This window comes from Demequina litoralis (assembly GCF_030418455.1).
GTDB classification, from domain to species: domain Bacteria; phylum Actinomycetota; class Actinomycetes; order Actinomycetales; family Demequinaceae; genus Demequina; species Demequina litoralis.
This window is the reverse complement of sequence record NZ_JAUHPW010000001.1, coordinates 342,263-570,345: the sequence shown is the minus strand read 5'-3', so window position 1 is coordinate 570,345 and position 228,083 is coordinate 342,263. Positions and strand designations below refer to the sequence as shown.

Annotated in this window: 188 protein-coding genes and 1 pseudogene (2 of these 189 running past the window's edge); 96 read left to right on the top strand and 93 right to left on the bottom strand. The window is 71.8% G+C overall.

Features of this window, described 5'->3' with window-relative positions:
* The 5 genes from QQX09_RS02520 to QQX09_RS02500 form a co-directional block, all read right to left on the bottom strand.
* A protein-coding gene (locus QQX09_RS02520) for an ABC transporter permease (protein WP_301131119.1) crosses the window boundary here: on the bottom strand, window positions 1-380 show its 5' end (the start). The gene continues 586 nt to the left of window position 1, outside the view; 380 of the gene's 966 nt are visible here — the first part of the coding sequence; the start codon lies at window positions 378-380; its stop codon lies beyond the left edge, outside the window.
* Between the two features lie 106 nt (window positions 381-486).
* Entirely contained in the window at window positions 487-1,713 is a 1,227-nt protein-coding gene (locus QQX09_RS02515) for a type 1 periplasmic-binding domain-containing protein (protein ID WP_301131118.1), read from the bottom strand.
* 68 nt (window positions 1,714-1,781) lie between these two features.
* Entirely contained in the window at window positions 1,782-2,879 is a 1,098-nt protein-coding gene (locus QQX09_RS02510) for an ABC transporter permease (protein ID WP_301131117.1), read from the bottom strand.
* Window positions 2,867-4,366 carry a sugar ABC transporter ATP-binding protein gene (locus QQX09_RS02505; RefSeq protein WP_301131116.1) on the bottom strand — a complete coding sequence of 500 codons (1,500 nt, stop codon included), beginning with the start codon at window positions 4,364-4,366 and terminating at the stop codon, window positions 2,867-2,869. The genes QQX09_RS02510 and QQX09_RS02505 overlap by 13 nt, the downstream gene beginning before the upstream one ends.
* 444 nt (window positions 4,367-4,810) lie before the next feature.
* Window positions 4,811-5,638: a class II aldolase/adducin family protein gene (locus tag QQX09_RS02500; RefSeq protein WP_301131115.1), complete on the bottom strand. Its 828-nt coding sequence runs from the start codon at window positions 5,636-5,638 to the stop codon at window positions 4,811-4,813.
* A gap of 416 nt (window positions 5,639-6,054) precedes the next feature.
* Between QQX09_RS02500 and QQX09_RS02495 the strand changes: the two genes are divergently transcribed.
* Both QQX09_RS02495 and QQX09_RS02490 read left to right on the top strand, forming a co-directional pair.
* The gene (locus tag QQX09_RS02495; protein ID WP_301131114.1) at window positions 6,055-7,353 is read left to right on the top strand and encodes an MFS transporter; all 1,299 of its coding nucleotides are present in this window, start codon (window positions 6,055-6,057) and stop codon (window positions 7,351-7,353) included.
* Window positions 7,354-7,409: 56 nt separating this feature from the next.
* The gene (locus tag QQX09_RS02490) at window positions 7,410-10,040 is read left to right on the top strand and encodes an alpha-L-rhamnosidase (protein ID WP_301131113.1); all 2,631 of its coding nucleotides are present in this window, start codon (window positions 7,410-7,412) and stop codon (window positions 10,038-10,040) included.
* Between the two features lie 44 nt (window positions 10,041-10,084).
* On the opposite strand, the gene QQX09_RS02485 is transcribed toward QQX09_RS02490, so the two are convergent.
* The 5 genes from QQX09_RS02485 to rhaI form a co-directional block, all read right to left on the bottom strand.
* Window positions 10,085-10,813: a patatin-like phospholipase family protein gene (locus QQX09_RS02485; protein WP_301131112.1), complete on the bottom strand. Its 729-nt coding sequence runs from the start codon at window positions 10,811-10,813 to the stop codon at window positions 10,085-10,087.
* A gap of 219 nt (window positions 10,814-11,032) precedes the next feature.
* Entirely contained in the window at window positions 11,033-12,445 is a 1,413-nt protein-coding gene (locus tag QQX09_RS02480; protein ID WP_301131160.1) for an alpha-hydroxy acid oxidase, read from the bottom strand.
* A gap of 34 nt (window positions 12,446-12,479) precedes the next feature.
* Window positions 12,480-13,901: a rhamnulokinase gene (locus tag QQX09_RS02475; protein WP_301131111.1), complete on the bottom strand. Its 1,422-nt coding sequence runs from the start codon at window positions 13,899-13,901 to the stop codon at window positions 12,480-12,482.
* Window positions 13,898-15,943 carry a bifunctional aldolase/short-chain dehydrogenase gene (locus QQX09_RS02470; RefSeq protein ID WP_301131110.1) on the bottom strand — a complete coding sequence of 682 codons (2,046 nt, stop codon included), beginning with the start codon at window positions 15,941-15,943 and terminating at the stop codon, window positions 13,898-13,900. The genes QQX09_RS02475 and QQX09_RS02470 overlap by 4 nt, the downstream gene beginning before the upstream one ends.
* Before the next feature lie 97 nt (window positions 15,944-16,040).
* The gene (gene rhaI / locus QQX09_RS02465; RefSeq protein ID WP_301131109.1) at window positions 16,041-17,207 is read right to left on the bottom strand and encodes an L-rhamnose isomerase; all 1,167 of its coding nucleotides are present in this window, start codon (window positions 17,205-17,207) and stop codon (window positions 16,041-16,043) included.
* Window positions 17,208-17,371: 164 nt separating this feature from the next.
* Here rhaI and QQX09_RS02460 point away from each other — a divergent pair, with 164 nt between their 5' ends.
* Entirely contained in the window at window positions 17,372-18,379 is a 1,008-nt protein-coding gene (locus QQX09_RS02460) for a LacI family DNA-binding transcriptional regulator (protein ID WP_301131108.1), read from the top strand.
* 55 nt (window positions 18,380-18,434) lie between these two features.
* Complete coding sequence (locus QQX09_RS02455) at window positions 18,435-19,244, top strand: LLM class F420-dependent oxidoreductase (protein ID WP_301131107.1); 810 nt, start codon at window positions 18,435-18,437, stop codon at window positions 19,242-19,244.
* Here the strand turns inward: QQX09_RS02455 and QQX09_RS02450 are convergent.
* A complete protein-coding gene (locus QQX09_RS02450) occupies window positions 19,241-20,239 on the bottom strand; it encodes a LacI family DNA-binding transcriptional regulator (protein ID WP_301131106.1) in 999 nt (332 codons plus the stop codon). The genes QQX09_RS02455 and QQX09_RS02450 overlap by 4 nt on opposite strands.
* A gap of 92 nt (window positions 20,240-20,331) precedes the next feature.
* Here QQX09_RS02450 and QQX09_RS02445 point away from each other — a divergent pair, with 92 nt between their 5' ends.
* The 5 genes from QQX09_RS02445 to QQX09_RS02425 all read left to right on the top strand — a co-directional run bounded on the left by QQX09_RS02445 (window position 20,332) and on the right by QQX09_RS02425 (window position 26,046).
* On the top strand, window positions 20,332-21,966 hold the full coding sequence (locus QQX09_RS02445; RefSeq protein WP_301131105.1) for an HAD family hydrolase: 1,635 nt from the start codon (window positions 20,332-20,334) through the stop codon (window positions 21,964-21,966).
* A gap of 29 nt (window positions 21,967-21,995) precedes the next feature.
* Window positions 21,996-22,904 (top strand): DUF8171 family membrane protein, encoded by a 909-nt coding sequence (locus tag QQX09_RS02440; protein WP_301131104.1) that lies wholly within the window; start codon window positions 21,996-21,998, stop codon window positions 22,902-22,904.
* A 63-nt stretch (window positions 22,905-22,967) separates the two neighbouring features.
* Window positions 22,968-24,680 (top strand): ABC transporter ATP-binding protein, encoded by a 1,713-nt coding sequence (locus QQX09_RS02435; RefSeq protein ID WP_301131103.1) that lies wholly within the window; start codon window positions 22,968-22,970, stop codon window positions 24,678-24,680.
* Window positions 24,677-25,483 carry an energy-coupling factor transporter transmembrane component T family protein gene (locus QQX09_RS02430; RefSeq protein WP_301131102.1) on the top strand — a complete coding sequence of 269 codons (807 nt, stop codon included), beginning with the start codon at window positions 24,677-24,679 and terminating at the stop codon, window positions 25,481-25,483. The genes QQX09_RS02435 and QQX09_RS02430 overlap by 4 nt, the downstream gene beginning before the upstream one ends.
* A gap of 98 nt (window positions 25,484-25,581) precedes the next feature.
* Window positions 25,582-26,046, top strand: a complete 465-nt coding sequence (locus QQX09_RS02425; protein WP_301131101.1) for a hypothetical protein — start codon at window positions 25,582-25,584, stop codon at window positions 26,044-26,046.
* A 98-nt stretch (window positions 26,047-26,144) separates the two neighbouring features.
* Here QQX09_RS02425 and QQX09_RS02420 read toward each other — a convergent pair whose 3' ends face one another.
* Window positions 26,145-26,834, bottom strand: a complete 690-nt coding sequence (locus QQX09_RS02420) for a GTP pyrophosphokinase (protein ID WP_436969035.1) — start codon at window positions 26,832-26,834, stop codon at window positions 26,145-26,147.
* Between the two features lie 219 nt (window positions 26,835-27,053).
* Between QQX09_RS02420 and QQX09_RS02415 the strand changes: the two genes are divergently transcribed.
* The 3 genes from QQX09_RS02415 to QQX09_RS02405 all read left to right on the top strand — a co-directional run bounded on the left by QQX09_RS02415 (window position 27,054) and on the right by QQX09_RS02405 (window position 29,689).
* On the top strand, window positions 27,054-28,007 hold the full coding sequence (locus tag QQX09_RS02415) for a hypothetical protein (RefSeq protein WP_301131100.1): 954 nt from the start codon (window positions 27,054-27,056) through the stop codon (window positions 28,005-28,007).
* Between the two features lie 200 nt (window positions 28,008-28,207).
* Window positions 28,208-28,381, top strand: a complete 174-nt coding sequence (locus QQX09_RS02410) for a hypothetical protein (protein ID WP_301131099.1) — start codon at window positions 28,208-28,210, stop codon at window positions 28,379-28,381.
* A gap of 84 nt (window positions 28,382-28,465) precedes the next feature.
* A complete protein-coding gene (locus QQX09_RS02405) occupies window positions 28,466-29,689 on the top strand; it encodes an LCP family protein (protein ID WP_301131098.1) in 1,224 nt (407 codons plus the stop codon).
* A gap of 14 nt (window positions 29,690-29,703) precedes the next feature.
* Here QQX09_RS02405 and QQX09_RS02400 read toward each other — a convergent pair whose 3' ends face one another.
* Window positions 29,704-30,579 (bottom strand): oxygenase MpaB family protein, encoded by an 876-nt coding sequence (locus QQX09_RS02400; protein WP_301131097.1) that lies wholly within the window; start codon window positions 30,577-30,579, stop codon window positions 29,704-29,706.
* A gap of 159 nt (window positions 30,580-30,738) precedes the next feature.
* On the opposite strand from QQX09_RS02400, the gene QQX09_RS02395 reads away from it, so the two are divergent.
* The 5 genes from QQX09_RS02395 to QQX09_RS02375 all read left to right on the top strand — a co-directional run bounded on the left by QQX09_RS02395 (window position 30,739) and on the right by QQX09_RS02375 (window position 37,342).
* On the top strand, window positions 30,739-32,130 hold the full coding sequence (locus tag QQX09_RS02395) for an O-antigen ligase family protein (RefSeq protein WP_301131096.1): 1,392 nt from the start codon (window positions 30,739-30,741) through the stop codon (window positions 32,128-32,130).
* 33 nt (window positions 32,131-32,163) lie between these two features.
* Complete coding sequence (locus QQX09_RS02390; RefSeq protein WP_301131095.1) at window positions 32,164-33,216, top strand: zinc-dependent alcohol dehydrogenase family protein; 1,053 nt, start codon at window positions 32,164-32,166, stop codon at window positions 33,214-33,216.
* 145 nt (window positions 33,217-33,361) lie between these two features.
* Window positions 33,362-34,336 carry a GmrSD restriction endonuclease domain-containing protein gene (locus tag QQX09_RS02385; RefSeq protein WP_301131094.1) on the top strand — a complete coding sequence of 325 codons (975 nt, stop codon included), beginning with the start codon at window positions 33,362-33,364 and terminating at the stop codon, window positions 34,334-34,336.
* A gap of 109 nt (window positions 34,337-34,445) precedes the next feature.
* Window positions 34,446-34,970: an alpha/beta hydrolase gene (locus QQX09_RS02380; RefSeq protein WP_301131093.1), complete on the top strand. Its 525-nt coding sequence runs from the start codon at window positions 34,446-34,448 to the stop codon at window positions 34,968-34,970.
* 2 nt (window positions 34,971-34,972) lie between these two features.
* Window positions 34,973-37,342, top strand: coding sequence for a hypothetical protein (locus QQX09_RS02375; protein WP_301131092.1), 2,370 nt, complete (start codon window positions 34,973-34,975; stop codon window positions 37,340-37,342).
* Window positions 37,343-37,445: 103 nt separating this feature from the next.
* Here the strand turns inward: QQX09_RS02375 and QQX09_RS02370 are convergent, their stop codons facing one another.
* The gene (locus QQX09_RS02370) at window positions 37,446-38,675 is read right to left on the bottom strand and encodes an ROK family transcriptional regulator (protein WP_301131091.1); all 1,230 of its coding nucleotides are present in this window, start codon (window positions 38,673-38,675) and stop codon (window positions 37,446-37,448) included.
* Window positions 38,676-38,743: 68 nt separating this feature from the next.
* Window positions 38,744-40,558 carry an AMP-dependent synthetase/ligase gene (locus QQX09_RS02365; protein WP_301131090.1) on the bottom strand — a complete coding sequence of 605 codons (1,815 nt, stop codon included), beginning with the start codon at window positions 40,556-40,558 and terminating at the stop codon, window positions 38,744-38,746.
* Window positions 40,559-40,800: 242 nt separating this feature from the next.
* On the opposite strand from QQX09_RS02365, the gene QQX09_RS02360 reads away from it, so the two are divergent.
* A complete protein-coding gene (locus QQX09_RS02360) occupies window positions 40,801-41,490 on the top strand; it encodes a PadR family transcriptional regulator (protein ID WP_301131089.1) in 690 nt (229 codons plus the stop codon).
* A 103-nt stretch (window positions 41,491-41,593) separates the two neighbouring features.
* Here QQX09_RS02360 and ppgK read toward each other — a convergent pair whose 3' ends face one another.
* Together ppgK and map are read right to left on the bottom strand one after the other, a co-directional pair.
* A complete protein-coding gene (ppgK, locus tag QQX09_RS02355) occupies window positions 41,594-42,430 on the bottom strand; it encodes a polyphosphate--glucose phosphotransferase (RefSeq protein ID WP_301131088.1) in 837 nt (278 codons plus the stop codon).
* Window positions 42,427-43,308, bottom strand: coding sequence for a type I methionyl aminopeptidase (gene map / locus QQX09_RS02350; protein WP_301131087.1), 882 nt, complete (start codon window positions 43,306-43,308; stop codon window positions 42,427-42,429). Before map ends, ppgK begins: the two co-directional genes overlap by 4 nt.
* 31 nt (window positions 43,309-43,339) lie before the next feature.
* Between map and QQX09_RS02345 the strand changes: the two genes are divergently transcribed.
* Both QQX09_RS02345 and QQX09_RS02340 read left to right on the top strand, forming a co-directional pair.
* Complete coding sequence (locus tag QQX09_RS02345; RefSeq protein WP_301131086.1) at window positions 43,340-43,540, top strand: SPOR domain-containing protein; 201 nt, start codon at window positions 43,340-43,342, stop codon at window positions 43,538-43,540.
* 41 nt (window positions 43,541-43,581) lie between these two features.
* Window positions 43,582-44,529 carry a DUF1214 domain-containing protein gene (locus tag QQX09_RS02340; protein ID WP_301131085.1) on the top strand — a complete coding sequence of 316 codons (948 nt, stop codon included), beginning with the start codon at window positions 43,582-43,584 and terminating at the stop codon, window positions 44,527-44,529.
* Here QQX09_RS02340 and QQX09_RS02335 read toward each other — a convergent pair.
* The 4 genes from QQX09_RS02335 to QQX09_RS02320 all read right to left on the bottom strand — a co-directional run bounded on the left by QQX09_RS02335 (window position 44,510) and on the right by QQX09_RS02320 (window position 48,497).
* A complete protein-coding gene (locus tag QQX09_RS02335; RefSeq protein WP_301131084.1) occupies window positions 44,510-44,986 on the bottom strand; it encodes a hypothetical protein in 477 nt (158 codons plus the stop codon). The genes QQX09_RS02340 and QQX09_RS02335 overlap by 20 nt on opposite strands.
* 10 nt (window positions 44,987-44,996) lie before the next feature.
* Entirely contained in the window at window positions 44,997-45,848 is an 852-nt protein-coding gene (locus tag QQX09_RS02330; RefSeq protein WP_301131083.1) for an NAD-dependent epimerase/dehydratase family protein, read from the bottom strand.
* A gap of 4 nt (window positions 45,849-45,852) precedes the next feature.
* Complete coding sequence (gene panB, locus QQX09_RS02325; RefSeq protein WP_301131082.1) at window positions 45,853-46,659, bottom strand: 3-methyl-2-oxobutanoate hydroxymethyltransferase; 807 nt, start codon at window positions 46,657-46,659, stop codon at window positions 45,853-45,855.
* A 203-nt stretch (window positions 46,660-46,862) separates the two neighbouring features.
* Window positions 46,863-48,497 (bottom strand): NAD+ synthase, encoded by a 1,635-nt coding sequence (locus tag QQX09_RS02320; protein WP_301131081.1) that lies wholly within the window; start codon window positions 48,495-48,497, stop codon window positions 46,863-46,865.
* Between the two features lie 74 nt (window positions 48,498-48,571).
* Between QQX09_RS02320 and glnA (QQX09_RS02315) the strand changes: the two genes are divergently transcribed.
* From glnA (QQX09_RS02315) to QQX09_RS02305, 3 genes are read left to right on the top strand one after another with little or no spacing between them, the layout of a single operon-like run.
* Window positions 48,572-49,906 (top strand): type I glutamate--ammonia ligase, encoded by a 1,335-nt coding sequence (gene glnA / locus QQX09_RS02315; protein ID WP_301131080.1) that lies wholly within the window; start codon window positions 48,572-48,574, stop codon window positions 49,904-49,906.
* A gap of 10 nt (window positions 49,907-49,916) precedes the next feature.
* Window positions 49,917-52,916 (top strand): bifunctional [glutamine synthetase] adenylyltransferase/[glutamine synthetase]-adenylyl-L-tyrosine phosphorylase, encoded by a 3,000-nt coding sequence (locus QQX09_RS02310; protein WP_301131079.1) that lies wholly within the window; start codon window positions 49,917-49,919, stop codon window positions 52,914-52,916.
* The gene (locus tag QQX09_RS02305) at window positions 52,913-53,788 is read left to right on the top strand and encodes a hypothetical protein (protein ID WP_301131078.1); all 876 of its coding nucleotides are present in this window, start codon (window positions 52,913-52,915) and stop codon (window positions 53,786-53,788) included. Before QQX09_RS02310 ends, QQX09_RS02305 begins: the two co-directional genes overlap by 4 nt.
* A 103-nt stretch (window positions 53,789-53,891) precedes the next feature.
* On the opposite strand, the gene QQX09_RS02300 is transcribed toward QQX09_RS02305, so the two are convergent.
* The 3 genes from QQX09_RS02300 to QQX09_RS02290 all read right to left on the bottom strand — a co-directional run bounded on the left by QQX09_RS02300 (window position 53,892) and on the right by QQX09_RS02290 (window position 57,546).
* Window positions 53,892-54,800 (bottom strand): carbohydrate kinase family protein, encoded by a 909-nt coding sequence (locus tag QQX09_RS02300; protein ID WP_301131077.1) that lies wholly within the window; start codon window positions 54,798-54,800, stop codon window positions 53,892-53,894.
* Window positions 54,793-55,824: a LacI family DNA-binding transcriptional regulator gene (locus QQX09_RS02295; protein ID WP_301131076.1), complete on the bottom strand. Its 1,032-nt coding sequence runs from the start codon at window positions 55,822-55,824 to the stop codon at window positions 54,793-54,795. The genes QQX09_RS02300 and QQX09_RS02295 overlap by 8 nt, the downstream gene beginning before the upstream one ends.
* 69 nt (window positions 55,825-55,893) lie before the next feature.
* Window positions 55,894-57,546 carry a glycoside hydrolase family 13 protein gene (locus QQX09_RS02290; protein WP_301131075.1) on the bottom strand — a complete coding sequence of 551 codons (1,653 nt, stop codon included), beginning with the start codon at window positions 57,544-57,546 and terminating at the stop codon, window positions 55,894-55,896.
* Between the two features lie 218 nt (window positions 57,547-57,764).
* On the opposite strand from QQX09_RS02290, the gene QQX09_RS02285 reads away from it, so the two are divergent.
* From QQX09_RS02285 to QQX09_RS02270, 4 genes are all read left to right on the top strand, one after another.
* A complete protein-coding gene (locus tag QQX09_RS02285) occupies window positions 57,765-58,517 on the top strand; it encodes a GTP cyclohydrolase II (protein ID WP_301131074.1) in 753 nt (250 codons plus the stop codon).
* Window positions 58,518-58,578: 61 nt separating this feature from the next.
* Window positions 58,579-59,559 (top strand): zinc-binding dehydrogenase, encoded by a 981-nt coding sequence (locus QQX09_RS02280; protein WP_301131073.1) that lies wholly within the window; start codon window positions 58,579-58,581, stop codon window positions 59,557-59,559.
* Between the two features lie 74 nt (window positions 59,560-59,633).
* Entirely contained in the window at window positions 59,634-60,701 is a 1,068-nt protein-coding gene (locus QQX09_RS02275) for a T6SS phospholipase effector Tle1-like catalytic domain-containing protein (protein ID WP_301131072.1), read from the top strand.
* 109 nt (window positions 60,702-60,810) lie between these two features.
* Window positions 60,811-61,215 carry a hypothetical protein gene (locus QQX09_RS02270; protein ID WP_301131071.1) on the top strand — a complete coding sequence of 135 codons (405 nt, stop codon included), beginning with the start codon at window positions 60,811-60,813 and terminating at the stop codon, window positions 61,213-61,215.
* 41 nt (window positions 61,216-61,256) lie between these two features.
* Here QQX09_RS02270 and QQX09_RS02265 read toward each other — a convergent pair whose 3' ends face one another.
* Together QQX09_RS02265 and QQX09_RS02260 are read right to left on the bottom strand one after the other, a co-directional pair.
* Complete coding sequence (locus tag QQX09_RS02265) at window positions 61,257-61,823, bottom strand: pentapeptide repeat-containing protein (protein WP_301131070.1); 567 nt, start codon at window positions 61,821-61,823, stop codon at window positions 61,257-61,259.
* 97 nt (window positions 61,824-61,920) lie between these two features.
* Window positions 61,921-63,348, bottom strand: coding sequence for a basic amino acid/polyamine antiporter (locus tag QQX09_RS02260; RefSeq protein WP_301131069.1), 1,428 nt, complete (start codon window positions 63,346-63,348; stop codon window positions 61,921-61,923).
* Window positions 63,349-63,575: 227 nt separating this feature from the next.
* Between QQX09_RS02260 and QQX09_RS02255 the strand changes: the two genes are divergently transcribed.
* Window positions 63,576-65,063, top strand: coding sequence for a M28 family metallopeptidase (locus QQX09_RS02255; RefSeq protein WP_301131158.1), 1,488 nt, complete (start codon window positions 63,576-63,578; stop codon window positions 65,061-65,063).
* Window positions 65,064-65,166: 103 nt separating this feature from the next.
* Here QQX09_RS02255 and QQX09_RS02250 read toward each other — a convergent pair whose 3' ends face one another.
* Both QQX09_RS02250 and QQX09_RS02245 read right to left on the bottom strand, forming a co-directional pair.
* Entirely contained in the window at window positions 65,167-65,628 is a 462-nt protein-coding gene (locus tag QQX09_RS02250) for an acyl-CoA thioesterase (protein WP_301131068.1), read from the bottom strand.
* A 22-nt stretch (window positions 65,629-65,650) separates the two neighbouring features.
* Window positions 65,651-67,228 carry a long-chain-fatty-acid--CoA ligase gene (locus QQX09_RS02245; protein ID WP_301131067.1) on the bottom strand — a complete coding sequence of 526 codons (1,578 nt, stop codon included), beginning with the start codon at window positions 67,226-67,228 and terminating at the stop codon, window positions 65,651-65,653.
* A gap of 168 nt (window positions 67,229-67,396) precedes the next feature.
* On the opposite strand from QQX09_RS02245, the gene QQX09_RS02240 reads away from it, so the two are divergent.
* Window positions 67,397-68,596, top strand: a complete 1,200-nt coding sequence (locus QQX09_RS02240) for a TetR/AcrR family transcriptional regulator (protein WP_301131066.1) — start codon at window positions 67,397-67,399, stop codon at window positions 68,594-68,596.
* A gap of 169 nt (window positions 68,597-68,765) precedes the next feature.
* Here QQX09_RS02240 and QQX09_RS02235 read toward each other — a convergent pair whose 3' ends face one another.
* A complete protein-coding gene (locus QQX09_RS02235) occupies window positions 68,766-70,280 on the bottom strand; it encodes an aldehyde dehydrogenase family protein (RefSeq protein WP_301131065.1) in 1,515 nt (504 codons plus the stop codon).
* 105 nt (window positions 70,281-70,385) lie between these two features.
* On the opposite strand from QQX09_RS02235, the gene QQX09_RS02230 reads away from it, so the two are divergent.
* Complete coding sequence (locus QQX09_RS02230; protein ID WP_301131064.1) at window positions 70,386-71,012, top strand: TetR/AcrR family transcriptional regulator; 627 nt, start codon at window positions 70,386-70,388, stop codon at window positions 71,010-71,012.
* A gap of 62 nt (window positions 71,013-71,074) precedes the next feature.
* Here QQX09_RS02230 and QQX09_RS02225 read toward each other — a convergent pair whose 3' ends face one another.
* From QQX09_RS02225 to QQX09_RS02185, 9 genes are all read right to left on the bottom strand, one after another.
* Window positions 71,075-72,142 (bottom strand): branched-chain amino acid ABC transporter permease, encoded by a 1,068-nt coding sequence (locus tag QQX09_RS02225; protein ID WP_301131063.1) that lies wholly within the window; start codon window positions 72,140-72,142, stop codon window positions 71,075-71,077.
* Window positions 72,139-73,014, bottom strand: coding sequence for a branched-chain amino acid ABC transporter permease (locus tag QQX09_RS02220; RefSeq protein WP_301131062.1), 876 nt, complete (start codon window positions 73,012-73,014; stop codon window positions 72,139-72,141). The genes QQX09_RS02225 and QQX09_RS02220 overlap by 4 nt, the downstream gene beginning before the upstream one ends.
* Window positions 73,015-73,027: 13 nt before the next feature.
* The gene (locus tag QQX09_RS02215; protein ID WP_301131061.1) at window positions 73,028-73,735 is read right to left on the bottom strand and encodes an ABC transporter ATP-binding protein; all 708 of its coding nucleotides are present in this window, start codon (window positions 73,733-73,735) and stop codon (window positions 73,028-73,030) included.
* Entirely contained in the window at window positions 73,732-74,499 is a 768-nt protein-coding gene (locus tag QQX09_RS02210) for an ABC transporter ATP-binding protein (RefSeq protein WP_301131060.1), read from the bottom strand. The genes QQX09_RS02215 and QQX09_RS02210 overlap by 4 nt, the downstream gene beginning before the upstream one ends.
* A 72-nt stretch (window positions 74,500-74,571) precedes the next feature.
* Window positions 74,572-75,873: an ABC transporter substrate-binding protein gene (locus QQX09_RS02205; RefSeq protein ID WP_301131059.1), complete on the bottom strand. Its 1,302-nt coding sequence runs from the start codon at window positions 75,871-75,873 to the stop codon at window positions 74,572-74,574.
* Between the two features lie 482 nt (window positions 75,874-76,355).
* A complete protein-coding gene (locus tag QQX09_RS02200; protein ID WP_301131058.1) occupies window positions 76,356-77,342 on the bottom strand; it encodes an NAD(P)H-dependent flavin oxidoreductase in 987 nt (328 codons plus the stop codon).
* Between the two features lie 8 nt (window positions 77,343-77,350).
* Window positions 77,351-79,540: a 3-hydroxyacyl-CoA dehydrogenase NAD-binding domain-containing protein gene (locus tag QQX09_RS02195; protein ID WP_301131057.1), complete on the bottom strand. Its 2,190-nt coding sequence runs from the start codon at window positions 79,538-79,540 to the stop codon at window positions 77,351-77,353.
* Between the two features lie 25 nt (window positions 79,541-79,565).
* Window positions 79,566-80,774, bottom strand: a complete 1,209-nt coding sequence (locus QQX09_RS02190; protein WP_301131056.1) for an acetyl-CoA C-acetyltransferase — start codon at window positions 80,772-80,774, stop codon at window positions 79,566-79,568.
* Between the two features lie 26 nt (window positions 80,775-80,800).
* Window positions 80,801-81,994, bottom strand: a complete 1,194-nt coding sequence (locus QQX09_RS02185; RefSeq protein WP_301131055.1) for an acyl-CoA dehydrogenase family protein — start codon at window positions 81,992-81,994, stop codon at window positions 80,801-80,803.
* A 149-nt stretch (window positions 81,995-82,143) separates the two neighbouring features.
* On the opposite strand from QQX09_RS02185, the gene QQX09_RS02180 reads away from it, so the two are divergent.
* The 10 genes from QQX09_RS02180 (at window position 82,144) to QQX09_RS02135 (ending at window position 92,689) form a co-directional block, all read left to right on the top strand.
* Window positions 82,144-82,947, top strand: a complete 804-nt coding sequence (locus tag QQX09_RS02180; protein WP_301131054.1) for an SDR family oxidoreductase — start codon at window positions 82,144-82,146, stop codon at window positions 82,945-82,947.
* Entirely contained in the window at window positions 82,944-84,167 is a 1,224-nt protein-coding gene (locus QQX09_RS02175; RefSeq protein ID WP_301131053.1) for an acyl-CoA dehydrogenase family protein, read from the top strand. The genes QQX09_RS02180 and QQX09_RS02175 overlap by 4 nt, the downstream gene beginning before the upstream one ends.
* Window positions 84,164-85,261 (top strand): phosphotransferase family protein, encoded by a 1,098-nt coding sequence (locus QQX09_RS02170; RefSeq protein ID WP_301131052.1) that lies wholly within the window; start codon window positions 84,164-84,166, stop codon window positions 85,259-85,261. Before QQX09_RS02175 ends, QQX09_RS02170 begins: the two co-directional genes overlap by 4 nt.
* On the top strand, window positions 85,258-86,034 hold the full coding sequence (locus QQX09_RS02165; RefSeq protein ID WP_301131051.1) for an electron transfer flavoprotein subunit beta/FixA family protein: 777 nt from the start codon (window positions 85,258-85,260) through the stop codon (window positions 86,032-86,034). The genes QQX09_RS02170 and QQX09_RS02165 overlap by 4 nt, the downstream gene beginning before the upstream one ends.
* Window positions 86,035-86,044: 10 nt before the next feature.
* Complete coding sequence (locus tag QQX09_RS02160) at window positions 86,045-87,019, top strand: electron transfer flavoprotein subunit alpha/FixB family protein (RefSeq protein ID WP_301131050.1); 975 nt, start codon at window positions 86,045-86,047, stop codon at window positions 87,017-87,019.
* Entirely contained in the window at window positions 87,016-88,278 is a 1,263-nt protein-coding gene (locus tag QQX09_RS02155) for a cytochrome b/b6 domain-containing protein (protein WP_301131049.1), read from the top strand. Before QQX09_RS02160 ends, QQX09_RS02155 begins: the two co-directional genes overlap by 4 nt.
* 89 nt (window positions 88,279-88,367) lie before the next feature.
* Window positions 88,368-89,030 (top strand): GntR family transcriptional regulator, encoded by a 663-nt coding sequence (locus tag QQX09_RS02150; RefSeq protein WP_301131048.1) that lies wholly within the window; start codon window positions 88,368-88,370, stop codon window positions 89,028-89,030.
* Window positions 89,027-90,559, top strand: coding sequence for an MmgE/PrpD family protein (locus QQX09_RS02145; protein ID WP_301131047.1), 1,533 nt, complete (start codon window positions 89,027-89,029; stop codon window positions 90,557-90,559). The genes QQX09_RS02150 and QQX09_RS02145 overlap by 4 nt, the downstream gene beginning before the upstream one ends.
* 8 nt (window positions 90,560-90,567) lie before the next feature.
* On the top strand, window positions 90,568-91,470 hold the full coding sequence (gene prpB, locus QQX09_RS02140) for a methylisocitrate lyase (RefSeq protein ID WP_301131046.1): 903 nt from the start codon (window positions 90,568-90,570) through the stop codon (window positions 91,468-91,470).
* Window positions 91,471-91,513: 43 nt separating this feature from the next.
* A complete protein-coding gene (locus QQX09_RS02135) occupies window positions 91,514-92,689 on the top strand; it encodes a bifunctional 2-methylcitrate synthase/citrate synthase (protein ID WP_301131045.1) in 1,176 nt (391 codons plus the stop codon).
* A 7-nt stretch (window positions 92,690-92,696) separates the two neighbouring features.
* Here QQX09_RS02135 and QQX09_RS02130 read toward each other — a convergent pair whose 3' ends face one another.
* A complete protein-coding gene (locus QQX09_RS02130; RefSeq protein ID WP_301131044.1) occupies window positions 92,697-93,257 on the bottom strand; it encodes a TetR/AcrR family transcriptional regulator in 561 nt (186 codons plus the stop codon).
* A 221-nt stretch (window positions 93,258-93,478) separates the two neighbouring features.
* Between QQX09_RS02130 and QQX09_RS02125 the strand changes: the two genes are divergently transcribed.
* Window positions 93,479-95,047: an MFS transporter gene (locus tag QQX09_RS02125; protein WP_301131043.1), complete on the top strand. Its 1,569-nt coding sequence runs from the start codon at window positions 93,479-93,481 to the stop codon at window positions 95,045-95,047.
* Between the two features lie 54 nt (window positions 95,048-95,101).
* On the opposite strand, the gene QQX09_RS02120 is transcribed toward QQX09_RS02125, so the two are convergent.
* Window positions 95,102-97,159: a UvrD-helicase domain-containing protein gene (locus QQX09_RS02120; RefSeq protein WP_301131042.1), complete on the bottom strand. Its 2,058-nt coding sequence runs from the start codon at window positions 97,157-97,159 to the stop codon at window positions 95,102-95,104.
* A gap of 189 nt (window positions 97,160-97,348) precedes the next feature.
* On the opposite strand from QQX09_RS02120, the gene QQX09_RS02115 reads away from it, so the two are divergent.
* The 4 genes from QQX09_RS02115 to QQX09_RS02100 all read left to right on the top strand — a co-directional run bounded on the left by QQX09_RS02115 (window position 97,349) and on the right by QQX09_RS02100 (window position 102,907).
* Entirely contained in the window at window positions 97,349-98,689 is a 1,341-nt protein-coding gene (locus QQX09_RS02115; RefSeq protein ID WP_301131041.1) for a serine hydrolase domain-containing protein, read from the top strand.
* A 420-nt stretch (window positions 98,690-99,109) separates the two neighbouring features.
* A complete protein-coding gene (locus QQX09_RS02110) occupies window positions 99,110-99,874 on the top strand; it encodes a hypothetical protein (protein WP_301131040.1) in 765 nt (254 codons plus the stop codon).
* 150 nt (window positions 99,875-100,024) lie between these two features.
* A complete protein-coding gene (locus QQX09_RS02105; protein ID WP_301131039.1) occupies window positions 100,025-101,716 on the top strand; it encodes a DUF262 domain-containing protein in 1,692 nt (563 codons plus the stop codon).
* Window positions 101,717-102,157: 441 nt separating this feature from the next.
* Window positions 102,158-102,907 (top strand): HNH endonuclease, encoded by a 750-nt coding sequence (locus tag QQX09_RS02100; protein WP_301131038.1) that lies wholly within the window; start codon window positions 102,158-102,160, stop codon window positions 102,905-102,907.
* A gap of 105 nt (window positions 102,908-103,012) precedes the next feature.
* Here QQX09_RS02100 and QQX09_RS02095 read toward each other — a convergent pair whose 3' ends face one another.
* The 3 genes from QQX09_RS02095 to QQX09_RS02085 all read right to left on the bottom strand — a co-directional run bounded on the left by QQX09_RS02095 (window position 103,013) and on the right by QQX09_RS02085 (window position 113,112).
* Window positions 103,013-106,366, bottom strand: a complete 3,354-nt coding sequence (locus tag QQX09_RS02095; protein ID WP_301131037.1) for a DUF499 family protein — start codon at window positions 106,364-106,366, stop codon at window positions 103,013-103,015.
* Between the two features lie 2 nt (window positions 106,367-106,368).
* Window positions 106,369-109,107 carry a DUF1156 domain-containing protein gene (locus QQX09_RS02090; RefSeq protein WP_301131157.1) on the bottom strand — a complete coding sequence of 913 codons (2,739 nt, stop codon included), beginning with the start codon at window positions 109,105-109,107 and terminating at the stop codon, window positions 106,369-106,371.
* 594 nt (window positions 109,108-109,701) lie between these two features.
* A complete protein-coding gene (locus tag QQX09_RS02085; RefSeq protein WP_301131036.1) occupies window positions 109,702-113,112 on the bottom strand; it encodes a DUF8742 domain-containing protein in 3,411 nt (1,136 codons plus the stop codon).
* 121 nt (window positions 113,113-113,233) lie between these two features.
* Between QQX09_RS02085 and QQX09_RS02080 the strand changes: the two genes are divergently transcribed.
* Complete coding sequence (locus tag QQX09_RS02080) at window positions 113,234-115,894, top strand: DEAD/DEAH box helicase (RefSeq protein ID WP_301131035.1); 2,661 nt, start codon at window positions 113,234-113,236, stop codon at window positions 115,892-115,894.
* Window positions 115,895-116,125: 231 nt separating this feature from the next.
* On the opposite strand, the gene QQX09_RS02075 is transcribed toward QQX09_RS02080, so the two are convergent.
* Together QQX09_RS02075 and QQX09_RS02070 are read right to left on the bottom strand one after the other, a co-directional pair.
* Window positions 116,126-117,103: an AAA family ATPase gene (locus tag QQX09_RS02075; protein ID WP_301131034.1), complete on the bottom strand. Its 978-nt coding sequence runs from the start codon at window positions 117,101-117,103 to the stop codon at window positions 116,126-116,128.
* A gap of 295 nt (window positions 117,104-117,398) precedes the next feature.
* Window positions 117,399-117,632, bottom strand: a complete 234-nt coding sequence (locus QQX09_RS02070; RefSeq protein ID WP_301131033.1) for a helix-turn-helix transcriptional regulator — start codon at window positions 117,630-117,632, stop codon at window positions 117,399-117,401.
* 101 nt (window positions 117,633-117,733) lie between these two features.
* Between QQX09_RS02070 and QQX09_RS02065 the strand changes: the two genes are divergently transcribed.
* Window positions 117,734-118,411, top strand: coding sequence for a helix-turn-helix domain-containing protein (locus tag QQX09_RS02065; protein WP_301131032.1), 678 nt, complete (start codon window positions 117,734-117,736; stop codon window positions 118,409-118,411).
* A gap of 2 nt (window positions 118,412-118,413) precedes the next feature.
* Complete coding sequence (locus QQX09_RS02060; RefSeq protein WP_301131031.1) at window positions 118,414-119,490, top strand: tyrosine-type recombinase/integrase; 1,077 nt, start codon at window positions 118,414-118,416, stop codon at window positions 119,488-119,490.
* Between the two features lie 42 nt (window positions 119,491-119,532).
* Here the strand turns inward: QQX09_RS02060 and glnA (QQX09_RS02055) are convergent, their stop codons facing one another.
* A complete protein-coding gene (gene glnA / locus QQX09_RS02055) occupies window positions 119,533-120,966 on the bottom strand; it encodes a type I glutamate--ammonia ligase (protein ID WP_301131030.1) in 1,434 nt (477 codons plus the stop codon).
* Window positions 120,967-121,160: 194 nt separating this feature from the next.
* Between glnA (QQX09_RS02055) and QQX09_RS14265 the strand changes: the two are divergent.
* Window positions 121,161-121,487 (top strand): annotated as a pseudogene (locus QQX09_RS14265) (RDD family protein); the annotation flags it as partial.
* A gap of 97 nt (window positions 121,488-121,584) precedes the next feature.
* Complete coding sequence (locus QQX09_RS02050) at window positions 121,585-122,229, top strand: HAD-IA family hydrolase (protein WP_301131029.1); 645 nt, start codon at window positions 121,585-121,587, stop codon at window positions 122,227-122,229.
* A 102-nt stretch (window positions 122,230-122,331) separates the two neighbouring features.
* Here the strand turns inward: QQX09_RS02050 and QQX09_RS02045 are convergent, their stop codons facing one another.
* From QQX09_RS02045 to lipB, 3 genes are all read right to left on the bottom strand, one after another.
* Entirely contained in the window at window positions 122,332-123,036 is a 705-nt protein-coding gene (locus tag QQX09_RS02045; RefSeq protein ID WP_301131028.1) for a DUF4191 domain-containing protein, read from the bottom strand.
* 96 nt (window positions 123,037-123,132) lie between these two features.
* Window positions 123,133-124,149 (bottom strand): lipoyl synthase, encoded by a 1,017-nt coding sequence (gene lipA / locus QQX09_RS02040; protein WP_301131027.1) that lies wholly within the window; start codon window positions 124,147-124,149, stop codon window positions 123,133-123,135.
* Window positions 124,146-124,835, bottom strand: a complete 690-nt coding sequence (gene lipB, locus QQX09_RS02035; protein ID WP_301131026.1) for a lipoyl(octanoyl) transferase LipB — start codon at window positions 124,833-124,835, stop codon at window positions 124,146-124,148. The genes lipA and lipB overlap by 4 nt, the downstream gene beginning before the upstream one ends.
* A 64-nt stretch (window positions 124,836-124,899) precedes the next feature.
* On the opposite strand from lipB, the gene QQX09_RS02030 reads away from it, so the two are divergent.
* Window positions 124,900-127,086, top strand: coding sequence for an MMPL family transporter (locus QQX09_RS02030; protein ID WP_301131025.1), 2,187 nt, complete (start codon window positions 124,900-124,902; stop codon window positions 127,084-127,086).
* Window positions 127,087-127,135: 49 nt separating this feature from the next.
* A complete protein-coding gene (locus QQX09_RS02025; protein ID WP_301131024.1) occupies window positions 127,136-128,335 on the top strand; it encodes a serine/threonine-protein kinase in 1,200 nt (399 codons plus the stop codon).
* Here QQX09_RS02025 and QQX09_RS02020 read toward each other — a convergent pair.
* The 3 genes from QQX09_RS02020 to lpdA are packed head-to-tail and all read right to left on the bottom strand — an operon-like array spanning window position 128,319 to window position 132,396.
* Window positions 128,319-129,221 carry a TIGR01777 family oxidoreductase gene (locus QQX09_RS02020; protein WP_301131023.1) on the bottom strand — a complete coding sequence of 301 codons (903 nt, stop codon included), beginning with the start codon at window positions 129,219-129,221 and terminating at the stop codon, window positions 128,319-128,321. The two genes, QQX09_RS02025 and QQX09_RS02020, sit on opposite strands and share 17 nt — an antisense overlap.
* Window positions 129,222-129,240: 19 nt before the next feature.
* The gene (gene sucB, locus QQX09_RS02015; RefSeq protein ID WP_301131022.1) at window positions 129,241-130,983 is read right to left on the bottom strand and encodes a 2-oxoglutarate dehydrogenase, E2 component, dihydrolipoamide succinyltransferase; all 1,743 of its coding nucleotides are present in this window, start codon (window positions 130,981-130,983) and stop codon (window positions 129,241-129,243) included.
* 27 nt (window positions 130,984-131,010) lie between these two features.
* A complete protein-coding gene (gene lpdA / locus QQX09_RS02010) occupies window positions 131,011-132,396 on the bottom strand; it encodes a dihydrolipoyl dehydrogenase (RefSeq protein ID WP_436969034.1) in 1,386 nt (461 codons plus the stop codon).
* Window positions 132,397-132,509: 113 nt separating this feature from the next.
* On the opposite strand from lpdA, the gene QQX09_RS02005 reads away from it, so the two are divergent.
* The gene (locus QQX09_RS02005; RefSeq protein ID WP_301131021.1) at window positions 132,510-132,845 is read left to right on the top strand and encodes an oxidoreductase; all 336 of its coding nucleotides are present in this window, start codon (window positions 132,510-132,512) and stop codon (window positions 132,843-132,845) included.
* Window positions 132,846-133,022: 177 nt separating this feature from the next.
* On the opposite strand, the gene QQX09_RS02000 is transcribed toward QQX09_RS02005, so the two are convergent.
* Complete coding sequence (locus QQX09_RS02000) at window positions 133,023-134,462, bottom strand: leucyl aminopeptidase (protein ID WP_301131020.1); 1,440 nt, start codon at window positions 134,460-134,462, stop codon at window positions 133,023-133,025.
* A 33-nt stretch (window positions 134,463-134,495) separates the two neighbouring features.
* Between QQX09_RS02000 and QQX09_RS01995 the strand changes: the two genes are divergently transcribed.
* Window positions 134,496-135,515 carry a quinone-dependent dihydroorotate dehydrogenase gene (locus QQX09_RS01995; protein WP_301131019.1) on the top strand — a complete coding sequence of 340 codons (1,020 nt, stop codon included), beginning with the start codon at window positions 134,496-134,498 and terminating at the stop codon, window positions 135,513-135,515.
* Here QQX09_RS01995 and QQX09_RS01990 read toward each other — a convergent pair.
* Window positions 135,499-136,590: an SLAC1 family transporter gene (locus QQX09_RS01990; protein WP_301131018.1), complete on the bottom strand. Its 1,092-nt coding sequence runs from the start codon at window positions 136,588-136,590 to the stop codon at window positions 135,499-135,501. The genes QQX09_RS01995 and QQX09_RS01990 overlap by 17 nt on opposite strands.
* 83 nt (window positions 136,591-136,673) lie before the next feature.
* Here QQX09_RS01990 and QQX09_RS01985 point away from each other — a divergent pair, with 83 nt between their 5' ends.
* The gene (locus QQX09_RS01985; RefSeq protein ID WP_301131017.1) at window positions 136,674-137,576 is read left to right on the top strand and encodes a LysR family transcriptional regulator; all 903 of its coding nucleotides are present in this window, start codon (window positions 136,674-136,676) and stop codon (window positions 137,574-137,576) included.
* A 19-nt stretch (window positions 137,577-137,595) separates the two neighbouring features.
* Here QQX09_RS01985 and QQX09_RS01980 read toward each other — a convergent pair whose 3' ends face one another.
* From QQX09_RS01980 to nadA, 4 genes are all read right to left on the bottom strand, one after another.
* A complete protein-coding gene (locus QQX09_RS01980; protein ID WP_301131016.1) occupies window positions 137,596-138,255 on the bottom strand; it encodes a phosphoribosyltransferase in 660 nt (219 codons plus the stop codon).
* Window positions 138,256-138,399: 144 nt separating this feature from the next.
* The gene (locus QQX09_RS01975) at window positions 138,400-139,407 is read right to left on the bottom strand and encodes an aldo/keto reductase family protein (protein ID WP_301131015.1); all 1,008 of its coding nucleotides are present in this window, start codon (window positions 139,405-139,407) and stop codon (window positions 138,400-138,402) included.
* Window positions 139,408-139,497: 90 nt separating this feature from the next.
* A complete protein-coding gene (locus QQX09_RS01970; protein ID WP_301131014.1) occupies window positions 139,498-140,073 on the bottom strand; it encodes a DUF3043 domain-containing protein in 576 nt (191 codons plus the stop codon).
* A gap of 40 nt (window positions 140,074-140,113) precedes the next feature.
* Window positions 140,114-141,319 carry a quinolinate synthase NadA gene (gene nadA, locus QQX09_RS01965; RefSeq protein WP_301131013.1) on the bottom strand — a complete coding sequence of 402 codons (1,206 nt, stop codon included), beginning with the start codon at window positions 141,317-141,319 and terminating at the stop codon, window positions 140,114-140,116.
* Window positions 141,320-141,359: 40 nt separating this feature from the next.
* Between nadA and QQX09_RS01960 the strand changes: the two genes are divergently transcribed.
* Together QQX09_RS01960 and erpA are read left to right on the top strand one after the other, a co-directional pair.
* Complete coding sequence (locus tag QQX09_RS01960; RefSeq protein WP_301131012.1) at window positions 141,360-142,340, top strand: glycerate kinase; 981 nt, start codon at window positions 141,360-141,362, stop codon at window positions 142,338-142,340.
* 109 nt (window positions 142,341-142,449) lie between these two features.
* Window positions 142,450-142,803, top strand: a complete 354-nt coding sequence (gene erpA / locus QQX09_RS01955) for an iron-sulfur cluster insertion protein ErpA (protein WP_062295360.1) — start codon at window positions 142,450-142,452, stop codon at window positions 142,801-142,803.
* Between the two features lie 12 nt (window positions 142,804-142,815).
* Here erpA and QQX09_RS01950 read toward each other — a convergent pair whose 3' ends face one another.
* Both QQX09_RS01950 and QQX09_RS01945 read right to left on the bottom strand, forming a co-directional pair.
* Entirely contained in the window at window positions 142,816-143,073 is a 258-nt protein-coding gene (locus tag QQX09_RS01950; RefSeq protein WP_301131155.1) for a sulfurtransferase TusA family protein, read from the bottom strand.
* On the bottom strand, window positions 143,073-144,191 hold the full coding sequence (locus QQX09_RS01945) for a cysteine desulfurase family protein (RefSeq protein WP_301131154.1): 1,119 nt from the start codon (window positions 144,189-144,191) through the stop codon (window positions 143,073-143,075). Before QQX09_RS01945 ends, QQX09_RS01950 begins: the two co-directional genes overlap by 1 nt.
* 71 nt (window positions 144,192-144,262) lie before the next feature.
* On the opposite strand from QQX09_RS01945, the gene ctaC reads away from it, so the two are divergent.
* The 4 genes from ctaC (at window position 144,263) to QQX09_RS01925 (ending at window position 149,812) form a co-directional block, all read left to right on the top strand.
* Entirely contained in the window at window positions 144,263-145,114 is an 852-nt protein-coding gene (gene ctaC / locus QQX09_RS01940; RefSeq protein WP_301131011.1) for an aa3-type cytochrome oxidase subunit II, read from the top strand.
* Window positions 145,114-146,832 (top strand): aa3-type cytochrome oxidase subunit I, encoded by a 1,719-nt coding sequence (gene ctaD, locus QQX09_RS01935; RefSeq protein ID WP_301131010.1) that lies wholly within the window; start codon window positions 145,114-145,116, stop codon window positions 146,830-146,832. Before ctaC ends, ctaD begins: the two co-directional genes overlap by 1 nt.
* Window positions 146,833-146,844: 12 nt before the next feature.
* Complete coding sequence (locus QQX09_RS01930; RefSeq protein WP_301131009.1) at window positions 146,845-147,246, top strand: cytochrome c oxidase subunit 4; 402 nt, start codon at window positions 146,845-146,847, stop codon at window positions 147,244-147,246.
* Window positions 147,247-147,406: 160 nt separating this feature from the next.
* Window positions 147,407-149,812: an ATP-binding cassette domain-containing protein gene (locus QQX09_RS01925; RefSeq protein ID WP_301131008.1), complete on the top strand. Its 2,406-nt coding sequence runs from the start codon at window positions 147,407-147,409 to the stop codon at window positions 149,810-149,812.
* Between the two features lie 21 nt (window positions 149,813-149,833).
* On the opposite strand, the gene QQX09_RS01920 is transcribed toward QQX09_RS01925, so the two are convergent.
* The 6 genes from QQX09_RS01920 to ctaE form a co-directional block, all read right to left on the bottom strand.
* Window positions 149,834-150,553, bottom strand: coding sequence for a potassium channel family protein (locus QQX09_RS01920; protein WP_301131007.1), 720 nt, complete (start codon window positions 150,551-150,553; stop codon window positions 149,834-149,836).
* Window positions 150,554-150,658: 105 nt separating this feature from the next.
* Complete coding sequence (locus QQX09_RS01915; RefSeq protein WP_301131006.1) at window positions 150,659-151,279, bottom strand: superoxide dismutase; 621 nt, start codon at window positions 151,277-151,279, stop codon at window positions 150,659-150,661.
* Between the two features lie 306 nt (window positions 151,280-151,585).
* Window positions 151,586-153,211, bottom strand: coding sequence for a cytochrome bc1 complex cytochrome b subunit (qcrB, locus tag QQX09_RS01910; RefSeq protein WP_301131005.1), 1,626 nt, complete (start codon window positions 153,209-153,211; stop codon window positions 151,586-151,588).
* Window positions 153,211-154,293, bottom strand: coding sequence for a cytochrome bc1 complex Rieske iron-sulfur subunit (gene qcrA / locus QQX09_RS01905; protein WP_301131004.1), 1,083 nt, complete (start codon window positions 154,291-154,293; stop codon window positions 153,211-153,213). The genes qcrB and qcrA overlap by 1 nt, the downstream gene beginning before the upstream one ends.
* On the bottom strand, window positions 154,290-155,075 hold the full coding sequence (qcrC, locus tag QQX09_RS01900; protein ID WP_301131003.1) for a cytochrome bc1 complex diheme cytochrome c subunit: 786 nt from the start codon (window positions 155,073-155,075) through the stop codon (window positions 154,290-154,292). Before qcrC ends, qcrA begins: the two co-directional genes overlap by 4 nt.
* Window positions 155,076-155,088: 13 nt before the next feature.
* Window positions 155,089-155,718, bottom strand: coding sequence for an aa3-type cytochrome oxidase subunit III (gene ctaE / locus QQX09_RS01895; RefSeq protein WP_436969033.1), 630 nt, complete (start codon window positions 155,716-155,718; stop codon window positions 155,089-155,091).
* Between the two features lie 144 nt (window positions 155,719-155,862).
* Between ctaE and QQX09_RS01890 the strand changes: the two genes are divergently transcribed.
* A complete protein-coding gene (locus QQX09_RS01890; RefSeq protein WP_301131001.1) occupies window positions 155,863-156,285 on the top strand; it encodes a response regulator in 423 nt (140 codons plus the stop codon).
* An 11-nt stretch (window positions 156,286-156,296) separates the two neighbouring features.
* Complete coding sequence (gene trpD / locus QQX09_RS01885) at window positions 156,297-157,337, top strand: anthranilate phosphoribosyltransferase (RefSeq protein WP_301131000.1); 1,041 nt, start codon at window positions 156,297-156,299, stop codon at window positions 157,335-157,337.
* Window positions 157,338-157,359: 22 nt separating this feature from the next.
* Here trpD and QQX09_RS01880 read toward each other — a convergent pair whose 3' ends face one another.
* Window positions 157,360-159,087, bottom strand: a complete 1,728-nt coding sequence (locus QQX09_RS01880; RefSeq protein WP_301130999.1) for a DEDD exonuclease domain-containing protein — start codon at window positions 159,085-159,087, stop codon at window positions 157,360-157,362.
* A 172-nt stretch (window positions 159,088-159,259) separates the two neighbouring features.
* Between QQX09_RS01880 and QQX09_RS01875 the strand changes: the two genes are divergently transcribed.
* Window positions 159,260-159,460: a hypothetical protein gene (locus QQX09_RS01875; protein ID WP_301130998.1), complete on the top strand. Its 201-nt coding sequence runs from the start codon at window positions 159,260-159,262 to the stop codon at window positions 159,458-159,460.
* A 92-nt stretch (window positions 159,461-159,552) separates the two neighbouring features.
* Here the strand turns inward: QQX09_RS01875 and QQX09_RS01870 are convergent, their stop codons facing one another.
* From QQX09_RS01870 to QQX09_RS01860, 3 genes are all read right to left on the bottom strand, one after another.
* Entirely contained in the window at window positions 159,553-160,998 is a 1,446-nt protein-coding gene (locus QQX09_RS01870) for an FAD-binding oxidoreductase (RefSeq protein ID WP_301130997.1), read from the bottom strand.
* 266 nt (window positions 160,999-161,264) lie between these two features.
* A complete protein-coding gene (locus QQX09_RS01865; RefSeq protein WP_301130996.1) occupies window positions 161,265-161,537 on the bottom strand; it encodes a hypothetical protein in 273 nt (90 codons plus the stop codon).
* Window positions 161,538-161,661: 124 nt separating this feature from the next.
* A complete protein-coding gene (locus QQX09_RS01860; RefSeq protein ID WP_301130995.1) occupies window positions 161,662-163,455 on the bottom strand; it encodes an AMP-dependent synthetase/ligase in 1,794 nt (597 codons plus the stop codon).
* Window positions 163,456-163,541: 86 nt separating this feature from the next.
* Between QQX09_RS01860 and QQX09_RS01855 the strand changes: the two genes are divergently transcribed.
* The 4 genes from QQX09_RS01855 to QQX09_RS01840 all read left to right on the top strand — a co-directional run bounded on the left by QQX09_RS01855 (window position 163,542) and on the right by QQX09_RS01840 (window position 167,893).
* Window positions 163,542-164,504, top strand: coding sequence for an ROK family glucokinase (locus QQX09_RS01855; protein ID WP_301130994.1), 963 nt, complete (start codon window positions 163,542-163,544; stop codon window positions 164,502-164,504).
* A 6-nt stretch (window positions 164,505-164,510) separates the two neighbouring features.
* Window positions 164,511-165,224 carry a lysophospholipid acyltransferase family protein gene (locus QQX09_RS01850; RefSeq protein ID WP_301130993.1) on the top strand — a complete coding sequence of 238 codons (714 nt, stop codon included), beginning with the start codon at window positions 164,511-164,513 and terminating at the stop codon, window positions 165,222-165,224.
* Window positions 165,225-165,306: 82 nt separating this feature from the next.
* Entirely contained in the window at window positions 165,307-166,506 is a 1,200-nt protein-coding gene (locus tag QQX09_RS01845) for a pyrophosphate--fructose-6-phosphate 1-phosphotransferase (RefSeq protein ID WP_301130992.1), read from the top strand.
* 4 nt (window positions 166,507-166,510) lie between these two features.
* Window positions 166,511-167,893, top strand: coding sequence for a class II 3-deoxy-7-phosphoheptulonate synthase (locus tag QQX09_RS01840; protein WP_301130991.1), 1,383 nt, complete (start codon window positions 166,511-166,513; stop codon window positions 167,891-167,893).
* Window positions 167,894-167,975: 82 nt separating this feature from the next.
* On the opposite strand, the gene pknB is transcribed toward QQX09_RS01840, so the two are convergent.
* Together pknB and QQX09_RS01830 are read right to left on the bottom strand one after the other, a co-directional pair.
* The gene (gene pknB, locus QQX09_RS01835) at window positions 167,976-169,934 is read right to left on the bottom strand and encodes a Stk1 family PASTA domain-containing Ser/Thr kinase (protein WP_301130990.1); all 1,959 of its coding nucleotides are present in this window, start codon (window positions 169,932-169,934) and stop codon (window positions 167,976-167,978) included.
* A gap of 98 nt (window positions 169,935-170,032) precedes the next feature.
* Complete coding sequence (locus tag QQX09_RS01830; protein ID WP_301130989.1) at window positions 170,033-171,565, bottom strand: LysM peptidoglycan-binding domain-containing protein; 1,533 nt, start codon at window positions 171,563-171,565, stop codon at window positions 170,033-170,035.
* A 113-nt stretch (window positions 171,566-171,678) separates the two neighbouring features.
* Between QQX09_RS01830 and QQX09_RS01825 the strand changes: the two genes are divergently transcribed.
* Window positions 171,679-172,026, top strand: coding sequence for an Rv2175c family DNA-binding protein (locus QQX09_RS01825; RefSeq protein WP_301130988.1), 348 nt, complete (start codon window positions 171,679-171,681; stop codon window positions 172,024-172,026).
* A gap of 19 nt (window positions 172,027-172,045) precedes the next feature.
* Here QQX09_RS01825 and QQX09_RS01820 read toward each other — a convergent pair whose 3' ends face one another.
* Window positions 172,046-173,098: a polyprenyl synthetase family protein gene (locus QQX09_RS01820; RefSeq protein ID WP_301130987.1), complete on the bottom strand. Its 1,053-nt coding sequence runs from the start codon at window positions 173,096-173,098 to the stop codon at window positions 172,046-172,048.
* A 118-nt stretch (window positions 173,099-173,216) separates the two neighbouring features.
* Between QQX09_RS01820 and QQX09_RS01815 the strand changes: the two genes are divergently transcribed.
* Window positions 173,217-174,206: a DUF4192 domain-containing protein gene (locus QQX09_RS01815; RefSeq protein WP_301130986.1), complete on the top strand. Its 990-nt coding sequence runs from the start codon at window positions 173,217-173,219 to the stop codon at window positions 174,204-174,206.
* 143 nt (window positions 174,207-174,349) lie between these two features.
* Window positions 174,350-175,786 (top strand): RNA polymerase sigma factor, encoded by a 1,437-nt coding sequence (locus QQX09_RS01810; protein WP_301130985.1) that lies wholly within the window; start codon window positions 174,350-174,352, stop codon window positions 175,784-175,786.
* 146 nt (window positions 175,787-175,932) lie between these two features.
* Here QQX09_RS01810 and QQX09_RS01805 read toward each other — a convergent pair whose 3' ends face one another.
* From QQX09_RS01805 to QQX09_RS01790, 4 genes are all read right to left on the bottom strand, one after another.
* On the bottom strand, window positions 175,933-178,872 hold the full coding sequence (locus QQX09_RS01805) for an ATP-binding protein (RefSeq protein WP_301130984.1): 2,940 nt from the start codon (window positions 178,870-178,872) through the stop codon (window positions 175,933-175,935).
* A 71-nt stretch (window positions 178,873-178,943) separates the two neighbouring features.
* The gene (locus tag QQX09_RS01800) at window positions 178,944-179,144 is read right to left on the bottom strand and encodes a hypothetical protein (protein WP_301130983.1); all 201 of its coding nucleotides are present in this window, start codon (window positions 179,142-179,144) and stop codon (window positions 178,944-178,946) included.
* A gap of 150 nt (window positions 179,145-179,294) precedes the next feature.
* Window positions 179,295-180,761: an alanine/glycine:cation symporter family protein gene (locus QQX09_RS01795; RefSeq protein ID WP_301130982.1), complete on the bottom strand. Its 1,467-nt coding sequence runs from the start codon at window positions 180,759-180,761 to the stop codon at window positions 179,295-179,297.
* 68 nt (window positions 180,762-180,829) lie between these two features.
* Window positions 180,830-183,736, bottom strand: coding sequence for an ATP-binding protein (locus QQX09_RS01790; protein WP_301130981.1), 2,907 nt, complete (start codon window positions 183,734-183,736; stop codon window positions 180,830-180,832).
* 212 nt (window positions 183,737-183,948) lie between these two features.
* Here QQX09_RS01790 and QQX09_RS01785 point away from each other — a divergent pair, with 212 nt between their 5' ends.
* Window positions 183,949-184,305, top strand: a complete 357-nt coding sequence (locus QQX09_RS01785; RefSeq protein ID WP_301130980.1) for a hypothetical protein — start codon at window positions 183,949-183,951, stop codon at window positions 184,303-184,305.
* Window position 184,306: 1 nt separating this feature from the next.
* The gene (locus QQX09_RS01780; protein ID WP_301130979.1) at window positions 184,307-184,789 is read left to right on the top strand and encodes a GNAT family N-acetyltransferase; all 483 of its coding nucleotides are present in this window, start codon (window positions 184,307-184,309) and stop codon (window positions 184,787-184,789) included.
* Window positions 184,790-184,802: 13 nt separating this feature from the next.
* On the opposite strand, the gene QQX09_RS01775 is transcribed toward QQX09_RS01780, so the two are convergent.
* Entirely contained in the window at window positions 184,803-185,645 is an 843-nt protein-coding gene (locus tag QQX09_RS01775; RefSeq protein WP_436969037.1) for a TspO-related membrane protein, read from the bottom strand.
* A 105-nt stretch (window positions 185,646-185,750) separates the two neighbouring features.
* Between QQX09_RS01775 and QQX09_RS01770 the strand changes: the two genes are divergently transcribed.
* From QQX09_RS01770 to QQX09_RS01750, 5 genes are all read left to right on the top strand, one after another.
* Window positions 185,751-187,856 carry a DNA gyrase/topoisomerase IV subunit B gene (locus QQX09_RS01770; protein ID WP_301130977.1) on the top strand — a complete coding sequence of 702 codons (2,106 nt, stop codon included), beginning with the start codon at window positions 185,751-185,753 and terminating at the stop codon, window positions 187,854-187,856.
* Window positions 187,853-188,302 (top strand): hypothetical protein, encoded by a 450-nt coding sequence (locus tag QQX09_RS01765; protein ID WP_301130976.1) that lies wholly within the window; start codon window positions 187,853-187,855, stop codon window positions 188,300-188,302. Before QQX09_RS01770 ends, QQX09_RS01765 begins: the two co-directional genes overlap by 4 nt.
* Window positions 188,303-188,410: 108 nt before the next feature.
* Window positions 188,411-189,697 carry a threonine/serine exporter family protein gene (locus QQX09_RS01760; RefSeq protein WP_301130975.1) on the top strand — a complete coding sequence of 429 codons (1,287 nt, stop codon included), beginning with the start codon at window positions 188,411-188,413 and terminating at the stop codon, window positions 189,695-189,697.
* A gap of 32 nt (window positions 189,698-189,729) precedes the next feature.
* The gene (locus tag QQX09_RS01755) at window positions 189,730-190,101 is read left to right on the top strand and encodes a hypothetical protein (RefSeq protein WP_301130974.1); all 372 of its coding nucleotides are present in this window, start codon (window positions 189,730-189,732) and stop codon (window positions 190,099-190,101) included.
* Window positions 190,098-190,937, top strand: a complete 840-nt coding sequence (locus QQX09_RS01750) for a hypothetical protein (RefSeq protein ID WP_301130973.1) — start codon at window positions 190,098-190,100, stop codon at window positions 190,935-190,937. The genes QQX09_RS01755 and QQX09_RS01750 overlap by 4 nt, the downstream gene beginning before the upstream one ends.
* A 175-nt stretch (window positions 190,938-191,112) precedes the next feature.
* On the opposite strand, the gene QQX09_RS01745 is transcribed toward QQX09_RS01750, so the two are convergent.
* Together QQX09_RS01745 and QQX09_RS01740 are read right to left on the bottom strand one after the other, a co-directional pair.
* Window positions 191,113-191,529, bottom strand: coding sequence for a GNAT family N-acetyltransferase (locus QQX09_RS01745; protein WP_301130972.1), 417 nt, complete (start codon window positions 191,527-191,529; stop codon window positions 191,113-191,115).
* Window positions 191,529-193,973, bottom strand: coding sequence for a DNA gyrase/topoisomerase IV subunit A (locus QQX09_RS01740; RefSeq protein WP_301130971.1), 2,445 nt, complete (start codon window positions 193,971-193,973; stop codon window positions 191,529-191,531). The genes QQX09_RS01745 and QQX09_RS01740 overlap by 1 nt, the downstream gene beginning before the upstream one ends.
* 155 nt (window positions 193,974-194,128) lie before the next feature.
* Here QQX09_RS01740 and QQX09_RS01735 point away from each other — a divergent pair, with 155 nt between their 5' ends.
* Window positions 194,129-194,695, top strand: coding sequence for a DUF5998 family protein (locus QQX09_RS01735; RefSeq protein WP_301130970.1), 567 nt, complete (start codon window positions 194,129-194,131; stop codon window positions 194,693-194,695).
* Window positions 194,692-195,861, top strand: a complete 1,170-nt coding sequence (locus QQX09_RS01730) for an alkaline phosphatase family protein (protein ID WP_301130969.1) — start codon at window positions 194,692-194,694, stop codon at window positions 195,859-195,861. Before QQX09_RS01735 ends, QQX09_RS01730 begins: the two co-directional genes overlap by 4 nt.
* Window positions 195,862-195,874: 13 nt before the next feature.
* Here the strand turns inward: QQX09_RS01730 and sepH are convergent, their stop codons facing one another.
* Window positions 195,875-196,924 (bottom strand): septation protein SepH, encoded by a 1,050-nt coding sequence (sepH, locus tag QQX09_RS01725; protein WP_301130968.1) that lies wholly within the window; start codon window positions 196,922-196,924, stop codon window positions 195,875-195,877.
* A gap of 83 nt (window positions 196,925-197,007) precedes the next feature.
* Between sepH and QQX09_RS01720 the strand changes: the two genes are divergently transcribed.
* The 5 genes from QQX09_RS01720 (at window position 197,008) to QQX09_RS01700 (ending at window position 199,669) form a co-directional block, all read left to right on the top strand.
* On the top strand, window positions 197,008-197,814 hold the full coding sequence (locus QQX09_RS01720; RefSeq protein ID WP_301130967.1) for an inositol monophosphatase family protein: 807 nt from the start codon (window positions 197,008-197,010) through the stop codon (window positions 197,812-197,814).
* A 138-nt stretch (window positions 197,815-197,952) separates the two neighbouring features.
* Complete coding sequence (locus QQX09_RS01715; RefSeq protein WP_042211966.1) at window positions 197,953-198,252, top strand: DUF4193 domain-containing protein; 300 nt, start codon at window positions 197,953-197,955, stop codon at window positions 198,250-198,252.
* Window positions 198,253-198,255: 3 nt separating this feature from the next.
* Window positions 198,256-198,717: a dUTP diphosphatase gene (gene dut, locus QQX09_RS01710; RefSeq protein ID WP_301130966.1), complete on the top strand. Its 462-nt coding sequence runs from the start codon at window positions 198,256-198,258 to the stop codon at window positions 198,715-198,717.
* Complete coding sequence (locus tag QQX09_RS01705) at window positions 198,714-198,998, top strand: OB-fold nucleic acid binding domain-containing protein (protein ID WP_301130965.1); 285 nt, start codon at window positions 198,714-198,716, stop codon at window positions 198,996-198,998. Before dut ends, QQX09_RS01705 begins: the two co-directional genes overlap by 4 nt.
* A complete protein-coding gene (locus QQX09_RS01700) occupies window positions 198,995-199,669 on the top strand; it encodes a DUF3159 domain-containing protein (protein WP_301130964.1) in 675 nt (224 codons plus the stop codon). The genes QQX09_RS01705 and QQX09_RS01700 overlap by 4 nt, the downstream gene beginning before the upstream one ends.
* Here the strand turns inward: QQX09_RS01700 and QQX09_RS01695 are convergent.
* The gene (locus QQX09_RS01695; protein ID WP_062295464.1) at window positions 199,587-200,273 is read right to left on the bottom strand and encodes a potassium channel family protein; all 687 of its coding nucleotides are present in this window, start codon (window positions 200,271-200,273) and stop codon (window positions 199,587-199,589) included. The genes QQX09_RS01700 and QQX09_RS01695 overlap by 83 nt on opposite strands.
* Window positions 200,270-200,935 (bottom strand): potassium channel family protein, encoded by a 666-nt coding sequence (locus QQX09_RS01690; protein ID WP_301130963.1) that lies wholly within the window; start codon window positions 200,933-200,935, stop codon window positions 200,270-200,272. The genes QQX09_RS01695 and QQX09_RS01690 overlap by 4 nt, the downstream gene beginning before the upstream one ends.
* Before the next feature lie 41 nt (window positions 200,936-200,976).
* Between QQX09_RS01690 and QQX09_RS01685 the strand changes: the two genes are divergently transcribed.
* Window positions 200,977-202,905, top strand: a complete 1,929-nt coding sequence (locus tag QQX09_RS01685; protein WP_301130962.1) for an APC family permease — start codon at window positions 200,977-200,979, stop codon at window positions 202,903-202,905.
* The gene (locus QQX09_RS01680) at window positions 202,898-204,094 is read left to right on the top strand and encodes a class I SAM-dependent RNA methyltransferase (protein WP_301130961.1); all 1,197 of its coding nucleotides are present in this window, start codon (window positions 202,898-202,900) and stop codon (window positions 204,092-204,094) included. The genes QQX09_RS01685 and QQX09_RS01680 overlap by 8 nt, the downstream gene beginning before the upstream one ends.
* Here QQX09_RS01680 and QQX09_RS01675 read toward each other — a convergent pair whose 3' ends face one another.
* A complete protein-coding gene (locus QQX09_RS01675; protein ID WP_301130960.1) occupies window positions 204,095-206,470 on the bottom strand; it encodes a hypothetical protein in 2,376 nt (791 codons plus the stop codon).
* Window positions 206,471-206,606: 136 nt separating this feature from the next.
* Here QQX09_RS01675 and acnA point away from each other — a divergent pair, with 136 nt between their 5' ends.
* Complete coding sequence (acnA, locus tag QQX09_RS01670) at window positions 206,607-209,417, top strand: aconitate hydratase AcnA (RefSeq protein WP_301130959.1); 2,811 nt, start codon at window positions 206,607-206,609, stop codon at window positions 209,415-209,417.
* A 180-nt stretch (window positions 209,418-209,597) separates the two neighbouring features.
* Window positions 209,598-211,460 carry a 1-deoxy-D-xylulose-5-phosphate synthase gene (gene dxs, locus QQX09_RS01665; RefSeq protein ID WP_301130958.1) on the top strand — a complete coding sequence of 621 codons (1,863 nt, stop codon included), beginning with the start codon at window positions 209,598-209,600 and terminating at the stop codon, window positions 211,458-211,460.
* Window positions 211,461-211,640: 180 nt separating this feature from the next.
* Here the strand turns inward: dxs and QQX09_RS01660 are convergent, their stop codons facing one another.
* Both QQX09_RS01660 and QQX09_RS01655 read right to left on the bottom strand, forming a co-directional pair.
* On the bottom strand, window positions 211,641-212,897 hold the full coding sequence (locus tag QQX09_RS01660) for an HRDC domain-containing protein (protein ID WP_301130957.1): 1,257 nt from the start codon (window positions 212,895-212,897) through the stop codon (window positions 211,641-211,643).
* Window positions 212,894-213,448, bottom strand: coding sequence for a DUF3000 domain-containing protein (locus tag QQX09_RS01655; RefSeq protein ID WP_301130956.1), 555 nt, complete (start codon window positions 213,446-213,448; stop codon window positions 212,894-212,896). The genes QQX09_RS01660 and QQX09_RS01655 overlap by 4 nt, the downstream gene beginning before the upstream one ends.
* Window positions 213,449-213,553: 105 nt before the next feature.
* On the opposite strand from QQX09_RS01655, the gene gnd reads away from it, so the two are divergent.
* Both gnd and zapE read left to right on the top strand, forming a co-directional pair.
* Complete coding sequence (gene gnd / locus QQX09_RS01650; protein WP_301130955.1) at window positions 213,554-214,990, top strand: NADP-dependent phosphogluconate dehydrogenase; 1,437 nt, start codon at window positions 213,554-213,556, stop codon at window positions 214,988-214,990.
* 111 nt (window positions 214,991-215,101) lie between these two features.
* Window positions 215,102-216,100, top strand: a complete 999-nt coding sequence (zapE, locus tag QQX09_RS01645; protein ID WP_301130954.1) for a cell division protein ZapE — start codon at window positions 215,102-215,104, stop codon at window positions 216,098-216,100.
* A gap of 74 nt (window positions 216,101-216,174) precedes the next feature.
* Here the strand turns inward: zapE and QQX09_RS01640 are convergent, their stop codons facing one another.
* A complete protein-coding gene (locus QQX09_RS01640) occupies window positions 216,175-217,053 on the bottom strand; it encodes a PPK2 family polyphosphate kinase (protein WP_301130953.1) in 879 nt (292 codons plus the stop codon).
* Between the two features lie 121 nt (window positions 217,054-217,174).
* Here QQX09_RS01640 and QQX09_RS01635 point away from each other — a divergent pair, with 121 nt between their 5' ends.
* Together QQX09_RS01635 and QQX09_RS01630 are read left to right on the top strand one after the other, a co-directional pair.
* Window positions 217,175-217,357, top strand: a complete 183-nt coding sequence (locus QQX09_RS01635) for a hypothetical protein (RefSeq protein ID WP_062295482.1) — start codon at window positions 217,175-217,177, stop codon at window positions 217,355-217,357.
* 200 nt (window positions 217,358-217,557) lie between these two features.
* A complete protein-coding gene (locus QQX09_RS01630) occupies window positions 217,558-219,030 on the top strand; it encodes an HNH endonuclease signature motif containing protein (RefSeq protein WP_301130952.1) in 1,473 nt (490 codons plus the stop codon).
* Window positions 219,031-219,150: 120 nt separating this feature from the next.
* Here QQX09_RS01630 and treZ read toward each other — a convergent pair whose 3' ends face one another.
* The 3 genes from treZ to QQX09_RS01615 all read right to left on the bottom strand — a co-directional run bounded on the left by treZ (window position 219,151) and on the right by QQX09_RS01615 (window position 224,010).
* The gene (treZ, locus tag QQX09_RS01625) at window positions 219,151-220,899 is read right to left on the bottom strand and encodes a malto-oligosyltrehalose trehalohydrolase (RefSeq protein WP_301130951.1); all 1,749 of its coding nucleotides are present in this window, start codon (window positions 220,897-220,899) and stop codon (window positions 219,151-219,153) included.
* The gene (treY, locus tag QQX09_RS01620; RefSeq protein ID WP_301130950.1) at window positions 220,896-223,346 is read right to left on the bottom strand and encodes a malto-oligosyltrehalose synthase; all 2,451 of its coding nucleotides are present in this window, start codon (window positions 223,344-223,346) and stop codon (window positions 220,896-220,898) included. The genes treZ and treY overlap by 4 nt, the downstream gene beginning before the upstream one ends.
* A gap of 154 nt (window positions 223,347-223,500) precedes the next feature.
* Window positions 223,501-224,010: an organic hydroperoxide resistance protein gene (locus QQX09_RS01615; RefSeq protein WP_301130949.1), complete on the bottom strand. Its 510-nt coding sequence runs from the start codon at window positions 224,008-224,010 to the stop codon at window positions 223,501-223,503.
* Between the two features lie 107 nt (window positions 224,011-224,117).
* On the opposite strand from QQX09_RS01615, the gene QQX09_RS01610 reads away from it, so the two are divergent.
* Window positions 224,118-224,699: a TetR/AcrR family transcriptional regulator gene (locus QQX09_RS01610; RefSeq protein WP_301130948.1), complete on the top strand. Its 582-nt coding sequence runs from the start codon at window positions 224,118-224,120 to the stop codon at window positions 224,697-224,699.
* Window positions 224,696-225,295, top strand: a complete 600-nt coding sequence (locus tag QQX09_RS01605) for a DUF1684 domain-containing protein (protein WP_301130947.1) — start codon at window positions 224,696-224,698, stop codon at window positions 225,293-225,295. Before QQX09_RS01610 ends, QQX09_RS01605 begins: the two co-directional genes overlap by 4 nt.
* On the opposite strand, the gene QQX09_RS01600 is transcribed toward QQX09_RS01605, so the two are convergent.
* Window positions 225,292-225,828, bottom strand: coding sequence for a hypothetical protein (locus QQX09_RS01600; protein WP_301130946.1), 537 nt, complete (start codon window positions 225,826-225,828; stop codon window positions 225,292-225,294). The genes QQX09_RS01605 and QQX09_RS01600 overlap by 4 nt on opposite strands.
* Before the next feature lie 217 nt (window positions 225,829-226,045).
* Between QQX09_RS01600 and fucO the strand changes: the two genes are divergently transcribed.
* Entirely contained in the window at window positions 226,046-227,212 is a 1,167-nt protein-coding gene (gene fucO / locus QQX09_RS01595; RefSeq protein WP_301130945.1) for a lactaldehyde reductase, read from the top strand.
* 62 nt (window positions 227,213-227,274) lie between these two features.
* On the opposite strand, the gene QQX09_RS01590 is transcribed toward fucO, so the two are convergent.
* Window positions 227,275-227,607 (bottom strand): potassium channel family protein, encoded by a 333-nt coding sequence (locus QQX09_RS01590; protein WP_301130944.1) that lies wholly within the window; start codon window positions 227,605-227,607, stop codon window positions 227,275-227,277.
* Between the two features lie 96 nt (window positions 227,608-227,703).
* Window positions 227,704-228,083: the final stretch of a DUF2252 domain-containing protein gene (locus QQX09_RS01585; protein ID WP_301130943.1), read on the bottom strand. Its footprint extends 1,018 nt past the window's final position; 380 of the gene's 1,398 nt are visible here — the last part of the coding sequence; its start codon lies beyond the right edge, outside the window; its stop codon occupies window positions 227,704-227,706.

Genomic DNA, 228,083 nt, shown 5'->3' with positions numbered 1-228,083 from the left:
GGGTACTGCGTGAAGCTGATGTTGCCGCCGCCCGTGATGGTGAAGGCGAGGCCCTCGTACAGGAGGGTGACGCCCAGCGAGCTCACCAGCGGCGAGATCCGCAGGGTCACGTAGAGGAAGCCCGAGAACGCGCCGAGCAGCGCGCCGGAGAGAACGGTCACCGCGGCCATGACGGGGAACCCGCCGCCGACGTTGATGGCGACCGAGGCGCCGATGGTGCTCGAGGCGAGCGCCATCGCGCCCAGCGAGAAGTCGAACCTCCCGCTGTTGAGGTTGATCGCGAGAGCCATGGTGGTCAGCATCGTCACCGCGGTGGCGCGTGCCAGGATCAGCAGGCTGTCGCCGGAGCTGAACAGGGAGGCACCGTCGAGGGTGGCCAACGTCCACACCACTGCGAACACCCCGACCGGGATGATCAAGGTTCCCGTTGCCCGTTGCATGAAGCTACCCATCTTCGGTGCCTCCCTGTCCTTTCCTAGAGGTGTGTCAGCCGACGAGGTCGGCGAACGTGTACTTGCCCACGAAGTCGGCGAACTCGTCGTAGGTCGCGCCCGTGGCGACGAACGGCGACAGCGTGTCGACGTCGTACACCGGCGACTCGACGTTGTCCGCGTCGACGATCTCCTGGAACTCCTCGGCCGAGGTGGCGGTCCAGTAGCCCTGGCTCAGCGCGAAGGCGGAGCCGTCCTCGGTGCGGTAGGGCTCGCCCTGGACCGCGGAGAGGGTGGCGGCGAAGATCGGGCCGTTGATCGAGGTGAACTTGCCGGCGAGGAAGCCGAGCGTGCCGTTCTCCATCGCGACGAGGTTGTCCTCGGTGTAGGCGTCGATGTCACCGATCTGGATGTCGGTGCCGTCCACGGCGGAGCCGAGGATCGCGTTGCCGGTGCCGACCGCGAGGATCGCGTCCGGGTCCGCGGCGATCATCTCGGCCATGCTGGCCTGCCACGCGGCGTCGAAGTCCCAGGTCTCGAGGTAGCCCGTGAGCTCGTAGACGTCGGACTCGAAGTCCTGGATCTTGATGGTGCCGTCGGCGTAGATCTTGCCGAGGATGTCGCCCATCTCGGTGGCGCCGCCGTACGAGGTGGTGCCGTCCTCCGCGAGCGCGGTGAGCATGCCGGCCGCACGGTTGATGTGCATCTCGAGGTAGTAGGGGATGCCGCCACCGAAGATGCCGAAGCTGGTGTCGCCCTCACCGATGAAGTACTGGGCCATGTCGTAGCCGGCCTGGAACTCGGTCATGGCGTCCGGGCCGATGGCGCCGACGTAGTACTCGTAGTCCTTGAAGGTCTCGTACTCCTCCGCGGACAGCGCACCGGTGGCCACGGCGTAGTAGATGCCCGCGTCCTCGGCCATGTCGAGCTGCGTCGGGCGGTCGGCCGACGCGAACGAGATGACGGCCTGGCAGTTGTTCGCGATGAAGCCCTCCATCGCGGTCTTCTCCGCCTCGGCGTCGGTGAGCTCGTCCGAGTAGACGAACTCGACCGGGAACTCGCTCGCGATGTAGTCGGTGTAGTAGTCGCGGAAGGCGAGCGCCTCCGACGAGGTGACGTCCGAGACGAGCGCGCACATCTTGACGGTCTCGACGGCGTCGCCGCCGTCGGCGGCGGCCGAGCCGGACGCCTCGGTGCCTGCCGAGCTGCTGCAGGCGGCCAGCGCCAGCGTCATGCCGACGGTGGCGGCGGTGCCGGCCACGGCGTTGCGAGTGATTCTCATGATCTTCCCTTCATTGGGTGAGTACTGCGCTTGGGTGGGTACTGCGGGGTGGAGCGGAGGGCTGGAGGTCAGCGGGGGAGCACCTTGGTGCGGAACCCGGAGGCCGCCAGCCACACGACTGCGAGGAACAGGACGGCGCGCACCATCTGTGCGATGCCGGCGCCGCCGGCCATGCCCTGGAGCATGATCGACATGGTCTGGTTGAGGAGCGCCATCGAGATGCCGCCGATGATCGCGGCGTAGATGCGGCTGCGCGGACCGCCGGAGATGACCATGCCGCCGAACACCATGGCGACGAGGATGTTCATCCCGATGTCGGAGGCGCTGGTCACCGTGAGGGTCGGGGTGCGCAGCACCGTGAGGAACGCGCCGAGGCCCACGCCGAGACCGGCGATACCGAAGGCCGCGATCGCGGTGAGCTTCATGGACACGCCGGTGAGCTTGGCGGTCATCGGGTTGCCGCCGACGAGCTTCTCGACGCGGCCCAGACGCGTGTAGTTGAAGAGGAACACGCACAGCGCGAGGAACACGGCGGCGACGATGAGCTTCACCGCGAGGGTGTCGTACTCGCGGGAGAAGGCGCGATCGATGCGGATCTGCGCGCCGCCGGTGGTCTGCACGAGCGCGGCGGCGACCGCGCCCAGCACGGAGAGCATCGCGACGGTCGTGACGAAGACGGGCAGGTTGAACACCGCCGCGAGGGTCGCGCTGATGAGCGAGGTGGCGACCGCGGTGAGGATGGCCGCGCCGAGCATGAGCCACAGGCTCCCCGTCGCGTTGTGCACGAGTCCCGCGACCATGGCGGCGACCAGCGTCGAGGCGCCGAGGCTGATGTCGAACGAGCCCATCGCGAAGATGAAGATCGCGCCGGTCGCGATGATGATGATGATCACCGACTGGTTGATCAGCGTCTCGACCGCGTAGCCCATGTTCGTGCCGCTCGACGTGCCCACGAGCACGAACGCGATCGCGAGCACCGCCAGGCCGATGAGGGGGGCGAGGTCCGCGAAGAGCTTGCCGCGGCGGGCCTTGGAGGCCGCCTTCGCGTCCGCCTTCGTGGTCGTCTCCGCCTTGGTGGTGGAGGTGGCCGTCGTCTTCGCGTCGTCCCTGGTATCGACGGTCACGTCGGTCTCCTTGTTGACGTCGGTGGGGTTCAGATCATGCATTCGATGATCTCCATCTCGTTGAGGTCGGCGCTGCGCTCGAACTCGCGCACCACGCGACCGTCCTTCATGATCAGCAGGCGGTCGCTCATGCCCATGAGCTCGGTCATCTCCTCGGAGATGAGCACGATCGCCTTGCCCTCGTCCTTCAGCTGGGTCATGAGGCGGTACATCGCCTGCTTGACGCCCACGTCGACGCCGCGGGTCGGGCAGTCGAGGATCAGCACCTCGGTGCCGCATGCGATCCACTTGCCGAAGACGACCTTCTGCTTGTTGCCGCCCGAGAGCGTGGACACGATGGTGCCGGCGCCGGGGGCCTTGATCTCGAGCTGGTCGATCGGGGTCTGCACGTAGGCGTTCTCCGCGCGCTTCGTGATGAGGCCGGCGCGGCCCTTGCCGATGAGCCGCAGGCCCGCGCTCGCGATGTTGTCGCGGATCGAGGCGGTGAGGCTGAGCGACTCGGTGTCGCGGTCCTTGGAGACGTAGCCGAACGCGTTGCGCACGGCGCGACGCTCGTTGGTGATCTTGACGCCGCGGGACACGACCTCGCCGGACTCGAGCGGGGCGGCGCCGAACAGCGCCTTGCCGAGCTCGTGCATGCCGCAGTGGCTGAGGCCGCCGACACCGACGATCTCGCCGCTGCGGACCTCGATGCTCACGTCCTTGAGCTTGTTCTCGAGGTTGAGCCCGGTGGCGGACAGCCAGACCTCGTCGTGGTGCGTGGCCTTGTTGTCCTCGCGGTAGTAGTGGCCCTCCATCGAGCGGCCGATCATCGCGGCGCGGATCGCGCCCTCGTCGAACTCGTCCTTGTCGAACGTGCAGATGATGTCGCCGTCGCGCAGGACCGTGAGGCGGTCGCAGACCGACATGATCTCGTCGAGGTCGTGCGAGATGAAGACGACGGCGCCGCGGGTCTTGTGCGTGTCCATCGCCTTGTAGAGGAGGTCGCGGCCGTCCTGCGCGAGGGCGGTCGTGGTCTCGTCGATCACGACCACCTTGGGCTCGTACATCATGACGCGCGCCAGCTCGACGAGCTTGCGGGTCTGGAAGTCGCAGGCGCCCGCGGGGGTGGCGGGGTTGAGGTCCTCGACGCCGATCGCCTCGAGCGCGGCGGAGGCCTTCTTGTTCATCGCCCGGCGGTCGACGATGCCGAAGCGCGTGAACTGGCCGGTCTCGCCGAGGAAGAGGTTCTCGGCGACGGTGATGCCGGGCACGGTGCCGCTCTCCTGGACCACCATGCCGATGCCGTTCGCGAGGGACTCGTTGACGGTGGCGGGGGCCCACGGGGCGCCCTGGAAGAGCATGGTGCCGCTGTCGGCAGGCTGGCTGCCGGCGATGATCGAGGTCATCGTCGACTTGCCGGAGCCGTTCTCGCCGATCAGACCGTGGATCTCGCCGTCGCGGAGCTCGAAGTCGACGTGCTTCAGCGCGCGAACCACGCCGAAGCTCTTCGACATGTCCGTCACCGTGAGTACGACGTCGTTCGTCACTGTGCAGCCTCTCTGCTGTCATGTAGAGCTTTCGACGATGAAGTTACGGGCCGGTTACACGCGCCCTCAACGAGCATCTCTACGGGTTTCGGCGGGAGGAATTGCTGGCGGGAACGGGCTCAGGAGGGCCGTCTGAACGGGGTTGCGTAATAAGTTGCACCTCCCGTCGGGACGCCACATGAAGAGAATGAGGTTGGGTCCGAGAGCACTCCTTTCCTTCTGATCCAGGGGCGTCGCGGGCTCGATGGGCGCCGCGGCGCGCGCATCGTCCGCCGTCCTGGCCACGTTGGCGGCGAGGCCCCGTCCGGCGATGCGGATCCCCGCCGGATGGCCGGATGGAACCGTGTCGCCGATCGCGCCGAGGCCGCCGTGCGGCGGCCCGGACATGCGGAAGGCCCGCGCCCCCCGAGGGGAGCGCGGGCCTTCCGTGCTGAGCTGGTGCGGCTATGCGAGCCAGGGCGAGTCGATGTCGAAGGTCGTGGCGACGTCCGAGATCTCCTTCTTGGTGAGGCCCTCGGCGCGGCCGCCGGCCACGAGGTCCATGTACTCGTACTTGGCGCCGGTCTCGGCGTACTCGACGCGGTCGACCGCGCGGAACACCGAGATGTCCGAGCGGGACATGGTGCCGTGCTTCGACCACAGGGTGATCTCGAAGTCGCGCAGGCCCTCGACGTTCGCGGTGCCCATCTCCTCCGAGCCCGGCACGAAGAACGGCAGGACGGCGATGCCCTGCGACAGCGACACGATGCTCTCCGGCTCCCAGCGCAGGATGGCGGCGTTCATGCGGGCGGTGTCGCGGTAGGCGGGGATGTGCGACAGGTAGGTGAGGTGCGGCGGCTGCGCGTGCACGACCGCCTGGAAGTCGACGCCGCGACGCTCGACCTGGTCCTGGTGGACCGCGAGGTGCGAGTTGAACTCCGAGGTGAGGCGCGCGAACTTGCGGGTGTTCGACGTGTAGAGCGTGCCGGTGAGGCCGCCCTCGTGGATCTTCACGGCGCCGATCGCGGCGAGGGGCTCCTGCTCGATCTGGCGCAGGCGACGGCCGGAGCCGGTCGCGAGCACGGTGCCGCCGGCGAGCGCCGGGGCGGGGACCGGGAGCTCGATCTCCTCGGCGTTGGGGAAGTGGCGGCGGACCTCCACGTCCCAACCCATGTAGACGGAGATGTTGCCGGCGCCGGCCTCGGATGCGTCGATCTCGCAGATGCGGGCGCCGCACTCGCCGATCTGCTCGATGATCTCGTCGAGCGTGGGCTTCGGGTGGTCAGCGGACACGGGGATCCTCCTGTTGTTGGGGCGAGACGGCCTCGTCGCGCCGTTCCTGGACCGGATGAAACGATTCAACCATGGATTCGGGGGGTGGTGCGTGCCCAAGGTCCCGGGCGCCGCGGATCGGCGCCGCCGCCCGCCCGGCCGCGCGCCGCGCGCGGGACCTTCGCCTGCAGGGCGGGGTGGGGCGGCGGCGAGAATGGGAGGGCCCGGACGGCGGCCGCGATTGCGCGGCCTCGGCCTCCGCCCGGCGGCGGGACCCCTCCGCGGGGAGGGCGACGCCGCTGCGGAGGGGCCGCATCGGCTCCGCCGGGATTTGACAACGTTTGTCGCGCGCTCCCACAATCACTGCACTTGAAGCGCTTCAAATCGGGGCGCGGGGCCCACGCAGAGCCGCGAGCCCAAGAGAAGGGGAATCAACGATGAGTCTCACCTCGAGCGACCGCATCCCGGGTCGCGTCTGGTACCGCACCGGCGTCGCCGGCATGGCGTCGTACCTGGACGCGGCCGCGATCATCTCCACGGGAACGGCGCTGGTCCTGTACACCGACCCGTTCGGCCTCAGCACCGGCCAGATCGGCCAGCTCTCCGCGATGCTGACCTTCCTCATGGCGCTCGGTGCGCTCGTGGGCGGCCGCCTCGCGGACAAGTTCGGGCGCAAGCGCGTCTTCCTCGTGACCATGGGCATCTACATCGTGGGTGCCGCGTCGCTCGCCTTCGCCCCGTCCGTCGCGTTCCTGTACGCGGGCATCGTCCTCCTGGGCTTCGCCGTGGGCGCGGACCTGCCCGCCTCGCTCGCGATGATCGCCGAGGAGGCGCCGCCGCAGCACCGCGGACGCCTCATCTCCTTCTCGCACATCCTGTGGCTCGTCGGCATCCTCGCCTCGATGCTCTTCGGCATGGTCGTCGGCGGCATGGGCGAGATGGGCGGCCGCATCCTCTACCTGCACGTCCTCGTCGTCGCGGTGCTCACGCTGGTGCTGCGCGCGAGCATGCCCGAGTCGCACAAGTGGCAGGCCCAGCACGAGGCCGCGGCCTCCGGCGCCGCCCGCGAGATGGACATGGGCACCCTCAAGCGCCTCGTCACCGGCCCCTACCTGCTGCCGATGCTGTCCGTCGCGGCCTTCTACGCGCTCGTCAACGTCGGCGCCAACACGGGCGGCCAGTTCACCACCTACATGTACGTCGAGCTCGCCGGCTCGACCGTGTCCTTCGCGTCGGCCGTGGGCCTCGTCACCTTCCTCATCGCGTTCGCCGCGACGTACTTCCTCATGCGCATCGTCGACGGCCCGAACCGCATGAAGTGGTTCGGCGTGATGGCGATCTTCTACTCGGCCGGCTACCTCATCCCCGTGGTCTTCGGCGTCAACGTCCTCCCGCTCATCGTCATGGGCGTCGTGGGCAGCATCGCCGGCGCGATCGCGGGCGAGCCGATGTTCAAGGTCTGGGCCCAGGAGCTCATCCCCACGACGTACCGCTCGACCGCGCAGGGCTTCATGATCTTCTTCACCCGCGTGGTCGCCGCGCTGGTGGCGCTGTGGACGCCCACGCTGCTCGAGGCGTCGCCGAACGTGCTGTTCCTCTTCGTCGCCGCGTGCATCGCGGTCGGCGGCCTGCTCGGCGTGTTCGTCATCAACAGGTTCCCGCGTGTCGCCGACACGGAGGACGACCTCGACGCGATCGAGGGCTCGGCCGAGCCCGAGGCCGTCGAGGCCCGCTGAGCCGCATCGCCTCGCATCACCACCCGCACCGCCGCGCCGCACCAGGGAGCACCCGCATGGACACCACCGCATCCGACCTGAGGATCGAGCACCGCGACGGCGTCGCGCTCGGCATCGGCGAGGAGCGGCCGCGCCTCAGCTGGACGGTCGCCCCCGGCACGGTCCAGGCGGCGTACGAGATCGCGTGGCTCGTCACCTCGCCCGACGGCACGGTCCTCGACCAGGGCTCCGTCGCGGCGGAGGACGATGCGCGGGTGCTCGTGCCGTGGCCCGCGGCGCCCCTGCCCGCCCGCGCCCGCGCCGAGGTGCGGGTGAGGGTGCGCGACGCGGACGGCGCGTGGGGCGCGTGGAGCCCGGAGGCGGTCGCCGAGCGCGCGCTCGGCGCCGCCGACTGGCGGGCGCGCCTCGTGGGTCCCGCCACGGAGGCGGAGGGCGGCGACCGTCGCCCTCCGCTCCTGCGGACCGACTTCACGGTGCCCGGCACCGAGGTCCGCGCGGCCCGCCTCCACCTCACGGCCCACGGCCTCGTGCGCGCGGAGGTCAACGGCCGCCGCACCACCGAGGACACGCTGCTCCCGGGGTGGACGCCCTACCAGGACCGCCTGCGCGTGCACGTCCACGACGTCACCGCCCTGGTCCGTCCCGGCGCCAACGCGATCGGTCTCGCGCTCGCCGACGGCTGGTTCCGTGGCCGCTTCGGTTTCGAGGGCGGCACCTCCGACATCTACGGCACCCACGTCGGCGCGTTGGTCCAGCTCGAGGTCGTGACCGACGCGGGCACCACGGTGGTGGCCTCGGACGGCAGCTGGCGCACCGCGCCCGGGCCGCTCGACCACGCGAGCCTCTACGACGGCGAGCGCTACGACGCGCGACGCGAGCCCGCCGGCTGGAGCGAGCCCGGCTTCGACGACGCCTCGTGGGACGCCGTCACCGTGCACGAGCTCGACACGGCGACGCTGTGCGCCCCCGACGGCCCCCCGGTGCGCTGCACCGAGGAGCTCCACCCCGTGAACGTCACCGCGGACGGCGACGGCTGGCTCGTCGACTACGGCCAGAACCACGCCGGGCGCCCGCGCCTGACCCTGCCCGCGCTGCCCGCCGGCACCGTGGTCACCGTGCGCCACGCCGAGGTGCTCCAGGACGGCACGCTGTGCACGCGCCCGCTGCGCGAGGCGCCGTCCGTCGATGAGGTGGTGAGCGCCGGCGAGCCCCTCGTGTGGGAGCCCGACTTCACCATCCACGGCTACCGCTACGCCCACATCAGCGGCATCCCGGCCGCGCCCACGCCCGGCGCCGTCGTCTCGCGCGTGCTCCACACGGACATGCGCCGCATCGGCTGGTTCGAGTGCTCCGACCCGGAGCTCAACCGCCTCCACGAGAACGTCCGATGGAGCCTCAAGTCCAACTTCGTCGACATCCCGACCGACTGCCCGCAGCGCGACGAGCGTCTCGGCTGGACGGGCGACATCCAGGCCTTCGCGCCCACCGCGGCGTTCCTGTACGACGTCCAGGGCATGCTGGTCGACTGGCTGCGCACCCTGACCTCCGAGCAGGAGCGCCTCGGTCACGTCCCCGTGTACGTGCCGTGGATCCCCGGCGGCGCGTTCTGGCGCCCCTGGCAGGACATCGCGGGCTGGGGCGACGCCGCGACGCTCGTGCCGCTCGCGCTCCACCAGGCCTCCGGCGACGCCGGCATCCTCGCCCGCCAGTACTCCTCGGCCAAGGGCTGGGTCGACCACGTCGAGGGTCTCGCCGGCGAGGGACGGGTCTGGGACGAGGGCCTGCAGCTGGGCGACTGGCTCGATCCGACCGCCCCGCCGGAGAACCCGATGGAGGCCGTCACCGACCCCCACCTGGTCGCGACCGCGTACTTCGCCCGATCCGCCGCGGCCGTCTCCGAGATGGCCACGGTGCTGGGCCGGGCCGAGGACGCCGCGCGCTACGCGGCGCTCGCCGCCGAGGTCCGCACCGCCTTCGTCGCGCGCTACCGCGTCGACGCCGCGGGCGAGCAGGACCCGAGCGCCGACACCCAGACCGCCTATGCGCTCGCGATCGCCTTCGACCTCGTGACCGACGAGGACGCGCGCCGCCGCATCGGCGACCGGCTCGCGCAGCTGGTCCGCGAGTCGGGCTACACCGTCGCCACCGGCTTCGCCGGCACGCCGCTCGTGACCTGGGCGCTCAGCGCGACCGGGCACCTCGACGAGGCGTACGGCCTGCTCCAGAGCCACGAGGCGCCGTCATGGCTGTCGACCATCGACCGCGGCGCGACCACCATCTGGGAGCGCTGGGACTCGATGCTCGCCTCGGGCGACGTGAACCCCGGCGACATGACCTCGTTCAACCACTACGCGCTCGGCTCGGTCGCGGACTGGATGCATCGCGTCGTCGGCGGCCTCGCGCCCGCGGAGCCCGGCTACCGCCGTCTGCGTGTCGCGCCGCGCCCCGGCGGCACGCTCACACGCGCCACGGTCCGCCACCTCACCCCGTACGGGCCCGCCAAGGTCGCCTGGACTCTGGACGACGCGGCGCTCACCGTCGCCTTCGAGGTGCCGGCCGGCACCTCGGCCGACGTCGACATCCCCGGCGCGGCGCCCGCGGTCGTCGGGCCCGGCCGCCACGAGGTCGTGGTCGACCGGGACGACATGGACCGCGCGCTCGCCGCGACCGCGCCGCTGCCCGCCTAGCCGCCGCATCGTCCCCACCCACGGGAGGGCGGCGCCCGGCCTGCTCAGCGAGGCAGCGCCGCCTCGGCGGCGGCACGCCCGGCCGCGACCACCGCGCCGAGATCCCTGGTCTGCCACCAGGTCCGGCCGCGGAGGTCGGGGGAGAGGACGAGCACGTCGTCCCGGGTCGAGAGCTCACGGACCACCCTCGAGCTCGAGTACCCCGGCACGTCCCAGTCGGGCGCGACCCGCACCGCGAGCACGGGCGTGGCCCCCAGCGCGAGGGTCTCCTCGAGCGGCAGGTTGGCCTTGAGGCCACCGTCGAGCAGCCTGCGGCCGTCGAGCTGCACGGGGCGGAACAGCCCGGGCACCGAGATGGTCGCGCGCAGCGCGTCGACGAGCGATCCGCGCTCGATCACCGTGGCGCGGCGGGAGGCGACGTCGGTCGCGACGGCGGCGAAGCGCATCGGCATGTCCTCGATCCGCACGTCGCCGCCGATGAGGTCCACCACCGAGGCGCGCAGCGCCTCGGCATCGAGCAGCCCGGCTCCGGGCCGGCGCGGCACGGTCGCCACGTCCTGCCAACGCACGTCGAGAAGCAGGTCCTCGAGCCGGTCGGGGTCGATCCCCATCGCGAACGCGGCGCCGACGAGCGCACCCGCGGACGTCCCGACCACCAGACCCGGCCGGATGCCCCGCGCGTGCATCACCTGGAGCACCCCGATGTGCGCGCCGGCGAGGGTGCCGCCGCCACCCAGGCAGAGGCCCAGCCCGGGCGCGTGTACGTCGATCACCCCCACACTCTAGGTGGGGCCCCGGCGCACCCGCCCAACAGCCCCAGCCTCGCCCCGCGGCCCGGCGGCCCCGCGGCCCCGCCGGCAATCGTGAGGACTCGTGACGCTTCCCGCCTCTCGCGGGCATCAACCGTGAGGAATCGTGACGCACCGCCGGAGGCGACACGAAGGCGGGCCCCTCCCGGAGGAGGGGCCCGCCTTGGTCGACGCGCGGCGGCGTCAGTTCTTGGTGCGGTTCGGGCTCGCCACGAGGCTGTCGGCGGACTTCGCTGCCGGCTTGGCATCGGACTTCGCCGCCGGCTTGGCGGCGGAGGCGCGCTTCGCGGCGGGCTTCGACGCCGTCGCCCGCTTGGCGGCGGGCTTGGCGGCCGGCTTCGACGCCGGCGTGGCCGCGGCCTGCGCCGCCGCGACGGGCACCATGCGCTGCAGCTGCGTGACGTGATCGGGGTTGAGCTCGGCCACCGAGGACACGCCCAGCAGCTTCATCGTGCGGACGATCTCCTTGGACAGGATCTCGATGGTGCGGTCGACGCCCTCGCGACCGCCTGCCATGAGCCCGTACAGGTAGGCGCGGCCCACGAGCGTGAAGTCGGCGCCGCAGGCGAGCGCGGCGACGATGTCGGCGCCCGCCATGATGCCGGTGTCCACGACGATCTCGGTCTTGCCCTTGAGCTCCGCGGCCACCGACGGCAGCAGGCGGAACGGGATGGGGGCGCGGTCGAGCTGGCGGCCGCCGTGGTTCGACAGCACGATGCCGTCGACGCCGCGGTCGACCACGGCCTTGGCGTCGTCGAGCGTCTGGATGCCCTTGACCGCGACCTTGCCGGGCCACTGGTCGCGGATCCACTCGAGGTCGTCGAAGTCGACGGTCGGGTCGAACAGGCTGTCGAGCAGCTCGCCGACGGTGCCGTCCCACTCCGACAGCGACGCGAACGTGAGCGGCTCGGTGGTGAGGAAGTTGAACCACCACTCGGGCCGCGGGATCGCGTTGAGGACCGTCTTGGGGGTGAGCTGCGGCGGGATGGTGAAGCCGTTGTAGCTGTCCCGCAGGCGCGCTCCCGCGGCCGGCACGTCCACCGTGACGAGCAGCGTGTCGAAGCCCGCGTCGGCCGCGCGCTGCATCAGCTGCATCGACTTGTCCCGGTCCTTCTGCATGTACAGCTGGAACCAGTTGCGGCCGTCGGGGTTGGCCTCGCGCACGCCCTCGGGGGACGTGGTGCCGAGCGTCGACAGCGAGAACGGGATGCCCGCCGCGCCGGCGGCCGACGAGCCCGCCCGCTCGCCCTCGGCCTGCATCATGCGGGTGAAGCCGGTGGGGGCGATGCCGAACGGCATCGCGGACCGGCCGCCGAAGATCTCGACGGACGTGTCCACGTTCGACACGTCGCGCAGGATCGCCGGGTGGAACTCGATCTCGCGGAACGCGCGCCGCGCCCGGGCGAGCGACAGCTCCTCCTCGGCCGCGCCGTCCGTGTAGTCGAACGCGCCCTTGGGCGTGCGTCGCTTGGCGATCGCGCGCAGATCCGCGATGGTGTGGGCCTTCGCCAGGCGGCGCTTGCGGCCGTCCAGCTCGAGCGGCTTGAAGCGCATGAGCGGAGCCAGGTCCGCCGGCCGGGGAATTCGGCGCTCCATCTTCATCGGTTCAGTGTCCCTTCATCCGGACAGATCAGCGAGCCTGGGGCTCGAACACGCGTGGGTTGAACGTACGCGCGACCAGGTCGCGCAGCGACTCGAGCGAGCCGGAGACCGCGCCGATCGCGCGGCCCTGGATGAGCACGTTGCCGATCGCGGTGGCCTCGACCGGGCCGGCCACGACGGGCATGCCGGCGCGGTCCGCGGTGCGCTGGCACAGGAGCTCGTTGAGCGAGCCTCCGCCGGTGATGTGGATCCGGTGGATGTCCTGCGCGGACAGGGCCCCCGCATCGTGCACCGCGTCGGCGAAGGCCTGCGCGAGGCTCTCGACGATGCAACGCGCCATCTGGGCGCGCGAGCCGGGGACGCGCAGGCCGCGCTCCGCGAGCCACGTCGAGATGCGGGCGGGCATGTCGCCGGTGGGCATGAAGACGTCGTCGTTCGCGTCGAAGATGTCGACGTCGCCGCCCACGGCGGCGGCCTCCGCGAGCAGGCGCTGGAGGTCGACCTTCTCGCCGTCCCGCTCCCACGTGCGGATGGTCTCCGACAGGATCCACAGGCCCATGACGTTGTGCAGGAACCGGGTGCGGCCGTCGACGCCGCCCTCGTTGGTGAAGTTCGCCTCGCGCGCCGCGGTGCTGAGCACCGGCGACTCCGTCTCGACGCCCACGAGTCCCCACGTGCCGCACGAGATGTACGCGCCGCCGGGCTCCGTCATGGGGGTCGCGACCACCGCGGAGGCGGTGTCGTGCGAGCCGACGGCGATGACGGGCGTGTCGCCCGCGAGGCCCGTCGTCTCGGCGACGTGCGGGAGGACGGTGCCGATGTGCTCGCCCGGCTGGACGATGCGCGGGAACAGCCCGCGCGGCAGGCGCAGGCGGTCCATGAGCTCGCCGTCCCAGCACTTGGTCGCCACGTCGAGGAGCCCCGTGGTGGAGGCGTTGGTCGCCTCGGCCACGGTCGCGCCGGTGAGGTAGTACGCCATGAGGTCGGGCACGAGCAGCAGCCGGTCGGCGACGCCGAGCATGCCGGCCTCGCGCTCCACCGCCAGCTGGTAGAGCGTGTTGAACGGCAGGAACTGCAGGCCGTTGCGCGCGTAGAGCAGGGAGAACGGCTCGTCGGCGTGCACCAGGTCCACGCCGTGCGCGGTGCGCTCGTCGCGGTAGTGGAACGGCTCGCCGAGGACGCGGCCGCCGCGGAGGAGGGCGTAGTCGACCGCCCACGAGTCGATGCCGATGGACTGGATCCCGTCCTCCCAGCGCGACGCCGAGCGCAGCCCGTCGAGGACGTGCGCGTACAGCTGCTGGAGGTTCCAATGCTGCCCGTCGGGCGTGTGCACCGGACCGTTGGGGAAGCGGCCCATCTGGCGGAGCTCGAGGGTGTCGGGGCCCACCTGTCCGACCATGACGCGACCGGAGGTCGCGCCCAGGTCGACCGCGGCGACCGCGGCGGTCATCGGAGGAAGGCCGCCGCCACGCCGGCGTCCACGGGGATGTGGAGGCCGGTGGTGTGCGACATGTCGGGGCCGGTGATGACGGCCGCGGCGTTCGCGACGTGCTCGGGGAGCACCTCGCGCTTCAGGATCGTGCGCTGAGCGTAGAACTTGCCCAACTCTTCCTCCTCGATTCCGTAGGTCTTGGCGCGGTTCGCGCCCCAGCCGCCGGCGAAGATGCCGGAGCCGCGCACCACGCCGTCGGGGTTGATCCCGTTGACCTTGATGCCGTGCTCGCCCAGCTCGACCGCGAGCAGGCGCACCTGGTGGGCCTGGTCCGCCTTGGTGGCGGAGTAGGCGATGTTGTTCGGGCCGGCGAACACGGAGTTCTTCGACGCGATGTAGACGATGTCGCCGCCCATGCGCTGCGCGATCATCACGCGGGCCGCGGCCTGCGAGACGAGGAACGAGCCCTTGGCCATGACGTCGTGCTGGAGGTCCCAGTCCTTCTCGGTGGTCTCGAGCAGCGGCTTGGACAGCGACAGGCCGGCGTTGTTGACGATGAGGTCGACGCCTCCGAAGGCCAGCACCGCCTCGCCCATGGCCGCCGCGACGGCCTCGGGGTCCGCGACGTTCGCGGCGACGCCGACGGCAACGTCGGTCGAGCCGAGCTCGGCGGCCGCGGCCTGCGCCTTCTCGAGGTCGAGGTCCGCGATGACGACGCACGCGCCCTCGGCGACCAGGCGGGTCGCGATGGCCTTGCCGATGCCCGAGGCGGCGCCGGTGACGAGTGCGACGCGCGTGGCGTGCGACTTCGGCTTCGGCATGCGCTGGAGCTTGGCCTCCTCGAGCGCCCAGTACTCGATGTTGAACTTCTCGGCGTCCGAGATGGGCGTGTAGGTCGACAGCGACTCGGCGCCGCGCATCACGTTGATCGCGTTGATGTAGAACTCGCCGGCCACGCGCGCGGTCTGCTTGTTCGCGCCGAACGAGAACATGCCGACGCCGGGCACCAGGACGATCGCCGGGTCCGCGCCGCGGATCGCGGGGGAGTCCTCGGTCGCGTGCGCGTCGTAGTACGCCTGGTAGTCCTTGCGGTACTCCTCGTGCAGCTCGTGGAGGCGCGCGATCGAGTCCTCGATCGGGGCGTCCGCCGGGAGGTCGAGGACCATCGGCTTGACCTTGGTGCGCAGGAAGTGGTCGGGGCAGGACGTGCCGAGCGCCGCGAGGCGCGGGTGCTCCGCGTGGGCGAGGAAGTCGAGGACCACGTCGGCGTCGGTGAAGTGGCCGACCATCGGCTTGTCGTACGACGCGATGCCGCGGATCACCGGGGCGAGCGCGATCGCCTTGGCCTTGCGCGCCTCGTCCGCGAGCGCGCCGTAGCCGTCGAGCGCGGGGCCGAAGGGCTCCGCCTTGCCGTGCTCCGCGATGTAGCGGGCGGCGGTGTCGATGATCTCGAGCGAGCGCGCCTCGCACTCGTCGGAGGTGTCGCCCCACGCGGTGATGCCGTGGCCGCCGAGCACGCAGCCGATCGCCTGCGGGTTGGCCTCCTTGATGGCGGCGATGTCGAGGCCCAGCTGGAAGCCGGGGCGGCGCCACGGCACCCACACGACCTTGTCGCCGAAGATGGTCGCGGTCAGCTCCTCGCCGTCCGCGGCGGTCGCGATCGCGATGCCGGCGTCGGGGTGGAGGTGGTCGACGTGCGCCGAGTCGACGAGGCCGTGCATGGCGGTGTCGATCGAGGGCGCGGCGCCGCCGCGGCCGTGGAGGCAGTAGTCGAAGGCGGCGACCATCTCGTCCTCGCGCTCGACGCCGGGGTAGGTGTCGACCAGGCCGCGGAGGCGGTCGAGGCGGAGCACGGCGAGGCCGTTGGTGCCGAGCGTGCCGAGGTCGCCGCCCGAGCCCTTGACCCACACGAGCTCGATCGGCTCGCCGGTCGCGGGGTCGGTGTCGGTGCCCTTGGCGGAGGTGTTGCCGCCGGCGTAGTTGGTGTTCTTGGGATCGGAGCCCAGGCGGTTGGAGCGCGCGATGAGCTCCGCGGCGGTCGTGGAGGTGGGGACGGTCACGGTGAAGCCTTTCGGGAGTACGGGGGACCTTCGGTGTGGACGATGCGGGGGTGCCGGGCGGGCTCGAGGAGGAGCCCGCCCGGCGAGGGGGGAGGGGTCAGGCGCCCCAGCCGGCCTGGACGCCGCCGACGCGCTCGTCGGCGATGGACGCGAGGTAGCCGGACTCGGCGAACGCCTTCATCGGGTCCGCGGGCAGGCCGCGCTCCTCGCGCCAGGCGGCGAGGTCCGCGCGGACGTCGGTGTAGAACGCGTCCATGAAGACCGAGTGCGCGCCGAGGACGTCGCCGGCCGCCTGTGCGGCGTCGAGCGCGTCGCGGTCGAGCAGCAGCGCGCGGGCCGTCATCTCCTGCACGTTGAGGACCGAGCGGATCTGGCCCGGGATCTTGTCCTCGATGTTGTGGCACTGGTCGAGCATGAACGCCGTGTCGCCGTCCTTGCCGTAGCCGCCGCCGCGCAGCACCTCGACGATGATGCGGAACAGCTGGAACGGGTCGGCGGCGCCGACGATGAGGTCGTCGTCCGCGTAGTTCCGCGAGTTGAAGTCGAACGAGCCGAGCTTGCCCAGGCGCAGCAGCTGCATGACGATGAACTCGATGTTGGTGCTGGGGGCGTGGTGGCCGGTGTCGAGGCACACGGTCGCGCGCTCGCCGAGCGCGGCGACCTGGGCGTACGAGGTGCCCCAGTCCGGCACGTCCATGTGGTAGAACGCCGGCTCGAAGATCTTGTACTCGAGCACCAGGCGCTGGTGCTCGCCGATGCGCGCGTAGATCTCGCGCAGGGACTCGGCGAGGCGGTCCTGGCGGCCGCGCATGTCGTCCTGGCCGCCGTAGTTGGTGCCGTCGGCGAGCCAGATCTTGAGGTCGCGCGAGCCGGTCTCGTCCATGATGTCGATGCACTCGAGGTGGTGGTCGATCGCCTGGCGGCGGACCTTCTCGTCGCGGTGCGTGAGCGAGCCGAGCTTGTAGACGTCGTCCTGGAACGTGTTCGAGTTGATGGTGCCGAGCGAGACGCCGAGGTCCTCGGCGTGCTTGCGGAGCACCGCGTAGTCGTCGACCTTGTCCCACGGGATGTGGAGCGCGACCGAGGGTGACAGCCCGGTGTACCTGTTCACCTGGGCGGCGTCCGCGATCTTCTCGAACGGGTCGCGGGGGGTGCCGGCCGTGCCGAACACCTTGAAGCGGGTGCCCGAGTTGCCGAAGGCCCACGAGGGAAGCTCGATGGCCTGCTCCTCGAGGCGGCTGGCGACGTGGCTGCTGAAGGCCATCGTTTCTCTCCTTTGAGCGAGGGGGCGGGTCGTGCGTCGACCCTCTCAATGAATCGTTTCAAAAGTTACGCGTGCGAGGTGGTCGCCGTCAAATCGGCAGGCCCTCCCGGGCACGGTGGAAGGTTTCAGTATCCTGGCCGCAGTCGAGTCGGGGAGGCCGTCGGGTGGTCAGCGTCAAGGAGGTCGCGGCGCATGCGGGCGTGTCCGTGGGCACCGTGTCGAACGTGCTCAACCGCCCCGACCAGGTCAAGGCGGAGACGGTCGAGCGCGTGCGCGCCGCCATCGACGCGCTCGGCTACGTGCCCAACGCCGCGGCACGCCAGCTCCGCGCCGGACGCAGCCGCAGCCTCGCACTGCTCGTGCTCGACGTGGGCAACCCGTTCTTCACCGACGTCGCGAGGGGCGCCGAGGCTCGCGCCGCGCGCGAGGGCATGAGCGTGTTCCTCGCGAACTCCGACGACTCGACCGAGCGCGAGGGCCTCCATCTCGACGTCTTCGAGCAGCAGCGCGTGGGCGGCGTGCTCATCTCGCCCGCGGGCGACGACCTCGCGCGCCTCGCGCAGATGCGCGCGCACGGCATCCCGGCCGTGCTCGTCGACCGGGAGGCGGGGGAGTCCGGCTTCTCCTCGGTCGCGGTCGACGACGTCGCCGGCGGCACCCTCGCGGCGCGCCACCTGCTCGAGACCGGCCGCCGCCGGCTCGCGTTCGTCGGCGGGCCGCTCCGCATCCGCCAGGTCGCGGACCGCTTCGCCGGCGCCTCCGCGGCGGTCGCGCAGGAGCCGGCCGCGACCCTGCGCCTGTGCGGCGCCGACGAGATGTCGCTCGACGAGGGCAAGCGCGTGGGCGAGGCGCTCGCGCCCCTGATCCGCGAGGGCCGCATCGACGGCATCGTCGCCGCGAACGACCTGCTCGCCATCGGCATCCAGCGCGCGCTGCTGTTCGCCGACGACCCGGTGCGGGTCCCCGAGGACGTCGCCCTGGTGGGCTACGACGACATCGCCTACGCCGCCTCGGCGGTGGTGCCGATCTCCTCCATCCGGCAGCCGAGCGCGCTCATCGGCGCCACCGCGGTCGAGCTCGTGCTCGAGGCCGGCGAGGGCCGGCCTGCGCGCAGCGTCGTGTTCGCGCCCGAGCTCGTCGTCCGCGAGTCCAGCGCCTCGGCCCCGGCCTAAGCCGCAACCCTCGCGATAGCCTGCCCGGAGGAACCCGCACCAGGCAGGAGCAGGCATGTCACCGACCCGACCCGTCCGTATCGCCGTCCAGATCCAGCCCCAGCACGCGCCCTACGCACGCATCCGCGAGGTCGCGGCGGAGCTCGAGGACGCCGGCGTCGACGTGCTGTTCAACTGGGACCACTTCTTCCCGCTGTACGGCGATCCCGACGGCCTCCACTTCGAGTCGTGGACCATGCTCGCGGCGCTCGCCGAGCAGACCTCGCGCGTGGAGATCGGCGCGCTCGTCAACTGCAACAGCTACCGCAACGCCCACCTCCAGGCGGACATGGCGCGGACCATCGACCACATCAGCGCGAAGGGTGGCACCGGGCGGTTCATCCTCGGCACCGGCTCGGGGTGGTTCGAGCGCGACTACGCGGAGTACGGGTACGAGTTCGGCACCGCGGGATCCCGCATCGCGGACCTGGGCGAGGCGCTGCCGGCGATCGAGGAGCGGTGGGCGCGGCTCAACCCGCCGCCGACGCGCCGCATCCCCGTGCTCGTCGGCGGCGGGGGCGAGCGCAAGACGCTGCGGCTCGTCGCCCGGCACGCCGACATCTGGCACAGCTTCTCCGACGCACCCACGCTCGAGCGCAAGCTCGGGATCCTCGCCGGGCACGGCGAGGCCGTGGGGCGCGACGTGTCCGAGATCGAGGTCTCGGTCGAGGTCGGGCGGCGCGGCATCGCGGAGGCCGAGGAGCTCCACGCGCTCGGCGCGACGCTCTTCACCATCGGCGCGGGCGGCCCCGACTACGCGATCCCCGCGCTCGACGAGTGGCTGTCGTGGCGTGACGGGCTGAACGCGACCCGCGCCGCCGGCTAGGCCGCGGGACCGGTCGAGCCCCGCACCACGAGGCGCGGCTCGAGCGTGATCTCGGCGACCTCGCGGTCGCCGTCGATGCGCGCGCGCAGCAGCCGCATCGCCTCGCGGCCCATGGCCTCGCGCGGCTGCTCGACGGTGGTGAGGGCCGGACGCACGAGCCGCCCCGCCTCCGCGTTGTCGTAGCCGACCACGCTGAGGTCCGTCGGCACCCCGAGCCCCCGGTCGAGCGCGTCGGACAGGACCGCGGTCGCGATCCGGTCGTTGCCCGCGAAGCACGCGGTGGGGCCGTCCGGCGCACCCACGCGGTCGAGCAGCCGGGCGACCCCGTCGTCGCCGGCGTCGATCACGTGCGGGGCGAGCCCCGCCGCGCGCATCGTGCGCTCGAAGCTGTCGCGGCGCGCGGTCGCCGCCGCACGGCGGGACGATGCGAGGTGGGCGATGCGGCGATGCCCGAGGCTGATGAGGTGGGAGACGGCCGCCTCCGCACCGTGCTCGTCGTGGTTGCGGACCACGCTGACGCGCCGCGGGGGAGCGAAGGGGCGCCCGACCATCACCACCGGGCGGCGCGCGGCCGCGCGGTCCAGCGTCCCGCCGTCGAGCATCGCCGAGATGACGATGACGCCGTCGACGCCGAGGTCGAGGATCTCGTCGAGCCGGCGCGCGAGCACCTCGGCCGAACCGCGGCCGTGGCCGATGATCGTGCCCAGGCCGGTCGCGTCCGCGTCCTCCTCGATCCCGTGGACCACGTCCGCGAAGTACGGGTTCGCGAGGTCGCTCACGAGCAGCCCGACCATCTGCGTGCGGCCGCGTGCCAGGCCGCGTGCCAGGGCGTTCGAGTGGTAGCCGAGCTCGTCGGCGACCTCCAGGATGCGGGTGCGGGTGGCGTCCGAGACGCCCGCGTCCCCGCGGATCGCGAGCGACACGAGGGACTTGGACACCCCCGCGGCGCGCGCGACGTCGATGATGGTCGGCGCGGGTCTCGCGGGCGTGGTCACCCTGCTGTTCTAGCAGAACGTCGGGTGAACGTCGGGCGAATTCGAGGGAACGGATCGGTGCCGGGCTGGAACGCTCCAGTAGCGTCCAGAACGTGACCCACTCGACCCTCACCGCCCCGGTCCTCCCGGCCGCCGACGCCGCCGCGGGCATGCCCCGGCCGCGTGCCCTGCTGCTCGACTTCGGCGGCGTCATCGTGACCACCGCCAAGCGCGGGACGGGCCTCGACGACGCCGCGGCGCTCGCGGCCGGGATGCTCGACCGCGGGCTCGTGCCCGTCCCGGTCGGGGACGTGCGCCGCAGCCTCGAGGCCGGCCTCACGGCCCTCACGCACTGGAAGCACGCGTCGAGCCGCCGGCTCGAGCCGCGCGAGCTCGCGCCCCGCGAGATCGTCGGGGACTTCCTCGCCGCCGAGCTGCCCGCCCGCTCCCGTGCGCTCCTCGTCGCCGAGTCCTCCGAGCTGCTCGACGCGCTCCAGACGCTCATCAGCGACCACCACCTGCGCCCCGGCGTGCGGCGCCTGCTCCAGCTCGCGCGCAGCCGGGCGATCCCGGTTGGCATCGTCTCGAACGCCCACTCCGGCCGCAGCCACCGCCGCATCCTCGCGGAGCTGGGCCTCGCCGACGCGTTCGCCGTGCAGGTGTACTCGGACGAGGTCGGCATGCGCAAGCCCAACCCCGGCATGCTCGAGCTCGCCGCCGCCGCGACCGGCGTGGCCCCGGAGCACTGCTGGTACGTGGGCGACACGTTCGACCGGGACGTGGTGGCCGCGCGCCGGGCGGGCATCGGGGCCGCTATCGTCACGCGCGACAAGCACACCGACCACCCGCCGTTCGCGGTCGCACAGCGGCCCGACGCGGTCTTCGACACCCCGGCCGAGCTGGCCGACGCCTTCGAGGCCGCCCTCGCCGCGCCGGCGGACGAGGTCGACGAGGCGCCCGCCGCATCGTCCCCGCGCGCTCCCCGCCGCGGGGCGCTGCTCATCGACCACGGCGGCGTGATCTCCGCCTCGCATCCCGACGTCGACGCGCTGCTCGCGCTCGGCGAGCACCTCTCGCGCCTGCTGTCGACGGCGGAGGCGCCGCTGAGCGCCGACGAGGCCGCGACCATGATCCGGGTCGCTCGTGAGCGTCGAGCCGAGCGCAAGGGCGGCTCGCTCGCCGAGACGACGCCGTTCGAGTTCTGGGTCGAGTGCTTCGGTGCCGACCTCGACGACCGGGCGCGGGCCGTCCTCACCGCCGAGGCCGTCGACCTCATGCACCGCTACGGCAGGGCCAAGAGCCGCCGCACGCTGCGCGCCGGGGTCGCCGAGGCGATGGAGCGGGCCCGCGACCTGGGGATGCCCATCGTGGTGGTCTCCAACACCCTGTCCGGACGCGCGGTGCGCGACGCGTGCGCCGCCCACGGGCTCGCGCCGCTCATCGGCGCGTACGTCTGCTCCGACGAGCACGGTGTGCGCAAGCCGCACGTCGGCATCGTCGAGGAGGCGCTCCGGATCGCCGACGCGGACCCCGCGTCGTCCTGGTTCTACGGCGACAAGCCCCACGCCGATGCGGAGGCCGCGCTCGCGGCCGGCATCGGCCGCCGCGTCATGGTGCGCGGCGGGGCCGTCGTCGACGACGTGCTCGACTCCGCGCTGGCCGCCGGCAAGGCGACCGACGTGGTGGACGACGCGAACGGCCTGCTCGCGCTCCTGCGACAGGTCACCCCGACCCCTGCAGTCTCCTGACACCACCCGTTCCGATGGAGGAGCTCCTCATGTCCCAGACCACCGCCCCCGACGAGCGCACCGGAAGGCTGCGCGGCACCGTCGCCGGCCTGCCCCGCGACCTCACGGGCTCGCAGAAGCTCATGGTCTTCGTGCTCTCGATGGCGCTCTCCGGCGTCGCGAACCTCGTGCTCGAGATCGTCCCCGACGTCACGATCGGCCCGGTCGACGTCTCCGTCAGCTACTTCGTGTTCGTGCCGCTCGCGCTCGTCGCGCTCCTCAACCCGTTCTGGGCCGCCCTCGGCGCCCCGATCGGCGAGGTCATCTTCGTCGACCTGCTCATGGGCGACTTCTCCGGCCTGGCCGAGGTCGAGGGCATCATCCAGATGTTCCTCGCGCTCTACATCGCCGGCTCGCTCGTGCGGAACCCGCGCAACCGCCTCCAGATCGCGATCGCCGCGGTCACCGTCGTGGTCATCGACAAGGCGCTGTCCGCCATCGTCGACCTGTCGAAGGTGTGGATCGGCGTCGAGGACGCCGAGTTCGTCGAGGGCCTGCCCGAGTCGATCCTGCTCCTCGAGGGCATCGGCTACGCGGTCGACATCCTCATGAGCGGCGTCCTCTTCGGCGTCATCCCCGCCATCTGGCTGATCCCCGCGCTCCACGGCCGCATCGAGCCGCTGCTCGGCATGCGTCCCCGCGTGCCCGGCGAGCCCATCCAGGGCTCGGCGCCGCGCAACGGCATGTTCGTCGCGATCGCGGTCGCCCTCAGCGTCGCGTCCTTCTTCTTCGCCTTCCTCGAGGCGTGGGACATCGAGCTCGGCGTCTTCGAGCCCGAGTGGCTCGACACGTACGGCCCCGGCTTCATCTGGGTCGGCATCGGCGCCGCGGCCATCGCCTTCCTCGTCGGCGTCGCGCTCGCCCGGCTCGCGCGCCGCTCCAAGGACAACGAGAACTGACAACCGCGTGCGGGCCGGGGCACGCGCCCCGGCCCGCACCGCCACTTCCAGAAGGACACGGCCATGACCGCCCTCATCGAGCTCGATCGGCTCAGCTTCCGGTATCCGGGAGCCGACCGGGACACCCTGCGCAACGTCTCCCTCACCATCGAGGAGGGCGACTTCGTCGCCGTCATCGGCGGCAACGGCTCCGGCAAGACGACGCTGTGCAAGACCTTCAACGGGCTGGTCCCGCACTACTGGGCCGGCGACTTCGCCGGCGAGGCGCGCGTCGCGGGCCTCGACACCTACGAGTCGTCGGTCGCCGAGCTGTCCGGCATCGTCGGCTACGTCTACCAGGACTTCCAGAACCAGCTGGTGCGTCCTCGCGTGCGCGACGAGGTCGAGTTCGGCCCCATGAACTTCGGCATGGAGGACTTCCAGGCGCGCGGCGCGGAGGCGATGGCGATGCTCGGCATCGACCACCTCGCCGAGCGCTTCGTGTGGCAGCTGTCCGGCGGCCAGGCGCACCTCACGGCGCTCGCGTCGGTGCTGTCGATGCGGCCGCGGATCATCGTGGTCGACGAGCCCGTCGCCGAGGTCGACCCGGCCGGCGCCCACGCGCTCTACGAACGGCTCACACAGCTGAACCGCGACCACGGCATCACGGTGGTGGTGATCGAGCACCACGCCGAGTTCATCTCGCAGTACGCCAAGTCCGTGATCCTCATGGACGACGGCGCTCCCGTGTGGCACCTGCCGGTGGCCGAGGCCGCCGCGCGCGCCGACGAGCTCGCCACCCACGGCATCCCCGCCCCGCAGATCGTCGACGCCTGCGCCGCGCTCGACGTCCCCGGCGCACCGCGCACCGTCGCCGAGGCGGCCACGCTCCTGCGCGACGCCGGCGCGGTGCCGCGCCTCGCATCGTCCCTCCGTACGGACGATGCGGCGGCGCCGCACGCGCCCGGGCGCCCGGTCGTCACCGCATCGTCCCTGTCCCACGGCTACCGCACGGTCGCGGGCGACCTCATGCCGGTGCTCCACGACGTCGACCTCGCGATCCATGCGGGGGACCGCGTCGCGCTGGTCGGCGGCAACGGCGCCGGCAAGTCGACCCTCATGCGTCTCCTCGGCGGCCTGCAGGTGCCGCGCGGCGGCAGCATCGTCCTGGACGGCGTCGACACCCGGTCCCGGTCGAGCGCCCGCCTCGCCGACCACGCCGCGTACCTGTTCCAGCGACCCGAGCAGATGTTCCTCAAGGACTCGGTGCGGGCCGACGTGCGCCTGCACCCCGCCGGACGCGGACGGCCCGACGCCGACGCGCTCGTCGACCGCGTGCTCGACCGCGTGCGGCTGACCGACCTGGCGGACCGCGACGGCCGCACGCTCTCGGGCGGTCAGCAGCGGCGCGCGACGCTCGCGATCGGGCTCGCGATGAGCCCCGCGCTGCTGCTCGCCGACGAGCCCACCGCCAGCCTCGACGTCGCCAGCCGCGACAGCGTGATCGCCATGCTCGACGAGCTGTCCGGCACGATCGCGGCGGCCGTTGTCGCCACCCACGACATGCACCTCGTCGCCGAGTGGGCGACCCGCGTGATCGTGCTCGAGCACGGGCGGATCGTGGCCGACCTGCCGCCACGCGACCTGTTCGCGGACGATGCGCTGCTCGCGCAGGCGCGGCTGGTGCCCCCGCAGATCGTCGCGCTCGGACGGGAGCTGGGGCTCGACCCGGTGCCGCTGTCCGTGGCCGGCTGGCGCGACGCGGTCGCGCCGACCCGGACGGAGGCCCACGCATGAGCCGCAAGACCAGGGACGTCCTGTCCGTCGAGTGGGTGAAGCTCGAGCTCATCCGCACCGCGTACGCGACCCGCGGCGGGCTGTTCGCGAAGATGGACCCGCGCATGGTGATCGGCTGGTACCTGCTGCTCGCGGTCGCGCCGTGGATGACCCACAACTTCACCACGATCCTCGCGCTGTTCGTCCTCACCGCCGCCAGCGCCGCGCTGGCCCGGGTGGGTCCGCTCGTGCTCGGGCTGTTCCTCTTCGGCTTCATCACCGACTTCCTCTACGCGTTCCTCGCGGCGTGGCTGTTCGGCGGCGACGCCAACACCGCCATCGCGCTGATCGAGATCAACCTCAAGCTCGCGACCGTGTCGCTCGCCTCGATCGCGGCCTTCGTGTCGCTCGACCCCGAGAAGCTCAGCACGGGGCTGCTCGCGCTCGGTGCGCCGGAGCTGCTGGCGTTCGGGGTGAGCTACGGGTACCGGATGATGCCGATCCTGTTCGAGGAGTTCGGGATCGTGTTCACCGGCCTGCGGCTGCGGTCCGCGCCGGGGCCGCGCGGCTTCCTCGGGCTGCGCGCGCTGTGGCGGTGGGGGACCTACGCCGTGCAGGCCTTCTATCCGATCTTCCTCAACACCGCCAAGAGCGTGCGGACCACGGTCGAGTCGCTCGAGACGCGCGGCTTCACCGCGAACCAGGGGCGCGAGCTGCGGATCGCGCGGCTGAGCATCGGCGGCCTCGACATGGCCGTGGTCGGGGTGACGGTGGTGGCCGTGGTGGCCGCGTTCGGGCTCGGCACGAGGTGGCCGCTGGGCTGACCCGGTCGGGCCCGCTCCCCGCGCCCCGGCGCCCCTCCGGCGGGACAATGGAGGAGGGGCATCCACCCCTCCGTGGAGTCGGAGAGAGGGTGATCGACATGGGCTCCACACTCGCAAGGATGCGGTTCACGATGCTGTGGCTGGTGGCCGGCATCGCGCTCCTCGGAGCGGCCGTGATCTTCTTCTACGAGCCGGACGTGCTCGAGGAGGCGGTCGGCGGCCAGATGGAGGGCGAGGCCGTGACCATGGGCATGGCCCTCATGATGGCGGGCATGGCGGCGTTCCCGCTCGCGCTGGCCGTCGCGTCGCTGTTCGTGCCGGGACGGGCGAACGCCATCACCAACCTGGTCGGCGGCGTCGCGCTCGGAGCCTTCGGGCTGTTCGCGGCGGGCAGCGAGCTCGGCGGGGGCGTGTTCCACGCCCACCTGCTGCTCGCGCTGGTCGGGGCGGCGACCGCATGGACCATCGCGGCGCTGAGCGTCGTCGCGTTGCGGCGGCACTCGCTCGAGGAGGCCCCGCCGGGCTCGCTGAAGCTCGAGTTCACCGCCAGGGCGAACGCCTGACGGGCGGCCGGGACGGCTCGCACCGGCCCGGCACCCGCCTCACCGGGCTCGCCGGCGCGTCGTCGTCGGCGGGCCCGTCGCATCGTCCCGCTCGGGGATCAGCCCTGCGGGCCGTGGATCTGGCGGTGCAGGCGCGCCATCCGCGCGTCGAGCTCCGCGGCCGTGCTCGCGGCCTCCCGCAGCTCGGTGGTGAGCTGGTCCGGGACCGCCGCATCGTACTTGTAGTAGATCTTGTGCTCGAGGCTCGCCCAGAAGTCCATCGCGATGGTGCGGAACTGGACCTCGACCGGGACCGACGTGCGGCCGGTCGACAGGAAGACCGGGATCTCGATCACGGCGTGCAGGCTCTGGTAGCCGTTGGGCTTGGGATGGGCGATGTAGTCCTTGACCTCGCGCACGGTGACGTCGTCCTGCTGCGTGAGCAGGGAGAACAGGCGGTGCACGTCGGCGACGAAGGAGCACGTGACACGCACGCCCGCGATGTCGGTGATGTGCGCGCGGATCGAGTCGAGGTCCCGGGCGACGCCCTTGCGCGCGACCTTCTCGAGCAGGCTCTCGGGCGACTTCACGCGGCTCGAGACGTGCTCGATGGGGTTGTAGTCGTGGAGCTCGAGGAACTCGTCGCGGAGGATCGACAGCTTGGTCTCGATCTCGCGCAGCCCGAACTCGTACTGCAGCAGGAACCGCTGGATGTCCTGACGCAGGGCCTTGACCTGGTCCGCGGTGACCGGCGGGGCGCTCGCGTGGCCGAGCGTCGCCATGGTCTCGAACGGAGTGATCTGCGTCATCGTGTCCCTGTCGTCGTCGGCCGGGGGCGGAACCGCCCCACCGTGTCTGACGCGCACCGGCGTCCTCGGGTTCCCGCGCATCCCCGGGTCGCGCATCGGCCCTGGTCGCGGGCGCGTACTGCGTCCGTGGTACGTCCAGATGCCTGCGCCCGGACGATGTGCGGCGGGTGCTGGACCGCGAGGCTGGAGGCGCCGAGAAGAAAAGAGGAGTCGACCACCATGTCCGCCCCCACCGCCCGCCGGGTGATCCCCGGAATCGTCACCCTCGGACTCGCCGCCGGCGTCGTCCTGGTCCCCAACGCGGCCTTCGCCGCCTGCAAGTCCGGCGACACCCAGAGCCGTCCCTCCACCACGACGCAGGGCCCCGGCCACGCGTTCCTGCCGGTCGCCGCGACCGTGTCCGACGAGATCGCGGTGCCCGCGATCGAGCCGACGGCCGTCGACCCCGAGCCGGTCGCGCCCGAGCCTGCCGCGGTCCCCGAGGAGGAGCGTCAGATCAGCCCCGAGCGTCTCGCGCTGCTGGGTCTGGTGCCGGAGCCGCTCCCGGTCGTCGCTGAGGAGAGCGTGGTGCCGCAGGCCATCGAGCAGGGTGTCCCGACACCGCTGCCCGCGGACGTCGAGGTGGAGCGTCAGGTGCGTCCTGAGCGTCTCGCGCTGCTGGGTCTGGTGCCGGAGCCGCTCCCGGTCGTCGCTGAGGAGACCGTGGTGCCGCAGGTCATCGAGCAGGGTGTCCCGACGCCGCTGCCCGCGGACGTCGAGGTGGAGCGTCAGGTGCGTCCCGAGCGCCTCGCGCTGCTGGGTCTGGTGCCGGAGCCGCTCCCGGTCGTCGCTGAGGAGACCGTGGTGCCGCAGGTCATCGCGCAGGGCGTCCCGACGCCGCTGCCGGCCGAGACTCCGGTCGTCGTGGACCAGCAGACCCCCATCCCTGCCACCACGACGACCGGTGCCACCGTCGTCGACACCACCGTCGACGACGTCGTCGCCACGGACGAGGACGCGCTCGCGCCCCAGTCCGAGGCTGTCGCGGAGGGCGCGCTCCTGGCAGACGCCGCCACCGCGACGACCCTGTCGCACACCGGTGTCGACGGCACGACGCTCGCCCTGGGCGGTGCGGGCCTCGGCGCCATCGTCATCGGCGGCGCGCTGCTCGCTTCCCGTCGCGTGCGCGGCTGAGGGGCCCGCGCACCCGACGCGAGGCGATGCGGGAGCCCCGGGGGAGACCCCGGGGCTCTTCGTCGCGCGGGGCGACGGCTGCACGGCCGCGCCGTCAACCGTGCCGTCGCCACATGTTCGTCCAACGTTCACGTGTTGCCCACGCCGCGCGCGTCGCGGGCCATGCAGGCTGGTGCCGACGCCGACCCGAAGGGGGAGCCATGGACACCCGACCGACGTCGCCCACCGAGCGGCCGCTCACCGACGGCGCGCACGAGATCGCCGCGCTCGCGGCACGCATCCGACAGGTCTCGTCCGAGCCCGCCGTCATGGGCCTCGCGACCAGGATCGCGCGCATCGCACAGGACATCGAGCGCGAGCACGCGACGCGCTGACGTCGACGCGTCGAAGGGGCCGGAAGCGGGCGTCCCCGGTCCGGGCTCCGGCCCGGACGTTCCAGCACGCGTTACCCTCGCACCGTGACAGACGACCGCGACGGCACCTCCGGCGCAGGCAACCCGCCGCGCCGCATGCCGCCCTCGATCCAGCCCCGCAGCGGGCAGGAGCGCCCCGGCACGGCGCGCCCGGCGCAGCCGGTACGCCGCGAGAGCGTGCGCCCGCAGCCCGCGCCCGAGCGACCGTCGACGCGCCAGCCCCAGCAGCAGGCCTACTCGACCCCGCCGGGACAGCAGCGACCCGCATCGTCCACCCGTCCGCAGGAGGCCCCGCCGGCCCAGCCGCCGGCCGCCCCCGCGCCCGCGAAGAGACGCAAGAAGCGCCACCCGGTCCGCAACACGCTCATCGCGCTGCTCCTCATCCTCGCGATCGCCGTCACGGCCTTCTACTTCTGGGTCGACTCCCGCATCAACCACGTCGATGCGCTGAGCGGCGCCAACGGCACGCCGGGGCTCACCGTGCTCATCGTCGGGTCCGACTCCCGCGAGGGCTGGGATGACGACGGCACCGAGGGCGCCCGCACCGACACGATCATGGTGCTGCACAAGCCCGAGTCCGGGCCCACCGCGCTCATCTCGATCCCGCGCGACTCCTACGTCGAGATCCCCGGATACGACCCCAACAAGATCAACGCGTCCTTCGCCTTCGGCGGTCCGCAGCTGCTGGTCGAGACGGTGGAGGGCGTCACCAACCTCACCATCGACCGGTACCTCGAGGTGGGATTCACCGGGGTGGGGGAGATCGTCGACGCGCTCGGCGGCGTCGAGCTCTGCTACGACCAGGACGTCGACGACAAGCTCAGCCGCCTCAAGTGGAAGGCGGGCTGTCACGTCGCCGACGGCGACAAGGCGCTCGCGTTCTCCCGCATGCGGTACTCCGACCCGCTGGGCGACATCGGCCGCACGCAACGCCAGCAGCAGGTCGTCGGCGCCGTCGCCGACGAGATCATGAGCCCGACCACCCTGCTCAACCCCTTCGAGCTGGTGCCGGTGGTGTCCGCGGGCCTCGACGCGTTCCGCGTGGACGAGGACGCCTCGCCGTTCGATCTGGCGCAGGTCGCGCTGGCCTTCAACTCGGCGCTGGGCGGCGACGCGGTGACCGGCACGCCGCCCATCGCGTCGATGGGCTACAGCGTCGCCGGGGTCGGCTCGACCGTCCTGCTCGACCCGGAGCAGGAGGACAAGTTCTGGCGCAAGATCGCCAACGGCAAGTTCAAGCCGGGCGCGGAGGTCGGCGGCGTCGAGTAGGCCTGCTGCGGGGCTCAGTCGACGTTGCGGGCCGGGCGGGTGGCATGCGCGCCCCAGCGGATCGTGCGCGTGACCAGCCCCGCCGCCGCGGGACCGAACGTCCGCGTCCGCCAGCGGTCGCGCCCCAGCTCCGCCCGCGCCCAGCCCGGCAGCAGCGCCACGGCGCCCGAGGCGAGCATCGCGTACGGGACCCGTGTCGCGCGGCCCACCGGCGGCTCCCTCAGCAGGAAGTCGGCCGCGTCGAGCGCCGCCTCCGACGCCTCGAGCTCCGGCCGGTAGCCCTCGATCGCCTCCCGCAGCTCCGCCACGGTCGACGGCAGCTCGGTCGCGCCGAGCCTGCGGCCCACCTCCGCGGACTGCGCGACGTAGGCGTCGCAGCCCGCCGCGTCGAGCGGGCGCTGCCCGAGGGCCTGGTGCGCCGCGAGGAACGAGTCGGCCTCCGCGACGTGCACCCACCGCAGCAGGTGCGGATCGCTGGCACGGTACGCCCGCCCGTCGGACGCCCTGCCGCGCACGCGCTCGTGGATGGCGCGGATGCGGTCGACCGTCTCCTGAGCGTCCTCCGCCGTGCCGAACGTCGTGAACGCGAGGAACGTCGCGGTCCGCGTGAGCCGCCCCCACGGGTCGCCCCGATAGCCCGAGTGCCCCGCCACGCCGGCCATCGCCAGCGGGTGCAGCGACTGCAGCAGCAGCGCGCGGAGCCCGCCCACGTACATCGACGAGTCGCCATGCACCCGACGGATCGCGCTCCCCGCCCGGAACCATCGCGGACCAGGGGTCTCGTGCACGCGTGCGCGGATCGCGGGGCCGTCGGGCCCGCCCACCCGCGCGAACAGCGCGGCGCCCATCCGCGCGCGCATGCGCTCGACGGGGCTCGCCGTGGTGGTCATGCCGTCAGTATCGCTCCCGAGCCTCCGGCGGGACGATGCGCCGCCCGGGTTAGGATGGCGCGCCGGTCTCACTCAGTCGTGAGCTGCATGCGAGGGCGGCACCGATCCGCCCTGCCGGCCGCCGACGAGTACCGTCCCTGGTAAGGAGGATCCGACCGGATGCCCACACGAGCAGTCGCGTCCTTGTACGCCCGCACCACGTCGCAGCGCGCCCGCGCCTGGGTGACGGTGTGGACCGTGGTGCTGCTGTTCTCGGGCCAGGGCTTCCGCTACCTGCTCGGGGTCCCGCTGTACTCGGTGCTCGTCGCGCTCACCGTCGCGGCCGTGGTCGTGACGTTCCGCCGGTTCCTCGGCAGCCTGCGCGTGCCGCCGCTCGTGGGCACCTTCACCGCGCTCGCGGCGCTGAGCGTGCTGTGGTCGCAGACCCGCGCCGTCACCGCCCTCGCCGCCGGTGTCCTCGCGATCACCACCTTCATCGCGGTGCTCATCGCGCGCGGCACCTCGCGCGGACAGTTCATGGCCTTCTTCTACCGCGGCCTCCAGGTCAGCCTGTTCGCCGGGCTGCTGTTCGAGATGTTCGTCGCCTTCGTGGTGCGCGCGGACCTGCCGCCGCTCGCGACGGACCTGTCGAGCATCGCGAAGGTCGACGGCGGGGGAGAGCCGATCCTGTGGTCGCGCAACAACCTGCTCGTCGGCGGCCCGATCCAGGGCTTCGTGGGCAACCGCAACCCGTTCGCCGCGATCGCGCTCCTCACCGCGATCGTCGCCGTGATCGTGCTGCTCGAGCGCCGCATCCGCCCGCTCGACGGCGCGATCACGCTTGCCGCCGCGGTGGCCGTGCACCTCCTCACCCTGTCCGCGACGGTGACCGTCGCGGCCGTGTACCTCACCGCGCTCACGGTCGCGGCGCTCGTGATCCGCCGCGTGCGGCCGTCCCTCAAGCGGCGGCTGTCGTTCGCCGTCCTCGCGTGCACCGCCATCGTCGCGGTGCTCACGCTGAAGTTCCGCGCCGAGATCTTCGCGATGTTCGATCGCGGCCCCGATGCGACCAACCGCACGATGATCTGGGACCAGGTGGTCCACTTCGCATGGCAGCGGCCCGAGGGTTGGGGCTACGTGGGCTACTGGCCCATCTGGGAGGAGCCGTACGCGACCATCGTCGACAAGGCCGGCGTGGTAGCGGCGCACGCGCACAACGCCTTCCTCGACGCCTGGCTGCAGCTCGGCCTCATCGGCTTCACGCTGCTGCTCGTCATGGTGGTGCTGTCCTTCGGCAGCGCATGGCGCCTGGTCGAGCGCGCGAGCCGCGGCGACTCCTACATCCCGCTGGGCTGGGCGCTGCTCACCGCCGCGCTCGCGCTGCAGGCCCTCACCGAGTCGCGCCTCCTCGTCGAGGGCGGCTGGTTCCTGCTCGTGGTGCTCTACTGCTCGGGGCCGGCTGTCTTCACGCTTGCGATCGTCGACCCCGACCTGGTGCGCACCGGTGCGCCCGCGGGCGACGAGGCCCACGCGCAGGACCCCGTCTCGGTCCTCACCCGTCCGCCGCTGTAGGGTCGGGCTTCCCCACCGACCCCAGGAGGCAGCATGCGCGCCACGATCATCCACGGCGAGCGGGACATCCGCGTCGAGGACGTCCCGGACCCGGTGCTGTCGACCGGGCGCGACGCGATCGTGCGCGTGGTGGCCGCATGCGTGTGCGGCTCGGACCTGTGGCCGTACCGCGGCATCACCGAGGTCGCGGTGCCCAAGCGCATCGGCCACGAGTTCGTCGGCGTGGTCGAGGAGGTGGGCGACGCCGTCGAGCACGTGCGCCGCGGAGACTTCGTCATCGCGCCCTTCTACCAGTGCGACAGCACCTGCCTGAACTGCCGCAACGGCATGACGGTGCACTGCCGGCACGGCGGCTGGTGGGGCAGCGCGACGGAGGGGCTCGGCTTCGCGGACGGCGGCCAGGGCGAGCGCGTGCGCGTCCCGATGGCCGACGGCACGCTCGCCGTCGTGCCCGGCGGCCTGCCGGACGATGCGCTGATCCCGGGCCTCCTCACGCTCTCCGACGTCATGGGCACCGGCCACCACGCTGCCGTCTCCGCCGGCGTGACCGAGGGCTCGACCGTCGCGGTCGTCGGCGATGGGGCCGTCGGCCTGTGCGCGATCATCGCGGCGAAGCGCCTGGGCGCCTCCCGCATCGTCGCGATGTCCCGTCACGAGCCCCGCCAGGCGCTCGCGCGCGAGTTCGGCGCGACCGACGTGGTCCCCGAGCGCGGCGACGCCGGAATCGCGCGCCTCAAGGAGATGTTCGACGGCATCGGCCCGGACATCGTGCTCGAATGCGTGGGCACCAAGGAGTCGATGGACCAGGCGCTGCGATCGGCGCGCCCGGGCGGCCAGGTGGGCTTCGTGGGCGTGCCCAACGGCGGACCCGAGCTGCCCGTGCGGCAGATGTTCAACACCAACGTGGGCGTCCGCGGCGGCGTCGCGCCGGTGCGCGGCTACATCGACGAGCTGCTGCCCGAGGTGCTCGACGGCCGCATCCAGCCCGGCCGCGTCTTCGACCTCGAGCTCCCGCTCGAGGAGGCCGCGCAGGCGTACCGTGCGATGGACGAGCGCACCGCGATCAAGGTGATGCTGCGGCCGTAGTCCTGCCGCCTCGCCAGCCCGGCATGGGCAGATGGTGGTCGCCTCCCGCTGATCTCCACCCCTCATGGGTAGGTCAGTGTCGTTCGGCCGTTCGATCGGGGTGTGGCGGTAGCGTTGACGGGCCCCATCTCCGACCGAGGGAACGATGCGCCTCCACACCTCCGCCCGCCTGCTCGCCGTCGTCGCGGCCACGACCCTCGCGGTCGCCGCGTGCTCGACCCCGACGGGCACGGTGTCGCCGGTCGGCGATCCGGCCCCGGCCGCATCGTCCACGGTCACGGCGGCCCCGACGGTCGCGCCGACCGAGGCGACCGCCCAGGAGAGCACCCCGCGCCCGTCCCACGGTGACGCGTACGCGGCGGCGCTGCAGCTCACGGTCAAGGGGCGGGCGCCCAAGACGGGCTACGACCGCGACGAGTTCGGCGACGGGTGGCAGGACACGGACGGCAACGGCTGCGACGCGCGCAACGACATGCTGGCGCTGCGCCTCACGGACGTCGAGATGCAGGGCGACTGCATCGTGCTCGCGGGCACTCTCGCGGACCCGTACACCGCGACGGAGATCCGCTTCCAGCGCGGGGGAGCGAGCGAGGTCGACATCGACCACATCGTGGCGCTGTCGGACGCGTGGCAGAAGGGCGCCTTCGCGTGGGACGAGGAGACGCGGGTCGAGTTCGCGAACGACCCGCTCAACCTCGAGCCGGTCGACGCGGGCGCGAACCGCCAGAAGGGTGACGCGGACGCCGCGTCGTGGCTGCCGTCGAGCACGGCGTTCCGCTGCGACTACGTCGCGCGCCAGATCGCGGTGAAGGCCGCCTACGGCGTGTGGGTCACGCAGGCCGAGCTCGACGCGATGCTGCTCGTGCTCGACACGTGCCCAGGGCAGGGGCTGCCGGCCCGCGGTGACGACCTCGACGTCGTGGTGGATCCGTCCGTGCCGGTCGCGACGGGCGAGGCGACCCCGTCGCCCACGGCGACCGCCGCATCGTCCACCGACCCGCGCTTCTCGTCCTGTGCGAAGGCGCTCGACGCGGGCTACGGCCCGTACGTCCGGGGCGAGGACGAGGAGTACGGCTGGTACCGCGACGGCGACGGCGACGGGACGGTATGCGAGCGCTGACGCGGGTGGGGAGTTGACGAGCGCCGGCCGCCGGCGGGCGAACGTGATTAATGCTGACTATTGACTTATATGGCGGGAAGCGCCCAAGATCGGAGTCGTGCACGATGACGTGACGGCCCCTCCGGGCCCCAGGATGCCTGCGGCGGCGCTCCCCGTGGCGGTGCTGCCGACGCCCGTGGAGATCTCCCGCACGGCCGTCGCGCGGCTCGGGGCCGTGTACTCCGCCCCGGCCGGCAGCCGCCCCCTCGAGCTCGACCTCTTCACGCCGGTCGGCGCGGCGGCGCGCGTGCCGGCGATCGTGTGGATCCACGACGGCGCGTCGCAGCTCGGGTCCCGGCGGCTGCTGCACGACCTGCTCGCGGCGGTGTCGGAGGCGGGGCGGCTGGTCGCGGCGGGCGTCGCGATCGCATCGATCGACTACCGGCCGTCCGGCGACCGCGGCGCGCCGGCGCGGGCCGACGACGTCCGCGCGGCCGTCCGGTGGATCCGTCGGCACGCCGCCGCGCTGGGCGTCGACCCCGCCGCGATCGAGGTCGGGGGGCCGTCCGCGTCCCTCGCCGATCGCGCCCGTCGGGGCGAGCGCCCCCCAGCTTCCTCGGCGGACGCCGAGGCGGAACCAGTCAAGGAGGACTGACCATGGTAGGAATCCACGGCCTCAGGACGAGGCCCATCGCGGCGGCGGCGACGTGCGCCGCCGCGGCGCTGATGCTCGCCGGCGTGGCAGCGGCCCCCGCGGCCGGCGCGCCGGGCAAGCAGGAGACGGGTGCGCCGTTCGCCGTCCAGGGCTCCGGGCTCAGCATCACCAACGGGGGATCCTCCGTGGTGACCCTCAAGGCGCAGGGCGACGCCCGCTGGGCGATCCCGTCCGGCACCGACGTGACCACCTGGATCGTCAACGCCGACGGCAGCCCGGCCTTCACCGATGCCGACGGTGTCGCGACCGCGAAGGTGAGCGGCGACGGGCGGACCCTGACGCTCAAGGTGACGGGCGCGGAGATCGACGGCTTCACCGCCAACGGCTCGGGGACGCTGGGCGTGGTGCCTCCGGCGGGCGCCATGACGGTGGGCGGGGGCGGCTACGAGCCCGTCCAGGTCGAGGTGGGCGGCTTCACGCTCCCGGCGATCAGCGTGGACAGCAGCCTGTTCGGCAGCGCCTTCACGCACAGCAAGAGCACGCTCAAGGAGCACCTCGACGGCGTGGTCGAGTACGGATCCGACAGCAGCGCCACCATCGCGCTCGACCTCGACGGGCTCAAGGCCGGGAAGATCGACACGAGCGGCGCCACGATCGCGCTCGTCGACGGCGACGGCTACTTCCCGTCCGAGTACACGTTCGGTGCGACCGAGCTCGGCACCGACTGGGTCGACGGCGAGCTCGCCTACACGCTTGACCAGGGCGACCTCATGATCGACACCGGCGACTACCTCATCACCGACACCGACTCCGGCCGCGAGTGGAGCTGCCTGGGCGGCGACGGCAGCGGCCGCTACACCTTCAACCTCGAGGTGAGCGGCATCACGTACAACGGGCTGCCCGTCGCCTCGCAGACGTTCCCGCTCCATGTCTACATCTACGGCCAGGACTACTCGGGTCCCGACGCGGAGGCGGCGGGTGCCGGCACGCCGGTCGAGGCGGTGCTCGCGCCCCTCGCGGACAAGGTGGACGATGCGCCCGCACCGTCCGCGGCGCCCGTCTGGACATGGGTGGGCGCGGGGGACCAGCCGGTCCTCGTCGACCACGAGGCCGACGACTTCTACGTGACCTGGCCGGAGGGCGTCGTCGCCTCGGCGCTCACCGCGGAGGACGTCACGCTCACGATGCGCAGCGCGTACGGCGACGAGAAGACGCTCGAGCCCGGCGTGGACTACGTGGTCGACGCCTCGGCGGGTGAGACCCAGATCGCCGTGACCTACGTCAACTGGGCGTTCGTGCCGGTCTACAGCTCGATGTCGATCGCGGTCGACCCGACCGCGCTCGAGGGCGAGGTGCCCGACGCCGCCGACCTCGTCGCGGACTACGACATCGCCAGCGTGTACGCGTACGAGGCGCAGCAGGGCGGCGGCGGCACGCGCGTCGACGGCACCGTGGTGGCGTACTCGTTCTACGGCCTGGCGAACCTCACCGAGGCCTCGCAGATCATCGCCGACGTCACCTACACGCTCGGGGCGACGGTCGACGGGACCGCGGTGTACTACGCCGAGGACGCGGCCGGCACGCCGTTCCTCACGGCCGACCCGGCCGAGGCCGCCGTCCTCGACGGCAACGGCGTGGCGGACCGCAACGTCCAGCTCATCGGCAACTCGGTGTACATCACCAACCGGTCCGACCAGACGGTCGACCTGGTGGTGGAGGGCGAGACCGTCACCTTCACCAAGGCCTACGCCGGCGGCGGGCTCAAGAACCCGACCACCGCCGACCCGGGTCTCACCGCTCTGCCCGGCTACGTCATCCCGTGGGGCACCACCAACTGGATCACCCACGAGAAGTGGTCGTGGATGGAGAGCCTCCGGGACACGGAGGCGAGCGGCTGGCGCGGGCTGGAGCCCGTCCCGCACGGTGCCCGCTTCACCCAGCCCGTCGAGCGGGGCGCGACGCAGCAGTTCACCGTCACCGACCCCGACGTGACCTGGGGCATCGTCGGGGCGTCCAGCCCCGGGACCACGGTGTCCGCGGACGGCGTGCTCACCGTCGCATGGAACGAGGCGTCGACCTACTTCGCCGTGTACGCGAGGTCGACCACCGACGACTCGATCTCCGGCATCGGCTCGGTCTCGATCTCGGTCCGGGCGTCGACGGCAGCCGTCGACAAGGCCGCGCTGCAGGACGCGATCGACGAGGCGGCCGGGGTGGATCCCGGTGCCTACACCGCGTCCTCGTACGCGGCGTTCACCGCGGCCTACGACGCCGCGGTGGCGGTGCTGGGCGGCGCCGGCGCGACCGACGCCGACGTCGAGGGGGCGATCGAGGCGCTCGCGGTCGCGACCGCGGGGCTCGTCGTGGCGTGACGAGGGGTCGCTAGGGGCGGCCGTCCGGCGGAGCCCGGGACGATGCGGTGCCGACCGCGTCGCGCCGGGCCACCGTCGGACGGCCGCCGCCTTCCGGCGGAGCCTACGGCCGTGCCGACACGTCGAGCACCGGCACCTCGTCGGGGGCGCGCAGCACCGCCTGCCGGCCGAGCATCCACGCGCCGATGCGCGACGCATCGTCGCTGTGCAGCGCGTTCTCGACGCGGGGGTTGAACTCGGGGATGTGGCGCGCCCTGGTCTCGATCAGGCGCTCGACGGCGGGCCGGAGCCACGGCTCGAGCCGTGGCAGGAAGCCTCCGAGCACCACGAGGTCGAGGTCGGTGTAGTTGCTCATCGTGCCGATCGCCGCGGCCAGCGCGCTCGCCGCGGTCTCGAGCGCCGCCTCGGCCCGTGCATCGTGCTCCTCGAGGCGGCCCACCAGTGCCTCCAGGACCGACTCGCGGTCGCTGTCGGAGGCGAATCCGGTGAGGCCGGCGGCCCGTACGATCGCGTCGAGCCCGAGGTACTGCGTGAGGCAGCCACGGGCGCCGCACTCGCACGCCGGACCCGCGAGGTCGACGCAGATGTGCCCGCACTCGCCGGCCATGAGGTGCGAGCCGAGATACAGCTCGCCGTCGACGACGAGCCCGCCGCCGATGCCGCTGTCGCCTTTGAGGTACGCCATGGCGTGCGGCGGCGCCTCGGGGTCGCGGTCGCCGTGCTCGGCCAGCGCGCCCAGCCTGCCGTCGTTCATGATGATCGGGTCGCCGGGCCTGTCGAGCCGTGCGGTGAGGGCCTCGCGCAGCTCGGTGCGGCCGATGCCGAACTCGATCGCCGAGCCGATCGTCGCGCCCGCCACGACCGGCGCCGGCACGGCGACCACGATCGCCGCCTCCCACGCGCTTGGGAGCGACGCGGCGGCGGCGCGCGCCGCGTTGATCGCCTCCGCGATCGTGCCGACGACGTCCCCGGGCTCGCCGCTGCGGATGGCGTGCGCGCGGCGCTCGTGCCACACCGGCTCGCCGGCGAGGTCGCGCACCTCCGCGACGATCTCCTGCGCGGTGAGCTGGACGATCGCCACAGCCACGCGCGACGGGTCGAGAAGGAGGACCCGGCGCGGCCGTCCGCGGCCCCCGCTCGAGGCGGTCTCGCCGGTCTCCACGACGAGGCCGCGCGCGACGAGGTCGTCGACGATGCTCGAGACGGTGCCGCTGACGAGGCCCGTCGCCGCGCGGATGTCGGTGCGTGAGCAGGGCGACAGCGCCGCGAGCGCGCGCATGACCAGCGCCATGTTGGTGCGGCGCACCTCAGCGTTGTCGGCCGGGCCGGTCATGTGCCCATTGTGGTGCACCGACGGTCCGGTATCCATCAACCCCGCAGGTAGCGGTGCGTCACGGAGGCTCAGACCTTCGCGTAGATCCCGTCGATGATGTCGGCGAAGTGGTCCTCCACCTGGCGGCGGCGGACCTTGAGCGAGGCGGACATCTCCTCGTACCGCTCGGACAGCTCGCGGGGCAGCACGCGCCACTCACGGATCGCCTCGGCGCGCGAGACCAGCAGGTTCGCCTGGTCGACGATGTGCTGGATGTGCTCACGGACGGTCGCGTCCTTCGCGGCCTCGACCGCGGACATGAGCGGCAGGCCCTTGGACCTCAGCCAGCCGGGCAGCATGGTCTCGTCGAGCGACAGCAGCGCGCCGATGAACGGCTTGCCGTCGCCCACCACCACGACCTCCTGGATGAGGGCGTAGGGGCGGATGGCGTCCTCGAGGCTCGCGGGCTGGACGTTCTTGCCGCCCGCGGTCACGAGGATCTCCTTCTTGCGTCCCGTGATGCTGAGGAAGCCGTCCGCGTCGATCGAGCCGAGGTCTCCCGTGTGGTACCAGCCGTCGGTCATGACCTCGGCGGTCGCCTCCGGGTTCCTCCAGTAGCCCGAGAAGAGGTTGGGTCCCTGCGCGAGCACCTCGCCGTCCTCGGCGATGCGCACGGTGCCGCCGGGGTAGGGGTAGCCGACGGTGCCGACGCGCACGTCGGTCGGCGGGTTGACCGTCATGGGGCCGGCGAGCTCGGTGGTGCCGTATCCCTCCATCACCGCGATGCCGAGGCCGCCGTAGAAGTGGGACACGCGGGGCACGAGCCGGGCGCCGCCGCACACGATGTGCCGGAGGTTCCCGCCGAGGGCGTGGCGCACCTTGGTGAGGACCAGCGCGTCCGCGATCGCCATCTGCGCGCGCAGCACGATGCCGTGGCGGCCGCGGCGCACGCGCGCCTCGTCGACCTTGCGCGCGACGAACGCGCTCCAGCGGAAAAGCCTCTGCTTGACGCCGCCGCCGGTGCGCTCGTCGATCACGTTGTAGAACGTCTCGAGCACGCGCGGGACCGCCATGAGCCACGTGGGCTTGAAGGTCTGCAGGTCCGAGGCGAGGGTCTTGTGGGTGGGCGCGAAGCCGATGACGGCCTCGCAGGCCAGGGCCAGCACCTCGACGTGACGCGCGAGCACGTGGGCGAGGGGCAGGAACAGGAGGATGCGCGCGTCGTCGTGCGCGAGCCTTCCGAGCTCGGGGTGCGCGGCGCCGTTGAGCGCGTGCTCGACGAACGCGCGGTGGCTGAGCGCGACCCCCTTGGGACGGCCCGTGGTGCCCGAGGTGTAGACGATGGTCGCGACGTCGTCCGCGCGCACGCCGACGAGGGCGTCCGCGAGCGTCCCGTCGTCGACGATCGCGCCGGCCTCCGCGAGCACGTCGAGCGCGGGCTCCTCGTCCCCGTCGATGACGAGCAGGCGCGGCGGCGCATCCATCTCGCGGGCGGCGGCGGCCATCGTGTCGTTCTCGACGATGAGCATCGCGAGGTCCGCGTCCTCGCGGATCCACGCGAGCTGGTGCGCCGAGGAGCTCGGGTACACCGGCACCGTGATCGCGCCGGCGGCCTGGATCGCGAAGTCGACGACGACCCACTCGTAGCGCGTGTTGGCCTGGAGGCCGACCCTCTGCGCGGGGGCGATGCCGTACGCGAGCAGGCCCTTCGCGACGCGGGTGACGTCCTCCTGGAAGCGGGCGCGGGAGACCTTCACCCACGCGCCCGACTCGTCCTTGTACTCGCCGAAGACGCGGTCGGGGTCCTCGGCGACGCGATCGCGCAGCAGCGACGTGAAGGTGTAGTCCGCGGGCTTGTGGATCAGCTGAGGTGTGATCGACTCGGCGCGGGGCGACTCGCTCATGCCAGCAATCCTAGGCAGCGCGACCATAACCTACGGCGCCGTAGGTCCCACCTCGCGTCCCCGTCCCTTCGGTGCGCACGGTGCCGGTCCCGACACGCGGGGCGCGGAGGGACGATGCGGCGGGGGCGCCGGCGCGTCGCGCCGGGAACCGTGCGCACCGTCGGGAACGAGGGGGTTGTCAACGTCCGTAACGCGATATATCGTGATAGCGCAACGATAAGTCATACAGAGAGGAGCGGGTCATGAGGCACACGCATCAGCGACCCGGGCCGCGGGGGTTCCGCGGCGACATCACCGGCCAGGCATGGGCCGACGCGTCCGAGGGGCGCGGGGCACGGGGCCGCCGCGGCGGCTTCGGCGCGCACGACGAGACGGAGGGCCTCGACGGCCCGCACGGCAGAGGTCGTGGACGCCACGGCGGACCGGGCCGAGGCGGACCCGGGGGGCCCGGCGCGGGACGAGGGCGAGGGCGCGGCCGCGGAGGCGGCCGGTCGCGCGGCGACGTGCGCGTCGCGGTGCTGCTGCTGCTCGCGGATCAGCCGCGTCACGGCTACGAGCTCATCCGCGAGATCGAGGAGCGCAGCGGCGGCGCATGGGTGCCGAGCCCCGGCTCGATCTACCCGACCCTGCAGTCGCTCGAGGACGAGGGCCTGGTCGCCGTCGACACCGTCGAGGGGCGCAAGGTCGCCTCGCTCACGCCCGCCGGCGACGAGTGGGCGGAGGCCCACGCGGGCGAGCTCGACGCGCTGTTCGAGGTCGACGACCGCGAGCAGCAGATGATCGCGCTGCGCCGCGAGCTCGACGCGCTGCGCGACGCGGTCCACCACGTCATGCGCCACGACCACGGCACGGAGGTCGCGGCCAAGGCAGTCGACGTGGTCGGCGCCGCCCGGCGTGACCTCTACCGGCTGCTCGCGGACGCCGACGGCTGAGGCGGCCCGCGCATCGTCCCTGCGGGAGCCGGGGGACGATGCGCGCCTCGCGCCCGCTGCGCACCGCCGGGCGCCGAGCCGCGTGCTGCGGCGCGCTAGCGGCTCACGCCTCGGCGGACTCCTTCGCGGCCTTCTTGTCGGCCTTCCTGCCCGCCTTCTCGGCGGCCTTCACCTCGTCGCGCTCGCGCTTGTCCGCCGCCGCAGCGGCGGCCGCGGCGCCCACGATGCCGGCGCCGTTGAGCAGCTCCGCGGGCACGATGGGTGCGCGCAGGCGCAGCTTCGGCAGGAACATGTGGTGCGACTTCGAGACGCCGCCGCCCACGATGATGAGGTCGGGCCAGAGCAGCCGCTCCATCTCGGAGTAGTACTTCTGGAGCTGCTCGATCCACTGGTCCCAGTCGTAGCCGTAGCGGTCCCGCGCGGACTCCGCCGCCCGGTCCTCGGCGTCGTGGCCGTCGATCATGATGTGCCCGAGCTCGAGGTTGGGCACGAGGGTGCCGTCGACGATCATCGCGGTGCCGATGCCGGTGCCGAGCGTTGTCATGAGGATCGACCCGTTGCGGCCGTGCGCGGCACCGAACTTGTACTCGCCGAAGCCGGCGGCGTCCGCGTCGTTGAGCACGTGCACGTCGTGTCCGGCGTAGTCGCGGATGATGGCGCGCAGGTCGGTGCCGATCCACGAGTCGTCGACGTTCGCGGCGGTCTTGACGATCCCGTGCTGGACCACGCCGGGGAAGGCCACGCCGATGGGCACCTTCTTCGACGGGTTGAACTTGGCGATCACCTTGGCGACCGTGCGCGCGATCGCGTCCGGGGTCGACGGCTGCGGCGTGGGGATCCGGTAGCGGTCGTCGGTGAACTTGCCTGTCTTGAGGTTGACGGGAGCGGCCTTGATGCCGGTGCCGCCGATGTCGACCCCGATCGCGATGTTCTTGCTCATGGCAGCGTGAGGACCTCCGGTCCGGTCTCCGTGATGACGATGGTGTGCTCGAACTGCGCTACCCACGAGCCGTCGTCGGTGACGACCGTCCAGCCGTCCTTCCACTCGTGGTTCTCCTCCGAGCCCATGCACAGCATCGGCTCGACGGTGAAGACCATGCCCACCTCGATGACGTCGTCGTGGTGCGGCGCCGCGTCGTAGTGGGGGATGACCAGGCCGGTGTGGAACGCGGGTCCCACGCCGTGCCCGGTGTAGCTGCGCACCGACTCGAAGCCGAAGCGCGCCGCGTACTTCTCGATGACGCGGCCGATGACGTTGACCTCGCGGCCGGGCTGCGCCGCCTTGATGCCGCGCATCATCGCCTCGTGCGTGGTGGCGACCAGCTTGACCGCCTCGGGCGAGCCCTCGCCCGCGATGAACGAGCCGCAGTTGTCGCCATGCACGCCGTTCTTGAAGGCGGTGATGTCGACCTTGACGATGTCGCCCTCCTCGATCACGGTCGAGTCGGGGATGCCGTGGCAGATCACCTCGTTGACCGAGGTGCACAGCGACTTGGGGAAGGCGGGGCGGCCGGCGGCACCCGGGTAGCCGAGCGTCGACGGGTAGGCGCCGTGGTCGAGGACGAACTCGTGGCCGATGCGGTCGAGCTCGTCGGTGGTGACGCCGGGGGCGACGTGGCGCCCGACCTCGGCCAGCGCTTGCGCGGCGATCCGCGCGCTGATCCGGATCTTCTCGATGGTCTCGGTGTCGTGGACGTCTCCGCCACCCCACATGGCTGCGCGCTTGCGTCCGACGTACTCGGGCCGCGCGATCGCGGCGGGGACCTCGCGGATCGAGGACACGGCGCCCTTGGTGATGCTCTCGCGTACGGGGCTCATGCCTGGCAGTCTATTCACGGAGGCGATGCCGATGTCACCCGAGAGCGACCAGCCGGTCGAGTACTACTTCAACACCCGGACGAAGATGGTGGAGAAGGGCCGTCAGAGCTCGTGGGAGCACCTCATGGGGCCGTATCCCACGTTCGAGGAGGCGGCCGGCGCTCTCGAGATCGCGAAGGCGCGCAACGAGCAGTGGGAGGACGACGACGACCGTTGGCGGAACGAGTCGTAGACCCCGCGTCGGAGGATCCGCCTCAACGAGGAGGCAATGTCATGGCGATCCGTGTCAACGTCGACAGCTTCGTGCGCGCGGAGACCGACCGCATGTTCGCGGACATCCAGCGGAGCGCAGGCGGCCCCGGGCGCCTCGCGCACCATCGCGCGCCCACGCCGATCGACCAGCAGACCGTCATCCGCATGAACCGCGGCACGCTCTACAGCTTCGGGGTCGTCGACCTCGCCGCGCCCGCGACGCTGACGCTGCCCGACGCCGGCGGGCGCTACCTGTCGGCGATGATCGTGACCAACGACCACCACATCCCGGTGATCCTGCACGATGCGGGCGAGCACGTCCTCGACGAGGCGACCGTGGGGACACGGTACGCGCTGGTGGCGCTGCGCATCCTGGTCGACCCGGCGAGCGCGGAGGACGTCGCCGCCGTCGGAGCCCTCCAGGACCAGGTGTCGCTCGCGGGCGGCGGGGGAGAGCCGTTCGCCTACCCCGACTACGATGCCGCGAGCCTGGACGCCACCCGCGCCGCGCTGCTCGCTCTCGCCGCGGGGCTGTCCGACTACACGGGCGCGTTCGGCCGCGCGGAGGAGGTCGACCCCGTCCACCACCTCATCGGCACCGCCGCCGGGTGGGGCGGGCTGCCGACGAGCGAGGCCGTCTACGTGTCCCTCGCCCCCGCGACGCCCGGCGCGGACTACGAGATGGTCCTCGCCGACGTCCCCGTCGACGCCTTCTGGTCGATCTCCGTGTACAACGGCGACGGCTTCTTCGAGCCGAACCCGTTCGACCGCTACACGGTCAACAGCGTCACCGCGACGCCGGACGATGCGGGCGCAGTGACCGTGCGGATGGTCCACGGGGACCCGGCCGGGCCGAACGACATCCCCGTGCCCGACGGCTGGGGGATCGTGCTGCGGCTGTACCGGCCGCGGCCCGAGATCGTGGACGGGACCTGGGAGGCGCCGGCGCTCACGCCGCTGGAGGGATGACCTCGTCCGCAGTGCGACGCGGCGGCAGGCGGTCGATCCACGCGCCCCCGAAGCCCGCGATCGAGGCGAAGGCGTGGACGATCGCCATCCACAGGGCGAACACGAAGCCGAGGATGCCCAGCCCTGACTCCGGATAGTCCCAGGTCACGACGACGATCGCCGCGACGAGCTCGACGGCGGCCGCGACGAGTCCTGCGAGCGAGGTGCGCCAGGACGCGCGTGGTCGGGCGGCGACGACGGTGAGGACCACGACCGCCGCCATCGCGGCGAGCAGCAGCGCGAGCCACGGCGCCGCCGTCTCCAGACCCGTCGCGTTGCCCAGCCAGCCGCGATTCCTGGACCCGGCGAAGCCCTGCGCCGCCTGCACCAGCAGCACCCACAGCACCGCGCCGGCGGATGCGGCGACCCATGCGCCGGCACGTGCCCCGCGCCCGGTGACCGCCGCATCGTCCCTCATACGAGGGAAGTTACACGTGGTGGCGCCAGGAGTGCTGAGGCTCGTAGCCGAGCAGGCGGCGCGCCTTGTCGATGCTGAGCATCGTCTCGTGCTCGCCGAGCTCCTTGACGACCGGGATGCCGGGGAACTCCGCGGCCGCCAGGTCCGCCGAGGCGCGCGACATCACGGTGTCCGCATTCGCGATGACGAAGCGGTCGAAGCCGCGCGGCTCGTAGTCGAGCGCCGTCGCCACCGCCCGCGCGCCGTCGCGGCCGTCGATGTAGCCCCAGAGGTTCCAGCGGCGGGCCTGGGGGTCCTCGTCGAAGGCAGGGAAGGAAGCGTAGTCCTCGACGTCCATGACGTTGGAGAACCGCAGCGCGATGATCTTCAGCGCGGGGTCCCAGCGGCACAGCTGGATCGCCATCTGCTCCTCGAGGTGCTTGACCAGCGAGTAGTGCGACTCGGGGCGGGCGTCGTACTCCTCGTCGACGGGGATGTAGGGCGGCGGGGTCTCGAACGGGAGACCCAGCACCGTCTCGGAGGAGGCGTAGACCACGTTCGTGATGCCGGCGCGGCGCGCGCCCTGGAAGACGTTGAACGTCGCGGCGATGTTGTGGTGGAAGGTCGCGACGTCGGTCATCTGGCCGGGGGCCGGGACCGCGGCGAGATGGACCACGGCATCGACCGCGCCGTAGCGGTCCTGCACGCCGAACATCGCGTCCATCGCCTGGCCGGCGTCCGTGAGGTCGACGCGCGTGTAGTCCATCGCCGGCGGCAGCGGCTTGGCGTCGAGGCGGTGGACGGCGTGGCCGTCGCCGGTCAGGCGCGCGACGACGTGGCGTCCGAGCTTGCCCTCGGAGCCGGTGACGACGATCGACGCCATGCGCTCAGGAGTCGAAGGTGTGCTCGGCGGCGGGGAAGGTGACGGCCTTGACCTCGTCGACGTAGGCCGCGGACGCGTCGACCATGGCCTGGCCCACCGCGCCGAACTGCTTCGAGAAGCGCGGGTGCCACTCGCCGACGCCGGCCATGTCGAGCCACACGAGCACCTGGCCGTCCGTGTCGGGGCCCGCGCCGATGCCGATGGTGGGGATGTCGAGCGCCTCGGTCACGGCCTTCGCGGCGGGCGCGATGACCATCTCGAGGACGACGGCGAAGGCGCCGGCCTCCTGGAGCGCGAGCGCGTCCGCGACGAGGTCCTCGATGCCGTGGTCGCCACGGCCCTGGATCCGGCGACCACCGAGGGCGGTCTCGGACTGCGGGGTGAAGCCGAGGTGGCCGCAGAAGGGGATGCCCGCATCGGTCACGGCCCTGACCTGGCGCGCGATGCGGCGGCCGCCCTCGAACTTGATGGCGTGCGCGCCGGAGAGCTTGACCATGCGGATCGACGACTCCACGGCCTGCTCGGGGGAGACCTCGTACGACCCGAAGGGGAGGTCGGCGACCACGAATGCGTGCTCGGCGCCGCGCACCACCGCGCGCGCGAACGGGACCATCTCGTCGAGCGTGAGCGGGACCGTCGACTCCATGCCGAGCATGTTGTCGCCGAGGGAGTCGCCCACGAGGAGGATGTCCGCGCCGCCGGCGTCGAACGCCCGGGCGGTGGGGAAGTCGTAGGCCGTCAGCATGGCGATCTTCTCGCCCCGCTGCTTCATCTCCTTGAAGTGGTGGATCCTGACCTTCTTGCGGCTCATGGCTCCACTGTCTCACGGGGCGATACGGGGCGGCGACGCCAGCGGTTCGGCTCCATCGCCCCAGCGATACCGCTGGTGGTGCGGGGACTGCCTAGCCTGGCGGCGGCGACCGTCGCTGAGTTCCCCGCAGGAGTCGCAAACCTTCGGAAACCGTCGCCGAGTTCCCCGCAGCGCGCATGACGGGGCGGCGGGGCAGGGAGGCGCTACTCCACCCAGCGGCTCGTGATCGGGAGCCGGCGGTCGCGCCCGAAGGCCAGCGCGGTCACCTTGGGGCCCGGCGGGTACTGGCGGCGCTTCCACTCGGCGCGGTCGACCAGCGCGAGCACCTTGTCGACCACCGCGGCGTCGAAGCCGCGCGCGAGCAGCTCCTCGCGCCCCTCGGCGTGCTCGACGTACGCGTCGAGGACCTGGTCGAGCAGCGCGTAGTCGGGCAGCGAGTCGCTGTCGCGCTGGTCCGGGCGCAGCTCCGCCGAGGGCTCCTTGTCGATCGAGCTCTGGGGGATGGGCTCCACCTCGCCGCGCGAGCGCGCGAACGCGTTGCGCCACCGCGACAGCTCCCACACGCGGGTCTTGTCGAGGTCCTTGATGGGGGCGAAGGCGCCCACCGCGTCGCCGTAGACGGTCGAGTACCCGACCGCGAGCTCCGACTTGTTGCCGGTGGCGAGGGTGAAGACGCCCTCCGAGTTCGAGATGCCCATGAGGATCATGCCGCGCACCCGCGCCTGGATGTTCTCCGCGGCGACCGCCGACAGCTCCATCTGCTGCTCGAAGGCCTCGACCATCGGCATGATGTGCTGGACGCGGTAGTCGGCGCCGATGCGGTGGGCCAGGTCCATCGCATCGTCCCGCGAGTGCGGGGACGAGTAGCGCGACGGCATCGAGACGCCGATGACGTTCTCGCCGCCCAGCGCATCGGCCGCGATGGCCGCGACGAGCGCCGAGTCGATGCCGCCGGACAGGCCGAGCACCACCTTGGACATCCCGCTCTTGCGCACGTAGTCGCGCAGGCCGGTGACGCAGGCCCAGTAGGTCTGCTCGTCGAGCGACTCGGACGGCGCGATGCCGGACGGCTCGGCCGGCACCCCGGCCTCCGGCACGTCCCACACGATCATGGCGTCGGTGAAGCCCGGCGCTGAGGCCACGACCTCGCCCTCGGCGGACACGATGAACGAGTGGCCGTCGAAGACCAGGTCGTCCTGGCCGCCCCACATGTTGACGTACGCGAGCGGCGCCCCGACCTCGCGGGCGCGCCTGGCGGCGAGCTCGACGCGGGTGTGGCCCTTGCCCTCCTCGAACGGCGAGCCGTTGAGCACCACGAGCAGGCGCAGGTCGCGGCCCGACAGCGCGGCGACGGTGCCGCCGTCCTGCCAGATGTCCTCGCAGATCGCGAGGCCCACGGGGGACGATGCGGGGGAGACCACGCACGCGTCCTCGCCCGCGGCGAAGATGCGGCGCTCGTCGAAGACGCCGTAGTTGGGCAGATGATGCTTGTTGTAGCGGGCGACCACCTCGCCGCCGGACAGCACCACGGCCTGGTTGAACGGCATCCCACCCTCGGAGACCCCGAGCGTGCCGAGGATCACCATGAGCTCCCCGAGCCCCTCGTCGGCCAGGGCCTCGGCGATGGTGGAGACGGCGCCCGCGGCGGCGCGCTGGAAGCTCTCGCGCAGCGCGAGGTCCTCGATCGGGTAGCCGGTGGTGGTCATCTCGGGGAACGCCACCACGTGCGCGCCGAGCGCGTGCGCGGCACGGCAGCGGTCGAGGATGAGGGCGGTGTTACCTGCGATGTCGCCCACGCAGGTGTTGATCTGGGCGAGCGCGATGCGGAGGTCGGACATGGGTCAAGCGTAGAGCGCGCGGCACGCCAGGCGACGACACACGATCGTCACATGGATGGGGCAGGATAGGCCGCATGGACAAGCAGCAGGAATATGTGCTCCGCAGCGTCGAGGAGCGCGACATCCGCTTCATCCGTCTCTGGTTCACCGACGTGCTCGGGATCCTCAAGTCGGTGGCGATCGCTCCCGCGGAGCTGGAGAACGCGTTCTCGGAAGGCATCGGCTTCGACGGCTCCGCGGTCGAGGGCCTCACGCGCGTCTACGAGGCCGACATGATCGCCAAGCCCGACCCGGCGACCTTCCAGATCCTGCCGTGGCGCGGCGAGCGCCAGGGCGCGGCCCGCATGTTCTGCGACATCTTCACGCCCGACGGCGAGCCCGCGATGTCGGACCCGCGCCAGGTCCTCAAGCGCACGCTCGACAAGGCTTCCGATCAGGGGTTCAGCTTCTACACGCACCCCGAGATCGAGTTCTACCTGTTCAAGCAGTTCGAGAGCGGCCAGCAGCCGGTCCCCGTCGACCGTGCCGGCTACTTCGACAACGTCCCGCGCGGCACCGCGCACAACTTCCGCCGCGAGGCGATCACGATGCTCGAGAACATGGGCATCTCGGTCGAGTTCAGCCACCACGAGGCCGGACCGGGCCAGAACGAGATCGACCTGCGCTACGCGGACGCGCTCACCACCGCGGACAACGTCATGACGTTCCGCACGGTCATCAAGGAGGTCGCGCTCGAGCAGGGCGTCTTCGCCTCCTTCATGCCGAAGCCGCTGTTCGAGGCCCCGGGCTCGGGCATGCACACCCACATGAGCCTGTTCGAGGGCGACCGCAACGCGTTCCACGAGCCCAGCGGCGAGATGGGCCTGTCCCTGGTGGCGCGGCAGTTCATGGCCGGGCTGCTCAGGCACGCGCCCGAGATCACCGCGATCACCAACCAGTACGTCAACTCGTACAAGCGCCTGTGGGGCGGTGCCGAGGCGCCGTCGTACGTGTGCTGGGGCTCGAACAACCGTTCCGCGCTGGTGCGCGTGCCCGTGCACAAGCCCGGCAAGGGCCAGTCGGCGCGCGTCGAGTACCGCGCGATGGACTCGGCGGCCAACCCGTACCTCGCGTTCGCGGTGCTGCTCGCCGCCGGCCTCAAGGGCATCCAGGAGGGCCTCGAGCTGCCCGAGGGCGCCGAGGACGACGTGTGGGAGCTGTCGAACGCCGAGCGCCGCGCGATGGGCTACGAGCCGCTGCCGACCTCGCTCGCCGAGGCGATCACGGAGATGGAGCGCTCGGAGCTGGTCGCCGAGACGCTCGGCGAGCGCGTGTTCGACTTCGTGCTGCGCAACAAGCGCGCCGAGTGGGAGGCGTACCGCGCCCAGGTGACCCCGTACGAGCTCGACACCTACCTCTCCGTCCTCTAGAGGGGGCGCCATGAGCGCGCGCGAGGTCTCCTTCACCACGCTGCTGCGGCGTGCGGGCGCCGCCGACCCCACGCGGGCGGCCGCGCTGGTCGAGGAGATCCAGCAGATCGTCGGGATCGAGTTCCAGGATCCGGCGACGCTCGTGTCGTACCTCGCGGACCCCGATGCGGGCCTGCTCGAGCTGGTGCGCCTCGCCGAGGCCGCGCGCGACGGCGGCCACCTCGACACGCTCCGCTCGCTCGCCGCGACCGAGGCCGGGGCGAAGCTGGGCGTCCTGCTCGGCGGCTCGCTCGCGCTCGGCGACTTCCTCATCCGCCACCCGGAGCTGCTGGGCGACTTCGCGGCATGGGACGACGCCCCGCCGTTCCCGGAGGTCGACGTCCGGGCCGCGCTGCTCGAGGCCGTCGGCGCCGATCCGGCGGACGATGCGCCGGTCGCCGCGATCGGCGGTGCCGAGGGGCAGCGCGCGATGAGGGTCGCGTACCGCCGCGCGCTCATGCGCGTCGCCGCCGAGGACCTGTACTCCGCCGCGCCGCCGACGTTCATGCCCGCCGTGGGGGCCGCGCTCGCGGACCTCGCCGGCGCCGCGCTCGAGGCGGGCCTCGCCATCGCACGCCACGACGAACCCGACCACGCCGCCACCCGCCTCGCGATCATCGCGATGGGCAAGTGCGGTGCCCGGGAGCTCAACTACGTCTCCGATGTCGACGTCATCTACGTGGCCGAGCCTGCCGAGGGGGTCGAGGACGACCGCTCGCTGCGCGTCGCCACCCGCCTCGCCGTCGCCGCCGCGAAGACCTGCTCGGGCATGGGCATCGAGCCCGCGCTGTGGGAGGTCGACCCGAACCTGCGGCCCGAGGGTCGCGACGGGCCGCTCGTGCGCAACGTCGGCGCGCATCGTGCCTACTACGAGCGCTGGGCGGAGACGTGGGAGTTCCAGGCGCTGCTCAAGGCGCGCCCGGTCGCCGGCGACCCCGAGGTGGGCGCCCGCTACATCGAGGCGATGTGGCCGATGGTGTGGACCGCGGTCGAGCGCGACGGCTTCGTCGAGTCCGCGCAGGCCATGCGCCGGCGCGTCGAGCAGCACGTGCCCGCCGCCGAGGCGGACCGGCAGATCAAGCTGGGACCCGGCGGGCTGCGCGACGTCGAGTTCACCATCCAGATGCTCCAGCTGGTGCACGGCCGCGCCGACGAGTCGCTGCGCGTGCGCGGCACCCTCGACGCTCTCGCGCGGCTGCGCGCCGGCGGGTACGTCGGACGCCCGCAGGCGGCCGCGATGGACCGCTCGTACCGCCAGCTGCGGGTGTGGGAGCACCGCCTGCAGATGCGCAAGCTCACCCGCACCCACCTCATGCCCGAGGGCGACCAGGAGCGACGGGTGCTCGCGCGCGCCTCCGGCTTCGCGACCGTGCACTACATGGACGAGGTGTGGACCGACATCCGCCGCGACGTCCGCGCCATGCACCTCGAGATGTTCTACCGGCCCATCCTGCCCGTGGTCGCCCGGCTGTCCGCCGACGAGGCGCGCCTGGACGATGCGGCCGCCCGGGCCCGCCTGTCCGCCGTCGGCTTCGTCGACCCGGCGGGCGCGTACCGCCACATCCAGGCGCTGACCGAGGGCGTGTCCCGATCGGCGTCGATCCAGCGTCAGCTCATGCCGGCGATGATCGGCTGGTTCGCGCAGGGCGCCGACCCGGACGCGGGGCTGCTCGCCTTCCGCCAGCTGTCCGAGCAGCTGTCGAGCTCGCAGTGGTACCTCAAGCTGCTGCGCGACTCCGCGACGGCGGCCGAGCGGCTCGCGCGGCTGCTGTCGACCTCCGGGTACGTCGCCCGCGCGCTGCTCGCCTCGGGCGAGGCGGTGACGTGGCTCGACCGCGACGAGGACCTCGAGCCCCGCAGCTACGCCCGCCTCTGGGGCGAGGCCGACGCGGTGCTGCGGCGCTCGCACGATCCCGAGCAGGCGATCACCGCGCTGCGCGGGCTGCGCCGTCGCGAGCTGTCGCGCGTGGCCGCCGCCGACGTGCTCGGCATGATCAACGCCTCGCACGCCGCGCTCGCGGTGTCGCATGCGGCGGACATGGTGATCGAGGGCGCGCTGCGGATCGCCCAGCACCGCGTGCGCGAGGCCCGCGGGCTCGACGAGCTCCCCATCCGCTTCGCGGTCATCGCGATGGGCCGGTACGGCGGCCTCGAGATGGGCTATCAGTCCGACGCCGACGTGCAGTTCGTGTGGGACGGCGAGTCGAAGGACGGTCAGGCGATCGCGGTGCAGCTCGCCCAGGAGCTGCGCACGCTGCTGCAGAAGGTGGGCCCGCAGCCGCCCCTCGAGATCGACGCGGATCTGCGCCCCGAGGGCCGCAACGGACCGCTCGCGCGCTCGCTCGCCTCGTGCACCGAGTACTACGGGCGGTGGGCGGACCCGTGGGAGGCGCAGGCGCTGCTGCGTGCCCGGCCGTGCGCGGGCGACCCCGACCTGCGCGAGGCCTTCGTCCGCATGATCGACACGGTGCGCTACCCGCCGCGGCTGCCCGACGGCGCGCTCAAGCAGATGCGTCTGCTCAAGGCCCGCATGGAGGCCGAGCGGCTGCCGCGCGGGATCGACCCACGCCGCCATCTCAAGCTGGGACCCGGCGGCCTGTCCGACGTCGAGTGGGTGGTGCAGCTCACGCAGCTGCGGCACGGTCACGCCCACCCCGAGCTGCGCACCACGGTGACGCTCGAGGCGCTCGCGGCGGCCGCCGAGCTCGACCTCATCGCACGGCCGGACGCGACCATCCTGCGTTCCGCGTGGGTGCTCGCGACGGACCTCCGCGGCGCGCTCGCGCTGCGCGGCAAGGTCCGCGACACCGACGTGCTGCCCGCGGACCTGCGCGAGCTCGGGGTGCTCGCCGAGATCCTCGGCAGCAACCGGACCGGGCCCGAGCTCGACGAGCGGTACTCCCGCAACGCGCGCCGCGCCCGCACCGTCACCGAGAGGCTGTTCTTCGGTTGGGACGAGGACGCGCGGTGAGCGCTCTGCGCACCGTCCTGTCGGCGCTGCTCATCATCGTCGGCGGCTCGCTCATCGCGCTGTGGGCCGTGAGCGGGGTCGTCGTCAAGGCCGTCGAGGACGGCACGGCCGTCCAGGCCATCGCCGCGCGGGCGCTCGACAACGACGTCATCGTCGACGCGGTCGGCGACGCCATCGCCGACGGCGCGCTCGACGCGCTCGCCGACGCGGGCCTCGACCTGTCGCTGCTCGGGCTCGACGACGTGGTCCGCGACGCGATCGCGGGGGCCGCGCGCACGCGCGACTTCCGCGAGGCGGTGCTCGCGCAGGTGGACGATGCGCACGGCCAGCTGTCCGCCGAGCTCACCGAGGAGGATCGCGCGCCGGGCCCGCTCGTCATCGACGTGGACGCCTCGGCGTACGTGAACGGCCAGATCGACCGGATCCCGGTGGTGGGGGAGCGCGCGCCCGAGGTGTCCCTCGCGCCGGTACCGGTCGAGGTGATGGACGCCGACACGTTCGACGACGTCCGCACCGGCTACCGGCTCATGGAGCTCGCCCAGCGGTGGGCGCTGTGGGCGGGCCTCGCGCTGATCGTGCTCGGGCTCTTCGTCACGCACCGGCTGCGGTGGTTCATGGCGAAGGCCGGGCTCGCGGTGGGAGCCATCGCGGGCGGCCTGTGGCTCGCGCTGAGGTGGTGGGGCGTCGACGGCATCGCCGCCGTGCTGCCGGGTGGTGCGGACGGCACCGCGGGCAGCGCGCTCGTCCGGATCGTCAGCGAGGACACGGTCGCGATGCTCGAGGACCGGCTGAGCGTGATCGCGCTGATCGGCTTCGCGGTGGCGGCGGTGTTCCTCGTGGTGGCGCTCGTCACCCGGCCCCGCGTCCGGTAAGACCGGCAGGATTCCTCACGGTTGTGGCCGGGCGCGGCCCCGAAGCGTCACTATTCCTCACGGTTGCCGGGGGCCGGGGCCGGGGGATTGGCCGGGAGCGCGGTCAGCCGGAGGCGCGGGCGGACTGCGCGAGCAGCGGCGACAGCTGGCTGCTGGTGATCGCGCGCACGGCCTGGGCGGACCCGGCCTCGAGCGCCTCCCATAGCGCGTCGCCGGTGAGCGAGGCGGCGCCGCCCACGCGCAGCGCGTGCGACATCACGCCCGCGGCGAACGCGTCGCCCGCACCGTTGGGGTCGACCACGTCGACCTGGGGCGCCTCGACCCGCGCGAAGGACCCGTCGGGGCCCACCGCGATCGCGCCGCGCGCGCCCAGCGTGCACACCGCGAGCGTCTTGCCGTCCGCGACCAGCCCGCGCAGGTAGGTCGACGGCGCGGACATCCGGTCGCCGTTCATCAGGACCACGTCCGCCGCCTCGAGGAACGGCCGGTGGAAGGCGTCGACGCCGTCGTAGTCGTGCAGGTCGACCCACACCTCGTGCGCGAGCGCGGTCACCTCGGGGATGAGACGCCGCGACAGGTCCGCGAGGTCGAGGAAGACGGCGCGCGCCCGGCCGAGCGCCTCGCGTGCCGTGGCGCGGGCCCGGCGGAGCTCCTCCGCCTCGATCTCGGCGGCGGCCTGGAGGTAGATCGACACGCGCTCGCCGCGCGCGGACATGAGGTTGAGGTGGCGCTCGGTGGGACCGTCGGTGCGCACCGCGCGCACGTCGACACCGCAGCCCCGCAGGGCGTCGACGAGGGCCTCGCCCGTCGCGTCGTCTCCCTGCGTGGTGAGGAGCATGGTGCCGACGCCGCGGTCGACCAGGTGGAGCGCCTTGCCCGCGGACGTGCCGCCGAGCGCGGTGGTCGACGACCGCGCGAACACGGTGTGCGGCTCCCGCCGCGGGAGCTCGTCGAGCAGGACGATCTGGTTCTCGCTCGTGGGTCCGACCACGAGCACGTCGAGGTCAGTCATGGTGTCCCGGCGCGACCGCGGTGGAGCGGCGCACCGTGAGGTCGTACGGCAGCTCGCGGGCGGTGTGCTCGTGCGGGCCCTGGGGGCGCAGCTCGTTGAGCAGCAGCTCGGCGGCGAGGCGGCCCTGCTCGGTCGGGCGCTGGTCGACGGTGGTGAGGCCGAAGAAGGGGCCCAGCTCGTGCCCGTCGATGCCGACCACGGACAGGTCCTCCGGCACGCGCAGGCCGAGCGAGCGGGCCGCGAGGATCGTGCCGATCGCCATCTCGTCGGACGCGGCGAAGATCGCGGTGGGGCGGCGGCGCGGGTCGCCCAGGATCTGCAGCGCCGCCTGGTGGCCGCCCTCGATGGTGAAGTCGCCCTCGAGGCGCAGCGCCGGGTCGAGGTCGATGCCGGCGGCCGTGAGCGCGTCCTCGTAGCCCTGACGGCGGCGGGCCGGCAGGTGGAAGTCGAGGTCGAAGCCCTCGGAGCCGCCGATGAACGCGATGCGCCGGTGACCCAGCGACGTGAGGTGGGAGGTCGCGAGGTCCGCGACGGCGCGGTCGTCGAGGCTGAGCGTGGTGACGCCGCGCAGCGGGCCGCCCAGGCCCACCATCGGCTTGCCCAGGTCGTGGATGCGGTCGAGCTCCTCGTCGGTGAGCTCGAGGGAGACCGCGATGAACGCGTCGACGCGCTTGCGTCCCAGGAACTCGGAGAACAGCCGGCGTCGCCGCTCGGGATGACGGTCGGTGTCCTCGAGGTGGTAGAGCGTGAGGTCGTAGCCGGCGTCGGCGAGCGCCCGGTGGGCGCCCTTGAGCACGCTCGCGTAGTACCAGCTGCCCAGGTACGGCATCACGATGCCGACGTTCCGGGTGCGGCCTGAGGCGAGGGACGATGCGGTGGCCGAGGCGACGTAGCCGAGGGACCGGGCGGCCTCCTCGACCTTGAGCCGGGTCGCCGCCGACACAGTGTCCTTGCCCGCGAGCGCGCGCGACACGGTCGCCGTGGACACGCCGGCCAGCTCAGCGACCCGCTGGATCGTCGCCACCCTCGGCTCCTTCCGTCCGCGCCGGCCGTCCCGTCCTCCGGGGCGGCCGCCCGCAATCCTGCGGGAATCCTACTCGGGCACGCGCACCCACACGGTTGCGTCCGCGGGCACCATGCCGTCCTCGAGCGCGTGCGACGTGACGAGGACCTCGCCCTCGACCGGGAACGGCGCCCCGCTCACGTTCGCGACGACGTGCACGTCGCCCACCCGGTGGGCGAGCACGCCCGCGGGGGTCTCGTCCCACGTCACGGCGCCGGCGACGGTGCCGAGACCGAGCTCGCGACGCAGGCGCAGGGCCGTGCGGTACATCTCGAGCGTCGAGCCCTCGACGCCCAGCTGCGCGTCGCGTGCGAGCACGCCGTAGACCGCGGGCTGCGGCAGCCAGGCCTCGCCGGTGGGCGAGAAGCCGTACGCCGGCGCATCGGCCTCCCACGGCAGCGGCACGCGGCAGCCGTCACGGCCGTAGCGCTCGCCCTCGGTGCGGTGCCACGTGGGGTCCTGGCGCGCCTCGCCGGGGATGTCGACGGCCTCCGGCAGGCCGAGCTCCTCGCCCTGGTAGAGGTAGGCGCCGCCGGGCAGCGACAGCATGAGCAAGGAGGCCGCGCGGGCCCGGCGGATGCCCTCCTCGATGTCGGGCAGGCCGGGCGAGTCGGGGCCGATGCCGTGGCCCTGCGGGGTGTCCTCGCCCAGGGACAGGCGCGTCGCGTGGCGGATCATGTCGTGGTTGGACAGCACCCACGTGCTCGGGGCGCCCACCGCGCCGAAGGTCGCGATCGAGTCGTCGATGACCGCGCGCAGCGCGTCCGCGTCCCAGTCCGTCTCCATGTAGCCGAAGTTGAAGGTCTGGTGCATCTCGTCGGGGCGCACCCAGTTGGCCATGAAGTCGAGCGGGTAGACCCAGGCCTCGGCGGCGAGGATGCGGTCGCCGTCGTACTCGTCGACGATGCGGCGCCAGCGGCGCCACACCTCGTGCACGCCGTCCTGGGCCCAGTACGGCGACTGGGTCGCGGCGCCGCCGCCCATCGAGGCCTCCTCGTCGGACTGCACGAAGTCGGGCAGGCCGTCGGCCTTGATCAGGCCGTGCGCCACGTCGACGCGGAAGCCGTCGACGCCGCGGTCGAGCCAGAAGCGAAGCACGCCGTCGAACTCGGCGCGCACCTCCTCGAGCTCCCAGTTGAAGTCGGGCTGCGACGGGTCGAAGATGTGCAGGTACCACTGGCCGGCCGTGCCGTCGGCCTCGGTGACGCGGGTCCACATGGGGCCGCCGAAGACCGACTCCCAGTTGTTCGGGGGCAGCTCGCCGTCCTCGCCCTTGCCGTCGCGGAAGACGTAGCGCGCGCGCTCGGGCGAGCCGGGCGCGGACGCGAGGGCCTCCTGGAACCACGGGTGGTCGGAGCTCGAGTGGTTGGGGACGATGTCCGCGATGACGCGCAGGCCGAGCGCGTGCGCGCGGGCCACCATCGCGTCGAAGTCGGCGAGGGTGCCGAACAGCGGGTCGACGTCGCGGAAGTCGGAGACGTCGTATCCCGCGTCGCGCTGCGGCGAGCGGTAGAAGGGCGACAGCCAGATCGCGTCGACGCCGAGGTCCGCGAGCGAGCCGAGCCGCTCGGTGATGCCGCGCAGATCGCCCACACCGGTGCCGTTCGAGTCCGCGAACGAGCGGGGGTAGATCTGGTAGATCACGGAGGAGCGCCACCACTCCTGGTCGCGGACGTCGGTCATGGGGGCACCTCTCGGCTCGTCGTCGCGCCGGATCTCGGGCACGAAGGAACCCGCGTGCACACCGTCGAGCCTCGCGGGATCACGCCCAATGTAAGCGGTTGCAGTCCCGCCGTGCAAACCCGTCGGCGCGTCGCGCCGGGGCGAGCGGGAATCGCCGCGGCCAGGTGGTTGTTGCGTCATCCATCCCGCGCGCGTGCGCGCCCGTCCGAGGAGGTTCCATGACCGCGATCTGCCCCAGCCGCCGTCGAGCGGACGACGCCGGGACGGCGGCCGATGCGGTGACGAGCGCCGCGTCGCCCGCCGCCGCATCGTCCACCGGCCCGCTGGACCCGCCGGCCGCCTCGATCCGCACCGCGGTCACCGTGCCGCTGCGATTCCCGGACGGCTACGCGACGACGGGCCGGGTGATGACGTTCGAGGGGTTGACCGACGGGCGCGAGCATCTCGCGATCGGGCTCGGCGACTGGGAGGGGGCGCTCGCGCGCACCGCGGCCGGAGGAGAGGGACCGCTCGTGCGCCCGCACTCCGAGTGCCTCACCGGCGACGTGCTGGGCTCCGAGCGCTGCGACTGCGGCCCGCAGCTGCGCGAGGCGGTCGAGCGCATCGCCGCCGCGGGGGGCCTCCTCCTCTACCTGCGCCAGGAGGGGCGCGGCATCGGGCTGTACGCGAAGCTCGACGCGTACGCGCTGCAGGACGCCGGGCTCGACACGTACGAGGCGAACGTCGCGCTCGGGCATGGCGAGGACGAGCGCGACTACGCGCCGGCCGCGCAGATGCTCCGGGCCGTGGGCGCGGACCGCATCCGCCTGCTGAGCAACAACCCCGACAAGGCGGCGCAGCTCGAGCTGCTCGGCGTCGACGTGGACGCGCGTGTGTCCACGGGCGTCCACCTCACCGACGCGAACGCGCGCTACCTCGCGGCCAAGGTGGACCGCACCGACCACACGCTGGCGCTGCCCGGCCTCGCCTGAGCGCGGCGGCGGGCACGGGGCTCGCGCCCGTCGCGGGCCGCGCGACGGTACGGTGACGGCCATGAAGGCGCTGCTGCTGGACGCACCCGGTCTCGACCACCTGCGGATCGGGGAGGTGCCCGACCCCGCTCCGGGACCGGGCGACGTGCTCGTCGAGGTCGAGGCGTGCGGCCTCAACCCGGTCGACGCGTGGACCGCGGGGTCGGGCCATCCCGCGTGGGACTGGCCGCACGTGCCCGGGCTCGACGTCGTCGGCACCGTCGTCGCCCTCGGTGCGGACGTTGACGGGTTCGCCCCGGGCGACCGGATCGCGGTGCACTCCGACCTCCGCCGCGACGGCGGACTCGCGGCGCTGGCGGCCGTCCCGGCGCTCGCGTGCGCCCGCGTGCCCGACGGGCTGGGCGCGGCGGAGGCCGCCGCGCTGCCGTGCGCGGGCCTCACCGCGCTGCAGGCGGTGGAGCGGCGGCTGCGCGTCGGGCCCGCCGACACGGTGCTCGTGACCGCGGCGGCCGGCGGGGTGGGCGGCTTCGCGGTCCAGCTCGCCGCGGCCGCCGGTGCGCGCGTGCTCGCCACCGCATCGTCCCCGCGCCGCGACGAGGTCCTCGCGCTCGGCGCCGAGACGGTCATCGACTACCGGACCGAGGACGTGGCCGGGCGCGTGCGCGAGCTCACCGGGGGGCGCGGCGTCGACGCGGTGGTCGACACCGTCAGCGCCGCTTCCGCGACGGCCAACCTCGGGCTCCTGGTGCACGGCGGCGGCATCGCCTGCGTGGCGTCCCGCGCGGACCTCACCGCGGTGCCGGAGTTCACCGTCGCGCCCTCCGTCCACGAGATCTCGCTCGGCGCGGCCCACGCCTCGGGCGACGACCGCGCGGTGCGCTGGCTCGCCACGGGCCTCGCGGACCTCCTGGGGCGCGTCGCGGCCGGCACCCTCGACCCGCGCGTGCGCGAGACGGTGGCCCTCGACGAGGTGCCGGACGCGCTGGCCCGGCTCGCCGGACGGCACGTGGCGGGCAAGATCGTCGCGGTCGTGCGGCCGTAGCACCCGGTTCCGTTTGACAGTTCACCCTGGCAGGCGTCTGCTGGAGGCATTCGCGCGGCTGCGGGGGAGGCGCCATGAAGCGCATCGTGGTGTGCTGCGACGGGACGTGGAACAAGCCTGACCAGGCGCGTCCGACCAACGTCGTCAAGATCGCGCTCGCGGTCGCGCCGCGCGGCCCGGACGGCGTCGAGCAGCGCACCCATTACCTGCCCGGGGTCGGCACCCGGCGCGGCGAGATCATCCGCGGCGGCGCGTTCGGCTGGGGGCTGTCGCGGGCGGTGCGCGAGGCGTACACCGCCGTCGCCGACGACTACGAGCCCGGCGACGAGATCTTCCTCCTCGGCTACAGCCGCGGCGCGTACACCGCGCGCTCCGCCGCGGGCTTCCTGCGCAACGCGGGCATCCTGCGGCCCGAGCATCGCGACCGCCTCGACGAGGCCTACGCGCTGTACCGGAGCCGCTCGAAGTCGACCGCTCCGGGCGCCCGCAAGGCCGAGCTGTTCCGGCGCAGCTACGCGTACCCCGACCTCGCGATCCGCTTCGTCGGCGTGTTCGACACGGTCGGCTCGCTCGGCATCCCCGGCAGCAGCATCCCCATCGTCCGGTGGTTCAACAAGCGGTGGAGCTTCCACGACACGCAGCTGTCCCGGTCCGTGACCGCGGCGTACCAGGCGCTCGCGATCGACGAGCAGCGGACCACCTTCCAGCCCACGCTGTGGGACCTGCCGGAGCCCGCGCCCGGACAGGTCCTCGAGCAGGCGTGGTTCGCCGGCTGCCACTCGAACGTGGGTGGCGGGGCGCCGGACACGGGGTTGTCGGACCTCGCGCTCGGCTGGATCGCGCGCATGGCGGCCGGTCAGGGGCTCGCCTTCGCCAACGGGGCGTTCGTCGCGGGGCGGCACCTGGAGGCGGGGGACGCGACGACGGTGCCGTTCGTGCCGGACGCGCTCGGGCCGATCGGCCGGTCGCGCACGGGCATCTTCAAGCTGTGGCCGCCGTACATCCGTCCCATCGGCGAGAAGGAGCACGGCAACGAGTCGCTGGCGTCCTCGGCGGTCGCGCGCCACGCCGCGCGGCCGACCGACCAGCCGGAGAACCTCATCGAGGCGCTCACGCGCCCGCATCGCGTCACCGAGGTGTGAGGGCGGCCGTCGCGCCGCGTCCCTGAGAGCTGCGTGAGCGCGCCCGGCCGCGCTCCCACCCGCGAGGCCGAGGGCGTGGGATGCTTCGCTCGACTACCGAGGGGGAGCGATGATCGGCGACCTGCTCGCGTCGTTCGTGGTGGGCGCGATCGTCGAGCCGTTCACGGACCGGGCGACACGGCGAGCGACCCGCGCGCGGATCGCGCGCCTGCAGAGGGGCGGCATCCTGCTCGGTGCGGTCCATGCGGTCCACGGCGACCTGCCGCGCTTCGGCGACATGTGGCTCTCCAGCGAGTGGCAGGTGTCGCCCGGCCGGGTGCACCTCGGCTCGACCACGGTCGTGGTGGAGTCCGTGGACGATGCGGCCCGGCCGGGCACCAGCGGCGACTTCATGATGCCGCCCGGCATGGACGCCGTGGTGCTCACGCTGCGCGGTCCCGGCCCGCTCGTGGAGATCGCGATGGCGGCCGAGTCCGAGGCGTGGTTCCGCGCGGCCGTCGCGCCGCGTCCCTGAGAGCTGCGCGAGCGCGCCCGGGTCGCTCGACGCGCGAGCGGTCAGTCGTCGTCGGCGTCCTCGCCCGCGTCGACCCTGAGGTCCTCGCCGAGCGCCTCCGCCCCGATCGGGGGATCGCCCGGGTCGTGTCCCGCCCCGTCGGCCTCCACCGCGGTGAGATCCGCGCCCGTGAGCACCGTGCCGCTGAGGTCCGCACCCGAGAGGTCCGCCTCGGCGAGGCTCGCGCCCGAGAGGTCCGCGCCGCTGAGATCCGCGCCCGAGAGGTCCGCCTCGGACAGGTCGGCACCGGCGAGATCCGTGCCCTTGAGCTCGGCGCCCGCGAGGACCGCGTCCGACAGGTCCGCGCCGGCCAGGTCGAGCCCGCTCAGCTGAGCCTCGGCGAGGTACAGGGCGGAGAACGGCAGCACGTCGCGATCGCTCATGACCGCCTGGCGCACGAACAGCGAGTTGCCCAGGGACTCGTCGCGCGCGTTGCGGGCGTCCTCGCGCATCTGGTCCACGACGTACAGCGCGAGCGAGACGAACATGCCGAGCACGAGGCTGCCGATCGCCTGCAGGATCAGCTCGTCGCGATGGCGGGTGAAGAAGCCGGTCGGGGTCGGGGCCATGCGCGTCCTCCGGGGTCGGGTGACTCGACCGTAGCCGCACAGGCCGGATCTGCCAGGGCGGACGCGCCGCGCCCGGCCCGGGCCCACCGCATCGTCCCTAGATGGTGAGCCAGCCCGTCGCGAGCCCCGCCACGCCCACCGCCGCCGCGATCAGCGACACCGCGAGGATCACCCGTTCGCGGGGGCTGAACCAGCGTCGCCCCTGCTCCCGGCGCACCATCACGAACAGGATCGACGCGGGCGCGTAGATGATCGAGGACACGAGGACGAACGTGAGCCCGGCCGCGAACAGCAGGAACACCACGTACGCGGTCGCCAGCACGCCGAGCGCCAGCTCGCGCCGTCTGTCGCGCATCTCCGGGTAGCCGTCGCGCGTCGCCGCGATCTTGAGCAGGTAGCCCGCGGCGAAGAGGAACGGGATGAGCGACAGCGCGCTCGTGAGGTCGACCATGAAGTTCACCGCATCGGCGGACACGAGCACCACGAGCAGCATCACCTGGGTGAGCCACGACGTCGTGAGCAGCGCCGCGACCGGCACGTCCCGCGCGGACTGGCGCGCGAGGAAGCGCGGCATGTCGCCGTCCTTCGCGGCGACGAACAGCAGCTCCGCCGCGATCATGGTCCACGCGAGGTAGGCGCCCAGGATCGACACGATGAGGCCCACGCTCACGAACACCGAGCCCCAGCCGCCCACCGCCGCCTCGAGCACGCCCGCCATCGACGGCTGGCGCAGGTCCGCCATCTCGGAGATCGGCATGATGCCGTACGACACCATCGTCACCGAGGCGAAGATCGCGAACACGCTGAGGTAGCCGAGCACCGTCGCGCGGCCCACGTCCTCGCGGCGGCGCGCGTGCCGCGAGTACACGCTCGCGCCCTCGACGCCGAGGAACACGAACACCATCACCAGCATCGTGGCCCGGACCTGCTGGAACAGCGGCTCGTCGCCCGGGCCTGACATGTTGTCGAGGAACACCTGAGGGTCGACGTAGAACAGCGCGAGCACGATGAACACGAGGATCGGCACGAGCTTCGCGATGGTGACGATGCGGTTGATCGCCGCAGCCTCGCGCACGCCCTGGCGCACGAGCAGGTAGAAGCCCCACAGGCCCGCGGTCGACAGCGCGACCGCGAGGATGGTGTCGCCCTCGCCCAGCGCGGGGAACAGCCCGCCGAGCGTCGACATGATGAGCACCCAGAACGCCACGTTGCCCACGCAGGTGGTCGCCCAGTAGCCGAAGGCGGAGAAGAAGCCCAGGTACTCGCCGAAACCCGCCTTCGCGTACGCGTAGATGCCCGCGTCGAGGTCGGGCTTGCGGTTCGACAGCGCCTGGAACATCAGCGCGAGCGTGAGGGTGCCCGCGCCGGCGATCGTCCACGCGATGAGCGCGCCGGCGACGCCGGTGGCCGCCGCGAAGCGCTGGGGGAGCGTGAAGACCCCGGCCCCGACCATGGTGCCGACGACCATGGTCGTCATGGTGAGGAGCGAGAGCTTCACCGGCGCGCGCGTCGGGGTCTCGGCCATCCGCCCTCCTCCCGTCCCTCTCGAAACCTAGCAAGGCCAGGGACGATGCGCCGGGTGGGTTCGCGCCGCGCGCTTCGTGCTTGACGCGAGCTGGATTGTTGAACCTTTGCGCATGTTTCGTGCGAAACGCAGGAAATGTCCGACGTGGTGGGTCGACCTGCGCATAGGTTGCGAAAGCGGCTGAGGTGAGAAATGGGGAGGAAATGCACAGAATCAAGCTGGTGAGCATGCTCACCGTGGCCTGCGGCGCGACCATCCTGGCCGCGCCGGCCGCATCTGCGGGCCCGGAGTCATGCGACAGCCGTGTCAACAACACCACCGCCAAGCTGCTCGAATGCGTGACCGGCGACGGCACGTTCGCGCACCTCGAGGCGCTCCAGGCGATCGCGGACGCCAACGGCGGCACGCGTGCGTCGAGCACCCCGGGCTACGACGCCTCGGTCGACTACGTCGTCGGCACGATGGAGGCGGCCGGCTACGAGGTCTCCGTCGAGCCGTTCACGTTCGACTACTTCGAGGAGCTGTCGCCGGCCTCCCTCGAGCAGGGCGGCGTCGCCTACGAGTACCTCGGCGAGCCCGGGTTCGCGACCATGGAGTACTCCGGGTCGGGTACGGCTGCCGGCCTTCCCGTGGCGGTCGACGTGGTGATGCCTCCGGGACCGGCTGCGAACACGTCGACCTCGGGCTGCGAGCTCGACGACTTCGCGGGCTTCACACCCGGCAGCATCGCCGTGCTCCAGCGAGGCTCGTGCAGCTTCTACCTCAAGGCCGCGAACGCGGAGGCGAGCGGCGCGTCGGGCGTCATCATCTTCAACGAGGGCCAGGACGGGCGCGAGGCGAACTTCGCGGGCACGCTCGGCGGTCTCGGGGTCGGCATCCCCGTCGTCGGCGCCTCCTACGAGGTGGGCGAGGCCATCCTCGCCAGCGGCGCCGAGGTCACGCTCACCGTCGACGCCCTCACGGAGACGCGCGAGACGGCCAACGTGATCGCCGAGTCGACGACAGGCGACCCGTCGAACGTCGTGATGGCGGGCGCGCACCTCGACTCGGTGCCCGAGGGCCCCGGCATCAACGACAACGGCTCCGGCTCGGCAGCGATCCTCGAGGTCGCGGAGGCGATGGCGAAGGTCAAGACCAAGAACCAGCTGCGCTTCGCGTGGTGGGGGGCCGAGGAGTCCGGGCTCATCGGCTCGTACGAGTACGTGGGCGGGCTGAGCGACGAGGAGATCGACGACATCGCGCTCTACCTCAACTTCGACATGGTGGGCTCGCCCAACCACATGTTCGGCATCTACGACGGCGACGGTTCCGAGTTCGGTCTCGAGGGCCCGGCCGGATCCGACGTCATCGAGTCGACGTTCGAGGAGTTCTACACGGATGCGGGGCTGCCGTTCCAGGCGACCGAGTTCTCGGGACGCTCCGACTATGCGGGCTTCATCGACGTCGGCATCCCGGCGGGCGGCCTGTTCACGGGTGCCGAGGGCGTCAAGACCGAGGACGAGGCCGCGCTGTACGGCGGCGTCGCGGGCGAGTCGTACGACCCGTGCTATCACTCGGCGTGCGACACCATCGACAACCTCAGTATGGAGGCGCTCGACGTCAACACCGATGCGATCGCGTACGCGACGCTCCAGTTCGCCATGAGCACGGAGGCCGTCAACGGCGTGCCGGGCAAGGGCAACTTCAAGGCCAAGGGCCTGTTCGACGCGTCCTGACGCGGCCTGATCACAGGGGAGCGGCGCGGTCCTGCGGGGCCGCGCCGCTTCGCGTGCGGGCCGGGACGGCCCGCCGCCGTGTCAGGGCACGATGCGCCGGCCGTCAGAGGCGCGCGGGGGCGCCGCGCATCGTCAACGGCTCGTCCAGCAGCGGGGCGTATGCGGCGCGTTCCGCCTCCGTGAGGCGGCGCGGCACCTGCGTCGCGCGGTCGAGGTAGACGAGTGTCGTGACCACGCGCGCGCACGGCTCGCCGGCCGCGGAGCGCAGCTCGTGGTGGATCTCGCAGCTCGAGCCGCCGATCCGCGCGATCCACAGGTCGACCTCGATCGGCTCGGGCGACCACGCGAGCTGGCGGAGGTACTCGATCTCGTGGCGTGCCACCACCACGGGCGCGCCGCCCTCGCGGACGAGCACGCCGCGCTCGTCCGCGAGGGTCCCGATGATCGGGTGGAGGGCGCGGATGCGCACCTCCTCGAGGATCATGAGGTACGCGACGTTGTTGACGTGGCCGTTGGGGTCCACGTCGGCCCAGCGCAGCTGGACCGGGACCGTCAGGCGTGCCACGTCGCTGCCCGCCGCATCGTCGCTACGACACCGGCACGGCGGCGCGGTCGGCCTCCCGCAGCGCGACCTTGTTGACCTTGCCCGCCGCGTTGCGCGGAAGGGCCTCGATCGGCACGACGTCCTTGGGCTGCTTGAAGCGCGCGAGGCGGTCGCCGAGCCACGCCTGGAGCTCGGTGACGTCGAGCGTCTCGCCGGGCTTGAGCACCACGGCGGCGACGGGCACCTCGCCCCAGCGCTCGTCCGCGCGCCCGTAGACGGCCGCCTCGACGATCTTGGGGTGGGCGAACAGCGCGTTCTCGACCTCGGCGCAGTACACGTTCTCGCCGCCCGAGATGATCATGTCCTTGAGGCGGTCGACCACCCAGACGAAGCCGTCCGCGTCCTGCTTCACGAGGTCGCCGGAGTGGAACCAGCCGTTCTCGAAGGCCTTCGCGGTCTCCTCCGGCTTGCGCCAGTAGCCCTGCATGAGGTTGGGGCCGCGGTAGACGATCTCGCCCACCTCGCCCGGGGCGACGTCGTTGAAGTCCGCGTCGACGATGCGGTGCTGGACCGTCACCACGGGTCGCCCGACCGAGCCGAGCTTGTGGATCGCGTCCTCGCCGCGCAGCGCGCAGGTGATGGGGGACATCTCGGTCTGGCCGAACACGGCCACGTTGAGCGCGTCGGGGAAGGTGTCCGACATGGTGCGCAGCAGGGTGTCGGAGGCCGGCGCGGCGCCCCAGCTGATGACGCGGAGCTTGAGGTCGCGCTCGCGGATGCCGGGCACCGCGCAGATCGCCTGCCACTGCTGCGGGACGTTGAAGACGATGGTGGCGCCCTCGCGCTCCCAGGCGTCGACGATCTCCTCCGGGTTGAACGCGCCCAGGGGATGGAGCACCGTCGGGATGCCGACGATGAAGTTCGCGCCGATCGACCCCAGGCCCGCGATGTGGAACAGCGGGGCGGTGAGGAAGGAGACGTCGCGCTCGTCGAAGATGCTGTTGACGCGGATCACCGTGAGCGACTGCGCGGCCATGTTGAGGTGGTCGAGCATCGCGCCCTTGGGGCGGCCGGTGGTGCCGGACGTGTACATGATGAGGCACGGCGAGTCCTCGGGGACGTCGGGGGCCTCGAACCCGTCGGAGGGCTCCGCGAGCAGCGCCGAGATGGGCTCCTGGCCCTCTCCCGCCTCGCCGATGACGATGATGCGCTTGAGGCGGGACGTGGCCTGCTGCGCCGCCGCGATGAGCGGCACGAGCGGCTGGTCCACCACGACGACGTCGCCGTCGGCGTCGTCGATGATGTACGCGAGCTCGGCGGGGGACAGGCGCACGTTCATCGGCACGGCGATCGCGCCGAGCCGGTTGATCGCGAACACGGTCTCGATCACGAGCGTGTGGTTGAGGGTGAGCATGAGCACGCGGTCGCCGAAGCCGACGCCGCGGCGCTGCAGGGCCGCGGCGAGCGTGTCCATGTGCGCGGCGACGCCGCTCCACGTCGTCACCTCCCCGCGATGCTTGAACGCCGTCGCGTCGGGCCTCATCGCGGCGTGCGTGAGGACCTGGTTCATCCAGTGGTTGCGGCGCACCCCCGCGGGGATGCCGTGCGTGGCCTCGCTCATGACATGCACCTCTTCGTACGTCGAGCTCTCCGGCTGACGGCGCCCTTGCCGTCACCCGTCCTTCGCTGCCGGCCGTTCCGGGGACCAGCTAGCAGCATGTTACTCACGATTCACATTCTTGCGCTACCCGCTTCCGCGGCGAGCCGCGCGGGCGTTAGTGTGACCAGCGTGAGCGAGACGATGGCGACGGAGCCGGTGAGGCGGCGCCCGCGCGACCGCAGGCAGGTGATCGAGGCCGCCGCGGCCGCGCTCTTCGCGGAACGGGGCTACCACCGGGTCGCGATGCAGGACGTCGCGCGCGAGGTCGGGATCTCCGCCGCGGCGCTGTACCGGCACTTCGACAACAAGTACGACCTCTTCCGGGAGGTCGCGCTCGGGCTGGTGGGGCGTCTCCACGACGCCACCCAGGACGTGCCGCCCATGGCGGAGCCCACGCCGGAGGCGGCGCGCGTAGCCGTCGACGCGCTGCTCGAGGCCTTCGCCGGGGCGACCATCGCGATGAGGGCGACCGGCGGCATCTACCGGTGGGAGAGCCGCTACCTCCGGCCCGACGACCGTCACGCGCTGCGCGACGAGTTCGCCGGTCTGCGTCGCCGCCTCGACGAGCCCGCCGCCGTGCTGCGGCCCACGCTCGACCCCGCCACGCTCGACCTCACCGCGCTCGCGGCGCTCAGCGCGATCGCGAGCGTGACGACGCACCGCACCGCGATCCCCGTCGCGGCGCTCCGTGCGCTCGTGCACGAGGCGGCGCTCCGGGTCCTCATGGCGGTCGAGCTCCCGGCGCCCGAGGCGGCGGAGGCGGGGGAGGAGCCGGCCCGGCCGCGTCGGCGCAAGGACCAGCTCACGCAGGCGGGCATCGCGCTGTTCGCGGAGCGCGGCTACCACGACGTCACGATCGAGGAGATCGCCGCGGCCGTGGATCTCACCCCGTCCGGCGTGTACCGCCACTTCGGCGGCAAGGCCGAGATCCTGCTCACCGCGTGCGGGCGCGCCGCGGCGGCGCTCGACGCGGCCGCCGAGGACGCGCTCGGTCACGAGGAGCCCCGCGAGGCGCTCCGGATCCTCGAGACCGCCTACATCCGCTTCGCGGTCGAGGACCGCGACCTCATGGACGTGTATGCGGCGGACGTGGGCGCCCTCGAGGAGGAGGATCAGCGGCGCCTGCGCCGTGTCCAGCGTGCGCACGTGGACGACTGGGTCGAGCTGCTCGCGCGCGTGCGGCCGGAGCTGGAGCCGCGCGAGGCGCGGTGCCTGGTGCATGCGGCCTTCAACGTGGTCGCGGACCTCAGCGTCGCGCTGCGGCGCAGCCCGGCGCCGGTCGCGAAGGCGTGGATCGCGCCGGTGCTCGAGGCCGTGCTCGGGGTGTAGCCGCCCACCCCCGGATCGCCCCGCTCGCCGCGGCAGGCGCGGCGTCGCCGGCGCATCGTCCGGCTGGCACGCCCTGCCGCTGCGGCGCTGCGGCCTCGCGAGACCGACCGCCGCCTACCCGCAGCGAGGAGGCGGCGGGGAGACGGCGGTCGGTGGGCGGGCGTGGCTCCTAGCCGGCCGTCGAGTGGCGCGGCGGCTTGGAGCGCCCGTGCAGCATCGGGATCATCTTGGCCGCCGTGTGCATGTCCTTCTCGGTGCGGTCCATGGTGAGCAGGTTGAGCGCCGCCTTGCGGGTCTGCCGCGCGATCGACTTGACCACGCTGAACTCGCGGAGCCCGTCCGCGCCATGGATGCGGCCGAACCCCGATCCCTTGACGCCGCCGAAGGGGAGCGCGGCGACGCCCGCGAAGCCGAGCACCGAGTTGATCGACACCGCCCCGACGTGGAGCGCGGCCGCCGCGCGGTTCGCCGCCGCGGTGTCGCGCGTGAACACGGCTGCGGTCAGGCCGTACGCGGTCGCGTTCGCGCGGCGCACCGCCTCGTCGAGCGAGGCCACGGGGTTGATGATGACGAGCGGGCCGAAGGTCTCCTCCTGGACCGCGTCGGAGCGCTCGTCGACGTCGGTGACGACGATGGGTGCGATGACTCGGCCGCGGAAGCTGTCCGCGCCGCCGAGCACGACGGTGCCCGAGCGCATCGCATCGTCCACGTGCCGGCGCACGACGTCCACCTGCGACGGGAGCGTCATGGGGCCGTACTGCGCGTCCGCGCCCTCGGTGCGGAGCCGGCGTGCGCGGTCGACCACCTTGGAGACGAGCGTCTCGCGCACCGACTCGACGACGTACACGCGCTCGACGCCCGCGCAGGTCTGGCCGCTGTTGCCCATGCCTCCGAACACGATGAAGTCGGCGGCGGCGTCGAGGTCCGCGTCCGCGGCCACGAGCAGCGCGTCCGAGCCGCCGCACTCCGCGACGATCGGGGTGAGCCGCTCGGCCGCGGCGGCCATCACCTTCTTGGCGGTCGCGGTGGAGCCGGTGAACGCGATCTTGTCGACGTCCGCCGCCACGAGCGCGGCGCCGGTGCCCCGGTCGCCCGTGACGGCCGTGAGGACGTCGTGCCCGACGGTCTCGGCCCACCGCTCGGCGATCCAGGCCGCCGGTCCCGGGGTGAGCTCGCTCGGCTTGAACACCACGGCGTTGCCGGCCGCGAGCGCGTACGAGATCGACCCCATGGGCGTGTAGAACGGGTAGTTCCAGGGGCCGATGACGCCGACGACCCCGTAGGGCTCGTAGCCGACGGTGGCGTGCTGGTTGTAGTTGACCAGCCCCGCCTTGACCTTGCGGCGCTTGAGCGTGGCCTTGGCGTGCTTGGCCGCCCAGTCGAGGTGGCCGAGGGTGAGCATGACCTCGAGCACGGCGTCGCCGTGCGGCTTGCCCGTCTCCGCGGCGATCACGCTCGCGAGCTCGTCGGCCCGCTGGGCGATCGCCGACTTCCAGTGCAGCAGGTGCGCGCGCCGGTCCGCGAAGGACAGCCCGCGCCACCACTCGGCGCCGGCGCGGGCGCGCGCCACGGTGGCCGCGACCTCCGCCGCGCCCGCGACGGGGTACGTCGCGACGGCGGAGCCGTCGACGGGGTTGCGGGTGGTCATCTGTGCGGCGGGCTCGGTCTGGTCCACAAGTGTCATCGCCGGGTCTCCTACTCTCCGTTGAGCAGTCAAGTGAATCGCGCTTCACATGCTAGGCGGGGGGTCTTGCCTTCCGCAAGGGTAAATCTAATATGATTTAGAATCATGGAGGCGAAAGTGACCGAGGCCGAGGCCGGACATCCGACACCGAAGTCGGCGCAGACCCGGCAGCGCATCCTCGACGCCGCGGCCGAGGTGCTGTCGCGCAAGGGCTACGCGGGCACCCGTCTCACGGATGTCGCCGCCGTCGCGGGTGTGCAGGCGCCGGCCATCTACTACTACTTCTCGTCGCGCGACGAGCTCGTCGAGGAGGTCATGTGGGTGGGTGCCCACCTCGTGCGCACGCATGTCGCGGAGGTGCTCGAGGCGCTCCCGCCGGAGTCCTCGCACATGGACCGCCTCATGGTCGCGGTCGACGCTCACCTGCGCTTCGAGCTCCAGCTGTCCGACTACGCGACCGCCTCGATCCGCAACGCCGGCCACGTGCCCGAGCAGCTCCGCGTGCGGCCCGCCGCCGAGGAGGCGCTCTACAGCCGCCTGTGGCGCGACCTCTTCGCCGCGGCGCAGCAGGCGGGCGAGATCCGCGCGGACCTCGACATCAACGTCTTCCGGCTGCTCCTGCTCGGTGCGATGAACTGGGTGGTGGAGTGGTGGAACCCCCGCACCCGGTCGCTCGACGAGCTCGTCGCCACGGCCCAGGCGATGGTGCGGCACGGCGCCGCCGCCGAGTAGTCCCGCGGCGGCGGGGGAGGAGCCGGCCGGGCCTGTCGCCCGCAGCCGGCTCCACCCGTCGCCTAGGTCCCGCGGGCACCGGGCAGGCGCGCGACGATGCGTCCCAGCGCCGCGCGCGCGAGCCCGACGAGCCCGAAGGGCACGAAGAAGGCGAAGAGGATGAGCACCACACCGTAGGCGGCTCCCGTCGCCGCGGGGCTGATGCTCGAGGTGAGCGTCGGGACGTACTGCACGAACAGCGCGCCGAGCACGGCGCCCGGGACCGTGGCGAGCCCGCCCACCACGATGAGCGTGACGAACGAGATCGACAGCGTGAGGCTGAAGTTCTCGGGCCCGATGAACTCGAGCAGCATCGCGTAGAGCCCGCCGGCCACGCCCGCGTACGCCGCGGACGCCGCGAACAGCCGGGTCTTGGTGTGCCACACGTCGACCCCGAGGGTCTCGGCCACGACCTCGGCGTCGCGCACCGCGACGAACGACCGCCCGAGGCGCCCGCGCGCGAGACGCCTGGTCACCACGTAGGCGACGGTCGCGAGGGCGAGCGCGAGGTAGTAGACCCACTGGTCGTGCGCGAGCGGCACCCACGCGGGGGGCGAGCCGTCGATCGCGATGCCGCGGCTGCCCTGGGTGAGCGGCTCGAGGGCGCGGATGGCCGCGGGTGTGGCCATCGCCATCGCGAGGGTGACGAGGCCCAGCTGCAGCCCGTGCAGGCGCAGCGCGGGAAGGCCGACCAGGTACCCGACCACGAAGGGCACCACCGCCGCGCCCGCGAGCGTCGCGGGATGGGGCAGGCCTGCGGCTCCGCCGACGGCGACCGCGTACGCGCCGATCGCGAAGAACGCGGAGTGGCCGAGCGACACCTGCCCGCCGAATCCCACGAGGAGGTTGAGCCCCAGGCCCACGATCGTCCAGATCATGACGAGCGTGAGGGTCAGGTTGATGTAGCTGGGGTTGACGAGCGGCACCACCGCGAGCGCGATCGCGCCGGCCGCGGTCGCCAGCACCGCCAGCCAGCGCGGGGGCGCCAGCGGCGGGCGCGGCCTCCGCAGCCACGCCGCCAGCGAGTCCCGGGAGCGTCCGCGCTCGCGACCGCTGCGTGCCGTCGAGGCCCTGGTCGTCGTCGCGGTCATACGCGCACCACCTCCCTGCGTCCGAACATGCCCTGCGGCCGCACGAGGAGCACCGCCACGATGATGACGAGGGCGACCACCTGCTTGAAGTCCGATCCGTGGGGGAGGTAGCTGCCCGCGAGGTTCTCGACGACGCCCACCGCGATCCCGCCGACCAGCGCGCCAGGCGGGGACTCGAGCCCCCCGAGGGTCGCGGCGGCGAAGGCGTACAGCAGCACCGGCGCCATCATCCCGGGATGGAGGAACAGCTCCGGGGCGATGAGGGTGCCCGCGAGCGCGCCGACCGCGCCCGCGATCGCCCAGCCCGCGGTCATGGTGCGGCCGGTGGAGATGCCCGACAGCTCGGCGGACTCCGGCGCGGAGATCGCGGCCCTCATGCGCAGGCCCGCCCGGGTGCGCTCGAACAGCAGCCCGAGCCCGATCGCGACCACGAGCACGGTGGCCGCGATCCCGAGGTCCTGCCGGGACAGGGCGATGCCCGCGACCGTGACCGCGCCCTCGCCGAACAGCGCGGGCACCTCCTTGGTCTGGTAGGTCCACGCCCATCCGATGACCGCGTTGAGGGCGATCATCAGCCCCAGCGTGACGATGATGAGCGGCAGCGGCTGGTGTCGCCGCACGAGCGGGCGGACGAGGACCCGCTCGCTCGCCGCGGACAGCGCCCCGAGCGCGATCATCGAGATCGCGAGCGCCGTCCACAGCGGCACGCCCCAGGCGACGAGCTGCCACGACACGTACGCGCCGAGGAGCGCGAGCTCGCCCTGCGCGAAGTTGAGCGTCCGCGACGCGCGGTAGACGAGCACGATCGCGAGCGCGAGCGCGCCGTAGATGGCGCCGGTCGCGACGCCGTCGGCGATCTGCTGCAGGAGCATGGGTGCCGTCCTCTCACACGCCCAGGTAGGCCCGGCGCACGTCGTCGTTGTCGCGGAGCTCCGCGGCGGAACCCCGCACGGTGATGCGCCCGCTCTCGATCACGAGGGCGGTCTCGGCGATGCCCAGGGCCAGCTCCGCGTTCTGCTCGACGAGCAGCATCGCGGTCCCGGTCTCGCCGCACAGCTCGTCGAGCGTGGAGAAGAGCTCGGACGTCACCTTGGGCGCCAGGCCGAGCGACGGCTCGTCGAGCAGCAGCAGCCGGGGCGTCGACATGAGGGCCCGCGCGATCGCGAGGAGCTGCTGCTCCCCGCCGCTGAGCCCGGCGGCGGGGCGTGCGGCGCGCTCGCCGAGCCGCGGGAAGCGCTCCATCCAGCGGTCCGCATCGGCCGCCGCAGCACGCCCGGGTCGCGTGGCGCCGCCCACGAGGAGGTTCTCCCGCACCGTGAGGTCGCCGAACGTCCCGCGGCCCTGCGGGACGTGGGCGATGCCGGCCCCGGCGATGCGATGCGGGGCCAGGCCGACCAGCTCGGTCCCGTCGAGCCGGATCGACCCGTCGACCGTGGTGAGACCCGAGATGGTCCGCAGCAGCGTCGTCTTGCCGGCGCCGTTGGCGCCGAGCACCACGAGGCGACCACCGGTCGCGACCTCGAACCCGACCTCGTGCAGCACCGTCGCGGGGCCGTACCCCGCGGCGGCGATCTCGACCGTGAGCAGGCTCATGCCGCCCGCCCCAGGTACGCGGCCACGACCTGCGGGTCGCGCGCGACGATGCGCGGGTCGCCTTCCGCGATGAGCCTTCCGAAGTCGAGCACCGCCACGCGGTCGCTCACCGACATCACCAGCCCCATGTGGTGCTCGACCAGCAGGATCGCGGCGCCCCGCTCGGCGGCGAGGCGCCGCAGGGTGGCGCCGAGCTCCATGACCTCTCCGTGGACGAGGCCGTTGGCGGGCTCGTCCACCAGCAGGAGGCGGGGGTTCGCGATGAGGGCGCGCGCGAGCTCGATGCGCTTGAGGGTCCCGAACGGGAGCGTCCCGACCGGCACGCCCGCGACGTCCCCGAGCGACAACTCGGCGAGCAGGTCGAGGGCACGCTCCCGCGTCGCCCGCTCGGTGCGGGCGACATTCGGCAGGGCGAGCGCGGTGGCCCACCAGCCGCCCCGCGTCGCGTGGTACGCGCCGGCGAGCACGTTGTCGAGCACGGTGCGGCTCGCCAGCAGGCCGAGGTTCTGGAAGGTGCGCCCGATCCCCAGGGCCGCGATGCGGTGGCGGGGGAGCCCCACGATCTCCCGGCCGGCGAAGCGGATGCTGCCGTGCTGCGGGCGGTAGAGGCCGCCGATGCAGTTGAACAGGCTGGTCTTGCCCGCGCCGTTGGGTCCGATGAGCCCCACGACCTCACCCTCGCCGACCGTGAGGCTCGGCCCGTCGAGCGCGCGCAGCCCGCCGAACGACAGCTCCACGTCGTGCACCTCCAGCAGCGCGCCCATCCCCGCCTCCTCGTCCCCGGTCGCCACCGACGCCCTGGGCCGCGCCCCTCCGCGCGGCCCAGGGCCTCCGTGTCAGTCGACCGTGTAGCTGCCGTCGGCGAGGTCCCAGTTCTCGCCGTTGAAGACCTGGACCTTGACCTCGCGGAACACGTACGGGTAGTCGGGCGAGGTGGTGACGGTCACGGGCGCGAGGTCGAGCTCGAGCCCGTCGAAGGACGTCGCGGACTCCAGCAGCGCCTCACGGGTGCACCCGTCCATCCGGGTGAGCGCGGCCTCGAGCAGCTGAGCGGTCTGGTAGCCCGCGGCCGCGGGTGCCGACAGCGCGTTGACGTCGTCGGGGTGGGCCGCCGCGAACTCGGTCCACGCGTCGAAGCCCGCGTCGCCCGCGAGCGACGGGTCCGTGATGTCCTTGGTGTATGCGATCGAGACGACGCCGTCGGCGGCGCCCTCGCCCGCGGGCTTGAGGAAGAAGGTCGCGTCGGCGGCGGGGGCGTTGATCACCGTCGTCGCTTCCCAGCCGAGCTCGAGCTTCTTCTTGAGCGACTGCGTCGCGAAGGCGCCGACCGCCCAGTCGAGGAAGATGTCCGCATCCGACGAGGCGAGCGCCGTCACCTGGCTGTCGACCGAGGCGCTCGCGAGCTCGTACGGCTCGGAGGCGACGATCTCGATCCCGGTGCCCTCGAACGCCGCCTCGAAGCCGGCGAGGACGCTCTCGCCGAAGTCGTCGTTCTGGTACAGGATGGCCGCGGTCGAGTCCGGGTGGTTCTCGATGAGGTAGTCGGCGAGCGCCTGCACCTCGAAGCCGTACTGCGGCATGAAGCCGGTGGTCCACGCGGTGCCCTCGTGCAGCGCCAGGATCGCGTCGCTGCCGGTGCCGGTGAAGAGGTTGGGGATGCCCTGCTCCTCGACGTAGGGGGCGACGCTGATCGCGGCTCCCGTGCCGAGCACGCCCGTGAGCGCGAACACGCCGTCCTGCTCGACGAGCGTCCTCACGTTCGCCGCGGTCTTCGCGGGGTCGTAGCCGTCGTCGAGGACGGTGACGTCCACCGTCCTCATGGTGCCGTCGGCGAACGTGACGCCGCCGTCCTCGTTGAGGTCGTCGAAGTACGCCTTGAGGGTCGTGCCGATCGCACCGTAGGCGGCCGCGGGGCCCGACAGCGGGAGGCTCGTGCCGATGCTGACCTCGGTGTCGGTGAAGCCGGGGCTGCAGGCCTCCGCCACCGTCGACGTGCCGGCGCCGTCGGACGGCGACGGTGCGGCGGTCCCGGCGTCCTGCCGGCCGGCGCACCCCGCGAGGGTGAGCGCCGCGATGGCGAGGCCGGCGGCCGTGGTCGGCAGGGCGCGGCGGGCGCGCCCGGTGTGCGGGATGGACATGGTTCCTCCTCGGGTGCGTACGACGGGGGTGCGCGTCCGCCCGGACGCGACGGGAGCGCTCGAGGCGCGGGTACGTGGCGTGCGGGGCATGGGCGTCAGCGGCGGGCCGTGCCGGTGGTGCGGGCGCGGCCCGCCGAGGTCGAGCGGATGCCCGCCTGGGTGGTGGAAGGGCCGCTTCTTGCCGTGTGCGTGGTGCGCGCCATCGCCGTTCTCCTACTCTCCGTTGAGCAGATAAGTTACTGGCGATTCACATGCTATGCCGGACGATGCGGATCCGCAAGGGGGGTGTCTGCGCGGGCTGCCCGCAGGGTTGCGGGCATGGCGACGCAGGGGTGGGTACGTTGTGATTGCAGGGATGGCGCGCGACGGCGCGCGCCACGTCGTGCGCGGTGCTGGCCGGGCCGCGACGGCCCTCAGGGGTGCGTGGCGACGCCTGAAGTCAATTGCGATTCACATAGCGCGACTCGGTGAGGGCGGTGCGATCAGCCCACGCGCGCGGGGGCACCGAACAGCGACAGGCGGCGTCGCAGGATCTCCTCGGCCTCGGCGACGATGCGCCGGACCACGTCGCCCGCGGGCGGGATGTCGCGGATGAGCCCCTGGACCATGCCCACCGTCCAGATGCCCGCGTCGAGGTCGCCGTCCTCGAACACCTTGCGGCCGCGGGCGCCGGCGACGAGCGGGCGCACGTCCTCGAACTGGCCCCCTTCGGCGAGGATCTGCACGACCTCGTCGCTGACCGCGTTCTTCGCGACGCGCGCGGTGTTGTGGAGCGTGCGGAAGATGAGGTTGGTGTCGAGCTCGGAGGCCTCGACGATGCGCTCCTTGACCGTGCTCGAGATCGGCGACTCCTGGGTGCACATGAACCGCGAGCCCATGTTGATGCCGTCCGCGCCGAGCGCGAGCGCGGCCGCGAGCCCGCGGCCGTCCGCGAAGCCGCCCGAGGCGATGAACGGGATCTCGAGCTGGTCGGCTGCCGCGGGGATGAGCACCAGCCCCGGGACGTCGTCCTCGCCGGGGTGGCCGGCGCACTCGAAGCCGTCGATCGACACCGCGGTCACGCCCACCTTCTGCGCCTTGAGCGCGTGGCGCACGCTCGTGCACTTGTGGACGACGCGCACCCCGTGCTCACGGAACATGTCCATGTGGGGCTCGGGGTTCGAGCCGGCGGTCTCCACGATGGTGACGCCGGAGTCGACGATCGCGCGCCGGTACTCGTCGTACGGCGGCGGGTTGATCGACGGCAGGATCGTGAGGTTCACCCCGAACGGCTTGTCCGTCATGGTCCGCGCCCGCGCGATCTCCTTCACGAGGTCCGCGGGGGTGGGCTGCGTGAGGGCGGTGATGATGCCGAGGCCGCCGGCCTCGGACACGGCGGCCGCGAGCTCCGCCCGGCCGACCCACATCATGCCGCCCTGGACGATGGGATGCTCGATGCCGAGCGCCTCCGTGAACCGCGTGGTGAGCATGGCTCCTCCTACTCGTAGATCTCGCCCGCCGCGGCGCGGGCGAGGAGCGAGGCGGGCGGCCGGAACCGCTCGCCGTAGAGGTCGGCGAGCTCGTTCGCGCGTGCGGCGAAGCCCGCGAGGCCGCCCTCGTACTGGTTGACGTACTGGAGCACGCCGCCGGTCCACGAGGGGAAGCCGATCCCGAAGATCGAGCCGATGTTCGCATCGGCCACCGAGGTGAGGACGTGGGTGTCGAGGCAGTCGATCGCGTCGAGCGCCTCCGCGAAGAGCATCCGCTCCTGCAGGTCCTTGAGCGGCACCTCGACGCTGCCCGAGGCGTAGCGCTCGCGCACGCCCGGCCAGATACCGACGCGGCGCCCGGCCTCGTCGTAGTCGTAGAAGCCCTGGCCGGCCTTGCGGCCCGGCCGCCCCACCTCGTCGACCATCCAGTCCGCGACCGCCTCCGCCGGATGAGCGACCCACGGCGTGCCCTCGGCCTCCTGTGCGGCGCGGGTCTCGTCCCGGATCTTCTGGGTCAGGGCGATCGACAGCTCGTCGACCAGCTGGAGCGGGCCGGCGGGATAGCCGGCCTGCAGCGCGGCCTGCTCGACCGAGGCCGGCTCGACGCCCTCGCCGACGGCCGCGACGGCCTCGTCGATGAACTTGCCGATGACTCGCGAGGTGAAGAAGCCGCGCGCATCGTTCACCACGATCGGCGTCTTGCGGATCTGGAGGACGAAGTCGAAGACCTTCGCGAGCACCTCGTCGCTGGTGCGCTTGCCGCGCACGATCTCGACGAGGGGCATCTTGTCCACGGGGGAGAAGAAGTGGATGCCGATGAAGTCGTCGGTGCGGTCGACCCCCTCCGCGAGCAGCGTGATGGGCAGCGTGGAGGTGTTGGAGCCGAGCACCGCGTCCGGGAGCACGACGTCCTGGATCTCCTGGAACACGCCCTGCTTCACGGGCACCGACTCGAAGACCGCCTCGATCACGAAGTCGACGCCGGCGAAGTCGGCCGGGTCGCCGGTGGTGGCGATGCGCGCGAGCAGCTCCTCGCTGCGCTCGGGCGTGGTCCTCCCGCGCGCCAGCGCCTTGTCCTCGAGGCGGCGCGCGTAGTCCTTGCCCTTCTCGGCAGCCTCCTTCGACATGTCCTTGAGGACCACGTCGATGCCGGAGCGGGCGGCGACGTACGCGATCGCGGCGCCCATCATGCCCGCGCCGATCACGCCCAGCCGCCTCGCCTGGTACGGCGGGTAGCCGATGGGCCGGCTGGCGCCCGAGCTGATGCTCTGGAGGTCGAAGAAGAACGCCTTGATCATGTTCTTCGCGACCTGGGTGTGGGTCAGCTGCACGAGGTAGCGCGACTCGATGGTGGACGCGGTGTCGAAGTCGACGTACGCGCCCTCGACCGCCGCGGCCATCGCCGCGCGGGGCGCGGGCAGCGGGGCGCCCTTGATCTGCTTGCGCAGCAGCGCGGGCATCGCGGCGAGCATGGCGGCGACCGAGGGGGAGGTGGGGGCGCCTCCCGGCAGGCGGAAGCCCTTGACGTCCCACGGCTTCACCGGCTCGGGGTTCGCGGCGATCCAGGCCTTCGCGCGGTCGCGGATCTCGTCCGCGGGCGCGAGCTCGTCGACGATGCCGACCGCGAGCGCGTCCTCCGCCGAGAACTTGGTGGCCGGGAGGATGACGTCGGCCAGGGCCTTCTGCAGCCCGAGCATGCGCACGGTGCGGGTGACGCCGCCGCCGCCGGGCAGCAGGCCGAGGGACACCTCGGGCAGCCCGAAGCGGGCGCCCTTGGCGTCGGACGCCGCGATCCGGTGGTGCGTGGCGAGCGCGACCTCGAGGCCGCCGCCGAGCGCGGTGCCGGTGAGGGCGGCCACGACGGGCCGTCCGAGCTGCTCGAGGCGACGCAGCAGCGACTTCACGTGCTCGATGTGCGCGGTCTCCTCGGCGGCTCGCGACGGGTCGGCGGCACGCAGCAGCTTGAGGTCGCCTCCCGCGAACCAGCTCTTCTTCGCGGAGGTGAGGACGACGCCGGCGATGCCGTCGCGCTCCGCCTCGAGACGGTCGACGGTGGCCTCGAGGGCCGCGACGAAGTGGGCGTTCATGGTGTTCGCGCCGCTGTCCGGGTCGTCCATGGTGATGGTGACGACGCCGTCGGCGTCCTGCTGCCAGTCGTACACGTGGACCACGTCGGTCCGCTCCTCGGTGACGCTCATGTGACTTCCTTCCTGTCCGGTCGGCTCAGACGCGCTCGATGATGGTGGCGACGCCCATGCCGGCGCCGACGCAGAGGGTGGCCAGGCCACGGGAGAGGTCGCGCCGCTCGAGCTCGTCGAGCAGCGTGCCGAGGATCATGGCGCCGGTGGCGCCGAGCGGGTGGCCCATGGCGATCGCACCGCCGTTGACGTTGACCTTGTCGTGCGGGATGCCCAGCTCGCGCTCCCACCGCATCACCACGGACGCGAAGGCCTCGTTGAGCTCGAACAGGTCGATGTCGACGACGTCGAGGCCCGCCTTCGCGAGCACCTTGCGGGTCGCGGGCGCGGGGCCGGTGAGCATGATGGTCGGCTCGGAGCCGGTGACGGCGGCGGCGACGATGCGCGCGCGCGGCGTGAGGCCGAGCCGCTCGCCGACCTCGCGGGAGCCGATGAGCATGAGCGCCGCGCCGTCCACGATGCCGGACGAGTTGGCGGCGGTGTGGACGTGGTCGATGCGCTCGACGTGGTGGTACTTCTGCAGCGCCACCGCGTCGTAGCCGGCCTCGGCGCCCATGGTCGCGAAGGCCGGCTTGAGCGCGCCCAGCGTCTCGACCGTCGAACCGGGGCGGCGGTGCTCGTCGTGGTCGAGCACGGTGACGCCGTTGACGTCCTGCACCGGCACCACCGAGCGGTCGAAGCGACCCTCGCGCCACGCCTCGTCCGCGCGGCGCTGCGACTCGGCGGCGAACGCGTCGACGTCCTCGCGGGAGAAGCCCTCCACCGTCGCGATGAGGTCCGCGCTCACGCCCTGCGGGATGAAGTAGAGGTCGTAGTTGGTGGTGGGGTCCTGCACGTAGGCGCCGCCGTCCGAGCCGATCGGCACGCGGGACATCGACTCGACGCCGCCGGCGAGGATGAGGTCCTCGAAGCCGCTCGCGACCTTCTGGGCCGCGGTGTTGACCGCCTCGAGCCCCGAGGCGCAGAAGCGGTTGAGCTGCACGCCGGCCACGGTCTCGGGCAGGCCCGCGACCAGCGCCGCGGTGCGGGCGATGTCGCCGCCCTGCTCGCCGATGGGGGAGACGACGCCGAGCACGATGTCGTCGATGAGATCCGGCTCGAGCGTCGGGTTGCGCGCCTCGAGCGCGTGGATGAGCCCCACCACGAGGTCGACGGGCTTGATGCCGTGGAGCGAGCCGCCCCGGTTCCTGCCGCGCGGCGTGCGGACCGCGTCGTAGATGTATGCGTCAGCCATGGCTTCCTCTCAGAGTGCGTTGCCTGCTACAGGCCGAGGCCCCGACCGACGATCTCCTTCATGATCTCGGTGGTGCCGCCGTAGATGGTGGTGATGCGTGCGTCCTCGTAGTCCCGGGCGATCCGGTACTCGCGCATGTAGCCGTAGCCGCCGTGGAGCTGGAGGCAGCGGTTCACCACGTCGACGTACTGCTCGGTGGTGTGGAACTTCGCGGCGGCGGCGTCCTCGGGGGACAGCCGCCGCTCGTTCTGGCGGAGCAGGCACGCGTCGACGTACGCGCGGCTCGCGCGCACCGCCGTGGTCATCTCCGCGATCTCGAAACGCGTGTTCTGGAACGAGCCGATCGGCTTGCCGAACGCATAGCGCTGCTTGACGTAGTCGAGGGTCCGCTGCAGCACGCCCTCGCTCGACGCGACCGCGGCGGCGGCGATCGAGATGCGCTCCTGCGGGAGGTTGCGCATGAGGCCCATGAAGCCTGCGCCCTCCTCGCCGAGCAGGTTCGCCGCAGGCACGCGCACCTCCTGGAACGACAGCTCGCTCGTGTCCTGGGCGTGCAGCCCGATCTTGTCGAGCTTGCGTCCGCGCGAGAAGCCGGGCGAGTCGGCGGGGATGACCAGCAGGCTGAGCCCGCGGTGCGGGTCCTCGCTCGTGCGTACCGCCGTGACGACGAGGTCCGCGTTCTGGCCGTTCGAGATGAAGATCTTCGAGCCGGTCACGATGTAGCTGTCGCCGTCGCGCACCGCGGACGTGCGGATGCCGGCGAGGTCACTGCCGGTGCCGGGCTCCGACATCGCGACCGCGACGATGAGCTCGCCCGCCGCGATGCCCGGCAGCCAGCGGGCCCTCTGCTCGTCGTTGCCGAGGTCGGTGAAGTACGGGATGACGATGTCGTTCGACAGCGCGATCCCGGCCATGCCGGAGGACACCGGGTTGCGGGCGAGCTCCTCGCCCATCACCGCGTTGAAGCGGAAGTCCTCCGAGCCCCCTCCGCCGTACTCCTCGGGGATCCCGAAGCCCAGGATCCCCGCCTCCGCGGCCTTGGTGAAGAGCCAGCGGTCGACGCGGCCCTGCTCGTCCCAGCGGTCGGCGTTCGGGCGGGCATGCTGCTCGACGAACGCGGCGACCATCTCGCGGAACTGCTCGTGCTCGTCCTCGTACAGGTCGCGGGGTCCGATGATCCCCGCGGGTCCCACGGCCCGGGTGCTCGTGGTGGCGGTCATGCTGTCTCCGATCCTCGTTGATCTCGACGACCGTTTTTTTATATCACATTAGAAATCGCCGTGAGAAGCCCTTGCCACAGAAGAGATTCTTGCCATACTGAAGCCGTCGGTTTGAATGGCCGTTAAGCAACTGCGCAAGGGGGCGTGGGATGAGGCAGGGGACCGTGCGCGTCGCGGAGGACGCGGCGCCGAGCACCGTCGGACGCTATGCAGGCCGGGTGGCGATCGTCACCGGCGCGAGCCGCGGCATCGGCCGCGCGATCGCTCGGCGGCTCAGCGACGAGGGCGCGTCGGTGGTGCTCACCGCGCGCTCCGCGGAGGGCCTCGAGGACGCCGCGGGCGACCTCCCTCCCGACAGGGTGCGCACCGTCGCCGGGCGCGCGCAGGATCCGGCGCACCGCGAGGAGGCCGTCGCGACCGCGGTGCGCGAGTTCGGCGCGATCGACGTGCTCGTCAACAACGCCGGGATCAACCCCGTCTACGGCCCGCTCGCGGAGCTCGACGCGGAGGCCGCGCGCAAGGTGCTCGAGGTCAACGTGATCGGCACCCTCGCGTGGGTGCAGGAGGCGGTCCGCGCGGGCCTGGGCTCGCGTGCGGGCGCCGCGGTGCTCAACATGTCGTCCGTGACCGGCGCCGTGCCCTCCGAGGGGATCGGCTGGTACGGGGTGAGCAAGGCCGCGGTGTCGCACCTCACGGTGACGCTCGCCGCCGAGCTGGGCCCGCGCATCCGCGTCAACGCGCTCGCCCCGGCGGTGGTGCGGACGCAGTTCGCCCGCGCGCTCTACGAGGGCCGCGAGGACGAGGTCGCCGCCACGTACCCGATGCGCCGGCTCGGCGACCCGGAGGACGTCGCCGCCGCCGCGGCCTTCCTGTGCTCGGACGAGGCGGGATGGATCAGCGGGCAGGTGCTCACGCTCGACGGGGGGCTGCTCGCGGCCGGGGGCACGGCATGAGCGGGGCGGTCGAGGTCGCGCAGACCACCGCGGAGCTGGCCGCCCGCACGCGCCGGTTCGTGCGCGACGTCGTCGTCCCTGCCGAGCCGCCCGCGGGCAGCGCCCTCGACCCCGCGACGCGCCTCGACCTGCAGCGTCGGGCGCGCGAGGCGGGCGTCTTCGCCCCCCACGTGCCGGTCGAGCTCGGCGGGCTCGGGCTGCCGCTCGCGGACTGGTCTCCCGTGTTCCAGGAGGCCGGCTACTCGCCCATCGGGCCCGCGGTGCTCAACTGCATGGCGCCGGACGAGGGCAACATGCTGCTGCTCGAGCGCATCGCGACCCCGGAGCAGCGGGAGCGGTACCTCGCTCCGCTGGCCGCGGGCGACGTGCGCTCGTGCTTCGCCATGACCGAGCCGCATCCCGGAGCGGGGTCCGACCCCGGCGCGCTCGCGACCCTCGCGCACCGCATCGACGGCGGCTGGCTGCTCGAGGGGGAGAAGCGCTTCATCTCCGGCGCGGACGAGGCGGCCTTCGCGATCGTGATGGCGCGCACCCCCGAGCTGGGCGACGACGCCGCGACGATGCTCCTCGTCCCCATGGACGCCGCCGGCGTCGAGATCGGCCACGCCATCCGCACGCTCGAGACCGCGATCACCGGCGGCCACCCCCACGTGCGGTTCTCGCGCGTGCGGGTCGCCGACGAGGACGTCCTCGGCACCCCGGGTCAGGCCTTCCGTCACGCGCAGGCCAGGCTCGGGCCCGCGCGGCTCACCCACTGCATGCGCTGGCTGGGCCTCGCGCGGCGCGCGCAGGACACCGCCCTGGACCGCGTCCGCACCCGCGAGCTCTTCGGGTCGCCGCTCGGCGACCTGGGGATCGCCCAGGGCCTCCTCGCGGACTCCGAGATCGACATCGCCACCAGCGCCGCCGTCGTCGACTGGGCCGCGCGCACGCTGACGGACGATGCGCGGGCCGGCGCGACCGCATCGTCCGTCGCGAAGGTGCACGTGTCCGAGGCGGTGGGGCGCGTCATCGACCGTGCCGTGCAACTCTGCGGCGGGGACGGGGTCACCCTCGAGCTGCCGCTGCTGGCGTTCCTCAACGAGGTGCGCCCGTTCCGCGTGTACGACGGGTCGAGCGAGACGCACCGGTGGGCGATCGCCCGCCGCGCGGTCGCGCGCCGCCGCGCCGAGGTCGGCGCGGGCGAGGCCGTCCTCGACCGGGCCGAGGGGGCCCGATGACCGCGCACGCCGCCGCCCCGGGCGACGTCGACACGGTGCGCACCGCGGCGGAGGCGGCGGCGGCCGCGCGCCCGCCGCTGCTGGTGCTCGAGCCGCTCGAGGCGTACCTCGACGCGCAGGGCGTCCCGCCGGGCGAGCTGGCCTGGCGCCGCATCGGCGACGGTCAGGCCAACCTCACATACGAGCTGCGGCGCGGCGGCGACCGCCTGGTGCTGCGTCGCGGCCCGCGGCCGCCGTACCCGCCCTCGGCGCACGACATGGTGCGCGAGGCGCGCTTCCTCACCACGGTCGGGGCGGCGGGCATGCCCGTGCCGCGCGTGCGGGCGGTGTGCGAGGACGATGCGGTGCTCGGCGTGCCCTTCTACCTCATGGACCTCGTCGAGGGGGAGGTGGTGACCGGGAACCTGCCCGCGGGCTTCACCGAGGCCCCGGCACGGCGCGCGCTCGTCGAGGCCGCGGTCGACGCCCTCGCGGACCTGCACGCGGTCCCCCTCGAGGGCGACGTCGCGACGCTCGGCCGTCCGGCCGGCTACCTCGAGCGCCAGGTGCGCCGCTTCGCCCAGCTGTGGCCGCTCAACACGCGACGCGAGGTCCCCCTCGTCGAGCGCGTGGGGGAGCGGCTCGCGGCGACGATGCCCGCCCAGGCGCGCTCCAGCATCGTCCATGGCGACTACCGGCTGGGGAACCTCATGTACGCGACGCCCGGACGCGTCGCCGCGATCCTCGACTGGGAGATGGCCGCGCTCGGCGACCCGCTCGCGGACCTCGGCTACCTCGTCGCCACGTACTCGGAGGCCGGGACGCCCGCCACCCCCATGGACCTCACCCCGGTGACCGCGCTGCCGGGCTTCCCGACGCGGCGCGAGCTGGTCGAGCGCTACGCCGCGCGCACCGGCGCCGACGTGAGCGCGCTGCCCTGGTACGAGGCGCTCGCGCTGTGGAAGTCCGCGATCTTCTGCGAGGCGATGCACACGCGCTGGCTCGACGGCCAGCGCCCGGGGGACGACTTCGCGGCCGGCCTGGGCGAGGGCGTCCCCGCCCTCGCGGCCGCCGCCGACGCGGCGCTCGCGCGCCTGGAGGAGGGGAAGGCATGAGGATCCTGGTGCTCATCAAGGTGGTGCCGGACACGTACGGCGAGCGCACCCTGTCGCTCGAGACGGGGCTGGCCGACCGCACGCCCGAGGAGGCCGTCGTCGACGAGATCGACGAACGCGCGCTCGAGGTCGCGCTCGCGTACGCCGACGCGCACCCCGGCACCGAGGTGGTGGCGCTCGCGATGGCCCCCGCGCTCGCGCAGTCGAGCCTGCGCAAGGCCCTCGCGATGGGTGCGACGCACGCGGTGCAGGTGGTCGACGAGGCGCTCGTCGGCGCCGACATCATGCTGACGGCGGAGGTGCTCGCGGCCGCCGCCCGACGCGCGGGCTTCGACGTGGTGCTCGCCGGCAACGCGTCGACCGACGGCGTGGGCGGCGCGGTCCCGGCCGCGATGGCCGAGCTGCTCGCCGTGCCGTGTGCGACGTTCCTGGCGGAGGCGACGCTCGAGGAGGGGCGCGTGGCCGGCGTGCGGGCCTCCGACGGGGCCGCGGTCCGCATCGAGGCGCCCCTGCCCGCCGTCGTGTCCATCACCGAGGCGCTGCCCGATGCGCGCCTGCCCAACTTCAAGGGGATCATGGCCGCCAAGAAGAAGGAGATCGAGACCCTCACGCTCGCGGACCTGGGCGTGGACGCGGAGGACCCCGAGGCCGCGCGGTCGATCATGATCGCCGCGCGCGAGCGCCCGCCGCGGGCCGCCGGGGTGAAGATCGTCGACGCGGGGGACGCGGGCGCGAGGCTCGCCGACTTCCTCGTCGAGAACCGGCTGGCGTGAGGGGGCCGCGATGACCGAGATCCACGACCAGCCCGTCCTCGTGCTGCTCGACCGCGACGCCGCGGGCCGTCCGGCGTCCTCGTCCGCCGGCCTGCTGGGGGCCGCCGCGGGCATCGGCACGCCCGTCGCGCTCCTCGTCGGCGACGATGCGGACGCGCAGGTCGCGGCCGCGGCCTCCCTGGGTGCCGCCCGGGTGCTCACGGCGCCCGGGGGGTCCTGGGGCGTGGCCGCGGTGGACGCGCTCGAGGCCGCCGTCGCGCTGCTGGCGCCCGCCGCCGTGCTCGCGTCCCACTCCGTCGAGGGGCGCGAGATCGCCGCCCGCTTCGCCGCGCGCTCGCGGTCCGCGCTCGCGGTCGACGCCGTCGGCGTGTCGCGCGACGCCGAGGGCGTGGTCGCGCACCACAGCGTCTACGGCGGGGGCTTCCTCATCGACTCCGCGCCGACCTTCGGCGCCCCCGTCGTGACCCTGCGCCAGGGCGCGGTCGACGCTTGCGCCGACGCCGTCGCCGATCCGCCCGCGGAGGAGGTCGCCGTCGAGGGCTCCGGGCTGCCCGCGCTCACGGTGGTGGCCGTCGAGCCGGTCGCGACCACGTCCTCGCGGCCCGAGCTGCGAGGCGCGGCGAAGGTGGTCTCCGGCGGGCGCGGCGTCGGCTCCGCCGAGCAGTTCAGCCTGGTCGAGCGGCTCGCCGACGCGCTGGGAGCGGCCGTGGGCGCCTCGCGCGTCGCCGTCGACGAGGGCTTCGTCCCCGCGTCCTACCAGGTGGGACAGACCGGCGTGTCGGTGTCGCCCGACCTCTACGTCGCGCTCGGCATCTCGGGGGCCATCCAGCATCGCGCGGGCATGCAGACCTCGAAGACCATCGTCGTGGTGAACAAGGACGCCGACGCGCCGCTGTTCGAGATCGCGGACTTCGGGGTGGTAGGCGACCTCTTCACGGTGGTCCCGCAGCTCATCGACGCGCTCGAGGCGAGGAAGGGCTCGTGACGGCCGCCGTGCGGCGGGGCCTGCCCCGGACCCCCGGCGGCGAACCCTGGCCGCCGCCGCGCGCGGGCGAGCCGGCGAGCGCCGTCGCGCGGGACGATGCGGCTGTCGCCGTCGCGGAGGCCGCGCCCGCCGCCGTGGCCGCGGCGGCGGGCGAGGGCGCGGCGAGCCCCCGGGTCGTGGCCGCCGCGGGGACCGTCGCGCTGCGGCGAGGCCTGCCCCGCATGGCCGGCGGCGAGCCGTGGCCGCCCGCGGGGCTCGCGCCGGCACGCATCGTCGCGCCTCTCCCGCCCACCGAGGCCGCCCAGCCGGCACCCGAGGCCGCTGCTCCCGCCGCGTCCGACGCGGCCGCCGCACCGGAGCCTCGCCCGACCCCGCGGCGCATGGGGCGCGCCGGACGGCTGCTCGTCGGCGCCGGCGCGCTCACCGTGCTGTCGCTCGTCGTGGTGCTGATCGCCCGCTGGCTGGTCGGCCTGCCGGCCGTGGAGGGCTTCATCGAGGACTACCCGGGCACGTACGCGCTGCCCGAGGGGGCGCCCGTCGGCATCCCCGCCTGGCTGGCGTGGCAGCACTTCTTCAACGTGTTCCTCATCGCGCTCGTCCTGCGCACCGGCCTCGAGGTGCGGCTGCGGCAGCGCCCCACCGCGTTCTGGGCGCCGCGCTCCGATCCGCGCGCCCGGATCGGCCTCATGACCTGGACCCACCAGGCGCTCGACGTGCTGTGGGTGGCGAACGGTGCGGCGTACATCGTGCTGCTGTTCGCGACGGGGCAGTGGATGCGCATCGTGCCCACGAGCTGGAGCGTGTTCCCCAACGCGGTCTCCACCGGGCTCCAGTACGCCTCGCTGAACTGGCCCGTCGAGGACGGCTGGGCCTACTACAACGCGCTCCAGCAGCTCACCTACTTCGTCACGGTGTTCATCGCGGCGCCGCTCGCGATCGCCACCGGCATCCGGATGAGCCTCGCGTGGCGCGGCGGCGCGCGCTGGGACCGGATCTATCCCAAGTCGGTCGCGCGCGCGCTCCACTTCCCGGTGATGGTCTACTTCGTGCTGTTCGTCGTGGGTCACGTCGCGCTCGTGCTCGCGACCGGCGCGCGCCGCAACCTCAACCACATGTATGCCGCGAGCGACGGCGGCGGCTGGATCGGGCTCGTGATCTTCCTCGTGTCGGTGGTGGTGATCGCGGGCGCCGTCGCCGCCATGCGGCCGCTCCTGGTGGCGCCGGTCGCGCGGCTGTTCGGGACGGTGAGCGGACGATGACCGGCGCGCTGTGTATACAGAATGGATCCTCGGGTGCTACTTTCGCCATGGATGACGGTGTGATGTATGCACAACAGCGAGGAGGCGGCATGAGGACCAGCGAGCGCGTGTACGAGCTCCTCCGCGAGGAGATCCTCGACGGCACGCTCGCGCCGGGCGCGCCGCTCGCGGAGATCGAGCAGTCCGAGCGGCTGGGCGTGTCCCGCACGCCGCTGCGGGAGGCGCTGTCCCGGCTGCAGGGCGACGGGCTCGTCGCCGCACGCGGCGGCCGCGGGCTCGTGGTCGCGGGGCTGTCCCTGGACGACGTGCGCGACCTGTTCGAGATCCGCGCCGCGCTCGAGGTCAAGGCCGCGAGCCTCGCGGCGGAGCGTCGCGATCCCGCCGTCTTCGAGGCGCTGCGCGCGGAGGTGAGCGCGGCGGGGGAGGCCCTCGCCGCCGACGGCTCGCGCGCCGACTTCTACGCGCTCGTCGCGCGCATGGACGCGGCGATCGACCGGGCCGCCGCGAACCCCTACCTGCTCGCGGCGCTCCGCGGGGTGCGCGCGCACGTGGCCCGCCTGCGCCGCGTGTCGAGCGACGACGCCGCGCGGCTGCGCGACGCGACCCAGGAGCACCTCATGATCCTCGACGCGATCATCGAGGGCTCGCCCGCCATGGCCGCCCACGCGACCGAGCTGCACCTCCACCGCAGCCTCGCGAGCATCCTCCGCACCATCGACCGCCACCCCATCACCGAGGAGCACCGTCAGTGAAGACCTACTCCGTCCGCGCCCACACGTCCGCCGAGGCGCTGCCCCGCAGCGAGCAGCTCGCCTGGAGGATCGCGGAGGTCGCGACCGACCCCGTCGAGGTGGCGCCCGACGTCGCCGACATGGTGGTCAACCGCGTCATCGACAACGCCGCCGTCGCGGCCGCCTCCTACTCGCGGGAGGCTCCGTCCGCGGCGAGGGCGCAGGCGCTGGCGCACGGCGCATCGTCCGGCGGCGCCGGCGCGACCGTCTTCGGGGAGCCCACGAGCACGCGGGTGAGCGCGGAGTGGGCGGCGTGGGCCAACGGGGTCGCGGTCCGCGAGCTCGACTACCACGACACCTTCCTCGCGGCGGAGTACTCGCACCCCGGCGACAACATCCCGCCGCTCGTCGCGGTGGCGCAGCACGCCGCCGCCCGCGGGCTCACGGGCGCGGACCTGCTGCGCGGGATCGTCACCGGCTACGAGATCCAGATCGACCTCGTCAAGGCGATCAGCCTGCACCGCCACAAGATCGACCACGTCGCGCACCTGGGGCCGTCGGCCGCCGCCGGCATCGGCACGATGCTCGGGCTCGACGCCGAGACGATCTTCCAGGCGGTGGGCCAGGCGCTCCACACCACGACCGCGACGCGGCAGTCCCGCAAGGGCGAGATCTCGTCGTGGAAGGCGCACGCCCCGGCGCTGGCCGGCAAGCTCGCGGTCGAGGCCGTCGACCGCGCGATGCGGGGCGAGACCTCGCCGACGCCCATCTACGAGGGCGAGGACGGCGTGATCGCGTGGATGCTCGGCGGCTTCGACGACGAGTACCTCGTGCCGTTGCCCGAGCCGGGGGAGCCGCGCCGCGCGATCCTCGACTCGTACACGAAGGAGCACTCGGCGGAGTACCAGTCGCAGGCCTGGATCGACCTCGCGCGCCGCCTCCACCGCGAGCACCCGGAGATCGCCGATCCCGACCGCGTCGAGCGCATCGTGCTCGCGACCTCGCACCACACGCACTACGTCATCGGCTCGGGCTCCGGGGACCCGGAGAAGTACTCGCCGACGGCCAGCCGCGAGACGCTCGACCACTCGCTGCCCTACATCTTCACCGTCGCGCTCCAGGACGGCGCGTTCGACCACCGCGGCTCGTACGAGCCCGTCCGCGCGGCGCGTCCCGACACCGTTGCGCTGTGGCGGCGCATCGTCACCGCCGAGGACCCCGAGTGGACGCGCCGCTACCACTCGAACGACCCGGCCGAGAAGGCGTTCGGCGGGTCCATCGAGGTGACGTTCACGGACGGCTCCGTGTTCCGCGACGAGATCGCCGTCGCGGACGCCCACCCCCTGGGCGCGCGGCCGTTCGGACGCGCGGAGTACGTCCAGAAGTTCCGCACGCTCGCGGGCGGCGTGCTCGACGAGGCCGAGATCGACCGCTTCCTCGACGTCGCGCAGCGGCTGCCCGAGCTCGGCTCCGGCGAGCTGGGCGGGCTCACCTTCACCATGCCCGAGGCCGTGCGCACGGCCGCGCCCCGCCCGTCGGGCCTGCTCTAGGAGGCGCGATGCTCTACTCGACACTGTCGGTCGCCGCCAAGCGCGAGGCCTTCCGCGCGCGCCTCGCCAGCGGCGAGCTGCTGCGCATGCCGGGCGCCTTCAACCCGCTGTCCGCGCGCCTGATCGAGGCCCGCGGCTTCGAGGGCGTGTACATCTCCGGGGCCGTCATCTCGGCGGACCTCGGGCTGCCCGACATCGGGCTCACGACGCTCACCGAGGTCGCCGGCCGCGCGCGCCAGATTGCGCGCATGACCGACCTGCCCGCGCTCGTCGACGCCGACACCGGCTTCGGCGAGCCCATGAACGTCGGCCGCACGGTCCAGGAGATGGAGGACGCCGGCGTCGCCGGCCTGCACATCGAGGACCAGGTCAACCCGAAGCGCTGCGGCCACCTCGACGGCAAGGAGGTGGTCGACCGCGACACCGCGCTCAAGCGGATCCGTGCGGCGGTCGACGGGCGCCGCGACCCGAACCTCCTCATCATGGCGCGCACGGACATCCGCGGGGTCGAGGGCATGGACGCGGCCGTCACCCGTGCGCGCGAGCTCGTCGACGCGGGCGCGGACGCGATCTTCCCCGAGGCGATGGCCACCCTCGAGGAGTTCGAGGCGATGCGTCGCGCCGTCGACGTGCCGATCCTCGCGAACATGACCGAGTTCGGGAAGTCCGAGCTCTTCACGGTCGACAGGCTGCGCGACGCGGGCGTCAACCTCGTCATCTGGCCCGTGTCGCTGCTGCGTCTCGCGATGGGCGCGGCGGTCCGCGGACTCGAGACGCTCGAGCACGAGGGGGCGCTCACGTCGCGGCTGGGCGACATGCAGCACCGCGCGGACCTCTACGACCTCCTCGACTACGAGGGCTACGCGCACTTCGACGAGGACGTCTTCACCTTCACCGTCGCCCGGGACTGAGCCCCGCGGCCACCGCCACAGCCACCATCACAAAGGAGTGATCATGAGCGACAGCACCGAGATCAGGAAGGGACTCGTGGGCGTCGTCGCCGACACCACGGCCGTGTCCAAGGTCAACGTCGAGACGAACTCGCTGCTCTACCGGGGCTACCCGGTCCAGGAGCTCGCGGCCATGTGCTCGTTCGAGGAGGTGGTCAACCTCCTGTGGCGCGGGGACCTGGCGACGCCGGATGAGCTCGCGCGCAGCATCGCGCGCGAACGCTCGCACCGCGAGCTCGGGGACCGGCTCATGGGCGTGATCGAGAGGCTGCCCGACGAGTCGCATCCCATGGACGTCGTGAGGACCGCGGTGAGCGTCATGGGCGGCGAGGACCCGACGGCGTGGAGCGACGACCCGGAGGAGATCCGGGACAAGGCGCTGATCCTCATCGCGAAGATCCCGGCCGTCGTCGCCTACATCCAGCGCCACCGCCGCGGGCTGCCGATGATCGCGCCGCGGGACGACCTCGGCTACGCCGCGAACTTCCTATGGATGACGTTCGGCGAGGAGCCCCCCGAGGTGGTGCGCAAGGCCTTCGACGTCTCGATGACGCTCTACGCCGAGCACTCGTTCAACGCGTCGACCTTCACCGCGAGGGTGGTGACGTCGACGCTGTCCGACTACTACAGCGCGATCGTCGCGGCGATCGGCGCGCTCAAGGGCCCGCTCCACGGCGGCGCGAACGAGGCCGTCATGCGCACGTTCGACGAGATCGGCAGCGCGGACAACGTGGTGCCGTGGCTGGACGATGCGCTGGCGCACAAGCGCAAGATCATGGGCTTCGGCCACCGCGTCTACAAGCGCGGCGACTCCCGCGTGCCCACGATGAAGGCGGCGCTCGACACGCTCATCGCGCACTACGACCGGCCCGACATCGCGGCCCTCTACGACGCCCTGGAGGCCGAGTTCGTCGGCCGCAAGGGCATCTACCCCAACCTCGACTACCCGTCCGGTCCCGCGTATCACCTCATGGGCTTCGACACCGAGCTCTTCACGCCCATCTTCGTGGCCTCGCGCATCGCAGGGTGGACGGCGCACATCCAGGAGCAGCTCGCGCACAACGCGCTGATCCGGCCGCTCAGCCTGTACGACGGGCCCGCGGAGCGTCACATCGACGGCTACACCGCGGATGCGGCGTCCCTCGAGGCCGCGACCCGGCAGGAGGAGATGGCCGGGTAGGGGAGCGCTACGGCACCAGGTCGGCTGCGATCGCCTGCGCGGCCGCCTCGCGCTCGGCGGAGGTGCCGCCCAGGTCGCTGCCCGGCTTGTTCGCGACGAGCACGGTCATGATCGCCATCCGGATGCGCAGGCGGTCCTCGATCGACGCCTCCTCGGGCATCGCCGCCTCCCACAGCCGCACCTTGACGTCGTGGACGAGGCTCGTCGAGGCGAGGTTCTGGAGCGCGACCTCGTTCTGCTGGACGCAGCGCATCACGTCGCCGGGGACGCCGTGCGTGATGTCGCCGAGGCGACGGATCATCTCGAGGCGGCGCTCCCGGGTCGACGGTTCGGCGCGCATCCACACCACGAGCGCGTCGATCTCGGAGGATGCCTCCGCGAGCAGCGACTCGAGGATCTCCTCCTTGGACTTGAAGTGGTAGTACAGCGCGGCCTTCGTCACGCCCAGGTCCTCGGCGATCTCGCGCAACGACGTCTGGTCGTAGCCATTGGTGGTGAAGCGGTCGAGGGCGACGTCCCGGATGCGCTCGCGCGTGTCGCCGCGGCGGCGGGTGGCGGTCTCGGACATCGCTTCCTCTCTCGCGGATCTCGGATCGATCTCGGGAATCAACTTGACGGCCGGTCAGTTCCAGCATAGCGTCCTGTGTGTAACTTACCGGGCGGCTAGGAAGTTCCCCAGGAACCGCATCGTCCCGCCCGCGCCCCGTCCCCGTCGAGGGACCGGGGCATCCCGGCGACGCCGCCTCCCCGGAACCACCGCGCGCCCCGGCGCGGACACGAAAGGCATCCATGGACACCACACCCGACCCCCGCCGCTGGTGGGGCCTGGCCGCGATCGGCCTCGCACAGCTGATGGTCGTGCTCGACATGACCATCGTCAACATCGCGCTGCCCACCGCGCAGGCGGACCTCGGCATCTCCGACGCCGACCGCCAGTGGGTCATCACCGCGTACACGCTCGCCTTCGGGGGGCTCCTGCTGCTCGGCGGCCGCCTCGGCGACGTGTTCGGGCGCAAGCAGACCCTCATCGTCGGGCTCGTCGGCTTCGCGGTCGCGTCCGCCTTCGGCGGCGTCTCGCAGACCTTCGCGATGCTCATCATCGCCCGCGCCCTCCAGGGCGTGTTCGCCGCGCTCCTCGCGCCGGCGGCGCTGTCCATGCTCAACGTGACGTTCACCGACCCGAAGGAGCGGGCACGCGCGCTCGGCGTCTACGGCGCGATCGCGGGCGGCGGCGCCGCGCTCGGCCTCATCCTCGGCGGCACGCTCACCCAGTACCTCGACTGGCGCTGGACGCTCATGGTCAACGTGCCGATCGCGGTCGTCGCGGTCGTCGGCGCCACGCTGTTCCTGCACAACCACGGCACGGCCGGCGTGCGCACGCGGCTCGACATCCCGGGCGCGCTGCTCGCCACGGGCGGCGTGCTCGCGATCGTCTTCGCGCTGAGCGAGGCCGAGCAGCACGGCTGGGCCTCGACACTCGTCCTCACCATGTTCGCGCTCGGGGCCGTGCTGCTCACGGTGTTCGTGCTGGTGGAGCGTCGCACGCCCCACGCGCTCCTGCCGCTCCACCTGCTGCGCGACCGCAACCGGGTCGGCGCGCTCGCCGCGGTGGGTCTCACCCAGATCGGCATGTTCGGCGTCTTCCTGTTCCTCACCTACTACATGCAGGGGATCCAGGGGTACTCGCCCCTCAAGACCGGCGTCTCGTTCCTGCCCATGGTGCTGGGCATGATGACCGGCGCGGTCGGCATCTCCGCGCGCCTGCTGCCGCGCGTCGGACCTCGCCGACTCATGCTGCCCGGCATGCTCATCGCAGCCTCGGCGCTCACCTTCCTCACGCAGATCGACGTCGACTCGACCTACTGGCTCCACATCTTCCCGGGCCTCCTGCTCCTCGGGCTCGGCATGGGCATGACCTTCATGCCGTCGATGGCGACCGCGACCGGCGGCGTGCGCGGGACCGATGCGGGCGTCGTGTCCGCGACGCTCAACACCACCCAGCAGGTGGGCGGGTCGATCGGCATCGCGCTCCTCAACACTGTCGCGGCCACCGCCACGACGAGTTGGATCGCTGACCACGGCGGCGATACGCCCGCCCAGCTCGCCGACGCGACCGTCCACGGGTTCTCGACCGCCATGTGGATCTCTGTCGCAGCGGTGCTGCTCGCCGCCGCGACGGCCGCGCTGCTCGTGCGAAGCCCGATGCCGGGCGGCGCCCACGGCGCCGCCGTGCACGGCGAGGACCTCGAGCCCGCGGTGGCCGCCGTGGGCGAGCAGATCTCCGGCGCCGATGCGGCGGCCATCCCCGCCGCGACCGGCACCGCACGCGCCGACGAGGAGGGCGGCGCGCGCAGCTGAGGCGTCCGCCTCGGACCCTCCTGCGGGTTGCCCGCCTCGGTCGCCCGTCCCGTCTCAGGGGCGGGCGGCCTCCGTCGGGAGCGGCGCCGCGGCGTCGACCACCTCGACGTCCGGGTCCTCGAGCAGCTCGAGGACGAACGGCGACTCCCGGTGCCTCACGGTGAGGATCGTCACGGTCTGCCGCGCACGCGTGAGCGCGACGTAGAAGAGACGGCGCTCCTCGGCGTCGGGGTAGCCGTCGTCGGCGGCGATCGCGAGGCTCAGCACCGGGTCGTCGCCGATGGTCCCCGGGAAGCCGTAGCGGCCCCGGGTGACGTTCGGCAGGATCACGTGGTCCGCCTCGAGCCCCTTCGAGCGGTGGACGGTGCGGAAACGGACCTCGAGCCCGTCGAAGCGCCGGGTCGGCACGAGCTTCTGGTCGAAGCCGTAGCGCCCGAGCACGTCGACCGTCGCGCCGGGCGAGGCCCCGGCGAGCTCCTCCAGGCGCGCCTCGACCGCCCGCGCCAGGTCGCCCTTGCGCGCGACGCGCACCACCCTCACCGGCGCGCCGCCCGGTCCGCGCGCGGAGCGGACCGTCTTGGCGATCTGAGCGGGGTTGCGGGAGACGAACCGTCCCGCGACGTCGGCGGTGACCTGGGTGGTGCGGAACGTGGTCTGCAGGCGGCGGGTGAGCGCCGGGCCGAAGACGGTGCCGAAGTCCGTCATGACGGACAGGTCGGCGCCCGCGAACCGGTTGATGGCCTGCCAGTCGTCGCCGACGGCCAGCAGGTGCTTCCCCCGCCCCTGGAGGAGCGCCTTCATGAGCCGGGCGCGGGCGCGGCTGGTGTCCTGGAACTCGTCGACCATGACGAGGTCCCAGCGCGCGAGCGACGGGTCCGCCTCGAGCAGCTCGGCGGCGCGCACGAGCATGTCGTCGAAGTCGACCGTGCCCGTCGCGCGGAGCTCGGCGTCCCAGCGTGCGTGGACGCGCCAGCAGAGGTCCAGGAAGGCGCGCGTGCGGGCGGTGTCGAGCTCGGGGGTGCGCGCGAGCCGCCGCGCGACGTCCTCGCGGGTGAGCGCGTTCGCCTTGACGTGCGACATGAACGTGCGCACCAGCGGCGCGAGGTCCTTGTCGGGTTGCGCCGCCATCGCGCCGCTCGGGGCATCGGGCCCTGCGTCCGCGCGCACGGTCGCGATGAGCTCGCGGACCTTGTCGACGTCGCGGCCGCCCTCGACCCACGGCGCGATGCGCGGCGCTCGGCCCGTCGCCTCGCCGATGACCGCCCGTCCGAAGGCATGGAACGTGCTCGCGCGGATCCCCTCGGACGGGAGCCCGAGCGCGCCGAGGCGCGCGTCGACGCGGCCCCGCAGCTCGGTGGCGGCATCCGCGTTGAAGGCGAGCATGAGGATGCGGTCGGGGTCGACCAGGCCGCGCCGGACCGCGTACGCCGCTCGCGCGACCATCACCGACGTCTTGCCGGAGCCGGCGGCGGCGATCACCCGGACGCGGTTGTCGAACGTGACGACGGCGCGCGCCTGCTCGTCGGTGAGCGGCGTGCGCTCGACCGCGTCGAAGAAGGACCGGCCCGCGATGAGCTCGCGGCGCGCGATCTCGGCGTTGGCCGCCGCGACCCGGCCGCGGTGGTCCTGCGACAGGAAGTCCAGCGCGCGCCGCTCCGTCTCCGTGAGGTGGTGGTCGAGGCCGGCGCGCTCGGCGGCGGTGAGGGACGCCATCACATCGGCGTGGCGGGGGAGGCCCGCGAGGATCGCGGACGCATCGTCGTACGCGATCCAGCGCTGCAGGCGCACGCGGGTCGCGAGCAGGCGCTCGAAGACCGGCTCGCGCGCGGCGGCCGTCGCGACGGCCTCCCGGACCTTCGCGCGGGTGACGATGCGCGTGAGCGCGAGGTCGATCTCGCGGGCGGCCACGCGGTCCAGTCCCGGCAGGCGGAGCCGTCGCGTGCCGTCGACCGGCTCCAGGCGCAGGCAGCGCCGGAACCACCACCACGACACGCTCAGCCGTGCGGCGTCGCGCCCCGCGATCACCGCGGTGGAGCCGTCGACCGCGAGCGTGAGGCGGGATCCGTCGCGGGTGAGCGTCCACCCGGTCCGGCCGGTCCACCTCTGAGTCACGCGCCCATCCTGCCGTAGCCCGCCGACGGTCCGGGACCACCGCATCGTCCCCGCGGCGGCGGTCCGGGAGAGTCTCGCGCGTGCCGTAGTCTTGGGCCGCTCGATCGGCGCCCTCAGGGCGACCCGCCTCAACGAGGACGGCGGGAGCCGGGCGCGATCGGGTCGACTCCGAAGGGACCCCCGGCCTCCATGCCACGCCTCCGCACGATCGTTCTCGCCGCCGCCGCCACCGTCGCCGTCGGCATCACCGCCGCCTACTGGTACGAGCGGCCGTTGCTCGTCACGGGGACGGGCTACGCGGCGCACCACGCGTGCGCGCTCGAGGCGATCGCCGGGCGGGACGATGCGGCGGCCGACCTGCCGCCGAACCCCCTGGTTCCCGTGATGCGGACGTCGGTGGCCTCCGATGGTTCGGCCGCGACCGCGGGCGTGTTCGGCGTGCTCGCGGCCCAGGAGGCGTGGGCGACCGACGGGTACGGCTGCACGCTTGCGTCCGAGCGCCCAGCCGGCCTGCCCGAGCCGACCGACGTCTCGCCGGAGGGCAACCCCTACGCCGCCCTGCCGCTCGCCGCGGGCGACGATGCGGCGGTCGCCGACGCGCTGGCCTACGGCTTCGGCGACGACCTGGGCGAGGAGGCGCGCGCCGCCCTCGGGACGCGCGGCGTCGTGGTGCTCAAGGACGGCGAGCTGCTCGCCGAGCGCTACGCGGACGGCTTCGGCCCGGAGACGCCCCAGCTGGGCTGGTCGATGACCAAGAGCGTCACGAACCTGCTGGTCGGGCGGCTCGTCGAGCAGGGCGAGGTGTCGCTCGACGACGACCACCTGGTGCCCGGCTGGACCGACGCGCGCGCGTCCATCACCATCCGTCAGCTCATGCAGATGACGAGCGGGCTGACGTGGGACGAGACCTACGACCTCGGCACGCCCATCACCCCCATGCTCTACCTCGAGCCCGACATGGGCGCCTACGTCGCCGCGCAGGAGCTCGCGCACGAGCCCGGGTCGTATCTGCAGTACTCGAGCGGCTCGACGACCCTGCTGTGCGACGTCGTGACCGAGGGCCGCGGGGGAGCGGACCTGCCCCGCCGTGAGCTGTTCGCGCCCCTGGGGCTGGCGAGCGCGGTGATGGAGGCCGACGCGTCCGGCACGCCGGTGTGCGGCTCCTACATGTGGGCGACGCCGCGCGAGTGGGCGAGCATCGGGCAGCTGGTGCTGCAGGACGGCGTGTGGGACGGTGAGCGGCTCCTCCCCGAGGGGTGGATGGCGGAGTCCACGCGCCCGGTGGACGCCGAGGTGGAGCCAGGCTCGGACGGCTACGCCTCGGGCTGGTGGGCGAACACCCGCGCCGACGGGTCGGTCATCGACGAGGAGCTGCCCGCGGACACGTACTTCGCGTCGGGCCACGACGGCCAGAAGGTCGTCGTGGTGCCCTCCGAGGGCGTCGTGATCGCGCGGCTCGGCTTCACGCCGGAGGCCGACGACAACCGCATCGTCGCGATGGCCGCGCAGCTCGTGGCGGCGCTGCGGTAGGTCGCGCACGCCTGTCGGGCCCGGTCGCCGTCTCAGACCGTACCGATTGGTACCACTCGGCACGATCCGGGGCCGACTCGTCACGATTGGTACCAATCGTGACGGCGGTGGCGAGCCCGCCCGCCCGCCCGCCCGCCCGCCCGTCGCCGCATCGTCCCGTCGCTGCATCGTCCCTGGAAAGCGGAAGGCCCGCCGCCCCCAAACGGGACGACGGGCCTCCGACGAGCGCTACGACTCAGCAGTCGTAGTAGAGCTCGTAGTCGTGCTGTGTGCCTTGCTGTTGCCTGACTTTGCCAGTTGTTTCGATCTACGAGGTCTTATACGTGTGAGTGCTGACTGGTGTGTCTGGCAGATGACGGTGCTTGCGCGGCCAAATTGCGGCCACGCGATCGGTCGAGCCGGGCCTGCTAACTTTCATCCGTGAAACTCGACGACGCCAATGATCACGCAGCGCGCAGCTTCATGGAGCGGCCACCGGGGGGTGTTGGCTGGATCGGCTTGGCCCTGCTCGGCACTCCGCTCCTGTTGTTGACTGGAGACTTGCCCGGCGACCAGCCATACCTCGTCAGGCCCACACCGGGACTTGGGTTCGACTGGGTCGCAGGCGCTCTCGCCGTCGCCGGCATCTACCTCTTGCTTGTTGCGCTGAGCGGCCGGTGGTGGGTCTCTGAGCGTTGGATTCGCCCGGCTGACACTGCTGATGCTGCGACCGACACCGTGCCCGTGAACACCAGGTTGGTGGCGGCTGAGGTCGTTGCTGCGAGCAAGTCAGTATCCGACGACTCGACGCAGCCGGAAGCTCGTGCGACGACGGAAGCGGTTGAGAGCATGGCGCGTTTCCAGGTGAGGCTGCTCGCCGCGCCTCTATACGACGTGTTCAAGGACTCCGTGCAGAGGCTGCGCCAGTCGGACGTTGACTCGAATCGGAAGACGGCGCTCTTCTGGGACACGGTGCCGCTTCGTGCTCGTGTGGATGGACCCGAGCAATGGAAGATCCGGTGCAAGGATCTCGTGCCGAGTCGCGCGCTCGACGCAGCGCAGGAGGAATGGCGCCGGCAGCGCCCAGAGGACTTCTACGACTCGTTGGTGTTTGTCGCGAAAGCCGGGGAGAATCCCGAAAGTGACTGGATATTCAACCTCAACGGACCAGATCACAAGCCGGTCCAGATCCGAGTCACCGAATAGCGCTGCCAGCCTACGACGCTGGCGTTTGGCCGCAACGTCGCGCACAAGCTCCATCCGATTGGCGGAACCCGCGTTTCGGCTTGCCCCGGGAGGCGCGCGCACCACTAGCTTGTGGGTCAGACTCAACCAACGCGCGAATGGGGACGCACTATGACCTCGCCTGCCAGCCAGATTACGTTTGCTCTTGAGGGTGTCGCCACCGTTCTCCAGCAGAACTCACTTGGCGTGCCGATCTATCAACGTTCCTACTCATGGGGCAAGGACCAGATCTCCGACTACTGGGCGGATCTGCAGGCCGCGTTCCTCAAGGAGGGGACAGCGGAGTACTTCCTGGGGACGGTAGTGCTGACTTCGGAAGGGCAGGATGGGCGAGTCTCAGTCATCGACGGGCAGCAGCGCCTGGCAACCACGACCATCCTGTTGGCTGCGATCCGCGACGAGTACCGAGAGCGCGGTGACGATGCGCGGGCTGGAGTTGTTCAAACAGACTTCATTGCGCGTCTGAACCTGGGGACCGGTGAAGCGACCCCGCACCTCACGCTGAACAGCGACGACGACGCATACTTCCGGCAGGTTGTGGTTGAGGAGGGCGATCCAGACGCGGTTGAGCGAACGCGCGCGAGCCACCGCAAGCTTGCCCACGCGTACAAGACGCTGCGGTCCCGTGTCACCGAGACTGCGAATAGCGCCGGCGCCAATTGGATGCAGCACCTGTTCGCATGGGTCACGTTCCTCAAAGACAGGGTTCGCGTGATTCGCGTCTTGGTGCCCACCGAGGCCGATGCATTCCTAATCTTCGAGACTCTGAATGACCGCGGTGCCGACCTCACAATCGCGGATCTGCTCAAGAACTACCTGTTTGGCAGGGCTGGGAGCCGCCTCGACACGGTGCGCGACGGCTGGATGCAGACCCTTGGGGCGCTCGACCTCGCGAAGGAGGAGTCGCTTTTCACGGCGTTTCTGCGGCACTACTGGAGCTCGAGGTATGGCGCGACTAGAGAGCGCGAGCTCTACGCGAAGATCAAGGAGGAGATCACGGGAGAGGCGGGTGCCGTCGCCCTCGTGGCGGGCCTCCAGAAGGCGGCGGGCTTCTATGCGGCGATTCTGTCCACCGAGGACGACTTCTGGACGGGGTGGTCCTCCGGTGAACGGGCAAATGTCGAAACGCTCCTCAGACTCGACCTGGAGCAGCATCGGCCGTTGCTACTGGCCGCCATGCAGCACTTCACACAAACTGAACTCAAGGCGCTGTTGCGCGCGCTCGTCTCATGGTCCGTCCGGGGCCTCGTAGTCGGCGGCATCGGTGGCGGTACTACGGAGCGCGCGTACTGTGACGCTGCCGTGAAGATCCGTAGCGGCGAAATCAAGACTGTAGACGAGACTCGCGCTGAGCTCGCGAGCATCATCGCGTCAGATGACGAGTTCCGGGCCGCGTTCGCGAATGTGAGGGTTCCGCGCTCCGCGCTAGCACGGTACTACCTGGCGGCACTCGAGAAGGACGCCCGCGGCGACGCGGAGCCGGAGCTTGTGCCCAACTCAGATGAAGACCAGGTGAACCTCGAGCACGTGCTGCCAAAGAACTCGACCAGGTCAGAGTGGCCTGCCTTCACAGATGACAGCGCGAAGGCCTACGCGTTCAGACTTGGGAACATGGCGTTGCTGCAGAAAGGTCCGAACGGGCGCATCGGCAACAAGCCCTGGGGCGTCAAGCGGCCCGTCCTTGCCACGTCGCAGCTCTCATTGACGCAGGGAGCAGCGGAACACGCCGAGTGGGACGCCGCGACAATCGAGAGCCGGCAGGCAGAGTTCGCTGAGGCAGCCGTCTCGATCTGGCCCGCTTGACGATCATCGTTGAGGGCTCGGCGGTCGGAGCGGACGAACGGCGTGACCACGTCCTTGTCGCGCCCGCAACGCTCCGCCCAGCCGTTCCGGGACCCGACCAGCCCGCTACAAGCACTGCCGTGCTTCAACCTCGCTTCGGGCACGGCGGGAGCGGCGGGCAAGTGGTGGTCCACTATCGTCTAGGTGCGAGCCCTGGACACATGGGGGTGCTGAATGGCTCCGAGAGTCTTCTTCCAGCCAGCGGCTGACAAGAATGCTGCTGGCAACCTCGACCGGACCGTGTTTCGTCTCCAAGATCTCGAGTCGCTTGCTCTCCGCGGAGTGATCACTGAGGAACTTGCAGTGCGCTGGCAAGCTGAAGCCGGGAGCCGTCTTCTGGGCTTCTGGGGCACGCGTCGCAACCGACGGCCCACTTGGGAGCGGATGGACCCGGGGGATGTCGTGCTCTTCTTCGCCAAGGGCCAGATCTTCCAGCTAGGACGAGTAGTCGGTACCGCACATAGTCCGAAGCTCGCGGGAGAACTCTGGGGCAAGTCCGGTGGTGCGGAGTTCGAATTCATCTACGCTTTGCGCGCGCTCACCTATGTCGACCTCCAAATGGAGGCCGCACAGCGCGCTGCCGGGCTTCCGGCGACTTTCCAGGTGCGGACCCTTCACGACATCAAAGAGGGCAAGGAAGAGGGCGATCTGGGCCACAACGCGCGAGTGCTCGCTCTTCCAGAGCTCGCCGGGGCCTATCTGGCGAGCGACGACGAGCTCGCGCGGGTCCGGGCATTCCAAGCGCTGGGTCTTGGCCATTCTGCTCCGCGGAGCCGGGCAAGCTACAGGTTGGCCGTCGCGTCGCTTGAGCAGCGTTCGGACTCCGAGGCCTCAGCTACTGCCTCGACGACTCGTCGCTACAGGCGTTCGGCGGCCGTGCAGGCGATCGTGCTAGACCGCGCGAACGGCCAATGCGAGGGTATTGAGTGCGGAGGCATGCCCAGCGGGCTCAGTCGGTCGGGCCGGCCCTTCCTCGACGTCGATCACGCAGTCGACCTTGCTCTTGGTGGGCGTGACCATCCGAGCAACGCCGTGGCTCTCTGCCCCAACTGCCACGCGGTCAAGACGCGCGGTGTCGACGCCGAGCAACGAAGAGCCGCGTATGCGCGAAGAGCTATGGCGCTTCACGCGCGCGAAATGGGCCCCGCCTAGTGTGGACCGTGAAGAACCCGTAGGCGCGGCACCAGCTCGGTCGGCGGCTGGAACTTAGCCAGGTTCGCGGGGCAAGTGAGTCAGCGGCCTCGCGAACCAGGCTCCCTAGCTCTCTTCGAAGCCGGACTGTTCAAACTTGAGGGCGTGAGTGTTTTCGGCCACCGTGCGGACGACACCTTCCCCAAAGCCACCGCTACTGATTGCCTCGATCTCGATGCGCACTGTCAACTCGACGTCTTCGCTTGCACGCAGGTTCGCAATGACTTCCTCGGCTACGTCTCGGAAGTCAGAGGCGATCCTATTGGTGCCAAGGGTCTTGACGCCGTAGAAGCGGTTCTTGACGGGGCGTTGCGGCATGTCGCGCAAGTATCGATCTTGCTTGCGTTGCGGCGCATCCGCATGATCGTGTTCAACAGGAGAGACAGGCGCCTGCTCCGCGGCCTCCGCCTCGATCTGGGCGGTGGCTACGTCGGCGCGCACCAGCAGCAGACTGTCTGTGACCTGAGGAGGAGTCAAAGCCGCGTTCGCTGTCGGATACCAAAGCCCGACGTAGCGACCAGTAGCTTCGTCGAAGGACGTCGCGAGGGCGAACGCGTCATGCTGCCAGAGCATCGGCATATCTGTGACGCCGCGGTCCAGCACCGCGCGGTCGCGGAGCCGCGGCATATAGGGGTACTGGCTGTAGAGCCCCCACAGGATTCCGAGCGCTACGTGGCCGTCGCTCCATATCTGCGGGATCTTGCCAATCGCCAAGCGTACGGTCGCGGCCGCTTGGCGGGTCGACAGGTCGCCGTCATTGCCGAGTCGCCGGGAAGCCCGCTCAGCCAAGGACTCAGACTGCCCCTCAACCTTGGTCTCTCGGATCACGAAAGGGGCACTTGGGTCAGGCTGGGTTGGAACTAGCGCCCATACGTAGGTCTGACGCAGGCGCGCGCCGACGGTCTCGTCCGCCTGTCGCTGCCGCTGCGCGGCCTGGTTCCGTTGGTTCTGTGTTAGGTCAAGTTCGACTTCATTGGCCAGAACGTGGGTCCAACCGAGATAGTCACGGGTCGCGGCTTCGAGCTCGTCGAGGCGGGCTTCGTCAGCTGCCAGATACACCAGCATGTTGCGATGGGTGCGGTTTGCGCCGCCTCGCTGTTCGGTGGCGAGCTTGGCAAACGCCTTTGCCCCGGAATCAGTCTTTGCTTTGTGAGACGCCTTCGGATGCAGGATCACCAGCCTGGCCTCATCGAGGTCGGGGATGTCTGCGTTGCTCTCCGGACAGACGTGGACGCCGGCAAAGTCACCGCGTGAGCGCGCTTGGCTCTGAAGGCGCCGCACCATCTCGGCCCACACGTCTTCCTTGTGTAGGCGCTCCGCTTGGTCCTTTGCCTTGCGGGTGATATTCGGCTGGAGGTCGTACCAGAACTTGCCCGAGCCGGAGTAGAAGTACGTTGCTCGGTCGCCGAGCTGAGTCAGGGCTGAGTGGAAGTTGCCAGGCACGTCACCGGGAACGGCCGTGCCAAGGAAGACGCGCTGTGTACCTATCCCCTTGTGCGTCGACCCCGGTGCGATAGTTGGCGCGGCACCGAAGAACACAGTTCGGGCAAGGCGCTTGGTGAGAGCACGTTGACCGAACAGCGGCTTCTCCTTGTCGATCCGCCCTGGTTCAGAGTTCGGTCCGTCGACGTCAGCGTCGATGATGGCCTTCCACGAGTCCTGCAGATACTGCGTCAGTTCCGAGTTGACATTGGCCGTTGCGAGTGGAATCGACCCGGGGAGAATCAGTGGGGAAGCGTCCTCGCCAGTCCAGAGCGCATGCACGACAGTGCTCATGAGGCGGAGCACACCGCGCGTCCGCTGGAAGCGTTCAAGCGATGACCACTCCTCGTAGAGGGTGTCGAACAACTCGGGGTGGATGGGGTAGGTCCGCTTGATGCGGTCTTCGTATGCCGGGTCGCATGCTTCGCGCGGGAAGTCATCGCTGTATTTGCGGTACATCTCGACATACGCGCGAGCGGTAGCGCCGATGGATGCAAGCGACGCCGCGTCGGGCTGCTTGAACAGTCGCTGCCGCACGATGTGGTAGGCCTCGTCAGAAGATGCCGGACGCCACTGATCTGCCACGCGGCGCACGACGTTCTGAAGGCGCTTCAACGCGTCGAGGCCGTGCTCGCCTCCAACTTCCTCTGCGTTTCCGGGGACGACGGCGTCGGCTACGTCGCCGCTCTCCGAAGCCGGGATCGAAATAGCGAGGAGCACGCCCGAGGTGCCCTTTGCGGCTTCAGTGAGCGACTGTGCGAAGGTGAATTGGTCGTCGAAGGTGCCACCCGCAAGATCACTACGACCCACGAGGGCACGTGCATAGGCAACCCACTCGTCGATGAGAATCACTGCGGGGGAGTAGCGGTCCAAAAGGACGTGAAGCGCATCGCCGGGGTGCGTGCGGTCCTGGTCGGACTCGGCAACCAGGCTGAATCCTTCGCGACCGCCGAGCTGCCAGGCCAACTCCCCCCAGAGCGTGTTGACTCGGGTGCCATCAGGCTTGACCACGCCTGACGGACTGAAGTGGTTCCCGACAATCGCCACTCGGTTCACCTGGGTCCCGCTGTAGCCGTTGGCGAGGAGCAGTTCCTGGGTTTCCTGCGGAAAGGCCCCAACAGGTAGCCCGGCCGCAATGTGCCAGAGTGACAGCATCGAGTGGGTCTTGCCGCCCCCGAAGTTTGTCTGAAGATTGATGACGGGGGAGGCGTTGTCATCGCCGGCGAGGCGGCGCACAGCACGCCCGATGAAGTCGCTCAATCCCTCGGTCAGGTATGTGCGTCGGAAGAACTCGACCGGATCCGCGTAGTCGGCATCGCCCTCGCCGCCGGTCGCAACTTTGTAGAGGTCTGCCGCAAACTCCGAGGCGTGGAAATTGCCCGTCGCTACGTCATCGTGGGGTTGGAGGACTTCGCGCCACGGCTTGATGCCACCTGCAGCTTCGGGATTGTCGAGAGCAGCTCGAAGCGCCTTCCTGTCCGCTCGATCAGCAGTGACGCGACGCAGGTCGAGCCTAATGTCGCGCACGGCGTCCGCCTCCGCAGGTTGTCCCACAAGGCGCATGAGCCTTTCCGCGGTATCAAGCACGCGGTAGGCGTCATCGTCGGTAAAAGAGCCGTTGTGTGCCCATGTGTTCCGCGCACCCTTTAGCTCTGTTGCGAACGCTTCGCCGACGCGGCCGAGCGTGTCCGAGAACGGGTACCAACGGGACTTCACGTGGTTCGTGATCGAGGAATCCGTCAGGATTCGAAACTGGACCTGAGGATCAAGGGGGTCGTAGACCTTCTTTCCCCCTCCATCGCGCGCGGCAACTAGTTCTGCCCAGTTGGCGCCGGCCGCGGGGTCCACCGCACCGATAATCGAGGAGATGTAGTCATCGAGAGCCGGTGCGATCACCTCGAACATCTTTCCGATTCGTTCGCGGTTGCTGAGAGCCATTCCTAGTCTTCCTCTTCGAAGTCAAATGCGTCTTGAACCTGGACGGGCTTCCTCGCTGCCCGGGCCACCTCAAGGATCTCGGTCCAGCTCGTCACGAGGCTATTGAAGGAGATCGCATCCTTGTTCCATCCTCTGCCCTCGGCTACTCGGAACAAGAGATGAGCGAGCTCCTTCACAAGATCAGCGTCCACGGCGCCGTCCCGGCGGCTCAGAGCAGCTTGAAGGTAGTGGCCTGCCTGGGCGATACCGTCGCTCTCCAGGACTTGAATCAGGTGGTGAAGCGCTTCCCATGTGCTTACGCGGAGGTCCTCAACCGGGTTGTAGTCCGGATTGAGGTCCGCGGGCCTGATCAGCTGCACTCTTCCCGCGCGGCTCACGAGGATGCCCTCGCGGTCCATAGAATCTACCGTGGTATTTCTTGCATTGGCGAGACTATTCGCATCGCCGAACGCCCCGACGTCATAGCCGTGTTGGCGGTACCAGGCGATGGCGAAGCGCGATGTCGCGTCGAAATCGCCCTCCTGCTCGTTGAGCACCTGATCGAGGATTTCATTGATACGCGCGAGTGCTGATCGCACCGTCATCTTCTTGCCAGTGGGCTCGAGGACGGCGCTGTGACGACTGAACACTGCCATGCCGGGGCCGATCGCAGCCTGAGGCAGGTCGACGGGCGCAATCTGCCCTTGCTGAAGCTTGCGCAGCGCGTCCGGTAGCTCAGTTTCAAGTGCGTCGATGAAGGTGCGGCGGTCGATGGCGCCGGCGTCTGCGGGCCGCTTTCGGAGCGCAAGGACGATCGACGAGGCGAGTGCATTCGAGCCAACGCTGCGAATTCGATTCGCGAGTTCGCTCCGACTCGGCCAGGTCGCAGTGATCATCCACCCGGACCGAATCATGCCTTCCAACAGGGTCTCCCAGCCGGTTGACGCCTCGCTTCCCTCGTCGCCCTCGCTTTGCTTGAACGCGTAATACACCGCCATTGGGTACTCGTCAGACGTCAGATCTTGAGCGCGTTCGAAGACCTGGCGGAACCCGTCTTCGAAGAACTGTCGAGCGCCGTCCTTGCCACCCTGGCGTGCCGGGTTCGCGACGAGCTCTTCCTGCTTGGGCACAGCAATGGTCCCCAAGAGCGCGGGGTGGCAGGTCCGAAGGGTCCTGCGCAGCCATCCGTAGAAGAAGTCAGAGAGGTCAGCGTAGGGCACGTTGTCGTAGTAGGGCGGGTCGGTGCTAATTACGACGCCGGCCATATCTGCGTCCGTCGCGCTCTGCTGCGTCGCTCGCCCCGAGCCGCGTCCAGGCAGGTAGTCAAGCACTTTGGCGACCCACTCGACACTTTCGGACCACGTCCCACTCGACTTGGCGAAGGGGTTCGCCTCGGCGATATCCCACGTCATCGCCATAGCCTGGCGAGCGAAAACGCCGCGAACCTGCTCTTTTGACGGGCTCGAGTCCCAAGAGCACAGCGCAGATTGCCTATCCGCCCCGCGGCTCACCGCCAAGCCGAGGTATGTCGTTACAGCATCCGCGTAGTCGGTGCTTCCACCGTGTGCAATCACCTGCTCGCGGGCTTCCATTGCGAGATCGCTCAATGTCGTGAGTGCGACGAGCTGTCGGTTGGTGAAGAGATCAGCCAGAGTCGTGAGGCCGTACAGGGGTGCGCCCATGTACTGCGAATTCCGGGAGAGCTCAGCTCTTGGCACGTCGTCGGGCGGGGAGATCCGGGCAGCCTCGATCGCGACTCGAGACGGTTCGAGGTAGACGCGCTGGCGGTTACCTTCCGCAACGATCGCAGTGAGCACTGTGCCCATGCGACGTGCGACACCTTCGGTCTTGATGTAGTCCTTCGACACGACGGTCTCGCAAGCAACGCACCTTGCGTCGTTTCGTCTAACGGTGCCGTCCGCGTTGGCCTTCGGTGCGAGGGCGACATCATGCCCAATGTGGAAGGACACTGATCGACCGGACGGGTCGGCATTGTCTGCCACAACTTCCGGGACTACGTAGGCCTCTTTGCCTTTCTTCTTCCCGAGCCACCAGGTCCGTGCGAGAGGCATTTCAATGCCGCACGCCGGGTTCGGGCACCGAACTGTGCGGGCCCAGATCCAGGCAATTGCCGTTGCCTTGCTGCCGTCCGACAGATCTGCCTTGGGGTACAGGTTGCCAATCCGGCGCTCCGCTTGTTCGCGAATCCATTGACCGTAGGCGCGGACGTCGGCCGCGAGGCCCTCGGCACGGTTCCACGTGCGCATTTGCGAGTCAGCGAGGCCCGGGTACACCGGGGGCTGCCCATCGAAATTGGGCGGAACTTCGATGAGCGCCTTGTTGATGAGTACTGGCACAGGGTTCAAGTCGGACGCTCGGGAGTCGAGGCCGAGCCTCTGCGCCTCGAGAGGAATCGTGCCCCCTCCGGCAAACGGATCTAGGATCGGTGGGGGAGCGCCTTGGGTGGAGCGTCGAATCTCCGCGCGAGCTTCTTCGAGCAGACTCTCGTCGCGCACGTTCTCCCACACCACGAGACGCTCAATGAGCCCGTGAAGCCTCTCCCGTTCACGGCGCTGCGACTCATCCGTGGGGTAGAGGTCGGGATGGCTCACGGGGTCATCTACTAGCTGGGCAAAGAGCATTGCCCGAGCCGTGGCGAGCGGTCGCCTCGCCCACCAGAGATGGAGAGTCGATGGGTGACCGTGCCTGATCGACTTCTCCCGCGCAGATTCACGGTTGATGGCCTCTAGCGGCAGTGCCACCTCGATTAGCTTCCGCTTCTGCACCTAGTCCCTCGTCGCTCTTGCCCCGCACGGGCGCCTATCAGCGGCACGGGGCCGCCACTCTCAAGATTCCAACCTAGTGTGCTTGGACCGACGCATCGGCCGACACCCTGAGGAGACTGCGCCGAACCGCCTCGTCGAACGGAACGCCGGGGTGCGCCCGATGCGTCCAGCGCTGCCAACGAGACGGATGACGAGGGCCGTCGCCGACCTGCCACACGGGGATCCCGGCTTCTGCCAGAACCTCGTCAAGCCAGTCGATCTGCGTGCGAAAGTGGGCGCGTGCGGGCCCCGAAGGCAGCGTTGCGCCGTAGCCAAGCAAGACGCCGCCCGCGAGCGGAAGAGTGGATCTGAGCTCGGCCCTGGCGGCTAGCCAGCCGGACTCTGCGGCTCCAAGATCCGATATTTCCCCGGAACTATGGGAAGCGATTGCGAACATGTTTGCGACGTGCACCTTGTCGAACCCGAGTATCTCTGCAGCAAGCTGCGCACGTTTGAGAGTGCGGTCCCCGCCCGTCAGTGGCGGGTTGCTAAGTACTGCGAGGAGAATGGCGGAGCGGTCTGTTCTCGGCACTAGAAAGGCTCCGAGCCCTTGGCCCAGTTCTTCGCCCAATCGCCTCGCACGCCAGTCGCCTCAAAGCCACCTAGTTCTGTGGTGGCAAACGGATTGTCGAGGTACCGCACCTGATCATGAGCGGCACCGCGGGGATCAACCTCTACTAGTGCAAGACGGTACCGAGGATAGGCATTCTTCCCGGTCATGACTTCGTTGTGGGTGACGTGGAAGTCGGTGGCGCCTTGTATCCGAGCTTTGACCTCGATTCGGATGGTGTCGCCAGCTTCGTCGGAAGAAAGGATGTCGAAGCCCTTGTTGTTGAAGGCCTGTTCGATTGGTGTCCGGCCGAGATCGCGCTCGTACTGCATCACTAGGTCGACGCCGCGGCGCTCGACTTCCTTTGTCGCCTTGGCGTGAAGCGGCGCCGAGCCTGGAAGCGCTCCCTCGAAGAGCGCCGCTGGGAGCACCAGTGCTGCCGTCACGATGTGTGGTGGCTTCGTCGACATCAGCGCCTGACGGTCGAGCACCCCCAGCCGCCTACTGAGTCGGATATCGAGTTCGGTGGCTTTTCGGGTGAGACTTGCCGACGATTCCTTGACCGGCTCTCCAGCGCGTTCCCGCTCGGACGCGACCGCAGCATCCAGAAGAAGCCTGTCGCGCTCGCTTTCGAGGCGGTTCGTTACGAGGCGACGGGTCTTGGTTAGCTCCGCGAGGCGTCGAGGCTGGACCTCGGCGAGGTACTGGGGTAGCTGATTCGCAATGATCCAACTCGCGGCGCGGGCTTCTGCATCCTCAAGCCACGGAAAGTCCTGTGCCGAGACCGGCGCCTCGGCCACTGGCGCCTCGACACAATCCAGATATGGCGCGGGCCCAGCGGGTCGAATCTCACCGTCGCCGGCGGCATACGCGTAGCCGAAACGTCGTGCAACAGTGGCGCCAGTGGCGTCCGTGACCTCCTCAATGACCCCCACCAGGAGTTGCGGTTCCTCGATAGACGGGGATACCAGGATCGTTCCGCGGTTCAGGGCGTCGCCGTATCGCCGGACCGTCTCGTCCATGACGGCGTCGTGGAGCGGATGGCCCGGTGCGAGCAGATCAGTGCGAGCGTTATCGCGCGAGTCAGCGATGTCTAGGTCGAACGTGACGCGGTCGTACTTCGTCGCGATCGGCGCCCTAGCGGCCGCCCGTACGTGTTGTGGCACGTTCGCGATCTCGTAGCGCCTCGCTTCGCGTCGCACCATGCGCCCTCCGAGTCGGGAGAACGCGGCCTTGAACGCAAGCTCGATGTAATGCGGCTGCAAGCGCCGCGCACGCGAGTCGTCCATCGCGGCTCTAAGCGTACGCAAGTCGGCCTCTGCCAGGTGCTCTGACGCGAGCGCGCGCTCGGTGAGTAGGTCTTCGAGCCCGTCGCCTACGCTGGAGTCAATCACCTGCTGCATCCGGGTCCGCACCTCGGGCTGCTCACCGTACTGGATCGCGTCGAGCAGCAACGTACGAAGCGGAGTCTCGACGAAAGCCTCGCCAAGGACGTCGAACACCTTGCCGCCGTAGGTCTCTCGCATTTGCTCGAGCTTCTCGAGCAGGCGGATGAACACTTCGCCCTCGCGCGTGTTTGCGGCGACCAGATTCCAGAGCCGGCACACTTCCTGCTGTCCGATTCGGTGGATTCGCCCGAACCGCTGCTCAATCCGGTTCGGGTTCCAGGGAAGGTCGTAGTTAACCATGAGGTGCGCTGCCTGCAAGTTCAGGCCCTCGCCCGCAGCGTCCGTCGCAAGCAGGATCTGTACGTCGCGATTCTTTGAGAATTCCTCCGTGATTTGGCGCCGTTCACCTCGCCGTACGCCGCCGTGGATGGCGCGGACAGCATCCGGGCGTCCGAGGAGCGATCCGATCTTCCCGCGGAGGTAGTCCAATGTGTCGCGGTGTTCGGTGAAGATGATGAACTTCCGCGGCGTGCCGTTTCGGTCTGTAGTGACGGCGTTGTCCTGCAGAATCGTCGACAGTTCTGCCCACTTGCGGTCACTGCCTGCTTGCCGCACGCGCAGCGCGGTGTCGATCAGAGACGCGAGTTCGAGCAGTTCCGCATCGAGCTCGGCCACTGTCTGCACGGCAGTGGCCGCGTCGAGAAGCTCCTCCTCCATCTCCTCGATTTCAGCGGCGCTGAACTCATCGTCGTCGATGTCGGCGAGGTTGAACGCTGGTTCGGTCTCTTCGTAGCTCCCGGCCAGAATCTCCTGCTTCTTGCGCTCAAGTCGCTCGGAACGACGCACGAGGCTCTTGTAGATAGCCTCAGGGCTTGAAGCGAGGCGTCGTTGAAGCACGGTGAGTGCGAAGCCCACCGTGTTCTTGCGCTGGCCGCCGAGCCGCTCCGCGCGATTCATGCCGTCGCGTACGTACGCGGTCACCTCCTCGTAGAGCTCATATTCCAGCGCGGTTAGTTCGTACGGGACGGTCTCCGCGATTCGCTCGGGGAAGAGTTTCTTCCCGTCGAAGGTAAGGAGGTCTTCTTTGACCATCCGACGCATGACGCCGTCAAGATCCACCGACTGCGTGTTCTTGCCTTCGAACCGATCACGGTCCAGAAGAGTCAGGAACAGCTGGAAATCTTCCTCTTTGCCCGAGTGAGGTGTTGCTGTCATGAGAAGCAGGTGCCGCGTAACGTCGCCGAGCACCTCACCGAGGAGGAAGCGCTTGGTCTTCTCGAGCTTCCCTCCGAAGTAGTGGGCTCCCATGCGGTGCGCCTCATCTACTACGACCAGGTCCCACTCAGTCTCCTTCAACTGCATCTGAAGCAGCTCATTGCGGGCAAGCTGGTCCATGCGTGCGATGAGTAGAGGGTGGCTCTCGAACACGTTGTGGTTGACGTTTGCGTCGATGAGCTGATTCGTGAGCAAGTCGAACCGCAGCCCGAACTTGAAGAAGAGCTCGTCCTGCCATTGCTCAACTAGGCCGCCAGGCGCCACGATCAGGCATTGCCGGACGTCGTCCCGAAGCAGCAGTTCCTTGATGTACAGGCCTGCCATGATCGTCTTGCCGGCTCCCGGGTCGTCCGCTAGCAGGAAGCGCAGTGGCGTTCGCGGCAGCAATTCGCCATAGACCGCACGAATCTGGTGCGGTAGCGGCTGGACGTCACTCGTCGCGACCGCGAGCATCGGATCGAACAGCCCTGCAAGCGCTATTCGCTTTGCCTCCGCGGCCAACTTGTAGTCACTTACTTCGGCGTCGAACGGGCGGCTGCCGGACTGTGCCACCGAGAGCCGTGGCTCATCCTTTCGAAAGACGACCTGTTGGCCCAGAGCTCCTCCCGGGTCCTTGTAGGTCAACTCCAGCGCGTCTGATCCGTGCCATTGTGTCGCCACGACGTTGACGACCTGGCCAGGAATGAGTCCCTCGACTCTCAGCCCTCGCTCGAGTTCCTCAAGGTGCACGTCTGTCCTCCCGATTGACGGTCAACCAACGTTACTGGAACTGTCCGGCTCGCCGTGAGCAGGAGTTAGTACGATCGCTCCTCATCAGCCTGCCGGAACTGCGTCCTGGGGAATGAGTGCGATGGAGAAAGACGAGCGCGCGCAGTTGCGTGCCGCGTCCGACGAAGTTTCGACTTGGGTCGCGCATGCGCGCACTGCGCTGACCGCACGGACGCAGATTGGCAGCGACGCGGATCATGCGATTGCCGCACTGCGCAATAGGGTCGTCGACCTTTGGCTCGACGGCAGGGTCGCTTGGCAGGTTCTCATTCTGGGTCCGCGCGACAGTCGACTGCTGCGGGACATCGCGCGCCAGGTGGCACAACCAGCGATCGGTTCAGAGGAGGGCCGGGGGCTCGGTGAGCTCACTGGTTCAGCGGCGACGGCGGTGGAGCAAGTCAAGGCGCTGGTAGGGGCGCGGCGCTTCTTCTCCGGGAGCCAGAAGAGAGAATCGGCTGCGAACGCAGCGGAGTATCTGAAGTCCTTCCACGCCGCGGCCCTTCGCACGGGCCTGCCGGCGTATGTTGACTACCTCGCGCAGAGTGCGGCCGCGAGATGCCCGGACGTCCCAGTCGAGCTGGCGCTCGCCGCGCACGTTGACCTAGTGCGCCATCTTGGCGACGCGAGCTCCGAACCCGCATTGGTGGCGCGATCGTCGGTCATTGACCTTGCCGCATCGATCGCAACACTCGACTATGCGTTGAACCAGGAGTCGTTGCTCTGTGACGCTGCACGCGCTGCAGGTGAGCGTGTCCGGGCGATGGAGACACGGTCTCTACTCTCCGAGATGCCCGCAGATCGCCTTAGGGAGGCCACTCGTGATCGGATTCGCGTCGGGCCCCTCCTTGACGCTGGCATCACCGATGTCCAGGCGGTGCTAGACCGGAGCGCGATCCTCGAACAGCTTCCCGGGATAGGTGCGACCACCGCGAATCGGATGCGTGCAGCGGCGCAGACAATGTGGCACACCACGTACGGTGAAATGCCTGTGCGTATCGATATCAATCGCCGGACCGGGGAGACAACGGAGCTGCTGTCACAACTGCGCGCCTGGGAGCCTGCGCACCGGGTCACGGGGGCCACCGGTGACGTCGCGCTACGTGACACTTTCGCGCCTCTTGTCGCAGCGATGGATCGGAAGGCAACTCACCTCGTCGTGCTGCCCGTGGAGCGTTCAGTCCCCAGTTTCCACGAGGCCATGGACACGTTGCACCGCGCTGCGGCGCGCGCGGCGGCGATGGGCGATGACGCGCGCTTTGGTGATCCGTGGGACAGCTTCGCTGCCCGACCCGCAGACTTTTTCGCGCTGCTCGCCGAGCTCGGCTTCCTCACGGAGCACGAGGAGAAGACCCACGGTGATCTCCCCGACGAAATCGTCGCGGCGATTCGCCAGACTGAGCTCGACACCCAGGAGCTGACTGCCTCCTTGCGTGGCTATCAGAGCTTTGCCGCTCGCTTCGTACTCTGCCAGCGCAAAGTCCTCATCGGCGATGAAATGGGTCTAGGCAAGACTCTTGAGGGACTCGCTGTCTTCGCGCATCTCCACGCCAAAGGCGAAAGGCACGGACTCGTCATCTGTCCTGCTTCAGTGGTGACCAATTGGGTACGCGAGGTCAATACCAAGACGAGGCTTCGATCGCACCGGATTCACGGTCGGGGCCGCCATGAGGCGCTGCAGAATTGGCGACGCCACGGTGGAGTTGCAGTCACGACGTTTGAGACACTCAAGTGGCTAGCACCGCAGCTGCCTCCGATTTCTGACCTCAGTTGCGTCATCGTCGACGAAGCACAGTACGTCAAGAACCCGAGTGCTCATCGTTCTCGGCGAGTTGTGGAGCTTGTCCAGGCCGCTGAGTACTCGGTGTTCCTGACCGGCACTCCGCTGGAGAATCGTGTGGGAGAGTTCGGGACGCTGGTCGGATACTTGCGCCCCGACCTCGTCGTCGACGCAGACGAACTTGCACCCCGTCGCTTCCGCACTCAGGTCGCACCTGCATACTTGCGGCGAAACCAGGAGGACGTTCTATCTGAGTTGCCGGAGTTGGTGGAGGTCAGCGAGTGGCTGCCCCTCTCGGACGCCGACCTTGCGGCCTACCGCGATGCAGTTTACGCCGGCCAGTTCATGGCGATGCGGAAGGCTGCAATGTCTAACCGATCGAGTTCAGCCAAGGTCCAACGCCTTCTCGAGATAGTCGAAGAGGCCGAGGCAAACAGTCGCAAGGTGATCGTCTTTTCGTATTTCCGGGACGTGCTTGACGACATCGTTGCGCTTCTTCCGGGCGAGGTCTTCGGCCCACTGTCCGGGTCGGTCCGGGCGGACGAGCGCCAGACGATGGTTGACGAGTTCTCGGCCGCGGGCCACGGTGCGGTCCTAGTTTCTCAAGTGGTGGCTGGCGGGGTGGGCCTGAACATACAGGCGGCGTCCGTGATTGTGATGTGCGAGCCTCAGCTCAAGCCGACGACTGAGTGGCAGGCGATTGCCAGGGCGCATCGGATGGGCCAGCTGAATAGCGTTCAAGTCCACCGCCTTCTCACCGAGAACAGCGTCGATGAGCGGATCACTGAGATTCTGGCGCGGAAGAAGGAGCTGTTCGACGAGTTCGCACGCATCAGCAATACCGCCGAGAGCGCGCCAGAAGCGCTTGACGTTTCCGAAGCGGAGCTTGCTCGCGAGGTGGTCGCGCTCGAACGAGAGCGATTGTTCGCTCAAGCATCGCTCGAGGAGCCTGCCGGGGAGAGGTAGTCAATCGCACCGTCGGCCAGAGCTCGGGAACGCTGGAGGCGCCCGCGCAGCGTGGACTCGTCGCTGGGAGATATACGGGACGGAAGCACGGGATCGCGAGCCGAGCGCAGAAAAAAGAGCTGGGGACCGACACGCGCGCTCAACCTGCATTGAGTGGGGATCGATTCGCGCCACCTTTGCTACATCTGTTTCATGTGTAACGGACGGCGTTGGCGGCTGACCTGGCATTTGTTAAGAAGTGACACTTGTTACAGGCCCATAGACGCCACGGCGGATTTTGACGAGATGGCCTTCGTCGCAGAGCCGCTTCAGGTACACGCGCGCATCGCTGGTGTGGAAGTGCGCGTCGACCTGCTGAGGTGTGGTTCCGCCGGGATGAGTTTGGACATAGGAGGCAATCTCTGCGCTGCGGCCACCTACGGCGCGCGCTACGGCGTGGTCCGCCGCCCGGCGAGCTGCGTCAGAGAGGTCCGTACCGTCGAGCACCCAGCGAGAGCGCTCAAAGTTCATGGCGAATGCGCTGTCCGGAACATCGCGGCCGGTGATCCGCAGTAGCGCGCAGTCGTTGCCCCGCGAACGCTCGAGGTTCATGGTGAAGTCAGCGCCGCCATTCAACCCGTTGGTTCCACTGGTGCCGTCCATCCAATCGATCGCGGCGGCCTTGCGGGTGTGATGCACGGCTAGGACGGTGGCGCCGGGCTTCCCGTCTGCCAGCGACTTGAAGAGCGCTGCTATTCGGTAGTCGCGCTGGTACTGAGTCTCACCCGGTAGAGCCGGAGGAAGCAAGCGACCGAGTGTGTCCATCAATACGACGGGCGACTTGGTCTTGACGTTGCCCAGCCAGTCTGCGATCAAATCAGGCGCGTGGCTGGGCTGAACGTCGATCACGTAGTTGAACTCGGTCGGGATCCGCATTCCTGCACCGAGCAGCGCGCGGGCACGAGCCTGGAGGCGGCGCTCGCTATCTTCCAAGGCCAAGTAGAGAACCTCGCGCTGGGGCCCGGGATCGGCGATTCCGAATGCGCGAGTCCCGGACGACACCGCGAGCGCCACGTCATACACCAGCCACGACTTCCCAATCTTGGGGGGCCCGGCGAGGATTCCGAACCCCTCGGGGATGACTCCTTGCACCGCCCACTGGAGCGGAGGGAACGTCATCCTCTCCAGTTCGTCGCCGCGGCGTACCGGGCTTCCGAGGTTGGGGTTCACCAGCGTGGCTCCCCGAACCGTCGCTCGATTTCCCACTCTTGCCAAGCGGTCGGGAGCCACACTCCGCCGCCGTACACCGTTGCGGCGACTGCCGGAGTGTCGGCATGTCGCAGCGCGTCGATGTAGCGAGTCAAGGTCTGTGAATCCAACCCGTAGGTCGATGAATCGTCGCGTGGCGGCAGTGAGAGAAGGAGCTCGAGATCTCCAGCCGCACGATGCTGGACCGCCAGGGAATGCCGGCGACGGTAGTTGGCAGAGGCCCCGGGGTGGTCGCTTCGGCTGTGCCAGGTCGCGGTCACGGCCGCGGAGCTCGCGTTGTATCAGGGGCGTTGATCGACACTGCGCCGCCGTGTTCGTCGAGGCCGTAGCAGCGGTCGAGGAACGCCTGAACGTCCTCTTCCCGGAACAAAACCCGGCGGCCCACCCGCATCGAGCGCGGTCCGGTGCCTGTCTGTCGCCAGTAGCGCACCGTGGCGGGGGAGGTGCGGCACTTTTCTGCAACTTCGGGGATCGTGAGCAGCTTCGACATGGGCTTGCCTTCCATCTGTCACCGCGGGTTGTCCACGGTGATGCTTCGAGAGTGCGTGCCTGCGTGTGCCAGGGCAAGCCATTGCGTGTACCTTTTGTGCCATGAAGGAACGCAATGGTGAGGCACAACGAGCAGGAATCCGGCTCGAGCGCAATGTCGCCCTGAACATGAAGATGATCAGAGAGAGGGACCACCCGAACTGGAGCCTGCGACAGGTTGCTGCTCAGGTTCAGGCACAGGGGGTCAAGCTTGACCATGGCGCGATTCGACGGATCGAAGCTGGCGAACGCTCAGTCCGACTCGATGAGGCGGTCGCCATCGCGCGCGCCCTCAATGTGTCGTTCGATGCACTCGTGACAGACCCGGTGCTCGCGCGCAGACAAGAGGTGGTCGACCTCTTGCAGCGGCTCGATGAGGTCTACGAGAAGTACGAGGCAGCCTATGTCGCGCTTGAGTCCGCGGAGCTTGCGCTGGGACACGCGATGAGGGATTTCCCCGATGTGGAGTCGGCGCGGCGAGCGGTCGCCCAGTGGATGAGGACCTACGGTCACAACCCCGACCGGTGGCACGCTGATGACTGGACGGAACGCTTTCTATCTGGATACACCCTGGCAGCCGAGCACTTGTTTGCGCATCTCAAGCAGTACGTGATCGGCGGGCAGCGCCTTGCCGTCGATTCAGCAGAGGACGGCGCGATGCGCGAGCGGTGGACGGCGTACCTTGCCCACGACGACGAGGCAAGGCGTCGGGCGCGCCACAGCGCGAGCGGAGGTGCGTAGGTATGGCGAGCATCGTCAAGCAGGCGAACGGTCGATGGCGGGCGCGCTATCGCGACAACTCCGGGACGGAGCACTCACAAAGGTTCGACCGAAAGAGCGATGCGCAACGATGGATCGACGCACAGTCCGCAGCGCTGGTGCGTGGTGACTACGTCGACCCAGCGACCGCTCGGACCACGGTCGCCGCATGGTGTGACACCTGGCTGGACGCGTACAGCGGCAATCAGCCATCGACGGTCCGTCAAGCCCGCGTGCACGTAAAGCACATCGTTGAAGAGTTCGGTGCTGTGCGCCTTGTGGACGTCAAGCCGTCAGCGATTCGAGCATGGTGCGCCCGCCTGAAGAGGCGGGGGCTCGCAGACTCTACGGTCTACGCGATCCATGCGCGCCTTTCCCAGATCCTGGCGGACGCTGTCCACGACGGGATCATCGCGCGTAACCCGTGCTCAAGGCGCACGTCGCCGGGCGCCGGGAAACAGCGGCCCTATGTGGTGAGCACCGCGCAAGTCTGGGCGCTTCACGACGCTGTGCCTGGCTACGTGCGGCCGGCAGTCCTGCTTGGTGCCTTTGCCGGACTGCGGGTCGCTGAGGTGTGTGGCCTCCGCGTCGAGGACGTCGACTTCATGAGGGGCCTGGTGAGCCCGCGGATGCAGTACCCAGACCGGCCGCTCAAGACTGACGCCTCTGCTGCGCCGGTGCCAATTCCCATCGAGCTTGCTGCCGTCCTGGGTGATTGGACAGGGGAGAGGGGGTGGATCGTAGAAGACCTGCTGGGCCGCCAAGTGGGGCCATGGGCGATCCAGCGCGCCGTGCGCGATGCTCGCGAAGCCGCAGCACTTCCGGAGGAGTTCCGGTTCCACGACCTGAGGCACTACTTCGCTTCGCTGCTCATTGCAGCGGGCGCGGACGTCAAGGTCGTGCAGGCCCGCCTGCGTCACTCGAATGCGACCACGACGCTCAACACCTATGCGCATCTGTGGCCGGATACAGAAGAGTCGACGCGGGCCGCAGTAGCTGAAGTACTGGCGGCCCGCGCCGACTCTGTAGAACCTCGTGCGGCCGGATTGCGGCCAATCTGAGGTCTCCCTCAGAGAAGTTCCTGGTAAGTCAGGCTCTAGGACTTAGCAGTCGTAGTAGAGCTCGAACTCGTGCGGGTGCGGACGGAAGCGCAGCGGGTCGATCTCCTGCGTGCGCTTGAGGTCGATCCACATCTCGATGAGGTCCTCGGTGAACACGCCGCCCTCGGTGAGGAAGCCGTGGTCCGCCTCGAGGGCGTCGAGCACCTTGGGGAGCGAGTCCGGAACCTGCGCGATCTGAGCGTGCTCCTCCGGGGGCAGCTCGTACAGGTCCTTGTCGACCGGGGCCGGCGGCTCGATGCGGTTCTTGATGCCGTCGATGCCGGCCATCAGGAGCGCCGCGAACGCGAGGTACGGGTTCGACGACGGGTCGGGCGCGCGGAACTCGATGCGCTTGGCCTTCGGGTTCGAGCCCGTGATCGGGATGCGGACCGCGGCGGAGCGGTTGCGCGCCGAGTACACCAGGTTGACCGGGGCCTCGTAGCCCGGCACGAGGCGGTGGTACGAGTTGACGGTCGGGTTGGTGAACGCGAGCAGCGACGGCGCGTGCTTGAGGATGCCGCCGATGTACCAGCGGGCGATGTCCGAGAGGCCGCCGTAGCCGGACTCATCGTAGAACAGCGGCTCGCCGTTCTTCCAGATCGACTGGTGCACGTGCATGCCCGAGCCGTTGTCGCCGAAGAGCGGCTTCGGCATGAAGGTCACGGTCTTGCCCGCGCGCCACGCCACGTTCTTGACGACGTACTTGAACTTCTGGATGTCGTCGCCCGCGTGCAGCAGCGTGTTGAAGCGGTAGTTGATCTCCTGCTGGCCGGCGGTGCCCACCTCGTGGTGCGCGCGCTCGAGGTCGAGGCCGACCTCGCCGAGGACCTTGCACATCTCGTCGCGGAGGTCCGCGAACTGGTCGCCGGGGGAGACGGGGAAGTAGCCGCCCTTGTAGCGCGTCTTGTAGCCGCGGTTCGGGGTGCCGTCCTGCTCGAACTCCTTGCCCGTGTTCCACCAGGCCTCGGAGGAGTCGATGTGGTAGTAGCCCTCGTTCTGCGCGGTGTCGAAGCGCACCGAGTCGAAGATGAAGAACTCGGCCTCGGGCGCGAAGAACGCGGTGTCGCCGATGCCGGTGGACTTGAGGTACTCCACGGCCTTCGCCGCGATGTTGCGGGGGTCGCGCGAGTAGGGCTCGTTCGTGAACGGGTCCACGATCGAGAAGTTGATGACGAGCGTCTTCGCCGTGCGGAACGGGTCGATGAACGCGGTGGCGACATCCGGCAGCAGCTTCATGTCGGACTCGTTGATCGCCTGGAAGCCGCGGATCGACGAACCGTCGAACATCGCGCCCTCGGTGAACACGTCCTCGGTGAACTGCGACGCGGGGATGTTGAAGTGCTGCATCTGACCGGGAAGGTCGCAGAAGCGGATGTCGACGAACTCGACGCCCTCGTTCTTCACATACTCGATCGCCTCGTTGGCGTCTTTGAACATCCGGTACTCCTTGAAGAGGTTGGACAGGCCTTCGGTGGCACCTCACACCCTAGGGGCGGTCCGTTGCCTGCGGATACACGGAATGTTTCGAGAGTGTTACATGTGGCACTCGTGGCGGGGTGGTACCGGAGGCGCCGCCGGGAGGGACGATGCGACGGCCGGGAGGGTGCGCATCGTCCCGTTAGGCTTGCTCGGTGACCGATCAGACCGTGCCCTCCGCGCTCGTCCCGCGCCGCCTTGGCGGCATCGCGATCGACTGGGTGCTGTGCCTGCTGATCTCGTCGGCCTTCTTCCCGGACCCCTCCTATGCGACCGAGGGCGTGACCGGCATCGAGCGGGCGCTGCTCGCGGGCGTGCCGTTCGCGACGCTCGCCGTGTGGGCGGTCCAGCACCTCGCGCTCGTCGCGACCCTCGGCACCACCATCGGCCACCGCCTCATGGGGGTGCGGGTGGTCCGCGAGGACGGCGCGCTCGCCGTCGGCATCGGCAAGGCCGCCATCCGCACCGTCCTGCTCGCGCTCGTCATCCCCGCCGTGGTGTGGGGACCCGACGGGCGCGGCCTCCACGACCGCCTCGCCGGCACCCGGTGGTGCGCGCCGGGGGAGAGGGGACCTCCGCATGATCGACCTCGACGTCGCCGCCGTGCTGCTGGACATGGACGGCACGCTCATCGATTCCACCGCCACGGTCGACGTGGTCTGGGGCGACTTCGCCCGCCAGGCCGGGTTCGACGTCGACGACGTGCTCGCGCACGTCCACGGCGTGCCCGCGCGCGCGACGCTCCGGCACTACCTCGGCGAGGACGCGGACATCGAGCCCTGGTATCGCCGGATCGAGGAGTGGGAGAACGAGCGCTTCGACGCGGACGTCGAGATCCCCGGGGCGGTGGGCGCGGTTCATGACCTGCCCGCCGGCCGCTGGGCCGTGGTGACCTCCGCGGTGCGGGATGCCGCGCTGCGGCGCATGGGCCGGCTCGGCTTCCCCGAGATCGACGTGCTCATCGCCGCCGAGGACGTCGAGCACGGCAAGCCCGACCCGGAGCCCTACCGCCGCGGCGCCGACGCGCTCGGCTTCGACGTCGAGGACTGCGTGGTGCTCGAGGACTCCGACGCCGGTGTGCGGGCGGGTCTGGCCGCCGGGGCGACCGTGATCGTGGTGGGCTCGCTCGCGACCCCTGCGACGGAGGGTCTGCTGCGCGTGAAGGACCTCACCGAGGTGCGGTTCGGGGCGACGGCGACCGGCGTGCGGATCGCGATCGGCTGACCGGCGTCGGTCATCTCCCCGCAGGAGTCCGGGAACGCGAAAAACCGTCCGTGAGCTCCCCGCAGGGGGTCACGGACGGCTTCCGACGGGGGAACGGCGCTCTCAGCGGCCGCGCATGCCCTTGCGGTCGGGACGCGCACGCACCGGGTCGATGCCCTTGGGCATCGGGGGCTTCGCGCCGCCGATCGCCTTGAGGCGCGCCTCGACGGTCGGGCGGTCGTTGCGGCCCAGCGCCTTCTTGATGCGGCGGATCGCCTTGGTGAGGCCGGCCAGCGCGACCTCGCCGTCGCCGCGGCCCACGTAGATGATGGTGACGGGCACGCCCGGCACGAGCTTCTCGATGCGCTTCTTCGAGGTCTCGGCGGGACGGTGGATGAGCGAGCCGCCCTCGGCGAGCAGCACGATGCCGCCCTTGCCGACGCCCTGGAAGACCACGCCCTTGCCCTTGGTGTCCATGTTCACCGGCTGGTCCTCGAACTTCCAGCCCGAGCGGATGGTCTGGGCGACCGCGAGCGACGCGCCGGTCTGGCCCTCCATGCGCATGAACGCGTTGCGCTCGAAGCGCCGCGTGAGGAAGTACATCGCGCCCAGCGCGGCGGTGAGCACGCCGAAGATCGACGCGTAGATGATCGCCGCGGTGCCGCCGATGATGAGGCCGATGACCACCGCCAGCGCGATGCCGCCGATGAGGATGGCGAGGATGCCGGGGAGCAGGAGCTTGTCGTGCGGAGCGGTGACCTTGTACGCCTGGATGATCAGGGAGTACCAGCGCTGCTTCTTGGGCTTCGGTGCGTCGTTCTTAGCCATGATGCGCACAGTCTAGTCGCAGCCGCGCGGCCCTCCGGGACGCCCTCCACGGACGGCGTCGACCCCCGGCCCGCAGGGCGCGGGACGATGCGCGGGTCAGCCGAGCTCGGGACGCGCCTTGAGCAGCGCGGACGCCTCCTGGCGCGACTCGGTCTCCTCGCCCAGGTGCGCGAGCGCGGCGGGGATCTCGCGTCCCTTGCGCTTCATCGCCTGGCCCCAGAGGCGGCCGGCACGGTACGAGGAGCGGACCAGCGGGCCCGACATGACGCCGAGGAAGCCGATCTCCTCCGCGATGTCCGACAGCTCGACGAACTCCTGCGGGCGCACCCAGCGGTCCACGGGGTGGTGGCGGGGCGAGGGCCGCAGGTACTGCGTGATGGTGATGAGGTCGCAGCCGGCGGCGTGCAGGTCGCGCAGCGCCTCGACGGCCTCGTCGAACGTCTCGCCCATGCCGAGGATGAGGTTCGACTTGGTGACCAGGCCGTCCTCCTGCGCCGCGGTCAGTACCGACAGCGAGCGGTCGTAGCGGAAGCCCGGGCGGATACGCTTGAACACGCGGGGCACGGTCTCGAGGTTGTGGGCGAGGACCTCGGGGCGCGAGGAGAACACCTCGGCGAGCTGGTCGGGATCCGCGTTGAAGTCGGGGATGAGCAGCTCGACGCCGGTGCCGGGGTTGAGCGCGTGGATCTGGCGGACGGTCTCGGCGTACAGCCAGGCGCCGCCGTCCTCGAGGTCGTCGCGCGCCACGCCCGTGATGGTCGAGTACTTGAGGCCCATCTGCTGGACCGACTCCGCGACGCGACGCGGCTCGTCGGCGTCGAAGGCCGCCGGCTTGCCCGTGTCGATCTGGCAGAAGTCGCAGCGGCGCGTGCACTGGTCGCCGCCGATGAGGAAGGTCGCCTCGCGGTCCTCCCAGCACTCGAAGATGTTGGGGCAGCCCGCCTCCTCGCACACCGTGTGGAGTCCGCCGCTCTTCACCAGGCCCTTGAGGTCCTTGTACTCGGGACCCATGGTCGCCTTGGTGCGGATCCACTCGGGCTTGCGCTCGATCGGGACGGCGGAGTTGCGGGCCTCGACGCGCAGCATCTTGCGTCCCTCGGGGGCGATGGTCACACGGGCTCCTTCGTGGGGAGGTCGACGGCGGGGCTGGTTGCCTGCGCCCACCTTACGTCGGCGAGGGCGGCTTCCAGGAATCGGACCGTCGGCTCGACGGCCTCGGCGAGGGGCACCTCGCGGCCGAGCTCCACCGACAGCGACGTGACGTCGGCGTCGGAGATGCCGCACGGCACGATGCGGTCGAACCATCCGAGGTCCGGCGTGCAGTTGAGCGCGAAGCCGTGCATGGTCACGCCCTTCGCGACGCGGACGCCGATCGCGCAGATCTTGCGCTCGCTCCGCTCCTCGGTCGCGGGCAGCCACACCCCCGAGCGGTCCTCGACCCGGATGGTCTCGAGGCCGAACGACGCGCACACGTCCATGACGGCCTGCTCGAGGCGGCGCACGTAGCGCACCACGTCGACAGGCTCCGCGAGGCGCACGATGGGGTAGCCGACGAGCTGGCCGGGGCCGTGCCACGTGATGCGGCCGCCGCGGTCGACGTCGACCACCGGGGTGCCGTCCACGGGACGGTCCCACGCGGCGGTGCGTCTGCCCGCGGTGTAGACGGGCTCGTGCTCTACCAGCAGGAGCGTGTCCTCGGCCTCGCCGGCCGCCACCTGGGCATGGATCTCGCGCTGGAGGGCCCACGCCTCCTCGTACGGGACGAGGCGCGTGCCGAGATCGACGGGGACGATGCGCATCACAGGATGGTAACTCTTGTCCGAAGCGGGAATACTTCGGGGGGCATCGGGCATCATTCCGGATGTGAAACTTCGATCCTGGGCACGTCCCCTGCTCATCATCCTGGTCATCTTCGGTTGGCTCGCCGTCGGCGGTGCCGGCGGTCAGACGTTCGGCAAGCTCTCCGAGGTGCAGGAGAACGACTCCGCCGCGTTCCTGCCCTCCAGCGCCGAGTCGACCGAGGCGGCCGATCTCCACGCCGAGTTCGCCCCCACCGAGTCCGTCCCCGCGCTCCTCGCCGTCGAGGGAGGCGCGCAGGACGTCGCGACCGTGCAGACCTTCGTCGACGACGTCCTGTCTGTCCCGCTCGAGGGCGACCCCGAGGGCCGCACCGTCGGCGACGTCACGCTGACCGGCCCGCAGGGCCAGGGCCCGACGGCGATCCCGTCCGAGGACGGCGAGGCGATCCTCGTGTCCTTCGCGGTCGACGCCGAGGTCTTCGACGAGATGGCCGGCGAGGAGTCGATCGGCCAGCTCTACGTCGACACCCTGCGCACCGCGTGGGAGGAGGCCGAGACGGGCCTCACCGGCTACGTCACCGGCCCCGCGGGCCTGGTCGCGGACCTCGTCGAGGCCTTCGGCGGCATCGACGGCATCCTCCTGCTCGTCGCGCTCGGCGTCGTGCTGATCATCCTGCTCATCGTGTACCGCAGCCCCGTGCTGCCGTTCCTCGTGCTCGCGACGTCCATGCTCGCGCTCACCGGCGCGATCATCGCGGTCTACGCGCTCGCCAACGCGGACGTCATCACGCTCAACGGCCAGAGCCAGGGCATCATGTTCATCCTCGTCGTGGGCGCCACCACCGACTACGCGCTGCTGCTGGTCGCCCGCTACCGCGAGGAGCTGCTGCGGATCCGCTCGCCGTACGCCGCGCTCGCCAAGGCCTGGCGACGCTCGCTCGAGCCCATCGCCGCATCGGCCGGCACCGTCGTGCTCGGCCTGCTCGTGCTGCTGCTGAGCGACCTCAAGTCCAACGCCGCGCTCGGCCCGGCCGGCGCGATCGGCATCGCCGCATCGTTCCTCGCGGCCCTCACGCTGCTGCCCGCGCTGCTGCTCATCGGCGGCAAGCACGCCCGCGGCGTGTTCTGGCCCGCCATGCCCCGCTACCGCGGCGACGACGCCCACGAGGCCGAGGAGACCGTCGAGGCCGTCGAGGCCCGCGCCGGCATCTGGGGCCGCGTGTCCCGCTTCGTCGACTCCCGTCCCCGCGCGGTGTGGGCGGCGGCGGCCCTCGGCCTCGTCGTGCTCGCGGCCTTCGTCCCGACCTTCAAGTCGGGCGGCCTGGGCGAGCGCGACATCTTCACCGCAGAGACCGAGTCCGTCACCGGCTTCGAGTTCCTCGAGCAGCACTTCGACGCGGGCGCCACGTCGCCCATCCGCGTGATCGCCGCCGAGGGCGCGGCGCAGGACGTCCTCGACGCCGTCTCCGGCGTCGAGGGCATCACCGAGGCGTACCTGCTCACCCCCGCGGTCGCGGCGGGTGCGCCGGCGGGCGCGGTGCCCGAGGACCCGATCGTGGTCGACGGCCTCGTCGAGATCAACGGCGTCACGCAGGTGTCGGCGTCGTCCGCCGAGGCGCTCGACATCGTCGCCGACGTCCGCGAGGCCGTCCACGCGGTCGACGCCGAGGCGCTCGTGGGCGGCCAGGCTGCCGAGTCCCTCGACACGCGCCTGACGTCCGAGCGCGACCTCAAGATCATCCTCCCGACGATCCTCGCGGTGATCCTCGTGGTGCTCATGCTGCTGCTGCGCTCGATCCTCGCGCCGGTGCTCATCATCGTCGCGAACGTGCTGAGCTTCGCCGCGACCATGGGCCTGTCCGCGCTCGTGTTCAACCACGTGCTCGGCTTCCCGGGCACCGACCCGTCGGTGCCGCTGCTCGGCTTCGTGTTCCTCGTCGCGCTGGGCGTCGACTACTCGATCTTCCTCATGTCGAGGGCGCGCGAGGAGTCGCTCCAGCATGGTGCGCGCGAGGGCGTCCGCCGCGCGCTCGCCGTCACCGGCGGGGTCATCACGTCGGCGGGCATCGTCCTCGCGGCCACGTTCGCCGCGCTGGGCGTCATCCCGCTGATCTTCCTCGCACAGATCGCGTTCATCGTCGCGGCCGGCGTGCTCATCGACACCTTCGTCGTGCGCTCGCTCCTCGTGCCCGGCCTCATCGGCGACATCGGCCGCCGCGCCTGGTGGCCGGCGAAGAAGATCGCCGACTGACCCTGTGGAGAACGCACCCCTCCGCCCTCGCTGATGCGACGGTGGAGGGGTGCGACGCATCACCCCTCTGCAGCTCGACCGGGTCACCCGGGCGGTCGGGCGCGGGGACGCGGACGAGCGCGCCGCCCGCGCCCGCGTCGCGGCGCTGAGCACGATCGAGCACCCCGGGGTGTGCGTGCCGCTCGACGTGGTCCGGGAGGACGATGCGGTGGTGGTCTGCTCGCCGCGCGTCGCCGGGACGCCCCTCGCCGAGGCGGGCCGGACCGCGGACCTCGGCGCGTGGGTATGGCTGGTGGCGGGGCTCGCCGAGGCGCTGGCCGCGCTGCACGCACGCGGTCTCGCGCATGGCGACGTCGCCCCCGGCAACGTGGTCGTGGGCACGCGTCCCGTGCTCGTCGACCTCGTCGGCCCGGCGCTCGGCCGCGAGCGGGGCACGCCGGGCTTCGCCGCGCCCGAGCGCGCCGCCGGAGGTGCTCCGTCCGCCCCGGGCGACGTCCACGCGCTCGGCGCCGTGGCGCTCGCCGCTGCCGGTCCGGAGCTCCGCACCGAGGCCGAGGCGTGGATGGCGCCGCTGCTCGACCCCGATCCCGACGTGCGGCCGTCCGCAGGTGCGGTGGGCCGCGGCATCCTCGGCTGCGCGGCGCCCGTGCGGTGGCGTCCAGCAGCGGCGACGGACGGTTCGGCGGTCGCGCCCGCAGCGCGCACGGTGACGGACCCGCGGGCGTGGCACTGGCGGCTGCGGCGGCGACCGCTGCGGCTGGTGGCCGTCGCGGCCCTCGCTGTCGGTGCCGCGGGGTGGGCGGTGTGGGGTCCGCCGCTGGGGGAGCCGACCTCCTCCGCGGGCGCGGAACGCGCCGTCCCCGCCGCCGCATCGTCCCTCCCGGATCCCGGGGCCGCGGCGCGCGCGCTGACGGGGGAGCGGGTGGACGCGGTCGCGGCGGGCGACGGCGAGGCGCTCGTGGCGCTCACGGTGCCGGGGTCCGCCGCGTGGGCGACCGCCGCGCGCGAGGCCCGGCTGCTCGAGGACGTCGAGCTGCGGGGGCTGACGGTCGGCGTCGGTCCCGCCACCATCGTGGAGACGGGCGGCGGGACCGCGGTGGTGGAGGTGGCCTACGGGCTCTCGGCGCACGTCCGTGCGGGGCCCGGCGGTGCTCGGACCGAGGTCCCGGCCGAGCGTCAGGAGGTCCGGCTCGCGCTCGAGTGGTCCGGGGAGCGGTGGCGCGTGGTCGAGGTCAGCGCCGCGCCATGACCCAGCGGGCGGCGTCCTCGATGGTGGGGTGGTGCCATTCGAAGCCCAGGCGGCCGAGCACGCCCGCGGTGCCGCGGGTGGAGGACAGCAGGTCCTCGATCGCGCGGCCCACCGCGGCCTCGAGCACGAAGGCGGGCACGTGGAAGCCGGGGCGCCGGCCCGCGGCCTCGGACAGCGCGCGGATGAGGGCGGCGTCGCGGGCGGGGTGCGGCGCGATGGCGTTGACCGCGCCGTCGTGGTCGGAGCCGATGAGGAAGCGCAGGGCGCGGATGTGGTCCTCGAGCGTGATCCACGAGTGCCACGCGTCGCCCTTGCCGAGGGTGCCGAGCAGGCCCTTGGTGACGAGCGGCAGCAGGCGCTCCGCGAAGCCGCCGTGCGCCGCGAGCACCAGGCCGGTGCGGACGGTGACGGTGCGGATGCCCGCGTCGCGCGCGGGCTGGGCGGCGGCCTCCCAGTCGGCCACGATGCCCGACAGCACGGTGTGCCCCGGCTCGGACCGCTCGGAGAGGACCTCCTCGCCGCGCGACCCGTAGTAGCCCATCGACGAGCCCTGGAGCAGGACGCCGCGGAAGCCGGCGCCCGCATCGTCGCCCAGGAGGGCGTCGACGAGGGTGCGGGTCGAGTCGACGCGGGAGCCGCGGACCACCTCGACGTAGGAGTCGGTGAGGCGCTTGTCGCCGATCGACGCGCCCGCGAGGTTGACCACCGCGTCCGCGGAGCGGACCAGGTCAGCGTCGACGGTCCCGGCGGCAGGGTCCCAGCGCGACTCGTGGGGACCCGTGGGGGAACGCCGCACGAGGGCGACCACATCGTGGCCGCCCTCGCGCAGGTCCTTCGTGAGCGCCGTGCCGATGAGCCCCGAGGAGCCCGAGATCACGACGCGCATGTGCAGTTGTCCTCGTGCCCTACAGGCCGAGCTCGGACTCGAACTCGCCGGCCTCGACGATCCGCTTCACGGTCTGCAGGAAGCGGGCCGCGTCCGCGCCGTCCACGATGCGGTGGTCGTACGAGAGCGGGAGGTAGGCCATCGGACGGACCGAGATGACGTCCTCGCCGTCGGGGCCCTTGACCACGACCGGCTTCTTGACGATCGCGCAGGTCGCGAGGATGCCGACCTGGGGCGCCGGGACGATCGGGGTGTCGAACAGCGTGCCGCCCGAGCCCGTGTTGGTCACCGAGAAGGTGCCGCCCGAGATCTCGTCGGAGCTGAGGCCGCCCTCGCGCGCCTTGGTGGCGAGGTCGACGATGCCCTTGGCGTGGTCGACGATGGTCTTCGCGTCCGCGTCCTTGAGCGTCGGCAGCATGAGGCCCTTGGGGGTGTCCACCGCGAGCGACAGGTTGACCGACGGGTGGTAGACGATGCTGTCGCCCACCACGGACGCGTTGAGGAACGCGTGCTCCTGCAGCGCGATCGCGACCGCACGGGTGAAGAACGGCAGGAACGTGAGGTTCACGCCGTGCTTCTCCGAGAACGCCGCCTTGTTCTTGGCCCGCAGCGCCCAGATCTTGGTGCAGTCGACCTCGACGACGGAGGTGAGCTGCGCCATGCCGTGCAGCGACTCCATCATCTTGTCGGCCGTGATCTTGCGGATGCGGGTCATCTTGACCGTCTGGCCGCGCAGCTCCGAGACCTCGACCTCGTTGGCCGAGGGCTTCGCCGCCGCGGGCGCCGCAGCCGCAGCCGGAGCGGCCGGGGCGGCCGGGGCGGCCGGGGCCGCCGCGAGGACGTCCTCCTTGCGGACGCGGCCGCCCACGCCGGTGCCGGTGAGGGAGCCGAGGTCGACGCCCTTCTCCGCGGCGAGCTTGCGGACGATCGGGGTGACGTAGCCCGAGCCGGACGATGCGGCGGCCGCGGGAGCAGCCGGCGCCGCGGGAGCGGCGGGAGCGGCGGGAGCCGCAGGCGCGGCAGCGGCGGCGGGGGCCGGAGGTGCGGGGGGAGCCGGCGGCGCGACAGGCGCGGGGGCCGGGGCGGCAGGTGCCGGGGCCGGAGCCGCGGGGGCCTCGGCCGCGGGAGCGGCCGCCGGGGCGGGGGCGGAGCCGGGCTCGCCGATGCGGCCCAGGACCGCGCCGACCTCGGCCTCCTCGTCCTCGCCCACGAGGATCTCGGTGAGGACGCCGGCGAACGGCGACGGGATCTCGGTGTCGACCTTGTCGGTCGAGACCTCGAGCAGGGGCTCGTCGGCCTCGACGGACTCGCCCACGGCCTTGAGCCAGCGGGTGACGGTGCCCTCGGTCACCGACTCGCCCAGCGCGGGCAGGGTGACGTCGCGGCCGCCGCCGGCGGGAGCGGCCACGGGGGCAGGAGCCGGGGCCTCGGCCGCGGGCGCGGGCGCCTCGGCCGGGGCGGGGGCGGGGGCGGGCTGCTCGGGAGCGGCGGCCTCGGGGGCCGGTGCGACGGCAGGGGCCTCGCCGGCCTCGCCGATGCGGGCCAGCACCGCGCCGACCTCGGCCTCCTCGTCCTCCTGGATGAGGATCTCGAGGAGCGTGCCCGCGAAGGGCGACGGGATCTCGGTGTCGACCTTGTCGGTCGAGACCTCGAGCAGGGGCTCGTCGGCGGCGACCGTGTCGCCGACGGACTTGAGCCAGCGGGTGACGGTGCCCTCGGTGACGGACTCGCCGAGGGCGGGAAGGGTGACGTCGTTGCTCATGGGTTCTTCTTCCTCAGTCGTGTCGTATCAGTCGTGGGCGTGCAGCGGCTTGCCGGCGAGCGCGAGGTGCGCCTCGCCGAGGGCCTCGTTCTGCGTGGGGTGCGCGTGGATGAGCGGCGCGACGTCCTCAGGGTGGGCGTCCCAGCTGACGATGAGCTGCGCCTCGCCGATCTGCTCGCCGACACGGGCGCCGAGCATGTGCACGCCGACCACGGGGCCGTCGACCACACGGACCAGCTTGATGAAGCCGGTGGTGCCGAGGATCTGGCTCTTGCCGTTGCCGCCGAGGTTGTACTCGAGCGCCTTCACCTTGTCCGCGCCGTACTTCTCGACCGCCTGCTTCTCCGTGAGGCCCACCGAGCCGAGCTCGGGCTCGCAGTACGTGACGCGGGGGATGTTCGACTCGACGATCGCCTGCGGCGCGAGGCCCGCGATCTCCTCGGCGACGAAGATGCCCTGCTGGAAGCCGCGGTGCGCGAGCTGGAGGCCGGGGACGATGTCGCCGACCGCGTAGATGTTGGCGACGCCGGTGTGGAGGCGCTCGTCGGTGAGCACGAAGCCGCGGTCGACGCGGATGCCCTGCTCCTCGTAGCCCAGGTCGGCCGTGCGGGGGCCGCGGCCCACGGCCACGAGGAGGACGTCGGCCTCGAGGACCGTGCCGTCCTCGAGCGTGACCTTGACGCCCGCATCGGACTGCTCGACGCCCTGGAAGCGGACGCCGACCTTGAAGTTGATGCCGCGCTTGCGGAACGCGCGCTCGAGGCCCTTGGACAGCGCCTCGTCCTCGTTCGGGGCGAGGTGGGGGAGCGCCTCGACGATGGTGACGTCCGAGCCGAACGACTTCCAGACGGAAGCGAACTCGACGCCGATGACGCCGCCGCCGAGGACGATCGCGCTCTGCGGGACCCACTCCATCTGGAGCGCCTGGTCCGAGGTGATGACGCGGCCGCCGATCTCGAGGCCGGGCAGCGAGCGGGCGTAGGAGCCGGTGCCCAGGATGATGTTCGTGCCGGTGTAGCGCTCGCCGTTCACCTCGATGGTGTCGGGGCCCACGAGGCGGCCGTGGCCCTCGATGACCGTCACCTTGCGGGACTTCACGAGGCCCTGGAGGCCGCGGTAGAGGCGGTCGATGACGCCCTGCTTGTAGGAGTTCACCTTGAGCATGTCGATGCCGTGCAGCGAGCTGTTGACGCCGTACTTCTCGCCCTCGCGGGCGTTGTCGGCGAGCTCCGCCGCGTGCAGCAGCGCCTTCGTCGGGATGCAGCCGTTATGGAGGCACGTACCGCCCACCTTCGACTCCTCGACCAGGCCGACCGTGAGGCCGAGCTGGGAGGCGCGCAGGGCAGCGGCGTAGCCGCCCGACCCGCCGCCGAGGATGAGGACATCAAACGAGCGTGGGGTGGACTCGGACACTATGGGATCTCCTTGTAAGGGATGTCAGTACGGCCCATCTTGCCACGCGGCGGGTGACGCGCGAACCGCATGGCGCGCCCGCCGCGCGCACACCCCGTGACTACGCTGGGGGCATGGGTCTGTTCTCCAGGAAGTCGCGGTCCGCGCGCGGATCGGCGCCGCAGGGCGCCGGCAAGGACGCCAAGGCCGAGACCATCGCGCACCTGCGGTCCTTCGTCGACGCGCACACCGGCTGCGAGGCGTTCATCGAGCCGCCGACGCGCGTCACGCAGACCACCATGGTGATCGTCGCCGACACGGGGGAGTGGACGCGGCGCCGGGTGCCGGACGAGGCCACCGCGCGCAAGCTCGCGCAGCAGTTCTCCGTCCCCGCCTTCGACGTCAACCTGTCGGGCTACCCCTCGCGCATGCGCGAATGGAACGAGAAGCAGCGCAAGAACCTCGGCTGACCCCGATTCCCAATGACAAGGGTGACAGGTGGGACGGGGACGGACCGGGTGACTCGGGCCTTCTCGCAAACCGATGTTCACACCGAGCACACGTGTCACCTGTGTCATTGGGAATCGCGACGAAGGCCCGGCCCCGCCTCTCGGCGGAACCGGGCCTGAGCCGTCTCTACGGGAGCGTCACGCCTGGGCGCGCGCCTCCAGGAAGCGGAACAGCGTGCGCAGCGAGTGGCCGGTCGAGCCGGCGACGTTCTCCGCCCACGGCTTGCCCTCGTTGTACGACGGGCGCGCGATGTCGAGGTGCGCCCACGGGGTGTCGCCCACGAACTCGCGCAGGAAGATGCCCGCCGACAGCATGCCGCCGCCCTGCGGGTCGCCGATGTTCTGCAGGTCCGCGATCTTCGAGTCGATCGACTCGCGCAGGTGCTCCGGCAGGGGCATCGCCCACATCGCCTCGTCGACCTCGTTCGCCGCGGCGACGACCTCGTCGCGGATCTCCGCGGTGCCCATGACACCGGACGTGCGGGTGCCGAGCGCCACGCCCTGCGCGCCGGTGAGGGTCGCGACGTCGAGGAGCACGTCGGGGTTCTCCTCGCGGGCCTTCACCAGGCCGTCGGCCATGACGAGGCGGCCCTCGGCGTCGGTGTTGAGGACCTCGACGGTCTGGCCGCCGTAGATGCGGATGACGTCGGAGGGGCGCTGCGCGGTGCCCGACGGCATGTTCTCCGCGATGCAGAGCCAGCCGGTGACGGCGATCGGGAGCTCGGCGCGGGCCGCGGCGACCACCGCGTGCAGGACGGTGGCGGCACCGGTCATGTCGGACTTCATGGTCTCCATCGACTTCGACGGCTTGAGCGAGATGCCGCCGGTGTCGAACGTGATGCCCTTGCCCACGAGCGCGACCTTCTGCGACGCGCCCTCGGGCGCGTAGGCGACGCGGACGAGGCGCGGGAGGCGGGCCGAGCCCATGCCGACGGCGAGGATGCCGCCGAAGCCCTCGTTGGCGAGGCGCTGCGCGTCCCACACGTCGACGTCGACGCCGGCCTCGGCGCCCATCTGCTGCGCGATCTCCGCGAACGAGCCGGGGAAGAGGTCGAGCGGCGGCGTGTTGACGAGGTCGCGGATGCCCGCGGCCGCGGCGATGAGGATGTTCGCGCGCGCGATGGCCTCGTCGGAGGCGCCGGCGATCACCCACTCGGTGTCGGTGGCGGCGTTCTCATCGGACTTGTAGTCGGTGAAGGAGTAGGCGCCGAGCACGGCGCCCTGCGCGACGGCGATCGCGGCGTCGCCCTCGGCGGGCAGCGCGACGACGACCTTCGACGGCTTCTTGCCGACCTGGCGCGAGGCCTCGCCGGCGGCGGCGCGGAGGTCCGCCTCCGAGCCGGAGCCGATGCCGACGACGACGACGCGGCGGGCCTCGGTGCCGGCGCCCGGCACGACGGTGACCTTGCCGGCCTTCGACGAGGCGTCGAGGAGCGACGCGCCGGCGGCGATGGTCTCGCGGGCCTCGTCGGAGAGCAGGGGGTGGGCTGCGACGGTGTCGTCCGCGGTCCAGCCGACGATGATGGCGTCGGCCTCGACGGACGCGACCTGGTCCTGGGTGGTGGTGAGTGAGGTCATGGCGTCGAGCCTAGCCCCGGTACCTTGGGACGCGTGTACGCCGCCTTCTACCGCCACGTCCTGTCCCGCACCGACGCCGAGTGGGCCCACCGCTTCGGCGTGACGGCCATCGGTCGCGGCGCCTGGGCCTTCCGCACGATGCGTGCGCTGGGACTCGTCGCGGCGCCGGATCCGCGCGGGTCGGTCGAGGCGCTCGGCCTCACGTTCCCCGCCCCGGTCGGCCTTGCGGCGGGCATGGACAAGGACGCCGAGGCGGTCGCCGGGCTGGCCGCGGCGGGCTTCGGCTTCGTCGAGGTGGGCACCGTCACCCCGAAGGGGCAGCCGGGCAACGAGAAGCCGCGCTCGTGGCGCGAGAAGGACCTCGCCGGGCTGCGCAACCGCATGGGCTTCAACAACGCCGGTGCGGACGCGATGGCGGAGCGCCTCGCGAGCCTGCGCGCGACGAGGGCGGGCCGCCGCATCGTCCTCGGGGTGAACCTCGGCAAGAACAAGGTGACGCCCGCCGAGGGCGCGCCCGACGACTACGCGTACTCGGCCCGGCTGCTCGCGCCGTACGCGGACTACCTCGTGGTCAACGTGTCCTCGCCCAACACCCCGGGCCTGCGCGACCTGCAGTCCGTCGACACGCTGCGCCCGATCCTCGCCGCCACCCGTGCCGCCGCCGACGAGGCCGTCGCCGACCGCCGCGTGCCGCTGCTCGTCAAGATCGCCCCCGACCTCGCGGACGAGGACGTCGACGCGGTCGCGGACCTCGCTCTCGAGCTGGATCTCGACGGGATCGTCGCGTCGAACACCACGATCGCGCACGACCGCGGGCCTGGCGGCCTCTCCGGCCCGGTGCTGCTGCCGCGCCTGCGCGAGGTGGTCGCACGGCTGCGCGACCGCGTGGGGCCCGACATGTGCCTCATCGGGGTGGGCGGCATCTCCTCGGAGGAGGACGCCCGCGCGGTCCTCGACGCCGGCGCGACGCTGCTGCAGGTCTACACGGCCTTCGTGTACCAGGGCCCGTGGTGGGTCGCGCGTCTCAACCGGGCGCTCACCTCCCGGCCGTAGCCCGCGCCGGTCCGGCTCGGACGTCGGATACCGCACGCTGCGGACGCACCGCGCGCACCGTGCCCGCCGCGGCCACGCCCCATCCGGCGAGCAGCAGCGCGAACAGCGCCGCGGCCAGCACGTCGAGGGCGACCGCGCCGGTGTGGGCGGCGAGGGACGATGCGCCGGTCACCATGGTGCCGACAGGGAACGTGAACGCCCAGAACGCGAGCGAGAACGGCAGGCCCTCTCGGGCCGTCATCGCGGTGACCGCTCCCGCGATGGCGAGCCACAGCAGCGCGAAGCCCATGACCGGCACCCCGACGAGCAGCGCGGCCACGATGAGCGCCCGGTCGCTCACGCCGAGTGCGGGGCCGGCGTGGTCGGCGAGCAGCCCGACCGCGGTGACGGACTGCCCGAGCGGACCGAGCACGATCCAGAGCGTGGGCACCGCGACGGCGGCGCCGCGCTGGTGGTGGGCGAGGCGCGACCACACCTGGGTGATGAGGACGAGAGCGGCGAGGCCGGACGCCCCGACCATCGCGTAGCAGGCCAGCGCCATCGTCTGCGCGGCGGCGCCGTCGAGGTGCGGAAGGAGCAGCGCGCCCGTCGCCGCCGAGACCATCGGCGGCACCACCGGCATGAGCCACGCGCCGGACGCGGCGTCGACCCCGACGCGGTGGCGGGTGAACGCGAGCGCGGGCACCCCGACCGCCGTCGCGAGCCCCAGCGCGGTGCCCGCGGCCCACAGCGCGCCGTCGACCACGACGGTCGCGTGGCCCAGCAGGGGCTGCGCGACCAGGAGCGTCGCCGCGCCGTACGCGAGCAGGGCCATCGCTGGGGCGCCGTAGAAGGGGGCGACGGCGGGGTCGTCCAGGTAGGCCCGCAGCGCGCCGCGGTCGGCGCGCAGGTGCGCGGCCGTCGCGACGACCGCGGCGACCAGCGCCAGCCCCGCGAGCGTCCAGAACGCCCACGCGAGCGCGTCGAGCCCGGGCAGCCGCACGGGAAGGGAGTGTGCGGCGGTCGCGACGATCGACGTGCCCATGACGACGGCGAACCAGTTCGGCGGGACGGGGACGATGCGCGAGCGGGCCATGGCTCCATGCTTCCAAGCCGCGATGAGGTCCGGTACTGCAAGAATGTACCCTATCCACAAGCAGAGGTTGTGACGGAGGGCGGATGGCGGGCACGTCGGTGGAGGAGCTCAGGATGCTCGTCGCGGTCGAGGCGCACGGCAGCCTCACGGCGGCGGCGCAGGCGCTGGGCGTGACCCAGCAGGCCGTGTCCCAGCGGATGCGCGCCCTCGAGCGCCGCTGGGGGCTGGCGCTCTTCTCACGCAGCGCGCGGGGCACCACCCTCACCGACCAGGGCGTGATGGTGGCCGGCTGGGCCGGGCCGGTGCTCGGCCAGGTCGACGGCTTCGAGCGGGCGGTCGCGGCGCTGCGCACGGACAGCGCCGCGCACGTGCGCATCGGGGCGAGCCTTACCGTGGCCGAGCACCTGCTGCCGGGCTGGCTCGTCGCCTACGCGGCGGAGTCGGACGCCGCCCAGGTGGAGCTCACCGCCGTCAACAGCGCCACCGTGGTCGAGCGGGTGCGCTCCGGCGCGGACGACCTGGGCTTCGTCGAGACGCCGGACCCGCCCGCGCGGCTCGCGACGCTCGTGGTCGCGCACGACGAGGTGGTCATCGTGGTCGCGCCCGGCCACCCGTGGTCGCGACGGACGTCGCTGTCTCCCGCCGAGGTGGCCCGCACGCCGCTGCTGAGCCGCGAGCCCGGCTCGGGCACCCGGCTCACCCTCGAGCGGGCGCTGGAGGCCGCGCTCGGGCCGGGCACGGTCGTCGCGCCCGCCGCGGAACTGTCGACCACCGCATCGATCCGCGCCACCGTGCTGGCGGGCGGGGGAGTCGCGGCGCTGAGCGAGCGCGCGGTGCGGGACGACGTCGCCGCCGGGCGGCTCGTCCGGGTGCGCGTCGACGGTCCGTCGCTGTCGCGACCGCTGGCCGCGGTGTGGGACCCGCGCCGCCGGCTGTCGCCCGCGGCCGCGAGGGTCCTCGACATCGCCGCCGGCCCCGCGCGGTGAGGAGCGCGGGCCGACGCGCCTACTCGGCCGCGGCCTCGCCGAGGATGCGCAGCACCTCGCGCTCGGGCGTCTGCGAGAAGTTGAGGTAGAACTGGCCGACCGCGAGCAGCCGGTCGGGGATGAGCGCGGCGAGGGCGAGGTCCGCCGAGCCGTCGTCCATGAGCGCGTGGAGCGACTCGGGTGCGGCGACGCCCGCGGCGACGATCACGCGTGCCGCCCCGCCCGCACGGGCGACCCGCGCCGCCGCACGCGCGCTGACGCCGGTGGCGATGCCGTCGTCGACGACGATCGCGGTGCGACCCGCCAGGGGCACGCTGGGCCGCACGGCACGGTAGGTCGCGAGGCGCCGCTCCAGCTCGTCCCGCTCCCGTGCCTCGATCCGTGCGACCTCGTCGTCCGAGATCTGCAGGATCGCCATGGCCTGCTCGTCGAGCACCGTGATGCCGGCCTCGCCGACCGCGCCGAAGCCGTACTCCGGGTTGGCGGGCGCGCCCAGCTTGCGCACCACCACGACGTCGAGCGGCAGCCCCAGGCCCCGCGCGATCGCGGCGCCGATCGGCACCCCGCCGCGGGGCAGCCCCAGCACGACGGCGCCGGTCGCGTCGCCCTGCACCACGAGCGGCGACAGCAGCCACGTGAGCCGAGCGCCCGCATCGTCGCGATCCCGCAGGACGTCCATGCCTCCAGTGTGCGCCCGGGAACACATCCGCGACGACGCGCGTTCACCCCCAGTACGCACCTGCCAGGCGTACAGCATTGTTTTCTCCTTTGATGCAGCGAAGGCCCCGGGTCACCCCGGGGCCTTCGTGTGTCTGCAGGAGGCTCAGCGCGAGCGCGGTCCCGCCTCGACGGTGCGGGCCGGGTCGCGCTCCACCACGTCGCCGAGGACCTCGTCGATGCGGGCCATGAGCTCCGCGGGGATCTCCACGCCGGACGCCTTCGCGTTGTCGACGATCTGCTCGGGGCGCGAGGCGCCGATGATCGCGGCGGACACGTTGTCGTTCTGCAGCACCCACGCGATCGCGAGCTGCGCCATGGTGAGCCCGAGCTCGTCCGCGACGGGCTGGAGGCCCTGGACGCGCGTGAGGATGTCGTCGTTCATGAAGCGCTCGATGAAGCGGGCGCCGGACTTCTCGTCGGTCGCGCGCGAGCCCGCGGGCGCCGGCTGGCCCGGCTTGTACTTGCCGGTGAGGATGCCCTGCGCGACGGGGGACCACACGATCTGGCCCACGCCGACCTCCTTGGAGGCGGGCACCACCTCGTCCTCGATGACGCGCCACAGCATCGAGTACTGCGGCTGCGACGACACGAACGGGATGCGCAGCTCCTTGGCCAGCGCCGCGCCGGCACGGATCTGGTCCGCGGTCCACTCGCTCACGCCGATGTAGTGCGCCTTGCCGGCGTGCACGATGTCCGCGAACGCGCTCATCGTCTCCTCGAGCGGCGTGTCGTAGTCGTAACGGTGCGCCTGGTAGAGGTCGACGTAGTCCGTCTGGAGCCGCGTCAGCGAGCCGTTGATCGACTCCATGATGTGCTTGCGCGACAGGCCCATGTCGTTGGCGCCGCCCGGGCCCGTGGACCAGAACACCTTGGTGAAGATCTCGAGGCTCTCGCGTCGCTCGCCCTTGAGCGCATCGCCGAGGACCACCTCGGCGGCGGTGTTCGCGTAGACGTCGGCGGTGTCGAACGAGGAGATGCCCACGTCCAGCGCGGCACGCACGCACGCCTTCGCCTGGTCGTTCTCGACCTGCGACGCGTGGGTGATCCAGTTGCCGTAGGTGAGCTCGGTGATCTTGAGTCCGGAGTTTCCGAGATAGCGGTAGTTGACCATGCGTCCCACCCTAGGGGCGGTCGCCGACGCCGGACGCACAGGAGCCCGGGCCGTGCGGACCCGGGCTCCCGTGGACGATGCGGCGGCGCGTCAGACGGGGAACTCGCCGCGCTTGACCACCGGCTTGGGGGCGCGGAAGCGGCGCACGTTGAGGTGGCGCGCGATCACGTAGAAGGTCCAGCCGCGCGGGATGCGCTTGGCGCCGAACTTGGCGATGAACTGCTTCTTCATCCGGCGGACCATGAGCCACGTGTCGATCGCGACACCGATGACGATCACGTAGAAGAGGATGATGAGCGCGAAGCCGGCCCACGAGCTCGCGGGCACGGCCAGCGAGGCGATGACGAAGACGATCGACATGGGCAGGAGGAACTCGCCCGGCGCGGTGCGCGCGTCCACGTAGTCGCGCAGGAACCGGCGCTCGGGGCCGCGGTGCTCGAGCGGCATGTTGCGCTCGTCGCCCTCGCGCATCGCCTGGAACTCCTTCTCGCGCTGCACGCGCTGGCGGTCGCGCTGGGCCTTCTTGTCCGCCTTGGTGTCGGCGATGACGGGACGCCGGCGGGCGGCCTCCTGGTCCTTGCGCTTCGGCGTGGGGCGGCCCTTCTTGGCCGTGCCCGTCGCGTCGACGTCGGGGGTCTCGGTCTCGGGGGTGTTGTTGTCGCTCATATGAAATGGTGCGGGCCGGGGCCCGGGTCCGTCCTTCTGATCAGTCCTTGGCGGGGTGGAGCGCGGGCAGCGCGAGCATGCGGTCGAGGGCGATCCTGGCAAGGCGCTGCGTCTCGTCGTCGACGACGATCCGGTTGGGCACCTCGCCGGCCACGAGCGACTCGAGCGCCCACACGAGGTGGGGCAGGTCGATGCGGTTCATGGTGGAGCAGAAGCACACCGTGTCCTCGAGGAAGTGCACCTCCTTGTCGGGGTGCGCGTTCGCGACGCGGCGCACGAGGTTGAGCTCCGTGCCGATGACCCACGCGGAGCCGGGCTCGGCCGCGTCGAGGGTCTTGATGATGTACTCCGTCGAGCCGACGTAGTCCGCGGCGGTCACGACCTCGTGCGCGCACTCCGGGTGCACGAGCACGTTGATGCCGGGTACCTTCGCGCGGAAGTCGTCGACGTGGCTGCGGCGGAAGCGGCCGTGCACCGAGCAGTGGCCCTTCCACAGGATCATCCGGGCCTTCTCGAGCGCTTCGGGCGTGTTGCCGCCGAGCGGCTTGCGCGGGTCCCACACGACGCAGTCGCCGAGCTCCATGCCGAGCTGGATCACCGCGGTGTTGCGGCCCAGGTGCTGGTCGGGCAGGAACAGCACCTTGCCGTCGCCTTCGACCCCGCCGACCTGGTCGAAGGCCCAGCGGAGCGCCACCTCGGCGTTCGAGGACGTGCACACGACGCCGCCGTGCTCGCCGCAGAACGCCTTGATGGCGGCGGTCGAGTTCATGTACGTCACGGGCACCGTGCGGGAGGCGACGCCGGCCTCCTCGAGCTGGGCCCACGCATCGTCCACCTGGTTGATGTTGGCCATGTCCGCCATCGAGCAGCCGGCGGCCATGTCGGGCAGCACCACGGCCTGGTCGTCGGTGGTGAGGATGTCCGCGCTCTCGGCCATGAAGTGGACGCCGCAGAAGACGATGAACTCGGCCTCGGGGCGTGCGGCCGCGTCGCGCGCGAGCTTGAAGGAGTCGCCGGTGACGTCGGCGAACTGGATGACCTCGTCGCGCTGGTAGTGGTGGCCCAGGATGAAGACGCGGTCGCCCAGCGCCTCCTTCGCGGCTCGCGCGCGCTCGACCAGGTCGGGGTCGGACGCGGACGGCAGGGCTCCCGGGCAGTCGACGCCGCGCTCGGACAGCGGGTCGCGCCGCTCACCCAGGAGCATGAGCGCAGGCGTGGGCGAGGGCTCGTGGAAGGTCTGGGTCATCTGCCCATTGTCGCACGCGCGACAGGGCACACTTGAGGCCATGCGTGCCGTCATCGCCGCCCAGAGCTGGCCCCGTCCGACCGTCGGCGACCTCGCCCCCGCGGCTGCCGTCCGGATCGTCCGAGATGCCTGGTCCGCGGCTGCCGCGCACGTCGATCTGGATGTCGTCGCGGTGCCGGACGGCGGCCCGCGGACGGCCGATGCGCTCGCCGGCGAGGCCGTCCCTGTCGGGGGCGCGACGGCCATGCGGATGGATGGCGCGGTGGTGCTCGCGCCCGCCGGGGGCGCTCGCTGGGAGCCCTCCGCGCTGTCGTCCGCGCTGCTGGGCCTCGCCGCGGCGGGGGAGACCTCCCGCGTGGTGGTGCCGCTCGGCGACGAGCCGCCCGCGGGTGACGCGGTGGACCTGTGGGGTGGAGGCCTCGAGGCGGCGCGCGCGGGCGTCGCGACCCTCGACATCGTGGCGCTCGTGGGCTCGGACAGGCCGTTGCTGGGATTCACCGGCATGAGCGCGGCCGTGCGGGACGGGCGGGAGCACGATGCGGCGCTGGCCCAGGCGGCGCAGGCCCAGGAGGAGAGGTGGGCCGCGATCGCCCGCGAGGCGGACCCGGTCGCGTCGCGGCGCGCGCTGCTCGGCCCCACCCGGCTGTCCGACGAGCCGGGCACGGGCGCCGCCGGCGGGCTCGCCTACGCGCTCGCCGCGATGGGCGCGCGCCTCCTCCCCGCCGCCGCCGCGACCGCCGAGCTCGCGGGCCTCGACCGCGCCGCCGCATCGGCGGACCTCGTGGTCGCGGTCGTCGACCGTCTCGACGCGCGCGGCCTCGACCATGGCCTCGTCTCCGCCGCATCGTCCCTCGCCGCGCGTCGGGGCGTGCCGTGCGTGGCCGTCACCGCGCATCTCGCGGTGGGCAAGCGCGACCTCATGGCCGCGGGAGTCGCCGCGGCGCACGAGGCGGCGCCGGGGGAGGACGCCCTCGGCGATCAGATCCGCCGCGTCGCGCACACGTGGACGCCGCGACGCTAGGACGCGTGCGCCCCGGTGGGTGACGCATCCACGAATCCGGCCCGGAGGGTTCGGAATACCTGGCGGGCGGCGTACGCTGAGAGGGACACCCGAGAGAGAGGAGGCGTCAATGACTGATCTTGCCACCGAGACCAAGTCGCACGGCGTCGTCATCACCGATGCTGCGGCGGCCAAGGTCAGGAGCCTGCTCGAGCAGGAGGGCCGCGACGACCTGCGGCTGCGCCTCGCGGTGCAGCCCGGCGGCTGCTCCGGCCTCATCTACCAGCTCTACTTCGACGAGCGCACGCTGGACGGGGACGCGGTTCGCGACTTCGACGGCGTGGAGGTCGTGGTCGACAAGATGTCGGTCCCGTACCTGGATGGCGCGACCATCGACTTCTCGGACACCATCGAGAAGCAGGGGTTCACCATCGACAACCCCAACGCGTCGAGCTCCTGCGCCTGCGGAGACTCCTTCAGCTGAACCCGTGAGGGACTAGCGGAGACGGACGGTGAGGGCTATGCCCGCGCCGTCCGTCTTCTTTTCCCCCACGAACTCGTGACCCGTCATGCGCGCCCACGCGGGCACGTCCACGCGCGCGGCGAGATCGGTCGCGACGACGGTGATCTCCGTGCCGGGCTCGAGCCCGCGCGCGGCCTTCGCGAGCTCGATGATCGGCAGCGGGCACAGCATGCCGGTCGCATCGACGGTCACGTGCGCGGCGCCGCCGCCCGCCGCATCGTCCCCCGCCATCACGCGATCTCCGGGGCGCCCGCCTCGTCGCGCAGATCGGCGATCACGCGGGGGAGCAGGTCGAGCAGGCGGTCGATGTCCGCGTCGGTGACGCCCGGGTGGAGCCCGAGCCGCACGTTGCCGTGGCTGAGCGCGCCGACCGCCGCGAGCACGCGGCTGGGCTCGAGCGTGCTGGTGGTGCACGCGGACCCCGAGCCGACCGCGACGCCCTCGCGGTCGAGGCGGGTGAGCAGCGCCTCGCCGTCGACGTAGAGGCACGAGAAGGTAAGGACGTGGGGGAGACGCTCGTCGGGGTCGCCGACCACGTCGACACCCGGCCACGAGGCCGCGGCGTCGCGCACGCGGGCGATCATGCGGTGCAGGCGCAGCGACGTCTCGTCGAGCACCTCGCGGCGCTCCTGCAGCGCGACCGCCGCCGCGAGGACCGCGGGCACGAGCACTCCGCCAGGCGCCCAGTCGTCGCCCTCGGGCCAGGCGGGCAGCCACCGGGTCTGCGGGCGCAGCGCGACGATGCCGAGCCCGGCGGGACCGCCCCAGTCGGCGGGGTTCGCGACGAGCGCGTCCCAGTGCTGGGGTGCGGGACCGTGGCCGATGCTCGCGGTCGCGTCGACGACGAGCGGCACCTTCGCCGCGGCGGCGACCTCCGCGACGCGGTCGAGGCGCTGGACCGTGCCGATCTCGTGGTTCGCGTGCTGGACAGCGGCGAGGGCCACGTCGGGCACCGCGAGCTCCGTCGCGAGGGAGTCGAGGTCGACGTGCCCGCGCGCGTCGACCGGCACCACCGTGAGCGTGCCGCCGGCGACGTGGTGGGCGGCGTGCATCATCGCGTCCCGCTCGACCGCGGAGGCGACGATGCGGTCCCGGCCGCGACGCGCCGCGAAGATGCCCGCGGTGACGCGCTCGATGCCGGCATGGGGGGAGTGCGCGAGGTGGGTGTGCTCCGGCCGGGCGCCCAGCGCCTCGGCGATCGCCTCGCGGGAGGCGTCGAGGAGCTGCCTGGCACGACGCGACTCGGTGTGGAGGCGGGCGGGATCCGCCCACCCGTCCGCGAGGCCGGCCTGGAACGCCTCGAGCGTCCTGTTCGTCATAGGAGCGGAACCACTGGCGTCCAGGAACATGCGCGCGACCTGCATGGCATCACGGTACAGCGCGCTAGACTGCCCGTGTGTCCCACCTTTCACGTCCCCGCGTGCCCGGAAAAGCCCTGGCAGGCATCGCTGTCCTGGGACTGACGTCCCTCCTGGCAGGATGCGCCAACGGCATCGAGAACGGCGCACTTCCCAGCTCGCCCGAGATCACCAACCAGACCGGTCGGATCATCACCCTCTGGAACGGCTCCTGGATCGCCGCGCTCACCGTCGGCGTCATCACCTGGGGCCTCATCCTGTGGGCGGTCGCGGTCTACCGCAAGCGCAAGGGGGACAACAAGCTCCCCGTGCAGACGCGCGCGAACATCCCGCTCGAGCTGATGTACACCATCGTCCCCCTCCTCATGGTCGGCGTGCTGTTCAAGTACACGGCCGAGGACGTCGCCGCCATCAAGGACACGTCCGAGACGCCGGACATCCACATCAACGTGGTCGGCAAGCAGTGGAGCTGGGACTTCAACTACGTCGACGACGACGTCTACGACCCGGGCGTGCAGGCCGTCCTCACCGGTGAGGAGGGTGTCGAGGAGACGCTCCCGACCCTGTACCTGCCCGTGGGCGAGCGCGTCGAGTTCACGCTCGACTCGCGCGACGTCATCCACTCCTTCTGGGTGCCGGCATTCCTCTACAAGGAGGACGTGATCCCCGGCAAGACCAACACCTTCCAGGTGATCCCCACGCAGGAGGGCCTCTACCAGGGCAAGTGCGCCGAGCTCTGCGGCGAGTACCACGCGTCCATGCTCTTCAACGTCGCCGTCGTGTCCCGCGAGGACTACGACGCGCATATGGAGGAGCTCCGCGCCGAGGGCTACAGCGGTCAGATCGGCGTCGACGAGTACAGCCGCGACCAGGTGGTCCAGCTGACCGAGCAGCACGAGGAGACCGAGTCCTGATGGCCACCACCGTCCCCTTCGAGGTCACCGGCGAGGACCGCCGGACCGCCACGATCCCCGCGGCCCCGACGCGCCGCGGCTCGCTCGTGGTCAAGTGGCTCACGTCCACCGACCACAAGACGATCGGGTACATGTACCTGATCACGTCGTTCTTCTTCTTCATCGTGGGCGGCCTGCTCGCGCTGCTGATCCGCGCCGAGCTGTTCGAGCCCGGCATGCAGGTCGTGCAGTCGGCCGAGCAGTACAACCAGCTCTTCACGATGCACGGCACGATCATGCTGCTGCTGTTCGCGACGCCGCTGTTCGCGGGCTTCGCGAACTTCATCATGCCGCTCCAGATCGGCGCGCCCGATGTGGCGTTCCCGCGCCTCAACATGCTGGCCTACTGGCTGTACGCCTTCGGTGGCGTCATCGCCATGGCCGGCTTCTTCACCCCGCAGGGCGCGGCGTCGTTCGGCTGGTTCGCGTACGCGCCGCTGTCGAACTCGATCTACTCGCCCGGCGTCGGCGGCGACCTGTGGGTCTTCGGCCTCGCGCTCGGCGGCTTCGGCACCATCCTCGGCTCGGTGAACTTCATCACCACCATCGTCACGATGCGCGCGCCGGGCATGACCATGTTCCGCATGCCGATCTTCACCTGGAACATCCTGGTGACGTCGATGCTGGTGCTGCTGGCCTTCCCGCCGCTCGCCTCGGCGCTGTTCGCGCTCGGCTCGGACCGCGTGCTCCACTCGCAGGTCTTCAACCCGGACAACGGCGGAGCCATCCTGTGGCAGCACCTGTTCTGGTTCTTCGGCCATCCCGAGGTGTACATCATCGCGCTGCCGTTCTTCGGCATCGTCTCCGAGATCTTCCCGGTCTTCTCGCGCAAGCCGCTGTTCGGCTACCACGGCCTCGTCTACGCGACCATCGCCATCGCGGCGCTGTCCGTGACGGTGTGGGCCCACCACATGTACGTGACCGGCGCGGTGCTGCTGCCGTTCTTCGCGTTCATGACGATGCTCATCGCGGTCCCGACCGGTGTGAAGTTCTTCAACTGGATCGGCACGATGTGGCGCGGCAAGATCACGTTCGAGACGCCGATGCTGTGGTCGATCGGCTTCCTCGTGACCTTCCTCTTCGGTGGTCTCACGGGCGTCATCCTCAGCTCGCCGGTGCTCGACTTCCCGCTGTCGGACTCGTACTTCGTGGTGGCGCACTTCCACTACGTGGTGTTCGGCACCGTGGTGTTCGCGATGTTCGCCGGCTTCTACTTCTGGTGGCCCAAGTTCACCGGGAAGATGCTCAACGAGCGCCTCGGCAAGATCCACTTCTGGCTGCTGTTCATCGGCTTCCACACCACGTTCCTGGTGCAGCACTGGCTGGGCGCGCACGGCATGGCACGCCGCTATGTGGACTACATGCCGGAGGACGGCTTCACCTGGATGAACCAGCTGTCGACCATCGGCGCCGTGGTGCTCGCGCTGTCGACGCTGCCGTTCCTGTGGAACGTCTACATCACCTCGCGGCGCGCGCCGCTGGTGACCGTCGACGACCCGTGGGGCTTCGGCAACTCGCTCGAGTGGGCCACCTCGTGCCCGCCGCCGCGCCACAACTTCACGTCCATCCCGCGCATCCGCTCGGAGCGCCCCGCGTTCGACCTGCACCACCCCGGTGCGGCCGCCCGCGACCACTACCAGGCCGAGCGTGACGCCAGCGATCACGCGCCGGTCGCGTAAGGAGAGACCTCGATGCGTACCGAGCGGAACGTCTTCCTCATCCCTGCGGCCTTCTTCTTCCTCGCGGGCACCGCGTACGGGATCTTCACCCACTGGGCCGAGTGGGTGGGCACGACGGCCATCTACCTCACCGGCGGCATGTTCATCATGGTGACGGTCTACTTCCACATGCTGGCCAACCGCCACGGGCAGCGCGCCGAGGACCGTCTCGACGCGGAGATCTCCGAGGACTCCGGCGAGCAGGGCGTGTTCGCCCCGTGGAGCTGGTGGCCGCTGGTGTGCGGCCTCGGCGCCGCGCTCGCCTTCGTGGCCCTCGCGGTCGACTGGTGGATCATGGCCCCCGCGGCCGTGGTCGGCGTCATCGGCCTCGTCGGCTGGGTGATGGAGTACTCCACCGGCCAGCACGCGCACTGAGCCAGGCTCGTCTCGAGGCGGCCCGTCCCTCCGGGGGCGGGCCGCTTCTGCGTCGTCCACCGTGATTCGCAATGACAAAGGTGACGGGTGTGACAGCGCCTCGCGCGGCGGGCTGGCGACGCCGGCGCGTGGCGCACTGGGATCGGCCGCACGCGGCAGAATGGTCACCGTCGCATCGTCCCCAGCGTCGGGAGCCCCCATGACCGAGCCCGCCCATGCCGCCGACGCCCACGACCTCATCCGGGTCGAGGGTGCGAGGGAGAACAACCTCAAGGACGTGAGCCTCGAGCTGCCCAAGCGTCGCCTCACCGTCTTCACCGGGGTGTCCGGGTCGGGCAAGAGCTCGCTCGTGTTCGAGACCATCGCGGCCGAGTCGAGGCGCATGATCAACGAGACCTACAGCTCGTTCATCCAGGGCTTCATGCCGTCCCAGTCGCGACCGGATGTCGACCTCCTCGAGGGGCTCACCACCGCGATCATCGTGGACCAGGAGCCGATGGGCGCGAATGTGCGCTCCACGGTCGGCACGGCGACGGACGTGCACGCCATGCTGCGCATCCTGTACTCGCGCCTGGGCGACCCGCATGTGGGCGCCCCGCAGGCGTTCAGCTTCAACGTCGCCTCGTCCTCCGGCTCCGGCTCGGCGACCGTGACGCGCAAGGACGGCAGCACGGTGCGCGAGCACCGCGAGTACTTCGTCGCGGGAGGCATGTGCGTGCGCTGCGAGGGCACGGGACGGATCAGCGAGCTCGACCTCACCCAGATCTACGACGAGTCGCGGTCGCTGGCCGAGGGCGCCATCACCATCCCGGGCTACACGGCCGACGGCTGGGCGGTACGCATGTACACCGAGTCCGGCTTCCTCGACCCGGACAAGGCGATCCGCGACTACTCGAAGCGTGAGCGCGACGACCTGCTCTACAAGGAGCCCACCAAGGTCAAGGTCGCCAACATCAACATGACGTACGAGGGGCTCATCCCCAAGATCCAGAAGTCGATGCTGTCCAAGGATCCGGAGGCGATGCAGCCGCACATCCGCGCGTTCGTCGACCGCGCCGTGACCTTCGCGACGTGCCCCGACTGCGACGGCACGCGGCTGAGCGACCTCGCGCGCTCGTCCCTCATCCGCGGCGCCTCGATCGCGGACCTCGCGACGATGCAGATCTCGGACCTGGCGGCCTGGATGCGTGAGCTGGACGAGCCGTCGGTCGCGCCGCTTCTCGACTCGCTCCGGGACACGCTCGACTCGTTCGTGGAGATCGGGCTCGGCTACCTCTCGCTCGATCGCGCCGCCGGCACGTTGTCCGGGGGAGAGGCGCAGCGCACCAAGATGATCCGCCATCTCGGCTCCGCGCTCACCGACATCACCTACGTGTTCGACGAGCCCACCGTCGGCCTCCACCCGCACGACATCGCGCGCATGAACCGCCTGCTCGAGCGGCTGCGGGACAAGGGCAACACCGTGCTCGTGGTCGAGCACAAGCCCGAGACGATCGCCATCGCGGACCACGTCGTGGACCTCGGGCCGGGCGCCGGAACCGCGGGCGGCGAGGTGTGCTTCGAGGGCTCGGTGGAGGGGCTGCGGAGCTCGGACACGCTGACCGGGCGCCACCTGGGCTACCGCGCCTCGCTCAAGGAGTCGGTGCGCGCGGGCGACGGCGCGATGGAGATCCGCGGCGCCTCCGCCAACAACCTCCAGGACGTCGACGTCGACGTGCCCCTCGGCGTGCTCACGGTGGTGACCGGCGTCGCGGGCTCCGGCAAGAGCTCCCTCATCCACGGCGCGCTCCCCGCCGAGGCCGGCGTGGTCACCGTCGACCAGCGGCCCATCAAGGGCTCGCGCCGCTCGAACCCGGCGACGTACACCGGCGCGCTCGAACCGATCCGCAAGGCCTTCGCGAAGGCCAACGGCGTCAAGCCCGCGCTGTTCAGCGCCAACTCGGAGGGCGCGTGCCCGGTCTGCAAGGGCGCGGGGATGATCTACACCGAGCTCGGCGTGATGGAGACCGTGGCGAGCGTGTGCGAGGCGTGCGAGGGCCGCCGCTTCAACGACGAGGTGCTCGAGCTGCTCCTCGCGGGACGGTCGATCGCGGACGTCCTCGAGATGCCCGTCGAGGAGGCGCACGCGTTCTTCTCCGAGGGCGACGCGCGGAACCCCGCGGCCGCGAAGATGCTCGGCCACCTCGTCGACGTCGGTCTCGGGTACCTCGCGCTGGGCCAGCCCCTCACCACCCTGTCCGGCGGGGAGCGCCAGCGCCTCAAGCTCGCGACGCACATGGCGGACAAGGGAGGCGTCTACGTCCTGGACGAGCCCACCACCGGTCTGCACCTCGCGGACGTCGCGCAGCTGCTCGCGTTGCTGGACCGTCTCGTGGACGCGGGCAAGACGGTCGTCGTGATCGAGCACCACCAGGCGGTGATGGCGCACGCGGACTGGATCATCGACCTGGGCCCCGGCGCCGGTCACGACGGCGGACGGGTCGTGTTCGAGGGGACGCCCGCGGACCTCGTGGCGGCGCGCTCGACGCTCACCGGCGAGCACCTCGCGGCGTACGTGGGGGAGTAGGCCGCCGGGATCGAGCCGGGATCAGGACGCAGGCCGGTCGCGGGTGTCGCGGGCGGCGAATCCCGCCACGCCTACCAGGCGCGCGATCACGACCGCGACGAACAGCGTCCCGAGCACGGCCTCGAACGACCACAGCGAGCGTGCCCACGGCGCCACGGGCACGATGTCGCCGAATCCGAGGGTCGCGAGCGTCACATAGCTGCCGTAGAGCAGCCCCTGCCAGGTGAGCGTCCCGGCGGCGGCGTTCGGGTCGATGAAGCTGCCGGGGCTCGCGTGCTCGAGAAGCCCCGAGAGCGCGCCGAAGACGCCCCCGAGCAGCAGGTAGGCGCACACCGCGAGCAGCAGCAGGTCGACGGTGCGCGCCCGTTCGGGCGGGTGGACGAGCGACGCCACCAGCGTCACCACGAGCGTGAGCTGCAGCAGGCCGACGCCCGCGAGCATCGCGGCCGTCGCCTGCGCATCGTCCTGCCTCACGGCGAACCACGATGCGGTCACGACGAGCACGAGCGACGCCGCGAACAGCGGCCAACGCCGCCGCCTGTTGCGGTTCGCGGACCTGATGCTGAACGCGACCACGCCGATGTACACGAGCAGGTACACGGTGGTCCACCCGCGGCCCTGGAAGGTGATCGGATAGCCGAACTGGAGCACCACCAGGGTGGCGAGGAGGAACCACAGCATCGGCCGCTCGGCGGCGGCCTCGGACTCGCTGGCCTGAGGGCTGGGGGCGTCGTTCGCCATGCCTCCACCGTAGCGTCGCGCCTGGTCCCGGCGCAGGAGGGCGGGGACGCGACAGGGGCGGCCTCCCAGTGGGGAGACCGCCCCTGAGGACGATGCGCGGGTGCCCTACGCGACGATGAGGCCGCGCGTCGCGGTCGCCGTGGTGAAGCGCTGCTGGACGTTGCCCCAGTCCACCACGTTCCACCAGGCGTTGACGTAGTCCGCCTTGACGTTCTTGTACTGGAGGTAGAAGGCGTGCTCCCACATGTCGAGCATGAGCAGCGGGATCAGGCCCACGGGGACGTTGCCCTGCTGGTCGTAGAGCTGGACGATGATGAGCTTCTTGCCGATGGTGTCCCACGCGAGGATCGACCAGCCGGAGCCCATGATCGTCATGGCGTTGTTGGTGAAGTGCGCGCGGAAGCCGTCGAAGGAGCCGAAGTGCTCGTCGATCGCGGCCGCGAGCTCGCCGTCGGGCTTGTCGCCGCCGTCGGGGGACATGTTGGTCCAGAACACCGAGTGGTTGGTGTGACCGCCGAGGTTGAAGGCGAGGGCCTTCTCGAGGCCGGCGATGGCGCCGAAGTCGCCGCTCTCGCGGGCGCCGGCCATCTTCTCGAGGGCGGTGTTCGCGCCGGCGACGTACGCGGCGTGGTGCTTGCTGTGGTGCAGCTCCATGATCTCGCCCGCGATGTGCGGGTCGAGGGCGCCGTAGTCGTACGTGAGGTCCGGCAGCGTGTAGTCGGCCATTCTTCCTCCAAGGTCGGGCCGCGGCATCGATGCGTCGCGGCCGGGTTTCCGGGAACGCTCCGAGCCTAGCGATCGTCGCCCCCCGGAGCGAGGTGGACACCCGTGACAACCCGGCCCGGTGCCAGGGAATTCCGGCATCCCGTGCGCCCACGACTGCCAATGACACATGTGACGGATGTGACCGCCGGCGGCGTGGAGACCGGGCACGTGACGGCTTGTCACTCCCGTCACTCTTGTCATTGGCAGTCGCCAGGAACGCCGAAGGGGCGCCGGGCCGATGCCCGACGCCCCTCCTGGACGATGCTGCTAGTGGTGGCCGTGCTCCTGGGCCTCCGCGAGCTCCTCCGCGGTGACGGGGGAGATGCGCTTCTCGAAGTAGATCCGCGACAGCCACTGCTTGAAGCGGTCCCACCGGTAGCCCTTGCGGCGCACGCCGCGGTCGTTGAACTCCGGCTCGATCTCGAGCGGCGCGATGTCGTCGTGCTGGATGAGCACCCAGCGCTCCTCGTCGGTGAGCGGCTCGTGGACCTCGACGTACTCGCCGTGCTCGTGACGGACGATGCGACCGGTCTCCTTGCCGTGCAGCACGAGCTCGCGGTCCTTGCGCTGGAGGCCGAAGCAGATGCGACGGGTGATCCAGAACGCGAGGGCCGGCAGCACGAAGATGCCGATCCGGAAGAAGTAGGTGAGGTCGTTGAGCGACAGGTGGAAGAGGTTCGCGATGATGTCGTTGGAGCCCTCGAGCACCAGCACCACGTAGAACGTGATGAGGGCGACGCCGATGCCGGTGCGGACCGGGGCGTTGCGCGGGCGGTCGAGCACGTGCTTCTCGCCGCGGTCGCCCGTGGCCCACGCCTCGATCCACGGGTACAGCGCGAGGAAGCCGAAGAACAGGCCGGGCAGGATCAGCGCCGGGACCAGGAGGTTCCACGAGAGCGTGTAGCCCCAGATCTCCCACTCCATCGGGATGACGTCGAACAGCCAGCCCGGCATGAGGCGCAGCGCGCCGTCGACGAACAGGATGTACCAGTCGGGCTGGGTTCCCGCGGACACCGGCGACGGGTCGTAGGGGCCGTAGTTCCACACCGGGTTGATGGTGAAGATGGCCGCGACGAGGGCGACGATGCCGAAGACGACGAAGAAGAAGCCGCCGGCCTTCGCGGTGTACACCGGGAAGAGGGGCAGGCCCACGACGTTCTTGTGGGTGCGGCCGCCGCCCGGGTACTGGGTGTGCTTGTGCAGGAACACCAGGAACAGGTGCAGCGCGACGAGCACGAGGATGAGGCCCGGCACCAGCAGGATGTGCATGGTGAAGAGACGGGGGATGAGGATCTCGCCGGGGAACTCGCCGCCGAAGATCCAGTACGAGATGTACTCGCCGACGATCGGGATCGAGCGGGTCACGCCCTCGATGATGCGCAGGCCGTTGCCGGAGAGCACGTCGTCGGGGAGCGAGTAGCCCGAGAAGCCGGCCGCGAGTGACAGGATCATCAGGGTGAAGCCGACGAGCCAGTTGAGCTCGCGCGGCTTGCGGAACGCGCCGGTGAAGAACACGCGCGCCATGTGGGTCACGATGGCCGCGGTGAACAGCAGCGCCGCCCAGTGGTGGATCTGGCGCATCAGGAGGCCGCCGGGGACCTCGAAGGACATGTGCAGCGTCGAGGCGAAGGCCTCCGACATCTCCACGCCCTGCATGGTCGCGAGCGGGCCGTCGTACGTGACGATGGTCATCGACGGCACGAAGAAGGCCGTGAGGAACACGCCCGACAGCAGCAGCACGATGAACGAGTACAGCGCGATCTCGCCCAGCATGAACGACCAGTGGTCGGGGAAGAGCTTGCGCGCGAAGAACTTGACGAAGCCTCCGATGGAGGTGCGCTCGTCGACGTAGTTGGCGGTGCCGGCAGCGGCGGCGTCGAGACGTGCGCCCATCAGTGGCTGCTCCCCTCGGTGTCATCGGCGTGCAGGCCGTCGGACGTGTCGCTCAGGCGCGTCCAGTAGGACGGGCCGATGGGCTCGTGGAAGTCGGACTGGGCCACGATGTAGCCCTCGTCGTCGACCGCGATGGGCAGCTGCGGGAGCGGGCGCTTCGCGGGGCCGAAGACCACCTTCGCGCCGTCGGCCACGTCGAACGTGGACTGGTGGCACGGGCACAGCAGGTGGTGGGTCTGCTGCTCGTACAGCGCCACGGGGCAGCCGACGTGCGTGCAGATCTTCGAGTACGCGACGATGCCGTCGAAGGACCAGTCCTCGCGGCCCTCCTGGATCTTGAGGTCGCGCGGGTCGAGGCGGAGCAGCAGGACGACGGCCTTGGCCTTCTCCTCGATCTTGTGGTGCTCGAGCTCGTTGAGACCGTCGGGGATGACGTGGAAGGCCGAGCCGATGGTGACGTCGGAGGCCTTGATCGGGGTGCCGTCGGGGTCTCGCGTGAGACGCATGCCCTTGCGCCACATGGTGTGGCCGAAGTTCGACGTGTTCCAGTCCGCGCCCATGTTGCCGATCTGGGGCCACAGCAGCGCCAGGGGAGCGGCGAGCAGGGCGGTCAGCATCGAGCCGATGAGCACGGGGCGGCGCTTGACGCCACCGATGCCGGAGTCCTCGGCGCCGTCCTTGAGGTTCTGGATCGCACCCTCGCGGGCCTCGTCCGACGAGCGCATCGCGTGGCGCTCCTCGACCATCTCGTGGTCGCGCATGAGCGTCTTGGCCCAGTGGATGGCGCCGAGGCCGATGCCGATCATCGCGAGGAAGATGCCCAGGCCGATCGCCATGTTGACGAAGCGGATCGAGTCGATCTCGTCGGTCATGTCGAGCGCCATGTACGAGCCGATCGCGACGATCGTGCCGACGATGGACACGCCGAAGAGGGCGGCGACCTGACGCTCGGCCTTCTTGTCGGCCTTCGGGTCGACGTCCGCGCGGCGCGGACGGTGGTACGGCAGGCCGGGGTTCTCGAAGCCGTTCTGCTTCTCCGAACCCTCCGGGCCGTGCTCGGTGGGGTTCTCAGTGGTGCTCATGAAGAACGGGCTCCGATCCACACGGTGCTGGCGATGATGAGTCCGAGGGCGACGAGCCACCCCCACATGCCCTCGGCGACGGGGCCGATGGCGCCGAGGCGCAGGCCGCCCGGCGAGCCGTCGTCCTGTGCCTTGAGGAAGGCGATGATGTCGCGCTTGCCCTCGGAGTCGATGTTCGCGTCGTTGAACACCGGCATCGACTGCGGACCCACGAGCATGGCCTCGTAGATGTGCGTGGGGGTGGTCTCCCACAGGTTCGGGGCGTACTTGCCCTGCGTCAGGGCGCCGCCGCCGCCGACCGAGCCGTGGCACATGGCGCAGTTGGTGCGGAAGAGCTCCATGCCGTTCGCGGCGTCGCCCAGCGCGGGATCGACCTGCTCGGCGGTGGGGATGGCGGGGCCTGCGCCGAGCGAGGCCACGTAGGCGGCGAGCTGGGAGATCTCCTCCTCGGAGAACTGCGGGCGCTTGGCCGGGGCCTGCGGGCCCGAGGCCTGCATCGGCATGCGGCCGGTGCCGACCTGGAAGTCGACGGCCGCGGCGCCCACGCCGACGAGCGACGGCGCGACGCCGTCGGTGCCCGTGGCGTCGAGGCCGTGGCATGAGGCGCAGTTGGCGGCGAAGAGCTTCTGGCCCTCCGTCACGTCGTCGGCGGTGGCCGTGGTCGCCTCGGCGGACGATGCGGTGGACACGGCGGCGGCGACGCCGGCGATGAGCGCGAGCAGCAGCAGGACGAGGACGACCGGCGCGGCGCGGTGGTAACGGTGACGTGCGAGTGCGTTCACGATGATCAGCCCTTTACTGGATCAGGTAGATCACGGCGAACAGCGCGATCCACACCACGTCGACGAAGTGCCAGTAGTACGAGACGACGATCGTGGTCGTGGCCTCGTGCGTGCCGAACTTCTTGGCCGCGAACGAGCGCGCGAGCACGAACAGCATGGCGATGAGGCCGCCGAGGACGTGCAGGCCGTGGAAGCCGGTGGTGAGGTAGAAGACCGAGCCGTACGGGCTGGACGAGATGGTGAGGCCTTCGGAGATGAGCATCGCGTACTCGTACACCTGGCCGGCGATGAACACCGAGCCCATGATGTAGGTGAGCACGAACCACTCGTGCATGCCCCAGCCCTTGAACTGGTACAGCTTCCCGGTGCGGCGGCGCTGGTAGCGCTCTGCCGCCCACACGCCCGCCTGGGCGGTGAAGGAGGACAGCACCAGGATCGTGGTGTTGGCGAGGGCGAAGGGGATGTTCAGCAGCTCGGTCTTGTCGGCCCAGACCTCGGGAACCTGAGCTCGCAGCGTGAAGTACATCGCGAACAGACCCGCGAAGAACATCAGCTCGGAGCTCAGCCACACGATGGTGCCGACGGCTACCTGATTGGGCCGGGTCGCGTGGATGGGCGACGGCGCAGTCGTGGCGTGGGACATAGGTCCCATTAAAGCGTACGGAGCACCCGGGACTCACCATCCAACGGCCGGGCGCGGCCGCGTGTTCCCGGGGCGCGCCCGAGATGTCCGTTCGGGTGCCCGCGTGGGGCGGACCTTCCCAGGTGTCGTGCCAGAATGGGCGCCATGAGCGACGTGGTCAAGCACGAGTCCGGGGACGTCGACGTCCGCAAGGCTCGCATCCTCCTGTACAGCGACGATCGCAACGTGCGCGAGAAGGTGCGCTTCGCGGTCGGCCCGACCACGCACGGCCGGCCCATCGAGTGGACCGAGACCGCCACGCACGCCGCGGTGACCGAGCAGCTCGACCGCAACGCCTTCGACCTCGTCATCCTCGACGGCGAGGCCGCCAAGGTCGGCGGCATGGCCGTCGCACGGCAGATGAGGCACGAGCTGTTCGTGTGCCCGCCGATCCTGCTCCTCGTGGGCCGGCCCGGCGACGCGTGGCTCGCCACGTGGTCGGAGGCCGATGCGGCGGTGTCCCACCCGCTCGACCCGTTCGTCGTGCGCGACGCGGTCGACTCGTTCTTCGCGCCCGCGACCGCCTGAGGCACGCGACGATGGCGACGCTTCAGGACCTGCTCGCGCGCCTCGTCGAGCACGAGGACCTCACGGCCGCGGAGACCGCTGCCGTCATGGACCAGGTGCTCACCGACAGCGCCTCGCCCGTCGCGATGGGCGCGTTCCTCGCGGCGCTGCGCGTCAAGCGCGAGACCCCGGCGGAGGTCGAGGGGCTCGCCGCGGCGATGCTCGCCCACGCGATCCGGTTCGAGGTGCCCGGCCGCACCGTCGACATCGTCGGCACGGGCGGCGACGGCGCGCACACCGTCAACATCTCGACCATGGCGTCGATCGTCATCGCGGGCGCCGGGCCGACCGTCGTGAAGCACGGCAACCGGGCGGCGACGTCGAAGTCCGGGTCCGCGGACGTGCTGGGGGCGCTCGGCGTTCGCCTCGACCTGCCGGTCGAGCGCGTCAAGGAGCTGGCGACCGAGGTCGGCATCACGTTCTGCTTCGCGCAGGTCTTCCACCCCTCGATGCGCTTCGCGATGCCCATCCGCAAGGAGCTGGGCATCCCGACCACGTTCAACATCCTCGGCCCGCTCACGAACCCCGCGCAGCCGCAGGCGACCGCGATCGGCTCGTCCTCGCTGCGTGTGTCGCCCGTGCTCGCGGGCGTGGTGGCGTCGCAGGGCCGCGAGGCGCTCGTCTTCCACGGGGACGACGGTCTCGATGAGCTGGCCCCCACCGGCGCCGCCACCGTCTGGGAGGTGCGCGGCGGCGGAGTGACGGAGCTGCGTCTCGACCCGGTCGGCGACCTGGGGCTGGACCGCATCGTCCTCGACGATCTGCGCGGCGGCGACGCGGACGAGAACGCGGCCGTGGTCCGCGACGTCCTCGCGGGCGCGACCGGACCCGTGCGCGACACCGTGGTGCTGAACGCCGCCGCCGGCCTCGTCGCGGATGCGACGTTGCCCGGCACCGCGAGCGGCACCCTCGTCGAGCGCTTCCAGGCGGGCATGGGGCACGCGGCGCGCGCGATCGACTCCGGCGCCGCTTCCGACCTGCTCGACCGCTGGATCGCCGCGACCCAGGCCTGACCCGCATGACGGCCTCGCGGGCTCAGCCCTGGGCGCCCCGGATCACCGGCCGCGCCTCGCGGTCGGCGCGCCGCGCCGCGACCCATCGCGCGTGGCGGCCCGCGCCCGCGACCGGGCTCGACCACTCGCCGTCCACGTACAGCAGGCGGGTGCCGGGCGTCTCGATCCACCGTGACACGAGCTCGCGCTCCTCGACGAGCACCTCCTCCTCGAGTCCCAGGTCGGTGGTGCGCGCGCGCAGCCGGTCGGCCGCGTCCCACACGCCCTCGGTCACCCGCTCGGTGCCGACCATCGCGCCGGCGCGGAACGCCGCCACGTCCCAGCCTTCGCCGACGCGCCGCACGGCGACGATCGCGCAGCGTGCGAGCGACGCCAGGCGCTGTGCCCGCATGGCGCCGTCGATCACGGCGCTGACGCCGTCGCGCAGCTCGGCGGCTCGCTCGTAGTCGAGCGCCTCCGCGCGCTCGCCGATCTGGCGCTCCAGCGCCGACACCACCGGGGTCGGGTCCTCGCGCAGCGCGTCGCGCGCGGACGATGCGGTGGCGTCGTAGCCCGACTCGGCCCCGCGCACGCACGGCGCGGCGCAGGCGCCGAGATCCTTGAGCAGGCACGCGCGGGCGTTGGCACGAGGCGTGATCGGCAGGCGCGTGGTGCAGGTCCGGACGCCGAGCGCCCCCTGCAGCACCTCGATCGCGAGCCGCGCGTCCGAGCCGGAGCGCATGGGGCCGAGCGCGCCCTCGGGACCGGCGACCGAGCGGGAGACGACCAGCCGCGGGTAGCGCTCGTCCGTGAGGCGTACCCACGGCGTCCGCTCCGGGCGGGAGGAGCGACGGTTGTAGCGGGGCCGATGCTCCGCGATGAGCCGCACCTCCCGCACGTTCGCCTCGAGCTCCGTCGCGCACACGATCGTGTCGACCCCGACGGCGAGCTCGAGCATCTCGCGGATCGAGCGGCGCTGCTCCCCGGTGGTGAAGTACGACTTCACGCGCGCGCGCAGGTTCTTGGACGTGCCGACGTACAGGCGCTCGCCGCGCGGCCCGCGGAACGTGTACACGCCGGGCTTGGCGGGCACGCCCTCCGCCATCGACGCCTTCTTCCGGATCGCCTCGGGCATGGGGTTGCGCAGCGCGTCGAGATCCTCGCGGTGGGTGATGCCGAACGCCGCGATGCGCTCGAGCATCTTGTGAAGGATCTCCGACGTGGCGCGCGCGTCCTCGAGCGCGCGGTGGTTGGGCTCGACCACGGTGCCGAAGACCCGCGCCAGGGTCGAGAGCTTCTTGTTGGGCGCCTCCTCCTTGGTGGTGGCACGCCGGGCGAGGGTGACGGTGTCGACCACCTGGTTGCCCGGCCACCGGTATCCGTGCTCCTTGCACGCCGCGCGGAGGAAGCCCGTGTCGAACGGGGCGTTGTGGGCCACGAGGACCGCGTCGCCCAGGAACTCGAGGAACGACGGGAGGACGGTCTCGATCCGAGGGGCCGCGACGAGCATCGCGTCGGTGATGCCGGTGAGCGCGACGATCATCGGCGGGATAGGCATGCCGGGGTCGACGAGGGTCTGGAACTCGCCGACCACCTCGCCGCCGCGGGTCTTCACCGCGCCGATCTCCGTGATGCGCGCCGTGCCCGGTGACGTCCCGGTGGTCTCGAGGTCGACCACGACGAAGGTGGTGCGGTGCAGCGGCTCGCCGACGTCCTCGAACGAGCGCTGCTGATGCAGGAGCTGCTCGACGGTGGAGGAGGGCCCGGTCATGCCGACGACGGTACGTCAGCCCTCCGACAGCCACGCCGACCGCCGTCCAGAAGGGGATCGGACCAGGCATCACATTGCGATGTCAGACCCCCTCCCTAGCGTGGGAGACGTCGTGGGAAGCACGATGCGCGCGGCGCCAGGGCCGTGGCGGAGACGACGGGAGGGCAGCGGGATGCTGATCGACTGCGATTCATGCGAGATGCGTGGCCGGGGCTGCGGCGACTGCGTCGTCTCGTTCCTGACCATCGAGGTGAGGCCATCGGACCGCTCGCGCGTCGAGCTCGACGACGACCAGGCCAGCGCGCTCGACGCGCTGTCCGCGGGTGGGCTCGTGCCACCGCTGCGGCTCGTGCATCCGCCCCGGGCCGGCTGATCTCGGGCGAGCCGAGGCGCCGCCCCGCGCGCGGGAGCGCGCCGGGGGAGGGGGATCCCGCCGGCGCGCCCCTGTGCGGACGGCTCGCGCCGTCAGCGTCCGGCGCCGTGGCGACGGAGGATGGTGCCGTCCGGGTCGTAGGTCATCCTGACGGTGTCGAGACGGTCCACCGCCACGCCCACGAGGGTGCGCTCCTCGACGGGCCGCTCGACGAAGTTGGCGTACTGCTGGTCGCTCACCCACGGGCCGAGGGCGGCGAGCGCCGCGTCGACCATCGCGGCGGTCTGCTCGAGCGTCGCCACGGGGGTGACCGGCGCGATCGCGACGGCGGCGACCACGCCGTCGAGGCCGGTGAGGGCCGCGTCGCGTCCCTCGCCGACGGCGAGCGCGCCGCCGAGGTGCCGCAGGTCGGCGGCGACGACGCCCGCGCACTGCGGGCCGTCGATCGCCTCGAGCCAGGCGTCCACGGCGTCGTCGTCGAGCGACGAGAGCACCGCGCCCTCGACGATGCCCGCCGACGGGTCCGGCGGGTCCATCGCGAGCCGGCCGAGCACCTCGAGGCCGGAAGGGGCGACGTCGTCGATGATCGGGTCGAGCGTGCGCAGCGGCGCGAGCAGGCGGTCCGCGAGCTCGGCGGAGCCGACCACCGCGGCCTGCACCAGCACGAAGGTGCCGCCGCGGATCGCCGCAGGCAGCTCCTCGAGGTCGGGGAACCGCAGGACCCGGGCCGTCGACGTGATCTCGCGGGGCAGCGAGGGAAGCATGCGGGCCCACGCCTTGAGCACCTCGGCGGCGCGCTCGCGCGGCCACCACAGGCTGCCCGCGGTGAGGCGGGGCACGTCGTACAGGCGCACGGTGAGCTCCGTCACCACGCCCGTGCCGCCACCGCCGCGCAGCGCCCACCAGAGGTCGGCGTGCTCGGCGGGCGAGGCGACCACGACGGCGCCGCCGGGCAGCGCGACGCGTGCGGACAGGATCGAGCCGGCGCCGAGGCCGTGGAGGCGCCCGAGCCAGCCGAGGCCGCCGCCGAGGCAGTAGCCGACGACGCCGACGGTGCGCGACGAGCCGGACAGGCCCGCGAGCCCGTGCGGGGCGGACGCGTCGAGCACGTCGCCCCACGTCGCCCCCGCGCCGACCGTCGCGGTGCGCTGCTCGGGGTCGATCACGACGTACGACAGCGCCGCGGTGCGGAGCAGGATCGCGCCCTCGAGATCGCCGAGCGCGACCGCGCCGTGGCCGGTGCCCTGGGGTGCGACGCGGAGGTCCATGCGGGCGGCGAGGCGCAGGGTGCGGGCGACGTCCGCCTCGGAGCGGGCGAGGACCACGGCGACCGGCCGCTGGTCGACGCCCAGCTGCCACGCGGCGCGTGCGGCGTCCCAGTCGGGGTCGGACGGGCGGACGACCTCGCCGTCGAGGAGCGCGGCGAGGTCGTCGAGGCCGGCGTCGAGGGTCGAGCCGGCGAGCGTGCTGCGAAGGGTCGGGGTGGTGAGGGTGCGGGCGGCGGTCGGGGCGCCGAGCGCGGGCATGGACACGGACATGATGGGTTCCTCCGGGGATGGATTCGCCACCATGCTGTTCCTGTCCGATTTGTCCGACCAGCCCCGAGTTGTGGTGCCACCCGGACGGGTGCCCCCCGGGTGAGGGGCATGCGGCACCCCGTGCCTGGAGGACCTCGGCGTCGGCGCGGGCGACCGGCGGGTCCGGTGTGTATCCGGCGCACCCGGTGCACCCGCGCCGGACGCGCCGACGCCCGCCTCGACCGGGGTCGGGGCGGGCGTCGTGGCGAGGACGTCGGGTGGGGGAGTCACGCGCGAGGGAAGCGGGCGCCGACGGCGCGGTGCGGCGTTCCGGACGAGGGGACCTCCACGAGCCGCAGCTCGGAGCGCTGCTCGGGGGAGAGGCGCGGGAAGCGTGCGCCGATCGGTCGCGCCGGCACGGCGCGGGTACGGGTGAGGCGCTCCGCGGTCGCGGGCGGCAGGTGGCGGCGCGGGAACCGTGCGCCCACGGGCGGGGCGACGCGCACGACGGTGCGATGGATGCTGGGGCCGGCGTGGATGCTGGCGAGGGTGGCAGTCATGGTGACCTCCGGGGTAGGTGGTGCCACCAGGCTGCGAGCCGCCGCATCGTCCCCACCAGCCCCGACTTGTGGTGCCACCCGCGATGGTGTCCCCAGGCCGCGGGGCATCCGGCACCGCGTGACGTCAGCGCGGGGCGGGCGCGTACAGCGCCTCGATGTCCTCGGCGAAGTCGCGCAGCACCTGGGCGCGCTTGAGCTTGAGCGAGGGGGTGAGGTAGCCGTTGTCGACGGTGAAGTCGTCGGCGAGCACCTCCCACTTGCGGATCGACTCGGCGCGCGACACGGCACCGTTCGCCCTGCTCACGGCCTTCTCGAGGTGCTCGAGCACCACCGGGTCCGACGCCGCCTCGGCCACCGTCATCTCGGGCAGCCCGTGCGCCTTGAGCCAGCCGGGGAGCGCCTCCGCGTCGAGCGTGAGGAGCGCGCCGATGAACGGCTTGCCGTCGCCGACGACCACGCACTGGCTCACGAGCGCGTAGCCGCGCAGGCGGTCCTCGAGCACCGCCGGGGCCACGTTCTTGCCGCCCGCGGTGACGATGATCTCCTTCTTGCGGCCGGTGATGTAGAGGTATCCCTCGTCGTCGAGGCGGCCGATGTCGCCGGTGTGGAACCAGCCTCCCTCCATCGCCTGGGCGGTCGCCTCGGCGTTGCGGTGGTAGCCCGAGAAGAGCATGTCGCCGCGCATGAGGATCTCGCCGTCGTCGGCGATCTCGACCTCGAAGCCGGGCAGCGCCGGGCCGACGGAGCCGATCTTCGACAGGCGGGTGCGGTTGACGTGCGACGCCGCGGTGACCTCGGTGAGGCCGTAGCCCTCGAGCACCTGCAGACCGAGCCCGTTGTAGAAGTGGCCCAGCCGGTCGCCCAGCGGCGCGGAGCCCGAGATCGCGTGCCGCGCGCGGCCGCCGAGCACCGCGCGGATCTTCGCGAGCACCAGCCGGTCCGCGATCGCGTGACGCGCCTTGAGGGCGAACGAGGGCCCGCCCGGGGAGGCGAGCGCACGCGAGTAGTCGATCGACTGCTTCGCGGCCCACCGGAAGATCTTGACCTTGCCGCCCTCCGCGGCCTTCTGCTCCGCCGAGTTGTAGACCTTCTCGAACACGCGCGGGACGGCGAGGATGAGCGTGGGCTGGAAGCTCGCGAAGTAGGGCACGAGCTTGCGCGAGTCGGGGCAGTAGCCGATGACCGTGCCCGAGGCGAGCAGCACCACCTCGACGAGCCGCGCGAGCGAGTGCGCGAGCGTGAGGAACAGCACCGTGCTCGCGCCGTCGAACAGCAGCACGTCGTCCAGCTCCTCCTGGATGCCGTAGGTGTGGCGCACGAAGTTGAGGTGCGTGAGGACCGCGCCCTTGGGGCGGCCGGTGGTGCCGGACGTGTAGACGATGGTCGCGGGGGAGTCGAGGGTCGCGATCGAGGCGCGCTCGGCGACGACGGAGTCGGGGATGCCGGCCCCCGCCGTCTTGAGCTCGTCCATGCAGCCGTCGTCGATGACGAGGACCTCGCGCAGGGGGCTCTCGGGGTCCTGCGCCACCTGGCGTGCGAGCGCGGCGTGCGCCTCGGTCTCGACCACGAGCAGCGCGATGTCCGCGTCGGAGGTGATCCAGTCGATCTGCGAGGCGGAGGAGGTGTCGTAGATGGGCACCGGCAGCGCGCCCGCGGTCCAGATCGCGACATCGAGGATCGACCACTCGATGCGGGTGCGCGCCATGATGCCGACGCTCTGGCCCGGCTGGACCCCGCGCGCGATCAGGCCCTTGGCCGTCGCGTCGACCATCGCCTGCGCCTCCGCGCCGGTGACGTCGATCCAGCGGTCCTGCTCGTCCGCGTAGCGCATCACCACACGGTCGGCGCGCTCGCGCCAGCCTGCCGCGATGAGGGCGACGATGTTGGGCGCGTAGTCGGCGCGGTCGGGCTGGCTCATCCTCGGGACCCCCATGGCAGTAGCGGCTTCGTCACAGACGATAGCCTTGACGCAGACCCCCATGACACCTCGAAGGGCAACGAAGCATGCATGCAATCGGCGTAGACATCGGCGGCACCAAGATCGCCGTCGGTGTGGTCGACGAGGACGGCGCCATCATCGCGAAGACCAAGCGCAAGACCCAGCCGCAGGACCCCGCGAGCATCGATGCCGCGATCGCCGATGCGGTGGCGGAGCTCGCGGCCGAGCACGAGTTCCACTCGGTCGGCCTCGCGGCGGCCGGCTTCGTGTCGTCCGACCAGGAGCACGTGCTCTTCGCGCCGAACATCGCGTGGCGCGACTACCCGCTCGCCGACAACGTCCGCCGCCTGCTGGGCCGCGACGACGTCGCGGTCGTGGTGGAGAACGATGCGAACGCGGCCGGGTGGGCCGAGTTCGCCTTCGGCGCCGCGCGCGACGTCGCGCACATGGCGCTGCTCACCATCGGCACCGGGCTCGGCGCCGCGCTCGTCGTCGACGGCAAGCTCGTCCGCGGCGCCTACGGCTTCGCCGCCGAGCTCGGTCACCTGCGCGTGGTGCCCGGCGGTCACCCGTGCGGCTGCGGCCTCCGCGGCTGCTGGGAGCAGTACGCGTCCGGCTCCGCGCTCACGCGCGAGGCGCGCCGTGCCGCGCTCGAGCGCCCGGTGCGGGCGGCCCGCCTGCTCGAGCTCGCAGGCGGCAACGCGATCGACATCCACGGCCCTCAGGTCACCGAGGCGGCGATGGAGGGCGACGAGCTCGGCATCGAGCTGCTCGCCGAGCTCGGCCGCTGGATCGGCGAGGGCTCCGCGTCCCTCGCGGCGGCGCTCGACCCCGAGCTGTTCGTCATCGGCGGCGGCGTGGTCGCGGCCGGCGACCTGCTGCTGCACCCGGCCCGCGCCGCGTTCGAGGACAACCTGCCCGCGCGCGGTCACCGTCCCATCGTCCCCATCGTGCCCGCGCAGATGGGCAACGACGCCGGAATCGTCGGCGCCGCCGACCTCGCCCGCCTCGCCGCCGCGAACCGCTAGGACACCATGAGCGACACCTACTACCGACTCTTCAAGCACGTGCTCCTCGGCCCGGCGCTCAAGGGCGTCTACAAGCCGTCCGTCGAGGGCGAGCAGCACATCCCGGAGACGGGCGGCGCGATCCTCGCGTCCAACCACCTGTCGTTCTCGGACTCGGTGTTCCTGCCCGTGGTGATCTCGCGCAAGGTGGTGTTCCTGGGCAAGGAGGAGTACTTCACCGGCAAGGGGCCCAAGGGCTACGCGACCAAGGCGTTCATGGAGGGCGTTGGCACCATCCCCGTCCACCGCGGCGGCGGCCGCGCCTCCGAGGCGGCGCTGCGCACCGGCCTCCAGGTGGTGCAGGGCGGCGAGCTGCTCGGCATCTACCCCGAGGGCACGCGCAGCCCCGACGGCCGCCTGTACCGCGGCAAGACGGGCGTCGCGCGCCTCGCCATCGAGTCGGGGGCGCCGGTGATCCCGGTCGCGATGATCGACACCCACATCGCGCAGCCCATCGGTCAGAAGGTGCCCAAGCGGCACCCGATCGGCGTGCGCATCGGCGCGCCGATCGATCTCGCCGAGTTCGCCGGCCGCCAGGACGACCGCACCGCGCTGCGCGAGGCGACCGACCGCATCATGGCGGCGATCGCCGAGCTGTCCGGCCAGGAGTACGTCGACCGCGACGCCGCCCAGGTCAAGCGCGAGCTCTCGAAGCAGCAGGACTTCGGGGCAGAGGCGTAGGCCTCCCGTCCCGGTGCCGCGCGCATCCGCGCGCGCCTAGAATGACCACGAAATCCGCAAGTCAAACGACGAAAGGTCCGTCATGTCGGTTCGCCGCGTTGCCCTCCTGACCGCAGGTGGGTTCGCTCCCTGCCTCTCCTCCGCCGTGGGTGGCCTGATCGAGCGCTACACCGAGATCGCTCCCGAGGTGGAGATCATCGCCTATGAGCACGGCTACTGGGGCCTGCTGCTCGGCAAGAAGACCGTCATCGACGACGAGGTCCGCAAGCACGCCGGCCTGCTGCACGAGTTCGGCGGCTCGCCCATCGGCAACTCGCGCGTCAAGCTCACCAACGTCGCGGACTGCGTCAAGCGCGGCCTCGTCGAGGAGGGCCAGGACCCGCTCGCGGTCGCCGCGGAGCAGCTCAAGGCCGACGGCGTCGACGTCCTCCACACCATCGGCGGCGACGACACCAACACGACCGCCGCCGACCTCGCCGCGTACCTCGCGGAGAACGACTACGGCCTCACCGTCGTGGGTCTGCCCAAGACCATCGACAACGACGTGGTGCCGATCCGCCAGTCGCTCGGCGCGTGGACCGCGGCCGAGGAGGCCGCGAAGTTCGGCCGCAACATCATCGGCGAGCACCGCTCGGGCCCGCGCATGCTCATCGTGCACGAGGTCATGGGCCGTGCGTGCGGCTGGCTCACCGCCGCCGCCGCGATGAAGTACCGCGAGGACCTCGAGACCCGCACCTTCCTGCCCGGCATCGGCCTCACCAAGGAGCGCTGGGACATCCACGCCGTCTACGTGCCCGAGTCGAAGATCGACCTCGACGCCGAGGCCGCGCGCCTGCGCGCCGTCATGGACGAGGTCGGCAACGTCAACATCTTCCTGTCGGAGGGCGCCGGCGTGCCCGAGATCATCGCGGAGATGGAGGCCTCCGGCCAGGAGGTCAAGCGCGACCCCTTCGGCCACGTGCGCCTCGACGAGATCAACCCCGGCCAGTGGTTCGCGAAGCAGTTCGCGGAGAAGCTGGGCGCCGAGAAGGTCATGGTCCAGAAGTCGGGCTACTTCTCGCGTGCGGCGGCCGCCAACGCCGAGGACCTGCGCCTCATCAAGTCGATGACGGACTACGCGGTCGAGTGCGCCCTCCGCGGCGAGGCCGGCGTCATCGGCCACGACGAGGAGGACGGCGACCGCCTCAAGGCGATCCCGTTCCCGCGCATCGCCGGACACAAGCCCTTCGACACCGCGACCCCGTGGTACGTCGAGACCCTCGAGGCGATCGGACAGGCGTAATCACATGACCGAGGCTGCCCTGGCGGCGGCGGGCGTCGACTCGTACCTCTCCAAGGAGGCGAGGCAGCAGCCGCAGTGGCCCGATACCGCTGCGCTGCGACGCGCGACCGACCGTCTCACGCAGGTCCCCCCTCTGGTGTTCGCTGGCGAGGCGGACCGGCTGCGCGCGCAGCTGGCCGCCGCGTCCCGCGGCGAGGCTTTCGTCCTCCAGGGCGGCGACTGTGCCGAGATCTTCGCGGAGGCCACGGCCGACCGCATCCGGAACAAGATCAAGACCATCCTGCAGATGGCCGTGATCCTCACCTACGGCGCCTCGACGCCGGTGGTGAAGATCGGGCGCATGGCGGGCCAGTACGCGAAGCCGCGCTCGTCCGACACGGAGACCCGTGACGGCGTGACGCTGCCCGTGTACCGCGGCGACATCGTCAACTCCTCGGGCTTCACCGAGGAGGAGCGGGTCCCGAACCCGGAGCGCCTGCTCGACGCGTACCACGTGTCCGCGTCGACGCTCAACCTCATCCGGGCCTTCACCCAGGGCGGCTTCGCGGACCTGCGCCGCGTCCACCAGTGGAACAAGGGATTCGCCGCGAACCCCGCGTACGCCAAGTACGAGCAGTTCGCCAAGGAGATCGACCGGGCGGTGCGCTTCATGGCGGCCGCGGGCGGCGACTTCGACGCGCTCAAGACGGTCGAGCTGTTCTCGAGCCACGAGGCGCTGCTGCTCGACTACGAGCGGTCGCTCACGCGCATCGACTCGCGCTCGGGGCTCGCGTACGACTGCTCGGCGCACTTCCTGTGGATCGGGGAGCGCACCCGTCAGCTCGACGGCGCGCACGTCGAGTTCCTGTCGAAGGTGCACAACCCGCTCGCGGTGAAGCTGGGCCCGACCGCCACCGCGGCGGACGCGGTCGCGCTCGCCGAGCGTCTCAACCCGGACAACGTCGCGGGGCGCCTCACGTTCGTGGCCCGCATGGGCGCGGACAAGGTGCGAGACGCGCTGCCGTCCATCGTCGAAGGCGTGCGGGACTCGGGCGTCACGGTCACGTGGCTCACCGACCCCATGCACGGCAACACGTTCACGTCGGACTCGGGCTACAAGACCCGCAAGTTCGACACGATCCTCGATGAGGTCACCGGCTTCTTCGAGGTGCACGAGGCCCTGGGCACGGTTCCCGGCGGCCTGCACGTCGAGCTCACCGGCGACGACGTCACCGAGGTGCTCGGCGGCACCGAGAGGATCGACGACGAGGGCCTGGCCCGGCGCTACGAGACCAAGGTCGACCCGCGCCTCAACCACCAGCAGTCGCTGGAGATGGCCTTCCTCGTGGCCGACCTGCTCGCGCGTCACAACGCGCGCAAGTCTCAGGACGTCGACGAGCTCGCCTAGCCCGCGCATCGTCCACGACGCCCCGTCCCGGTCCGCCGGGGCGGGGCGTTCCGCATCCCCCGGGGAGGGACGATGCGGGGGATCAGTTGTAGACGAGGACGAGCGAGGTGTCCTGCTCGACCTGGGCGCCGGGGACCAGCGACTGGTCGACGACCGACCCCTTCGAGCTCCACGGCCACTTGGGGTACAGGCTCACCTTGAGCCCGGCGTCCTTGGCGGCCTTCTCGGCGGTGTCGACGTCCATGCCGACGTAGTCGCCGACGCTCACGAGCGGCGGGCCGTCGGACACCGTGATGGTGATGGAGTCGAGGCGGTTGCCCGCGGCGCCGGCCTCGGGGCTCTGCTGGAAGACCTCGCCCTCGGGCGCCTCGCTGGTGCGTGCATGCTCGACGCCCACGTTGAGGGCGTACTCGTCCTGGAGGAGGGCCGTCGCCTCGTCCTCGGTCATCCCGCGGACGTCCGGGAACGTGATCGGCTCGGGGCCGTCGGAGACCTTGAGGTCGATGGGGGTGTCGTGGCGGACCGTCGCGCCGGCCTTCTCGGAGGCCGACATCACCTGTCCCGCGGGCACCGTGTCGGAGTACGCGGTCGTGACGTCGCCGAGCGGGAGCTCGAGCTCCGCGAGGCTTTCCTCCGCCGCGTCCTGCGACATCCCGACGAGCTTGGGCACGTCGGTCATGCGGGGGCCCTTGGACACCGTGATGCCCACGGTGCCGCCCTCGATGATGCGCGCCTGCGCGTTGGGGTCCGTCGCGATGACGATGCCCTCGGCCACCTCGTCGTCGAAGACGCGGGTGACATCGGGGGTGAGGCCGGCGCCCTCGAGGATGGTCGTGGCGTTGGCCTGCGTCTCGTCGACGACGGACGGCACGGTCGTGTAGGCGCCGGGGCCGATGGAGTTGTACCACCACACCCCGCCGCCGCCGAGGACCAGCACCGCGACGAGGATCGCGGCGATCCACCATCCGGCGCGACGGTCCGTGCGCACAGGCTCCTTGGCGTCGGGGTCGTCGTCGGGCAGGGTCTCGAGCTCGGCGCCCACCGAGGGGAACGGATGCCCGAGCCCGATCGGCAGGGCGACGGTCGCGCCCGCGGGGGTCGCCGCGAGGACGGCCGTGGCGTCGGAGTCGCGCAGCGCCGCGGTGGATCCCGACGGGGGCGCCGCGCGGCGGTCCAGCGTGGGGTCGTCGAGCATCGTGAGCGTCCGTCGCACGTCCTGCAGCGCCTCGCCCGCGTCCTGGGGGCGTGCGGCGGGCTCGCGCGCGGTGAGCGACCCGACCAGCTCGTCGATCTCCGGCGGGAGCCACGCGACGACGCTCGACGGCGGCGGCACGTCCTCGTGGACGTGCTTGGTCGCGACCTGGATCGCGGTGGCGCCGGTGTGCGGCTGGCGGCCCGTGACCATCTCGTACAGGAGCACGCCCGCGGCGTAGACGTCGGTGCGCGCGTCCGAGACGCCGCTGGTGATGAGCTCCGGTCCCAGGTAGGCGACCGTCCCGAGGATGGTGCCCGACGTGCTGGACGTCACCTCGGTGACGGCGCGCGCGAGGCCGAAGTCGGCGACGCGCGGGCGGCCCTCGCCGTCGATGAGCACGTTCTCGGGCTTGACGTCCTGGTGGACGAGGCCCTGCCGGTGCGCGGAGGCGAGCGCGTCGAGCACCTGCTCGAGCGTGGTGAGCGCCTCACGCAGCGACATCGGGCCGTCGAGCTCGAGCCGCTCGCGCAGGTTCACGCCGTCGACGAACTCCATCGTGAGGTAGGAGACGTCCTGGTCGACGCCCTGGTCGTAGACGCGCACCACGCCCGGGTGGGTGAGCCGCGCCGCGGCCTTGGCCTCGCGCCGGAAGCGCGCGACGAACTCGCGCGAGTTGGGGTCCACCTCGAGGTGCGGGTGCATGACCTTGAGCGCGACGTCCCTCTCGAGCCGACGGTCGAAGGCGAGGTACACCGTCGCCATGCCGCCCGCGGCGATGCGCTCGCGCACCTCGTAGCGGCCGTCGATGACGCGGCCGAGGAGCGGGTCGGTGAGGGTGTCGGACACGGGGTTCATTCTAGGCGGCGCCGCCGGGACCTCCGACGGTCCCCGTGCGGCGCGCCGTACCGGCGGGGGACGATGCGGGACGCCCACCGGTGGCCCGCTCACCGGAAGCGGGACATCAGGGCCTTCACGCTCGCGACGTAGCCGACCGTGTCCGAGTGGTAGCCGTGGTCGCGCACGGCCGCCGCGCCCTGGTAGTACCCGGCGATCGCATCGTCCACCTTGGAGAAGCTGCGCGTGAGGTACCGGAGGATCAGGATCCCGGCGGTGACGTTGTCCTCGGGGTCGAGCAGGTCGAGCCTGCGGCCGGCCATGTCGGAGGCCCACTCGCCGGAGGTGGGGATGACCTGCATGACGCCGACGGCGTTGGCGGGGGAGACCGCCCGCATGTCGAAGCCGGACTCCTGGTAGGAGATCGCCTGGGCGAGCGCGGGGTCGACCCCGTACGCCCGCGCGGTGCGCACCACGAGCGCCTGCATCTGGTCGCGGGACGGCACCGAGCGGGCCAGCAGCGTCGCCTTGTTCCGGTTCGCGGCGGCGACGATGTCGCTCGCGTAGGTGCGGCCCGCGAACGTGTCTCCGACCAGGCCGGACGTGGTCCCGCCTCCCGAGCTCTGCGAGCCGTCGGGCACCGTGAGGCGCTGGCCGACGTAGATCGTCGACGCGTTCGCGAGCGAGTTCGTGCGGGCGAGCGCGGCGACGGTGGTGCCGTGGCGCTGCGCGATCGCGGAGAGCGTGTCTCCCGCCTTCACCGTGTAGGTGCCCGACGCGGGCTTCTTGGTGGTGGTCTTCTTGGCGACGGTGGTCGTGGTGCCGGGGATGGTGAGGCGCTGACCGACGGTGATGAAGGCGGCGTTGGCGAGCTTGTTGGTGCGCGCGAGGGCCGCGACGGTGGTGCCGTGGCGGTGCGCGATCTCCGACAGCGTGTCGCCCGCCTCGACGGTGTAGCGGCCGGACGTGGTCGTCTTCGTCGTGGTGGTGGTCTTCTTGGCGACGGTGGTCGTGGTGCCGGGGATGGTGAGGCGCTGGCCGACGGTGATGAAGGCGGCGTTGGCGAGCTTGTTGGTGCGCGCGAGGGCCGCGACGGTGGTGCCGTGGCGGTGCGCGATCTCCGACAGGGTGTCGCCCGCCTCGACCGTGTACGTGCTCCGCGAGGTGGTGGCGGCGCCGCTGCTGGCGGGGGACGTCTGCTCGGACGTGCCGGAGCCGCCGATGGTGAGGCGCTGGCCCGGGTAGATGAGCGCGGCGTTGGCCAGCTTGTTGGCGCGAGCCAGCTTCGCGACGGTGGTGCCGTGGCGGTGCGCGATCTCCGACAGCGTGTCGCCCGCCTTGACCGTGTACGTCGCGGACAGCGTCGTGGTGGTGCGGGTCGTCGCCTGCGTCCCGTTCTTCGTGGGGATCGTCACGGTGGTGCCCACGTAGATGGTCGCGCGCGCGTCGAGGTCGTTCGCGGCCACGATCGCCGGGATGGTGGAGCCGTAGCGGTGCGCGAGATCCGAGACGGTCTCGCCCTCGCGGACGCGGTGCTGCTCGTCGGCGGCCGCGGGGCCGGCGGTGGTGAGACCGATCATCGTGACGAGCGCCGCCGTGGTGGCGGCCCGGCCGACCGGGATGGGGGTCGTCGACGCTGCCATGCGGACCTCCGGTGTGAGAGAAGGGGTTGGTGTGACAGATGTGACAAATGTGACGGTAACCCGGGGTGCCGCGCGGTCGCAAGGGGGCAGGGGCGGATCAGTACCCTGGAGCCATGACCGACGTCGCCTGGCTCACCGTTCCCGACTTCGCCGACCAGCTGGGCACCACGCCCAGCGAGGTGCGCGAGATGCTCCGCGAGGGGCACCTGTTCGCCGTCCGTCGCGGCGAGCGGCAGACTCTCCAGATCCCGGCCGACGTCCTCGTCGACGGCGAGGCGGGGCCCGAGGTGATCGCGACGCTGCGCGGCACCCTCACGCTGCTGCGTGACGCGGGGATGGACGACGCGGAGTGCGCGGACTGGCTGCTCGCGGAGGAGCCCGAGCTCGGCATGACGCCGCTCGAGGCGCTGCGCCAGGGCCGTCGCGCGCACGTGCGCCGGGTGGCCCAGGCCCTGCTGTAGCCCTCTCCTCGCGGAGGGGTCAGGCGCTGCGGTCCACCGCGGCGCCCACGAGGGCGAGCACGGCCGCCGGATCCGGGAGCGCGGCGGTGAGCGCGTCCCGCGCGCGGGACGCGTCGAGCGCGATCTGCTCCTCCACGGCGTCGAGCGCTCCCGAGGCGGCGACCGCGTCGATCGCCGCCCGGATCTCGTCCTCGCCGGCGTCCGCGCGGCCGAGCACCGCGAGCACCGCGTCGCGCTGCGCCCCGCTGCCGTGGGTGACCCCATGCCACACGAGCAGCGTGCGCTTGCCCTCGCGGAGATCGTCGCCGACGGGCTTGCCCGTGCGCTCCGGCGCACCCGTGAGCCCCAGCACGTCGTCGCGCAGCTGGAAGGCGATCCCGAGCGGGAGGCCCGCCGCGCGGAGCGCCGCGACGGTGGCGGCCGGCGCCCCCGCCGCGGCCGCGCCGAGCGCGAGCGGGAACTCCGCGGTGTACGAGGCGGTCTTCGCGCGCATGATGGTGCGGATCTCGTCGTGGAGGCCTGGCAGGGCGGCGACCGGCGACACGGCGACGCGCATGTCGAGGTGCTGCCCAGCCGTGACGAGCGCGGCCATCTCGTCGAAGAGGTCCGCGACGCCGTCGCCCGCACGGCGAGCGGCCAGGGTGGCGCCGCGCTGCGCGGCGATGAGCGCGACGTCGCCCGCGAGGATCGCCCCCGAGCGGCCGTAGGCGGCGGCGTCGCCCTGCCATCCCGCGTCGCGATGCTGCGCCTCGAACACCTTGTGGGCCGCGGGCCTCCCGCGGCGCGTGTCCGAGCCGTCGAGGACGTCGTCGTGCAGGAGCGCGGCGGTCTGGAACAGCTCGAGCGCCGCGGCCAGGCCCAGGGCCGCCTCCCGGTCCGTCCCGTCGCAGCCGTCGAAGGCGGCGAGCAGCAGGCGCCCCCGGAACGCCTTGCCGCCCTCGGACGATGCGGCGAGGCGGGCCGCGATGTCGTCGGCGGCCACGCCGGCGGGCGCCATGGCCGCAGCCGCCCACGCGAGCAGGTCCGCGGTGCGGTCGGCGATCTCGGGGCGGGGATCCTCGGCGGTGCGCATGCGACCAGCGTAGGGGCGGGGGAGAGGCCGATGTCCCCGGTACGTCCCGCCCACCGCATCGTCCACCGATGCGGGCGGTCCTGGCCGCGTCGCCGGGTGGCCGGCACAGCCTGGGCGCATGACGACGATCACCGGACCTGGCGAGCTGGTCTCGCTCCTGCCCTCGATCCTGGGCTTCCAGCCGCGCGAGAGCGTCGTGACGGTGCTCCTGCGCGAACGCGGGGCGCTCGGGGCCATCCTCCGGCTCGACGTGAGCGACCTGATGAGCGACGTCGCCGACGACGTGGCGCTCGACCTCGCGCGCCTCGCCATGCAGGAGGGCGCGCGGCGCGCGGTGGTCGTGGGCTACGCCGCGGACGAGGTCGACGGCTGCCTCGCCGTCGCGACCGCGGCGGCCGCGCTCGAGGAGACGGTCGCCGCGGTCGAGACGTGGATGGTGGCGGACGGTCGCTACTACTGCCCGTCGTGCGAGGACCCGGCGTGCTGCCCGCCGGGTGGGCGCACGGTGCCGGCCGTGCGGCCCGGAGGCCCGACCGCGTGGACGGTGGCACGCGACCCCGGGGCCTCCCGGGCGCCCGCGCGGGAACGGAGGCTCGCGTCGCGGGCGGCCCGGCGCTGGGAGGACCGCGCCACGGCGGATCCCGCGGCCTGGCGCGACGCGTCCGCGAGGCATTGGCGGGTCGCGCTCGACGAGGGCGCGGACGGGCCCGCGCCCCTGGGGCGGCTCGCAGCGGCCCTCGCGGATGTGCGGGTGAGGGACGCGCTGCTGCTGATGCTGATCCCGGGCGCCTCGCGAGCCGTCCGTGACGCGCTCGCCGGCCGCGACTCGGCCGCGGTCGCGAGGGCGCTCGGCGCCGGGATGAGGCCTGCGCGGCCCCCGGACCCCGGGCGCGTCGACGCGGTGACGGACCTGCTCGTCGCCGTGCTCGAGCACGCTCCGCCGCGGCTGTCGGCGGCCCCGGCGGCGACTCTCGCCGTGATCGCCTGGTGGGAGGACGACCCGGACGTCGCCCGCGCGTGGTGCGCGATCGCGCTCGATCACGATCCGGGGTATCGTCTCGCGCTGCTCACCCTCGCGCTGATCGACCACGTCGAGTCGGCGGCATGAGGCCCGAGGCTCGTCGGGATCGCGGATCTCGTCGCCGTGTCGCGGAACGATCCCGTTGACATGGACGTTACAATCTAATGGATTTGCGCGAGGCGATCAGCGGGGCCTCACCATCCACTCCGTGACAGGTCGAGAGGGTAGCCGTGTCGCCGAAGCAGCCGGGTCGCGCCGACGGTTCCACCGTCGGTGCGGAGACGCGTCGTACCCGACGTCCCGATCGCGCAACCCCCGCATCGTCCGACGCTTCGCTGCCGCATGCCGACAGCTCAAACGAGAAGGAGAAGGCCACGACTACCGCAGCCGCATCCAAGTCCACCGGGGCCTCCACCAAGGCCGCCCCCAAGCGCGCCGCCAAGGCCGACGCCGAGGCGGTCGAGGAGACCACCGAGGCGACTGCTGCCCCCAAGCGCAAGCCCGCACCGAAGCGCGCGACCAAGGCCACGGCGAAGACCTCGGCCAAGAAGGTCAAGGACGCCGAGGCCGACGAGGAGACCGAGGTCGACCAGGACGACCTCGAGGTCGACGACGCCGCGGTCAAGGCCGTGGCCGACGAGGAGGCCTCCGAGGGGACCGGCACCAAGCGTGCCGGCGAGGAGGAGTCCGACAACCGCGGCTTCGTGCTCGGCACCGGCGACGACGACGCCCCCGTCCAGCAGGTCATGACCGCCGGCGCGACCGCCGACCCGGTCAAGGACTACCTCAAGCAGATCGGCAAGGTCGCCCTCCTCAACGCCGAGCAGGAGGTGGACCTCGCCAAGCGCATCGAGGCCGGCCTGTTCGCCGAGGAGAAGCTGTCCTCGGGCGAGAAGCTCGCCCCGAAGCTCCGTCGCGAGCTCGAGTGGATCGCCAACGACGGCCGTCACGCCAAGAACCACCTCCTCGAGGCGAACCTGCGCCTGGTCGTGTCGCTCGCCAAGCGCTACACCGGCCGCGGCATGCTGTTCCTGGACCTCATCCAGGAGGGCAACCTCGGTCTCATCCGCGCGGTCGAGAAGTTCGACTACACCAAGGGCTACAAGTTCTCGACGTATGCGACGTGGTGGATCCGTCAGGCCATCACGCGCGCGATGGCCGACCAGGCCCGCACCATCCGTATCCCGGTGCACATGGTCGAGGTCATCAACAAGCTCGCGCGCGTCCAGCGCCAGATGCTCCAGGACCTGGGCCGCGAGCCCACCCCGGAGGAGCTGGCCAAGGAGCTGGACATGACGCCCGAGAAGGTCGTCGAGGTCCAGAAGTACGGCCGCGAGCCCATCTCGCTCCACACCCCGCTCGGCGAGGACGGCGACAGCGAGTTCGGCGACCTCATCGAGGACTCCGAGGCCGTGGTCCCCGCGGACGCCGTGGGCTTCACGCTGCTCCAGGAGGAGCTGAGCAAGGTCATGGACACGCTCAGCGAGCGCGAGGCCGGCGTCGTCGGCATGCGCTTCGGCCTCACGGACGGCCAGCCCAAGACGCTCGACGAGATCGGCCGCGTGTTCGGCGTGACCCGCGAGCGCATCCGCCAGATCGAGTCGAAGACCATGTCGAAGCTGCGTCACCCGTCGCGCTCGCAGGTCCTGCGCGACTACCTGGACTGATCGGCCCCGCCGACAGCCGCTCGAAGGCGCCCTTCCCCTTCCGGGGAGGGCGCCTTCGGCGTTTCGGGGGCAGGATCTGGCCGGGTTAGCGCTGCAGACCGTCGCTCAGCTCCCCGCAGCAGTCACGGACCGCTGCAGACCGTCGCTCAGTTCCCCGCAGGGCGGCGGGGCGCCTCGAGGGGGGTCGCCGCCAGGAGCGTCGCGGCGAGAGCGGCGGCCTCGGCGCGGTTGGTCGCGCCGAGCTTGGCAAGGATCGCCGAGACGTGCACGCTCGCGGTCTTGCGTGAGATGAACAGCCGCTCGCCGATCTGGCCGTTGGTGAGCCCCTCGGCGACGAGCCCGAGCACCTGCGCCTCGCGCGCGGTGAGGCCTGCCGCGGGACGCGCGGTGTGCTCGCCGTCCCCGATCCTCGCGAGCAGCTCGCGCGCCCACCGCTCGACGAGCATGACGCCGTCCGCGGGCGCCCGCTCGACGACCGTCCTCAGCTCGGCGATCGCGTCGGTCCGCGCTCCCGCGTCGAGCAGCGCCTCGCCGAGCCGGTACCGCGCGACGTGCGCGTACCGCCGCGGGGCGGTGCCCGCGTCGCACACGTGCAGCGCGGTCCGCCAGAGCGCGACCGACTCGTGCGCCGGAGCCAGGTAGGCGGCGACCATCGCCTCGACCGTGCGGTACGAGGCCTCGCGCGCCGCGAGCGCCGTGAGCTCGCGCAGGCGTGGCACGCGCGCCTCGGCCTCCGGGACGCCGGAGCGGAGCGCCGCCTCCACCAGCGCGGCACCGGACACGAGCAGGACGTCGAGGTCCCCGGGCGACTGCAGCGCCTCGTCTCCATCGAGCGCGTCGAGCAGCGGGAGGGCATCCGCGAGGATCCGTGCCCGCTCGGCCGCGGGGGCGTCGTGGGCAGCCGCGACCGCCGCGTCGGCGAGCAGCATGTGCCACACCGCCACCCACTGGAGCACGAGCGCCGCGTGCGCCTCGGACTCCGCCTCGCGCGCCATGAGAGCCTCGTAGTCGTCGCGCCGGTCCGCCCACACCAGGGCGAGCGCCTCGATCTGAATGGCGTTGAGGACTACCTGGATCGAGTCGCCGCGGGTGAGCCGGACCGACCGGCGCGCCGCGTCGATGCCCTCGTCGAGCCTGCCGACCGCGATGAGCCCCTCCGCGGTGTTGCTGAGGATGTGCGCCCCGGCGCGCTCGCGGCCGGCCTCGTAGGTCTGTCGCACCGTGGTGAGACCGAGGTCGATCGCCTCCTCGAACCGCCCGTCCTGGAGGAGGTTGCAGACGAGGTTGTTCACCGCGCCGAGGCGCGTGTCGTCGGGCTCGGGGCACAGCTCGAGCACGCGGTCGAGGTCCGCGCTGCTCGCCGCGAGCGAGCCTGAGGTCCAGCCGAGGCGCGCCCGCGTGATGAGCACGTCGGCCAGTGCGGGGTCGTCGCCCGCGTCCGTCGCGAGCGCCACCGCCCGGTCGAGCAGCTCGTGAGCCTCCGGTGTGCCCGGCAGCCCCGCGCGCCAGGCGAGCGCCCGTGCGCGCCAGGCGGCCGAGGCGGAGTCCTCCCGGCCCGCGAGGAGCGCCTCGATCTCGTCGAGCCTGCGCCCGGCGGACGCCCGCAGCTCGGTCTCGCGCTCGGCGTCGACGCGCATGAGCAGCAGCGGCACCCGCACGTCCGCATCCCCCTCGGGGGCGGCGGCGAGCGCGTCCTCGAGCACGGCGAGGCACCGCCTGAGGTGGTGCGAGGTCCGGTACTCGGCCGCGACGGCGCGGCGCAGCGCGAACTCGTCGGTCCCGGCGCGGTCGGCGGGCCGCTCGACCCGCGGCCACAGCGCGATGAGCCGCTCGCCGAGGCCCGCCGCGGCGTCGACCGTGAGGTTCGTGCGCGCGTGGCTCCGTGCCACCACGGTGGCGTCGAAGGCGGCGCCCTCGTCGCCCGCGGCCAGCCAGTGGACGGCGGCCGGCGCTGCCGCGGACGCGTGGCCCGCGTCGACGCGGGCCTGCAGCGCGGACGCGTAGCGGCGGTGGATCGCGTGGCGCTCGGCGGGCATGAGCGCGTCGTACACCGCCTCGCGGATGAGCGCGTGGCGGAAGACGTACGCGTCGCCGTCCACCGTGAGGACATTCCCCGAGACCGCCGCGCGCAGGCCCGCCGTCAGCGTGTCGGGGTCGGCGCTCCAGGCGTGCGCGAGGAGGTCGTGGTCGACGCGAGCGCCGCCCACCGCCGCGGCACGGACGACCTCGCTCCCGACCGCGTCCAGCCGGTCCACGCGCGCGAGGACCACCTCCCGCAGCGTCGACGGCAGCTCGCCCTCGGCGATGCCCAGCAGCTCCTCGACGAAGAACGGGACGCCCTCGGACCGTCGCATGAGGGTGTCGATCTCCGCCTCCGTGGGCGGCCGCTCGAGGATCTGGCCCGCATGCGCGGTCACCGCCTCGCGGGACAGCCGGGTCATCTCGAGGGTCGTCACCGCGCGGCTGCGCTGCAGCTCCGCCAGGGTGTCGCGCAACGTGGCCCCGCGGTCCACGTCGTCGGTCCGGAAGGTCATCACGAGGGTGAGCCGGGACGCGTGCACCGTGGTCGCGAGCGTGCGCAGCAGGCCGAGCGTCGCCTCATCGGCCCAGTGGATGTCCTCGACGGCGAGCACCACGTGGCGTCGCTCCGACAGCCGCTCGATCAGCCGCTCGACCGCATCGGCGAGCATGTCCGGCGCGCCCTCGAACGGGCCGGCATCCGTCGCAATCCCGGGCACCAGGGTCCCCAGCGCGCGCATGACGGGATCGCCGGCGGTCGCCTCGGCGAACGCCTCGGCGCCCACCTCGGACCGCACCGCGCGCAGCAGGCGACGGATCGGGGCCAGCGGGGCGCCCACCGGTCCGAGGTCGACGCAGTGCGCGAGGGCCGTCACCGGTGCGTCGTCGCCCCAGGAGGACGCGCGCTCGGCGAGCTCCCGGAGCAGCCGCGTCTTGCCGATCCCGGCCTCCCCGCGGACCAGCACCGCCCGCGGCTCGCCCCTCGCGCCCGACCGGAGCGCCTCGACGAGCGCGTCGAGGTCCGCCTCGCGGCCGACCATCGTCGCGGCCATCGGCAGGACGCTCATCCGCCCATCCTGCCCGACGGCCGCCGAGTTGACGAGGGTGTCGCCGGTGGAGCCCCTGGTAGGGGCCGCCGTCACACGTACGCGCGGCGGATCGCGACGCTGCGGCGCGCCGCGCGCAGCGGGTGGACGAGCCACGCGCGCCACGGCGTGCGGCCTCGTGCCGCGCGGGCCTCGCGGAGCGCCTCGAGCCGCTCGCGGCGCTGCTCGGCGAGGCGGTCGAGGTCGGCCGCACGGGTCTCGAGGTACAGGGCGTTCATTCCGAGGTCGTTCATGATGCTCCCCCTTGCCGGCGCCGGCCGTTCCGGCGTCCCGACACCCCCGACGTTGCCCTCTGAGGCACCCGGCTCACATCGGGCAGGTGCCCTATCTTTCGCGGTGAGGCGGGCGGGTGGAGCCGCTGGCCCGGGGACGCGGGGCGGGGCTCAGCCGCGCGCCGGCTCGTCCTGCGGCGGCAGCCCCGTCACGGACCGTTCGTCCTCCCACACCTCGACGCCAGGGATGCCGGGCACGCGGTCGCGCGTGTAGACGGGGTCCCGGCCCGCGCGCTCCTGCGACGTGAAGTCCTTGAGCAGCGCGAAGACGTGACGGGACAGCGGCGCGAGGGCGAGGAGGTTGAGCAGCGCGAGCACGCCGAGCAGCAGGTCCGCGAGCGACCACACGAGCGAGGCCGAGACGAGCCCGCCGATCGCCACGAGCGCGATCACCGCGAGCCGGTAGCCGTTCAGGGCCGCGCGGCGCGGGGTGATGTACTCGATGTTCGACTCGCCGTAGAAGTACAGGCCCAGGATGGTGCTGAAAGCGAGCAGGAACACGATCACGGACAGCAGCGCACCCGCCCAGCCGCCCAGGGAGCCCACCACCGCATCGTGCGTGAGCGCGATGCCCGGCTCCGCGGTCTCGAGGTCGGGACGCGTCACGAGGATGATGAACGCGGTGATCGAGCACACGAGGAACGTGTCGAAGTAGACGCCGAGGGACTGCACGAGCCCCTGCTTGACCGGGTGCGTGGTGGCCGCGCTCGCGGCGGCGTTGGGGGCGGTGCCGAAGCCCGCCTCGTTGGAGAACATGCCGCGCTGGACGCCCGTGAGGATCACGGTGCCCAGCGCGCCTCCCGCGACCGCCTGGCCGGAGACCGCGTCCTCGAAGATCGCGGAGACCACCGGGCCGATCGCGTCGACGTGGAGGACCACGATCACGAGGCCGAGGCCCAGGTACAGCAGCGCCATGAGGGGCACGAGCGTCTCGGTGACGAGCGCGATCCGGTGCGCGCCGCCGAACACCACCCCGGCGGTGAGCGCCGCGACCGTCACCGCGACGGCGGGCGCGACCCAGCCGGGCGCGCCGCCGGTGAAGCTGTCGGTGACCGTCTCCGCGATCGTGAACGACTGCAGCATCGTGACGGCGAACGGCGCCGCGAGGATGAGCACGACCGCCAGCACGATGCCGAGCCACCGCGCCCGCAGCCCCCGCTCGACGTAGTACGCCGGTCCGCCGCGGAATCCCGAGGCGTCGCGATGCTTGTACAGCTGCGCGAGCGTCGCCTCGATGAAGCTCGTCGCGGCGCCCACGAGCGCCATCAGCCACATCCACGCGATCGCTCCGGGGCCACCGACCGCGATAGCGGTGCCCACGCCCGCGATGTTGCCGATCCCGACGCGTGACGCCGCCGACACGGTGAAGGCCTGGAATGCCGACAGGGACTGGGGGCGGCCCGCCGCGTCGGTGGGGGTGCGGTCGGTGAGGCCCTTGACCATGCGCGGCAGCATCCGGATCTGGACCACCCCGGAACGCATGGTGAAGTACACGCCGAGCACGGCGACCACGGGCAGCACGGCCCAGGTCCAGAGGGAGTCGGTGGCCTCCGCGATCAGGCTCTCGAGCGCGTCCATAGGATTCCTACGCTAGGCGTTCGGGGGACGATGCGCCTGGTCAGCGGCCTTCGCCGGCGCCTCACCGGTCATGCGGCGTCGCGCCGATGCGCGGCGAACCATGCGGCGGCCTCGGCCCGGTTCGCGGCGCCGATCTTCGCGAGGATCGCGGACACGTGGACGCTCGCCGTCTTCGCCGCGATGTGGAGGTGCGCGCCGATCTGCGGGTTGGTCATGCCCGCCGCCACGAGCGCGAGCACCTCCCGCTCCCGCGCCGTCAGCGACCCGAGCCCGGACGGCTCGCTCTCGCGGCGCGACAACGCCTCGCGCGCCCACCGTCCGACGAGCCCCGCGCCCTCGGCGGGCGCCTCGCGTGCCACCGTCGCGAGCAGGCCCTCCGCGGCACGACGGTCGCCGTCGCGGCGGAGCGCGAGCGCGAGCCGGAGCCGTGCCTCGTGGACGAGCCGGCGCGGCGGGCGGCCGGACTCGCACGCCACGACGGCCGCGCGCCACGCCTCCGTGACGTCCTCGTCCGCGAGCAGCGCCGCCGCGAGCGCGGGCGTGTAGCTTGTCGCCGCGTGCGGCGGCTGCGCCTCGCGGACCTCGACCGCGCGGGCGACGATCGCGGGGTCGACCGCCATGCGGGCCCCGCGGGCCGCGGCGACCGCGCGGCACGCGGCGAGCAGGAGCATCGGGGTGGACGACACCTCGCGGAGCGCCTCGGGGTGGAGGAGGGCGCGGGCGGCCTCGAGGGCATGCTCGAGGAGCCGCCGCGACTCGACGGGGGAGGCGTCGGCGGCGCGGGCGAGCGCGAGGTCGATGGTGAGGCCCGCCCAGTTGAAGGCCGCCTCCGCGTCGTCCACCGGGTCCGCCACGAGCGGCTCGGCGGCCCGCATGACGTCCGCGGCGGTCTCCAGCCGGTCGTCCCACAGCGCGGCGATGGCCTCGAGCTCGAGCAGGAACTCCTCCCAGCGCGGCGACTCGCCGCGCACCAGCGCGGCGCACCGGCGCAGGTGGGGGAGCGCCTCGGCGCCGCGGCCCGCGTTGACCAGCGCCTCCGCCACGTTGGCGGTGATCGGCGCCCCGATCGAGCGCTCGAGCCCCTCGTCGATCGCCTCGGACAGGGCGGTGAGGCCGGCCTCCACGGCCTCGTCGAACCGCCCCAGCCGGTTGAGGGTGTCCACCACGTTCGCGGTGGCGCACCGTCCCCACAGCATGGCGCCCTCGTCGATCGCGAGCGCCTCGCGCAGGTCCGCGAGCGCGTCCTCGTAGCCGCCCACCCGGCACCGCACGACGGCGCGCTTGCACAGCGCCATCGAGCGCACCGCCGGGTCGTCGAACCGCTCGGACAGCGCGACGCAGGCATCCGCGAGGGCGGCGGACCCGGGTGCGGCCGTGACGTGGGCGCGGGCCGCGAGCGCCTGGACGCGGTAGGGCAGCGCGGCGGCGTCGGTGTCGTCGCGGGAGCGCAGCAGCGCCTCCAACGGCTCGAGGTGCGCGACGGCGGCTCCGTCGCCCACGTGCTCGGCCGCGAGCGACATCGCGGCGGCGTGGAGCCGGGCCCGTTCGAGGTCCGCCCCGTCGGCGGGGGCCGTGGCGAGGGTGTCCTCGATGAGGCGCATCGCGGCACGGCCCTGACCCGCGTCGCGCAGGTCCTCCGCGACCTGGCAGCGCATCGCGAGCTCGGGGAGCCCCACGACGGATGCGGGGTCCGTCGCGCCGTCCCACATCTCGAGCAGCCGCTCGCCGAGCCGCGCGGCGGTGGCGACCGCGTACTGGGCCCGCGCGGCGTCGACCGCGGCGGCCGTCGCGGCGAACGCGCGATCGACGTCGTGCGCCTCCGCCCAGTGGTGGGCGGCGCCGGCGGCGAGCGAGAGCTCGCCTGCGTCGACGCGTGCCTGGAAGATCGTGGCGAACGTCCGGTGGGCCGCGACGCGCTCGCCGGGCAGCAGCTCCCGGTAGACGGCCTCCCGCAGCAGCGCATGGTGGAAGGCGAGACCAGGCTCGACGGCGACCATGGCGCCCGCGGCGATCCCCTCGCGGAGTCCCGTGGCGAGGTCCGCCTCGTCGCCCTCCCACGCCTCGGCGAGCAGCGCATCGTCCACCCGTTCGCCCGCGACGCTGAGCAGCCGCGCCACCGCCTGGGCCTCCGGCCCGAGGCGCTCGTAGCGGGCGAGCACGATGTCCTCCAGGGTGCCGGCGAGGGGTTCGTCGGGTCCGAGGACGAGCTCCTCGACGTACAGGGGGACGCCGTCGGCGCGCGCATGGACCGCCGCGACGGCCGCGGCGGGAGGCTCCTCGCCGGTGAGCAGCCGCATCTGCTCGGCGACCTCGTGCCGTTCCAGCCTGCCGACGTCGAGCGTGCGGATCGCGCGGTTGCGCTCGAGCTCCGCGACGACCGCGCGCAGCGGGTGGCCGCGCGAGACGTCGTCCGCACGGTAGGTGAGGACGAGAGAGAGCCTGCTGGCGCGCAGCGTCGCGCCGAGCGTCCGGACCAGGGCACGCGTCGCATCGTCCGCCCAATGGAGGTCCTCGAGCACGAGGACCAGGTGGTGGTCCGCGGACAGGTTCTCGATCACGCGCTCGACCGCCTCGGACACGAAGTCCGCGCCTGTGGGCGGCGGGGCGTCCCCGGCGTCCTCGAGCTCGGGCACGAGCCGCGCGAGCGTGCCGCGCACGCGCGCGCTGCCGGCCGCCGCCCCCAGCGCGTCGACGCCCACCTCGCATGCGAGCTCGTGCAGCAGGCGGCGCACCGCTCCGAACGGCGCCCCGACGGTGCCCGCGTCGATGCAGGCGCCGGTCGCGACGACGGTCCCGGGCATGGCTCGCGCGCGGTCCGCGGTCTCGCGTGCGAGCCGGGACTTGCCGATGCCGGCCTCGCCGCGGACGATGACGGCGGCGGGCTCCCCGCGGGCGCCCGCGGCCAGCGCGTCGGCGATCACGGCGAGCTCCCGCTCGCGACCCACGAGGCGCGGCGTCTCGCGCGGCTCGCTCATCCGGCACACCCGCCTCGGGCGCATGCGGGACCGCCTCCTGCGCCGCCGGGTCGCGCGCGGAGGTGCTGCGGCCGCCCGGACGGGAAGCGCCCCCCGCGTCCCGGCGCGTCGTGCGCCATGGGGCCATCGTCGCACCGCGACGCGCCTGGTGGAAGGCCTCATGGGGGGAGGCAGTAGCATCGTGCCGTCCGTCCCGACAGAGGAGTGCCACCGTGACCGTCCTTCGCTACGCCCTGCTCGTGCTCCACTTCGTGGGGCTCGCCGCGATCCTCGGTCCCGCGCTCGAGCAGCTCAAGGCCGACACGAAGCGGATCACGATGGCGATGGTGTGGGGCGCGCGAGCACAGCTGGTGACCGGGCTCGGCCTCGTCGCGCTCGCGGAGATCCGCGCCTCGCAGGTCGACGACTTCGAGGTCGACCACATGAAGATCGCGGTCAAGCTGCTCCTCGCGCTCGCGATCGTCGGCATCGCGGAGGCGACCCGCAAGCGGGAGAACCCCGTGACGCCGTTCTGGATCGTCTCCGGCCTGACGCTCGTGAACATCGTCGTCGCCGTCGCATGGCGTTGACGTGATCGAGGTCCGGCCTGCGGTCACGGCGGACGCCGCCGAGATCGTCCACCTGGGCGCGCTCATGTACAAGTCGGTGGGTGCCAAGCCGACCCCGTCGTGGGCGGTCGAGTCGACGCGCATGGTGCGCGAGCGGCTCGGCAACGACCTCTTCGGCATGGTGATCGACGCCCCCGAGGGCGGGCTGGCCGCGTGCGGCCTCGTCAACGTCGCCCCGCGGCTCGCGCGCCCCGGCGCCGATGCGCACCAGATGGGGTACATCCAGTGGGTGTCGACGGCGCCGCAGCACCAGCGCAAGGGCTATGCCCGCGCGATCATGGAGGCGCTGCTCGACGAGTCCGACCGCCGCGGCATCGAGGTCGTCGAGCTGCACGCGAGTCCCGCCGGGCTGCACCTGTACCAGGACCTCGGCTTCTTCATCAAGCACGACAACGTCGCGATGTCGTCGGTCCGGCGCCGTCCGCGCGGCCACGGCCCCTCGTAGTCGGCCGCGGCGGCTACCCGCGCTCGCGCTGCCGGCGCGCCCAGCGCAGCGCGCGCACCTGGCTCGCAACCGTCGCGATCGCCGTGGTGAGCACCACCGCGCCCGCGGCCCCGATCGCCGTCCACCCGACCACGGCATCCTCCGGCGTGCCGTGGAGGCGTCCCTCGCCTATCCACGCGAGACCCCACGCGAAGGTGGCGGTCGTGGTCCACGCGAGCACGGGGGAGACGGAGAGGTCGCGCACCATCGCGATGCCGAGGAAGCCGGTAGCGACGAGGACTCCGACGGCGGCGGGCATGCCGTCGCCGGGGGAGGCCCCGAGCCACCAGGCACCGACCGCGGTGACGTTCGCGACGGTGGCGACCGTCGCCCAGCCGAGGTACAGCCCGACCGGGGCGTCCGACACGGCCGCGACCAGCAGGGACGCGGGGCGCGCCCGGCACAGCCGCGCGGCGGCGACGCCGAGCGCGACGAGGATCGCCGCGAGGACCCCGACCGAGGCCGCGAGCCACTCCCGCTGGACGACGTAGATCCATGCGGCGTTGAGGAGCATCGCCGCGAGCACCGGCCACGCGACCGCCCGCAGGCGGGGGCTCGAGCCGAACGTGGGCAGGGCCTGCACGACCGCGAACAGCGCGAGCGCCGCGTAGATCACCGACCACACGCCGAAGGCCGGGGTCGAGGGAGCGAGCAGGGTCGCGTCGGACGCGAGCACACCGTCCGCGGCCTCCTCGATCGGGGTGCCGCCGAACGCGCCCGAGCCCCACGCCGCGCCGACGATCGCCAGCACCGCGCCCACCGCCACCAGCGCGCGTTCCGCCACGCCCCAGGGCGAGATCTCCCGCTCCACCGTCATCGTCACCCGTGTCCCCTTCCTGCCAGGCCTAACGCTCCCACGTCCGCATTTCATCCGCATGTCGGGCGGTGAGGCGGCGCGTCGCCGTCGGACGGCCCAACTAGGATGTCGGCCGTGGCGAACGACTACTCCGCTAGGCATCTGTCCGTCCTCGAGGGCCTCGAGGCGGTGCGCAAGCGTCCCGGCATGTACATCGGCACCACCGACTCTCGGGGTCTCATGCACTGCCTGTGGGAGATCATCGACAACTCGGTGGACGAGGCCCTCGGCGGCTTCGGCGACCGCATCGAGATCGTGCTGCACCCCGACGACTCGGTGGAGGTGCGCGACTCCGGCCGCGGCATCCCCGTCGACATCGAGCCCAAGACGGGCCTCACCGGCGTCGAGGTCGTCATGACCAAGCTCCACGCGGGCGGCAAGTTCGGCGGTGGCTCGTACGCCGCGTCGGGCGGCCTCCACGGCGTGGGCGCCTCCGTGGTGAACGCGCTGTCCGAGCGCCTCGACGTGTGGGTCGACCGCGGCGGCAAGACCCACCACATGGGCTTCCGGCGCGGCGAGCCCGGCTACTTCAAGGACCCCGCGGGCGGCCCCGTGCCGGACGCCGAGTTCGAGCCGTTCGTCACCGGCTCCGAGCTCGTGGTCGTCGGCAAGGTGGCCAAGGCGCGCACGGGCACCCGCATCCGCTACTGGGCGGATCGCCAGATCTTCAACAAGACCGCGTCGTTCAGCTACGACGACCTGCTGGTGCGCGCGCGTCAGACCGCGTTCCTGGTGCCCGGTCTCACGCTGGTGGTGCGCGACGAGCGCAACCCCGCCGAGCCGCACGAGGAGGAGTTCCGCTACGAGGGCGGTGCGCGCGACTTCGTCGACTTCATCGCGGCCGATGCGGCGGTGACCGACACCTGGGAGCTCACCGGGCGCGGCACCTACACCGAGACGGTCCCGGTGCTCAAGGCCAACGGCCACCTCGTGTCGGAGGAGGTCGAGCGCGAGTGCCAGGTGGACGTCGCGCTGCGCTGGGGCACCGGCTACGAGACCGAGAGCCGCTCGTTCGTCAACATCATCTCGACGCCCAAGGGCGGCACCCATCTCGCCGGCTTCGAGGCCGGGCTCGTCAAGGTGCTGCGCGCGCAGATCACCGCGAACGCGCGCCGCCTCAAGCTCACCGGCAAGGACGGCGCCGAGCGCATCGAGAAGGACGACATCATGGCCGGCCTCACGGCGGTCGTGACGGTGCGGATCCCCGAGCCGCAGTTCGAGGGCCAGACCAAGGAGGTGCTGGGCACCGGCCCCGTGCGCGGCATCGTCGCGAAGGTGGTCGAGCAGGAGCTCACCGCGATCCTCACCTCCTCGAAGCGCGACACGAAGGCGCAGGCGAACACCGTCCTCGAGAAGGTGGTCGCCGAGATGCGCGCCCGTGTGGCCGCCCGCAAGCAGAAGGAGATCTCGCGCCGCAAGAACGCGCTCGAGACCTCGTCTCTGCCCGCGAAGCTCGCCGACTGCCGCTCGAACGACGTCGAGCAGTCCGAGCTGTTCATCGTCGAGGGCGACTCGGCGCTCGGCACCGCGAAGCTCGCGCGCCGCTCCGACTTCCAGGCGCTGCTGCCCATCCGCGGCAAGATCCTCAACGTGCAGAAGGCGTCCGTCACGGACATGCTGCACAACGCCGAGTGCGCGTCGATCATCCAGGTCGTGGGCGCCGGATCGGGCCGCACGTTCGACCTCGAGGCCGCGCGCTACGGCAAGATCATCCTCATGACGGACGCGGACGTCGACGGCGCCCACATCCGCACGCTGCTGCTCACGTTGTTCTTCCGCTACATGCGGCCGATGGTCGACGCGGGCCGTGTGTTCGCGGCCGTGCCGCCGCTGCACCGCATCGAGGTGTCCGGCTCGGCCCGGCGCGAGAAGGAGTACATCTACACGTACTCCGAGAAGGAGCTCCAGGAGACGCTGCGCGACCTCAAGCGTGCGGGACGCAAGTTCAAGGAGGACATCCAGCGCTACAAGGGCCTGGGTGAGATGGATGCGGACCAGCTGGCGGAGACCACGATGGATCCCGGTCACCGCACGCTGCGCCGCGTGACCAGCGCCGATGCGGCAGCGGCCGAGCGCGTCTTCGAGCTGCTCATGGGCAACGACGTCGCGCCCCGCCGCGACTTCATCATCGCGGGCGCCGCGTCGCTCGACCACTCGAGGATCGACGCATGAGCGGCCTGCCGGGCCGGGCGCCCGAGACGCACGAGGGCGCACCTCCGTGCCCCGTCCACCCGTACGGCTTCCACGCGCGCCCGCGCGTGCGCCCCGCGGGCAGCCCCACGGTGTTCCGCGACGCCTCGCCGATCGGCCTGCCCGCGCGCTGCGCGCAGCTCGAGCACGAGCTCGACGACGCCGACCGCGAGCTCGAGTTCATCGACGAGCTATGGATGCGCGAGCGCGCCGCGCGCGGCTTCGGGCTGACGCTGCTCGGCGTCGCCCTGGCCGCGGCGCTGGTGGCCGCGCTCGTGCTCGGCTCCGCCTCCACGGGTGCGGTCGTGGCCGCGGTGCTCGTCGGGGGAGCGGTGACGGTCGGCCTCGACCGCGCCGACCGCGCGATCCACCGCGAGCGCCTGCGTCGCGTCCGCGACTGGCACCGCCGCGTCGGCACGCCGCGGTAGCGCCTGCCGCCGGGTCCCGGCGGTCCTTTGCCACAATGAAGTCCTGAGTCCCCCCGACCAGCAGCGCCGACGACGCGGATCCTCCGCGTCACCGACCAGAGGGATGAGATGGCCGACGAACGCGTGAACCCCCGGGACCCCGAGCACTCGCTCGAGCCGGTCGGCCTCATCCAGCAGTCGGGGGCGATCTTGCGGGTGGGGCGGATGATGCTCGCCGCGGGCACCGCGAGCTACCGCGTCAAGGAGGCCATGGCGGCCGTCGCGCACGCGCTCGGCATCGACCGGCACACCGCCGCCGTGACGCTGACCGAGATCACCGCGACCACGCACCGCGGGTCCATCTTCCGCACCGAGGTGACGGAGGTGCGCAAGTTCGGCGTGAACGCGGAGCGCATCGCGCTGCTCGACGACTTCCGCACGGCGATCCCCGAGCGCACCACGGTGGAGGAGGTGCACGCCGCGCTCGACCGCATCGAGGCGAGGCCCGCCCTGTACCACCCGGCGGTCAACGCGCTGTCGGCGGGCGCCGCCTGTGCGGCCTTCGCGGTGCTCAACAACGCCCGCCCGCTCGAGGTGCTCGCGGTCCTCGTCGCCGCGACCGGCGGCCAGTTCCTGCGCCGGGCGCTCGCGCATCGTTCCTTCAACCCGTTCGGCACCACGATGGCCGCGGCGGCCCTCGCGTGCGGCCTCTACCTGGCCTCCGTCGCCCTGTACGGGATCTTCGGGGCGGCGGTCGACGTGCACGCGTCGGGATACATCGCATGCACGCTGTTCCTGCTCCCCGGCTTCCCGCTCATCACGGCCGCGCTCGACCTGGCCAAGCTGGACTTCTCCGCGGGCATCTCACGCCTGGTGTTCGCCACGATGATGATCGTGGGCGCGGCCCTGTCGGTGTGGGCGATGACGCTCATCGGCGCGCTCGACACGAGCGCCCGCGAGCCGATCCCCCTGGACGCGTTCCCGCACTACTCGATGATGGCCGTCGCGAGCCTCGTGGGCGTGCTCGGCTTCGCGCTCATGTTCAACTCGCCCCTGCGGATGGCGCTGTCCGCCGCGCTCATCGGCATGGTGTCGAACACCGCGCGCCTGCTGCTCATCGACCACGGCGTCATGATCCAGATGGCCACCGTGCTCGCGTGCGTGCTCGTCGGCGTCCTCGCCGCGGCCGCCGCGCCGCGCACCCCGTCGCCGATCATCACCCTGCAGGTGCCCGCCGTGCTCGTCATGATCCCCGGCGTGCTGGCGTTCCAGTCCGTCGTGAGCCTCAACCAGGGCGACTACAACGCGACCATCGGCTCGATCCTGCAGGTGCTGCTCATCGTGCTGTCGATCCTGGTAGGACTGGTGATCGGCAAGCTCATCACCGATCCGAAGTGGGCGTTCGACCAGGCCTGAGGCGGCGCGGGGCGCCGGGAGCGGAGGGGATCGTGGGACCGTCGAGCTATCGCGTGCTGGACGCCGACCTGCCGTGGCTGGGCAGCAGCCCGCTCGGGCCCCGGCGCCTCGGGGTCGACGATGCGCGCGCCGTCATGGGCGCGCAGGACCCCGTCGCGCTGGCGCTCATGCTCGCGTACGCGCGGTCGTACGCGGGCGCGCTGGGCGGCGCGGTGCAGGGGCTCGCCGGTGCCGCGGCGCTGGCCCTCGTGGGGCGGCGCCGCGCGTCCGGGTGGGCTCTCGCCGTCGCGGCAGGCTCCGCCCTCGCGGTGATCGAGACCCGACGGCGGGCCCGGCAGTGGGAGGCCGTCATCGAGACGCGGCTGGCGACGCTTGCGGGGGCGTCCGCGGGGGAGCCCGCATGACGCGCGTCATCGAGCCCACGCGGCGCGTCGCCGTGCTCGACGCGCACCGGCTGAGCGACCGGGCCGTCGCGCGCATCGCAAGCGCGGCCGCCTCGATCGTGGTGCTCAGCACCGACGCCCTCTTCGACGACGCCGAGCGGTTCCGCGCGCTCGTGCCGGACGTCGAGCTCGTCGACGGCGGCCTCGTGCGCGGCGACGTACGCGAGGCGATCGTGCGGGCGACCTCCCTCGGCTGCCGGCTGCTCGCGGTGCCCGAGCCGATCCGGCGCCGGCGCTTCCTCCACCTGGCCGTCAACGGCGCGATCGACGCCGCCGAGCACGGCAACGCGACGGTCGCGGTGCTTGTGATGAGGCCCGCCGAGGTCGAGGGCGACGTGGCGGTCTTCTCCAACACCGGCGAGGCGTCGGGGTACGGCCTGGCCTTCGCGCTCGAGATCGCGATGCGGCGAGGCGTGGCCGTCGCGCGCATCCTGCCCAAGAAGGGCCTGTACGTGCGCCGCACGGCCGAGGTGGGCCACCGTGCCGACGTCGAGGCAGGGGAGGCCGGCGTCAAGGTGCGCTACCGCAAGGTCGTGCGGCCGCTCGAGACGGTGCTGCGCGGCCAGTACACGCTCGCGGTGCACTCGGTGCTCGACGTCATCGGCAGCCGCTCGGCGAGGGCCGGCGCGGGAGCCCCTGCCCGCATCCAGCACGACCCCAACGTCGACGCGGTGCTGTGGCTGCTGCGGTTCTTCCGCGGCGACGTGCTGCTCGTCGCCGACGGTGTGCGGCTGCGCCACGCCCGCGTGACCGGCTCGGAAGGCGGCACGGCGGACGGGGACTCGCCGGCGGTCTGACCGTTCCCGCGCATCGTCCCGCCACCGCCGTGCTCCGCCACGGCCGCGCCGTGCCACGGTCGCCGCGACCGCCGTACCCGTCCCACCCCGAGCCGTGGGATCAGGGACGATGCGCGCGAGCCGGCTCTCATGCGCCGGTCGCGCCAGCGCGGTGGAGGAGACGGGATCCGGGCGCTCAGGCGAGCGGTCGGCCCGGCGGGAGCTCCCATGCCCGGTCGTTGCGCTCGTACCCGACGCGCGGGTAGTACTCGGCCGCCGCGGGGGCCGCGGAGAGCTTGAGCTTGCACAGGGGTCCGAGCAGCGAGCGCAGCACGCGCTGCAGCTCGAGGCCGATGCCCTGCCGCTGGTAGGACTCGTCGACGCACAGGTCGGCCAGGTAGCAGTGGAGGTGGAAGTCGGTGATCGCGCGCGCGGCTCCCACCAGCAGCGGCCCGTCCCACGCGGTCACGACCACGTCGGAACCCTCGAGGGCGCCGGCGATGACGTCGGGCCGGTCGATCGGGCGCCTGGCGCCCAGCGTCGAACGTCCGAGCAGGTCGATGTACTCGCCGGCGGCGATCCGGCGATCCGTGCGGTACGCGAGCTCGGCCATCAGCCCAGGCCGGCGACCGGGGTCGGCAGGGTCACGCCCGAACCGTCGCGCTTGCCCGCCTCGTCGGGGAGCTCGACGGGCTGGCCCGCCGAGGTCGCAGCCCGCGGGGGAGTGGGACCGGCCCACGCGACCAGGAGCACGTCCTCGCCCTTGAGGAAGCGGTGCGCGCGCACGCCTCCCGTGGCACGCCCCTTGGCGGGGAACTCGGACATGGGCGTCCACTTCGCGGAGCCGGCGGCGACGCCGGGCAGCCCGTCGGACGGGCCGGCGATGGTCGCCACCGCACCCTCGGTGCCCGCACGGACGATGCCGAAGAAGATCACCTTGGCGCCCGCCGCCATCTTGATGCCCGCCATGCCGCCGCCCGCGCGGCCCTGGGGGCGCACGTTCTTGGCATCGAAGTGGAGCATGCTCGCGTCGTCGGTCACGAAGACGAGGTCGTCGCCGTCCGCGCCGGCGCCTGCGCCGACGACGACGTCGCGGTCCTGGAGGGCGATGGCCTCCCACGCGTCCTTGTTCGGGATGTCGTCGGCCTTGACGCGCTTGACCACGCCCAGGCGGGTGCCCATCGCGAGCGGGGTGGTGCCGTCGAGCGGGACCAGGCCCACGGCCTCCTCGCCCTTCTCGAGCACCACGAGCTCGGCGATCGGCGTGCCGCCGCCCAGCGACGGGGGCTCCTGGCTCGGCGGCAGGGCCGGCACGTCGAGCAGGGACAGGCGGACGATGCGGCCGAGGCTCGTCACGACGCCCACGTCCGCGCGGGCGGACGCGTGGACCACGCTGCGCAGCGCATCGTGCGCCGAGCGGCGGCCCTCGCGGGCGGGTGCCTCGTCCTCGGCGGTGCGGGCCGCGAGGCCCGTCGTCGAGAGCATCGCGTAGCAGGGCGTGTCCTCGATCTCGAGCGACAGCGCGGGCGCCTTAGCGCCCGTCTTGGCGCCGGTCGCGACGGAGGCCGCCGACGACACGGCGCCGCCGTCCGCGAGGAGGATGGTGCGGCGCGGGGTGCCGTACTTCGCGGCCGCCGCATCCATCTCGGAGCCGACCACGTCGCGCAGGACGGCGTCGGAGCCGAGGATCTCCTCGAGCTCGGCGATCTCGGCGAGCAGCTGGGCCTTCTCGTTCTCGAGCTCGAGGCGCGAGAACTTGGTGAGGCGGCGCAGGCGCAGCTCGAGGATGTAGTCGGCCTGGATCTCGGACAGGTCGAAGGCGGTGCGCAGGCGCTCGCGCGCCGTCGCCGCATCGTCCGACGCCCGGATGATCTGGATGACCTCGTCGATGTCGAGGATCGCGATGAGGAGGCCGTCGACCAGGTGGAGGCGGTCCTGGCGCGCCTTGAGGCGGAACGCCGAGCGGCGGCGCACCACCTCGAGGCGGTGGTCCACCCAGACGCGCAGCATCTCCTTGAGGCCGAGCGTGCGAGGCTCGCCGTCGACGAGCGCGACGTTGTTGATGGAGAACGACTCTTCGAGCGGGGTGACCTTGTAGAGCTTCTCGAGCACGGCCTCGGGGTTGAAGCCGTTCTTGATCTCGATGACGAGGCGCAGGCCGTGGTGGCGGTCCGTGAGGTCGGTGACCGCGGAGATGCCCTCGAGCTTCTTCGCCGAGACGCCGTCCTTGATCTTCTCGATGACCTTCTCGGGGCCCACCATGTAGGGCAGCTCGGTGACGACGATGCCCTGGCGGCGCGCCGTGACCTTCTCGACGCGGGTGGTGGCGCGCGTGATGAACCTGCCGCGGCCGGAGGCGTAGGCCTCCTTGACGCCGTCGAGTCCCACGATCTTGCCGCCTCCGGGCAGGTCGGGGCCCGGCACGAAGCGCATGAGCTCCTCGAGCGAGGCGCCCGGGTGAGCGAGCAGGTGGCGCGCGGCGGAGACCACCTCGACGAGGTTGTGCGGCGCCATGTTGGTCGCCATGCCCACCGCGATGCCCGCCGCGCCGTTGACCAGCAGGTTCGGCACGGCCGAGGGCAGGACCGCCGGCTGCGTGAGCTTGTTGTCGTAGTTGGCGACGAAGTCCACGACGTCCTCGTCGAGGTTCTCCGTCATCGCGAGCGCGGCCGGGTCGAGGCGGCACTCCGTGTAGCGGGACGCGGCGGGGCCGTCGTCGAGCGAGCCGAAGTTGCCGTGGCCGTCGACCAGGGGCAGGCGCAGCGACCAGGACTGCGCCATGCGCACGAGCGCGTCGTAGATCGCGCTGTCGCCGTGCGGGTGCAGCTTTCCCATGACCTCGCCGACCACGCGCGCGGACTTCACGTAGCCGCGCTCGGGGCGCAGGCCCATGTCCTGCATCATGTAGACGATGCGTCGCTGGACGGGCTTGAGGCCGTCGCGGGCATCGGGAAGCGCGCGGGAGTAGATCACCGAGTACGCGTACTCGAGGAACGACGCCTCCATCTCGGCGCTGACGTCGATGTCGACGATCTGCGCGTCGGGCGCGTCGGACATCTGCCACCTCGTCTCTTCGGGGTCCGGATCCAGCCCGTATTGTCTCGCGTCCGTCGGACACGCGCGCACAGGCTCGCGGGGCGCCCTCCCGGACCGCGCATCGTCCCTGCGGACGGCGGGGGTCGGGTGCCCACGAAGGTGAGAGAATATCGGCCATGGCCCAGACCCTCGACCAGGCGGTGAAGATCGCGGGGTACTACCCGGCGCTCGCGACGTCCGTCCTCCGCTCCGCGATCGGCACCGAGACGGTGCTCGCGCACTTCGTCCACGCCGAGACCACGTTCGACGACCGCGAGGTCCGTCGGCACATGACCGTGCTGGTCATCACCGGCACGCGCCTGCTGCGCGTCCACATGGACGACGGCGCCGGCCACACCGGCGACGGCCGCCACGAGGCCTCCGCGACCGTGGAGACCACCGCGCTGTCCGCGATCCGCAACACCGCGATGACCCACGTGGTCCACGAGCCCGAGCGGTTCGGCGAGGGCGACCTGCCCAGCGAGCTCGTGCTCGCCGTCGGCGGATCCGTGCACTCGCGCGTGGACCTCGAGCCCGCCTCGTGCGGCGACGAGAGCTGCGAGGCGGACCACGGCTACACCGGCAACCTCACCTCCGACGACATCCTCGTGCGGGTGAGCCTCATCGCCGACGGCGAGGACTCGATCCGCGCGCTCCAGGACTTCTCCGCCGTGCTCCAGGGCGCGATCGGGGCCCGGGGGTGAACCCTGGCGACCGCCTGGCCGCGGCCGGGCTGTCACGTCCCGACTACGGAGGGCTCGAGCTCGGCGCGGTGCTGCCGGGAGCGCTCGCCGCGGTCGGGGCGGGCGAGGCGGTCGCCGCACGTGACGCCGAGGCCGACAGGATCCGGCTCGGCATCCCGCGGGCGGACCACGTGGTCGTGGTGCTGCTCGACGGGCTCGGCCACCACCAGCTCGACGCGCGCCGCGGCCACGCGCCGTTCCTGCGCTCGACCGAGTCCGGGATCATCACCGCCGGCTTCCCCACCACCACCGCGACGTCGCTCGCGCTGTTCGGCACCGGCCGCGCGTCGGGCGCGACCGGCATGACCGGGTACACCGCGCACAACCCCGCGACCGGCGAGGCCGCGAACCTCGTCTCGTGGGAGGGCGTGGGCGACCCCGACGACTGGCAGCGCGAGCCCTCGCTCATGCGCGTCGCGCACGAGGGCGGGCTCGCCGTCGCGTCGCTGGGCAAGCGCCGGTTCGCCGGCTCCGGGCTCACGCGGGCCGCGCTCGCCGGCGGCGACTTCGTCGGGGCCGAGCGGCTGTCCGACCGCGTCGACGAGGCCATCCAGCGGGCCCGCCGCCCCGGGCTCACCTACCTGTACTGGGGCGACATCGACGCGGCCGGCCACAAGCACGGCTGGCAGTCCGACGCGTGGGTCGCCGCGCTCGAGGACGCCGACCAGGAGCTGCGCCGCCTGCGCGCACGGCTGCCGCGTCACGCCGCGATGGTCGTCACCGCCGACCACGGCATGATCGACGTCAACGGCGCGCCGCGCTGGGACGTCGCCGGCACGCCCGCGCTCGCACGCGGCGTGCGCCTCGTGGCGGGGGAGCCGCGCGCGCTGCACCTCCACATGGACGATGCGGCGGAGGCGCCCGCGGTCGCGGAACGCTGGCGCGGGGTCCTCGGCGACCACGCGGCGGTGCTGCTGCGCGACGAGGCGGTCGGGCTGGGCCTGTTCGGGCCGGTCTCCGGCCACGTCGAGGACCGCATCGGCGAGGTCGTCGTGGCGATGGCGGGACGGGCGACCGTGGTCGACTCCCGCACGCAGTCGGAGCAGGCGCTCGGGCTGATCGGCGTGCACGGCTCGCTCACTCCCGAGGAGCTGCAGGTGCCGCTCCTCGTCGCCGGCGAGGCGTAGGGCGCGGGTTCTCTCAGCCCTGGTCGTTCTTGGCGCCGAAGACGATCTCGTCCCAGCTGGGGACCGACGCGCGTCCACGCTTGGTGGTGCGCCGCTCGGCGGGCTCCTCGCGCTTGGCGGCGGCAGGCTCGGGGGCGGGCGCGTCCTCGGCGCGGGTGCGGCTCGCGGACGGGCCGAAGCCGGTCTCGGCCTCGCGGGCGCGGCGAGCGGGCCCGAAGCCCTCGAACTCGTCCTCGTCGTCCTCCTCGTCCTCGTCCACCGTCTCGCGGGTGCCGCGACGCAGCTCGAGGTCGTCGAGGAGCAGCTCGGTCGGGCTGGGCTCGGCCTTGGGGGGAAGCGGGATCTCCTCGTCCGCCGCATCGTCCGCCGCGACCACCGGGACCGCGTCCGTGGCCGGGGCCGGCGGGCGCGTGGCCTGGAGCGGGCGCGCCGGGTCGTCCTCGTTCTCGCGGACGGCGCTGAGGTGGCGGCGGGGGATCGGGACGTCGAGGAGCTCGGTCTCGGAGAGCCAGCGGGCCTCCTCGTCCTCGGCGGTCACGGTGCGTGCGGTGTGGTCGAACGTCCACAGGGCGCGCACGCCGCGGCCCGACACGCGGTAGTCCGCGGCGACCTTCCACGGCTCGTCGACCTCGCGCCAGGCGTCCCACTCGACGGACTCGGGGTCGACGCCACGGGCCGCGAGGCGGTCCGTCACGAGCTCGCCGAGCTGCGGGGCGCTCGGGTCGCGGCCGATGCGGGTGTCGCGCGCAAGATCCGCGATGTACTGGCGCTCGGCGGCGACCGGGCCCTCGTACTTCTCGATCCCGGCGAGGCTCATGCCCGTGAGCTCCGCGAGTTCCTGCGCAGTCAGGCCGGCGCGGATGCGCTGCTGGATCTCGCGCGGCGACATGGTGGGGGCCTCGGCCTCCTCGGGCGCCTGCGCGGCGGGCCGGGAGGGCCGGGTGTACCGGACGGCGTGGCGCAGCTCGTCGGTCAGGGGGAGCTCGAACCGGTCGCCCGACTCGGCCTCCACGACGAGGTGAAGGCCGTCCTCGGAGGGACCCACGAGGGTGAGGCGCGTCATGGCATCAGGGTGCCACGCGCGACCCCGACGTGACGCGCGACACCCCGGTTCACGCGGATTGCCCCCGCCCCTACGATGAGGCCATGACCACGCCGTCCGAGCTGCTCGACGTCGCCTCCGCGCTCGCCTCCGAGGCGGGCCGGCTCATCAACGAGGGTCGCGCCGAGGCGCGGGTCGCCCTCACCAAGTCGTCCGACGTCGATGTCGTCACGCAGATGGACATCGCCGCCGAGCGCCTGCTGCGGGAACGCCTCGCGGAGCTGCGGCCCGACGACGGCGTCCTTGGCGAGGAGGGCGACGACGTGGTCGGCACCTCGGGCATCACCTGGGTGGTCGACCCGATCGACGGCACCGTCAACTACCTGTACGGCATCCCGCACTACTCGGTGTCGGTCGCGGCCGTGAGCGGCCCGCCGCACCCGCACGCGTGGATCATCGAGGCGGGCGCCGTCATGGACGGCTCCGGGGTGCTCTGGACCGCCGCACGCGGGCAGGGGGCGTGGCGAGACGGACAGGCGCTGCGGAGGGACGATGCGCCGCCGCTCGACCGCACGCTGGTCGCCACCGGCTTCCAGTACATCGCGGAGCGCCGTGCGCTCCAGGGGCAGGTCGTGGCCCGCCTGCTGCCGCAGGTGCGGGACATCCGGCGGCTCGGATCGGCGTCGGTGGACCTCGTCCACGTCGCCGCGGGCCTGGTCGACGCCTACTACGAGCAGGGCCTGCACCCGTGGGACTTCGCGGCCGGCGCGCTCATCGCCGCGGAGGCGGGCGTGCGCGTGAGCGGGATGGACGGCGGTCCGGCGGACGGCGACATGCTCATCGCGGCGATGCCGGAGGCGTGGGACGCCCTCCGGGACGCCCTCGCGGGCGCGGGGGCCCGCCCGTTCTGAGACGGGCCGCGCCGCCGCGCCGGAGCCACAAGATGCGCTCCGCGCGCGAATGGGGCACAATGCGTCAGCCGCGCGGGAACAAAACGCCCCTGTGAGGCATTGAACCCCCGCAAGCATCGAGGAAGGGACGCAAGCCGCATGGCAACGGATTACGACGCGCCGCGCAAGACCGACGACGAGATCTCGGCCGACTCGATCGAGGAGCTCAAGGCTCGTCGGGCCGACAAGACCTCGGGAGTGGTCGACGAGGACGAGACCGAGGCGGCGGAGGGCTTCGAGCTCCCGGGCGCGGACCTGTCCGGCGAGGAGCTCTCGGTCCGCGTGCTGCCCGCGCAGCAGGACGAGTTCACGTGCATGTCCTGCTTCCTGGTGCACCACCGCAGCCAGCTCGCCAGTTTCAAGAACGACCAGCCGATCTGCTCGGAGTGCGCGGCCTGACGCATGGCCGACCTCGAGATCCTCGTCAGCACGACCGAGCCGGACGTGCCGCTCCCGCACTACTCCCACCCGGGTGACGCGGGCGCGGACATCACCACCCGCATCGACGTGACGCTCGAGCCGGGGGAGCGGGCGACCGTCCCCACCGGCCTCAAGATCGCGCTGCCGGACGGGTACGCCGCGTTCGTCCACCCGCGCTCCGGCCTCGCGGCCAAGCGCGGCGTGACGATCGTCAACGCGCCCGGCACCGTCGACGCCGGCTACCGCGGCGAGATCGCCGTGACCCTGCTCAACACCGACCCGCGCGAGACCGTCACGCTGTCCCGCGGCGACCGCATCGCCCAGCTGGTCATCCAGCGCGTCGAGCACGCCGCGTTCGTCGCGGTCGAGGCCCTGCCGGGCTCGCACCGCGGCGACGGCGGCTTCGGCTCGACCGGCGTGACCACCGCGGCGGCCGCGAAGTGACCGACACGCCGACCATCGCGATCGCGGAGGTCACGCCCCGCGGGATCGCCCGCGTGTCGGGCCGCGTCGTCGCGATCCAGGTCGAGCCGTCCGACGCGCCGCCGGCCTTCACCGTGCGCCTCGAGGACGGCACCGGCCGCATCGACGCCGTGTTCATGGGCCGACGCGAGGTCCCCGGCATCGAGCCCGGCACCCGCCTCAGCCTGGAGGGCCGCGTGTGCGAGACCGAGGCGCTCCCGCGCCTGTACAACCCCCGCTACGAGCTCGTCCCGAGCGCATGAGCGGCGAGCAGCCGGTCGCGGGCAGCCGCGCGGCGCGCCTGCTGGGCGGGGAGTCCTTCGACCTCCACGAGGCCATCGGCGGCTGGCGCGGGTTCGTCGAGTCCTCGCTGCCCGGCATCGTCTTCGTCGCCGCCTACCTCGTGTGGGGCGGCTTCCGCATCCCGGTCATCGCCGCGGCCGCCGTCATGGCGGTGCTGGTGCTCCTCCGGCTGATCCAGCGCACGCCCGTGGTCCAGGCCGTCTCGGGCGCGGTCGGCGTCGCCATCGGTGCCGTCTGGGCATGGCGCGCGGGGGACGCCTCGGGGTACTTCGTTCCCGGGCTGTGGCTCAACGCCGCGTACCTCGCGGGCATCCTCGTCTCCATGGCGGTCCGCTGGCCGGTCGTCGGCATCGTCGTGGGCCTCATCCGCGGCGAGGGCACGCACTGGCGCGAGGACCGCGCCGAGCGTCGCCGCTACCAGCTCGCGTCCGCCGTGCTCGCCGGCATGTTCGCGCTGCGCCTGCTCGTCCAGGTGCCGCTTTACCTCGCCGGCGCGGTCGCCGCGCTCGGCACCGCGAAGCTCGCGATGGGGCTGCCGCTGTTCGCCCTCACGCTGTGGGGCGTATGGCTGCTGGCCCGCGACGCAGGAGCTGCTCGAGAGACTCAGGATCCGCCTCCGACGACACGATGAACAGCAGCTCGTCGTGAGCCTCGAGCGTGTCGTCCGGGGTCGGCGCGATGGTGCGGTCGCCGCGGATGATGCACGCGAGCACGATGTCGACGGGCCACTGGATCTCGCTGAGCGGCACGCCCACCACCGGGGACGATGCGGGCAGCGTCACCTCGACCATCGCGGCACCGGACTGGCGGAACGTGAAGACGCGGACGAGGTCGCCGATCGCGACCGCCTCCTCGACCATGGCGGTCATGATGCGCGGCGTCGACACGGCGACGTCGACGCCCCACTGCGTGTCGTACATCCACTCGTTGCGCGGGTTGTTGACGCGCGCCACGGTGCGCGGCACGCCGAACTCGGTCTTCGCGAGGAACGAGACGACGAGGTTGGCCTTGTCGTCGCCGGTCGCGGCGACCACCACGTCCATCGTCTCCACCTGCGCGTCGCGAAGCGCGGACATCTCGCAGACGTCGGCGAGCATCCACTCCGCCTCGGCGACCTGCGCGACGCGCATCGCGGCCGGGTTCGAGTCGACGAGCAGCACCTCGTGGCCGTGCTCGAGGAGGTCGCGCGCGATCGAGCGTCCCACCGAGCCGGCGCCCGCGATCATGACCTTCACTTCGACACCTCCGGGGAACGGCCCGTGACGCGGGCCGGGTCGGCGCCAGTCGCGGGCACCATCGTGAAGTACGCCTCGTCGCCCTCCTGGACCAGCGTGTCCGGGTCGGGCAGCAGCGGCTCGCCGAAGCGTACGAGGTACGCGACGCGCGCGCCGGCACGGCGCTCGAGCTCGGTGTAGCGGTGGCCCACCCAGCCGGAGTCGAGGGGCAGGCGGCTGAGGCTCACGCCCGCACTCGGGTCGTCGTACAGCGCGTCGGAGCCTCCGGGCAGGAGCCGCGACACGATCTGCGCGGCCGTCCAGGGCACCGGTGCGACCGTGGGGATCCCGAGCCGGCGGTAGACCTCCGCGCGACCGAAGTCCGCGATGCGGGCCACCACGTTGTCGATCCCGTAGGTCTCGCGCACCACGCGCGCCGCCAGGATGTTCGAGTTGTCGCCGTCGGAGACCGCGGCGAACGCGTAGGCGTCCTCGACCCCCGCGGACACGAGCGTGTCGCGGTCGAAGCCGATGCCCGTGATGCGTTGTCCCTCGAAGGTCGGGGGGAGCCGGCGGAAGGCGTCGCCCGACTGGTCGATCACCGCGACGGTGTGCCCGCGGGCCTCGAACTCGGTCGCCAGCGTCGCCCCGGTCCGGCCGCAGCCCATGATCACGATGTGCACGGCAACCCACGGTATACCCCTTGAGCCTAGGATGGTGCGACGTGCAGAGGTTTCTTGAGGGACTGAAACTGCTGGTGTTCGGGCGACCGATCGCGACCGAGCGCGCGCAGCGGATCGGGTTGAAGACGCGGCTGGCGCTGCCCGTGTTCGGCGCCGGCCTCCTGTCGACCGTGGCGTACGCCCCGGACGCGGTGGTCGACGCGCTCCGGAAGGGCGGCGTGCAGTCGACGCTCCCGGTGATGGCGGTCGCGGTCGTGGCGATCATGGTGCTGCTCGGCTTCGCGTACCGGTCCAACGTGCGCAAGCGGCCCGACGAGCGCGGCGACTACGGGCTCGTGTCCGACAAGCTCGGCCCCACGGCGGCGCTCATCACCGGCTCGTCGCTGCTGGTCGACTACATCTTCACCGTGGCGGTGTCGGTGGCGGCCATCGCGCAGTTCGTGGCGTACGTCGTCCCTGTCGTCGGCGACCGGCACACGCTGGTCGCGGTGGTGTCGATCGCGATCATGACGCTCGCGAACCTGCGCGGCATCCGCGAGCGCGCGCACGTGATGCTCGTCGTGTGGTTCGGCTTCCTGCTCGTGATCTTCCTCGTGATCGCCTTCGGCGCGAGCCGCGGGGACGTGGTGCCGCCCGCGAACCCGCCCGAGCCGACCTGGTCGTCGGCGATCGCCTTCGCCGGCGCGATCGCGTCCGGCGCGGTGATGCTCACGGGCATCGAGCACCTCGCCTCGTCCGCCCCCGAGCATGCGGAGCCGCGCGCCAAGCGCGCCGGCCGCACGCTCATCCTCGCCGTGCTCACCGGCGCGGCCGCGTTCCTCGCGGTGACGATCATGGTGTGGCGCTACCGCGTCTCGGGCTGGCAGTCGGGCCCCGTCCTGCTGCAGGCCACCGACCGCATCTTCGAGGCCGGCTGGACCGTGTGGGTGGTGGCGATCCCCGCCGTCGCGCTCCTCTACGCCGCGGCGTCGACGGTGTTCCGCCGCTTCTCGCGCCTCACGTCGTTCCTCGCGCGCGACGCCTACCTGCCGCGCCAGCTGTCCCAGCAGAGCGAGCGGCTGGTGTTCCGTGGCGGCGTGCTGTGGGTCGCGGGAGCGTCCGCGGCGATCGTGATCGCGACCGGCGCGCGCCTCGAGCAGCTGGTGCACATGTACCTCATCGGCGCGTTCGCGGCGATCGTGCTGAGCCAGGTCGCGATGGTGCGCCTGCAGTCGGGGCGCATCGCTGTCGAGCCCACCGGGCGGCCGCGCCTGCGGATGAAGGGCACGCGCGTGCTCCACATCGCCGCCGCGGTCGTGGCCGCGGCCGTGTGGATCGTCATCGCGGTGTTCAACTTCGCCGCGGGCGCGTGGTTCGCGCTGGTGCTCGTCGCGGGCCTCGTGCTGCTCATGCGCGGCATCCACTCGCACTACGCCGACGTCCGCCGCCAGCTCGCCATCCAGCCCAACGACCGCGCATCGTCCCGTCCGAGCGCGACCCACGGCATCGTGCTCGTCGCGCAGCTGCACCGTCCCGCGCTGCGCGCGATCGCGTACGCGAAGGCGGCCCGCCACTCGTCGCTCGAGGCCGTCGCGGTGCAGGTGGAGCCGGCGGCGACGCGCGAGCTGCAGCGCCGGTGGGGCGAGCTGCGGCTCGGCGTGCCCCTCGTGATCCTCGACTCCCCGTACCGCGACATGGTGGGCCCGGTGCTCGAGCACGTGCGCTCGATCCACCGCGTCTCGCCCCGCGACATGGTGGTGGTCTACGTGCCCGAGTACATCGTGGGACGCTGGTGGGAGAGGTTCCTCCACAACCGGGCGACCCTGCGGCTGCGTGCGCGGCTGCTGTCCGTGCCCCGCGTGGTCGTGTCCGCCGTGCCGTGGCACCTTCAGTCCTCGCTCGACACCGCGGAGGGCGCGGCGTTCACGCGCGAGCTGCCGCGGATCGCCGGCGCGGACGACGAGGCCGAGGAGGCGACGACCCGTGGGTGACCTGGTCCTGGAGATCGGCGCGGTCGCGCACGGCGGTCACTGCGTCGCCCGGCACGAGGGCCGGGTGGTGTTCGTGCGGCACGCGCTGCCAGGCGAGGTGGTCCGCGCGCGGCTCACCGAGGCGGGGGACGATGCGCGGCTGTGGCGCGCCGATGCCGTCGAGGTGATCGAGGCGTCGCCCGACCGTGTCGACTCGGCCTGGCCCGAGGCCGGCCCCGGCGGTGTGGGCGGCGGCGAGCTCGCGCACGTCGCGCTGCCGGCGCAGCGTCGCTGGAAGCATGACGTCCTGCGGGAGGCGTTCGTGAGGTTCGCGGATCGCGAGTTCCCGGGCGAGGTGCACGCCGCCCCGGGCGACGACGAGCGCGGCGGGCTCGGCTACCGGACGCGCGTCACCACGGTGGCGGGCCCCGACGGCCGCGCCTCGATGCACGTGCACCGCTCCCGCGAGCTGCGCGCGCTGGACGCGCTGCCGATCGCGGCGCCGGCGCTCGAGGAGCTCGTGCTGGGCACGCGCTACCCGGCCGGAGCCCACGTCATGGGCGTGGCGCCCGGAGGCGAGGCGGCACGCCTCGTGGTCGACGGCACCCCGTGGCGCGCAGGACGGCCGGACCGTCGCGACAACGCGCCCCGGCGGGTGCGCGAGGCCGTCGCGACGGGCACGGGGGAGTGGACCTACCAGGTGGACGTCGAGGGGTTCTGGCAGGTGCACCGGGAGGCGCCCGCGGTGCTGGTCGAGGCCGTGCTCGGCAGGCTGGGCGATGCCCGCACGGTGCTCGACCTCTACGCGGGGGCAGGGCTGTTCACCGTGCCGCTCGCATCCGCGGGACGCCGGGTGACGTCGGTCGAGGCGGACGCACGCGCCTCGCGCGACGCCCGCCGCAACGTCCACGGGCTGCCCGACGCGCGCATCGTCCACGGGGACACCCGCGCGTTCCTCGAGTCCGGACCGGAGGCTCCGGACGCGATCGTGCTCGACCCGCCCCGGTCGGGAGCGGGCGGCAAGACCGTCGACGCGCTCGCGGCAGTCGGGGCGGACCGCCTGGTGTACGTCGCGTGCGACCCCGTGGCGCTCGCGCGCGACACCGCCCTGCTGGCGCACCACGGCTACGCGCTCGAGGATGCCGAGGCCTTCGACCTGTTCCCCATGACGCACCACGTGGAGACGGTCGCGACGTTCGTGCGGGGCTGATCAGGGCACGCGCGACCGGGCGTCGAGCTCCTTGAGGGCGGCCTGGTAGGCGGCACCGTACTGGTAGTCGCTGTGCTGCATGGTGATACGCCGGCCGTCCGTCTCGAGCACGTACGGCTCGGGACCCTCCGGGTCCGCGGTGGGCTTGTTCTCGATGTTGAGCTCTCCGAGGCAGCCGATCGGATGGCCGAGAGGGTCGGTGAGCCGGTACAGGTTGAGCCAGCGCGCGGGCCGCGGGGTGCCGTCCGCCGCGGCATCGCCCGTGAGCGAGGCTCTCAGCTCGGTGAAGCGCACGGGGTTGTAGATCCGTGGGAAGAGCCAGCGGTAGTGGACGTCGAGCAGCTGCCCGTAGGTGAGCAGCGACACCGTCGTGGTCTCGGGCAGAGATGCGGGCTTGGCCCCTGAAGGCGGTCTGCGAAGGATCCGCTCGACCACCGGAACGGAGAAGATCGCGCCTTGGCTGTGCGCGCTGACCACGATGTGACGGGCGCCGCCTGCCTTGGCCAGCTCGCCGATCCGGTCCACCAGCTCCGGGATGGTGGTGTCCGTGTACGGGGCGGGCGACCACGGGTGGAAGGCGCGCGGCCACAGGCTGACGAGGTCCCACACCACGCCCACCTGGCGCCGCGCGCCGCCGTCGCTGGACCCCGACCGCATGAAGGTGAGGACCCAGCCGATCGGCGCGAGGAAGGCCACCCACACTGCAAGCTGCGTGAACCGTTCGTCCGCCTGGTCGCCGAGGATCCACCAGGTGCCCCCCGCGAACACGGCGCCGACCACCACCGCGACGGCCACACCTGCTCGGTTCGCGGGGGCCAGACCGGAGGCGAGCGCGCCGACGACGACGGCGACGAGGATCCACCCCGCGGCGGTCCACGCGAGCTCGCCTCCACGCACGGGCGGAGGGAAGGCGTCGGTTCCGCCGATCGCCACGTTGCCGAGGACGGCGATGACCACTCCGCCGACCGCGAAGGCCGCCGCGCCCGTCATGATCACCCCGCGCGCCCGGGCGGCGACGGCGCGCAGACGCATGAACCATGCGGGGCTCGACAGCCGCCTGAGCACGGGCCATTGCGCCAGCACCGCCGCGAGCGTGACGAGCACGGCGCCGAAGCCGAGGACGGCGAGGGTGGACGTGAACGCCGTCGGTGCGACCCCGGTGCCCGGGGGCGCGAGCACCTTGGCGAGGAACACGCCGCCGCCCGACACGGCGGTGATCGCCGTACCGAACGCGACCACCTGGAACGCGCCCGCGAAGAGCCGACCCCGCCACGGGCCGTGGCGCGGCGCCGCCACCATCTCGACGAGGAGCAGCACGACCACGGCGCCCACGATGATGACGAGCACACGCTGGAACGCGGCGGTGGCGCCCTCGGTGGCGGTGCCTCCGGCGAGCACGCCGACGGCGACGGTCGCGACGATCGTCACGCCCCACGTGGCGCGGCCGACCGCGGTGCGCCAGGCGTCCGGGACGAGGCGCCCGAACGCCGAGAAGGCGAGCATCCACGCAAGGCCGCCTCCCAGCATCGTCCAGCCGATGATGCGCGCCGTGGTGGCGGCGGCGCCCTCGCCGTGGCTGGTCGCGTACAGGGTGAGCAGCGCGCCCGCACCGGTCGTCGTGTGGATCCAGGACAGATGCCGCACGACGGGAGCGGCGCTCCACAGCGCCCACGTGCCGAGCCCGGCCCGCTGAGGCGCCGCGGGCGGGGTGCGGACGAGCGCATCGCGCGCGGTGGCGCCGTAGGTCTCGCCGCCCTCGGGGTCGTCGAACCGGGCCAGCAGGTGGGACATCTGGCGACGGCGCGCGATCCAGGCCCATGCCGCCATCGCGACGATCGCGACGCTCAGGCAGATCGGGTCGCGCCATCCGGGCGCGACGTCGGCCCACCCGAAGCGCGCCGGGAGCGACGTGAGCGCGAGCGCGCACAGCCACTGCGCACCCAGGACCGCGTACGCGGTGAGAGCCAGGGCGATGAGACGGGCCGCGAGCGTGTGGATGATGTCGCGCGTTCCTCCGCCCCCAGCAGCCGGCGCGGTCGGTGCGCCGTCGGCGTCGTCGCGGACGCCTGGCATCATCCACCCGGCGACGTTCATCAGAGCGAACGGCAGGAGCAGCAGACGCAGCGCGGACAGGTACCGGCTCCCCGAGGTGAGGCCGCCCCAGGAGTACGCCTCGACGATGCCGGGACCGTCCTCGCCGGGCTTCGCGGTGCGCTCGTCCTTGCGCCGGAAGAAGCCGGTGACGGTGCCCAGACGGACGGCGAACGCGCCGTCCTTGAGCAGCGACTCGGGCGGCGTGCCGGACACGCCGTGGATGCGCAGCTCGAGTGTGCCGTCCGGCACCTTCACGGGCCGGAGGTCCTCCAGTCCCCCCATGACCTCAAGCGTCGCACGAGCCGCCGACATCCTGCCAGGGAAGCGCCCGCATCGGACGTGCATCGGCGGCGCAACCTCGATGGCTAGGATGGCCCCAGACCCATCGCCGGGAGACCCCGCACCACGGAGGAGACGCATGAGCGCGAACAGCCTTGGATCCAAGTCGACGCTGAACGTTGGCGACAAGCAGTACGAGATCTTCCGACTCGACGCGGTCCCAGGGCTCGAGGGCCTGCCGTACTCGCTCAAGATCCTCGCCGAGGCGCTGCTGCGCACCGAGGACGGGGCGAACATCACCGCCGACCACGTCCGCGCGCTCGCGGGCTGGGAGCCCACCGCGGACCCCGACACCGAGATCCAGTTCACGCCCGCCCGCGTGGTGATGCAGGACTTCACGGGCGTGCCCTGCGTCGTCGACCTCGCGACGATGCGCGAGGCGGTGAGCGAGCTCGGCGGCGACCCGACCGTCATCAACCCGCTCGCGCCCGCCGAGATGGTCATCGACCACTCGGTGGTCATCGACATCTTCGGCCGCGGCGACGCCCTCGAGCGCAACACCGACCTCGAGTACGAGCGCAACCGCGAGCGCTACCAGTTCCTCCGCTGGGGCCAGACCGCGTTCGACAACTTCAAGGTGGTCCCGCCGGGCACCGGCATCGTCCACCAGGTCAACCTCGAGTACCTGGCGCGCGGCGTCATGACGCGCGACGTCGACGGCACCACCCAGGCGTACCCCGACTCGTGCGTCGGCACCGACTCGCACACCACGATGATCAACGGCCTCGGCGTGCTCGGCTGGGGCGTGGGCGGCATCGAGGCCGAGGCGGCCATGCTCGGCCAGCCCGTGTCGATGCTCATCCCCAAGGTCGTGGGCTTCAAGCTCACCGGCGAGATCCCCGCCGGCGCGACCGCCACCGACGTGGTGCTCACCATCACCGAGATGCTCCGCCGTCACGGCGTGGTCGGCAAGTTCGTCGAGTTCTACGGCGAGGGCGTGGGCGCGGTGCCGCTCGCCAACCGCGCGACCATCGGCAACATGAGCCCCGAGTTCGGCTCGACCGCCGCGATCTTCCCGATCGACGCCGTCACGGTCGACTACCTGCGCCTCACCGGCCGCTCCGAGGAGCAGGTCGCGCTCGTCGAGGCGTACTGCAAGGAGCAGGGCCTCTGGCACGACCCGACCCGCGAGGCCGCGTACTCCGAGTACCTCGAGCTCGACCTGTCGACCGTGGTGCCGTCCATCGCCGGCCCGAAGCGCCCGCAGGACCGCATCGAGCTCACCGCCGCCAAGTCGGCGTTCGGCACCTCGATCCTCGACTACGCGCAGCACGAGGAGCTGCACGGTCTCGACGAGTCGGTCGAGGAGACCTTTCCGGCCTCCGACCCGATCGCCGCCGAGGCCCACGCGGACGACGCGCCCGAGCCGGCCCACGCATCGTCCGTCGCGACGAAGACGCGCCCGCACAAGCACGTGCCGCTCACGATGGCCGACGGCACCGAGACCGCGCTCGACCACGGCGCCGTGGTGATCGCCTCGATCACCTCGTGCACCAACACGTCGAACCCGTCGGTCATGCTCGCGGCCGCGCTGCTCGCGCGCAACGCCAACGAGAAGGGCCTGAAGTCGAAGCCCTGGGTCAAGACCTCGATGGCGCCCGGCTCGCAGGTGGTCACCGACTACTACGAGAAGGCCGGCCTGTGGCCCGACCTCGAGGCGCTGGGCTTCCACCTCGTTGGCTACGGCTGCACCACGTGCATCGGCAACTCGGGCCCGCTGCCGCAGGAGGTGTCGGACGTCGTCAACGACAACGACCTCGCGGTCGTGTCGGTCCTCTCGGGCAACCGCAACTTCGAGGGCCGCATCAACCCCGACGTGAAGATGAACTACCTCGCGTCGCCGCCGCTGGTCATCGCCTACGCGCTGGCCGGCACGATGGACCACGACTTCGACACCGAGCCGCTCGGCACGGACACCGAGGGCAACGACGTGTTCCTGCGCGACATCTGGCCCGACGCGGCCGAGGTCGAGTCGATCGTCGGCTCGTCCATCACGCAGGAGATGTTCGAGAAGGACTACGCGGACGTGTTCGCGGGAGACGCGCGCTGGCAGAACCTGCCCACGCCCGCCGGCAAGACCTTCGAGTGGGCCGACGACTCGACCTACGTGCGCAAGCCCCCGTACTTCGAGGGCATGGGCCTCGAGCCGGAGCCCGTCCAGGACATCGGGGGTGCCCGCGTGCTCGCGCTGCTCGGCGACTCGGTCACCACCGACCACATCTCGCCGGCCGGCTCGATCAAGGCGGACAGCCCCGCGGGCATCTACCTCGCCGAGCACGGCGTGGAGCGCCGCGACTTCAACAGCTACGGCTCGCGCCGCGGCAACCACGAGGTGATGATCCGCGGCACGTTCGCGAACATCCGCCTCAAGAACCTGCTCCTCCAGAAGGAGGACGGCTCGGTGGTGGAGGGCGGCTTCACGCTCGACCACCTCACCGGCGAGCAGACCACCATCTACGACGCCTCGGTCGCATACCAGGCCGCCGGCATCCCGCTCGTGGTGCTCGCGGGCAAGGAGTACGGCACCGGCTCGTCCCGTGACTGGGCCGCCAAGGGCACGCGCCTGCTCGGCGTGAGCGCGGTGATCGCCGAGAGCTTCGAGCGCATCCACCGCTCGAACCTCATCGGCATGGGCGTCCTGCCGCTCCAGTTCCCGGCGGGGGAGAGCGCCTCGTCGCTCGGCCTCGACGGCACCGAGACGTTCGACATCGTCGGCGTGTCCGCCTTCTCGGCGGGCGAGCACCCGCGCACCCTCCCGGTCAAGGCGACCAAGGCCGACGGCTCGGTCGTCGAGTTCGACGCGGTCGTGCGCATCGACACCCCCGGCGAGGCGGACTACTTCCGCAACGGCGGCATCCTCCAGTACGTGCTGCGGTCGCTCGTGTCCTGAGCGCCGCTTGGCTTCGGTGGCCCCGTCCGGCATGCGCCGGGCGGGGCCGCCGGCCTTCCGGGCCGGGCGCGCCGCGCATCGTCCCGGCACGATGCTCGCCGCACCTCACCCGGCAGCGTCGCCGGGCGGCGGGACCGGAAGGCCGTACAGTGGAACGTCAACAGCAGTGAGGAGCAACGGGTGCTGGAGCGCATCGGGTCGCCGCGGGATCTCCGCGGGCTGACCTACGAGGAGCTGGCCGAGCTGTCCGCGGAGATCCGCGACTTCCTGGTCGACAACGTCTCCCGCACGGGCGGCCACCTGGGTCCCAACCTGGGCGTCGTCGAGCTCACCATCGGCATCCACCGGGTGTTCCACTCGCCGCACGACTCCATCGTCTTCGACACGGGCCACCAGGCGTACGTGCACAAGCTGCTCACCGGCCGCCAGGACTTCTCGACGCTGCGCCGCCGCGGCGGGCTGTCGGGCTACCCGGACCGTCAGGAGAGCGTCCACGACATCGTCGAGAACTCGCACGCCTCGACGGCGCTGTCGTGGGCGGCCGGCATCGCGCGCGGGCACACGATCAAGGGTGAGACCGGCCGCAGCACCATCGCGGTCATCGGCGACGGTGCGCTCACGGGCGGCATGGCCTGGGAGGCGCTCAACTCGCTCGGCGCCTCGCAGGACCGGGTGGTCGTCGTGATGAACGACAACGGCCGCTCGTACGCGCCCACCATCGGCGGCCTCGCGCGCAAGCTCGACACCATCCGCACGGACCGCCGCTACGAGGAGTTCCTCGGCTGGGGCAAGCGGACCTTCCAGAACCGCGGCCCGTTCCGCAGCTTCATGTACTCGTCCGTGCAGCACGGCAAGCGCGCCCTCAAGGGCCTGCTCACCGAGGACGGCGTGTTCGCGGACCTCGGCCTCAAGTACATCGGCCCGATCGACGGGCACGACCTTCCGCAGGTCGAGCGCGCGCTCCAGCAGGCCCACGACTTCGCCGGGCCCGTCATCGTGCATGTGCTCACCGAGAAGGGGCGCGGCTACACGCCCGCGGAGCAGGACGTCGCCGACCGCTTCCACGCGGTCGGCAAGATCCACCCCGAGACCGGGTTGCCCATCGAGCCGTCGCGCTTCGGGTGGACGTCGGTGTTCGCCGACGAGATCCTCGCCGTCGCCGAGGAGCGTCCCGACGTGGTCGCGCTCACCGCGGCGATGCTCGCCCCGGTGGGCCTGCAGCCGTTCGCCGACGCGCACCCGGACCGTGTCATCGACGTCGGCATCGCCGAGCAGCACGCGGTGACCAGCGCCGCGGGCCTCGCGTACGCGGGCCTGCACCCCGTGGTCGCCGTCTACGCGACCTTCCTCAACCGCGCGTTCGACCAGGTCCTCATGGACGTGGCGCTGCACGGCGCGGGCGTGACCTTCATGCTCGACCGCGCCGGCATCACGGGCGACGACGGCCCCAGCCACAACGGCATGTGGGACATGGCGCTGCTGCGTCACGTGCCCGGCCTGCAGCTCGCGGCGCCGCGCGACGCGGACACGCTGCGGCAGGCCTTCCGCGACGCGATCGACGTCGACGACGCGCCCACCGTGGTGCGGTACCCCAAGGGCGCGGTCGGCGACCCGATCCCCGCGATCCGTGAGGTTGGCGGGCTCGAGGTGCTCGCGGAGCACGGCGACGCGCCGCGGGTCGTGGTGGTGGGGCTCGGCTCGATGGCCGCGACCGCGATCGAGGCGGCCGACAAGATCGCCGCGGACGGCATCTCCACCCTCGCCGCCACCGCGACCTGGGTCCACCCGGTGCCGGAGGGGCTGTCCGGGCTGATCGGCGGCGCCGAGCTGGTCGTGACCGTCGAGGACGGGCTCACCGACGCGGGCATCGGCCAGGAGTGGGCGAGCTTCGCGCGGCTCCAGGGCCTGAGCGCCGAGTGGTCCCACCACGGCATCCCGCGCGAGTTCCTCCAGCACGCCTCGCGCGCGCAGCTGGTCGAGGACCTGGGCCTCGACCCCTCGGCCATCGCCGACGACACCCTGGCGCGGCTCGACCAGGACTGAGCGGGTCCTCCGGGTTCCACTCCGCGCGGCCGGCGCCCGGGCACCGCGGCGCTATTGGTACCAATCGGCACGTTCGAGGGATGCCTCGTCCCGAGTGGTACCAATCGGTACGTTCGGGGGCCGCCTCGTCCCGAGTGGTACCACCGGGGCGTGTCGCGCGGCGGGACGATGCGGCGGGGCCTAGCCCTCCGACGGCACCTGCGCCTCGGCGAAGGCCGCGGAGAGCTCGGGCGCGACCAGGTCGATCTGCCACGCACGGGCGCCGCGGCCCGCGAGGAACGCGCGGATCCACTCCTCGCCGCCGTCGGCGTACTCCCAGCACGTGCGGCGCAGCGCGTCGGGCTGGAGGAGGTTCTCGGCGGGGACCGCGTGGCGGTCGACCAGCGCGGCGATGCGCTCGCGCGCGACCGTGAGCCGCGCGAAGGCCTCGGGGCGCTTGTCCTTCCACACCCGCTGCTGCGGCGGGCCGTCGCCCTGGGGCGCGCGCCGCGAGGGCAGGGCCTTGTCGGGCAGCGCCATGGCCTCCTCGACGGCCTTGTACCACTGGGGAGCGCGGCGCTTGGTGCCCTTCGACTGGTACTCGCGGACGCCCAGGAGCGCGTCGAGCGAGGTGGGCTTGGCCAGCGCGGCGGCGACGATGGCCTGGTCGCGCAGCACGCGGCCGGGGGAGACGTCGCGGCGGCGGGCCTCCTTGTCGCGGGCCTCCCACATGGAGCGGACGATCGCGAGGCCGCGCTGGTCGCGGACCTGGTGGCTGCCGGACGTGCGGCGCCACGGCTCCTCGCGGGGCTCGGGCGGCGGGGCGAGGCGGACCGCCTCGAACTCCTGCTCGGCCCACTCGAGCTTGCCGGCGGCCTCGAGGTGCATGGCGAGCCTGTCGCGCAGGTCGAGCAGCACCTCGACGTCGAGCGCCGCGTAGACGAGCCAGTCGTGGGGGAGCGGGCGCGTCGACCAGTCCTGAGCCGAGTGCTCCTTGGCGAGCGCGAAGCCGAGCTCGCGCTCGACCACGGCGGCGAGGCCCACGCGGGGCCAGCCGAGCAGGCGAGCGCCCAGCTCGGTGTCGAAGACCTTCGCGGGCGTCATCCCGAGCTCGCGCATGCCGGGCAGGTCTTGGCTCGCGGCGTGGAACACCCACTCCGCATCGCCGAGGGCCTCGCCGAAGCTCGACAGGTCCGGTAGCGCGGCGGTGTCGATGAGCGCGATGCCGGCGCCGGCGCGCTTGAACTGCGCGAGGTAGGTGCCCTGGCCGTAGCGGAAGCCGGAGGCGCGCTCGGCGTCGGCGGCGACCGGGCCGGTGCCGGCGGCGAAGGCGGCGCAGGCCTCGGCGAGCGCCTCGGGGGTGTCGATGATCGGCGGCACCCCGTCCGCGGGCTCGGTCAGCGGGATGGCGACGGGCGCATCGTCCTCCGGGGACGACGCGGCGGTGGGCTCGGTCACAGGGTCCTTCCCGGCAGCGTGCGCACGCCATCGGGCGTCGGGGGGACGCCGGCGCATGCGGCCATGAGATCCGTCCACGCCGCGATGTGCGGGGCCAGATCGGTCGTGGTGGGCGTCCACGACGCCCGCAGCTCGATGCTGACCTCGTCCGGTCGGTCGGACATCTCTCCGAACGACGTCGAGGTCACCTTGGTCACGGTACCGCCGCGGGCGCGGTGGGGCGCGCCGGCGAGGGAGTCCGACAGCCACGACCACGCGACGTCGCCCCACAGCTCGTCCCGGCCGACCTCGGGGTCGGCCGACGCCTTCACCAGGGCGACGATGCGCATCGTCCCCTCCCAGGCGGCCTGGCCGTCGGGGTCGTGGAGGATCACGAAGCGCCCGGAGGCTTCCTCGCCCTCGACCTCGCCGCTGATGGCCGCCGCGTACGGCGCGATGCGGTGCGGGGCGGGCACCTCCGTCAGCCGGACGGAGGGATGGGTGGGGGCGTCGCGCAGCGACAGGAGCGCCTCGCGGAAGTCCGCGGGCGCCTCGCTGAGGTCGCTGGCCATAACCGGAGCCTATGCCCCGTGCCTGGCACGGGACGCGTACGCCACGCACGGTGCGAACGTCTAGGCTGGCCCCGTACCCCGGCAACCTCCCTTGAAGGATGGACGATGGCGCTCGCTCAGATCGGTGTGACCGGCCTCGCGGTCATGGGCCGCAACCTGGCCCGCAACTTCGCACGCAACGGCTTCACGGTGGCGGTGCACAACCGCTCGCCGCAGAAGATGCACTCGCTGCTCGAGGAGCACGGGGACGAGGGCGAGTTCATCGGTTCCGAGACGCTCGAGGACTTCGTGGCCTCGCTGCAGGTGCCGCGCACCGTCGTGATCATGGTGCAGGCGGGCGGCCCGACCGACGCCGTCATCGACCAGCTCACGGGCCTGCTCGAGAAGGGCGACATCATCGTCGACGCGGGCAACGCGCTGTACACCGACACGATGCGCCGCGAGAAGGACCTCGCCGCCAAGGGCCTGCACTTCGTCGGCTCCGGCGTCTCCGGCGGTGAGGAGGGCGCGCTGCTCGGCCCGTCGATCATGCCCGGCGGCCCCGCCGAGTCCTACGTGACCCTCGGCCCCATCCTCGAGAAGATCTCCGCCAAGGCCGAGGACGGCACCCCGTGCTGCGTGCACATCGGCCCCGACGGCGCCGGCCACTTCGTCAAGATGGTGCACAACGGCATCGAGTACGCCGACATGCAGCTCATCGGCGAGGCGTACGACCTGCTCCGCACCGGCCTCGACCTCGAGCCCGCGGAGATCGCGGACATCTTCGCCGAGTGGAACCAGGGCGACCTCGAGTCCTTCCTCATCGAGATCACCGCCGAGGTGCTGCGCCAGACCGACGCGCGCACCGGCAAGGCGCTCGTCGACGTTATCAAGGACGAGGCGGGCCAGAAGGGCACCGGCCGCTGGACCGTGAAGTCCGCGCTCGACCTGGGCGTGCCCGTCACCGGCATCGCCGAGGCGACCTTCGCCCGCGCCATCTCGTCGCAGGTCGCGCAGCGCGCGGCCGCCCGGGACGTGCTGACGGCGTCGACCGGCGACTTCCACATCAACAACCGCGAGGGCTTCATCGAGGACGTGCGCCTCGCGCTGTACGCCTCGAAGGTGGTCGCGTACGCGCAGGGCTTCGACCAGATCCGCGCGGCGTCGGAGGAGTTCGGCTGGGACATCACGCTGGGCGACATGGCCAAGATCTGGCGCGCGGGCTGCATCATCCGCGCCCGCTTCCTCGACCGCATCACCGATGCGTTCACCCGGGACGCCGACCTGCCGACGCTGCTCGTGGACCCGTACTTCTCGGACACGATCGCGGACGGCGTGGGCGCCTGGCGTCGCGTGGTCGCGCAGGCCGCCCTCACCGGTGTGCCGGCCCCGGCCTTCTCGTCGTCGCTGTCGTACTACGACTCGCTGCGCGCGGAGCGCCTGCCCGCGGCCCTCATCCAGGGCCAGCGCGACTTCTTCGGCGCGCACACCTACAAGCGCGTGGACGTCGAGGGCACGTTCCACACGCTGTGGTCGGGCGACCGCACCGAGGTCGAGGCCTGATCCTCTGATCGCTCCCGGACGGGGCGTCGGCTGCGGCCGGCGCCCCGTTCCGCATTGCGGGGACGATGCGCGCGTCCGGGAGGGGACGAAGGTCCCGTTAGTCTGGGCGCCGTGAGCATCGAGCTGGTCGGGCGCAGGCCCGAGGTCGCCCCCGAGCAGCTCATCGCCGCGCTCGTTCCGCCGCCGCACTTCGCGTCCGCGTCCTTCGACACGTACGTGCCGGATCCGGCGCACCCGTCGCAGGGCGCCGCGCTCGCCGAGGTCCGCGAGTTCGCGGCGCCGCACACGCGACGGTTCCGGGCACGCAAGGGGCCCGGCATCGGGCTGTACCTCGACGGCGGGTTCGGCGTGGGCAAGACCCACCTGCTCGCGTCGCTCGCGCACGCGCTCGGTCCGTCGCGCGCCGCCTTCGGCACGTTCGTCGAGTACACCAACCTCGTGGGTGCGCTGGGATTCGTGAAGGCGCGCGAGGCGCTGTCGGCGTTCGCCGTCGTGTGCATCGACGAGTTCGAGCTCGACGACCCGGGAGACACGCTCATCATGGCGCGCCTCATGCGCGAGCTCACCGACGCGGGAACCTGCGTCGCGGCGACGTCCAACACCCTGCCCGATGCGTTGGGCGAGGGACGTTTCGCCGCCTCCGACTTCCAGCGGGAGATCCAGGCGGTCGCCCGCGTCTTCGAGACGGTGCGCATCGACGGGCCCGACTACCGGCACCGCGGTTCGCTGGACTTCCCGGCGCCGGCGTCGCCGGAGCTGCTCGACGAGCTCGCGGGCGGTCCGGGTGGGGCCGCGGCGGTGTGGTCCGATCTGGTCGCGGACCTCGTCAACGTCCACGCGTCCCGCTACGGCGCGTACGTCGCCGGGGTCGAGCGGCTCGCCCTCCGCGACGTCGCGCCGCTCGAGGACCAGAACCAGGCGCTGCGGGTGGTGGCGCTGGTGGACCGGTTGTACGACCGGGACGCCGTGATCGCGGCTTCGGGAGTGGCGCTCACGGAGCTGTTCACGCCCGACATGATGCGGGGCGGCTACCGCAAGAAGTACCTGCGGGCGCTGTCCCGTCTCGAGTCGATGGCGCACGCCGCGCTCGAGCACACCCGGCCCGTCTGAGCAGGGGTCGCGCCGCGCGCACCGTGCGCGCGTGCGGGCGACGCGGCTATCGGCCGGCCGGCCGCCGTCGTCGCCTACCCGGCCACCGCATCGTCCACCGGCAGGAGCGCCCGGAAGCGCGCCCGCTCCGCCCCGACGTCGAAGGTGGCCTCGGGCCAGGAGAGGTGCAAGTCCTCGAGCGTGTCGACGAGCAGCTGCGTCACCGCGAGTCGCGCGTACCATTTGCGGTCGGCGGGGACCACGTGCCACGGGGCCGAGGACGTCGAGGTGGCGTCGAAGACATCCTGGTAGGCGTGCATGTACTCGTCCCAGCGCTCTCGTGCGTCGAGGTCGCTCGGGTCGTACTTCCAGAACTTCTCCGGGCGCTCGAGACGTTCCCCGAGGCGCGCCAGCTGCTCCTCCGGCGAGATCATCAGCGCGATCTTCACCACGGTGATGCCTGCGGCCTCGGTCTCGCGCTCGAAGCGGTTGATCTCGGCGTACCGGTGCTGCCACGGATCGCCCTCGACGAGCCTCGCGACCCGCGCGACGAGCACGTCCTCGTAGTGCGAGCGGTCGAAGACCCCGATGCGCCCCGGGCGGGGGAGGGCGCGCCGCACGCGCCACAGGTAGTGATGCTGGAGCTCCTCCGGCGTGGGCGCGCCGAACGACCTGACCGCGACGCCCTGCGGGTCGACCATGCCGAGCACGTGGCGTGAGATGCCTCCCTTCCCCGACGTGTCCATGCCCTGGAGGACGAGCACCACGGCGCGGCCGCCGCCGGAACGCCCCTCCGCGTACAGCATCTCCTGGAGGTCCGACAGCCGTTCGCCGAGCCGCGCCCGCGCCGCCTTGCCCTCGACCTTGCCGCCGGTGAAGCCGGGTGTGGCGCGGGTGTCGAAGGTTCCGAGGTCGAAGCCCTCGCCCACGCGCAGGATCTCCGACGGCCGATCCCGCCAGCCTGTCTCCGTCATGGCAGCCCCCTCGATGCCTGTTGCCGCCACGATAACCACGCCCTGCGGGTCGCGGCAGGGCGGCGGTCCTGCTAGACCGGGAGGTGGGGCGCATCGGCGCCTCTTCGGGGGGTGAGCGGTGATGAGCAGCAACACGGGCGCGAACGCGGGGTGGGGCGGCACCTACTTCCTGGCGATCGTCGGGTCGGCGGTGTGGTTCTGGCAGCAGGCGGACGGCTTCTGGGAGCACGTCGGCGCGCTGCTGCAGGCGCTGGTGTGGCCCGCGTTCCTGATCTACGACGTGTTCGAGGCGCTGAACGCGTAGCCTCGCGGGTGCCGGGTCGGGGCCTGGGGGCGGTGGCTCCGTGCCCGCTGGGTGCGCGTCAGTCGCCTCGCTGTCGTGTCCCCGCGTCCGCGCGTGCTCGGGCGGGGTGATGTCCACAGGCCGTGTCGGGGTGGAAACTGTCCACATACCTGGGGTGATGGTTTCTGGGCGTTGTCTGACCCTCGTGGTGGACTTGTCGCATGGAGTTCTCGGTGCTGGATGTCGCGAAGGGCTTGGTGCCGCTCAAGCCCTTCGAGCAGCGCGACCTGCGCACCCTGTCCGAGGACGAGCTCGCGACCGCGTTGGAGGTCGCGGGCAAGCTGGCGCGGCTCGCGGACGTGCCGGGGGTGATGCTCGCGGCCGAGGCGGAGCGGCGCTCCAAGGACAAGCCCGGTGGCGGGATGGCGCGCAGGCGCGGTCACCGCAACGCCAACGGGATGGTCGCGAAGAAGCGGGGCGGGTCGGCCGGGCAGGCACGTGATGCGATCGTCACGGGCCGGCTGTTCGACAACGGCGACGACGACGGTGACGATGCGGGCGGTGCGGGTGGCGCGGGCGCCGGCGGTGGTGGCGGTGCCGGCGGTGGTGGCGCGAGCAGCAGCGGCGGCGCCGGGGATGGTGCCGGTGCACGCGGGAGCGGTGAGACGCCGAGGTTCGGGCATGTGGCGGCCGCGGTGAGGGCGGGCGACCTGTCGGCGGCGCAGGCGGCGCTGGTGATCGACACCCTCGAGGCCCTCGAGGGTGCGGGCGAGGACGTCGAGAAGGCGCTGGTCGCGAAGGCGTTGAAGCTGTCGTTGGCGGATCTGCGCAAGGCATGCCTGGAGCTGCGGGCCCGGTGGGACCAGGGCCGGTGGGAGGAGCGGGAGAAGCGCCAGCGCGCCGAACGCTACCTGTCCCTCACGGAAGGCGCCGACGGGATGGTGCGGATCTCGGGCCTGCTGGATCCGGCATCGGCGGCACCGCTCAAGACGTGGTGCGACGCACAGGTCAAGGACGCGTTCCGCAAGCGCCGCGACGAAGGATTGGGGGCGGCCCCTCCGGGGGAGGCGGGCCGGATCCGCGTGGACGCGCTGGTAGACCTCGCCCGTCACGGGATGCGCTGCGACCAGCCCGGCTCGGGGGTGTCGACCGAGGTCGTGATCCGCATCGACTACGACGCCCTCACCACCGGGGTGGGGCTCGGATCGTGCGACGCTGTCTCGACACCGCTGTCAGCCGGGCAGATGCGACGCATGATGGTCGACGCGCGGATGCTCCCCATCGTCCTCGGTGGCGGCTCCCAGGTCCTCGACGTGGGCTACGCCCGCCGATACTTCACCCCCGCCCAACGCCACGCGCTCGCCGAGAGGGACGGTGGATGCGCGTTCTGCCATGCCCCGGTGGCATGGTGCGACGCCCACCATATCGCCTGGTGGAAGCTGGACTCCGGCCCCACCGACCTGTCCAACGGGGTCCTCCTGTGCACACGCTGCCACCATCGGATCCACGACGACGGCTGGCAGGTCAAGGCCACCGCCACCGAGGTGTGGTTCATCCCGCCCGTCACGGTCGACCCCCTCCAACGACCCCGCCAAGGCGGCAAGGCAGCACTACGAATCGACATCACCGACATCCGCCCCACCGACCGCTCCGACCACCGCGACGACACCGGCACCACCGACCCACCCAGATGACCCCGCCCCGACGGCGCCCACCCCCACGGGAGGCGCCGCACCGGCATGCCCGGGTGGCCTCGCTCCAAGCTCGACGGGAAGAGCGGCGACGGCAGCTGAACCGGTGAAGCCAGCCGTGAGTCAGCCCTCGGCCGCCACCAGCGCCACGGCGTCAGGCGCGAGCACCAGGCCCTCCTCCGTGGCCTCCACGGACCCGAAGGTTGCGAGGGCCTCGGAAGGTGCCGCTACCAGCATCGGGGAGTCGGAGAGGTTGGCGTGCACCAGCACCGGCCCATGCATCGTCAGCTGGCGCGGGGCCTGCTCCGAGGCGCCAGCGGGGTACGCGGCCCAGGCCTCGGCCGAGAGGGTGAGCGCCCGCGCCGACATGACGGCGGCCACCCACTCCTCGATGAGCCGATGCGACGCGGACGCCGCCGACACCCCCGACCCGAGCTTCGAGCGGAGGAACGTCTGCCGGTCCTGGGGGTCGGGCACCTGGATCGCGCCGCCGTACAGCTCCTCCCAGCCGTGGCCCGCGAACTCGCTCATGCGCCCCTCGGACACGGCCGAGCCCAGCGGCTCGTCGTGGTCCGTGAAGAACATGAAGGGTCGTGTCTCCCCGTACTCCTCGCCCATGAACAGCATCGGGGTGAAGGGGGAGAGCAGCACGAGCGCGAGCGAGGCCGCCTGTGCGCCGGCCGACAGCCGCGAGCCCGGCCGGTCCCCGAGCGCGCGGTTGCCCACCTGGTCGTGGTTCGAGGCGAACACGACGAACCTGCGCCGGTCGGTGGACGCGGGCACCGGGGCGCCCCAGTCCTCGCCGCGGAAGGTCGAGTAGCCCCCGTCGTGGAGGAACACCTCGCGGTAGACCTTGTCGAGCACCTCGATCGACCCGAAGTCGCAGTAGTAGCCGTGACGCTCGCCCGTGAGGTACGCGTGCAGCGCATGGTGGACGTCGTCGGCCCACTGGGCCGTCATGCCGAGCCCGCCCTCCGAGGAGGGCGTCACCATGGCCACGTCGTTGAGGTCGGACTCCGCGGTGAGCGACAGCGGCCGCCCGAGCCGGGCCGCGAGCGCCGCGGTCTCGTCGGCCAGCTCGGCGAGGATGTGGCGCTCCGAGTCGTCCACCAGAGCGTGCACCGCGTCCAGGCGGAGGGCGTCCACGTGGAAGTCCGCGAACCAGCGCAGCGCGTTGTCGACGATGAAGCGACGCATGCCCTCCGCGGACGGCTGGTCGAGGTTCACCGCCCAGCCCCACGGGGTCTCGTGCGCGTCCGTGAAGTACGGCCCGTACTGCGCGAGGTAGTTCCCGTCGGGACCCAGGTGGTTGTAGACGATGTCCAGGCACACGCCCAGGCCGTGCTGGTGCGCCCGGTCGACGAAGCGCTGCAGGGCGGCGGGGCCGCCGTAGGCCTCATGCACGGAGTACAGCGCGACGCCGTCGTAGCCCCAGCCGCGGTTGCCGGGGAAGGCGGCGAGCGGCATGAGCTCGACCATCTGCACCCCGCGCGCGGCGAGGTCCCGCAGCTGGTGGCCGTCGATCGCGTCGAGCGTGCCGCCGGGGGTGAAGGTGCCCACGTGCAACTCGTAGTGGACCGCGCCGCGGGCGTCCAGGCCCGCCCACGCATCGTCGCCCCATGCGTACGCGGAGGCGTCGAAGGTCCGCGAGGGCCCGTGCACGCCGTGCGGCTGCCACGCGCTGCGGGGGTCGGGGAAGGGTCCGTTGCCGTCCACGACGAACGCGTAGTCGGTCCGCGCGGGCAGCCGCGGGCCCTCCCACCAGCCGTCGGCGGCGGGACGCATCGCGGCGGACACCGGCGCCTCCGCCGGGCCGATCCGGCACTCGACCTTGCTCGCGGCGGGCGCCCAGACCCGCACCGGCGCGTTCACACCCGCTCCAGGAGGGCGACGGGGTGGCTGCGCAGCAGCTGGGCGAGCGGTGCGGGTCCGCCCTCCACCACCTGGCGGCCGATGACGTCGCGCCAGTGCCCCTCGGGCAGCTGGACGGTGTGCTCGGACCAGCCGCCGAGCCGCTCGAGCTCGAGCCCCGCGCGGGTCACGACCGTGATGGCGACGGGCTCGTCGCTCACGGTGCGCGCGAAGACCACCGCATGACCCGAGGACGATGCGAGGGGCACGTAGCCGGAGTCGGCGCCGATGAAGGCCTCCGGGTGGTCGCGGCGGATCCGCAGGGCCGCCATGGTGACGAGCATCTTCTCCTCGGCGAGCCCGCGCGGCTTCGCGCGGCGGCTGAGCCGGCGCAGGGTCTCGCCGCGCAGGTCGAAGTCGACCGGACGGCGGTTGTCGGGGTCGACGAGGCTCGGCGCGAGCAGCTCGGTGCCCTGGTAGACGTCGGGGACGCCGGGGATGGTGAGCTGGAGCAGCTTCTGGCCGAGGATCGACGCGCGCACGCCGGTCGCGGTGAGCCGGTGCCAGCCGTCGACCGCCTCGCGCACCGCGGGGTCCCCGTGGGTGGTCTGCGCGAACCACAGCACCTGCGACTCGTAGGTCTCGTTGACCGACGTCCACGTGGTGTGCGACTTGGCCTCGCGCATCGCCTTGACGAGGTAGCCCTCGAGACGGTCCCACTCCATGAGCCCGTCCTCGTCCGAGGTGCCCACCAGGGTCTGCCACCAGAGGTTCTCGGTGCGGCCGTCCAGCTCCGCGGGCCGCAGCTCCTCGGTGATGGTGCGCAGGTGCTGGACCAGCTCGTCCCACTGGTCCGCCGCCTCGGACAGCACGCCGAGGCGCGCCCGCACGTCCTCCGAGCGCTTGGTGTCGTGGGTCGACAGGCACGTCATCGCGTGCGGGAAGATCTGCTGCTGCTCGTGCGCCCACGCGTGGAAGGCCGCCGGCGGCATCGCGAAGCGGCCCGCGGGGGAGCCGACCTCGCACAGCGGCAGCAGGTGCGTCCACCGGTAGTACGCGGTGTCCTCGACGCCCTTCGCCATGACCGCGCCGCAGGCCTGCTGGAAGCGGGTGATGAGCTCGTTGCGCTTCGCGTCCGTGGTGCGGCCGGCGGAGCCCACCTCGGCGCCCTTGAGCAGGTCCACCACGACGTCGAGGGTCTCGTACCGCTCGGGGTCCAGCACGCGGCGGGCGCGCTCGGCGGCATGGTCGATGACCTCGGCCGAGGCGGGGCGCGCCTTCTCGCCCGCGATGACGTACGCGCGGTAGCGGTCGAAGGTGACGAGGAGCGTGCGCAGGCAGTCGTAGAGCGAGCGCCACGTGTGGTCGCGCAGGCGCACATCGGTGGTGCAGACGTTGTGCGCGATCGTGGCGAGGCGGTGCACCTCGCTCGACAGCGACTCGCGGACGATCTCCCACTTGGCCGCGTCGATCATGTCGGGCAGCTCGCCCATCGCGTCTCCGGCGACCCGGTGGAGCGTGCCCGCAAGGGGGGCGGCGCCCGAGGGGTCGCGGAGCAGTGCGCCCACGCGCCACGATGCGTCGTAGCCGGTGGTGCCCGCGCAGCGCCACGTGGTGGGGAGGCGCTCCTCGTCCTCGAGGATCTTCTCCACGACGATCCAGGCGCCGTCGGTCGCCTCGGACAGGCGCGCGATGTAGCCCTCGGGGTCCGCGAGGCCGTCCGGGTGGTCGATGCGCAGGCCCTGCAGGGTGCCGTCGTTGACGAGGGCGACGATGCGCTCGTGCGTCGCGTCGAAGACGTCCTGGTCCTCGACGCGCACGGCCACGAGCGAGCCGACGTCGAAGAAGCGCCGGTAGTTGAGCTCCTCGTTGGCCACGCGCCAGTACGCGAGCCGATAGTGCTGCTCCTCGACGAGCGACGCGAGCGGCAGGTGCTCGGTGCCCGCGCGGATGGGGAACACGTGGTCCCAGTAGCGGAGCACCGGGACCTCGCCGCGGTCCTCGTGGCCCGGAACGACCATGTGCTCGACGGACAGCTCACCGGCGGACAGCACGGTGCCGATGCGCTGGCCCAGCACCGGCATGAGCACCGGCTCGCCGGACTCCCAGTCGACGTCGAACCAGTGCGCGAACGGGGACTCGAGGCCGTGCTCCAGCACCGACCACAGCGCCTTGTTGTGGAAGGCCGGGGTGGGCACCGCCATGTGGTTCGGCACCACGTCGGCCACGAGCCCGATGCCGCGCTCGCCGGCCTGCCACGAGAGGTTGCGCAGCCCCTGCTCGCCGCCGAGCACCTCGGCGATCCGCGAGTGGTCCACCACGTCGTAGAAGTGCGTGGACCCGGGCGCCGCGGTGAGGATGGGGGAGAGGTACAGGTGGGACACGCCCAGCGATGCGAAGTAGTCGAGGCGTGCCGCCGCGTCCGCGAAGGTGAAGTCCTCGCTCAGCTGCAGCCGGTACGTCGACACGGGTACCTGCGCGTCGGCGCGGTGACCCTGCCTCCTCGTGCTCCTCGATCGTTCGTGCGTGACGTCTGTCGTCATAGAGAGAACCAGCCTCCTCAGGGTGTGACCATCATGACAGACGCACCCCGCGGAGGCTGGTATTCCCTTGGGAGGGCTTTTACTTGACCCTGACCTCGATCTCGACGGGGATGTTGCCGCGCGTCGCGTTCGAGTAGGGGCACATCTCCTCGGCCTTGGAGGCCACCCGCTCCGCGGTCTCCTGGTCGATCCCGGCGGCGGTCACGGTGAGTCGCACGCCCAGCCCGAAGCGGTTGAGCGCGACGGGGCCGATGCCCACGCGGGCCGTCACCTCGGAGGCGGGCAGCTTCACCTTGAGCAGCTTCGCCGCCCCCTGGAACGCCGAGTTGAAGCACGCCGCGAAGCCGGACGCGAAGAGCTGCTCGGGGTTGGTCTTCTTGGGCTTGGTGATCGGGTTGGGGATGACGAGGTCGAGGTCGAGCAGGCCGTCGCTCGTGGTCACATGCCCGTTGCGGCCGTCGCCGGTCGCGTGCGCCTCCGCGGTGTAGAAGGCCTTCGGGTGCTTGGGGGTGCGGGCGTGCGCGGCGCCCTCGCCGGGCGTGATGTCGAGGTCGGCGTCGGCGGCCACGGTGTCGGTCTGCTCGGTCATGCGGTCCTCCAGGGTTCGGTGCTGAGGTTGTAGAGTTACTAGTACGTCTACATGAAGCCGAACGCAAGTCGGGGCAGGATGGATTCCCGAGGAGGGAGGATTTCTCCATGACCGTCACCTCGGAGCGTCCGCGCCCGGCCCGCGGCCCGGGCGTGCGCGACGCGATCCTCGACGTCGCCGCCGCGCAGTTCGCCGAGCACGGCATCCGCGCCGTCAGCGCGGACCGCATCCTGGCGGAGGCCGGGTTCTCGAAGGTCACCTTCTACCGGCACTTCCCGACGAAGGACGATGCGGTGGTCGCGTACCTCGAGCGTGAGCTCGCGCGGGTGCGGGCCGTGGTGGAGGGCTCCGCGGTCGAGGAGGTCGACCGCGACGCTCTCGCGGCCGCGCTCACCGAGGAGATGTGCCGGCCGCACTTCCGCGGCTGCCCGTTCATCAACGCGGCCGCGGAGTACCCGGATCCCGGGCATCCCGTGAGGAGGGTCGTGGCGCAGTTCCGCGCGCTCATGGTCGAGGCGATCGACGCGTGGCTCGAGCGGCGCGGCGTCGCCGAACGTGCCGCGCTCGCCGAGCAGATCATGATGCTGCGCGACGGGGCGCTCGTGGCCGGCTACCTCGACCACGACCCTGACGGCGTCGCCCGCGCGCTCGCCGACGCCATCGGGGCCCTGGTGCGCGAGGCGTCGTGACCGACGCCTGGGCGGTCCGCGACTGGCGCATCCGCGTCGCGGACCTCTACGCCGAGGTGCGCGCCGAGCCCGACCCCGAGGTCGCCCACCGCATCTGGGTGCACGGGCGCGCCGCCCTGCTGCGCGGGCACCCGGCGACCCCGGTGCCCGGGCGCGCCCGCGCATCGTTCACCCCGGACGTGGCGCCGTACGACCCGGACCTGCGCTTCGTGGTCCCGGTCGAGGACGCGGACCCGGAGCGCCGCGAGGTGCCTACGCCGACCGACGGGGTGGTGCCGTTCGCGCGCGTGGGTCGCGTCGAGCTGCCCGGGGTCGGCGGTCTCGACGTGTGGTGGCTCGACAGCTACGGCGGCGGCATCTTCGTGCCGCTCAAGGACGCGTCGCCGCGCACGTATGGCGGCGGGCGGTACGTGCTCGACACCGTGAAGGGCGCGGACCTCGGGGGCGCCCGCGAGGCGCTCGTGGTCGACCTCAACTTCGCCTATCAGCCCTCGTGCGCGTACTCCTCGGAGTGGGTGTGCCCGCTTCCGGGGCCCGGCAACACGCTCGCCGTGCCCGTGGAGGCGGGGGAGAGGTACGTGCCTGTCGACGGCTAGGTCTGGGGCTGGTCGGCGGCGGGGTCCGCCGCATCGTCCGTCCGATGGGCCGCGGACATCCGCAGCAGCTCGACGACCGTCTTCGGGTGGTAGGCGGAGAGCCGGTCCGCGACGAGGCTCATCACGGCGCCGGTGCCGGTGTCGGTGAGCCGCAGCACGATGTCGGTGAGCCGGCCCTTGACCTCGACCTCGAGGGCGTGGCGCGCGAAGGTGCCCATGAGGTAGGCGCGCTCGGGGTGCGCCGCGAAGAACCCGTGGGGCAGGCCCAGGATGTGGACCTGCGTGGGGGTGACGGCGAGGCACACGTGCGGGGGCAGCTCGGCGTGGTGCTCCGCGAGGTCCTCGCCCAGGTGCGCGCCGGCGGCGACCGTCTCCGGGGCGCCCTCGTCGTCGTGGGCGACGTGGCTGTCGGCGCGGGTGTTCCAGATGGGATCGTCGAGCGCGGTCTCAGGCATGAACTCCGCGACGTCCAGGATCGAGTCGTCGCCCGTGGCCGTCCGCGCCGCCTCCTTGAGCCGGTCCTCGCGTGTCATGGTGCGCCTCCTCCCGGCGCCGCGGCGTCGACGCCCTCCCTGCCACCGTACGCGCAGGTCAGGGGCGTGTGCAGGGCCGCGCGGCGCGCGGGGAGGCATCGGCGGGGCGGGACCTCCGGCCCTGCTTGAGGCCCCAGAAGCCTGAAACGATTCACGCATCGGGTCCGTGTCTCCTGCGACGACCGCCGCACGCGGGCTCAGGAAATGGAGGTGCGACGTGGCACATCGGATGATCTGGAACCAGACGGCCTACTTCGGCGCGGGCGCGATCGACGTGATCCCCGGCGAGCTCGAGTCGCGCGGCTTCACCAAGGCCTTCGTGGTCTCGGACAAGGTGCTCATCGAGACCGGCGTGACCGCGAAGGTGACCGCGCTGCTCGACGCCGCGGGCTTCCCCTACGAGGTGTACTCCGACGTGCTGCCGAACCCGCCCATCGAGAACGTGCAGGCCGGCGTGGAGGCGTTCAAGGCGGCGGGAGCGGACGTGCTCATCGCGGTCGGCGGCGGCTCGCCGCAGGACACGTGCAAGGCGATCGGCATCATCATCGCGAACCCCGAGTTCGGCGACGTGCGCTCGCTCGAGGGTGTGGCGCCCACGAAGAACCCGTCCGTGCCGATCATCGCGGTCCCCACCACCGCGGGCACCGCCTCGGAGACCACGATCAACTACGTCATCACGGACGTCGAGCGCAACCGCAAGTTCGTGTGCGTGGACCCGCACGACATCCCGATCCTCGCGGTCGTGGACGCCGACATGATGGCCACCGCGCCGCGCGCGCTCAAGGTCGCCACCGGCCTCGACGCGCTCACGCACGCCATCGAGGGCTACACGACCAAGGGTGCGTGGGAGCTGTCCGACCTGTTCCACCTCAAGGCGATCCAGGTGATCGCCGCGTCGCTGCGCGCGGCCGCCGACGGGGACGCGGACGCGATGGAGCGCATGGCGCTCGCCCAGTACATCGCGGGCATGGGCTACTCCAACGTGGGCCTCGGCATCGTGCACGCGATGGCGCACCCCCTCGGCGCCTTCTACGCGGCCCCGCACGGCGTCGCCAACGGCATCCTGCTCGCCCCGGTGATGGCGTTCAACGCGCCCGAGACGGGGGAGAAGTACCGCGACATCGCCGCGGCCTTCGGCGTCGAGAACGCCTACGGCATGCCCCTCGAGGACGCCCGTGAGGCCGCTGTCGACGCCGTCGCGCAGCTCACCCGCGACCTGGGCAACCCGCTCACGATCGACGAGATCGGCGCCAAGTCGGAGGACATCCCGGCGCTGGCGCAGGCCGCGTTCGACGACGTCTGCGCGGGCGGCAACCCCCGCGAGACCACGGTCGCGCAGTTCGAGACGCTGTACCGCTCGCTGCTCGGCGTCACGGTCGGCTGACCGGGGACGATGCAAGGAGGGCCGTCGGCGCGAGCCGGCGGCCCTCCGCGGCGTCCGGCACGTCAGTCGCTGCTCGTGGCCCCGCCGTCGCGCGGGTGGAAGGGCCGGCGCCGCACCATCCGGGCGTTGAGGAACGCGAGCAGGATGCTCACGCCCACGAAGAGGTAGGCCACGGTGAAGAGCTTCGCGCCGTCGGACGTGGGCGTGAGGTCGCCGAAGCCGACCGTGGTGAGCGCGACCGTGCTGAAGTAGAGGGAGTCGACCCAGCTCCAGCCCTCCAGCTGGTGGTAGACGACGGTCCCGACGGCGAGGAGGCCCACCGCGCCGATCCCCAGGCGGCGGTAGGTCGCGGAGTCCTTGTACCGGATCTCAGGCTGGTCGAGCGGGTCTGACAAGATTCCTCCTCCTGCGCGCGGGCTGAGCGGGCGCGACGATGCGCCTTTCGCCATCGTAGGAAGCGGAGCTCCGCGAGCGGTGCTCCCCACGCCCTGCTACACGCCCTCCTCGGCATCGAGGCGGCCTGATCTGACCGCGGCGACGAGCGCCGTGTGGTCCCGCTCGGCGACGTCCGCGTAGCGCCGGGACCAGGCGGCGATCGACTCGTCGAAGGTCGTGCCGTCGGCGAGGTAGCCCCGGATGATGCCGGCGCCGGGGCTCTGCGCATGCGCGCGAGCCAGCAGTGCGCCGCAGACGGCGGCGTAGTCCGCGAGCGTCGCTGCGGTGAGCGACTCGAGGTCGATCGCGCCCTTCATGTCCCGGAACCGCCGGATGTAGTAGTCGCGGCCCTCGTGCGCGAACCAGCCGAGGAAGCGGTCGGAGACCGCCTGCATGATGCGTTGCCCGGTCACGACCCGCCAGCCCTCGCGCCCCG

What these genes read in the sequence shown, in the direction of transcription:
- QQX09_RS02270 (WP_301131071.1), top strand. Translation starts at nt 60,811, where the DNA reads ATGATCGGCGACCTGCTCGCGTCGTTCGTGGTGGGCGCGATCGTCGAG.
- QQX09_RS02070 (WP_301131033.1), bottom strand. Translation starts at nt 117,632, where the DNA reads ATGTCGAAGCTGCTCACGATCCCCGAAGTTGCAGAAAAGTGCCGCACC.
- QQX09_RS02220 (WP_301131062.1), bottom strand. Translation starts at nt 73,014, where the DNA reads ATGCTCCTGCAGCAGATCGCCGACGGCGTCGCGACCGGCGCCATCTAC.
- QQX09_RS01880 (WP_301130999.1), bottom strand. Translation starts at nt 159,087, where the DNA reads ATGACCGGGCCCTCCTCCACCGTCGAGCAGCTCCTGCATCAGCAGCGC.
- QQX09_RS01805 (WP_301130984.1), bottom strand. Translation starts at nt 178,872, where the DNA reads ATGAGCGTCCTGCCGATGGCCGCGACGATGGTCGGCCGCGAGGCGGAC.
- QQX09_RS02095 (WP_301131037.1), bottom strand. Translation starts at nt 106,366, where the DNA reads ATGGCTCTCAGCAACCGCGAACGAATCGGAAAGATGTTCGAGGTGATC.
- QQX09_RS01675 (WP_301130960.1), bottom strand. Translation starts at nt 206,470, where the DNA reads ATGGGGGGACTGGAGGACCTCCGGCCCGTGAAGGTGCCGGACGGCACA.
- QQX09_RS02185 (WP_301131055.1), bottom strand. Translation starts at nt 81,994, where the DNA reads ATGACCGCCACCACGAGCACCCGGGCCGTGGGACCCGCGGGGATCATC.
- QQX09_RS01615 (WP_301130949.1), bottom strand. Translation starts at nt 224,010, where the DNA reads ATGACCGAGCAGACCGACACCGTGGCCGCCGACGCCGACCTCGACATC.
- QQX09_RS02045 (WP_301131028.1), bottom strand. Translation starts at nt 123,036, where the DNA reads ATGGCTAAGAACGACGCACCGAAGCCCAAGAAGCAGCGCTGGTACTCC.
- QQX09_RS01775 (WP_436969037.1), bottom strand. Translation starts at nt 185,645, where the DNA reads ATGACGGTGGAGCGGGAGATCTCGCCCTGGGGCGTGGCGGAACGCGCG.
- QQX09_RS02375 (WP_301131092.1), top strand. Translation starts at nt 34,973, where the DNA reads ATGGTAGGAATCCACGGCCTCAGGACGAGGCCCATCGCGGCGGCGGCG.
- dut (WP_301130966.1), top strand. Translation starts at nt 198,256, where the DNA reads ATGGCCGACCTCGAGATCCTCGTCAGCACGACCGAGCCGGACGTGCCG.
- QQX09_RS02495 (WP_301131114.1), top strand. Translation starts at nt 6,055, where the DNA reads ATGAGTCTCACCTCGAGCGACCGCATCCCGGGTCGCGTCTGGTACCGC.
- QQX09_RS01865 (WP_301130996.1), bottom strand. Translation starts at nt 161,537, where the DNA reads ATGACTGCCACCCTCGCCAGCATCCACGCCGGCCCCAGCATCCATCGC.
- QQX09_RS02480 (WP_301131160.1), bottom strand. Translation starts at nt 12,445, where the DNA reads ATGGAGCGCCGAATTCCCCGGCCGGCGGACCTGGCTCCGCTCATGCGC.
- QQX09_RS02005 (WP_301131021.1), top strand. Translation starts at nt 132,510, where the DNA reads ATGGGTCTGTTCTCCAGGAAGTCGCGGTCCGCGCGCGGATCGGCGCCG.
- map (WP_301131087.1), bottom strand. Translation starts at nt 43,308, where the DNA reads ATGAGCCCCGTACGCGAGAGCATCACCAAGGGCGCCGTGTCCTCGATC.
- QQX09_RS02435 (WP_301131103.1), top strand. Translation starts at nt 22,968, where the DNA reads ATGACCGCCCTCATCGAGCTCGATCGGCTCAGCTTCCGGTATCCGGGA.
- QQX09_RS01920 (WP_301131007.1), bottom strand. Translation starts at nt 150,553, where the DNA reads ATGGCGAACGACGCCCCCAGCCCTCAGGCCAGCGAGTCCGAGGCCGCC.
- QQX09_RS01855 (WP_301130994.1), top strand. Translation starts at nt 163,542, where the DNA reads ATGCATGCAATCGGCGTAGACATCGGCGGCACCAAGATCGCCGTCGGT.
- QQX09_RS02345 (WP_301131086.1), top strand. Translation starts at nt 43,340, where the DNA reads ATGTCACCCGAGAGCGACCAGCCGGTCGAGTACTACTTCAACACCCGG.
- QQX09_RS02135 (WP_301131045.1), top strand. Translation starts at nt 91,514, where the DNA reads ATGAGCGACAGCACCGAGATCAGGAAGGGACTCGTGGGCGTCGTCGCC.
- gnd (WP_301130955.1), top strand. Translation starts at nt 213,554, where the DNA reads ATGGCGCTCGCTCAGATCGGTGTGACCGGCCTCGCGGTCATGGGCCGC.
- QQX09_RS01700 (WP_301130964.1), top strand. Translation starts at nt 198,995, where the DNA reads ATGAGCGGCGAGCAGCCGGTCGCGGGCAGCCGCGCGGCGCGCCTGCTG.
- QQX09_RS01840 (WP_301130991.1), top strand. Translation starts at nt 166,511, where the DNA reads ATGACCGAGGCTGCCCTGGCGGCGGCGGGCGTCGACTCGTACCTCTCC.
- QQX09_RS02280 (WP_301131073.1), top strand. Translation starts at nt 58,579, where the DNA reads ATGAAGGCGCTGCTGCTGGACGCACCCGGTCTCGACCACCTGCGGATC.
- nadA (WP_301131013.1), bottom strand. Translation starts at nt 141,319, where the DNA reads ATGACCCAGACCTTCCACGAGCCCTCGCCCACGCCTGCGCTCATGCTC.
- QQX09_RS02425 (WP_301131101.1), top strand. Translation starts at nt 25,582, where the DNA reads ATGGGCTCCACACTCGCAAGGATGCGGTTCACGATGCTGTGGCTGGTG.
- QQX09_RS01950 (WP_301131155.1), bottom strand. Translation starts at nt 143,073, where the DNA reads ATGGCGGGGGACGATGCGGCGGGCGGCGGCGCCGCGCACGTGACCGTC.
- QQX09_RS02335 (WP_301131084.1), bottom strand. Translation starts at nt 44,986, where the DNA reads ATGAGGGACGATGCGGCGGTCACCGGGCGCGGGGCACGTGCCGGCGCA.
- QQX09_RS01765 (WP_301130976.1), top strand. Translation starts at nt 187,853, where the DNA reads ATGAGCGGCCTGCCGGGCCGGGCGCCCGAGACGCACGAGGGCGCACCT.
- QQX09_RS02515 (WP_301131118.1), bottom strand. Translation starts at nt 1,713, where the DNA reads ATGAGAATCACTCGCAACGCCGTGGCCGGCACCGCCGCCACCGTCGGC.
- QQX09_RS02475 (WP_301131111.1), bottom strand. Translation starts at nt 13,901, where the DNA reads ATGACCGCCGCGGTCGCCGCGGTCGACCTGGGCGCGACCTCCGGTCGC.
- QQX09_RS02230 (WP_301131064.1), top strand. Translation starts at nt 70,386, where the DNA reads ATGGAGGCGAAAGTGACCGAGGCCGAGGCCGGACATCCGACACCGAAG.
- QQX09_RS01825 (WP_301130988.1), top strand. Translation starts at nt 171,679, where the DNA reads ATGACCGACGTCGCCTGGCTCACCGTTCCCGACTTCGCCGACCAGCTG.
- QQX09_RS02235 (WP_301131065.1), bottom strand. Translation starts at nt 70,280, where the DNA reads ATGACACTTGTGGACCAGACCGAGCCCGCCGCACAGATGACCACCCGC.
- panB (WP_301131082.1), bottom strand. Translation starts at nt 46,659, where the DNA reads ATGAGCCGCAAGAAGGTCAGGATCCACCACTTCAAGGAGATGAAGCAG.
- QQX09_RS01860 (WP_301130995.1), bottom strand. Translation starts at nt 163,455, where the DNA reads ATGAGCCAGCCCGACCGCGCCGACTACGCGCCCAACATCGTCGCCCTC.
- QQX09_RS02125 (WP_301131043.1), top strand. Translation starts at nt 93,479, where the DNA reads ATGGACACCACACCCGACCCCCGCCGCTGGTGGGGCCTGGCCGCGATC.
- QQX09_RS01870 (WP_301130997.1), bottom strand. Translation starts at nt 160,998, where the DNA reads ATGTCCGTGTCCATGCCCGCGCTCGGCGCCCCGACCGCCGCCCGCACC.
- QQX09_RS02190 (WP_301131056.1), bottom strand. Translation starts at nt 80,774, where the DNA reads ATGGCTGACGCATACATCTACGACGCGGTCCGCACGCCGCGCGGCAGG.
- QQX09_RS02385 (WP_301131094.1), top strand. Translation starts at nt 33,362, where the DNA reads ATGCGCCTCCACACCTCCGCCCGCCTGCTCGCCGTCGTCGCGGCCACG.
- QQX09_RS02215 (WP_301131061.1), bottom strand. Translation starts at nt 73,735, where the DNA reads ATGAGCCTGCTCACGGTCGAGATCGCCGCCGCGGGGTACGGCCCCGCG.
- glnA (WP_301131080.1), top strand. Translation starts at nt 48,572, where the DNA reads ATGGACAAGCAGCAGGAATATGTGCTCCGCAGCGTCGAGGAGCGCGAC.
- ppgK (WP_301131088.1), bottom strand. Translation starts at nt 42,430, where the DNA reads ATGAGCAAGAACATCGCGATCGGGGTCGACATCGGCGGCACCGGCATC.
- QQX09_RS01820 (WP_301130987.1), bottom strand. Translation starts at nt 173,098, where the DNA reads ATGCGCACCGCCGAGGATCCCCGCCCCGAGATCGCCGACCGCACCGCG.
- QQX09_RS02105 (WP_301131039.1), top strand. Translation starts at nt 100,025, where the DNA reads ATGACCTCGCCTGCCAGCCAGATTACGTTTGCTCTTGAGGGTGTCGCC.
- QQX09_RS02200 (WP_301131058.1), bottom strand. Translation starts at nt 77,342, where the DNA reads ATGCTCACCACGCGGTTCACGGAGGCGCTCGGCATCGAGCATCCCATC.
- QQX09_RS02175 (WP_301131053.1), top strand. Translation starts at nt 82,944, where the DNA reads ATGAGCGGGGCGGTCGAGGTCGCGCAGACCACCGCGGAGCTGGCCGCC.
- QQX09_RS02195 (WP_301131057.1), bottom strand. Translation starts at nt 79,540, where the DNA reads ATGAGCGTCACCGAGGAGCGGACCGACGTGGTCCACGTGTACGACTGG.
- trpD (WP_301131000.1), top strand. Translation starts at nt 156,297, where the DNA reads ATGGCGACGCTTCAGGACCTGCTCGCGCGCCTCGTCGAGCACGAGGAC.
- QQX09_RS01740 (WP_301130971.1), bottom strand. Translation starts at nt 193,973, where the DNA reads ATGTCCGACGCGCCCGACGCGCAGATCGTCGACATCGACGTCAGCGCC.
- qcrA (WP_301131004.1), bottom strand. Translation starts at nt 154,293, where the DNA reads ATGAGCACCACTGAGAACCCCACCGAGCACGGCCCGGAGGGTTCGGAG.
- QQX09_RS01960 (WP_301131012.1), top strand. Translation starts at nt 141,360, where the DNA reads ATGCGTGCCGTCATCGCCGCCCAGAGCTGGCCCCGTCCGACCGTCGGC.
- QQX09_RS02410 (WP_301131099.1), top strand. Translation starts at nt 28,208, where the DNA reads ATGGACACCCGACCGACGTCGCCCACCGAGCGGCCGCTCACCGACGGC.
- QQX09_RS02255 (WP_301131158.1), top strand. Translation starts at nt 63,576, where the DNA reads ATGCTCACCGTGGCCTGCGGCGCGACCATCCTGGCCGCGCCGGCCGCA.
- QQX09_RS01745 (WP_301130972.1), bottom strand. Translation starts at nt 191,529, where the DNA reads ATGGCCGAGCTCGCGTACCGCACGGATCGCCGGATCGCCGCCGGCGAG.
- rhaI (WP_301131109.1), bottom strand. Translation starts at nt 17,207, where the DNA reads ATGGCCTTCAGCAGCCACGTCGCCAGCCGCCTCGAGGAGCAGGCCATC.
- QQX09_RS02285 (WP_301131074.1), top strand. Translation starts at nt 57,765, where the DNA reads ATGACCGCGATCTGCCCCAGCCGCCGTCGAGCGGACGACGCCGGGACG.
- qcrB (WP_301131005.1), bottom strand. Translation starts at nt 153,211, where the DNA reads ATGGGCGCACGTCTCGACGCCGCCGCTGCCGGCACCGCCAACTACGTC.
- QQX09_RS02490 (WP_301131113.1), top strand. Translation starts at nt 7,410, where the DNA reads ATGGACACCACCGCATCCGACCTGAGGATCGAGCACCGCGACGGCGTC.
- QQX09_RS02360 (WP_301131089.1), top strand. Translation starts at nt 40,801, where the DNA reads ATGAGGCACACGCATCAGCGACCCGGGCCGCGGGGGTTCCGCGGCGAC.
- QQX09_RS02130 (WP_301131044.1), bottom strand. Translation starts at nt 93,257, where the DNA reads ATGTCCGAGACCGCCACCCGCCGCCGCGGCGACACGCGCGAGCGCATC.
- QQX09_RS02455 (WP_301131107.1), top strand. Translation starts at nt 18,435, where the DNA reads ATGTCACCGACCCGACCCGTCCGTATCGCCGTCCAGATCCAGCCCCAG.
- QQX09_RS02260 (WP_301131069.1), bottom strand. Translation starts at nt 63,348, where the DNA reads ATGGCCGAGACCCCGACGCGCGCGCCGGTGAAGCTCTCGCTCCTCACC.
- ctaD (WP_301131010.1), top strand. Translation starts at nt 145,114, where the DNA reads ATGGCCACCACCGTCCCCTTCGAGGTCACCGGCGAGGACCGCCGGACC.
- QQX09_RS01600 (WP_301130946.1), bottom strand. Translation starts at nt 225,828, where the DNA reads ATGACACGCGAGGACCGGCTCAAGGAGGCGGCGCGGACGGCCACGGGC.
- QQX09_RS02150 (WP_301131048.1), top strand. Translation starts at nt 88,368, where the DNA reads ATGAGGACCAGCGAGCGCGTGTACGAGCTCCTCCGCGAGGAGATCCTC.
- lipB (WP_301131026.1), bottom strand. Translation starts at nt 124,835, where the DNA reads ATGCGCATCGTCCCCGTCGATCTCGGCACGCGCCTCGTCCCGTACGAG.
- QQX09_RS01915 (WP_301131006.1), bottom strand. Translation starts at nt 151,279, where the DNA reads ATGGCCGACTACACGCTGCCGGACCTCACGTACGACTACGGCGCCCTC.
- QQX09_RS02205 (WP_301131059.1), bottom strand. Translation starts at nt 75,873, where the DNA reads ATGTCCATCCCGCACACCGGGCGCGCCCGCCGCGCCCTGCCGACCACG.
- QQX09_RS02290 (WP_301131075.1), bottom strand. Translation starts at nt 57,546, where the DNA reads ATGACCGACGTCCGCGACCAGGAGTGGTGGCGCTCCTCCGTGATCTAC.
- QQX09_RS02245 (WP_301131067.1), bottom strand. Translation starts at nt 67,228, where the DNA reads ATGAGCGAGGCCACGCACGGCATCCCCGCGGGGGTGCGCCGCAACCAC.
- QQX09_RS01640 (WP_301130953.1), bottom strand. Translation starts at nt 217,053, where the DNA reads ATGACGGAGACAGGCTGGCGGGATCGGCCGTCGGAGATCCTGCGCGTG.
- QQX09_RS01980 (WP_301131016.1), bottom strand. Translation starts at nt 138,255, where the DNA reads ATGGACGTCCTGCGGGATCGCGACGATGCGGGCGCTCGGCTCACGTGG.
- QQX09_RS01815 (WP_301130986.1), top strand. Translation starts at nt 173,217, where the DNA reads ATGACGACGATCACCGGACCTGGCGAGCTGGTCTCGCTCCTGCCCTCG.
- QQX09_RS02000 (WP_301131020.1), bottom strand. Translation starts at nt 134,462, where the DNA reads ATGACCTCACTCACCACCACCCAGGACCAGGTCGCGTCCGTCGAGGCC.
- QQX09_RS01890 (WP_301131001.1), top strand. Translation starts at nt 155,863, where the DNA reads ATGAGCGACGTGGTCAAGCACGAGTCCGGGGACGTCGACGTCCGCAAG.
- QQX09_RS02310 (WP_301131079.1), top strand. Translation starts at nt 49,917, where the DNA reads ATGAGCGCGCGCGAGGTCTCCTTCACCACGCTGCTGCGGCGTGCGGGC.
- QQX09_RS01770 (WP_301130977.1), top strand. Translation starts at nt 185,751, where the DNA reads ATGTCGGCCGTGGCGAACGACTACTCCGCTAGGCATCTGTCCGTCCTC.
- QQX09_RS02510 (WP_301131117.1), bottom strand. Translation starts at nt 2,879, where the DNA reads ATGCATGATCTGAACCCCACCGACGTCAACAAGGAGACCGACGTGACC.
- QQX09_RS01875 (WP_301130998.1), top strand. Translation starts at nt 159,260, where the DNA reads ATGCTGATCGACTGCGATTCATGCGAGATGCGTGGCCGGGGCTGCGGC.
- QQX09_RS01795 (WP_301130982.1), bottom strand. Translation starts at nt 180,761, where the DNA reads ATGGACGCGCTCGAGAGCCTGATCGCGGAGGCCACCGACTCCCTCTGG.
- QQX09_RS01720 (WP_301130967.1), top strand. Translation starts at nt 197,008, where the DNA reads ATGACCACGCCGTCCGAGCTGCTCGACGTCGCCTCCGCGCTCGCCTCC.
- QQX09_RS01990 (WP_301131018.1), bottom strand. Translation starts at nt 136,590, where the DNA reads ATGGCCCGCTCGCGCATCGTCCCCGTCCCGCCGAACTGGTTCGCCGTC.
- QQX09_RS02395 (WP_301131096.1), top strand. Translation starts at nt 30,739, where the DNA reads ATGCCCACACGAGCAGTCGCGTCCTTGTACGCCCGCACCACGTCGCAG.
- QQX09_RS01930 (WP_301131009.1), top strand. Translation starts at nt 146,845, where the DNA reads ATGCGTACCGAGCGGAACGTCTTCCTCATCCCTGCGGCCTTCTTCTTC.
- QQX09_RS02275 (WP_301131072.1), top strand. Translation starts at nt 59,634, where the DNA reads ATGAAGCGCATCGTGGTGTGCTGCGACGGGACGTGGAACAAGCCTGAC.
- QQX09_RS02225 (WP_301131063.1), bottom strand. Translation starts at nt 72,142, where the DNA reads ATGACCGCGACGACGACCAGGGCCTCGACGGCACGCAGCGGTCGCGAG.
- QQX09_RS01735 (WP_301130970.1), top strand. Translation starts at nt 194,129, where the DNA reads ATGGCCCAGACCCTCGACCAGGCGGTGAAGATCGCGGGGTACTACCCG.
- QQX09_RS01630 (WP_301130952.1), top strand. Translation starts at nt 217,558, where the DNA reads ATGGAGTTCTCGGTGCTGGATGTCGCGAAGGGCTTGGTGCCGCTCAAG.
- prpB (WP_301131046.1), top strand. Translation starts at nt 90,568, where the DNA reads ATGCTCTACTCGACACTGTCGGTCGCCGCCAAGCGCGAGGCCTTCCGC.
- QQX09_RS02020 (WP_301131023.1), bottom strand. Translation starts at nt 129,221, where the DNA reads ATGCGCGTCGTGATCTCGGGCTCCTCGGGGCTCATCGGCACGGCGCTC.
- QQX09_RS02050 (WP_301131029.1), top strand. Translation starts at nt 121,585, where the DNA reads ATGATCGACCTCGACGTCGCCGCCGTGCTGCTGGACATGGACGGCACG.
- QQX09_RS01655 (WP_301130956.1), bottom strand. Translation starts at nt 213,448, where the DNA reads ATGGCCAGCGACCTCAGCGAGGCGCCCGCGGACTTCCGCGAGGCGCTC.
- QQX09_RS01985 (WP_301131017.1), top strand. Translation starts at nt 136,674, where the DNA reads ATGGCGGGCACGTCGGTGGAGGAGCTCAGGATGCTCGTCGCGGTCGAG.
- QQX09_RS02265 (WP_301131070.1), bottom strand. Translation starts at nt 61,823, where the DNA reads ATGGCCCCGACCCCGACCGGCTTCTTCACCCGCCATCGCGACGAGCTG.
- sucB (WP_301131022.1), bottom strand. Translation starts at nt 130,983, where the DNA reads ATGAGCAACGACGTCACCCTTCCCGCCCTCGGCGAGTCCGTCACCGAG.
- QQX09_RS01945 (WP_301131154.1), bottom strand. Translation starts at nt 144,191, where the DNA reads ATGTTCCTGGACGCCAGTGGTTCCGCTCCTATGACGAACAGGACGCTC.
- QQX09_RS02415 (WP_301131100.1), top strand. Translation starts at nt 27,054, where the DNA reads ATGTCCGCCCCCACCGCCCGCCGGGTGATCCCCGGAATCGTCACCCTC.
- QQX09_RS01790 (WP_301130981.1), bottom strand. Translation starts at nt 183,736, where the DNA reads ATGAGCGAGCCGCGCGAGACGCCGCGCCTCGTGGGTCGCGAGCGGGAG.
- QQX09_RS02080 (WP_301131035.1), top strand. Translation starts at nt 113,234, where the DNA reads ATGGAGAAAGACGAGCGCGCGCAGTTGCGTGCCGCGTCCGACGAAGTT.
- QQX09_RS02420 (WP_436969035.1), bottom strand. Translation starts at nt 26,834, where the DNA reads ATGACGCAGATCACTCCGTTCGAGACCATGGCGACGCTCGGCCACGCG.
- QQX09_RS01800 (WP_301130983.1), bottom strand. Translation starts at nt 179,144, where the DNA reads ATGAACGACCTCGGAATGAACGCCCTGTACCTCGAGACCCGTGCGGCC.
- QQX09_RS02440 (WP_301131104.1), top strand. Translation starts at nt 21,996, where the DNA reads ATGTCCCAGACCACCGCCCCCGACGAGCGCACCGGAAGGCTGCGCGGC.
- ctaE (WP_436969033.1), bottom strand. Translation starts at nt 155,718, where the DNA reads ATGTCCCACGCCACGACTGCGCCGTCGCCCATCCACGCGACCCGGCCC.
- QQX09_RS01850 (WP_301130993.1), top strand. Translation starts at nt 164,511, where the DNA reads ATGAGCGACACCTACTACCGACTCTTCAAGCACGTGCTCCTCGGCCCG.
- QQX09_RS02400 (WP_301131097.1), bottom strand. Translation starts at nt 30,579, where the DNA reads ATGACCACCACGGCGAGCCCCGTCGAGCGCATGCGCGCGCGGATGGGC.
- QQX09_RS01970 (WP_301131014.1), bottom strand. Translation starts at nt 140,073, where the DNA reads ATGAGCGACAACAACACCCCCGAGACCGAGACCCCCGACGTCGACGCG.
- QQX09_RS02165 (WP_301131051.1), top strand. Translation starts at nt 85,258, where the DNA reads ATGAGGATCCTGGTGCTCATCAAGGTGGTGCCGGACACGTACGGCGAG.
- QQX09_RS01750 (WP_301130973.1), top strand. Translation starts at nt 190,098, where the DNA reads ATGACGCGCGTCATCGAGCCCACGCGGCGCGTCGCCGTGCTCGACGCG.
- QQX09_RS02370 (WP_301131091.1), bottom strand. Translation starts at nt 38,675, where the DNA reads ATGACCGGCCCGGCCGACAACGCTGAGGTGCGCCGCACCAACATGGCG.
- QQX09_RS02210 (WP_301131060.1), bottom strand. Translation starts at nt 74,499, where the DNA reads ATGGGCGCGCTGCTGGAGGTGCACGACGTGGAGCTGTCGTTCGGCGGG.
- acnA (WP_301130959.1), top strand. Translation starts at nt 206,607, where the DNA reads ATGAGCGCGAACAGCCTTGGATCCAAGTCGACGCTGAACGTTGGCGAC.
- erpA (WP_062295360.1), top strand. Translation starts at nt 142,450, where the DNA reads ATGACTGATCTTGCCACCGAGACCAAGTCGCACGGCGTCGTCATCACC.
- sepH (WP_301130968.1), bottom strand. Translation starts at nt 196,924, where the DNA reads ATGACGCGCCTCACCCTCGTGGGTCCCTCCGAGGACGGCCTTCACCTC.
- QQX09_RS01760 (WP_301130975.1), top strand. Translation starts at nt 188,411, where the DNA reads ATGGCCGACGAACGCGTGAACCCCCGGGACCCCGAGCACTCGCTCGAG.
- QQX09_RS02365 (WP_301131090.1), bottom strand. Translation starts at nt 40,558, where the DNA reads ATGAGCGAGTCGCCCCGCGCCGAGTCGATCACACCTCAGCTGATCCAC.
- QQX09_RS01925 (WP_301131008.1), top strand. Translation starts at nt 147,407, where the DNA reads ATGGTCACCGTCGCATCGTCCCCAGCGTCGGGAGCCCCCATGACCGAG.
- QQX09_RS01830 (WP_301130989.1), bottom strand. Translation starts at nt 171,565, where the DNA reads ATGGCAGCGTCGACGACCCCCATCCCGGTCGGCCGGGCCGCCACCACG.
- QQX09_RS02320 (WP_301131081.1), bottom strand. Translation starts at nt 48,497, where the DNA reads ATGTCCGACCTCCGCATCGCGCTCGCCCAGATCAACACCTGCGTGGGC.
- QQX09_RS01610 (WP_301130948.1), top strand. Translation starts at nt 224,118, where the DNA reads ATGACCGTCACCTCGGAGCGTCCGCGCCCGGCCCGCGGCCCGGGCGTG.
- QQX09_RS02390 (WP_301131095.1), top strand. Translation starts at nt 32,164, where the DNA reads ATGCGCGCCACGATCATCCACGGCGAGCGGGACATCCGCGTCGAGGAC.
- QQX09_RS02340 (WP_301131085.1), top strand. Translation starts at nt 43,582, where the DNA reads ATGGCGATCCGTGTCAACGTCGACAGCTTCGTGCGCGCGGAGACCGAC.
- QQX09_RS01635 (WP_062295482.1), top strand. Translation starts at nt 217,175, where the DNA reads ATGAGCAGCAACACGGGCGCGAACGCGGGGTGGGGCGGCACCTACTTC.
- QQX09_RS01715 (WP_042211966.1), top strand. Translation starts at nt 197,953, where the DNA reads ATGGCAACGGATTACGACGCGCCGCGCAAGACCGACGACGAGATCTCG.
- QQX09_RS02430 (WP_301131102.1), top strand. Translation starts at nt 24,677, where the DNA reads ATGAGCCGCAAGACCAGGGACGTCCTGTCCGTCGAGTGGGTGAAGCTC.
- QQX09_RS02300 (WP_301131077.1), bottom strand. Translation starts at nt 54,800, where the DNA reads ATGACTGACCTCGACGTGCTCGTGGTCGGACCCACGAGCGAGAACCAG.
- QQX09_RS02180 (WP_301131054.1), top strand. Translation starts at nt 82,144, where the DNA reads ATGAGGCAGGGGACCGTGCGCGTCGCGGAGGACGCGGCGCCGAGCACC.
- QQX09_RS02115 (WP_301131041.1), top strand. Translation starts at nt 97,349, where the DNA reads ATGCCACGCCTCCGCACGATCGTTCTCGCCGCCGCCGCCACCGTCGCC.
- glnA (WP_301131030.1), bottom strand. Translation starts at nt 120,966, where the DNA reads ATGTTCAAAGACGCCAACGAGGCGATCGAGTATGTGAAGAACGAGGGC.
- QQX09_RS01845 (WP_301130992.1), top strand. Translation starts at nt 165,307, where the DNA reads ATGTCGGTTCGCCGCGTTGCCCTCCTGACCGCAGGTGGGTTCGCTCCC.
- QQX09_RS02065 (WP_301131032.1), top strand. Translation starts at nt 117,734, where the DNA reads ATGAAGGAACGCAATGGTGAGGCACAACGAGCAGGAATCCGGCTCGAG.
- QQX09_RS02170 (WP_301131052.1), top strand. Translation starts at nt 84,164, where the DNA reads ATGACCGCGCACGCCGCCGCCCCGGGCGACGTCGACACGGTGCGCACC.
- QQX09_RS01975 (WP_301131015.1), bottom strand. Translation starts at nt 139,407, where the DNA reads ATGGTCAACTACCGCTATCTCGGAAACTCCGGACTCAAGATCACCGAG.
- QQX09_RS02060 (WP_301131031.1), top strand. Translation starts at nt 118,414, where the DNA reads ATGGCGAGCATCGTCAAGCAGGCGAACGGTCGATGGCGGGCGCGCTAT.
- QQX09_RS02160 (WP_301131050.1), top strand. Translation starts at nt 86,045, where the DNA reads ATGACCGAGATCCACGACCAGCCCGTCCTCGTGCTGCTCGACCGCGAC.
- QQX09_RS02330 (WP_301131083.1), bottom strand. Translation starts at nt 45,848, where the DNA reads ATGGCGTCGATCGTCGTCACCGGCTCCGAGGGCAAGCTCGGACGCCAC.